Genomic DNA, 227,919 nt, shown 5'->3' on the forward strand with positions numbered 1-227,919 from the left:
CGACTTTGACGAAGCCGGCGATGTTCGCGCCTTTGACGTAGTTGATCCGCCCGTTCTCTTCGCCGTAATGCACGCAGGCATGGTGGATCGACTGCATGATCGCGTGCAGCTTGCTGTCCACCTCACCCGCCGTCCACAGCAGGCGCATGGCGTTCTGCGACATCTCCAGCCCACTGACCGCTACCCCGCCGGCGTTCGACGCCTTGCCCGGGGCGAACAGAATGCCGGCCTCGATGAAGATATCCACGGCCGCCAGCGTGGTCGGCATGTTCGCGCCTTCGGCGACGCACACGCAGCCATTGCGCAGCAGCGTACGAGCAGATTCGGCGTCGAGCTCGTTCTGCGTGGCGCAGGGCAGCGCGATGTCACACGGCAGCGACCAGGGCAACTGACCGGCACGGAATTCCAGACCGAACGCCGTGGCCAATTCGCTGATGCGTCCGCGTTTGACGTTTTTCAGTTCCAGCAGCGCCTGCCACTGTTCTTCGCTCAGGCCCGATTCGCAGTACAACGTGCCTTCGGAGTCGGACAGCGAAATCACCTTGCCGCCCAGGTCCATGACCTTGCGCGCCGCGTACTGCGCGACGTTGCCGGAACCAGAGATCGCCACGCGCTTGCCTTCGACGGTCTGCCCGCGGCGCTTGAGCATCTCCTCGGCGAAGTACACGCAACCGAAACCGGTGGCTTCCGGGCGAATCAGGCTGCCGCCATAGGTCATGCCTTTACCGGTCAACACGCTGGTGAACTGGTTGCTCAGGCGTTTGTACTGGCCAAACAGGAAACCGATCTCCCGCGCACCGACACCGATGTCGCCAGCCGGTACGTCAACGTCCGCGCCGATGTGGCGGTACAGCTCGCTCATGAACGCCTGGCAGAAACGCATGACTTCGGCGTCGCTCTTGCCCTTAGGATCGAAGTCCGAACCGCCCTTGCCGCCACCCATGGGCAATGAGGTCAGGGAGTTCTTGAAGGTCTGTTCGAAGGCGAGAAACTTCAGCACGCCCAGGTTCACCGAAGGATGGAAGCGCAAGCCGCCCTTGTACGGGCCGATTGCGCTGTTCATCTGAATGCGGAAACCGCGATTGACCTGGACCTTGCCCTGATCGTCGACCCACGACACGCGGAACACCACTGCGCGCTCCGGCTCGCAGATGCGCTCCAGAATGCCCGAGGTCAGGTAACGCGGATTGGCTTCGAGAAACGGCCACAGACTGCGCAGGACTTCTTCGACGGCCTGGTGGAATTCGGGTTGATCCGGGTCGCGTTTTTTCAGGCGGGCGAGGAAGGATTCGACGGATTCGATCATGGGAAAAGTCTCGGCAAATTTATTGTCGTTGGAAGCGATTGAGCCGGACTGTAACAAACGATTTGCGCACAGGAACAGCGCAAAATGTCGCAGTTATGAAATTAAATGGTGCACAGGATATAAATAAGGCGGTTTTTTGAGCTGATTCTGCACCTGAATGGGGAGGTCAAATTGAAGTAATGCACCAACAGTTACATCGATATCGCGAGCAGGCTCACTCCTACAGGAGACCGCATTCCAATTGTAGGAGTGAGCCTGCTCGCGATGGCCACGACTCGGAATCACTGAAAAAAACTCAAAAAAAACGGAGCCCGAAGGCTCCGCTTTTTCATGCAACCAACCCGAATCAGGCCAGTTTCTTGTGGCGTACCCGGTGTGGCTGGGCCGCCGCTTCTCCAAGACGCTTTTTGCGGTCGGCTTCGTACTCGGTGTAGTTGCCTTCGAAGAACACCGCTTGCGAGTCGTCTTCGTACGCCAGGATGTGAGTCGCGACGCGGTCCAGGAACCAGCGATCGTGAGAGATCACAATGGCGGCGCCCGGGAAGTCCAGCAGGGCTTCTTCCAGGGAACGCAGGGTTTCAACGTCGAGGTCGTTGGACGGTTCGTCGAGCAGCAGGACGTTGCCGCCCTCCTTCAGGGTCAGCGCCAGGTGCAGACGACCGCGCTCACCACCGGACAGGTCCTTGACGAACTTCTGCTGGTCGCCGCCCTTGAAGTTGAAGCGACCGACATAAGTGCGCGATGGAATCTCGTAGTTGCCGATGCGGATCTGATCGGAACCGTCGGAGATCTGCTGGAACACGGTCTTGCTGCCGTCGAGGTCTTCGCGGCTCTGGTCAACGCAGGCCAGTTGCACGGTTTCGCCGACTTCGATGGTGCCGGAATCCGGAGTTTCCTTGCCCATCAGCATGCGGAACAGGGTCGACTTACCGGCACCGTTACCACCGATCACGCCGACAATGGCGCCCTTCGGCATGGAGAACGACAGGTTGTCGATCAGCACGCGATCGCCGTAACCCTTGGTGACGTTCTTGAACTCGATGACCTTGTCGCCCAGACGCGGACCGGCCGGGATGTAGATCTCGTTGGTTTCCGAACGCTTCTGGAATTCCTGCGATTGCATTTCTTCGAAGCGTTGCAGACGAGCCTTGGATTTCGACTGGCGGGCTTTCGCGCCTTTGCGCACCCACTCCAGTTCTTCCTTCATGGCTTTTTCGTGAGCCGACTGCTGCTTGGATTCGGCCGCCAGACGATCGGACTTGGCTTCGAGCCAACCCGAATAGTTGCCTTCGTACGGAATGCCCGCGCCGCGGTCGAGTTCCAGAATCCAGCCGGCGACGTTGTCGAGGAAGTAACGGTCGTGCGTGATCGCGACCACGGTGCCCGGGAAGTCGTGCAGGAAGTGCTCCAGCCACGCCACCGAATCAGCGTCCAAGTGGTTGGTCGGTTCGTCGAGCAGCAGCATGTCCGGAGCGGACAGCAGCAGACGGCACAGGGCCACACGACGTTTTTCACCACCGGACAGGTGTTCGACCTTGGCGTCCCAGGCCGGCAGACGCAGGGCGTCGGCGGCGACTTCCAGTTGACGCTCCAGGTTATGACCATCGCTGGCCTGCAGGATCGCTTCGAGCTTGGCCTGTTCGGCAGCCAGTTTGTCGAAATCGGCATCCGGATCAGCGTAAGCGGCGTAGACCTCGTCCAGACGCGCTTGCGCATCCTTGATCACGCTGACCGCTTCCTCGACCACTTCACGCACGGTCTTGGTCGGATCAAGTTGTGGCTCTTGCGGCAGATAACCGATGTTCAGGTCCGGCATCGGACGGGCTTCGCCCTCGAACTCGGTGTCGACGCCGGCCATGATTTTCAGCAGCGTGGATTTACCCGAACCGTTGAGGCCGAGTACGCCGATCTTGGCGCCGGGGAAGAACGACAGCGAAATGTTTTTCAGGATTTCCCGCTTCGGCGGAACAACTTTGCCCAGCCGATGCATGGTGAAGACGTATTGAGCCATGGAGAACCTTGGGTCAGTGACAGATGAATGATTGGAGCGCAGGCGATGCCCGGCCAGACCGATGCGCGTCGTTCACTTGATGGTCATCAATGCGTGCGCGCGGAAAAAAAGTCTGATTCTAGGAGCTGGAACGCTCCCGCGTAACCGGCAAAGCTACCTGAATGACCGGTGGCAGTCCAGCCGAGTGGGGCTGGCACTTCGCCACAACTCAAGGCATGCTAGCCGCCCTTCGGGCGTCCGGCTTATAGTGCACGTCGCGCCAGTCCAGCCAAACCGCAGGATTTCAGCTTGTCCAACGTTACCCCGCCAGCTTCTGTGAGCGCGTCCAATCCGGGGACCGGCTCGCCCCTGCGCGGAACATTGAAGGGGGCATTGGCGACGCTGGTACTTTTGCTGCTGGCCCTGCTGTTCTGGCAACTGCTCGATCAATTGCGCGAGACCCAGAAAAATCAGCGCCAGTACACCATCGACTACACCGCCGACCTCGCCTCGCAGGTCAGCCTGAACATGTCGCTGAATGCGCAAATCGCCCTCAACCTGCTACCGATCGTCGAACAACCGCAGTCGTCCGACGAACAGCAGGCGCTGGTGCGCAAGCTCCAGCAATCGCTGCCGGACCTGCGCAGCCTGGCCCTGCTCAGCCCGTCCGGGAAAATCCTCAACGACAGCGCCAGCGACAGCCACGACGCCGATTACCTCGCTGAACTGGTGCGCCGCAGCCGCGCCCAGGCGCATTACTTCAGTAACGCCGACGACGGCTCGGTGGTGCATCTGTTGTTGCATCAGGCCAGCGGCAGCACGCGCGGCTACTGGGTATTGCGCCTGACCCCGACCTTCTTCGACTCGCTGACCAAGCTGGGCGAAACCGGCATCCGCCCGTTGTGGCTGGTGGAAAACCGTCTCAACCATCAGATCATCAGCCGCGACGAAGCGCTGTCTTCTGCCCGGCCCGGGGTGCTGAGCCCGGACGACATGGCCAACACCGTGCTCACCGTGCCACTGAGCAGCAGCGACTGGCAGTTGCGCGGGCTGTTCGATCGTCAGCGCGTGCTCGAAGAACTGCTGCCAGCGTTCATCGGCAAATGCCTTCTGGGCCTGGCGTTCTCGATGTTGCCGGTGATCGCGCTGCTGAACATGCGTCGCCGCCAGCGCCAGTTGCATGAAGGCCGCCGGCGCTATCAGGACATCTTCGAAGGCACTGGCGTTGCGTTGTGCGTGCTCGATCTGTCCGGCCTCAAGCAGGTATTCGACAAAGCACAGATCCAGACCAGCGACCAGCTCAAGGCCTGGCTCGACCAGCCGGCCCAGCGCCAGCAACTGCTGCAGGAACTGCGCGTCACCGAGGTCAATCAGGTGGCGCTGCAACTGCTCAATGTCAATTCCTGCGAGCACGCCTGGCAGTTGCTGATCGATGGCCATCCGCACAGCCAGTGCGCCATCGGCAACCAGGTGCTCGACGCAGTTTTGCAGCAACAGAATCAACTGGAACTGGAAATCAGACTGCCGGACATCAACGGCCGCGATCAGCACCTGTGGATGGTCCTGCGCCTGCCTGAGGAGCTGCACGACTATAAAGCGGTGATTCTGAGCATCAACGACATCACCAGCCGCAAGCTGATCGAACTGTCGCTGCTGGAGCGCGAAGGCTTCTGGTCGGACGTGGTGCGCACCGTGCCGGATCATCTGTATGTGCAGGACGTGATCAGCCAGCGGATGATTTTCAGCAACCACCACCTCGGCCAGACCCTCGGTTACAACCGCTCCGAGCTGCACCAGATGGGCGAGTACTTCTGGGAAATCCTCCTGCATCCGGAAGACGCCGACTATTACCACCGCTCGCGGCAGATGCAGCGGCACGCCGGGTACAGCCAGCTGTTGCAGTGCCAATTGCGCTTCCGCCATCGCGACGGTAAATGGCGGCGCTTCGATATTCGTGAGCAGGCGCTGGCCCGTGACAAACATGATCAGGTCACGCGGATCATCGGCGTGGCCAAGGACATCACCGAGCAGATCGAGGCCAGCGAATCGCTGCGCGACAGCGAGCAGCGCTACCGCATGCTCGCCGAAAGCATCAGCGATGTGATTTTCTCCACCGACAGCAAGCTGTCGTTGAACTACGTCAGCCCGTCGGTGCAGGCGGTGCTGGGTTACGACGCCGAGTGGATCTTCCAGAATGGCTGGCAATCGACGATCGCCAACCCGCAGCAGCTATCCGGCATCTACACCTTGATGGATCGGGTCAGCAAAGCGCTCGACAAGCCTGAGCAACTCGCGCAACTGCGAAGCCAGGTACAGACGCAGATGTTCCTGTTCGACTGCCTGCGCGCCGACGGCCGCAAGATCCCGATCGAGCTGCGTCTGGTGCTGGTGTGGGACGAACACGGCGCGTTCGAAGGCGTGCTCGGCGTCGGTCGCGACATCAGCCAGCAGCGCCGCGCCGAGAAAGACTTGCGCATGGCCGCCACGGTATTCGAGCACTCGACCTCGGCGATCCTGATCACCGACCCGGCCGGTTACATCGTGCAGGCCAACGAAGCCTTCAGCCGGGTCAGCGGTTATGCGGTGTCGGAGGTGCTCGATCAGTTGCCGAACATGCTCACCGTCGACGAGCAACAGGACGCGCACCTGCGCTACGTGCTCAAGCAATTGCATCAGCACAGCACCTGGGAAGGCGAAGTCTGGCTCAAGCGCCGTAACGGCGAGCATTACCCGGCGTGGGTCGGCATCACGGCGGTACTCGACGATGAAGGCGACCTGGCCAGTTACGTGTGTTTCTTCAGCGACATCAGCGAGCGCAAGGCCAGCGAACAGCGCATCCATCGCCTCGCCTACTACGACGCCCTGACCCACCTGCCGAACCGCACGCTGTTCCAGGATCGTCTGCACACCGCGCTGCAATCGGCCGAACGGCAGAAGTCGTGGGTGGTGCTGATGTTCCTCGACCTCGACCGCTTCAAACCGATCAACGACTCCCTCGGCCACGCCGCCGGCGACCGCATGTTGAAAGACATGGCCACGCGGTTGCTGGCCTGCGTCGACGATGACGACACCGTGGCGCGCATGGGCGGTGACGAGTTCACCTTGCTCCTGCAACACCGCTCCAGCCGCGAAATGGCGCTGAACCGAGCGATTCATGTGGCCGAGCAGATTCTCGCCAGCCTGGTGCGTCCATTTGTGCTGGAAGGTCGCGAGTTCTTCGTCACCGCCAGTATCGGCATCGCCCTGAGCCCGCAGGACGGCAACGAACTCAGCCAGTTGATGAAGAACGCCGACACCGCGATGTACCACGCCAAGGAGCGCGGCAAGAACAACTTCCAGTTCTATCAGGCCGACATGAACGCCAGTGCACTGGAACGTCTGGAGCTGGAAAGCGACCTGCGTCATGCGCTGGAGCAGAACGAATTTGTCCTGTACTACCAGCCGCAATTCAGCGGCGACGGCAAACGCCTGACTGGCGCCGAAGCGCTGCTGCGTTGGCGTCATCCGCGTCGCGGGCTGGTGCCGCCGGGGGATTTCATTCCGGTGCTGGAAGAGCTGGGTCTGGTGGTCGACGTTGGCGACTGGGTCATCAGCGAAGCCTGCCGTCAGCTCAAGACCTGGCACCAGAACCGCGTGCGCGTGCCGAAGGTCTCGGTGAACATTTCGGCGCGGCAGTTCTCCGATGGCCAGCTCGGTACGCGCATCGCCACGATCCTGCGCGAAACCGGGCTGCCACCGGCGTGTCTGGAGCTGGAGCTGACCGAAAGTATCCTGATGCGCGAAGTCAGCGAAGCAATGCAGATTCTGGCCGGGCTGAAAAACCTGGGCCTGAGCATTGCGGTCGACGACTTCGGCACCGGTTATTCGTCGCTGAACTACCTCAAGCAATTCCCGATCGACGTGCTGAAGATCGACCGTACCTTCGTCGACGGCCTGCCGTCAGGCGAGCAGGACGCGCAGATCGCCCGCGCGATCATCGCCATGGCCCACAGCCTGAATCTGGCGGTAATCGCCGAGGGCGTGGAAACCCATGAGCAACTGGACTTCCTGCGCGAGCACGGTTGCGATGAAGTGCAGGGCTACCTGTTCGGACGACCGATGCCGGCGAGCCGGTTTGAAGCGCAGTTCAGCAATGATGCGCTATTCATGTTCGACTGATTTTTTGCGGCACCGCCAATGACGCCTTCGCGAGCAAGCCCGCTCCCACATTTGACCCGGTTTCTTCAGGATATACGCGGTCCACTGTGGGAGCGGGCTTGCTCGCGAAAGGGCCGGTACAGACGCCGGAAAAATCTGCGGTGCAGCCATCCCCAGCAGGCTGGCTGTCACAGGGACTTGCCGTGGATCAGTATTCTCCGGTTGAAACGCGGCCATTGTGGAGCCAGCAAAAGCACCGCACATCTGTCATGAACGCCACTTGTCTGCGACATGATGTCGTTTCATATGCCATCCAAAACCCATTGGGTTAGAATGCCCCCCTTTTCTGCCCCCGATCCTTGAGGACCGCCATGTTCAGCCGTGATTTGACTATTGCCAAGTACGACGCCGATCTCTTTGCCGCCATGGAGCAAGAAGCTCAGCGCCAGGAAGAGCACATTGAGCTGATCGCTTCGGAAAACTACACCAGCCCTGCGGTGATGGAAGCTCAAGGCTCGGTACTGACCAACAAGTACGCTGAAGGCTACCCGGGCAAGCGCTACTACGGTGGTTGCGAGTACGTCGACGTTGTTGAACAACTGGCCATCGACCGCGCCAAAGAGCTGTTCGGCGCCGATTACGCCAACGTTCAGCCGCACGCCGGTTCCCAAGCCAACGCCGCTGTTTACCTGGCCCTGCTGCAAGGTGGTGACACCATCCTGGGCATGAGCCTGGCCCACGGTGGTCACCTGACTCACGGTGCCAGCGTTTCGTCCTCCGGCAAGCTGTACAACGCCGTGCAGTACGGCATCGACGCCAACGGCCTGATCGACTACGACGAAGTCGAGCGTCTGGCGGTTGAGCACAAGCCGAAAATGATCGTGGCCGGTTTCTCTGCCTACTCGCAGATCCTCGACTTCCCACGCTTCCGCGCCATCGCTGACAAAGTCGGTGCCTACCTGTTCGTCGACATGGCTCACGTGGCCGGTCTGGTCGCCGCTGGCGTCTACCCGAACCCGGTGCCATTCGCTGACGTGGTCACCACCACCACGCACAAGACCCTGCGCGGTCCTCGTGGCGGTCTGATCCTGGCGCGCGCCAACGCCGAGATCGAGAAGAAGCTGAACTCCGCGGTATTCCCGGGCGCCCAGGGTGGCCCGCTGGAGCACGTGATCGCCGCTAAAGCGATCTGCTTCAAGGAAGCGCTGCAGCCTGAGTTCAAGGCTTACCAGGAACAAGTGGTGAAGAACGCCCAGGCCATGGCCGAAGTGTTCATCGAGCGCGGTTTCGACGTGGTGTCCGGCGGTACCAAAAACCACCTGTTCCTGCTGTCGTTGATCAAGCAGGACATCTCCGGTAAAGACGCCGACGCCGCGCTGGGCAAAGCGTTCATCACCGTGAACAAGAACTCCGTGCCAAACGATCCACGCTCGCCGTTCGTCACTTCCGGCCTGCGCTTCGGCACCCCGGCTGTGACCACTCGCGGCTTCAAAGAAGCAGAGTGCAAAGAGCTGGCCGGCTGGATCTGCGACATCCTGGCTGACCTGAACAACGAAGCGGTGATCGACGCCGTTCGTGAGAAAGTCAAAGCCATCTGCAAGAAACTGCCGGTGTACGGCGCGTAATCGCGACGTTAAATCCGCAGCATGAAAAACCGGCCAAGTGATTGGCCGGTTTTTTTGTGCCCACATTTTTTCAAACGCCTGAACCGCTCAAGAATGGGACTCACCGCACAACTGGTCAGACCGGTCATGCCAATTCGTCAATTTTCACTTGCGATCCGTAAAAATCCGCGCCTAGACTGCGCCCGCACTGGACATACCGGTAAGACCACAATAATTAAGTTCTGAATCTGATGCGCCCAAAGGCGCACGGCAGCCAGGACACCGACCAGGATTCCTCCCATGCTCAGATGGTGCTCGCGTTCAATCTTCCTCCAAGTGGTTCTCGGACTGGTGCTCGGCATCGTCTGCGGGCTGACCCTTCCCGAATATTCCGCTCAGCTCAAACCGCTGGGTGACGGCTTCATCAAACTGATCAAGATGCTTATCGGCCTGATCGTGTTCTGCGTGGTGGTCAGCGGCATCAGCGGCGCGGGCGATCTGAAGAAGGTCGGGCGCATCGGCCTCAAGTCGGTGATCTACTTTGAAGTGCTGACCACCATCGCGCTGGTGATCGGCCTGGTATTCGCCTTCAGCACCGGAATCGGCAGTGGCGCGAATATCCATCTGGAGCAGTTGTCCGCCGCCGACATGGGCGACATCGCCGAACGCGGCCAGCATATGCACACCACCACGCAGTTCCTGATGGACCTGATTCCGACCTCGGTGCTCGGAGCCTTCGCCGACAACAACATCCTGCAGGTACTGCTGTTCTCGGTGCTGTTCGGCAGCGCGCTGAATCTGGTGGGCGAAGCGGCTTCCGGGATCTCACGGCTGATCAACGAGCTGAGCCATGTGATCTTCCGGATCATGGGCATGATCGTACGCCTGGCGCCGATCGGCGTGTTCGGCGCCATCGCCTTCACCACCAGCAAATACGGCCTCGATTCGCTGCAACACCTGGGCAGTCTGGTGGGCTTGTTTTACCTGACCTGCATGGCGTTCGTCAGCGTGATCCTCGGCGTGGTAATGCGCGCCTCGGGCCTGCGTCTGTGGCCCCTGCTCAAGTACCTGCGCGAAGAATTGCTGATCGTCATGGGCACCGCTTCTTCCGACGCCGTGCTGCCACAGATCATGCGCAAACTTGAACACCTGGGGATTGGCAGCTCGACAGTCGGGCTGGTGATTCCCACCGGCTATTCGTTCAACCTCGACGGTTTCTCGATCTACCTGACCCTGGCCATCGTGTTCATTGCCAACGCCACCGGCACGCCACTGGCGATGACCGATCTGCTGACGATTCTGCTGGTGTCGCTGATCACTTCCAAGGGCGCCCACGGCATTCCCGGCTCGGCGCTGGTGATTCTGGCGGCGACGCTGACGGCGATCCCGGCGATTCCGGTCGTGGGTCTGGTGCTGGTACTGGCAGTGGACTGGTTCATGGGCATCGGTCGGGCACTGACCAACCTGATCGGCAACTGCGTCGCTACCGTGGCCATCGCCCGTTGGGAAAAGGACATCGATGTGCAACGCGCCAACAAAGTACTCAGCGGTCAGCAGGGCTACACCTTTCAACCGCGTAAAAGCGGAACTCCGGCGCACCAGCAAGAGTTCTGATTTTCAACCCCGCAGAAGCTGCCGCAGGCTGCGATCTTTTGATCCTGTTTGCGGCAGCCCCAACGGGCTCACGGAGCAAGACAAGTGATCACCACATCAACCGTCGTCAACTCAGTCGTAGAAAAACTGCGCGCCGCCCTCGCCCGTGGTCAGTGGCGCTCCGGCGACATGCTGCCGGGCCAGCGCGAACTCGCCGAACAACTGGGCATCAGCCGCCCAAGCCTGCGCGAAGCGGTGATCGTCCTGGAAACCCTTGGCCTGGTGCGTTCGATGCCGGGCAAAGGCGTGGTGGTGCTCGACGCCCAACTCAGCGACAGCCAGAGCCACGACAGCGCGGTGGCCGGCGCCAGCCTCGAAGACGTGTTGCAACTGCGCTACACCCTAGAGCCGTTCATCGTCGGTCTGGTCGCGCAGTCGATCAGCAGCAAGGAAGTCGGGCAATTGCGTCTGACCCTGATGGACATGCGCGAAGCCCTTGAAGCCGGTGACAGTGAAGCCGGGGTCAGCGCCTACATCGCCTTCCACGAGGAGCTGTTCACCCTGACCTCGAACCCGATCTTCCAGAGTGTGGTGCAGCAAACGAGCAATGCCCTCAAGCAAAGCGCCGAAGTGCTGCGCAATTCGCCTGAGCATCTGGCCGAACGCCTGGAAGAAAACGAAGCGGTGGTGCGCGCAATCCGCAGCAAGAACAGCGCTCAGGCCAGCGCCGAAATGCGTCGGCACATTCTGCGCGAAGGCCAACGGATGGGCGTTGAATTGAACATTCCGGATGACAACCTCAGCCACTGATTGATTCACACTGGAGACCGGCCATGAACAGCCTTGCCACGTCGCCGCACACTCGTCAGATGTCGGCCCCCCTGCCCTTCTCCCGCCTGCAGGCGTCGGCAGACGATCTGTACCCGCGGCTGTTCGACGCGATTCTGGACCGGCGAATCGACCCGGCCAGCCGCTTCACCGAAGACAGTCTCAAGCAGATGTTTGGCGTCAGCCGCGCCGATGTTCGCCGGGTGCTGACGCAGTTGTCCCATGAGCAGGTGATTGTGCTGCGCGCCAACCATCGGCCACGGGTCGCCACACCGGATGCCGAGCAGACCCGGCAAACCCTGCACGCCCGGCGCCTGACCGAAGCGACGCTGGTGCGTCTGGCTTGTCAGAATACGTCAGCGGAGGGTTTGAAACGGTTGCGAGGGTTGGTCGAACGCGAACGCCTGGCCGTGACACAGGAACGGCGTGCGGCGGCGATTCGATTGTCCGGCGAGTTTCATCTGCAGTTGGCACAAATGGCGGGGAATGCACCGTTGGCACATTTCCTTGGCAGCCTGGTGCCGTTGACGTCGCTGGCGATTGCGCGGTGTGATGGATCGACGCCGGGTTGCTGCGCGTGGCAGGAGCATCTGGCGATTGTCGAGGCGGTCGCGTCTGGGGATATGTCCATGGCTGAGCGACTGATGAATCAACACCTGGATCATCTTGAGCAGACCTTGCTGGGTACAGCCCTTGAGCATCGTGTCGCCGGTTAGATCGCCTTCGCGAGCAAGCCCGCTCCCACAGTGAATTGCATTCCTCCTGACAGAATGCGGCCTACTGTGGGAGCGGGCTTGCTCGCGAAGGTGTCAGCCCTGGCGCCGAGAAACCATCAGGCAGAAGTCACTCTGGCAAACCCGGCCCGAATCTTCTCTTCCGGCAAATCATCGGCAATAAACACAATCACACTTTCCCGCGCCTCACCCTCGGCCCACTCGGTGTCCCAGTCGAATCCGTAAAGTTTCAGTACGCCCTGAAACACCAGCCGCCGATCCTCGCCAGCGATGTTCAACACGCCCTTGTAGCGCAACAACTGCTTGCCATGTTCTTCCAGCAGCTCATTCATGAACTCGCTGAGCTGATCGATATCCAGCGGCTGGTCTGTGCGCAGCACCAGGCTGGAGATACGGTCGATGGAAGGCGCCTTGCTCACCGGACGCAGGCTCACCCCGCCATCGAGGTCGGCATTGAGATTGAAGCCACGCACGTCGAGCAGTTCGGCCAGATCGATGTTGCCATGCTCGACCACGCGGATCGGCGCGCGACGATTGATCCGCGTCAGGCGTTCGCCCAGCGCGGTGAACGTGGCCTCATCCACCAGATCGGTCTTGCTCACCAGCAAGCGGTCGGCGAAACCGATCTGCGCCTGAGCAATGGTCTGGGTCAGGTGCTGGTCGGCATGGGCGGCATCCACGAGGGTGATGATGCCGTCGAGCAGATAACGCTCGCGCAGTTCCTCATCGATGAAAAAGGTCTGCGCCACCGGGGCCGGGTCGGCCAGACCGGTGCACTCGATCACCAAGCGATCGAAGGCGATTTCGCCGTTGTCCAGGCGTTCGAGCAGCAGGTACAAGGCCTTGGTCAGGTCAGTGTGGATGGTGCAGCAGACGCAGCCGTTGGCCAGGGTCATGACTTGCACCGGTTCGTCGCCGAGCAACTGGGTGTCGATGCCGGCGTCGCTGAATTCGTTCTCGATCACGGCGATCTTCAGGCCATGCTCGGCTTTGAGCAGATGGCGCAACAAGGTGGTCTTGCCGGCACCGAGGAAACCGCTGAGTACCGTTACGGGTATGGGAGAAGACAAAACACGATCTCCTTAAAGAAACACAAAACAAATGTGGGAGCGGGCTTGCTCGCGAAAGCGGTGTGTCAGTCACCACACGTATCAACTGACACTCCGTATTCGCGAGCAAGCCCGCTCCCACCGGGGGATTACCTCAACCGCAGGCTGTCAGCTCAACAGCACTTCGGCCCACCCTTGCCACCGTAACGCGCTTCCTGACGTTCGCGGAAGAACATCTCGTAGCTCATCACCGGTTTGTCCGGGTGTTTGGTTTGCATATGCTCGACGTAGGTGTCGTAGTCGGGCATGCCGACCATCAGGCGCGCGGCCTGACCGAGGTATTTACCGAGGCGACTCAGGTCATTGAACATGGTGCAATCCTCTGGTTACGCGTCCGGCAGGGCCTGGAATGGCGATTCTTTATCCGTACGCTCTTTTTTGCCCCAGGCAGCGATGCCGACCTTGAGCGCATAGAACAGGATGCTGAAGACCACGAACAGGAACAGCGCAGTGAGCGTTGCGTTGGTGTAGGCGTTGAAGATCACGTGCTGCATCTGCTCGATACTCTTGGCCGGGGCAATGACTTGGCCGGCGGCCAAGGCATCGCTGTACTTCTTGGCCAGCGACAGGAAGCCGATCGCCGGGTTGGCGTCGAACAGCTTGATGAAGCCTGCGGTGGTGGTGCAGATCAGCAGCCAGGCGGCTGGCAGCAGGGTCACCCAGATGTAGCGCTGACGCTTCATCTTGATCAGGACCACGGTGCCGAGCATCAGCGCGATACCGGCCAGCATCTGGTTGGAGATACCGAACAGTGGCCACAGGGTATTGATGCCGCCCAACGGGTCGATCACGCCCTGATACAGCAACCAGCCCCACATCGCCACACAACCGGCGGTGGCGATGAGGTTGGCGGTCCACGATTCGGTACGTTTCAGCGCCGGCACGAAGGAGCCGAGCAGGTCCTGCAGCATGAAACGCCCGGCACGGGTACCGGCGTCCACAGCGGTCAGGATGAACAGCGCTTCGAACAGGATCGCAAAGTGGTACCAGAACGCCATGGTGTTTTCACCCGGCAGGACACTGTGCAGGATCTGCGCGATGCCGACCGCCAGGGTCGGCGCACCGCCGGCACGAGCCAGGATGGTGGTTTCGCCGATGTCGTGAGCCACGGCTTGCAGCGCCTCCGGCGTGATCGCGAAGCCCCAGCTGCTGACCATCTGCGCCACCGATGCGACGTCACCGCCGACCACGGCGGCCGGGCTGTTCATGGCGAAGTACACGCCCGGCTCGATCACCGAAGCGGCAACCATGGCCATGATCGCCACGAACGATTCCATCAGCATGCCGCCGTAACCGATGTAGCGCGCGTTGGTTTCGTTATCCAGCAGCTTCGGCGTGGTGCCCGAAGAGATCAGCGCGTGGAAACCCGATACCGCACCGCAAGCGATGGTGATGAACAGGAACGGGAACAGACCACCCTTCCACACCGGGCCGGTGCCGTCGACGAACTGGGTCAGCGCCGGCATTTTCAGCTCGGGCATGGTCACTAGAATGCCGATCGCCAGAGCGATGATGGTGCCGATCTTGAGGAACGTCGACAGGTAGTCGCGTGGCGCGAGGATCAGCCACACCGGCAACACGGCGGCGACGAAGCCGTAACCGATCAGCATCCAGGTGATTTGCACGCCGGTGAAGCTGAAGGCCTTGGCCCACACCGGATCAGCGGCAATCTGCCCACCGAGCCAGATCGAACCGAGCAGCAGCAACACACCGATGACCGAGATCTCGCCGATGCGGCCCGGGCGGATGTAGCGCATGTAAATGCCCATGAACATCGCGATCGGGATGGTCGCCATCACGGTGAAGATGCCCCATGGGCTCTCCGCCAGTGCCTTGACCACGATCAGCGCCAGCACCGCGAGGATGATGATCATGATCAGGAAGCAGCCAAACAGGGCGATGGTGCCGGGGATGCGGCCCATTTCTTCACGCACCATGTCGCCCAGGGAACGGCCGTTGCGCCGGGTCGACATGAAAAGGACCATGAAGTCCTGCACCGCGCCCGCCAGCACCACCCCGGCAATCAGCCACAGCGTGCCGGGCAGATAACCCATCTGCGCCGCCAGTACCGGGCCGACCAGAGGTCCTGCGCCGGCGATGGCCGCGAAGTGGTGACCGAAAAGAATGTGTTTGTTGGTTGGAACGTAGTCCAGACCGTCGTTGTTGAGCACGGCGGGGGTGGCCCGACGCGGATCCAGTTGCATCACATTGTTGGCGATGAACAGGCTGTAGTAACGGTAAGCAACCAGATAAATGGCCACGGCCGCGACCACGATCCACAAGGCGTTGATCGCCTCTCCTCGGCGCAATGCCACTACGCCCAGGGCGCACGCTCCTACGATTGCCAGCACTAGCCAGGGTAAGTGGCGTAGCAGGCTATTATTATTTTTCATTTTATTATTCCAGCCAGGGTGGACAAGAAAGACAGCCACCCCGAGTTTAGCGCTTACGGCGCCAAAGGCCATACCCCGACGTTGGTCTAGACGGCTGGTTGATTGGCAGCCACCCGCGAGTCGGGTCTATAGTCAGCGAACTCTCCCGAGGATTGCGCCATGAGCGAACACCCAGCCAATCGCCGTCGCTTCAAACGTATTGCGTTCGATGCCAGAACCGAGCTGAGTCAGGGCCAATTCATCTGGCCGGTGAAGTTGATCGATCTGTCGCTCAAGGGCTTGCTGATCGAGAAGCCGGAGCCGTGGCTGGGGGACAAGGAGCAGGATTTCTTCGTCGACATTCATCTGAGCGATGACGTGAATATTCAGATGGATGTGCATCTGGCCCACGAGGATCACGGGCAACTGGGGTTTAAATGCCGGCATATCAGTCTGGAATCGATCCAGCGCTTGCGGCGGTTGATCGAGCTGAATCTGGCGGATGAAACCGAGCTTGAGCGCGAATTGGGTGCCTTGATCGAAATCTAGCCGCCAAATCAACGTGGGAACACTCTTGTGGTGAGGGGATTTATCCCCGATGGGGCGCGGAGCGGCCCTGATAAATCTGGGTCTGCTGCGCAGCCCATCGGGGATAAATCCCCTCACTACAGGATTTCATTCAAACAAGGGAACGGCGTTTACTCGAATAATGCGTCGAGCGCCTGCTCCAGGCGGGTCACGGCAATGATCTGTAACCCCGGCGGCGCTTCTTTCGGTGCATTGCCCTTGGGCACGATCGCCCGTTTGAAGCCATGCTTGGCCGCTTCCTTCAAGCGCTCCTGCCCGCTCGGCACCGGGCGCACTTCGCCAGACAAACCGACTTCGCCAAACACCAGCAAATCATGCGGCAATGGCCGGTTGCGCAGGCTCGACATCACCGCCGCCATCAACGCCAGATCCGATGCGGTCTCCAACACCTTCACCCCGCCGACCACGTTGAGGAACACGTCCTGGTCGTGAGTCGGAATACCACCGTGACGGTGCAATACCGCCAACAACATCGCCAATCGGTTCTGATCAAGGCCCAACGTCACGCGCCGTGGATTGGCCAGATGGCTGTCATCCACCAGCGCCTGCACTTCCACCAGCATCGGCCGGGTGCCTTCCCAGGTGGCCATCACCACACTGCCCGGGACTTCTTCCTGGGCACGGGTGAGAAAAATCGCCGACGGGTTGGAGACTTCTTTCAGGCCTTTGTCGGTCATGCCGAACACACCGAGTTCGTTGACCGCACCGAAACGGTTTTTCACCGCCCGCAACAGACGCAAACGGCCATCGGATTCGCCTTCGAAATACAGCACGGTATCGACCATGTGCTCCAGCACTCGCGGACCGGCGAGCGCGCCTTCCTTGGTAACGTGACCAACGAGGAAAATCGCCGTGCCGCTCTGCTTGGCATAACGCACCAGCAGCGCCGCGCTCTCGCGTACCTGCGACACGCCGCCGGGGGCCGACTGCAATTGTTCGGTGAAAATGGTCTGGATCGAGTCGATCACCATCACCTTGGGTTTTTCCTGACGGGCGGTGGCGATGATGGTTTCGATGCAGGTTTCGGTCATCACCCGCAGTTGATCCTGGGGCAACCCCAGACGCCGGGCGCGCATCGCCACCTGCTGCTGGGATTCTTCGCCGGTGACGTACAGCGCCGGCATGCTCTTGGCGAGGTTGCACAGGGTCTGTAACAGAATCGTCGACTTGCCGATGCCCGGGTCACCACCGATCAGCACCACCGAGCCGTCGACCAGACCGCCACCCAAAACCCGATCCAGCTCACCGGACGCGGTGGAGAAGCGCGGAATCTCCTCGATGCTGACTTCGGCCAGGGTCTTGATCTGCGCCTGCTGCCCGGCCCAGCCGGTACGCCCGGTGGGCGCCGTGGCCCCGCCGCTTTCGATCATGGTTTCGGTCAGGGTGTTCCAGGCGCCGCACTCGCCGCACTGGCCTGCCCACTTGGGAAAGGTTGCGCCGCACTCGGTGCAGCCGTACATGCGCTTGGCCTTGGCCATCTGGATCCCCCGGCAAAAACCGCGATGATAACGCAGCCACCGCTCAGCGCGGCGCGGCGGTGCGGATTTCGCCGTTGGCCAGACGCGCGGCGCTATTGCCCAGCGGGTCTTCGGCATTGAGATCGGCGCCTTTGGCCTTGAGCGCATCGAGCAGTTCGACACGCTTGAACAACCCGGCGTACATCGCCGCAGTCTGGCCTGCGCCGTTGCGCTGATCGGGGCTGCAATCGGTGGCCATCAGCCTTCGAGCAATCTGCATCTCGCCTTTGAAAATCGCGCCCATCAGCGCTGTGTTGCCACGTTGGTCCTGCGCGCAGGCATCAGCGCCCGCCGCCAGTAACCGGTCAACTGCTGCGCCCTGGCCGTGATACGCCGCCAGAATCAAAGCCGTGTAGCCCTTGCTGTCGCGGGTATCGAGGGAATAACCGGACTCGATAAAGGTCTCGAGCATCGGCACATCACCACGCCGGGCGGCATCGAAATAGTAATCCTGCAACTGCGCCTTGATCGCCTCGGGGTTCTGTTCGGCCAGCGCTGTAAATGACAGGCAACCGAGCAACAGTAAAAGAAAGGCACGCATAAACGCTCTCCTTGGGCAGAACGGGGCCTGAATCAGGCCCCGCGTTGCATGGCGTCGAGATCAGTCGACCAGTTTCGCTGCCAGCGCCTTGACCCGGCTCAGGTCACCCTTGGCCACTTTGGTCACACCGGTGCCGTATTCCGGATCTGCCTTATAAAGAAAGGACAGGATGATGTGCTTGCTCTCGTCATCGGTGGTCGCCAGCGAACCGCCGAAGCTGGCGATCAGGTCCTGACGCTCCTGCTGGCTGAACGAGCGATACAGATCCCCGGCCTGTTTGAAGTTCTGCTCACGCTGAATCTTCGCCTGCTGGGTGCTGCCCGACAGTGCCAGTTGGCTGTAACGCGCGCTCTGCGGCTCTTCACGCGGTTGCAGGCGGCTTGGCTGATAGTTCACGCCAGACGCCGTGGCACCGAAGTTCATCGCACCGTCCTGATTGCCATTGTTGACCGCAACTTTTGGCGCATTGATCGGAAGTTGCAGGCCGTTTGCACCCAGGCGATACATCTGCGTATCGGCATAAGAAAACACTCGACCTTGCAACAGACGATCTTCTGAAGGTTCGATACCCGGCACAACATTGGCCGGGGCCATGGCAACTTGTTCGGTTTCCTGGAATACATTGGCCGGATTACGGTTCAACACCATTTGTCCAACTTTTCGCTCAGGAACATTCGGCCAGATCTTGGTAGCGTCCAATGGATCGAAATCAAACTTGGACAAATCTTGTGGATTCAGCACTTGGATGTACAAGTCCCATTTCGGGAAATCACCCTTATTGATATGACTGACCAGATCATTAGTCATATGACTGTAATCTTTGCCCTGAACTTTCTCGACTTGTTCAGGTGTCAGGTTTTTGATGCCCTGCAAACTTTTCCAGTGGAACTTCACATAGTGCACTTCGCCTTTGGCGTTAACCAACTTGTAGGCATGCACGCCATTACCGTCCATTTCCCGATAACTGGCTGGGGTACCTGAATTGGAATACAGCTCGGTCAGCGTGCGAGTGGCTTCCGGCACGTGGGAGAAGAAGTCGAAACGACGCGAGTCATCGTCAAGGTTGGTGCGTGGATCGGGTTTGAACGCATGGACCATGTCCGGAAACTTGATCGCGTCGCGAATGAAGAAGGTCGGGAAGTTGTTGCCGACCAGGTCCCAGTTGCCATCAGCGGTGTAGAACTTGGTGGCAAAGCCCCGTGGATCACGCAGGGTTTCCGGGGAGTGGTTACCGTGAACCACTGCGGAGAAGCGCACGAACACTGGCGTCACCTGCCCGGCAGCGAATACCTTGGCCTTGCTCAGGTCGCTGAGGTCGTTGGTCACGGTGAACGTGCCATGGGCACCGGTACCGCGGGCATGCACCACACGCTCGGGAATGCGCTCACGGTCGAAACGCTGGAGTTTCTGGATCAGTTGCACGTCTTGCAGCAGCACCGGGCCGTTGGCGCCGGCGGTTTGCGAGTTCTGATTGTCGCCCACCGCTGCACCATTATCCCGGGTCAGGGGCGCGGCGTGCACGGAGAAGGTCAACAGGCTGGCGGTGAGTACGCCGAGCGTACGGCGATGGGGAAAAGCCCCCAGTCCAAGGGTGGAATTCATATCAGGTTCCTCTGGTTCTTTTGGGCGCATCCAGGTGCGCCAACCAGAGGCTAGAGGGCTAAGTCCGCGAACATAAATAGAAAGTTCGTAACCCGACGATTGAAAATTTTGGCTTCCCGATCAGCGTGTTAGGGCGTATTTCGCGCGCGATTAGTGGCACTTTGCAAACTAATTGCAGATTTATCGGTCGATAAAAACGGGCATTGTAAGAAGGTGTTTCGCGCAGGACGCGTTTGCTGATTTACACTGCGTACACCAACCTCATCTGTAACAAGGAAATAACCTATGGGCGTGCTTAGTGAGTTCAAGGCCTTCGCGGTCAAAGGCAATGTGGTCGACATGGCCGTCGGTATCATCATCGGTGCCGCCTTTGGCAAAATTGTTTCGTCGTTTGTCGGCGACGTGATCATGCCGCCAATCGGCCTGTTGATCGGAGGGGTGGACTTCAGTGATCTGGCCATCACGCTTAAAGCCGCCGAGGGCAACGCCCCTGCCGTGGTCATGGCTTACGGTAAATTCATCCAGAGCATTCTGGACTTCGTGATCGTCGCCTTCGCGATCTTCATGGGTGTCAAAGCCATCAACCGCCTTAAACGCGAAGAAGCCGTAGCCCCTTCCCTGCCACCGGTTCCGACCAAGGAAGAAGAGTTGCTCGGTGAGATCCGCGATCTGCTCAAGGCCCAGAACAACCGGCCTTGACTGCTTGATGAATAAAGAACGGCGCCTGATGGCGCCGTTTTTTTACCAGTAGTTTTCCACCGCCACCTGTCCCGGCCGCCGCGTCAGGCTCAGGCTCATGTGGCGTTTCTTCAGCAGTGCCCGGGTGTCGTCGATCATCTGCGGATTGCCGCACAGCATGACGCGCGAGTGCTCGGGGGCCAGTTCAACGCCGGCTTCACGCTCCAGCTCGCCACTTTCAATCAGGCTGGTAATACGGCCATGCAAGGCACCAGGAACCTTTTCTCGGGTAATGGTGGGAATGAACTGCATTTTATGGGCGTGTTCTGCCAGGTACTCACGCTCGGACAGTTCTGCAATCAACGACTGATAGGCCAGTTCCCGCGCTTCGCGCACGCTGTACACCAGAATGATCCGCTCGAATCGCTCCCACACTTCGAAGTCCTGCAGAATCGACAGAAACGGCGCAACCCCGGTCCCGGTGGATAACAGCCACAAATCCCGACCGTCGACAAACCGATCCAGCGTCAGGTAACCAAAGGCCTGGCGTTCCACCAGCAGGGTATCGCCGACCTGCAAGCGACTAAGTTCACTGGTGAATTCGCCACCTGGCACCACGATGGAGAAGAACTCGAGAAACTCGTCGAAGGGTGAAGAGACCATCGAGTAAGCACGCCAGACCGTGCTGCCATCAGCCTTTGTCACCCCCAGGCGAGCGAATTGTCCCGCGCGAAACCTGAAGCCCGTATCGCGCGTGGTGCGCAGGGTAAACAGACTGGGGGTCAAAGGCTGCACGTCGAGCAAGGTCTGGGCAGTAAATTTATCTGCGCTGACAGTCATGGGGGCACTCCACGGAAAAGACCCTGACAGTTTCGCGCAAACTCAGAGCATAAACACCACTGCTTTTGTAGTGGCTTACCGTTCAGACCGCCCGAAAAAATGAGAATTAAACCCAAATGCCGTTAATACAGCGGTATTCAAAGTCCGATTGAATGACAGGTTAAATCCAACGCGTTATTGATGACTAATAACCTTTCCAGCAACTAACCGCCCCCTCCAAGAGCAAAAAAATTCAACGCCATTTGTAAGACCTGTCCTACACTCGGTTGCGTGCGAGATCCGATTGGATCCATAAAAAGCACCCTACGAACGACTCATGGAGAGTGAGTGATGGAAATGTGGAAGGAGTCGCAATTAAAGCAACTGACTTTCGCAAGAGAAATAGAGACCGCTTATCCGATCTTGCTGCGATTCGCTCAAAATATTGGCTTCAATTTTTGTGCCATCTCATTGACATCAAACAATCGGAACGCTGACTTAAAGACCTTGCAAATCAATAACTATCCGAAAGAGTGGAACCAACTTTATGAAAGACAAAACTACCGGAAAATCGATCCGGTAATAGCACACTGCAGTCGTTCAATGCTGCCGATTGTCTGGACCGAGGACGTGTTTTCGCAAACCTTGTCGCTGTGGGACGCCCAACAGAAACATGGATTGCGACACGGTTGGTCGCAGTCGTTCCACCACGAAGACAGCGGGCTGTGCAGCACCCTGAGCCTCGCCAGGAAAAACGGTCCATTAAGTCCGCTCGAGTTGTACGAGCATTTTGGCTATATGTTTTACGCGACCAGCCACCTGAGTGACTTGTTCGCCAAAACCTTGCCCAAACCGGTCAAAAAGCCCGCCCCCCCACGCCTTTCACCGCGAGAACTGGAAGTGCTCAAGCTCTCGGCGCTCGGCAAGACGGCCTATGAGATTGCCAGGATCCTCTGCCTGAGCGAGCGGACGGTGAATTACCACGTGCAAAACGTGATTCTCAAACTGAACGTCTGCAACAAGATTTCTGCGGTCATTGCTGCCAAGAGTTGCGGCCTTCTCGACATGCCTGCCCACTAAAAGCTGCGAGTATTTCAACGGAAAAAAACGTACCATCTGCGACCTTCCTGAGTGATGACGTGAACCTTGACGTTGTATTTCACTCGGACGGTTCCGCTGCGCGATGCCCTGGGCTGCGGGCCACCCGTTGAATAACCAGAGTTCCCGTACCATGCCCTTGCTCGAAACGCCCTTTGCCCAACTCGACCTGATCCGCCAGCCCGAGCAGCAGAATGAACCGCTGCAAGCGTTCGATGCGGCTGACGAATACCTGCTCAATCATCTGGCCGCGCAACAACCGACGGCAGACACTCGGGTATTGGTACTCAATGACAGCTTCGGAGCGCTGGCGGCGAGTCTGGCGGGCAAGGTTCAGGTCAGCAGCAGTGGCGACTCGTTTCTCGCATTCCAGGGCCTGGAAAAGAACCTGGTACGCAACGGCCTGGCATTTGATGCCGTGCGCGGGATTGCGGCCAGTGAGCCGTTGATCGGGCCGTTCGACCGGGTGCTGATCCGCGTGCCCAAGACGCTGGCATTGCTGGAAGAGCAACTGATCCGCCTGCAAGGGCTACTGGCACCCGGCGCCGAAGTGGTGGCAGCGGCCATGGTCAAGCATTTGCCGCGCGCAGCCGGTGATCTGCTGGAGCGTTACATTGGCCCGGTACAGGCTTCACTGGCGGTGAAGAAAGCTCGCCTGTTGATCGCAACGCCTGAAGCCAAAGCCCCGGCGACCTCGCCCTACCCTTCGCGCTATCAGCTCGACGAGCCGGCCATCGAATTACTCAACCACGCCAACGTTTTCTGCCGTGAGGGCCTGGACATCGGCACCCGGGCCTTCCTCCCGCACCTGCCCAGAAACCTCGGCAGCGCCCGCGTCGCCGACCTTGGTTGCGGTAACGGCGTCCTGGCCATCGCCAGCGCCCTGCACAACCCTGACGCGCACTACACGCTGGTCGACGAATCGTTCATGGCCGTGCAATCGGCCGCCGAGAACTGGCGCGCCGCGCTGGGCGAGCGCGAAGTGCTCGTGCGCGCTGGCGATGGTCTGGCCGGACAGGCGCCGCAATCGCTGGACGTAGTGCTGTGCAATCCGCCGTTCCATCAACAACAGGTGGTCGGCGATTTCCTCGCCTGGCGCATGTTCCAGCAGGCCCGCGAGGCGCTGGTGGTGGGCGGTGCGTTGTACATCGTCGGCAACCGGCACCTGGGTTATCACAGCAAACTGGCGCGGCTGTTCCGTGGCGTCGAGCAAGTGGCTGCCACACCGAAATTCGTGATTCTCAAAGCCCGCAAGTAAAGCGTCAGGCAAAAAAAACCCTCCGCAATGCGGAGGGTCATAAAACCGTGCCCAAGGGCAGCGGGACGGGATGTTTCAGTGTGTGGTCAGGCCGGCCGCGTTCATGAACAGGCGCATCAGGCTGGCGGCAATGAACAGCGCGCCGACGCTACCGATCCAGATCAGGGCCAACCAGCCGAGCCGCTGCCACAGCGGCTTTTTTTCGGCTTCTTCAATCTCGTGCAGGGAATGTTTGCTGTTCATTGCATCGTTCCTCTTGGGCGATGGCGTCGCTGAGGACGCCACCGCGAGCCGGCTTGCTCTCACAGGGTGAGCAGAGCGAGAGATCAGTGGTAACCGTCTTCATGGGTGACCTTGCCGCGGAACACGTAGTAGCTCCAGAAGGTGTAACCCAGGATGAACGGGATGATGAATAGCGTACCGACCAGCATGAAGCCCTGGCTTTGCGGCGGTGCGGCGGCGTCCCAGATGGAGATCGACGGCGGCACGATGTTCGGCCACAGGCTGATGCCCAGACCGCTGTAGCCGAGGAATATCAGCACCAGGGTCAGCAGGAACGGCATGTAGTTGGCATTGCGCGCCACCGCGCGGATCAGCCCGTACAGCGTCACCAGCACCAGAATCGGCACCGGCATGAACCAGAACAGGTTCGGCATGCTGAACCAGCGTGTCGCGATCTCGGGGTGAGCCAGCGGCGTCCACAGACTGACGATGCCGATCACCGCCAACAGCACGAATGCCAGCGGCCGCGCGAGGTTGTGCATCTGCTCCTGCAACTTGCCTTCGGTCTTCATGATCAACCAGGTGCAACCGAGCAAGGCATAGGCCACCACCAGCGCGGCGCCGCAGAACAGGGTGAATGGTGTCAGCCAGTCCAGTGAACCGCCGGCGTATTGCCGATTGACCACCGGCAAACCGTCGATGAAAGCCCCGAGTGCCACGCCCTGGAAGAACGTCGCCGCCACCGAACCGCCGATGAACGCCTTGTCCCACAGGTGGCGCTTGTCGTCCTTGGCCTTGAAGCGGAACTCGAACGCCACACCGCGAAAAATCAGGCCGATCAGCATGAAGATCAACGGCAGGTACAGCGCCGACAGCACCACCGAATAGGCCAGCGGGAACGCGCCGAACAACGCCGCGCCGCCCAGTACCAGCCAGGTTTCATTGCCGTCCCAAACCGGGGCGACGGTGTTCATCATTACATCACGGTCGGTCTTGCCCGGGATGAACGGGAAGAGAATCCCGATCCCCAGGTCGAAGCCGTCCATGACCACGTACATCATGATGCCGAAGATGATGATCACGGCCCAGATCAGCGGAAGATCAATACCCATGAGTCAAATCTCCTTTTCCAGGCTACGCTGCGAGTCGGCGTCGGTACCTTCATCATCGGCTGCGGACAACGGCCGAGCCGGAGTGCGTTTCTGGCCAGGACCACCTTCGTTGGTTTCCTTGCCTTCGTCGGTTTTCGGCCCTTTGCGCACCAGGCGCATCATGTAGCCAAGCCCCGCACCGAACAGCGCGAAATACACCACGACGAACATGATCAGGGTGATGCTCATCTGCATGAAACTGTGATTGGACGAGGCATCCGCCGTGCGCATCAGCCCGTAGACCACCCACGGCTGCCGACCGATTTCAGTGGTGAACCAGCCAGCGAGGATCGCGATCAGGCCGGACGGCCCCATCCACAACGCCAGATACAGGAACGGCCGCGAGGTGTAGAGCGAATCGCGCTTGCGCAGCCACAGGCTCCACAGACCGGTGAAGATCATCAGGAAGCCGAGGCCGACCATGACCCGGAACGACCAGAACACAATGGTCGAGTTCGGCCGGTCTTCAGGCGGGAACTCCTTGAGCGCCGGCACCTGCTTGTCCAGCGAGTGGGTCAGGATCAGGCTGCCGAGGTACGGAATCTCCACGGCGAATTTGGTTTTCTCTTCTTTCATGTCCGGCCAGCCGAACAGGATCAACGGGGTCGCTTCGTTGCCTTTGTTTTCCCAGTGACCTTCGATCGCAGCGATTTTCGCCGGCTGGTGCTCAAGGGTGTTCAGGCCGTGGAAGTCACCGATAACCGCCTGGATCGGCGCGACGATCAGCGCCATCCACATCGCCATCGACAGCATGGTGCGGATCGCCGGGTTGTCCTTGCCGCGAAGCAGGTGCCAGGCCGCCGACGAGCCAACGAAGAACGCCGTGGCCACGAACGCAGCGGTCGCCATGTGCATCAGGCGATACGGGAACGACGGGTTGAACACGATGGCCAGCCAGTCGGTCGGGATCACCTGACCGTTGACGATCTCGAAGCCTTGCGGCGTCTGCATCCAGCTGTTGGATGCGAGAATCCAGAATGTCGAGATCAGCGTGCCGATCGCCACCATTACCGTGGAGAAGAAGTGCAGTTTGCGTCCGACCTTGTTCCAGCCGAACAGCATCACCCCGAGGAAACCGGCCTCAAGGAAGAATGCCGTGAGCACCTCGTAGGTCAGCAACGGTCCGGTGACGGAACCGGCGAAGTCCGAGAAACGGCTCCAGTTGGTGCCGAACTGGTAAGCCATGACCAGACCGGAGACCACACCCATGCCGAAGTTGACGGCAAAGATTTTCGACCAGAAGTGGTAGAGATCCCGGTAAGTGTCGTTATGGGTTTTCAACCACAGCCCTTCAAGCACCGCCAGGTAACTCGCCAGGCCAATGGTGATGGCCGGGAACAGGATGTGGAACGAGATGGTGAACGCGAACTGAATTCGGGCGAGATCGAGTGCCTCTAAACCGAACATAAGTCTTCCTCTGTCAGGTAATACCGGCATTGGGGCTTGTGGCCCCTGCCTACTGCCCCCACGGATATGAAGTGCGGCGAATTCTGATTCGTTCTTTTTTAACAGCCATCGCAACGCAGGGAGTCTGGCCAACGGGCCACCAGAGCATGGCCCGGGAGGGTCTTGATCTGGATCAAGCAACGTTAAAAGAGTAGTCCCATTTCCGACGAAGAACGGCGTGGTCGTTTGCCGCGTGACAAGTTGCCTCATTGCCTGGGCAACGTTCTGAAAGACACTCCTCAGAGCTGCCCGACCTGTAGTGAGGGGATTCATCCCCGATGGGCGGCGAAGCAGCCCCACAGACATCCTGCCTTTTGGTGCATCGTCAATTTTTTACGACTGCTGCGCAGCCGATCGGGGATAAATCCCCTCACCACATTGGGGTGAGAGGTGCCAGGGAACGATAGATGTCTGGCTAACTAAATTTTTTGTCATAGCAACTTCCTGTTACAGACTGGTGATAACCTCGCGGTTCCCCCAAGAGCCAGACCTGCCTTCAGATGCCCAGCCAAGAGCCCCTGCTGTTACGTCACCATCGTCCTTTTCTTGCGTTCTGGTTCGCCCGAATCTTCACCGCCAGTGGCTTTCAGATGCTCACGGTGGCGATCGGCTGGAATCTGTATCAACTGACCGGCAACGTGCTCGACCTGGGTCTGGTCGGGCTGGTCGAGTTCGCGCCACGGGTGCTGTTCATGCTGCACACCGGGCATGTCGCCGACCGTTATGACCGGCGCCGTGTTGCGGCGATCTGTCAGTCGTTGCAGGCGTTGATTGCCCTGGCACTGGCCATCGGCAGTGCGACCGACCACGTCACCCGGGAAATGATCTTTATCCTCGCCTTCCTGCTCGGTGCGGCGCGCTCCTTCGAAATGCCGACGACCCAGGCGCTGCTGCCGAGCATCGTGCCCAGCGCCCTGTTTCCACGGGCGGTCGCCGCAGCGCAGTCGGCTCAACAGTCAGCCACCATTGTCGCTCCGGCCCTCGGTGGCTTGCTTTACGCGTTTGGCAGTGTCTGGGTCTACGGCCCGACGGTATTGCTCTATGTCATCGCCTGCACCTTGATGCTCAACCTGCCTGCCCGACAAACGCCGCTGAACAAAGGCAAAGCCACGCTGGATTCGTTGCTGGCAGGCATCCGCTTCATTCGCAGCCGCCCGGACATCCTCGGGGCGATCTCGCTGGATCTGTTCGCGGTGTTGCTCGGTGGCGCTACGGCGTTGCTGCCGGTGTTCGCCAAGGACATCCTGCTCACCGGGCCTTGGGGCCTGGGCCTGCTGCGCTCGGCGCCGGCGGTTGGTGCGTTGGGGATGTCGCTGTTTCTGGCGCGATTTGCCGTCGAGCGCAATGTTGGCCGGGTGATGTTCACCGCCGTTGGCGTGTTCGGCGTCGCAACCATCGCCTTCGGTCTGTCGACCTCGTTCTGGTTCTCGCTGGCGGTGCTGGTGGTGCTCGGCGCGGCGGACATGATCAGCATGGTGATCCGCGCCTCCTTCGTGCAGCTGGAAACTCCGGACGAAATGCGCGGCCGGGTCAGCGCAGTGAACGGCCTGTTCATCGGCGCCTCGAACCAGTTGGGCGAATTCGAATCCGGCCTCACCGCGCACTGGTTCGGCACCGTCCCGGCGGTGGTGATGGGCGGGATCGGCACGCTGGTGGTCACCGGAACGTGGATCAAACTGTTCCCGAGCCTGGCCAAACGCGACCGGATGCATGTGCCGGTGGAAGAGGCGAAGGTCTGACTCTCGTCAAACCAACATCTCCCCCGCCACTTTCGCCCGCAACGCCTTGCCGCCAAGCTGCTCGACAAGCGTCAGGGCAAACGCCAGTGCGCCACCAGAGCCTTGGGCGGTGATGCAATTGCCGTCGATCACCACCGGTTGATCAACAAACGTACAGCCCGACAGTTGATGACTGGTAGTCGGCAGGCAGGTCATGCGCCGTTGGCGTAATACGCCGGAGGCTTGCAGGGCGATGGCAGGGGCTTCGCCGATGGCGGCGAACAGGCGGCCGGCGCTGGCCTGGTCCTTGAGCAATTGCTGCAGCGGCTGATGCGCCGCGAGATGTTGGGCGCCGACGGCACCACCGGGCAGGACGATCAGGTCGAAGGTCTGCGCCAATACATCAACCAGCATGCCGTCCGCTGTCAGGCGCGTACCGCGCGCGCAGGTCAGCATGCGCCGGCCTTCGATGCTGGCCGCCACCACTTCGACACCGGCGCGGCGCAGCACATCGATCAGGGTCACGCTTTGCAGATCATCGATGCCCTCGGCGAGGGTAATCAGGGCTCTAAAGGTCATGGGCGCCATCCGCTGGGTGATCTTCCAAGCGTAGTCAGCTTTGTCCTGCCCCGTCCGGTGATAGCCGTTACTTGATGTAAAGCTGGGTCGACAGGGTGTTGCGCGGTGCGTTGAGCGAGGTGTTGCTGAAGCTGAAGGTGCCTTCCTGCTTGCCCGCCAGATCAAAGGTATACAGTGAGCCGACGGTGTTGCTGCCGGGCTTGCACTCAGTCAGGTTGCCGTTATCAAAGGCGCACACCGGCGCCCGGGTGCCGTTGACTTCAAAACCGTCCAGCGTGGCATGCGGCTGGTTCTGACCATAGCCGATTTCCAGCACGAACACCTTGATGCTCGGGCCGCTGTGATTGCACTGGGTTTGCGGCTGGTTATCGCCGATGTCTTCCAGACCACAGGCCGGCGATTGAACCTTGATCACCTTAACTTCAGTCAATGGTGGCGCCGAGGCTGCCAGCGCCGCCGTCGACCCGGCCATCAGCCCGGCCATTACCCAGAAAGCCTTGATCCAGCGCTTGCCCATGTGATCGTATTTCCCCAAAAAATTCAGCGCGCAGTATGGCGCAGTTGGCCCTGTGGCAAAACTTCGACGACGTTCGGCACCAACAACCGCCATATTCCTCACGCTGCTGGTATGATGCGCGGCTTTTTCCGGCCCACCACAAAATCCCAGGCGCTTGCGACGGTCTGTGCTTTGCTGTTGAGGTCGATACATTCACGGCGCCGCGCGCGCCACGGGGAGCAGACATGCTGGAAAGGCTGTTTCAACTCAAGGCACACAACACCAACGTGCGTACCGAGATTCTGGCGGGCGTCACGACCTTCCTGGCCATGGCCTACATTCTGTTCGTCAACCCGAGCATCCTCGGCGAGACCGGCATGGACAAGGGCGCGGTGTTCGTCGCCACCTGTCTGGCAGCCGCCATCGGCTCGACCATCATGGGCCTGATCGCCAACTACCCGATCGCCCTCGCCCCGGGCATGGGCCTGAACGCCTTCTTCACTTACACCGTGGTCCTGCACATGGGCCACACCTGGCAAGTGGCGCTGGGCGCGGTGTTCATCTCGGCAGTGTGCTTCTTCCTGCTGTCGATCTTCCGCATCCGCGAATGGATCATCAACAGCATCCCGCTGCCGCTGCGCTCGGCGATTGCCGCCGGTATCGGCCTGTTCCTGGCGCTGATCGCCCTGCACAACGCGGGCATCGTGGTCAGCAACCCGGCGACCATGGTCGGCCTCGGTGACCTGAAAGCCCCGGCGCCGATCCTCGCCACCCTCGGCTTCGCCCTGATCGTCGCCCTCGAAGCACTGAAAGTGCGCGGCGCAGTGCTGATCGGCATTCTGGCGGTGACCATCATTTCCATCGCCATGGGCTTCACCCCGTTCGGCGGCGTGACCTCGATGCCACCTTCGCTGGCCCCGACCTTCATGCAACTGGACATCAAGGGCGCGCTGGATATCGGTCTGGTCAGCGTGATCTTCGCCTTCCTGTTCGTCGACCTGTTCGACAACTCCGGCACCCTGATCGGCGTCGCCAAGCGTGCCGGCCTGATGGGCAAGGACGGCCACATGCCGAAAATGGGTCGCGCACTGATCGCCGACAGCACCGCGGCGATGGCCGGCTCGCTGCTGGGTACTTCGACCACCACCAGCTACATCGAATCCGCGGCTGGCGTGAGCGCTGGCGGGCGTACCGGTCTGACGGCTGTAGTGGTAGCTATCCTGTTCCTGCTGGCGCTGTTCTTCTCGCCACTGGCGGCCAGCGTGCCAGCCTTCGCCACCGCACCAGCGCTGCTGTTCGTCGCCGTGCTGATGACTTCGGGCCTGGCGGAAATAGACTGGGAAGACATCACCGTCGCCGCACCGGTCGTGGTCACCGCGCTGGCCATGCCGTTCACCTACTCGATCGCCAACGGCATCGCCTTCGGTTTCATCTCCTGGACCGTGATCAAGCTGCTGTCGGGCCGCGCCCGTGAGCTGAACCCGGCGCTGGTGATTCTGTCGATTCTGTTTGTGATCAAGTTGGGTTGGTTCAACGCATGACTTTCGATTCCCAGGCCTACGCCACTCAGCTCGAAGACAAGGTCACGCGTTTGCGTGACCTGCTGGCCCCGTTCGATGCGCCAGAGCCGACCGTGTTCGACTCGCCGCTGCAGAACTTCCGCCTGCGTGCGGAATTTCGCCTGTGGCGCGAGGCCGGCGAACGGCACTACGCGATGTTTTCTCAGGACGACAAACGCACGCCGATCCTCATCGAAGAGTTCCCGATTGCCAGCCTGCGCATCAACCAGTTGATGCCGCAGCTCAAGGCGGCATGGCAGGCCAGTTCGGCGCTGAGCCACAAGCTGTTCCAGGTGGAGTTCCTGACCACGTTGGCTGGCGATGCGATGATCACCCTGTGCTACCACCGTCCGCTGGACGAGCACTGGCATGCGGCCGCGTCGAAGTTGGCGGCTGATCTCAACGTCAGCGTCATCGGGCGTTCCAAGGGCAAGCGCGAAGTCATCGGCCACGATTACGTGGTGGAGAAACTCGAAGTCGGTGGTCGCACCTTCAGCTACCGCCAGCCGGAAGGCGCATTCACCCAGCCCAATGGCACGGTGAACCAGAAGATGCTGAACTGGGCATTCGAAGCGCTGGGCGATCGCAGCGATGATCTGCTGGAGCTGTACTGCGGCAACGGCAACTTCACCCTGCCGCTCGCCACCCGTGTGCGCAAAGTGCTGGCCACCGAGATCAGCAAGACCTCGGTCAACGCCGCACTGAGCAACCTCAGCGAAAACGCTGTGGATAACGTCACGCTGGTGCGCCTGTCCGCCGAAGAGCTGACCGAAGCGCTGAACGAAGTGCGCCCGTTCCGTCGCCTGCAAGGCATCGACCTGAAAAGCTACGAGTTCGGCAGCGTATTCGTCGACCCGCCGCGCGCCGGCATGGACCCGGACACCTGCGAGCTGACCCGGCGCTTCGACAATATCCTGTACATCTCCTGCAACCCGGAAACCCTCGCGGCCAACATCGCCCAACTGCACGACACGCACCGCATCACCCGCTGCGCGATGTTCGACCAGTTCCCGTGGACACATCACATGGAGTCCGGGGTGTTGCTGACCCGGCGTTGATGGCGAATGCCAGATACGAGAAAGCCGTCTTGATTGACGGCTTTTTTGTGGGTGATGTTTTGTTTTGTGCGATTAACGAACACTAAGCGCCAAGCGCAACGTTGCTCAATTGACCATGGTAACCATCTGGTACATTTTACCTCCACAGGCTGAAACCTTCGGCCCAAGCCAAAAACAATAAGTGGAGTTTGCCCCCATGCCCCCTATCGTTCTGGTGCTCAACGGCCCGAACCTGAACCTGCTCGGCACTCGTGAACCGGCAACCTACGGTCACGAAACCCTGGCTGATATTTCTGCTCTGTGCGGCCGCGCTGCCGAAGAATTCGGCCTGGCCGTGGAGTTTCGCCAGACCAATCACGAAGGCGAATTGCTCGACTGGATTCATGCGGCACGCGGCCGTTGCGCCGGGATCGTGATCAACCCGGCGGCGTGGACGCACACCTCGGTGGCGATCCGCGACGCGCTGGTGGCCAGTGAGTTGCCGGTGATCGAAGTGCACCTGTCCAACGTGCATGCGCGTGAGCCATTCCGCCACCACTCGTTTGTCTCGGCCATCGCCACGGCGGTGATGTGCGGCTTCGGCAGCCATGGCTATCGCCTGGCCCTGGAGCATTTCAGTCAGCGACTGAAGGGGCGCGCAGCATGACCCGTAAACCGGTAATACTGGCTGGCCTGATCGGTGCGGGTATTCAAGCCTCGCGCACGCCAGCACTGCATGAACATGAGGGCGACGCCCAAGGCTTGCGCTACCTGTATCGGCTGATTGATCTCGATCAGTTGCATCTGGACAGCAACGCCCTGCCCGACTTGCTGCAGGCGGCCGAGCGGATGAACTACACCGGCCTGAACATTACTTTCCCGTGCAAGCAGGCGATCATCCCGCTGCTCGACGAACTGTCCCCGGAAGCCCGGGGCATCGGCGCGGTCAACACCGTGGTGCTCAAGGACGGCAAACGCATCGGCCACAACACTGATTGCCTGGGTTTTGCCGAAGGTTTTCGCCGAGGCCTGAAGGACGCTGCGCGTGAACGTGTCGTCCAGATGGGGGCCGGCGGTGCGGGAGCGGCAGTGGCCCACGCGCTGCTGAGCGAAGGCGTACAGCAACTGAGCATTTTCGACGTCGACCGCGAACGTGCCGAGAGTCTGGCGAACAACCTCAACCAGCATTTCGGCTCAGGCCGCGCGGTGGCCGGGCGAGATCTGCCGGGCACGCTGAATCAGGCCGATGGTCTGGTGAATACCACGCCGATGGGCATGGCCAAACTGCCGGGGATGCCAGTGCCGGTGGAGTTGCTGCGCAAGGAATTGTGGGTGGCGGAGATCGTTTACTTCCCGCTGGAAACCGAACTGCTGCGCAACGCCCGCGCGCTGGGTTGCCGCACGCTGGACGGCGGCAACATGGCGGTGTTTCAAGCGGTGAAGGCGTTTGAATTGTTCAGCGGCGTGGTGCCGGATGCGCAGCGGATGCTTGCGCATTTTCAAAGCATGAACGGCTGAAGATAAACATCGATCCTGTGGGAGCGGGCTTGCTCGCGAAGGCTGTGTGTCAGGCGCTAGATGTATAGGCTGACACGCCGCTTTCGCGAGCAAGCCCGCTCCCACATTGGATAGGTGTCACGGCTGCAAGTAGCGCAACACCGACTCGCAGATCATCTCGCGATGACGCTGCTTGATGCTTTCGTCCGGCAGGTCGATCTGAAAAATCTCACCGAACGTATGGCGGTTCGAGACGCGGTAGAAACAGAACGAACTGATCAGCAAGTGCACATCCAGCGCGTCCAGCCCGGCGCGGAAGACCCCCTCCTCGGCACCGCGCCGCAAAATCTCGCCCAGTGAATCGAGGATCGTATTGTTCATCGCCTTGATCGTGTCCGAACGCTTCACGAACTCGGCGTTGTGAATATTTTCGATACAGACGATGCGCACGAAATCGACGTTGCGGTCGTGGTGATCGAAGGTGAATTCCACCAGTCGACGGATCGCCACCACCGGCGGCAACTCGGCCAGGTGCAGGCGGTTTTCGGTGCTGCGGATGTCGCCGTAAAGCTTCTCCAGCACCTCGACGTACAACTGCTCCTTACTGCCGAAGTAGTAATAGATCATGCGTTTGGAGGTGTGGATACGCTCGGCGATCGCGTCGACGCGGGCGCCGGACAAGCCCTGCTGGACGAACTCGACGATCGCCTCCTGCAGGATGTTCTCGCGGGTTTTTTCCGGGTTGTTCTTGCGACTCTTGCGCGGCTCGATACCGGATTCGACGGGAGCGGCGGGGAGTTCTGAAGTCATTGTCATTGCGGGCTCACGGCCATCACTGCACAGGTTGGCGATTATGGGCCGCGCTGCACAGTGAAGGAAGCCACGCGGCTCGTGTTTAATCGCGCGTTTACGAAATTCCTACAACTTCTCCTGACGCACCGCACCGCTGCGTGATTTGGCCATCGCCGCCAGACGGACCGCAACGTTCGCCGCACCATAACCGGCATAGCCGTTTTTACGCTGGATGATCTCGAAGAAGAAGCGCCCCTCGAACGGCTCGGTGTACACGTGGAACAGCTCGCCGCCCTGCGCGTCGCGGTCGTAGAGCACGTTGTAGTACGCCAGCTCGCTGAGGAACTCGTCGTCGAAATCGAAGCGCGCGGCGAGGTCGTCGTAATAGTTGAGCGGGATATCCAGCAACGGCACACCAGCTTCTTTGGCGCGGCTGACTTCGGCGAAGATGTCATCACAATCGAAGGCGATGTGATGCACACCGGAGCCGCGATAACTCGACAGCGCGTGGGAGATCGCGGTGTTGCGATTCTCGGAGATGTTCAGCGGTAGACGGATCGAGCTATCGCGGCTGCGCAACGCCCGGCTTTTCACCAGACCGTACGGATCGGGCAACACCACTTCATCGTCGGCCTCGAAATCCAGCAGGCTCTTGTAGAACAGCACCCAGCTGTCGAGGCTGTCGGCCGGCAGCGCCATGGCCATGTGATCGATGCGCTTGAGGCCGCCACGGGCCTGAGCGTTCGGCAGCAGATTGAAGTCAGTGCCATAAACGTCCGCCGCCTCATCCACCAGATAAATCAGGCTGCCGTCCGGCGCACGCACCGCGGCCAGTTCCAGTTCGTTGGGGCCGACCAGGCCGCGATAGGGCTGGCCCTTGTAGGCAACGGCACGGGCCAGGGCGCTGGCGCTGTCCTTGACCCGCACGGCGGTGGCACACAGCGACGGGCCGTGGGCCTCGAAAAAGCTGTGGCCGAACGAGTACGGTTCGGCGTTGAGGATCAGGTTGATATCGCCCTGGCGCAACAGGCTCACGCTCTTGGAGCGGTGCTGTCCAGCCTTGACGAAGCCCAGGCGCTCCAGCCAGTTGCTCAGTTTGGCGCCAAGACTTTCGTCGACGGCGAACTCGAGAAACTCGATGCCGTTGTACTCGCTGGCCGGCGGCGTTTCGAAGAGGATGTCGCGGTTGGCCACCGGCGTTGTTTGCTGTTCCAGGCGCTGACGGGTTTTCTCTTCCAGATACAGCAGCGAACGCAGACCATCAGCGGCATTGGCCCGCGGCGGTGCGGCGCGGAAGCCATCGTTGAAGATCTCCAGCGACAACGGCCCGGTGTAACCACTCTGGATGATCGGCGCGAGGAACCCCGGCAGATCGAATTCGCCCTGCCCCGGGAAGCAACGGAAATGCCGGCTCCATTCCAGAACATCCATGGCGAGGATCGGCGCGTCGGCCATTTGCACAAAGAAAATCTTGTCGCCAGGAATGTCGGCAATCGCGCTTGGATCACCTTTCAGCGACAAGGTGTGAAAGCTGTCGAGCAGCACGCCGAGTGCCGGGTGGTCGGCCTGGCGAACAATGTCCCAGACCTGTTGATAAGTATTGACGTGCCGGCCCCAGGCCAGCGCTTCATAGCCGATACGCAACCCGCGAGCGCCGGCACGTTCGGCCAGCAGCCGCAGATCATCGACGAGAATCTGCCGGTCGCCGACGCTGTCCGCCGAGGCGTTGCTGCAGACCAGCACCAGATCGGTGCCCAGCTCCTGCATCAGGTCGAATTTGCGCTCGGCCCGCTCCAGATTGCGCGCCAGCCGATCACGGCGGCAGCCTTCAAAATCGCGGAACGGCTGGAACAGGGTGATGGCGATCCCCAGGTCAGCGCACATCTGCCTGATTTCCCGCGGGCTGCCGTCGTAATACAGAAGATCGTTCTCGAAGATCTCGACGCCGTCGAACCCGGCGGCGGCAATGGCTTCGAGCTTTTCCGGCAGGGTGCCGCTCAGGGAAACGGTGGCAATGGAACGCTGCATGTTGCTACTCCCGGACTGCGCTGCAGTTTTTTTACAGGGGATCATTTTTTATCGTGAGGAAATTATTGGCTGCATCGTCTTCAGCAGCAATTTAAAGTGTACCAGCCGGTTAGTTTTGCGTGCGATTATCGAACACTATGGCGTTTCGGCGAATTGACGATTTTTCGTCCACTGCCCACCATCGACTTCACATTGAGTCCGGAAATGAACCTTCGGTCGCAGTGCGTGCAAACAACACCACATAACAAATTCAAAAACGGGTGGAACAATGATTCCTTCACAGACTTCCCGCATGGCCCCGGCCATGAGCACTGCCACGGGTGGCATCGGCGACAAGATCCGCGGCGCCATGGCTGTCGGCAAGACCCGTTGGGGCATGCTGGCGCTGGTGTTTTTCGCCACGACCCTGAACTACATCGACCGCGCAGCCCTCGGCGTCATGCAGCCCATCCTCGCCAAGGAAATGAGCTGGACGGCGATGGATTACGCCAACATCAACTTCTGGTTTCAGGTCGGCTACGCGATCGGCTTCGTTCTGCAGGGACGCTTGATCGACCGCGTCGGCGTCAAGCGTGTGTTCTTCTGCGCAGTGCTGCTCTGGAGCCTGGCCACCGGCGCCCACGGTCTGGCGACGTCGGCCGTCGGCTTCATGGTCTGCCGGTTCATCCTAGGCCTGACCGAAGCGGCCAACTACCCGGCCTGCGTGAAAACCACGCGCCTGTGGTTCCCCGCCGGTGAACGCGCAGTGGCTACCGGCATCTTCAACGCCGGGACCAACGTCGGCGCCATGTTCACGCCGATGCTGCTGCCGCTGATTCTCCACGTATGGGGCTGGCAGGCGGCGTTCCTGTGCATGTCGGCACTGGGCGGGATCTGGCTGCTGTTCTGGGGCCTGAAGTACTTCAACCCGGAAGACCATCCAAGCGTTAAACAGTCCGAGCTTGAGTACATCCAGCAGGAAGTCGAACCGGAACAGGCCCGCGTACCGTTTTCACGCATCCTGCGCATGCGCGGCACCTGGGCCTTCGCCCTCGCCTACTCGCTGACTGCGCCGGTGTTCTGGTTCTACCTGTACTGGCTGCCGCCGTTTCTCAATCAGCAATACAACCTGGGCATCAACGTCACCCAGATGGGTATTCCGCTGATCATCATCTACGTGACGGCCGACTTCGGCAGTGTCGGCGGCGGCATTCTGTCTTCGTTCCTGATCGGTCGCGGCATGAACTCGATCAAGGCGCGGCTGCTGTCGATGTTCCTGTTCGCCTGCTGCATCATCGGCGTGATCATGGCCGCCGGCTCAAGCAATCTGTGGGTCGCCGTCGCGGCAATCTCCCTGGCCATCGGCGCGCATCAGGCCTGGACCGCGAACATCTGGAGCCTGGTGATGGACTACACGCCCAAGCACATGATGAGCACGGTGTTCGGTTTCGGCGGTATGTGCGCAGCGATCGGCGGGATGTTCATGACCCAGATCGTCGGCCACATCCTGACCGTCACCCATAACAACTACACGGTGCTGTTCACGCTGATCCCGGCGATGTACTTCATTGCCCTGACCTGGATGTACTTCATGGCACCGCGCAAGATTCCAGACGTCACCGAATAACCTGCCTGCACCCCTCCCCCCTGTGGGAGCGGGCTTGCTCGCGAAAGCATTTAGTCAGTCACTGAAGATGTCGACTGATCCACCGCCTTCGCGAGCAAGCCCGCTCCCACAGGGTTATTTATCTCTCTCATCTGCGGCTCTGCTGCCAAGCCGCCGCCAGGCCGCTGCAGCAGATCACCGCAATGCCGATCACCGTCAACAGACTCGGCGTGTGGTTGAACACCACCCACCCCAACAACCCGGCAAACACGATCTGGCAATAACCGAACGGCGCCAGCAATGCCGGCGCGGCATGGCGGAACGCCTGGGTCAGAAACAGGTGCGCGGTCATCCCGCAACTGCCCAGCGCCAGCATCAACACGGCGTGCGACAAGGTCGGCACCTGCCAGAAGAACGGCACCAGCGCACTCATCACCAGCGTGTTGCACAGACCGGCGAAAAAGTTGCTGGTGGTCGGACTGTCGACCTCACTGAGCTTGCGCGTCAGCAGCTGATAGAAGCAGAAAAACAACGCCGAGCAGAACGGCAGCAGCACCGCGGGGGTGAACAACTCGCCGCCCGGATGGACGATGATCAGCACGCCGATGAATCCGCAAATCACCGCGATCCACTGCCCGCGCGTCACCCGTTCCTTGAGCAACGGCACTGACAGCGCCGTCACCAGCACCGGCGCGAGAAAGTTGACCGCGGTGGCCTCGGCCAGCGGGATATACAGCAGCGCCGTGGTGAAAAACAGACTGGTGCCGAGCAGGCACAGCGCCCGCGCCAACTGCCATAAAGGTCGTTTGGTGCGCAGCACGCGCAACCCCGACTGTGGCAGGAAAATCCCCGCCATCAGCAAGGTGTGCACCAGATACCGCGCCCAGACCACCATGATGATCGGGTAGAAACCCGAGAGGTATTTCGACAGCGCATCGTGGCTGGAGAACAGGAAAGTCGCCACGACAATCAGCAAGATCCCCTTGAAGGGTTGGTTGACACCGGAGAGCGGGGTGCTGACGGTCATTGGATATCTCTGAAGGAAAAATAAACAGTGGCGAGGACGCTGGCGCCCCGCCACAAAAACTGACTTATAACTGCGCCAACAATTCCCGCGTCCTGTCGAGCGCCATCTGCGCTCGTTGCAATCCGCTTACGCCCTGCTCCAGCAGTTTTACCGTGGGGATCTCCAGGCTCAGGGGAATATTAGCTGGCAGACTGCGCAACAAACCGTGCAGGTCACAATCGCCCTCGCCGGGAAACCGCCGTTCGTTGCGCGCCTGACGCAAGATCTCGGCCATGTCCGCCGGTCTCGGTCCCGCCACATCACACAATTGCGCATAACGCAGGCGCGCAGGTGCGACGTGGGCCAGATCCTCCAGCCGTGAACCGGAGCGATCGAAATGAAAGGCATCGACCAGCACCGCGGCGTTTTCCCGGTCGGCATTGGCAACGATGCGCAACGCCTGCTCGAGGTTGCGCGCATCGGTCCAGGGCATGAACTCCAGATGCGGATGCAAACCGTATGGCGCCGCCAGATCACACAGCGCGGCAAAGTTGTCGGTGAGCCGTTGTTCGTCAGGATCATTGCCGGCGACCAGTAATTCACTGGCGCCAAACTCCGCGCCAACGGCCAGCAGCTTGTCGAAATCGGCGACCACGGTTTGCGGTTTCAGACGCAGGATTTCCACATCGAGCACAGCGATGCCAGTGTCGCGCAAACGCGCCAACGTCTGACGCCGTAATCCGCCATCGGCCACCAATGGAAAGTGATATTCCTCCGCCGTCGCCGGCTCCAGGCGCAGGCCAACATGGCTGTAACCGGCACGCGCCGCCACCTCGACCATTTGCGGCGGTGACAACTCGAGTACGGTGAGGCTGGCCAGAGACAGAATTCGTTCGTTCATGCTCACGCCTCGACCGCTGCCGGGGAACAGGCACGGCCACTGGCCGCCGCCTCGCGAATCGCCTCGACCAGCGCCAGGGTTCGCGCGGCATCGGCGGCACTGACCAAGGGTTCGACCTCACGCCGCGCGACCTGCACAAAATGCTGCAGCTGCAACCGCAACGCGTCCCCGCCCTCACACTGTTCTTGCTGTGCGATCAGCGGTTCGTGCCAACCGGCATCGACTTGATCGGCAGCGTAATGCCAACGCTTGAGGCGCGGAAGGCTCAGCGCCCCGGCGGTGCCCGCCAGCAGATAACACGGCTGATCGTCCTGACGCGGATAGACCGGGTTCTCCCCGGAGTTCAGCTCCCAACTCCACGGCGCGGCAACCGCATCGGAGCCGCTCAGCGTACCCAGTGCACCGTCGGCAAATTGCAGTAACACAGCGACGCTGTCTTCGTTGGCAAAACCACGCACCGCGTTGTCGGTGACGGCCTGCACCGACTGCACTTCACCGCACAGGTGACGCAGCAGATCGAGGTCGTGAATCAGATTGGTCAGCAACGGGCCCGCCCCCGGTTCTCGGCGCCACGGGACCTCGAAATATCGGTCGGGTTTGCGTAACTGGAACAGTGCAGTAACCGTGGTCAGCCGCCCGAGCGCGCCGCTGAGCAACAATTCGTGGGCACGCACGATCAACGGATTGTGCCGCCGATGGTGGCCGACCAGCACCGGCACGCCACTGCGTTTGACTGCCGCCACCAGTTCGCGTGCCTCATCCAGATGCACGCCCACCGGTTTCTCCAGCAACACCGGAACCCCGGCGGCGAGGCAATCCAGCGCCGTGCTGACGTGCTGATTATTCGGATTGGCCACGATCACCGCGTCCGGCCGTACCTGCTCCAGCATCTGCCGGTGATCGGCGAAATACGCCACGCCCCACTGCGCCGCCAGCGCGGGAGCCTGCGGGCCGGGATCGGCCACTGCGCACAACCGGGCTTCTTCGAGGGTTTGCAAATGCTGGTAATGCTGCTGGCCCATGTTGCCAGCGCCGATCAGGGCGATACGAAGGGGCGGAGTCAAGGCGCGATCCTTTTGTGATTGTTGTTGGAAATGTCACTCCAGCAACAATTTAGAACCGCGTTCCACAATCAAACACCCAGTGATGGGAAAACCGTGCGGACACCGCACAACTTCGTACTTGATGCTCAACCTGTAGGAGCTGCCGAAGGCTGCGATCTTTTGACTTTGTTTTTCAAGATCAAGATCAAAAGAACGCAGCCTTCGGCAGCTCCTACAGGGGATCGGTCAGATGAATAACTCAGACGCCAGACTCGCCGCCGACAACTCCTCGGTAAACTTCAACAGCAGCGGCGCCAATTCATGCAGTCGCGCGCCGGGCATCCGTGCGCTCGGCCCGGCAATGCTCAGTACGCCGATCACTCGCCCGTCAACCGGATGCTTGACCACCGCGGCAATCGCCGAGGTGCCCACCGCCGAACTTTCCTCGACACAGGCATAACCCTGTTCCCGCGCCAGGCGCAGGCGCTCCAGCAGTTCGATATTGGAGCGCGGCGCATTCGGCCCGACGCCCACCGGTACTTCCGCGCCCTGGCGCTCGACCAGCGACAAGGCCTCGGCATCGCTCATGCAGGCCAGCCACGCGTGCCCGGAAGCGGTGTAGAACAGCGGCGCATCGCGACCCATGTCCGGGTCATAACGCAAGCCCGTGCGTGCGCCCTGTGCCTTGGCGATCCAGGTCTGGCGCTCGCCATCGATCACCCCCAGACGCACCAGTTCACCGGTTTCCTGCGCCAGTCGATCCAGCACCGGTTGCACGATGTCGGCACCGCTGCTCGACAGGTACTGAAACCCCATCGCTACCAGTTTGGTCGACAGGTGATAGCGCAGAGTGTCGGCATTCTGTCGCACGTAGCCCAGCCGAATCAGCTCCGCGAGCATCCGGTGCGTGGCACTTTTCGGGATGTCCAGTTGCTCGGCCAGGGTCTGCATCGGCAGCCCGCGCGGCTCACTGGTGAGGCTTTCCAGCACGCTGAAAACCCGTTCGATCTGACTGCCGGCCATGGGAAGGTCCAAGTGAAATTTTGCCGATTCTAGAAGACATCCGAGACAAAGCGAAATCCGGAAATGGCTGTGCGATAACCGCCCACTTTACTGAACCATGCCTTGTTGCAGCTGCGCAAAATTAGTTAATTTCTGGAACCTAATTCCAATAAAACCCAGCTGCGGAGCTTTGTCTGATGCCTGCCGAACTTCCCGAAATCGACTGTGACGTTCTGGTCGTCGGCTCCGGTGCCGCCGGTTTATCCACAGCGGTCACTGCCGCATGGCACGGCCTGAAGGTCATCGTGGTTGAAAAAGATCCGGTGTTCGGCGGTGCCACTGCGTGGTCCGGCGGCTGGGCATGGGTGCCGTGCAATCCGCTGGCCCGACGCGCCGGCATCGTCGAAGACGTCGAGCGACCGCGCACTTACCTGCGCCACGAACTCGGTGAGCATTACGACCCGGCAATGGTCGACGCATTCCTCACCGCCGGGCCGCACATGGTCGCGTTTTTCGAACAGCACACTGCTCTGCAATTTGCCGACGGCAACGCCATTGCCGACATTCATGGCGATACGCCCGGCGCGGGCACGGGCGGTCGCTCGGTCATCGCGGCGCCTTACGACGGACGAACAGTCGGACGCCTGCTCAGGCGCCTGCGTACAACAATGCGCGAAACGTCCTTCATGGGCATGCCGATCATGGCCGGCGCCGACCTTTCGGCGTTCCTCAATCTCACCCGTTCGCTGAAAGCCGCGTGGCATGTAACCCGTCGTTTTACCCGGCACTTGCTTGACCTCGCGGTACACGGCCGGGCCATGCAACTGGTCAACGGTGTGGCGCTGGTCGCACGACTGGCGAAGTCCGCCGAGGACCTTGGCGTTTTGTTATGGGAGTCGGCACCCGTGACCGAGCTGCTGCGCGATGACGCAGGGGTTTGCGGCGCGCTGGTCAACAGCGCCAAAGGCCCGATCCGCATTCATGCACGTAAAGCCGTGGTGCTGGCCGCCGGCGGATTCGCCAACGACGTCGAACGGCGCAAGGCCTTGTTTCCGCGCACGCCCACGGGTCATGAACACTGGGCACTGCCGCCGCTGGCGGTGAATGGCGATGGCCTGCGTCTGGGCGAAAGCGTCGGTGCCACGGTCAATACCGAGCTGGCGTCGCCCGTGGCCTGGGCGCCGGTCTCGCAAGTGCCGCATGCTGACGGCAGCATCGGCCATTTCCCACACATCATCGAACGCGGCAAACCGGGAATCATCGGCGTACTGCGCAACGGCCAGCGCTTCGTCAACGAGGCCAACGGTTACTACGACTACGTCAGCGCCATGGTTGCCGCCACGCCTGAAGGCGAAGAGGTCGCCTCGTGGCTGATCTGCAGCCGCGCCTTTCAACGGCGTTATGGCTTGGGCATGTCGCGGCCATTTCCCGTTCCGGTGTCAGGATTTATCCGCAGCGGCTATCTGAAAACCGGCAACACCCTTGAAGAATTGGCCAGCGCCTGCGGCATCGACCCCAGCGGATTGCGCCAGACGGTGGAGGACTACAACCGCCATGCACGCCACGGCGAGGACCCGTCGTTCGGTCGCGGCGCAACGCCCTATAACCGCAAGCAGGGCGATCCGGCGAACCTTCCCAACCCTTGCGTTGCCCCAATAGAGGCCGGCCCTTTTTATGCCGTGAAAGTCCAACCGGGCTGCTTCGGCACCTTTGCCGGGCTCAAGGTCAACCCGCAGGCGCAAGTGCTCGATGCCCATGCCCAGCCCATCGCCGGGCTCTACGCCGCCGGTGGCGACATGGCCAGCATCATGGGCGGGCACTATCCGGCAGGCGGGATCAACCTCGGCCCGGCGCTGACTTTCGGCTACATCGCCGCTCGGCATATCGCCGGCATCACTGCTTTCGAACAGGAGATCGACCATGCAGCACATCGTTAACGCCCAGGGTTTGAACATGCCGAAACTCGGCCTCGGCACCTGGCCGATGCTCGGCGACGAATGCACCCGTGCCGTCGAGCAGGCCCTGGAACTCGGCTACCGGCACATCGACACGGCAGCGGCCTACAACAACGAAGACGCGGTCGGACAAGCATTGGCGAATACACTGACACCCCGCGAGCAGATTCATGTCACCACCAAGGTCTGGTGGGACCAGTTGCAACCCGACGCGATGCGCCACTCGATGGAACGAAGCCTCAAGGCTTTGCGCTGCGAGTACGTCGACCTGTTCATGATCCACTGGCCGAGCACTGACTGGGACTTGCCGCGCACGCTTGAAACCCTCGCATCCTTCAAGGAGCAAGGTCTGGCTCGCAACATCGGCGTGGCGAATTTTCCGCTGCCGCTGCTGCGCACAGTCGTCGAGGAATACGGCATCCCTCTGTCAGCGATCCAGGTCGAGTACCACGTCCTCCTCGGCCAGAACGCCCTGCTCGACTATGCCCGCCAACACGATCTGGCACTGACGGCCTACACGCCATTGGCGCGTAACAAGGTCTCGGAGATTCCACAGATTCAGCAGATTGCCGAAAAACACGGTGTGCTGCCGACTCAGGTGGCATTGAAATGGCTGCTGGATCAGCCCAACGTCGCGGCGATTCCCAAAGCCAGCAGCCGGGCCAATCAACTGGCGAACCTGGCTTCGCTGCAGGTTGAGCTGGACGCTGAAGACCGCGCACTGATCGCCGCACTGCCGAAAAACCAGCGTCAGGTCAGCCCGGATTTCGCCCCGGTGTGGGATGCCTTTGATCGCTGACTTACAGTCCGAAAGGAGAAATCCGCCAACGGATTGAATTAGTCGCCCACGCGCTCGTCAATAACAGGCCCGCCCTCTCGACCCGAGGCCGGGCCTGTTTGCGTGTACGCCAATAGACGGACGACCGGACTGGCGCCACACTCCCACACCAGCAACACTCATCACCACGAACAGAAAAGAGGATTCGCACATGCTATGGAAAAAAGGCCGACGCAGTGACAACGTCGTCGATGCCCGTGGCGATGATAGCGGCGGCGGTGGTGGCATGCGGTTCGGTGGCGGCAAAGGCCTGAGCCTGGGGGCGATCCTGCTGATCGTCGGCATCGGCTGGATCACCGGCCAGGATCCGTTGCAGATCCTCGGCCAGCTCACCGGGCAAATGACCGAACAATCGGCACCGGCCTCGACGCAAACCCGCCAGGCGCCACCGGCCAACGACCAGCAAGCCGAATTCGTGCGTTCGATCCTTGGTGATACCGAAGACACCTGGGGCGCCATCTTCCAGCAGGCCGGGCGCCAATATAAGGACCCGACCCTGGTGCTGTTCAGCAACCGGGTGAATTCCGCTTGCGGGCTGGCGACTTCGGCGACTGGCCCGTTCTACTGCCCGGCGGATCAGAAAGTCTATCTGGACATGGCCTTCTTCCAGGAAATGGCCCAGCGCTTCAAGGCCGCCGGCGACTTCGCCCAGGCCTACGTGATCGCGCACGAAGTCGGCCACCATGTGCAGACGCTGCTCGGCGTCTCGGCAAAAATTCAGACGGCCCGTCAGCAGGGCCGGCAGATGCAGGGCGACGGCGGTTTGCTGGTACGTCAGGAGTTGCAGGCCGACTGCCTGGCCGGCGTCTGGGCCTACCATGCACAGAAGCGCCTGAACTGGCTGGAACCGGGTGACGTCGAAGAGGCCTTGAATGCGGCCAACGCCATCGGTGATGATCGCCTGCAACAACAGGGTCAGGGCCGTGTGGTGCCGGACTCGTTTACCCATGGCACGTCGGCGCAAAGGGTGCGCTGGTTCAAAACCGGTTTCGCTCAGGGCCAGGTCGGCCAGTGCGATACCTTCGCGGCGAAAAACCTGTAAATGCGCAAATGGCTTCTGGCTTTACTGATCATCGGCGGCAACGCGCACGCGGCGGGCGTCGATGCCATCAGCCCCGGGCGCCTGCAATTCGAGGCCGGCGAAATGGCCGTTGGCATCAGCCCGGCACCTGAGAAAATCGAACGGGTGCTGATCGTCATTCACGGACGGCTGCGCAATGCCGAGACCTACCGCAAGAGTGCCGAACGCGCCACCGAACTGGCCGGGCAAACGGCGCACACGCTGGTGATCGCGCCGCAGTTTCTCAACGAAAGCGACGTCGCGCTGTACTCCCTGCCCAACACATTGCTGCGCTGGAAAGGCAATGAGTGGATGGGCGGCGGGTTATCCACAGGGCCGAAGCCGCTGAGTTCCTACGCCGCACTCGACGCCATCGTCGCCCGGGTCAGCGACCGCAAGCAGTTTCCGGACGTGAAGCAGATCGTGATTTTCGGCCATTCCGGTGGCGGACAAGTGGTGCAGCGCTATGCCCTGCTGGCCAAAGAGCAACCGGCACTGAAGGCCAACAACATTCGCCTGCGCTATGTGGTGGCCAATCCGTCGTCGTACGCGTATTTCAATGAACAGCGGCCGGTGGCGTTCGATCACGCACAGTGCCCGGGTTTCAATCGCTGGAAGTACGGTCTGACCGACATGCCGGTGTACGCCGGTGGGCAAACGCCGATGCAGCTTGAAAGCAGTTACATCAAACGCGAAGTGATTTACCTGCTGGGGCAGCAGGACATAGACCCGCAACATCCGGCGCTGGACAAGAGTTGCGCCGCCGAGGCACAAGGCGCGTATCGGCTGGAACGCGGCAAGCTGTTTTTCGGCTACCTGCTGCGCCGGCATCCGGAAGGGGTCAATCAGCGGCTGGTTGAAGTGCCCGGGGTCGGGCATAACGGCGATGGGATGTTGACGTCGCCGGAGGGGCTGAAAGCGCTGTTTGATTAATGACTTGTGGTGACTGTTGAGGCGCCATCGCGAGCAGGCTCACTCCTACAGGGGAAACGCATTCCAATTGTAGGAGTGAGCCTGCTCGCGATGAGGCCAGATCAGACAATAAAGATCTCAGACCGAAAGCATCCGCCGCAACTCGACACAATCCTGCGCATGCCAGTCCGTCAGCTCCGGCCACGGGTTGTCCGGCAGATTCACCAGCACCGTACGCGCCCCGGCCGCCCGCCCGCAATCCAGGTCAAAACGGTAATCCCCGACCATCACCATTTCGCTGGCCGGTACGTTCCAGGCTTCGGCCAGTTTCAGCAACCCGCCGGGATGCGGCTTGGGTGGCGCTTCATCGCGGCCCAGCACATCTTCCACGGCGAAGCAGTCGGCCAGGCCGATGGCGTCGAGCGTCACATGCGCCAGCTCCCGCGCATTACGGGTCAGAATGCCCAGGCGATAACCGCGCCCGTGCAGGTCGCGCACCAGCTCCACCGCACCGACCGCCGGTTTCGAACCCAGCGCCAGATCGCGCTCATGCTCCAGCAACCAGGCATGCTTCGCCGCGGCCTCCTCTGGCGGCAGCGCCGCGAGGTGGGTGAGAATGTCGTCCTCGGGCGGAATCGCCAGCGCCACGCGAATCGCCGCAAAGTCATGCACGGCGACCGTCAGGGTGCCGTCCATGTCGAACACCCAGTGCTTCACATCGCTCAGGCTCATGCCCAATCCTTGCGGTGACGAATCAGGCCTTCCTGGGTCACCGACGCCACCAGTTGCCCGGCGCGGTTGTACACGCTGCCACGGGAGAATCCACGGGAATTGCCGGCCCACGGGCTGTCCATCGCGTAGAGCAACCAGTCATCGGCGCGCAGATCGTTGTGGAACCACAGCGCGTGATCGAGGCTGGCGACCTGCATGTCTTTCTGCCAGACCGACTTGCCGTGCGGCAGCATCGAGGTGGTCAGCAGACCGAAGTCCGAGGCGTAGGCCAGCAGGTACTTGTGCAGCGCCGGAATATCCGCCAGCGCACCGTCGGCACGGAACCACACGTATTTCACCGGATCGGCCGGCTGCGGGTTGTACGGGTCTTTTTCAGTGACCGGGCGCACTTCGATCGGTTTCGGGCAAAGCAATTTTTCGCGCATGTGCTCGGGGATCAGGTGCGCGCGTTGCTGGGTCAGTTCCAGCTCCGACGGCAGGTTTTCCGGGCCGACCACCACCGGCATCTGGCTCTGATGCTCGAAGCCTGCCTCGTCGTACTGGAACGACGCGCTGCAGGTGAAGATCGGGTGGCCCTTCTGGATCGCTGTGACCCGTCGGGTGCTGAAGCTGCCGCCGTCACGCACGCGATCCACCGAATACACCACCGGCAACTTGGCATCGCCCGGACGCAGGAAATAACCGTGCATCGAATGCACGTGGCGCGCCTCTTCAACCGTCTGACTGGCCGCCGACAGCGACTGACCGAGTACCTGACCACCGAACAACTGACGGAAACCCAAGTCCTGGCTGCGGCCACGGAACAGGTTTTCCTCGATTGGCTCCAGGGTCAGCAGGTCGACCAGATCTTCCAACACTTGGCTCATTCAGACTCTCCTCACACAACGCTATGCCGCGCAGTCTTGGCTGCGGCGGCCCATTCAGGTTCTGGCGCGAGCCACTGTCGCGCCATTGTAAACGTCCGTGTCGGCTTAGCCATGCAGGGTTTGCAGCCATTGCTCCCTGGTAATTCGGTACAACAGATGCCGCCGCAACGGGTGATCGACGGCAAGTTTGGGGTGATCGAAATCATCGGCCGGATCGTGCTGCATGCCAATCGCCTGCATGACTTTCTCCGACGGCAGATTGCTCTGGGCGGTGAAAGACACGATTTCCTTCAGCCCCAGCCGATCAAAACCTGCGCGCAATGCCGTCCACGCCGCCTCACTGGCATAGCCCAGCCCCCAATGCTCGCGGGCCAGACGCCAGCCGATTTCCACCGCCGGGGTGAACGGCGCATCGAAACCGACCACACCCAGGCCAGTGAAACCGATGAACTCACCGCTGTCCTTGCGCTCCAGCGCCCACAGACCGAAACCGTGCTCGGCAAAATGCCCGCGCACCCGGCCGATCATCGACGCACTTTCCAGACGGCTGAGCGGGGCCGGAAAGTAACGCATCACCTGAGGATCGGCGCACATCGCCGCAAATTCCGGCAAATCCTCGTCGCGCCACTGACGCATCAGCAGGCGTGCGCTTTCGAGTTGCTGAATCGGCTCCATCATGCCCCTCCATTTCCATGCCGCAAGTCTACATCGCTGGTAGGATCGTTCACTCTTTCCATCGTTCCGACATGAAGTTGCCATGCCCCTGCCGCTGATCTACCACGAAGACTACAGCCCCGAGTTTCCGGCGGATCACCGCTTTCCCATGGATAAATTCCGCTTGCTGCGCGACCACCTGGTCGACAGCGGCCTGACCCGCGACGCCGACCTGCTGCGTCCCGAGATCTGCCCCAACGACATCCTCGCCCTGGCCCATGACCGTCGCTATATCGAACGTTACATGAGCGGCGAGTTGTCCCGCGAAGACCAGCGGCGCCTCGGCCTGCCGTGGAACGAAGCCTTGGCGCGGCGCACGGTGCGGGCGGTCGGCGGCTCGATTCTGGCGGCGGAAAAAGCCCTCGAGCATGGTCTGGCCTGTCACCTCGCCGGCGGCACCCATCACGCTCACTACGACTACCCGGCCGGGTTCTGCATCTTCAACGACCTGGCGATCATCAGCCATTACCTGCTGCAAAGCGGTCGGGTGAACCGTGTGCTGATCTTCGATTGCGACGTGCATCAGGGCGACGGCACCGCGCGGATCCTCCACGACACCCCGGAGGCAGTTACCGTTTCCCTGCACTGCGAAAAGAATTTTCCGGCACGCAAGGCCGAAAGCGACTGGGACATCCCACTGCCCAACGGCATGGGCGATGCCGACTATCTGCAGGTGGTGGATGACACCCTCAACTACCTGCTGCCGCTGTATCAACCGGACCTGGTGCTGTACGACGCCGGGGTCGATGTGCACAAGGACGACGCCCTCGGTTATCTGCAGCTGACAGACGAAGGCGTCGCCGCCCGCGATGAAAGCGTGATGCGCCATTGCCTGGGCCGCGACATCCCGGTAGTCGGCGTGATCGGCGGCGGCTACAGCAAGGATCGCCACGCCCTCGCCCGCCGCCACGGCATCCTGCATCACAGCGCGCAACGGGTCTGGACGTCACACGGTTGTCACTAAGCTGTGCTGCGTTACCCACAATCGCTGTGGAACGGCCTGTGGATAACCTGAGCGAAAGGGACTACAGCCCACAGCGAACATGGCGTACAGCGCGATGGTTATTTTTTGACCACATACTGAATTCACTTCGATCTCCTTGTAGGAGTGAGCCTGCTCGCGATGGCGGACCGACATTCAGCACTTATGTCGCCTGATCAACCGCCATCGCGAGCAGGCTCACTCCTACAAAGGTCTGCGCTGTTAGAATGCGCGCCTTATCCCGCCATACCGCAGCGCACGCCATGACCCAGAACTCCGCCCCCCACCCCGCTCACGTCGCCATCATCGGCGGTGGCCCCGCCGGCCTGATGGCCGCCGAAGTGCTGAGCCAGGCCGGCGTGCGCGTCGATTTGTACGACGGCATGCCGTCGGTGGGGCGCAAGTTCCTGCTGGCCGGGGTCGGCGGCATGAACATCACCCACTCCGAGCCTTACCCGGCATTCCTCGCGCGCTACGCCGAACGCGCACCGCAGATCGCGCCGTTACTGCGCGGTTTCGACGCCGACGCGTTGTGCCGCTGGATTCATGAACTGGGCATCGAAACCTTTATCGGCAGCTCCGGCCGGGTGTTCCCCACCGACATGAAAGCCGCGCCGCTGCTGCGCGCCTGGCTCAAACGCCTGCGCGACAGCGGCGTGGTTATCCACACCCGCCATCGCTGGCTCGGCTGGGATGAACACGATGCGCTGCGCATCGCCAGCCCCGACGGCGAAATCACCGTCAAACCCGACGCCACCCTGCTCGCCCTCGGCGGTGGCAGTTGGTCGCGCCTGGGTTCGGATGGCGCGTGGATGCTGCCTCTGGAGCAAAAAGGCGTAGGACTGGCGCCGTTGCAGCCGAGCAATTGCGGCTTCGAGGTGCAGGCCTGGAGCGAATTGCTTGTCAGCAAATTCGCCGGCGCACCGCTGAAAAATGTCGCCATCGGTTTGAACGACGATATCCCGCGCTTGGGCGAATGCGTGATTACCGCAACCGGGGTCGAAGGCAGCCTGATCTATGCGCTGTCGGCACCGATTCGCGAGGCGATCAATACGCAGGGTTCAGCCACGGTGCACATCGATCTGTTGCCCGGCCGACCTGTGGATAAATTGCAGGCAGCGTTGAGCAAGCCACGCGGTTCACGCTCGATGGCCAAGCATCTGCACAGTCAGGTCGGAATTGATGGGGTGAAAGCGGCGTTGTTGCGTGAATTGACTGACGCGGCAACCTTCGCTGATCCGGCGTTGTTGGCGCGGGCGATCAAGGCGTTGCCGCTGACCTTGGTGAAAACCCGTCCGCTTGACGAAGCGATCAGCAGTGCCGGTGGCGTGACGTTCGAAGCGCTGGATCAGCGTTTGATGCTCAAGGCGTTGCCGGGGGTGTTCTGTGCGGGCGAGATGCTGGATTGGGAAGCGCCGACAGGTGGCTATCTGCTGACCGGGTGTTTTGCCAGCGGGCGGGCGGCGGCGATTGGAATGTTGCAGTGGCTCAAGTCCGAGGTGCCTGCCTGAACCCTCACCCCAACCCTCTCCCCGAGGGAGAGGGAGCCGACCGAGGTGTCTGGCGTAACACATCGACCTGAAAGACCGAGTCGATTGTGGATTCACAGCAGCAGAATCAGGTCGGCGTAGAATTCAAGCATCCTCCAATCAGTCCCCTCTCCCTCCGGGAGAGGGTTAGGGTGAGGGGCTTTTGGCTTTAAGGCTTGCGCTTACGCGGCCCGGTATTGAACACCGGCACTTTACGCACAGGCTTGATCGACGGCTCCGGCGCCTGGGTGTCGCCACTGTCGACCCACTTGCCCAGATTGCGCTTGCCACCGCCGCCGGATGCTTTCGGCTTTTTCGGTTTCTTCGGCTTCTTGATCACCTGACCGCTGGCATCGGTATCCGGCACGCGGTGCTCAGGTTCGAAATCCGGCTCGTTCTGACGCTTCAAGGTCTGACGCGTGAGCATCTCGATTGCCGAGAGCATGTTTACTTCATCCGCGCACACCAGCGAGATCGCCTCGCCCGTCGCGCCCGCACGGCCAGTACGACCGATGCGGTGGATGTAATCCTCGGCGACGATCGGCAGGTCGAAGTTGACCACCAGCGGCAAATCTTCGATATCCAGACCACGGGCAGCGACGTCGGTCGCCACCAGAATCTGCACTTCGCTGAGCTTGAAACGATCCAGCGCACGTTGACGGGTCGCCTGCGGTTTGTCGCCGTGGATACCGTCGGCGTTCACACCCAGGCCCTGGAGTTTTTCCACCAGCGCGTCCACTCCATTGCGGGTCTTGGCAAACACCAGCACCTGCTTCCACTTGTTCTTGCGCATCAAGTGCACGAACAGTTCCGGCTTGCGCTTCTTGTCCACCGTCACCACCCACTGCTTGACGGTGTTGGCCGCGACGTTGCGCGGGCTGACTTCGATGCTCAGCGGATCGTTGAGCATCTGCCCGGCCAGCAGGCGGATGTCGTCGGAGAAGGTCGCAGAGAACAGCAGCGTCTGGCGCTTCTTCGGCAGCATGCGGTAGATGTTCGCCAGTTCTTCGGAGAAGCCCAGGTCGAGCATACGGTCGGCTTCATCCAGCACCAGGGTTTGCAACTGATCGAGTTTCAACGCGTTCTGGCGGAACAGGTCGATCAGGCGACCAGGCGTGGCGACCAGCACATCAACGCCGCCGCGCAGCTTCATCATCTGCGGATTGATACTGACGCCGCCATACACCGCATAAGTGCGCAATGGCAGGTTTTCAGCGTATTGGCGCACCGACTCATGAACCTGCTCCGCCAGCTCGCGGGTCGGCACCAGAATCAGTGCACGCGCCGAATTGGCGGCCACTTTCGGTCCTTCCATGGCCAGCAACTGCAGCAGCGGCAAGGCGAAACCGGCGGTCTTGCCGGTGCCGGTCTGGGCCGCAGCCATCAGGTCGCGACCGGCCAGAACGGCCGGAATGGCTTGCGCCTGGACCGGCGTTGGAGTCTGGTAGCCGAGCTTCTCGAGGGAGCGCAGCAAGGGTTCGATCAGGCCAAGGGTGGCGAAAGTCATGGGAGTACCGTAGGAAAAATCAGCGCGGTTGCGCAAAACAAGGATGCAATGGCGCGCAGTTTACCCTAATTCACACGTTGCTCTGCTGGAATGGCGGTCTTCGGCGTCTCCACGACGAGCGGCTGCGCCGGTCGCCGCCACTGCGGCAGACCGATCAGCACCACGGCACTGATGATCACCAGCATCGCCAGCGCTTCTTCCATACCGATGGTCTCGCCGACAAACACGATCCCCAGCAACACCGCCACCGCCGGGTTGACGTAGGCATAACTGGTGGCCGCCGCCGGACGCACGTGCTTGAGCAGGTACATGTAGGAATTGAAGGCGATGATCGAGCCGAAGAAGATCAGATAACCCAAGGCCAGCCAGCCTTCCATCGGCGGCAAGGCTTGCAGGTGTTCGCCGCTGACCGCGCTGCCGATCAACAGCACTACGCCACCCACCAGCATCTCCACGGCACTGGCCATCGCCCCTTGCGGCAACGGCAGGTGCTTGCTCCACACCGAGCCGAACGCCCAGGTCGCCGCCGCAAAAATCAGCAGCGCCGCGCCCAGCGGGCTCGATTGCAGGTTGGAACCCATGTTGAGCATGGCGATGCCGACAATTCCCAACGCCACCCCGGCCCATTCGAGGCGCGTATTGCGCGCGCCCCAGAAATAGCCGAAGAGCAACGTGAACAACGGCACCGTCGCCACCGCCAGTGCCGCCACACCGGAAGCCACGCCAGTATGCTCGGCGACACTGACCGCGCCGTTACCGAAACTGAGCAGCAGAATCCCGATGATCCCCGCCGCTTTCCACTGCGCCCAGGTCGGCGCCGGTGCCCCGCGCCAGCGCAGGAAGGCGTACATCAGGCTGCCGGCAATCACGAAGCGCACTCCGCCAAGCATCAGCGGTGGCCAGTATTCGACGCCGAGGCGGATCACCAGATAGGTCGATCCCCAAATCACGTACAGCGCGAAAAACGCGGCGATCAACGGCAAGGAAAAACGGCGCAAGGCAGGCATGGGCAGCTCGACAGTCAGAGGCAGGGTGTGAATTATTCTAGAAAGGCCGGCGCGCAAAAATAAGCTACAAAACCTGTTTATCGCGCCGGTACACTTTTGAAACAACGGAGATCATCGGGATAAACCACGATTTCGAAAGTCTGGCAATTTAAGGAGTCCGGCCTTGGACAAATACGACCGCATGCTGCTCAGCGCCCTGTTGGAAAATGGTCGCGCGTCCTACGCCGATCTGGCGCGCAAAGTGAACCTGTCCGCCCCGGCAGTGGCCGAGCGCGTGGCCAAGCTTGAAGCCGCCGGCGTGATCACCGGATATCAGGCGAACATCGACCTGTCGAAAATCGGCTTGCCGATTCAGTGCATGATCGAATTGCGCCTGCACCAGAACGGCAGCCAGAAGGTCTACGACGAACTGGTGAAAATCCCGCAACTGACCGAGTGCTTTCGAGTGACGGGCGACCCGTGCGTGATGATGAAGGGTGCGGTGGCATCGATGACGGAGCTGGAAGAGTTGATCAATCGCGTGGCGAAGTTCGGCTTCAGCAAGACCTCGATTGTGTTGTCGAGCGCGATCGAGAAGCGCGTGCCGCTCAGCCATATAGAAGGCAACGGTAAGTAATCAGGAACTCAGAAGATCCAAATGTGGGAGCGGGCTTGCTCGCGAAGAGGGAGTGTCAGACAACATAGTTGCCGAATGACACACCGCTTTCGCGAGCAAGCCCGCTCCCACAGGGGATTTTGGGTGACTTCAAGATCAGCGGTAGCGCTGCAAGTGCTCGCTGACTTTCGCGGCGGGGACTTTCTGCAGCTTGCACAACAGGTCGTGATTCAGCTCACGCACCCCATGCTTGTGCCGCAGTTCTTCAGCCAGATGCGCCATCAGGTTGGCCGCCATCTCGGCATCCGCCATTGCCCTGTGCGCCTGGCCGGTGTGTGGCAGGCGGGCGAAAGTGGTGAGCGTGCCGAGCTTGTGATTCGGTGCCGCCGGCATCAGGCGGCGGGCCAGCAATAGCGAGCAGGCGAAATTCTGCAGACGGGTGCGTTTGATCCGCCCAAGCTCGAAGTCCCAGAACTTCTGGTCGAACGAGGCGTTGTGCGCGACCAGTGGCGTGCAACCGACGAATTCGTTGACCTCTTCCATGACCCGCTCGGCCGAGGGCGCGCTGCGCAGCATGGCGTTGCTGATGCCGGTCAGTTGTTCGATGAACGCAGGAACGCGCACGCCGGCGTTCATCAGGCTCTGGTAACGCTCGACGATACGGCCGTTTTCCAGCATGACCACGGCGATTTCCGTGGCGCGACAGCTGCTGTTCGGCGACAGGCCGGTGGTTTCAAAGTCGATGACTGCAATGCGTTCCAAACCGGGTTCAACTCCGTACAAATCAATTCTTGAGCAACGCTCAGTTTTTCAACAGCAGTGCGCCTTCAATCGGCACATAACGGCTGGCGGCGCGGATCAGCGAGTTGGCGGTCAGACCCGGCACGCCATAGGCCACTGCCTGTACGCCGTGCTTGCTGATGATGCGTTCGAGCAGCATGTCGAAGTCGCCGTCACCGGAGGCCAGGACGATTTCGTCGACGTGGTCGGCGGCGTCCATGATGTCGAGGGTGATGCCCACGTCCCAGTCGCCCTTGGCCGAGCCGTCGCTGCGCTGGATATAGGGTTTGAGCTTCACGGTGAAACCGAGGTTGCGCAGGATCTGCTGGAACTGCTGCTGCTTGCTGTCGCCACGGTCGATGGCGTAGGCGTATGCCTCGACAATCTGCCCGTGTTTGCTCACATCCGCCCACAGCGCGGCATAGTTGAAATGGCAACCATAGGCCTGACGCACGGTGTAGTAGAGGTTCTGCACATCGGCGAACACTGCGATTTTTTTCACCGGGATTCCTGTGAGCGCATAGCGCACGAAGCGGGATCAGGCGCCGGGCCCGAAAAAGGCGCTCAGTATGCCAGTCCACAGGAAGGTGGCGCGAATAATCAACCCACCACTCCGGACGGATGGTGGATTGTGGTGAGGGGATTTATCCCCGATGGAGTGCGCAGCAGTCCCATTTTCGGGGCCGCTGCGCTGCCCATCGGGGATAAATCCCCTCACCACAGGTTTGATACTGGCGGCTGATCCGTCAGACGAACGAATCGTCGTCATCGAAGAACGACGAGTTGTCATCGCTGTAATCAGTATCAGTGAATCCGCCCTGGTCATTGCCAGAGAAACCGTTATCGGCCACACGCTGGTCATTGCCCCAGTCGTTGCCGCTCTGGTCAGCCACCTGCGCCGGCTCTTCCTTGATCACTTCAACAATTTCTTCAGGCTGCTGGTTGTGATGGAACAGGCTGCTGATGCCCTGCGCCAGCATCACGCCACCGGCCACGCCAGCGGCGGTTTTCAGGGCGCCGCCGAGGAAGCTGCTGCCCGCAGCCGGAGCTGCTTGCTGCGCGTAGTTGGGCGGTGGTGCGGCATAGTTCTGTTGTGGCGCTGGCGCAGCGTAGTTCTGCTGCGGTGCCGGCTCACGCCAGCCGCCGGTAGAAGCCGGAGCGCTCTGGGTCGACGCTGGACGCGAGCTGCCGCCGCCGAAGATGCTCGACAGGAAACCACCGCCGCCGCTTGGCGCCGGGGCCGCACTCTGGGACTTGGCCGCTTGCAGTTCAGCCTGCAATTGCTGGACTTGCTGGGTCAGCTGCTTGTTCTGTTCGTCGAGGCTCTTGATGGCCGCCTCTTGCACCAGAATCGCCTGGGTCATGAAATAACCTGCCGCCGGCTGGCGGGTCAGGTGTTCCTTGATCCGCGCCTCGGCCTGGGCGTCGCGCGGGGCTGCCTCCGTTTCGGCCTGTTGCAGCCGGGAAAACAGTCCATCGATCAGGGTTTGCTCTTCGCTGTTCATGGCGACCTCGTAGATTGCCGGGGATAACGTTGCCCGTGTCCACTGCGGACACGGCGCACCTCTGTAATGGAGGCAGTGACAGGATGTTTCAACGACCTTTACCGAATGTTTACGTTTGTGTCTGCCCGCGCGTCATCGGTTAAAGTGAGCCACTGTTTTCGACCTGCGATACCGACTGATGAATGCCTTCGATGTACTGCGCGACTCTCTGTATTTTTTCAAACGCCACCTGGTCAGCATCGTGCAGTTATGCCTGCCGTTGGTGATCTTCGAGGCCGTGCTGCAGCAAGTGGTGGATCGCGCCACTGACCCCGACAGTTTCTCCGCCGCCAGCGTGGTCGTCGGTTTGCTGGTGTATCCGCTGTACACCGCCGCGCTGATCCTGTTCCTCGACGCCCGCACCCGTGGCGACGCTCCGCGCAACCTCGACCTGCTGGCGATGTCCGCGCGCCTGTGGCCGCGTTTCGCTCTGCTCACGGCGCTCAATACCTTGCTGATTCTGCTGGGGTTGTCGCTGTACTTCCTGCCGGGGCTGATGCTGATGGTCATGCTCGCATTCGCTGAATACCTGCTGGTGTTGCGCGGTATGGGGCCGCTGCAGGCAATGAAGGAAAGTCTGCGCCTGACGCGTGGGCATTTCTGGCGGATCCTGCTGTGCATTCTGTGTGTGATGGGGCCGTTGTGGCTGCTCAAGGGCGCGACCCTGGCGGCGTACCCCGACCCACAGAATCCGCTGATCGCGGTAATGATCGACAGCGCGCACAGTTTCCTGCAACTGTTCACCAGTGTGGTGCTGTTCCGCCTGTTCATGCTGATCAGCGAATTGCCTGACAAACGTAACGGAGCGGTCTGACCTCGCGGCCCTTGGGCCAAGCGTCCGCGGTCGGGTATGCTCGGGATCACTTTTGTAACGCGATAAGCCGAGCCATGCCCCGTCTGCTGCGCTACACCCTGTTACTGATTGTGCTCGCCATCGCCGTGATCGGCGGGCTGATCTACAGCCTGACCTGGCGCCCCGATGCGCGAGAAACCTTGCCCGTCACCTGCAGCGGTACGCCGCCGACCCTGGTGCCCGGGCAAGCGCTGAAAGTCATGACCTGGAACGTGCAGTACCTGGCGGGCAAGCGCTACGTGTTCTGGAACGATCTCGCCCAAGGCTCTGATGAAGCACCATCCCCGGAAGACATGGCCTTCAGTCTCGACGAAGTGGCGCGGGTGATTCGCGACGAGCAGCCCGACGTGGTGCTGCTGCAGGAGCTGGATGACGGCGCCAAGGCCAGTGATTACCAGAATCAGCTCAAGCTGCTGCAGGAACGGGTCACCGATCTCTACCCGTGCAGCGCCCATGCCTTCGACTGGAAAGCCGAGTTCGTCCCCGACCCGCACATCTTCGGCAGCGTTGGCCGGCAACTGGTGACCCTGAGCCGTTACCGCATCGAACACGCCGAACGCCTGCAATTGCCGGTGCCTCCGGCGAATTTCATCTCCCGCCAGTTCGCCCCCAAGGACGCCTTGCTCGCCACCAAGCTGCCGCTGAGCGATGGCGGGCAACTGACGGTATTCAACACCCATCTGGATCGCGCCCGCCAACCGGACGAGACCTTGCAGGCGCAAGTGACAGCGGTGGCCAAAGTGCTCGACAAGTACGAAAGCCAGGGCCTGCCATGGCTGATCGGCGGCGACTTCAATCTGTTGCCGCTGGGCCAGTATCAGCGTCTGCCCGCCGAGCAGCGCACGCCCTACGCGATCGACAGCGCCCTGCATCTGTTGTGGGACAAGTACCCGATGATCCCGACCAACAACGAAGCCAGCGGCATCGACCGCGCCCACTGGCTGACCCACTACCCCAACGACCCCGGACTGAATGGCCCGGATCGCACCGTCGACTATCTGTTCTACAGCCCGAAAATCAAACGGGTCGAAGCGCGGGTGCGCCAGGACGATACCTTGCGCATTTCCGATCACTTGCCGGTGATTGCGCGGTTCCTGCTGCCCGCGGCGCCTTAGCCCCCCCTCATAACCCTGTGGGAGCGGGCTTGCTCGCGAAAGCGTTGTGTCAGTTGATGCATCCGTGCCTGGCGCACCGCCTTCGCGAGCAAGCCCGCTCCCACAGTAGATTGATGTCGTACCGTGATTGGGTGGCAGGCTGCGATGTTTTGCTCTTCAGGTGCCGCGCGGCTTGGCCCGCGCGGTCGCCTCGGCCACCAACGGATCATCCGGCCAATAATGCTTCGGATAGCGCCCCTTCAGATCCTTCTTCACCTCGGCATAGGTACTGCGCCAGAAGTTGGCCAGATCCTGCGTCACCTGCACCGGCCGCCGTGCCGGGGACAACAGGTGCAGCTTGACCACTTGCCGGCCGCCGGCAATTCGTGGCGTCTCGGCGAGGCCGAACAGCTCCTGCAAACGCACCGCGAGAATCGGCGGAAATTCGCTGTAATCCAGACGAATCGATGAACCCGACGGCACACTGATGTGATGTGGCGCCAGCTCATCAAGCTTCTGCGGCAGCGGCCACGGCAGCAGATTGCGGACGATGCTCGACAGGTCAAGATTGGCGAAATGGCTGAGCCGCGAGACCTTGCCCAGGTAAGGCATTAACCAATGCTCGAGAGTGTTCAGCAACGTCGCGTCGCTGACATCCGGCCACTGACTGTCATCCTGCGTGGCCAGATCCAATTGCCGCAACAGGGCAACCCGCGCCTGCCACTGCCGTAGCTCCGGCGTCCACGGCAACAACTCCAGTCCCTTGCGCCGCACCAGATTGACCAGCGCCTGACTGCGCGCCGCTTCGTCGAGACCGGTCAACGGTTCGCGGCTGAGGATCAGTTCGCCAACCTTGAGCTGACGCTCGGCGCGCAGCACGCCTTCGCGCTCATCCCAGTCCAGTTGATCGACAGCGCGCACTTGCTCGGCGAGCACCGAATCGAACAGCGCCGGATCAAAATCCGCCGCCAGGTAAATCCGTTCCTCACGCTGGCCCTGACGACTGCCGAGATCGGCGATCACAATCCACGGCTCCTTCATCAGGCTGTCGGCTTCGGCGAACAGCGCAGCGCGACCATTGGCCAGACGATATTCGGCGCCACCGGCACGCCGCTGCTGGGCAACCCGATCCGGGTAAGCCAGCGCCAGCAACGCACCGAGCCAGCGCGGGTGATCAGGATCGCTGACCGGCGCGCTGGCCTTGCCGCGCAGGTAACCGCGATATTGCCGCGCCAGTTGCCGCGCACGCTGCACGCCGCCCTGAGCACCGCGTGCCGCGCGTCCTTCGCCGGAGAGCAGCACCAAGCGGCTGTGCAGATCGGCCCCGGCGCCGCGCAAAATATCGCGCTCGCCGAGCAGTGCCGCGACGTCACACGCCATGTTCGCCAGCCCCAGCGCCTGACCGCGCAGCAACAGATGGGCGATGCGCGGATGCGCCGGCAACTCGGCCATGGCCTGACCGTGGGAAGTCAACGCCTCGCCTTCAAGTGCGCCCAGGCGCTGCAACAAATCCTGCGCCTGGGCATAGGCCGCTGCCGGCGGCACATCGAGCCAGACCAGCTCGCCCGGGGTCACGCCCCAGCGTCCAAGTTGCAGCGCCAGACTCGCCAGATCCGCCGACAGTATTTCCGCACTGCCGTAAGCGGCGAGCTGCTCGTGCTGATCCTGCGACCACAGGCGATAACACACGCCCGGCTCCAGACGTCCGGCCCGCCCCGCACGCTGGGTGGCGCTGGCCCTGGAAATACGCTGCGTATCGAGGCGGGTCATGCCGCTGCCTGGGTCGAAACGCGGCACCCGCACCAGCCCGGCGTCGATCACCACGCGCACGCCGTTGATGGTCAGGCTGGTCTCGGCGATGTTGGTCGCCAGCACCACTTTGCGCTGGCCGGCCGGCGCCGGGTCGATGGCAGCGCGTTGGGCATTCAGGTCCAGTTCACCGTGCAATGGGCAGAGCAATACGTCTTTACGCTCGCCGATGGCATCGCTCAGTTGCTGATGCACCCGACGGATTTCCGCCTGCCCCGGCAAAAACACCAGCAGGCTGCCAGTTTCATCGTGCAGGGCTTCGAGGACGGTCTGGGTCACGCGCTGGTCGATGTATTCGCCGGGCTGGAACGGCCGTCCCCAGCGCATCGTCACCGGGTACATGCGCCCTTCGCTGCGCAGGATCGGCGCGTCATCCAGCAACCCGGCCAGACGCTCGCCTTCCAGCGTGGCGGACATCAGCAGAATCTTCAGCGGCTGTTCAGCGCGGAACAGCTCACGACCGTTCAAACTCAGGGCCAAGGCCAGATCGGCATCAAGACTGCGTTCGTGAAATTCGTCGAAGATCAGCAAACCGACGCCTTCCAGCGCCGGATCATCCTGCAGACGCCGGGTGAGAATCCCCTCGGTGACCACTTCGATACGGGTATTGGGGCCGACCTTGCTGTCGAGGCGGATGCGATAACCGACGGTTTCACCGACCTTCTCACCCAGTTCGCTGGCCAACCGTTCGGCAGCGGCTCGCGCGGCGAGACGCCGTGGTTCGAGCATCAGAATGGTCTGCCCGGCCAGCCACGCTTCATCGAGCAAGGCTAAAGGCACGCGGGTGGTTTTACCGGCGCCGGGCGGTGCTTCGAGCACGGCTTCGTGGCGTGTCGCCAACGCTTCACGCAGGGCGGGTAAAACTTCATCGATCGGCAAAGAAATCATGCTGGCTCCCCAGGGCGTGCCCACAGTAAATTGCGAGTCGCGTTAAAGCTGTGAGCGTGCCAGGCAAGGCGCGGGACGCAGGTAAGGGTCGTTTCCTTGCCAAGTTCCGCAACGCAGCATGGCGCGTTCACAGCTTTAGCCCGGAGGGCCGAACCCCGCCAGGATTCATCAACCTTCACGAGGTGTCGATCTGGAGAAAACAACTTCAATCCTCAACATATTTCGGTAGGGGTGAGACGAGGCCGCAATTTACTGTGGGCGCGCCCTGCCGAGGGCGAGTATAACGGCGAACTGCCGGGCGTTTGTCAGGGTCTTAATTTCAAATGACGACGCTTCGTTTTCAAATGACTCAGGAGATTTTCCATGCGCTTACCTTCTCGCCTGATCGGCGGTGTACTGGTCGCCACCCTGCTCACGCAACTCACGGCTTGCGGTTCGATTTTCTATCCGGACCGTCGCGGTCAGATCGACGGCAAGATTGACCCGGCGATTGCCGTGCTCGACGCCGTGGGCCTGCTGTTCTACGTGATTCCAGGGCTGATCGCGTTCGCGGTCGACTTCACCACCGGCGCGATCTATTTCGAACCGGGCCACACCGCTCAGGTCGATCCGGCCAAGCTCAAACAAGCCATCGGCCCGGACGGTCAGGTCGATAACCTCAAGTTGCAGGCTATTCTCGAAACAGAACTGGGCCGCAACCTGCCTCTGGACGATCCGCGCCTGATCCAGCACAAGGGCAGCACGCAACAACTGGCGATGTTCGGCCTCCAACCCGCCGCATAAGGAAATCACATGACCACCAGCCCCGAACACGCCCGCCTGCTGCGGCTGGCAACCCGCGCTTCGGTGGCGGTGGCCTGCACGCTGATCATCGCCAAAGCCATCGCCTGGTGGCTGAGCGGCTCGGTGAGCATGCTCGCCGGCCTCACCGACTCGGCGCTGGATGGCGTCACTTCGCTGCTCAATCTGCTGGCGGTGCATTACGCGCTGCGTCCGGCCGATGACGATCACCGTTACGGCCACGGCAAGGCCGAATCGCTGGCGGGCATGGCGCAGGCGCTGTTCATCGGCGGCAGTGCGGTGCTGATTGCGTTCCAGGCGTATGAACGCATCAAGCAACCGGAGCCGCTCGGCGCGCCGTGGCTGAGCATCGGCGTGATCGTGTTCTCGCTGCTGCTGACCGCCGCGTTGCTGACGCTGCAACATCGGGTGATCAAGCAGACCGGCTCCAACGCCGTGCGCGCCGACTCGCTGCACTACCGTTCGGACATGCTGCTCAACGGCAGCATTCTGATTGCGCTGATCCTCGCCGGCATGGGCTTTCATCAGCTCGATGCATGGTTCGGTCTGGGGATTGCCGGGTACATTTTGTGGAGTGCGATCCAGATCGCCCGGGAAAGTTTTTCGGTGCTGATGGATGAAGAGCTGCCGGCGGACGTCAGTCAGCACATGCTCGAACTGGCCTGCGCGGTACCGGGCGTGTTGGGCGCGCATGACTTGCGCACACGGATCTCGGGCAACCACTGGTTTGTGCAGTTGCATCTGGAGTTGCCAGGAGAGCTGACCTTGTCAGTGGCTCACGGCATCAGCGATCAGGCGGCGGATGCGATTCACGCCGCCTACCCGCGAGCCGAAGTGCTGGTGCACGCCGACCCGCAGGAAGTGGTCAAGACCGAACGGGCGCAAACCCGGATTCAGTAAGACACCTGATAACCGCGACTGCTCAGGCAGTTGCCCTGAGCCTGACGGTAAGCCTGCACCACTTCAGGCGCTGGCTGATAGGTCGCGGTACGCGGGTCGAAACCGCTCTGCTGCACGGCGTATTGGTAGCACTGATAACCGTCCTGCTGCACCTGTTCCGGCGACTGCCCGTTGGCCGGATAGGCCTCGACGTCATAGCCCTGGGATTGCGGCTGCGGTTGCGGCGGTTGCTGCACCGGGGGTTCGACTACGACGTAATCCTGAGTGGCTTCCTGATACGCATAGTAGGAACCGGCAGCGAGGAACAGCAGCGCACCGCCGATCCACACTTCACGGGCATAGTCCGGCAGATACTGGGTGCGAATCCCTCGTGGCGGCTGCACGACGATGTACCGCGGGCCTTGCGGACGATACCAGTAGCCACCGGAATAGAAGTAATCCTGACCGCGATACGGCACGCGGTATTCGCGATCCGGGAAGCGGTCGATCACATGCCCCGGACGGTATTGGGGGCCTGGGCCCCAACCGTTGCCATGTCCGTCTGGGCGACCCGGCCAGCGATTGTCATTGGGCCGGTTGCCGGTTTGCCATTGCTGGTTGTGGTAACCATTCTGCGGCCGCTCGTCGCGGTAGTAACCCTGGCGCGGTTCCTGAGTCTGGCGCACGGTGTCGGGCCGTGGCTGGATCGGCAGGTTGTTCGACGGGGGCGCCTGATGCACCGGAGCAGGCTGATTGGGCGCGCGGTTCTGGTTCTGCCACTGGCCATTGTTGTGCTGCTGGCCGTTGTGCTCGAACTGGCGGCTGTTGTCGCCCAGAATGATTTCGTTGTTCTGCGGCCGCGGCTGATTTTGCGGCGGCGGATTGTTCTGCCCGTGGGGCTGATGATCGCCCCCATGGCCCTGGTTATTTCCCTGATGCTCAGGGCCGCGTCCCCCATTAGGGCTGCGGCTCTCCGGATCGTCGGCGAGCGCTTGCGCACTGACGCTCACACACAGCAAACCAACACCGGCCAGACGCCAGATGCGCGACTTCATGCTTTTCCTCACTGCGGGTATTAAGAGGGCTTGTAGCTAAGACCGGGAATACGCACACCGGGTTCTGCGACAGGTTATCAGTCACGAAACTTATTTATTGAGGAAGGCTGTGCATCGAGGCACAAAAATCGCAGGCAAGAAAAAGGGAGACCCGTCGGCCTCCCTTTAGAGAACTTCGTCCTGGCTCGACGCTTTTGACGTCGGCTCACCTCACGCCGTCTTCTGGACAGTGTGCAGCTCGGGGGCCGGCCCAGCCCCGGTGGGGGTGGCGGCCGCGGCGGGCCTGATTGGGCGGGCCGCAGTGGACTGTGTTACCGAGCAGTGATTCTGGTGATAAGAATAGGCCGGGAGGCGCGACAGAGGATTGCTAAGATTGCTCAAATAAACACTGCTTGCGCAATTTTTAACCCTGGATAGATAATCCGCCGCAATAGTTACAACCAAGGACTGATTCATGAGCAAACTCGACCGTTACGACCTGAGTATTTTGGCGGAATTGCAGCGCGACGCCCGCATCTCCAACCAGGAACTGGCCGAGCGCATCGGTCTGTCACCCTCCCCCTGCTCGCGCCGGGTCAAGCAACTGGAGGACGACGGCTACATCTCGCGCCAGGTCGCCCTGCTCGATCGCAAGATGCTCGGCCTGAGCCTGACCGCCTACGTGCTGATCGGCATGGACCGGCACACACCGGAGCGTTTCGAGAATTTCGAAGCGGCGATCCGCACGTTGCCGCAGGTGCTGGAATGCAGCCTGGTGACCGGCGTGGATGCCGACTATCAGTTGAAAGTGGTGGTGCCGGACATGGATCATTATCAGAAGCTGCTGCTGGGGCATCTGACCCGGATTGAAGGCGTGACCAGCGTGCGCTCGAGCTTTGTGCTGAATCAGGTGCTCAACAGCACTGAATTGCCGCTGACCCATCTGCGCAGCTGACATCGCCTTCGCGAGCAAGCCCGCTCCCACAGGGAAATGCATTCCGAATATGGGAGCGGGCTTGCTCGCGAAGGGGCCGGCACAGGCGACCACCATCACTGCGGCACACCGACACAGGTCAATGCGCCCGCAATCCCCCTCGGCGTATAATCGCCCAGCCCTTTCAGCCCTGTGCGCGCCGGAGATGCCCGATGGATCCAGCAGTATTCGAAGAATGGATGATGACTGGCCTGGTCAGCATCCTGATCATTTTCATGGGTTTCATCGTCTGGGATCTGGCGAAGAAGTCCAAGGCCGGGCGTTTCGGCTCGTTCATTCTGTTCTTCGTCCTGGGCCTGGGCGTGGCCGCGTTCATCATCAAGAGTGTGGTGATCGGCCTGATCGAATCCGGCGCTCTATAACCGCGCCGGCACTTCTTTCCATTGGCCCTGATCGAGCCCTTCAAGCGTCCAGTCGCCAATCCGTACCCGCACCAGCCGTAACGTCGGCAGCCCCACCGCTGCGGTCATCCGTCGTACCTGACGGTTGCGCCCTTCACGAATCACCAACTCCAGCCAACTGGTCGGCACACTTTTGCGAAAGCGTACCGGCGGATTGCGTGGCCACAGTTCAGGTTCCTCCAGTTGCCGCGCCTCGGCAGGCAAAGTCTTGCCGTCATTCAACTCGACACCTTCGCGCAGACGCTGCAACTGCTCGCCTGTCGGCACGCCTTCGACCTGCACCCAGTAAGTCTTCGCCAGTTTGTGTTTCGGATCAGCGATGCGCGCCTGCAACTGGCCGTCATTAGTCAGCAACAACAAGCCTTCGCTGTCGCGATCAAGGCGCCCGGCCGGATAGATACCGGGCACGTCAATGTAATCCTTGAGCGTCGCCCGCCCGCCTTCGTCGCTGAACTGCGTCAGCACATCGAATGGCTTGTTGAACAGGATCAGCTTCGGCTCGGCCGGCGGCGCCTTGGCGACACGACGTGGAGCCGAGGAGGATGGCTTCGCACCGGGACGGCGGGAAGGTGGACGCGGGGGACGGGACATAAGAGAACAGACATTTAGCGATCAGGGCTGCTAATGCTAGTGCCCCGACCGCCAAATGACCACGACTAACCGTTAGCGGAACGGCGGCTCGTCGAAGCTGCGCAGTTTGCGCGAGTGCAGCGAGTTGAGTTCGGTGCGCAGCAGATCCACCGCCGCGATGCCGATCTTCAAGTGCTGACTGACCGCACGCTCATAGAACGCGTTGGCCGAGCCCGGCAGCTTGATTTCACTGTGCAGCGGTTTGTCCGAAACGCACAGCAACGTGCCGTAAGGCACCCGCAAGCGATAACCCTGGGCGGCGATGGTGCCGCTTTCCATGTCCACCGCCACGGCGCGGGACAGGTTGATCAGCGGACGTTCCTGCGCCCAGCGCAGTTCCCAGTTGCGGTCGTCGTAGGTCAGCACGGTGCCGGTGCGCAGGCGCTTTTTCAGCTCCTCGCCCTTCTCGCCGGTGATATTGGCCGCGGCTTGTTGCAGCGCCAGTTGCACTTCGGCCAGTGCCGGGATCGGAATGTTCGGCGGCACCACGCGGTCGAGAATCCCGTCGCGACGCATGTAGGCGTGAGCCAGCACGTAGTCGCCGATGGTCTGCGACTGACGCAGCCCGCCGCAGTGACCGATCATCAGCCAGCAATGCGGGCGCAGCACCGCCAGATGGTCGGTGATGTTCTTGGCGTTGGACGGGCCGACGCCGATGTTGACCAGGGTCACACCGTGGCCGTCATTGGCGATCAGGTGATAGGCCGGCATCTGGTAGCGGTGCCAGACCACGCCGGCGGCAATCGCCGACGCTTCGCCGTGATCCATGCCCTTCTCGATGATCACGTTGCCCGGCAGCACCATGCGCACGAAACGCGGGTCGTTGCGCAGTTGTTCCAGGCCATGAACGATGAACTGGTCGACGTAGCGGTGATAGTTGGTCAGCAGAATCCACGGCTGCACATGGCGCCAGTCGCTGCCGGTGTAGTGCACCAGACGACGCAGGGAAAAGTCGACGCGCGCGGCATCGAACAGCGCCAGTGGCAGCGGATCGGTGTTTTCCCAGTCGTAGAGACCGTCGGCAATGCCATCGGTCGCGGCGGACAGGTCGGTACTCGGGAACACCCGCGCCAGCACCGCAGCGGTGACGCCGGAGCCGGCCAGTTCATCGCCCTGCTCGACTACGTACGGGTACGGAATATTCTGCTGGCTGACACCGACTTCCACGGTCACGGTGAAGTCGTGCATCAACGGCACCAGTTGTTCCAGCAGGTATTTGCGGAACGCCTTGGGATGGGTGACGGTGACGCTGTAGGTGCCCGGCAGTTGCACCTTGGCGTAGGCGCGGGTGGTCTGTGGGACTTCGCCCTGACACAGGTAGGTCAGACGCAGTTCGGGATAACGAAACAGGGCACGCTGTTCGGCGTCAGGCTCGACGCGATCCTTGAGGTAACGCTTGAGCGCCGAGTTCAGCGCAGTGGTGGCCCGCTCATGCAGCTCGGCCAGACGATCCACGGCTTGTTCGGCGGTTTGAACGACAATAAACGCTTCGGTCACGATCAGCTTCCTGTGTTCTGACTTGCAGAGCTTCATCTTGCCTGCATCGTGGTCTCACGGGAACAGTGGCGTTGTGGCTGTACCCAAATCTTCCTGTCAATGGAGATCCCATGTGGGAGCGGGCTTGCTCGCGAATGCGCTGTGTCAGTCGACCTATCCATTGACTGACACACCACATTCGCGAGCAAGCCCGCTCCCACAAGGGGATTTGTGTTGGGTCAGAAACCCTGGGGGGTTGCGCGGGCGACGATGGCTTCGACGTCCAGCCCACGCGGCAATGCACCGTAGACCCGGCCGCCACCACTCAGGCGGCTGGCAATGAACGCGTCGCTGACCGCCGAGTTGCCGGCCTCCAGCAATAGCTTGGCCTGCAAACCGAGCGCGATGTCTTCGGTGAGTTGCCGCGCCCGATACTGAATATCGCTGGTGTCCTTGAACTGCGCCTGCAACTGCTGGATATGCGCAGCCAGACGTTTGTCGCCATGGCCATCGCCCAATTCGCTGAACAACACATCGAGCACACCCGGTTCTTTCGACAGCGCACGCAATACGTCCAGGCACTGCACGTTGCCCGAGCCTTCCCACGTCGAGTTGACCGGCGCTTCGCGATACAGCCGTGGCAGGATGCTCTCCTCGACATACCCCGCGCCGCCCATGCATTCGGCAGCTTCATTGATCATTCCGGGGGCGCGTTTGCAGATCCAGTATTTGCCAACCGCCGTCACCAGCCGGGCGAATTGCGCTTCATGGCGATCATCCAGATGATCCAGCGCCTTGCCCATGCGCAGGCTCAGGGCCAGCGCGGCCTCGCTTTCCAGCGCCAGATCGGCCAGCACGTTCTGCATCAACGGTTGCTCGCTGAGCAATTTGCCGCCGACCTTGCGGTGCGCGCAGTGGTGGCTGGCCTGGGTCAGCGCCTGACGCATCAGCGAGCTGGAGCCGACCATGCAATCGAAACGGGTCATCGCCACCATCTCGATGATGGTCGGTACGCCGCGCCCTTCTTCGCCGACCATCCATGCCAGCGCGCCGCGAAACTCCACTTCACTGGAGGCGTTGGACTGGTTGCCGAGTTTGTTTTTCAGGCGCTGGATGTAGAACTGATTGCGCGTGTCGTCGGGGCGGTGGCGCGGCAGCAGGAAGCAGGTCAGGCCCTTGTCGGTCTGCGCCAGCGTCAGGAATGCATCGCACATCGGCGCCGAGCAGAACCACTTGTGCCCGACCAGTTCATAGGCCTGCCCCGGGCCACTGGCCCCCACTGGATAGGCCTTGGTGGTATTGGCCCGCACATCGGTGCCGCCCTGTTTTTCGGTCATCGCCATGCCGATGGTCACGCCGGCCTTGTGCGCCATGCCGATGTTGCGCGGGTCATATTCGGTGGCGAGGATCTTCGGCAGCCACTGTTCGGCCAGATCCGGCTGCAAACGCATGGCCGGTACGCTGGCGAAGGTCATGGTCAACGGGCAACCGCTGCCCGCCTCGGCCTGGCTGTGCAGATAGCTCATCGAGGCGCGGGCGACATGTGCGCCGTCCTGCGGATGAGTCCAGGGTGATGAAGTCAGGCCATGTTCGATCGCGGTGCGCATCAGTTCGTGATAAGCGGGATGGAATTCCACCAGATCGATGCGATGACCGTAGCGGTCATGGCTGACGAATACCGGTTTGTTCTGATTGGCGAGGAACCCGGCTTCCATCAGCGGCCCACCGGCCAGAGCGCCATAGGTGTCGATTCGCGACTCGGCCCAACCGGCGCCAAAACGGCGCGACCACTCCTGCAATGGCAGGTCGATGCGGTACAGGTTGGCACCGTCCAGCGACGGTGGCTGGTTGGTGACTTCGTGGGTTTCGGCGAACTGATGCAGGTTCATGACGGGGCTCCTTTGGTCAGCCAAGGGATTCAGTTAAGCACCGGCCCGTGGCTGATCAAAGTGTCATATGCGCCGAACTGTCGGCGCTTTCACCCTATTACGCGCTGAGCACCCGACGCTCCAGCGCCGTCTGCAGGTCTTCGAATTTCACCGGTTTGTTCAGGTAATCGATGTGCGTGCCCGGTGCGCAGTGCTCGCGATCCGTGCCCAGGGCCAGCATGAACACCGGCAGATTGGCGCAGCCGGGCAACCCATGAATCTGGCAGCACAACGAGGCCCCTTCGTGGCTGGGCAACTGGCAATCGATCAGCACCGCATCGAAGGCCTCGCGCTGCAGATAATCCAGCGCCGCCGCGCCGTTGTCCGCCGTGCGTACGCGGAACCCCAGTTTGAGCAGCATGCCGCGCATCACCAGTTGGTTGACGCTGTTGTCATCCACCAGCAACACCGTGCAATCCTGCGGCGCACGGCTGCGCTCGTGCAGCGCGTCCGCGGTTGGTGCCGCTTCGACTTCCGGCAGCTCGAACTCGACATCCAGTTGAAAACGGCTGCCGCTGCCTGGTTGGGAGCGGTGCGTAAGCTTGCCGCCGAGCAGTTCCACCAGTTGCCGACAGATCGCCAGCCCCACGCCCAGCCCGCCGTATTCGCGGGTCATCGAGCCATCAAGCTGGAAGAAGCGCTGATACATCGTCGCCTCGCCCAGATCGGTGAAACCGATGCCTGTGTCGATCACCGCAAACGACAACGCCAAGCGGTTGTCCGCCGTCGGCTTGCCGGTCACCCGCAGCGCCAGACCACCGACCCGGGTGAACTTGATCGCGTTGTCCAGCAGGCACTCCAGGCATTGCGCCAGTTTTGCGCTGTCGCCGTGCAAGCGATCCGGCAGGGTCGGCAGCACCTCGACTTTGAAGTCCAGCGACTTGCTCGCCGCGTTGCCATCGAACTGCACGCGCAAGGCCTCGACCACCGCGCGCAGGCTGAAGATGCCCGGCGTCGCCTTGAGCTTGCCGGCCTGCAGTTCGGTGAGGGTGAGGATGCCGTTGACCATGCGCATCATGTCCCGGGCGGAGCCGGCGGCGGTTTGCTGGTATTGCTCCAGTTCAGGCTCCAGCTCGACGGTCTGCATCAGTTCCAGCGAACCGATCACACCGTTCATCGGCGTGCGCAATTCATGGGTCAGGGTCGCGAGGAATTCATCCTTGAGCTTGTTGCTGTGGGCCAGTTGCTGGTTGAGCACTTCGAGCTTCTGCCCGGCGTCGAACAGGGTCTGCGCCTGTTGCTCGCGCATCGCGTTGATGCGGTCGGCCAGCGCCAGCGACAGTAGCGCAACTTCGATCGCCGAACCGATCTGACTGGCGTACATGGTCAGGAACACGTTCGGCAGCAGGCCCAGCACCATCAGCGTATTGACGATGCCGCCGAGCAGGAATGCCGACCAGGCAATGATGAAATAACGCGCCACCCGCAAGCCGCGCCACCAGGCGAGAATCCCGGCGGCGAAGATCACCACGGTGAACACCAGCGCCAACAGGGTCGCCAGGCGCAGCGACAATGCGTAACTGGTCATCAGCGACAGCCCGACCACCAGCGCGCCGAACGCGATCAGGGCGATCAGCAGATAGTCGAGCCAGCGACTGTGGGTTCTGGTCTGCAGGAAACTGCGGGCGAACTGGCTGCCGAACAACCCGGCGCAACCGATGAAAAACGGTGTGGCGGCGTTGGCCCACCACGGATTGTCCGGCCAGAAATACTCGACCGCCGCGCCGTTTACCGACAGTTGATAAAGGCCGAACGAGGCGATGTAGAAGATGTAATAGAGGTAGCTGGTGTCGCGCACGCTCAGGTAGATGAACAGGTTGTAGACCAGCATCCCCAGCAGCACGCCATAGATGATCCCCAGCACATACAGGCGCACCGGCTGGTCTTCGAGGTACGCGGTGCTCGACCATAACGTCACCGGTGCCTGAATCGAACCCTCGCTGGCCAGGCGCAGGTACACGGTTTTTTGCTGGTCAGGGGCGAAGGTCAGGTCGAACAGGTAATTGTTCTGCCGGATCTCGCGACTGGCGAACGGCAAGGCGTCGCCGGTTTGCCGGATCAGTCGGTAGTCGCCATTGGCATCGGCCATATAAAGGTCGAGGTGATCGAGCGGCGGATACGCCAGTTCCAGCAGCCAGGTGCGCTGGGCGGCCGGGTTGTTCGGACGGTAATGCAGGTCGATCTTCAGCCAGAACGCCGAGCGCGAGTAACCGGCATTGAGCGTGGCTTTATCGTGAGGTTTGAAATTGCCCGCCGCCGCTTGAGCACGGACGTCGGCGATGCTCGCCTGACCGCTCGGGTCTTCGAACACCTGCAAGGAGCGACCCAGGGGAAGGCTCTGGGTATTTTCGTCGAACTCGACGGCGCTTGCGAGGAGGGGCAAGCAGAACAGCAACATCAGCAAATAGCGCATTGAAGCCCCAGCGTGGCTCGTCCGGTTGTGTCAGGAAGCCCCCCATTCCCTTTGAGTAGACGTAAAACCGGTATTACCTGTTATTGGTTTGGATCCAGCCTAGCATAGCCGTTGATGGCCATTGAGCACCATCGAAATTTTTCCTACAAAGGCTCTAGAACGGGCGTTTCAGAGCAAAGCAGCGAGCTAGAGCTGTTGAGTTGGTCAGCTCACTACAACGACGGATGTTGTAAATACCTCTTGTGGCGAGGGGATTTATCCCCGATGGGTCGCGAAGCGGCCCCAAACCATGCAACCAGATTCTTTCAGACACGATTCATAGAATGGATTTGCGACTGCTTCGCAGCGCATCGGGGATAAATCCCCTCGCCACAATTGCTACCCGACTAATGGCCGCAATGTGTCAGACAATCTCTAGCCAAACGCTTTCAGGACTGAACCCCAAAATCAGGTTTGGTGGTAAGCTCGCGCACCATGAATATCTACAGCTCCCGCCCCGTTGTCCTCTGTCTCTCCGGCCACGACCCCAGTGGTGGCGCCGGCTTGCAGGCAGATATCGAAGCCCTGCTCGCGCAGGGTTGCCATGCGGCTCCGGCCGTCACCGCCCTGACCGTGCAAGACACCGTCAACGTCACTGACTTCCGCGTCCTCGACCGTGAGTGGGTACTGGCCCAGGCCAACGCCGTGCTCAACGACTCCGAAGTCGCTGCGGTCAAACTGGGCATGCTCGGCTCGCTGGAAATGGTCGACACCGTGGTCGAACTGCTCTCTGCGCACCCGCACCTGCCAGTGGTCTGCGACCCGGTGCTGCGTGCCGGCGGCGGCGGACGCCTGGGCAAGGATGAAGTCGGTTATGCGATGCGCGAGCGTCTGCTGCCGCTGTCGATCATTGCCACCCCCAACCTTCCCGAAGCACGGATTCTCGCCGAACTGCCCGAAGGCACTGCGGACGAGTGCGCGGAAAAGCTCCTGCCGTTCGTCAAAAACCTGCTGATCACCGGCGGCCATGGCGACGAAACTGAAATCCACAATCGCCTGTACAGCCGTGACGGCCTGCGTGAAACCTTCTATTGCCAGCGTTTACCGGGCAGTTATCACGGTTCCGGCTGCACATTGGCCAGCGCCCTCGCCGGTCGGCTGGCCCAGGGTGAAAACCTCGCCAGCGCGGTGCGTACGGCACTGGATTACACCTGGCGCACCCTGCGCGATGCCGAACAACTGGGCAAAGGCCAGTTCGTGCCGCGTCGCCTGCCGCTGGATTTTTGCTCGTAACGTCGTGAGGTCTGCCTGATGAAACTCCGTGGCCTGTACGCCATCACCGATAGCCAATTGCTGGCGGGCAAGTTTCTGTCGTATGTGGAGGCGGCGCTGGAAGGCGGCGTCACCCTGCTGCAATACCGCGACAAAAGCAGCGACGAGGCCCGCCGTCTGCGCGAGGCCGAAGCGCTACGCGATCTGTGCGAACGCTACAAGACGCAGTTGATCATCAACGATGACGCCGAATTGGCCGCACGCCTCAACGTCGGCGTGCACCTGGGGCAGACCGACGGCCCGCTGTCGCCGACCCGCGCCCTGCTCGGCTCCAAAGCCATCATCGGTTCGACCTGCCACGCGCAACTCGAACTGGCCGAGCAAGCCGCCAAGGAAGGCGCGAGCTATGTCGCCTTCGGTCGCTTCTTCAATTCCAACACCAAACCCGGCGCGCCAAGCTGCAGCCTCGATCTGCTCGACGAGGCCAAACGCAAGCTGCATCTGCCGGTCTGCGCGATTGGCGGCATCACCCTCGACAACGCCGCGCCACTGGTGGCCCACGGGGTCGACCTGCTGGCGGTGGTCCACGGCTTGTTCGGTGCCGAAAGCACCGCCGAAGTGACCCGCCGCGCCCGCGCCTTCAACGAACTTCTGAAAATCTGATTTGAGAGCCCGAACATGTCTCGTTCCGAAACCCTGTTTGCCAATGCCCAGAAACACATTCCCGGTGGCGTGAACTCGCCGGTTCGCGCGTTCAAGAGCGTGGGCGGCACACCGCTGTTCTTCAAACATGCCGAAGGCGCCTACGTCACCGACGAAGACGACAAACGCTATGTGGATTACGTCGGTTCGTGGGGGCCGATGATCCTCGGCCACAGCCACCCGGACGTGCTCGATGCAGTGCGCAATCAACTGCAACACGGCCTGTCCTACGGCGCGCCGACCGCGATGGAAACCGAGATGGCCGACCTGGTCTGCTCGCTGGTGCCGTCGATGGACATGGTGCGCATGGTCAGCTCCGGCACCGAAGCGACCATGAGTGCGATTCGTCTGGCCCGTGGTTACACCGGTCGCGACAGCATCATCAAGTTCGAAGGCTGCTACCACGGTCACTCCGACAGCCTGCTGGTCAAGGCCGGCTCCGGCGCGCTGACCCAGGGCGTACCAAGCTCCGCCGGTGTCCCGGCCTCGTTCGCCAAACACACCCTGACCCTGCCGTTCAACGACATCGACGCCGTGGAGAAGATGCTCGCCGAAGTCGGTCAGGACGTCGCCTGCATCATCGTCGAGCCAGTCGCGGGCAACATGAACTGCGTACCGCCGGCACCGGGTTTCCTTGAAGGCCTGCGTTCGCTGTGCGACAAGCATGGCGTGGTGCTGATTTTCGACGAAGTGATGACCGGTTTCCGCGTTGCCCTCGGCGGCGCCCAGGCGCACTACGGCGTGACCCCGGATCTGACCACCTTCGGCAAGATCATCGGCGGCGGCATGCCGGTCGGCTGCTTCGGCGGCAAGCGTGAAATCATGGAGCGCATCGCGCCGCTGGGCCCGGTGTATCAGGCCGGCACCCTGTCGGGTAACCCACTGGCGATGGCCGCCGGTCTGACCACCCTGCGCCTGATCAGCCGTCCGGGTTTCCACGCCGAGCTGACCGACTACACCACGCGCCTGCTCGACGGTCTGCAACAACGCGCCGATGCCGCGGGCATTCCGTTCGTGACCACGCAAGCGGGTGGCATGTTCGGCCTGTATTTCAGCGGCGCCGACGACATCGTCACCTTTGAAGACGTGATGGCCAGCGACGCAGCACTGTTCGGTCGCTTCTTCCACCTGATGCTTGAAGGTGGCGTGTACCTGGCACCGAGTGCATTCGAAGCCGGTTTCACCTCGATCGCCCACGGCGAAACCGAGCTGAAAATCACTCTGGACGCTGCCGAACGTGCCTTCGCTGCACTGAAGTAATCGCCGTACCGCTGACGTTGGCCATGGCCAGCGTCAGCTTTCACCTACACCCACGCTGTTTTTCCCACGCCTCTGCTAAAAATCCGCCAGAAAGTGGCCGATATATTCCCCGCGCAGCAGAAAAACGAGTAAAGACTTTGTAAGGTTGGCCCTGCTTATTTCATAATGCGCGCTTATTGGATCCCTCGATGGGTCCGCGTGCCCTTCAGAGGTAAGTCGATTCCCATGAACCGCACCGGCCGCACCCTTGCCTTGGGCTGCCTGTTGCTCCTTCAGCCCCTGCTCGCGCATGCACAAGCAGGCGGCAACTCGTTGTTGATCCCGGCGATGGGTCGTTGCACCCTCAACACTCAGCCGCAAGACGTCACGCAGGCACTGGCCGCCTGTCAGAAAGCGGCGGACGAAGGGGATGCGCAAGCGCAATACGAGTTGGGTGAGTTCTACTACGACGGCAAGAATGCGCCACGCGACCTCAATCAAGCCCTGAGCTATTTCGAAAAAGCCTCGTTGCAAGGCCATGCTCAGGCACAGTTCAAGCTCGGTACCATGTTCTTCCACGGCGAAGGCGTGCAGGCCAACAACATTCAGGCCTACATCGTGCTGAAGATGGCCGCGGTCAACGGCGCCGAAGATGCGCTGGACACCGCCGACGAGGTCTCGGAAAAAATGTCCCGCGAAGACCTCGAAACCGCGACCCAGGTGCTCGGGCAAATTTTCCGTAAATACCTGATGGAACTGCAGAGCGCCGATGGGCGTACGCCGTTTTCGCCATTGCCATAGGAGCTTTTGTGGCGAGGGGATTTATCCCCGATGGGTTGCGAAGCAGCCCCAAAACCCTGCAATCAAGCTCCTTCTGACATACCTTGCTGAATGGACTTGCGACTGCTTCGCAGTCGATCGGGGATAAATCCCCTCGCCACAAATCATTTCAAATCCAGATCCGGGCTTACTTCTCAGGCATCGGCATCGGAAACGGCATCACATTGCCGACCGCGCCACGGGCTTCGCTGATTTTCGGGGTGCCCAGACGTTCCACCTCGTCGATGCGCACGATCGAATGCATCGGCACAAAGCTGCGCACCACGCCTTCGAACTGCGCCTTGAGCTTCTCTTCGCTCGGATCGACCACCACTTGCGTGCGCTCGCCAAAGACGAACTCTTCCACTTCCAGAAAACCCCACAGATCACTTTGATAGATCTGCTTGGCGTACATTTCGAACACCTGGCCCTGGTTGAGGAAAATCACCTTATAGATTGGAGCTTCGCGTTTGGTCATGGCGGGGGGATAACATCGGGGATAAAAATGAGGGCGCAAACTATAGCATAGCCGCCGGACGCACAGCGGTAGGAACCTGAGGGCTTGTTCCCTATAATGCGCGGTTCTTTGAATCAGGTGACGACCTTACTCCATGGCCAAGAAGCTTTACATCGAAACCCACGGTTGCCAGATGAACGAGTACGACAGCTCGCGCATGGTCGATCTGCTGGGCGAACATCAGGCCCTGGAAGTCACCGCCCGTGCGGAAGACGCCGACGTGATTCTGCTCAACACCTGTTCGATCCGCGAACGTGCCCAGGATCGGGTGTACTCGCAGCTCGGCCGCTGGCGTGAACTGAAACTGGCCAATCCGGACATGGTGATCGCCGTCGGCGGTTGCGTGGCCAGCCAGGAAGGCGCGGCGATCCGTGATCGCGCGCCGTATGTCGACGTGGTCTTCGGCCCGCAGACCCTGCACCGTCTGCCGGAAATGATCGACGCCGCACGCAGCAGCAAGTTGCCGCAAGTCGACGTCTCGTTCCCGGAAATCGAAAAATTCGACCACCTGCCCGAGCCGCGCATCGACGGCCCGAGCGCTTACGTGTCGGTGATGGAAGGCTGCAGCAAATACTGCACGTTCTGCGTGGTGCCCTACACCCGTGGCGAAGAAGTCAGCCGGCCGTTCGATGACGTGATTGCCGAGATCATCCACCTCGCGGAAAACGGCGTGCGTGAAGTGACCTTGCTCGGGCAGAACGTCAACGGCTATCGCGGCCTGACCCACGATGGACGTCTGGCCGATCTGGCCGAGCTGATCCGCGTGGTCGCCGCTGTCGACGGCATCGACCGCATCCGCTACACCACTTCGCACCCGCTGGAGTTCTCCGACAGCCTGATCCAGGCCCACGCCGAAGTGCCGGAGCTGGTCAAACACCTGCACTTGCCGGTCCAGTCGGGTTCCGACCGGATCCTCGCGGCGATGAAGCGCAACCACACCGCGCTGGAGTACAAATCCAAGCTGCGTAAACTGCGCGCTGCCGTGCCAGGGATCTGCATCAGCTCGGACTTCATCGTCGGCTTCCCCGGCGAAACCGAGAAAGACTTCGAACAGACCATGAAGCTGATTGCCGACGTCGGTTTCGACTTCTCCTACTCGTTCGTCTATAGCCAGCGCCCGGGCACCCCGGCGGCCGATCTGGCCGATGACACCCCGGAGGAGCTGAAGAAAGAACGCTTGAACGCCTTGCAGCATCGTTTGAATCAGCAAGGGTTCGAGATCAGCCGACAAATGGTCGGTTCGATCCAGCGCATTCTGGTCACCGACTACTCGAAGAAAGACCCGGGCGAGCTGCAAGGGCGTACCGAGAATAATCGTATCGTCAACTTCCGCTGCGACAATCCGACCCTGATCGGCCAGTTCGCCGACGTGCACATCGACGCGGCGCAACCGCACTCGCTGCGCGGCTCGCTGATTCAATAACACCGCGCGTCTTCTGTAGTAGGGCTGTTGTGGTGAGGGGATTTATCCCCGATGGTTGGCGCAGCCGACCCAAAGCTGAAGTTGTGGTGAATCTGCCATACCGAAAGCTCTGGTTTTGGGGCCGCTCCGCGGCCCATCGGGGATGAATCCCCTCGCCACAGATAACTCCACCCGCCACAGAAAGGCTTTCCAGACTCGCATCGATATTTAAGAGCTTTCGCACCCACGCCACTGGCGTTATCCTTGATTTCATCTTAATTGCCCCAGGGCGGCTAAATACGACCTTGAACGCACCCATAGAACCACATCGTTTTATCCTCGAGCCCTTTGAGGCTCGCCGCTTCGCCAATCTGTGCGGGCAATTCGACGAGCATCTGCGCTTGATCGAACAGCGCCTGGCCATCGAGATCCGCAATCGCGGAAACCAGTTCGAGCTGATCGGCGACCCCAAGCACACCACGTCTGCGGAAAACCTGCTGCGCCGCCTGTACCGCGAAACCAAGGGTACCGAGCTGTCGCCGGACATGGTGCACCTGTTCCTCCAGGAATCGGCCGTCGTCGAACTGGACAACCACGCCCCCGCCGAAGCCTCCGTCGCCCTGCGCACCAAGAAAGGCATGATTCGCCCACGCGGCCTGAATCAGCTGCGCTACGTGAAGGAAATCCTCGGCAACGACATCAACTTCGGCATTGGTCCGGCCGGTACCGGCAAGACCTATCTGGCCGTGGCTTGCGCCGTTGATGCCCTGGAGCGCGAGCAGATCCGCCGCATCCTGCTGGTGCGTCCGGCGGTTGAAGCCGGTGAAAAGCTCGGCTTCCTGCCCGGTGATCTGAGCCAGAAGATCGACCCGTACCTGCGCCCGCTGTACGACGCCCTCTACGAAATGCTCGGCTTCGAATATGTGGCCAAGCTGATCGAGCGCCAGGTGATCGAAGTCGCGCCGCTGGCCTACATGCGCGGTCGTACGCTGAACAACAGCTTCATCATTCTCGACGAAAGCCAGAACACCACTGTCGAGCAGATGAAAATGTTCCTGACCCGGATCGGCTTTGGCTCCACCGCGGTCATCACCGGCGACATCACCCAGGTCGACCTGCCGCGCGGCACCAAGTCCGGGCTGCATCATGTGATCGAAGTACTCAAGGATGTCCCGGGCATCAGTTTCACCCACTTCCAGCCCAAAGATGTCGTGCGCCACCCGTTGGTGCAACGGATCGTCGAGGCCTACGAGCGCTTCGAGACCCGTGCCGAAGCCGCCAGGGAAACCTCGCGCGATGCTTGAGCTGGATCTGCAAATCGCTACCGAAGCGAACGCCCCGAGTGAAGCCGACTTCCGCAAATGGTGCGAACTGGCCCTGCGCCAGCGCAGCGCCGACTCGGAAATGACCATTCGTCTGGTTGGCGAGGAAGAAGGTCGTGAGCTGAATCACACCTGGCGCCATAAGGATTACGCGACCAACGTCCTGTCGTTCCCGGCCGAAGTCCCGGACGAGTTTCTCGACATCCCGCTGCTCGGCGATCTGGTGATCTGCGTGGCCGTGGTCGAGCGCGAAGCTGCCGAACAAGGCAAGGAACTCCAGGCCCATTGGGCACATCTAGTCATTCACGGCTGCTTGCATCTGCTCGGTTACGACCATATAGATGACGACGAAGCCGAAGAAATGGAAGCACTGGAACGCGAGTTGCTTGCCGAACTGGGCTATCCCGATCCGTACGCGGACGACGAAGCCGAAACCTCCCCTATCGTTACAACAAAGGATTCAGAGTAATCGCTATGAGCGAAGATCGATCGAGCAACGGGCAGAAGTCATGGCTGGGTAAACTGACCCAGGCTTTTGCCCACGAGCCGAAGAACCGTCAGGAGCTGCTTGAGCTGCTGCGTGATGCACATCAGAACAAACTGCTGGACAGCGAAGCGCTGGCCATCGTCGAAGGCGCCATTCAGGTGGCTGACCTGCAAGTACGCGACATCATGGTCCCGCGCTCGCAGATGATCAGCATCAAGGCGACCCAGACCCCTCGTGAATTCCTGCCTGCCGTGCTCGACTCGGCCCACTCGCGCTACCCGGTCATCGGCGAAAGCCACGACGACGTGATGGGCGTGCTGCTGGCCAAGGATCTGCTGCCGCTGATCCTCAAGGAGAACGGCGACAGCTTCAACATCAAGGACCTGCTCCGCCCGGCCACGTTCGTGCCGGAGTCCAAGCGTCTGAACGTGTTGCTGCGTGAATTCCGCGCCAACCACAACCACATGGCCATCGTCATCGACGAGTACGGCGGCGTGGCCGGTCTGGTGACGATTGAAGACGTGCTGGAGCAGATCGTCGGCGACATCGAAGACGAGCACGACGTCGAAGAAGACAGCTACATCAAGCCGCTGCCCAGCGGTGATTTCCTGATCAAGGCCCTGACACCGATCGAGAACTTCAACGAGTTCTTCGACAGCGAATTCTCCGACGACGAGTTCGACACCGTTGGCGGTCTGGTGATGAGCGCGTTCGGGCACTTGCCAAAACGCAACGAAATCACTGAAATCGGCGCCTATCGTTTCCGCATCCTGAACGCCGACAGCCGTCGGATTCATTTGCTGCGACTGACCCCTATCGCCCGGTAAGAAATCTAAGGACTGAAATGCGCTGGACAACCCGCCCCGGCTGGCCCGGTAACCTGCTGGCCGTGGCGGCCGGTGCAATCACCACCTTCGCCCTGGCCCCGTTCAACATCTGGCCGCTGGCTTTACTCGCGGTTGGGCTGTTCTACGCCGGCCTGCGCGAGCTGAAACCGCGTCAGGCGCTGGGCCGTGGCTGGTGTTTCGGTTTCGGCCTGTTCGGCGCCGGCACCAGTTGGATCTACTACAGCATCCACCACTTCGGTGGTGCCTCGGTGCTGCTGGCCGGGTTCCTGATGCTGCTGTTCACCGCAGCGATCGCGCTGTTCTTCGCCCTGCCCGCGTGGGTCTGGGCGCGCTGGTTGCGCCGCAACGAGGCACCGTTGGCCGATGCGCTGGCGTTTGCCGCGCTGTGGGTCGGTCAGGAAGCGTTTCGTGGCTGGTTTCTCACCGGTTTTCCATGGCTCTACTCCGGTTACAGTCAGCTCGACGGCCCATTGGCCGGGCTCGCGCCGGTGGGCGGCATGTGGTTGGTGTCGTTCGTTCTGGCGCTGACTGCGGCGCTGATCTACAACGCACCGCGCCTGCTGCAAACCGGTCGTAAAGGCTTTATCGCGGCCGGTTTGCTGTTGCTGGTCGGGCCATGGGTGGCGGGTATTGCGCTCAAGGGCCACGCCTGGACCAGTCCGTCCGGCCCGGCACTGAGCGTCGCTGCGATTCAGGGCAACGTCGAACAAAGCATGAAATGGGATCCGGCGCAGCTTAACGCGCAACTGGCGCTGTATCGCGACCTGAGTTTTCGCTCGAAGCCGGTGGACCTGCTGATCTGGCCGGAAACCGCCGTGCCGGTGCTCAAGGAGTCCGCCGAGGGCTACTTGAACATGATGGGTAACTTCGCCGCCGAGCGTAAATCGGCGCTGATCACCGGCGTGCCGATCCGCGAGACGGTCCGCCACGAAAAACGCTTCTTCAACGGCATCACCGTGGTCGGCGAGGGCGATGGCACTTACCTCAAGCAGAAACTGGTGCCGTTCGGTGAATACGTACCGTTGCAGGATCTGCTGCGCGGGTTGATTGCGTTCTTTGATTTGCCAATGTCCGACTTCGCTCGCGGGCCGGCGGATCAGCCGTTGCTGCAGGCCAAGGGTTATCAAATCGCGCCATTCATCTGCTACGAAGTGGTGTACCCGGAATTCGCCGCTGGGCTGTCGGCACGCAGCGATCTGCTGCTGACGATCAGCAACGACACCTGGTTCGGCACCTCGATCGGCCCGCTGCAACACCTGCAAATGGCGCAAATGCGCGCACTTGAGGCAGGCCGCTGGATGATCCGTGCTACGAACAATGGCGTGACTGGGCTGATCAACCCGTTCGGGCAGATCACCGAGCAGATCCCGCAGTTCGAACAGGGCATTCTGTATGGCGAAGTGGTGCCGATGCACAACCTGACGCCGTACCTGCAATGGCGTTCATGGCCGCTGATCATCGTCTGTGTGCTGCTGTTTGGCTGGGCGCTGATGGCAAGCCGGATGTCGAAAACCCTTTAAAAGCGATCCATAAACACTGTGGTGAGGGGATTTATCCCCGATCGATGACGCAGTCATCGCAAATCCATTGCACTCGATTTACCTGAAAGTCCGAGATGCAGGGTTTGGGGCGGCTTCGCCACCCATCGGGGATAAATCCCCTCGCCACGGAAGCCCTCTCAAAACAGTGCTCTTAGCGGTAAAACAACGAATACCCCACCTGCCCCACCGCCTCATTCAGCAACTGCCCGCTCTGCCAGATCGACTTGAACTCCGGCAGCCAGCCACCAAACGGGCGCGCATTATCGGTCCCGAGAAACCCGACAGGCGCCGGCACCACTTCGAATCCTGCCTGCTGGAAACACCACACGGCGCGCGGCATGTGCCAGGCCTGCGTGACCACCACGACGCGCTTGATGCCTTGTGGCAACAAGATGTCGGCGCTGAATTTGGCGTTTTCCCAGGTGGTACGGCTCTCGCCTTCCTGCCAGCGCGTGGTCACGCCGAAATCATCGCGCAACGAATCGGCCATCAGCTTCGCCTCGGTCGGCGGCGTGCCGTAATGCAGGCCACCGCTGGTCAGAATCGGCAGCCCGGAGGCCTTGGCCAGTCGCGCGGCATAGCGCTGACGCTCCAGCCCCACGCCGGTTGGCTGGTCCTCGCCCCAGGCCAGATCGCCGCGCTCGCGCCCGGAACCCAGCACCACGATGGCATCGGCGCGCTGCGCCAATATCGACCACGACTCACGGGGCAGCGGCGGCTCACGCTCCAGCGCTTTGGCGCCCCATTGCACCACCACCGGCAGGCTCATCAGCCAGAAACCACCCAGGCCAAGGGCAAAACACAGGCCGGCCAGCCGTGGCCGGGAGCGACGCAGCCACCAGGCGAGCAGCAACAGCAGCAAAAGAATGCCGGGCGGCAAGAGCAGTTGTTTGATGAAGTAACGCAAAGGCATCGGGGCATCTCCAGAGATGCCCGAAGCCTAAGAGTGTTAATGAAACGTTACAACCGATAGGTAGGATCCTGTTGGAAAAGATCCGTTACTTGACCTGCCATGCGATTACTTGGCCTGCACAGAACGAACCTTTACGGTGTCTCTGCCGGGCGCCTTGTCCTTGAGCCAGATGACCTTGGCTGAATGTGCTGCATCGAGCTGTTTCACTGCCTGCGACAGGTATCCATGCGATTCACGCTCACTGCGATCCAGATAGGCCTTGACCAGTTTGAACTCGGCGGGGCTCAAGCCACGCAATTCCAGTTCCACGGGGCGCTCATCGCGCAGCCGGCCAGCGGTCTTTGCAGCGTCGAGCGCCATGCCCAGACGATCCATCAACCGTTCATACAACTCGGGTTTCGTCACGTTTTTTTGCCGTTGCTCCACCATCCCTCACCTCATTGAAGATAAGACTCACTCCCCAATAAGAGCTTAGCTTCGCTGCACAAACCGGCTGAACGCCGCGACCAACGGCCCTCGCCACGGTTTTCCGGGGCCAGACAGCTGTAATCAGGGTTTCCCTAGGCCAAGCGCGGTCATGTATGCTACGGCGCTTCCTGTCATTCCACTTCCAGCCTGTCCGGAGCATCCCCGGAGGGCGCGTTGAAGAGGATTAGGCCACCCCTATCCAGTACAAAAGTAGCCATGCACGAACAATATCAGCCCCGTGAAATCGAAGCCGCCGCCCAGTCGTTCTGGGACGAGCAAAAGTCCTTTGAAGTCAGTGAACAGCCAGGCAAGGAAACCTACTACTGCCTGTCGATGTTCCCTTACCCCAGCGGCAAGCTACACATGGGGCACGTGCGCAACTACACCATCGGCGACGTGATCTCCCGCTACCAGCGCATGCAAGGCAAGAACGTTCTGCAACCGATGGGTTGGGACGCCTTCGGCATGCCGGCGGAAAACGCCGCGATGAAGAACAATGTGGCGCCCGCCAAGTGGACCTACGAAAACATCGCCTACATGAAGTCCCAGCTGCGCAGTCTGGGCCTGGCGGTGGACTGGTCCCGTGAAGTGACCACCTGCAAACCGGATTACTACCGCTGGGAACAATGGCTGTTCACTCGCCTGTTCGAAAAAGGCGTGATCTACCGCAAGAACGGCACCGTGAACTGGGACCCGGTCGACCAGACCGTGCTGGCCAACGAACAGGTGATCGACGGTCGCGGCTGGCGCTCCGGCGCGCTGATCGAAAAGCGCGAAATCCCGATGTACTACTTCAAGATCACCGCTTACGCGGATGAGCTGCTGGAGAGCCTGGACGAACTGACTGGCTGGCCGGAACAGGTCAAGACCATGCAGCGCAACTGGATCGGCAAATCCCGCGGCATGGAAGTGCAGTTCCCGTACAACGTCGACTCGATCGGCGAAGCAGGCACCCTCAAGGTCTTCACCACCCGTCCGGACACCCTGATGGGCGCGACCTACGTTGCCGTGGCTGCCGAGCACCCGCTGGCCACCCAGGCCGCGCAGAACAACCCTGAGCTGCAAGCGTTCATCGCTGAATGCAAGGGCGGCAGCGTGGCTGAAGCCGACGTCGCCACTCAAGAGAAGAAAGGCCTGCCGACCGGCCTGTTCGTCGAGCACCCGCTGACCGGTGAAAAACTTCCGGTATGGGTCGCCAACTACGTGCTGATGCACTACGGCGACGGCGCGGTGATGGCGGTTCCGGCGCACGACGAGCGCGATTTCGAATTCGCCCACAAATACAACCTGCCGGTGAAATCGGTGGTGCGCACCAGCTCCGGTGACACCAACCCGGCTCCGTGGCAAGACGCCTACGGCGAGCACGGCACGCTGATCAACTCCGGCGAGTTCGACGGCCTGGACTTCACCGGCGCGTTCGACGCCATGGAAGTCGCCCTGATCAAGAAAAACCTCGGCGCGTCGCGTACCCAGTTCCGCCTGCGCGACTGGGGCATCAGCCGTCAGCGCTACTGGGGCTGCCCGATTCCGATCATCCACTGCGCCACCTGCGGTGACGTGCCGGTGCCGGAAGACCAGTTGCCGGTGGTTCTGCCGGAAGACGTGGTGCCGGACGGCGCCGGTTCGCCGCTGGCGCGCATGCCGGAATTCTACGAGTGCAACTGCCCGAAATGCGGCCAGCCTGCCAAGCGTGAAACCGACACCATGGACACCTTCGTCGAGTCCTCGTGGTACTACGCCCGTTACGCCTCGCCGCACTTCGAAGGTGGCCTGGTGGAAAAATCCGCGGCCGACCACTGGTTGCCGGTGGATCAGTACATCGGTGGCATCGAACACGCCATTCTTCACCTGCTGTACGCGCGCTTCTTCCACAAGCTGATGCGTGACGAAGGTCTGGTCAGCTCCAACGAGCCGTTCAAGAACCTGCTGACCCAGGGCATGGTGATCGCCGAAACTTACTACCGTCGCGAAGCCAACGGAGCCTACACCTGGTTCAACCCGGCGGACGTGGAACTGGAGCGTGACAGCAAGGCCAAGGTCATCAGCGCCAAACTGAAATCCGACGGCTTGCCGGTGGAAATCGGTGGCACCGAGAAAATGGCCAAGTCGAAGAACAACGGTGTCGACCCACAGTCGATGATCGATCAGTTTGGCGCCGACACCTGCCGCCTGTTCATGATGTTCGCTTCGCCGCCGGACATGAGCGCCGAATGGTCGGACTCCGGCGTTGAAGGCTCGCACCGCTTCCTCAAGCGCGTCTGGCGTCTGGCGCAGGCCCATGTGACCCAGGGCCTGCCGGGCAAACTGGACATCGCAGGCCTGAACGACGAGCAGAAAGCCGTGCGCCGCGCCATCCACCTGGCCATCAAACAGGCCAGCCATGACGTCGGCCAGAACCACAAATTCAACACCGCCATCGCTCAGGTGATGACGCTGATGAACGTGCTGGAAAAAGCTGCGCAAGGCACCGAACAGGACCGCGCGCTGATTCACGAAGGTCTGGAAGCTGTCACGTTGTTGCTGGCTCCGATCACGCCGCACATCAGCCATGAGCTGTGGAATCAACTGGGCCACGCTGACCCGGTGATCGATGCCAGCTGGCCTGCGGTCGATGAAAGCGCACTGGTGCAGGACAGCCTGCAACTGGTCATTCAAGTGAACGGCAAGCTGCGTGGCCAGATCGAAATGCCGGCCAGCGCCACCCGCGAAGAAGTTGAAGCGGCGGCCCGCGCCAACGAAAACGTGCTGCGTTTCGTCGACGGTCTGACCATTCGCAAAGTGATCGTTGTACCAGGGAAACTGGTTAACATCGTCGCCAGCTAAATTGGATTGGGCGTCAGGTTCGCCTGACGCACTGTAAAACCTTTCGGGCCGCAGGGTCGGCCCACATGGTTTCAAGGGGAGCAACACAATGATCAAACGCAATCTGCTGGTGATGGGCCTCGCCGTTCTGCTGAGCGCCTGCGGTTTCCAGCTGCGTGGCACCGGCACCAACGAACTGTCGATCAAGGAGCTCGATCTGAGCGCCCGTAACGCGTATGGCGAGACCGTCACCCAGCTGCGTCAGGTGCTGGAGTCCAGCGGCGTCAAGGTCTACAGCGGTGCACCGTACAAGCTGTATCTGGCTGACGAACAGGAAAACCAGCGCATCCTCAGCTACGCTGGCGCCGGTCGTACGGGTGAGTACCAAGTGACCACCGTGCTGAACTACGACATCGTAGGCGAACACAATCTGAACCTGCTGAGCGACAAGCTTGAAGTGCAGAAAGTGTTCATCCACGACGGCAACAACCTCGTCGGCTCCGATCAGGAAGCCAACGACGCCCGTCGCGAAACCCGTCGCGAACTGGTTCAGCGCATGATGCTGCGCCTGCAACAGCTGACGCCGGGCCAACTGCAGCAATTGCAGCAAGCGGCCAACGACCGTGCCCGGGCTGAAGCCGACGCGCTGAAGGCGGCACAGAAAGCTGAAGCGGAAACCCCGCGTCAGTCGCCGCTCGAACTGCCGCAGCAGTAAGACGTACGGGGCGCTCAGGCGCCCCGTTCGCCCTCTCTTATGAAGCTCGCTCCCGCTCAACTCGGCAAACACCTGCAAGGCGCGCTCGCGCCCGTCTATATCATCAGCGGCGATGACCCGCTGTTGTGCCAGGAAGCCGCCGACGCCATTCGCAGTGCTGCCCGCCAGCAAGGTTTCGACGAACGCCAGGTGTTCGCCGCCGACGCCAATTTCGATTGGGGGACCTTGTTGCAGGCCGGCGCCAGCATGTCGCTGTTCGCCGAAAAACGCCTACTGGAACTGCGCCTGCCTTCGGGCAAGCCCGGTGACAAGGGCGCTGCCGCGCTGATCGAATACTGCTCGCGCCCCGCTGAAGACACGGTGCTGCTGATCAGCTTGCCCAAGCTCGACGGCAGTGCGCAGAAAACCAAGTGGGGCAAGGCCCTGGTCGAAGGCCAGCAGACCCAGTTCATCCAGATCTGGCCGGTGGATGCCAACCAGTTGCCGAGCTGGATCCGCCAGCGTCTGTCGCAAGCCGGTTTGTCGGCCAGCCAGGACGCGGTGGAATTGATTGCTGCACGCGTCGAGGGCAACCTGCTCGCCGCTGCGCAGGAAATCGAAAAGCTCAAGTTGATGGCCGAAGGTGGGCAGATCACCGTCGAAACCGTGCAGGCCGCGGTGGCCGACAGTGCGCGCTTCGACGTGTTTGGCCTGACCGACGCCGTACTCAACGGCGAACCGGCCCACGCCTTGCGCATGCTTGAAGGCCTGCGCGGTGAAGGCGTCGAGCCACCGGTGATTCTCTGGGCACTGGCGCGGGAGTTGCGCCTGCTGGCCAATATCTCGCTGCAGTACAGCCAGGGCACGCCGCTGGACAAGTGCTTCAGCCAGGCGAAACCGCCAGTCTGGGACAAGCGCAAACCCCTGATGAGCAAAGCCCTGCAACGCTACTCGGCGCAACGCTGGGCGCAGTTGTTGCTCGAAGCCCAGCGCATCGATGCGCAGATCAAGGGTCAGGCCGCCGGTTCGCCGTGGATGAGTCTGAGCCGGTTGGCGCTGTTGATGTCGGGCCAGCGTCTTTCACTGCCCGCCGAGTAAGACGTTCAACCGCATAACGCCCTTTCGCGAGCAAGCCCGCTCCCACAGTCGATCGCATTCACATGATAGAACTCGGTCGACTGTGGGAGCGGGCTTGCTCGCGAAGGCGTCAGAATATTCCTACGCAATAGAGGCTGGACAGACGCGCGGCTTCGGCAGATTATTCGCCCCGCAGCACCCACCTACCGAGAGAACCCTCATGAGCAAAAAGCCATCGAAACATGGCCCGAACAAGGCCAAATCCATCATCGCCCAACCCCTGTTCCGCAGTCGCCAGGAACGACCAACCAAGGGTAAAGGCAGCTACCGCCGCGAAGCCTTCCAGTCTAATAGCTGGGAGGCTTCTTACTTTCTGGCTGCCTGAAGCACAGCACCCCCTGGTCATGTTAAGGTCTGCACCTGATTCGTATCCCCTGGAACTGTGCATGCCCTTCAGTCTTTCCCGTCGTTGGCCCGTTCGCCAACTGATCGCTGCCTCCAGCTTCATTCTGCTTGTCGCCTGCGCGGAAAAACCTACCGCCGCCGATGCGCAACCCCTTCAAGCCGCCCCTATCGCAACAGCCCCGGCAATCATCCCGCCGGTAGTGCCGTCCGCTGACCCGCTTGATCTTCAGCCAACCCAGACCTTTGCCGAATGGCAGGCGGGTTTCCGCAAGGATGCCTTGGCAGCCGGGATCCGCGCCGATCTGTTCGACCGCGCGTTTGCCAATGTCAGCTTCGATGCCAGCGTGATCAAAGCCGACCGCAGTCAGCCGGAGTTCTCTCGTCCGGTATGGGAATACCTCGATGGCGCCCTGTCGCCGCTGCGAGTGCGCAAGGGGCAGGCGCTGATCAGCCAGTACGCCGACATCCTGCAAAGCATCGAACAGCGTTATGGCGTGGATCGCCAGGCACTGGTGTCGGTATGGGGCATGGAAAGCAACTTCGGTCAGTTCCAGGGCAGCAAATCGGTGATCAACTCGCTGGCGACCCTGGCCTACGAAGGCCGTCGCCCCGCATTTGCTCATGCACAACTGATCGCGGCGCTGCAGATCCTGCAACAGGGCGACATCACGCCAGAAAAGATGCTCGGCTCGTGGGCGGGTGCGATGGGCCAGACCCAGTTCATTCCGACCACCTACAACACCCACGCCGTGGATTTCGACGGTGACGGCCGCCGCGACATCTGGGGCAGCCCCGCCGATGCGCTGGCCTCCACCGCACACTACCTGCAAAGCTCAGGCTGGCAGCGTGGTCAGCCGTGGGGCTTTGAAGTGCAGCTACCGAGCGGCTTCAACTACACCTTGGCCGATGGCGCGATTCGCAAGACCGTCGCTGAATGGCGGCAACTGGGAGTGATCCTGCCCAATGGCGGTCAGGCCCCGGCCGGCTCGGAACAGCTGTCTGCCGCCCTGCTGCTGCCGGCCGGCTACCGTGGCCCGGCGTTCCTGATCCTCGATAACTTCCGGGCGATCCTCAAGTACAACAACTCGTCGTCCTATGCACTGGCGGTCAGTCTGTTGTCCGAGCGCTTCAATGGCGCAGGCCTGATCAATGGCACATGGCCGAAAGACGATCTGCCACTGAGCCGTTCCGAACGCATCGAATTGCAGAACCTGCTGAGCGCGCGTAATTACGATGCGGGCACGGCGGACGGGATTATTGGCGCCAATACCCGCAAGGCGATCCGCAGTGCCCAGCAGTCGTTTGGCTGGCCGGCGGATGGTTATCCGACGCATAAGTTGCTTGAGAGCCTGCGCTCCCAATAGAAAGATCGTCGTATGGCTGATGCCGCCTTCGCGAGCAAGCCCGCTCCCACATTGGTTCCGTGTACGACACAAATCAAATGTGGGAGGGGGCTTGCTCCCGAAGACTGACTCACTGGCAACCAAACCCTAGCGTTTGATCACTACATCCTGTTCCAACATCAATTCCTTCTTCCCGGCATCCAAGCGAACCAGCGCCCCCATCGGCAGCGTCAGGTTCGGATCACAATGCCCGCTGCGCCACCCCGACAGCACCGGAATCCGTAACGGCTCGAAGGTCTGCTTGAGCAAGCGATTCAACGCCTCGACATCCACCCCGGCGACATCCCCCACCAGCACACCGCGCAATCTGGCCAGCTTGCCAGCCAGGCGCATCTGCGTGAGCAAACGGTCAATCCGATATAGCGGCTCGTTGACGTCTTCGATCAGCAGAATCACGCCCTCGACGTCAATCTCATAAGGTGTGCCCAGCGTCGAGGCAATCATCGCCAGATTGCCGCCAAGCAAACGCCCGTGAGCGATGCCAGGTTCGACCGTGGTCAATGGATAAGCCACCGGATGGCTCAACACACTCCCCGCCTTCAACTGACCGCGCAACATGGCGAAGAATGAGGTGACGGTAGGTGGCTCCTTGTCGCCCAGCAGGTCGGCATTGAGCAGCGGGCCATGGAAGGTCACGAACCCTGCGTAGCGACTGATCGCCAGATGCAGTGCGGTGATGTCGCTGTAGCCGACAAACGGCTTGGCGTGACGACTCAGCAAGTCGTAATCGATCCGGTCCAGCAGGCGCGGCGTGCCGTAACCACCGCGCAGGCAAATGATCGCGTCGACTTCAGGGTCGACGAAAGCGGCGTGCAGGTCGTTGAGGCGCACGTCATCGCTGCCGGCCAGATAGCCGTCCTTCTCGTAGACACCGGGGAACACCTTCAGTGCATAGCCGCGGGCACGCATCCACTGCACAGCCTTGTCAGTGTCCAGTGCACCGGGGCCGGCGGGGGCAATCACACCGATCAGTCCTTCGGACGGCAGCGCCGGCACAGGCTTATGCGGAAAAAGGGTGTGAGTCGGTCGAACGGTCATCCATGGGTCTCCCTGTGAATTCATGAACACACAGTAGTCAGGTACAGAGACAAACAAAAGAGTGCGCGGCAGGCCCAAACAAAAATACCCGCCGAAGCGGGTATTTTTCGAGGCTATCAGCGCCGGATCAGGAACCGAGCAGTTCAGCCTTGACCAGTTTCGCCTGCTCGTCGGCGTGATACGAGGAACGTACCAGCGGGCCGGAAGCAACGTTCTTGAAGCCCATCTTGTAACCTTCCTCGGCGAACCAGGCGAAGGTGTCCGGGTGCACGAAACGCTGCACCGGCAAGTGGCTGCGCGACGGTTGCAGGTACTGGCCGAGGGTCAGCATGTCGATGTCGTGTTCGCGCATGCGCTTCATGACTTCGATGACTTCTTCGTCGGTCTCGCCCAGACCCAGCATCAGGCCGGATTTGGTCGGGATGTGCGGCATCATCTGCTTGAAGCGTTGCAGCAGGGTCAGCGACCACTGGTAATCCGAACCCGGACGCGCAGCCTTGTACAGGCGCGGAACGGTTTCCAGGTTGTGGTTGAACACATCCGGCGGCTCGGCGGCGGTGATTTCCAGGGCGATGTCCATGCGGCCACGGTAGTCCGGGACCAGGGTTTCCAGCTGCACGTTAGGCGACAGCTTGCGGATCTCGCGAATGCAGTCGGCAAAGTGCTGGGCACCGCCGTCACGCAGATCGTCGCGGTCAACCGAGGTGATCACCACGTACTTGAGCTTCAGGTCGGCAATGGCGATCGCCAGGCTTTCCGGCTCGTTGACGTCCAGTGGCTTCGGACGGCCGTGGCCAACGTCGCAGAACGGGCAGCGACGGGTGCAGATGTCGCCCATGATCATGAAGGTCGCGGTGCCGCCGGAGAAGCACTCGCCCAGGTTCGGGCAGGACGCTTCTTCGCAGACGCTGTGCAGCTTGTGCTTGCGCAGCAGGCTCTTGATCCGGTCGACTTCCGGCGAAACCGGGATACGTACACGAATCCAGTCAGGTTTCTTCGGCAGTTCGGTGGTCGGAATGATCTTGACCGGAATGCGTGCAACCTTCTCGGCGCCGCGCAGCTTGACGCCGGCTTCAACCTTGGGACGCGGGGCCGGGCGCTCGGTCACGTCGAGCGTCGGGATCATGGTTTGCACTGCATCAGTAGTCATATCAGTCGATTCCGCCCGTCAGGGTCGTCTGCTCAGCATAGTCGAGGTGTTTGACGAGCTGCGCGCGCAGCCGGGCACTTACCTCGGCAAATTCAATCGATCCTGCGTGATCGCTCAGCTGGGTCATCGCCAGCCCGGCATAGCCGCAGGGATTAATCCGTCGAAACGGCTCCAGGTTCATATCCACGTTCAGGGCCAGGCCATGAAAGGAGCAACCGTGGCGAATCCGCAAACCCAGAGAAGCGATTTTCGCTCCGTCGACGTAGACGCCGGGAGCATCTGGCTTGGCTACAGCGGTCACGCCGTAGCTGTCCAGCAATTCGATCAGGCAGTGTTCCATGCGCGTGACCAGATCACGTACGCCAAAGCCCAGCTTGCGCACATCCAGCAACAGGTAAGCCACCAATTGGCCCGGGCCATGATAAGTCACCTGCCCGCCGCGATCGACCTGTACCACCGGGATATCGCCCGGCAGCAACAGGTGTTCGGCCTTGCCGGCCTGGCCTTGGGTGAACACCGGAGGGTGCTCGACCAGCCAGATTTCGTCGGCGGCATCGCTGCCGCGTTCGTTGGTGAAGCGTTGCATGGCATGCCAGACCGGCTCGTAAGCCATCTGGCCAAGTTCGCGAAAGCCCAGCGTGCCCGGCATCACAACACCATGTGTACGAAACCGGTCGCCCGCAGTTCGCTGTTGATGTTGTACAGCTGATCCTGATCGGTCGCGACGATGTGCAGCTGGATGGTGGTGTATTTGCCGTTGCTGCTCGAGCGTTCGTCGACACGTTCATCGTTGATAGTCGCGAATTTCTTCACGATCTCGATGATCTTGTCTTTGTGCCCGACGCCCGTATCGCTGATTACCTTAACCGGATAATCAACCTGGGGGAATTCGATTTTTGGCGCCTTTACTTCGGTATCGGTCATGGCGTAACGGCCTCGTAAGCGTAAGCCGTGGTAACGCACATGGCCCCGAACCGGACAGGAACGGGGCCATGCAGGTCAACACTCAATCAGTTGAACAAGCCGTAGAAGAATAGACGGATGCTATCCCACATGCGGCGGAAGATACCACCCTCCTCGACAGCGTCCAGGGCGATCAGGTCAGCGCTGTGCACTACCTTGTCGTCCAGTTTCACTTCGACTTTACCGATCACGTCGCCCTTGGCGATTGGCGCGGTCAGTTGCGGGTTCATGGTCATGCTGGCAGCGAGCTTTTTCAGCTGGCCTTTTGGCAGGGTCATGGTCAGGTCTTCAGCCAGGCCGGCCTTGACTTGACTGATGGTGCCTTTCCACACCGGGGCCTGAGCCAGTTCGGTGCCCTTCTGGTAGAAGGTCTGGGTTTCGAAGAAACGGAAACCGTAGGTCAGCAGCTTCTGGGTTTCAGCGGCACGCGCCACTTCGCTGTTGGTGCCGAACACCACGGCGATCAGACGCTGGCCATCACGTACAGCCGAGGACACCATGCAGTAGCCGGCTTCGTCGGTGTGACCGGTTTTCAGACCGTCAACGGTCTTGTCGCGCCACAGCAGCAGGTTGCGGTTAGGCTGCTTGATGCCGTTCCAGAAGAACTCTTTCTGCGAGTAGATCGCGTAGTGAGCCGGGTCTTCGTGGATGATCGCGCGCGCCAGGATCGCCATGTCGTGAGCCGACGAGTAGTGCTCAGGGTTCGGCAGACCGGTCGGGTTCATGAAGTGCGAGTTGGTCATGCCCAGATCGGCGACCGTCTTGTTCATCAGGTCGGCGAACGCGTCTTCGCTGCCGGCGATGTGCTCGGACAGCGCCACGCTGGCGTCGTTGCCGGACTGGATGATGATGCCGTGCAGCAGGTCGCTGACGGTCACTTGCGAGCCGACTTTGATGAACATCCGCGAACCGCCGGTACGCCAGGCGTTTTCGCTGACGGTCACCGGGTCGTTCTCACCGATCTGGCCGCGACGGATTTCCAGCGTAGCGATGTACGCGGTCATCAGTTTGGTCAGGCTGGCTGGCGGCAGACGCTGGTCACCGTTGTTCTCCACCAGCACGTTGCCGCTGCTGGCGTCCATGAGCACGTAGGCTTTTGCAGCCAGTTGAGGTGGCGACGGCATCATCTCGGCCGCGAAAGCGGCTGGCGAGAGGAGCAGCGGGACTAGCAGACACAGGCGTTTGGCAAAGGTGGTGATGTTCATCCGTCTCTCGAAATCGCTAATGGAAACTTGCCCGAAGGCAAAACTATTCAGACAGCCTTCTAACGGGCCATCGCGTGTTCAGTTGCTCACTCCAGTCACCCTTGCCGGGCTTTTGTTCTTCGACGAGCCAACAACCTGGTTCACCCCCCAAAACCGCAAGTGAACCGTCAATCAAGTGCTACGTTTCTTACTCGGTGACCACGCTCGGCGAGCCGAGATTGGCCAGGCGCACGCTGTTCTGCACCTGGGCGATTTCACCCGGCGAACCGATCGGCCCCAGGCGTACCCGGTGCAGGGTCTGCTGATTGCGCACGATCGAGCTGATGAACACCGGAGCGCTCACCATCCCGCTGAGCTTCGACCTCAGGAGTTCTGCAGCGTCCGGGTTGGCGAACGCGCCCACCTGCAGATACTGGCCAGACGCTGGTGCAGAAGCGTTTTTTTTTGCGCTGATCTGTACAGGGACAGTGTCAGAGGCATGTTGCTGCGGCGGCGGGGTCCACTGCTCGATGGTACCGGCCGACGCCGTGATCACCGGGGCGCTATTCTGCGCGACTTGTGGCTCGTTGAGCATCAGCGGCGCCGGACGGCCCTTGGCGGCCCACCATTGCTGCGGATCGATGCCCTCGACCTTGACCCGCGCGGTGCCGATTTCGGCATAACCGAGCTTCTTCGCGGCCGCGTAGGACAAGTCAATGATCCGGTCCGAATAGAACGGCCCGCGATCGTTGACCCGCAGGATCACGCTCTTGTTGTTGTCCAGGTTGGTCACCCGAACGTAACTTGGCAGTGGCAGAGTCTTGTGAGCGGCACTCATGCCGTACAGGTCATACACTTCGCCGTTGGCGGTGTTCTGCCCGTGGAACTTGGTGCCGTACCAGGACGCCGTACCCGAGGCGACGTAGGTCTTGGATTCCTGCAACGGGAAATAGGTCTTGCCCAGCACGGTGTACGGGTTGGCCTTGTAGGGGCCGGTGTGCAGGGTCGGCGTGGCGTCGGGGATGCGCGAAACATCGACATCCCACCACGGCGCGCCGTCTTTGTGCGCGCGGTTGATGTCCAGCCCCGGCTGCGCACGTACGGCGGTGGACGAGGTCTTCTGGGTTGGCGCGCGGCTGGTCGAACAGCTGGCGACCAGCACCGCCAACGCGGCGAATGCCACCAGCTTCAGGGGTTTATTGATAGGCAATGCCCGCATTACTTGACGCCCCGTGCTTTTACCAGCTCTTCAGACAGTTGATGTACGGCCATGGCGTACATCACGCTGCGGTTATAACGCGTGATCGCGTAGAAATTCTTCAGGCCCATCCAGTATTCAGGGCCGTTGTCGCCTTCGAGGCGAAATGCAGTAACCGGCATATCATCGCGCAGCGCATCATGACTTGACCAGCCCAACGCCCGCAACTCTCCGACCGTTTTCGTCGGCTCGATGCCGGTGGTCAGGCCTTCATCGACCTGCTCGCCGCGCACATCGGCGCGACTGACCACTGGTTCCCCGGCGACCCAGCCATGCCGTTTGAAGTAACTGGCCACGCTGCCGATCGCATCGTCCGGATTGGTCCAGATATTGATGTGACCGTCACCGTCGAAATCCACCGCATAGGCGCGAAAGCTGCTCGGCATGAATTGCGGCAGGCCCATCGCCCCGGCGTACGAGCCTTTGAGGGTCAATGGATCGACCTGTTCTTCACGGGCCAGCAGCAGGAACTCACGCAATTCCTTGCGGAAAAATTCGGCACGGGGAGGATAGTCGAAACCGAGCGTGGACAACGCATCAATCACCCGGTAATTGCCGGTATTACGTCCGAAAAAGGTCTCGACGCCAATGATCGACACGATGACTTGTGCCGGTACACCGTACTCCTGCTCGGCACGGGCCAGCACGGCCTCGTGCTGGCGCCAGAAGTCCACACCACGGGCGATGCGCGCGTCGGTGATGAACATCGGGCGATATTCTTTCCACTGCTTGACCCGCTCGGCGGGTTTGGAGATGGCGTCGAGAATCGCCTGCTTGCGCTGCGCCTCGCGGAACACCGCCATCAGTTGCTCGCCGGCAAAACCGTAGTCGCGGGTCATTTCACCGACGAATTCGGCCACCTGCGGTGAGCCTTCGTAATCGCCGGCCAGCGCTTCCTGCGCGCTGCCAAGGATGCCGACCAGGCCGACCCACGGCGCGTAACGAGTCGCCCAGCTGCGCATGACTTGCATTGAACTCTTCACCTTATTCAAACCTGTGCGATCCACTTGCGATGCGTATGAATCGACATCAAAACCCCAAACGCTGACAGCAGTGTCACCAGCGAAGTTCCTCCGTAGCTAATGAAGGGCAACGGCACCCCCACCACCGGCAACAGGCCACTGACCATACCGATGTTGACGAAAACATAAACAAAAAACGTCATGGTCAGCGCGCCGGCGAGCAATTTGCCAAACAGCGTCTGCGCCTGGGCGGTAATCACCAGGCCGCGACCGATCAGCAACAGATAGATCAGCAGCAGCGCGCAGATGCCCACCAGGCCGAACTCCTCGCCCAGTACGGCGATGATGAAGTCGGTGTGGCTTTCCGGCAAAAAGTCCAGGTGCGACTGGGTGCCCAGCAGCCAACCCTTGCCGAACACACCGCCGGAACCGATCGCGGCTTTCGACTGGATGATGTTCCAGCCGGTGCCGAGCGGATCGCTTTCCGGGTCGAGGAAGGTCAGGATCCGCTGCTTCTGGTAGTCGTGCATGATGAAGAACCACATGGCGATCGCCACCGGTACGGCGGCGGCCAGCACGCTGAGGATCCAGCGCCAGCGCAGCCCGCCCATGAACAGCACGAACGCGCCGCCGGCCAGAATCAGCAGTGACGTACCAAGGTCAGGCTGGCGCACGATCAGAATGAACGGCACGCCGATCAGCATCAGGCTGATGCCGACATGCTTGAGTTGCGGCGGTAGCGTGCGTTTGGACAGATACCAGGCAATCGTCGCCGGCATCAGAATCTTCATGAACTCCGAGGGCTGGAAGCGGATCACCCCGGGGATGTTGATCCAGCGCGTCGCGCCCATGGCGTTGTGGCCCATGATGTCCACCACCAACAGCAGCACCACGCCGATCACGTAACCGAGCGGTACCCAACGCGCCATGAACCGTGGTTCGAACTGGGCGATGACAATCATCGACACCAGGCCGATGCCGAACGAAGTGGCTTGTTTGCCCAGCAGATCCCAGCTTTTGCCACTGGCCGAATACAGCACGAACAGACTGCCCGCAGCGAGGATCAGCAGCAGGATCAACAGCGGGCCATCGATATGCAGGCGTTGCAGCAGCGTCGCCCGGCGACGCATCACATCCTCACTGGAGAGCATGCGATCAAAATTATTCATCACGGGCCGTAGCCTCCGCACTGATAGGACCGGCGTATTCGGCCTTCAATCGACCATCCTGATCCAGAAGCCAGGCATCCATGACCTGACGCACCACTGGCGCGGCGACACCGGAGCCGGACTCACCGTTCTCGACCATCACCGAAACCACTATTTTCGGGTTGTCGGCCGGGGCGAAACCAACGAACAAGGCGTGGTCGCGGTGGCGTTCCTGAACCTTGGAACGGTCGTATTTTTCACCTTGTTTGATCGCGACGACCTGAGCGGTACCGGACTTGCCGGCGATGCGGTATTGCGCACCGATTGCTGCCTTGCGCGCAGTACCCCGGGCGCCGTGCATCACCTGCTGCATGCCGTGGTTGACCTTGGTCCAGTCCGACGGATCGCGCAGGACGATGTCCGGCATCGGGTTCTCGTCTACCGGTTTGGCGCCCTCAATGGTCTTGGCCAGGTGCGGCCGGTTCCAGATGCCTTTGTTGGCGACCAGCGCCGTGGCCTGCGCCAGTTGCAACGGTGTGGACTGCATATAACCCTGGCCAATCCCCAGAATCAGAGTTTCACCCGGGAACCACGCCTGCTTGCGCGTCGCACGCTTCCACTCGCGGGACGGCATCAGGCCGGGGGATTCTTCGAACATGTCCAGCGAGACCTTCTGGCCGATGCCGAACTTGTTCATGTAGGCCGACAACCGATCGATGCCCAGCTTGTGCGCCAGGTCATAGAAGTAGGTGTCGTTGGAACGCATGATCGCCGTGTCGAGATCGACGAAGCCGTCACCGGTGCGGTTCCAGTTGCGGTACTTGTGATCGTAGTTGGGCAGCATGTAGTAACCGGGGTCGAACACCCGGCTCGACGCTGTCACTACGCCAGAATCGAGACCGGCAATCGCCACCGCCGGCTTGATCGTCGAACCCGGCGGGTACAGGCCGCGCAGCACGCGGTTGAACAGCGGCCGGTCGATGGAATCGCGCAGTTCGGCATAGGCCTTGAAGCTGATGCCGGTGACGAACAGGTTCGGGTCGAAACTCGGCTGGCTGACCATCGCCAGCACTTCGCCAGTCTTCGGATCGAGCGCCACCACCGCGCCGCGACGCCCGCCCAGCGCGGCTTCGGCCGCTTCCTGCAGTTTGATGTCCAGGCTCAGGACGATGTCCTTGCCGGGAATCGGATCGGTACGCTTGAGCACGCGCAATACGCGGCCCCGAGCGTTGGTTTCGACTTCCTCGTACCCCACCTGCCCGTGCAGCTCCGGCTCGTAGAAACGCTCGATGCCGGTCTTGCCGATGTGGTGGGTGCCGCTGTAGTTGACCGGGTCGAGGGTCTTCAGCTCTTTCTCGTTGATGCGCCCCATGTAACCCACCGAGTGCGCAAAATGCGCGCCCTGCGGGTAGTGGCGCACCAGTTGCGCGACCACTTCCACCCCAGGCAGGCGGAACTGGTTAACCGCGATCCGGGCGATCTGCTCTTCGGTCAACTCGAACAGGATCGGCACCGGCTCGAATGGCCGACGCCCCTGACGCATGCGTTTCTCGAAGATCACCCGGTCCTCGGGCGTCAGCTGCAGCACTTCGACGATCACGTCGAGCACTTGCTGCCAGTCGCCGGAACGTTCGCGGGTCATGCTCAGGCTGAAGCTCGGGCGGTTGTCCGCCACCACCACGCCGTTGCGGTCGAAGATCAAGCCGCGGGTCGGCGGAATCGGCTGCACGTGGACGCGGTTGTTTTCCGAGAGCGTCGAGTGGTACTCGTACTGGATCACCTGCAAGTAGTACAGCCGCGCAATCAATACGCAGATCAACAGCATGACCGCAATGGCCCCGAACACGACGCGGCTACGCACCAGGCGGGCGTCCTTTTCGTGGTCCTTGATGCGGATCGGCTGAGACATGAGAGCAGGACTACTTGTGGTAAGGGTGACCGGACAGCACGGTCCAGGCACGGTACAGCTGTTCGCCGATCAGGATCCGCACCAGCGGGTGCGGCAAGGTCAGCGGCGACAACGACCAGCGCTGATCGGCGCGGGCGCAGACTTCCGGCGCCAGCCCTTCGGGGCCACCGACCATGAAATTGACCGTGCGCGAATCCAGCCGCCAACGGTCGAGTTCGACCGCCAGTTGCTCGGTGCTCCAGGGCTTGCCGTGGACTTCCAGCGTGACGATCCGCTCGTTCGGCCCGACCTTGGCCAGCATGGCTTCGCCTTCCTGGCGGATGAAACGGGCCACGTCGGCGTTCTTGCCACGGGTATTGAGCGGAATTTCCACCAGTTCCAGCGCCAGTTCGGACGGAAGACGCTTGGCATATTCATGCCAGCCTTCTTCCACCCACTTGGGCATGCGTGAACCGACGGCGATCAGTCGCAGTCGCACAGCGATCCCTTACAGCTGGTCTTTGTTGAGCTTGGTGAAATGCTCGTGGGTGTTTTCCGGGCTGTGGTGCTTGGCGTCTGCCGCACGGCTTTGCTCGGCACCGGCCCACAGGCGTTCCAGGTCGTAGAACTGACGTGCCGAGGCAGTCATCATGTGCACGATCACCAGGTCGAGGTCGAGCAGCACCCAGTCGCTGTCGCCCTTGCCTTCTTCGCCCAGCGGCTTGGCGCCCTGCTTTTTGACTTCTTCACGGACCTTGTCCAGCATCGCGTTGATCTGGCGATTGGACGTACCGGTGGCGATGATCATGTAGTCGGTGATGCTCTGCTTGTCGCGCACATCGATGATCTGGATGTCTTGTGCCTTGACGTCTTCCAGGGCTGCCACGGCAACCTTGACCAGCTCGTCGCCCTTGAGCGGCTCGTTGGTGTTGGCGACTTCCGGCAGCGGTGCGCTCTTGAACGTGCCTTTGCGCTTAACTTTGCTTACGTCTTTGTCAGTCATATAAAACTCGTTTTGCTCGTATATTCGGCGGCTTGGCGATACGTGGATTCGTATCAGTGAAGCACGCCTTGTTCAGTTCGACGCACGGTAAAGACCGTGCGCATCGATGTAGGCCAGGACCGCGTCGGGCACCAGGAAACGTACCGACTTACCGCTGGCCAGCAGTTGACGGATCTGGGTGGCGGAAACCGCGAGCGGTGTCTGCCAGACGAATGCAATCTGTCCGCTCGGCCCTTTCAGGGCCAGCGGGTCGCTCACCGAACGCGCTGCCAGCAGGTTGCGCAAGGCATCCGGCGGTTCGCTGTCGGCGTCCGGGCGCTGTAGCACCAGGATGTGGCAATGCTGGAGCAACTCTTCCCAGCGATGCCAAGTGGGCAGGCCGCAAAATGCGTCCCAGCCCAAAAGCAGAAAAACCTGGGTCTCGGCGGCCATTTCGGCACGCATCAACTCCAGGGTATCAATGGTGTAAGACGGCTTGTCCCGCTGCAATTCGCGGGCGTCCACCACCAGCGGCGGCACTCCGGCCACCGCGCACTCAACCATTGCCAACCGATCCTGCGCCGACACCTGCGGCGTATCGCGGTGCGGCGGCCGGGCGCTGGGCATCATGCGCAGCTCGTCGAGCAGCAGCGCTTCGGCGACTTCCAGCGCACCACGCAAATGGCCGATGTGCACCGGGTCGAACGTGCCGCCCAGTACGCCGATGCGCCGGGGTCGGAGTTCGCCGTCAGGCAGCGGCGCTGTCAAGTCGAGGTCGGTCAAGTCAGACCGTCGCCTGGCCGCGCAACTGGCCATCACCGACCACGATGTACTTCTCGCAGGTCAGTCCTTCGAGGCCCACCGGGCCGCGGGCGTGCAGCTTATCAGTAGAAATGCCGATCTCGGCACCCAATCCGTATTCGAATCCATCGGCGAAGCAGGTCGGGGTGTTGATCATCACCGACGCCGAGTCGACTTCCGCGACGAAACGCCGGGTGTCGGCGAGGTTTTCGCTGACGATCGAGTCGGTGTGATGCGAGCCGTAATGGTTGATGTGTTCGATGGCCTGATCCAGTCCGTCGACCACACGGATCGACAGGATCGGCGCCAGATACTCGGTGCTCCAGTCGTCTTCGCTGGCCGCCACCGCGTCGATGATCGCCCGGGTGCGTTCGCAGCCACGCAGCTCGACGCCTTTCTCGCGGAACTGGGCAGCCATCGACGGCAGGAAATCCTTCGCAACACTTTGATCAACCAGCAAGGTCTCCATCGCGCCGCAGATGCCATAACGGTAAGTCTTGGCATTGAAGGCAATGCGCTGGGCTTTGGCCAGATCGGCGTGGGCACTGACATAAACGTGGCAGATGCCGTCCAGGTGTTTGATCACCGGCACCCGGGCATCGCGGCTGATGCGCTCGATCAGGCCACGGCCACCGCGTGGCACGATCACGTCGACGTACTCGGGCATGGTGATCATCGCGCCGACGGCGGCACGGTCGGTGGTTTCGACCACTTGCACCACGGCTGCCGGCAACTCGGCCTCGGCCAGACCGCGCTGAATGCACGCGGCAATCGCCCGGTTGGAATGAATCGCCTCGGAGCCACCGCGCAGGATGGTCGCGTTACCGGACTTCAGGCACAGGCTGGCGGCATCGATGGTCACGTTTGGCCGGGATTCGTAGATGATCCCGATCACGCCCAGCGGCACGCGCATCTTGCCGACCTGAATCCCGGACGGGCGAAAGCTCATGTCGCGGATCGCACCGACCGGGTCCGGCATTGCCGCCACCTGACGCAGGCCGACGATCATGCCGTCGATGCGCGCCGGGGTCAGTTCCAGACGCTCCAGCAAGGCCGGCTCCAGACCGTTGGCGCGACCAGCCGCCAGATCCTGTTCATTGGCTGCGGCCAGCTCGGCGCGAGCAGCGTCCAGCGCATTGGCAGCAGCCTGCAAGGCGCGGTTTTTCTGCGCGGTGCTGGCACGGCCGATGACCCGGGAAGCTTCGCGGGCGGCGCGACCCAATCGGGTCATGTAGTCAAGAACGGACTCAGTCATGGTCTGCTGGGGTCTTGGCAAAGAGGAAAGCGGCAGATTATAGCTGTCGCGTCCCGGGACTAACAGCGGTGACAGGCGGATGGTCGAAATGGACTGCAATTTGCCGACGTTCAGCCGTAATTAAGCCGCGGATTGTTATCATCACGACCTCCTTCGCCTGGATAAACACCGTTTGCCATGTCCAACCTGACCGATCGCGCCATCGCCGAGCGCCTGCCACTGGGCCTCCCGGACGCTTTTTTCGACCGTGACGCGCAAGTGCTGGCCCGCGATCTGCTCGGCAAAGTCATCCGCCACCGGGTCGGCGATCTGTGGCTCAGCGCCCGGATCATCGAAACCGAAGCCTATTACTGCGCGGAAAAAGGCAGTCATGCGTCTCTCGGCTATACGGAAAAACGTAAGGCTTTGTTTCTGGATGGCGGGCACATCTATATGTATTACGCCCGCGGTGGCGATTCGCTGAACTTCAGCGCTCAGGGGCCCGGCAATGCGGTGCTGATCAAGTCCGCTTACCCGTGGGTCGATGAGGTCAGCGGGCCGGCGAGTCTGGCGCAGATGCTGCTGAACAATCCCGATGCCCAAGGCCGGCCGCGTCCTTCGCAAAAGCTTTGCGCCGGGCAGACGCTGCTGTGCAAGGCGCTCGGGCTAAAGGTGCCGATGTGGGACGCCAAGCGTTTCGATCACGAGCTGATGCTGGTGGAAGACACCGGGCCGGCGCCGACCCAGATTATCCAGACCACCCGCCTGGGCATCCCCCATGGCCGCGACGAACACCTGATGTACCGTTTCGTCGACGCCGCGTATGCCCAGTGGTGCACGCGGAACCCGCTGCGCCGGGGCCAGGTCGAAGGTCGCGATTATTTTTTGCTGTCCTGAAGTGACACAGGTTTTGAACCCAATGCGCCCTTGTGGGAGCGGGCTTGCTCGCGAAGAGGGCGTGTCAGATACGAGCTCGTTGATGACACACCGCATTCGCGAGCAAGCCCGCTCCCACAGGGTACTGAGTGATTGCTGAAATTTTGTACAGCCTTCGGGACTTATTGAAGATTTGATGGAGTTGTGTGTATGGGCCCATGGCTCGATAGCGTGACCGGGTGGCTCGCCGCCAATCCGCAGTGGCTGGCCGCTGCGGTATTTATCGTCGCTTGCGTGGAGTGCCTGGCAATTGCCGGGCTGATCGTGCCCGGCACGGTGCTGCTGTTTGCCGTGGCCGTACTCGCCGGCAGCGGCGCACTGTCGTTGAGTGAAACCCTGCTGCTGGGCTTTCTCGGCGGGATACTCGGCGATGTGATCTCGTACTTCCTCGGCCGCCATTTCCATCAGAACATCCGCCGCCTGCCGGGACTGCGCCACCATCCGGAATGGATGGCCGGGGCCGAAACCTACTTCCAGCGTTACGGCATCGCCAGCCTGCTGGTCGGGCGCTTCATCGGCCCGTTGCGGCCGATGTTGCCGATGGTTGCCGGGATGTGCGACATGCCCTTCCCGCGTTTCGCCGCCGTCAGCCTGCTGGCCGCCGCCGGCTGGAGCGTCGCCTACCTGCTGCCGGGTTGGGCCACCGGCGCGGCGATCCGCTTGCCGCTGCCGGAAGGTTTCTGGCTGCAGGCCGGCATCGTTGCCGCCAGTATTGCGGTGATGGTCGGCATGAGCGTCAACAGCAGCTTGCGCCAGCATCGCCGGGCGACGATCTGGATCAGCAGCATGAGCCTGTTGATTCTGATCGGCCTGTTTATTGGCTATCCGTATCTGCACGCCCTCGACCAAGGCGTGATGACCCTGGTGCAGGAACATCGGCAGCCGATGCTCGATGAAATCGCAGTGACCTTCACCCTGATCGGTGAATTCCGCAACATGCTGATGTTCAGCGCCCTGCTCACCGGTCTGTTGCTGCTGTGCCGGCAATGGCGTCAGGCAATCTTTGCCGGTGGCGTGCTGCTGTGCACCGCGCTGCTCAATACCGTCACCAAACAGTTTTTCGCCCGGGTTCGCCCGGAAGTGCTGACCGATCCGCTGACCAGCTACAGCATGCCCAGCGGTCATGCCTCCGGTTCGTTCGCGCTGTTTCTGGTGCTGGCGGTTCTCGCCGGTCGCGGCCAACCGCCGCGCATGCGCCTGACCTGGCTGCTGCTCGGCTGTATTCCGGCGCTGTCGATTGCTTTGTCACGGGTTTATCTGGGGGCGCACTGGCCGACGGATATTCTGGCCGGCGCAATGCTGGCGGCATGCGTATGTGCGGCGGGCTTGTGGCTGAGTCAGCGCAAGGCGCCGCTCAATGCCATGCCGTTCAAGGTCTGGTGGCTGATTCTGCCGGCACTGCTGGTGCTGTTCAGCCTGTTCGTTCTGCGGCATCTGCCGGACACGATGTTGCGTTACGCCTACTAATACTTAGGCGAACAGCTCGCCCTGCAGCTCATCGAGCAGCGCCTGGATCGCATCCAGTCGCTGCTGCGGATCGTCGAGTTGCAGCAGGTCGATCTTGTCTTCTTCGGCGAACGGCAGCAGATACGCCAGCTGATTGGCCAGCGACTGCTGCCCCAGCGCTTCGGTGCCCATGTTCAACGCCTCGACCATCGGGTGCTCGGCCAAGGCCTTGAGCAGCGCCACCAGATCGGCGTCTTCGTCCTGCAACGGTTGCTCCGGCTCATCGTCCAGCCACTCGACGTCGGCGAGGATCAACTGATCGCGCTGCACTTCCGTGCGCAACACCTGAAAACGCCGCCCGCCCTGCACCCGGATCCCGAGCAGACCGTTGTCCTGTTGCTGGAAATCGGTGATCCGCGCTTCGCAGCCGACCAGGGCAAAGCCTTCTGCCGCGACGCCGACTTCATGGCCATCGAGGATGCACACCACGCCGAAACCGCCGCCCTGCTTCATGCAGCGGCCGATCATGTCCAGGTAGCGCGCCTCGAAGATCTGCAAGTCGAGGTTGCAGCCGGGGAACAGCACTGTGTTGAGCGGAAAAAGCGGCAAACTCATAGACATTTCCTTACACCACCATCGACACCGCCAACGGCAGGAACACCGCCGTGGCCACGCCCATCAGACTCATCGCCAGCGCCGCGAAGGCGCCGCACTCATCGCTTTCCTGCAACGCCACCGACGTGCCAACCGCGTGTGCGGTCATGCCCAGCGCCATGCCGCGCGCCTCAGGGCTGTGCACGCCGAGCCGGGTCAGCAGCGCCGGGCCGAAGATCGCGCCGATCACCCCGGTGATCAGCACGAACACCGCCGCCAGCGCCGCCACACCACCGATCTGCTCGGCCACCAGCATGGCAATCGGCGAGGTCACCGACTTCGGCGCCATGGTCATCAGAATCATGTGTTCGGCACCGAACCACCAGCCGAGCAACACGCCCATGCCCGTGGCGACCACGCCGCCTATCACCAGCGTAGTAAAAATCGGCCAGAACAATTGGCGGATGCGCTTGAGGTTGAGATACAGCGGCACCGCCAGCGCCACCGTCGCCGGGCCCAGCAGAATGCTGAGGATTTCGGTGCTCTTGCGGTACTCGGCGTAGGTCAGGCCGCAGCCGACCAGCACGCCGATCACCACCAGCATCGAGACCAGCACCGGTTGCAGAAAGATCCAGCGGGTTTTCTCGAACGCCGCCAGTACCAGTTGATAGGCACCGAGGGTGATGCCGATGCCGAACAACGGATGATGAATGACCGAAGCCCAGGCGCCTTGCCAATCGAAGAGCATCACGACTCCTCCGAGTGCGGCGCATGGCGCTTGACCAGGCGTTGCATCAGCACCCCGGCGAAGGCCATCGACAGGATCAACGACAACACCAGCGCGCCGACAATGGCCCAGAAGTCAGCGGCAATGTCGCTCGCATAAACCATCACGCCCACCGCCGGCGGCACCAGCAGCAACGGCAGATAGCGCAGCAGGCTGCCGGCCGCGAGGTTCAGCGGCTCGCCGACTTCACCGCGAATGATCAGGAACACCAGCAACAGCAGCAGACCGATGATCGGCCCCGGCAGCACCGGCAACAGCAAATGGTTGAGTGCCGTGCCGAGCAATTGGAACAGCACCAGCATGGTCAGGCCACGTAACAACATCAGACATCTCCCCCCGCAAGTCCTCGGCATTATAAGCACGGCAGCGCTATGGATCGGCATTCGCCAAAAGCATGGTCGGTTGACCGGAGCAAATCGCCATGTTGATCTACAGTGGTTCGCAGGGCGGTCAAATCCCCCACCTGAAAAACTATAAAACCGATGAACCCAAGGAGAGTCTCAATGCCCTATGTTCCCGTTGCAGAGCTCAAAGATTATGTCGGCAAGGAACTCGGACGTTCCGAATGGCTCACCATCGATCAGGAGCGCATCAACCTGTTCGCCGAAGCCACCGGGGATTATCAGTTCATCCATGTCGATCCGGTCAAAGCCGCGCAAACGCCTTTTGGCAGCACCATTGCCCACGGTTTCCTGTCGTTGTCGCTGATCCCGAAACTGATGGAAGACATCCTCGTGCTGCCGCAAGGCCTGAAGATGGTGGTCAATTACGGTCTGGACAGCGTGCGTTTCATCCAGCCGGTGAAGGTCAATTCAAAAGTGCGCCTGAAAGTCGATCTGGCCGAAGTGACCGAGAAAAAACCCGGTCAATGGCTGCTCAAGGCCACCGCGACGCTTGAGATAGAAGGCTCGGACAAACCGGCCTATATCGCAGAACCGCTGTCGCTCTGCTTCGTTTGAGTCACGGGATGCGAAACAGCGCACGCTGTTTCGCATCAGCGCTGTTTTCCCGGCTGTATAAGGTCACATAGCTGCGGCATACTCGGTCGCCTAATTGCCCGGATCCCGCTATGCGCCCACTCGCTTCTCTTGCACCCCTTGCCCTGACCCTGATGCTCACCGCGTGCGGCGACGGCGAATCGCTGTTGCCCCCGGATGCACGGCTGCCGGACGGCGGACGCTATCGCGGCGAACTGGTCAACGGCTTGCTGCAAGGCCAGGGCCGGGTCGACTACCCCAACGGCAGTTGGTACGCCGGGCAGTTCGACAAGGGCCAATGGCATGGCCAGGGCGAGTGGCACGGCAGCAACGGCGAAGTCTATCGCGGTCAGTTTCAGCAGGGGCTGTTCGATGGCCAGGGCAGCCTGACCACCAACGCCAGCAGTTACACCGGCGGTTTCAAGCAGGGCCGCCGCGATGGCGAAGGCACCCTCAAGGAAAACGCCATGACCTACCGTGGCGAGTTCAAGGCTGACCAGTATTCCGGGCTGGGCCGTCTGGAAATGGACGACGGCAGCTCCTATCAAGGCCAGTTCGCCCACGGCAAACCCAACGGCGAAGGCCAGCGCGGCGACGCCAGCGGCAATACCTTCAGCGGCCATTTCGTCAACGGTCAGCTCGAAGGCAACGGCACCTTCAACAGCGCCGATGGCGACATCTATGTCGGCGGCTTCAAGAACAGCCAGCTGCACGGCAAGGGCCGCTACGAGAACGCCGACGGCGACGTGTGGCTCGGCCAGTTCAAGGAAGGCGCGCTGACCGGCAAGGGCGAATTGATCGGCGCCGACGGCAGCCACTACATCGGCTACTTCAACGACTGGCGCTTCAGCGGTCAGGGCCGTTTGAACCTGTCTGACGGCAGCTTCTACATCGGCGGGTTCGACGGCGACAGCTACGCCGGACGCGGCACCCTGGTGCTGACTGACGGCACCGTGCTCAGCGGTACCTGGATCAACGGCCAGCGCGTACGTGACGCCGACGGCAAGCTGTTGCCCGACACCCTCGAACTCGGCCTTCTGGCCCAGGGCCGCCTACTCGATAACGCGCTGGCCGCCGTGCCCGCCTCGACGCCGGCAGTCGAGCTGTACACCCTGACCCTCGGTGGCGACGGCAAGCAAAGCGTGTTCCTGCGCGAGTCCGACTACGTCGCCAACATGCTCACCACACGTTTCGGTGCCTACGGCCAGATTCGTCTGGTCAACCACCGCGACCACCTCGTCGACCGGCCGATGGCCACTCGCGAGAACCTGCGCCGCGCCGCGCAGACTTTGGCTGAACGCAGCGGCCCGGAAGACCTGGTGTTCATCTACCTGACCAGCCACGGCACCGCCGAACACGAGCTGGTGCTCGATCAGCCGCGCATGGAGCTGGCCGATCTGCCCGCCGACGAACTCGCCGCCGTGCTCGCGCCACTGAAAAATCGCGACAAGGTGATCGTGATTTCATCGTGCTATTCCGGCGGTTTCATCCCCGCGCTGAAAGATGAGCGCACACTGATAATGACCGCCTCGCGTGCCGATCGCGTGTCGTTCGGTTGCTCGGAAGAAGCCAACTTCACCTACTTCGGCGACGCCCTGTTCGCTCAGGCCCTGAACCAGACCGACGATCTAGAGCAGGCTTTCAAACTGGCCAAGGCCACCGTCGCCGAGCGCGAACTGGCGGATAACTTCGAAGCCTCGGAGCCACAGATCTGGGCACCGAAAACCGTGCTGGCACACTGGCAACTGCTGCGTAAACAGCAGGCCAGAAAAGCGTTGCAGAGTGCTGCATTGAACGACGGAGCAACAAACAGCAACTAAGCTGAACAGTATCAAGGGAGAAACACTATGTACTTGACGCCTCAGCACGTTTTGCTTGCCGGAGCCACCGGACTGACCGGTGAGCATCTGCTCGACCGTTTGCTCAACGAGCCGACGATCACCCGCGTGCTCGCGCCGTCCCGTCGGCCGCTGGCGGAACATCCGCATCTGGAAAACCCGGTGGGCGACCCACAGGCGTTTCTGCCGCAACTCAGTGGTCGCGTCGATATCGCCTATTGCTGCCTCGGCACCACGATCAAAAAGGCCGGTTCCGAAGCCGCTTTCCGCGCGGTGGATCTGGACATGGTCGTGGCCTTCGCCAAACGCGCACGAGAGATGGGCGCGCGGCACTTGATCGTGATCAGTGCGCTGGGCGCCGATCCGAAATCGTCGATTTTCTACAACCGTGTCAAAGGCGAGATGGAGCAGGCATTGCGCGCACAGGACTGGCCGCAGCTGACCATCTGCCGACCATCGCTATTGCTGGGAGATCGCACCGAGCCGCGCTTGGGCGAACAACTGGCGGCGCCGTTCTCCAAACTGATTCCCGGCAAATATCGCGGCATCGAAGCCTGCCAACTGGCCCGGGCGATGTGGCGCCTGGCGCTGGAAGAACAGGATGGGGTGCGGATCGTCGAGTCGGATGAGCTGCGAAAGCTCGGCAAGTAAACACCGTACTTTGTGGCGAGGGGATTTATCCCCGATCGGCTGCGCAGCAGTCGTCGTTTTTCAGATTTTGGGGGCGCTGCGCACCCCATCGGGGATAAATCCCCTCGCCACACTCCCCTACAATCCGCCAGTCGCCTGAAACCCCACGCCGATCACCGTGAGCAACGACAACGGCAACAACAGCGTATCGAGCAACGCACTCGCCGGCAGGTCCACTCCCGGATAACTCGGCGCTTCAGCCCCGAAGCGATCCATCGCGCAGCACCCGCCATTCATCGCGTACAAATCCAGGCGTGTCCCGGAATACACCACCGGCGCCCCCGGCTTGGCGGCATCCAGCGTGCGCGCGGTGGCGCAGCCGGCCAGTTGCAGCGCCAGCGCAATCATCAACAGCTTATTCATCGCTGCTCAGATGATGCTCGCCCCAACGCGGCAGCATGTCCTGTGGAATGCCCAGCAGATTGAGAATCCGCGCCACGACGAAATCGATCAGGTCGTCGATGGTCTGCGGCTGGTGATAGAAACCCGGCGAGGCCGGCAGGATGGTCACGCCCATGTTCGACAACTTGAGCATGTGCTCCAGATGAATGCTCGAATACGGTGCCTCGCGCGGCACCAGAATCAACTGGCGCCGCTCCTTCAAGGTGACGTCCGCCGCGCGCTCGATCAAGTTGTTGCACGCGCCCGTGGCAATCGCCGACAAGGTACCCGTGGAACACGGCACCACGACCATCGCCGCCGGTGCGCCGGAGCCCGAAGCTACCGGCGACATCCAGTCTTCCTTGCCGTACACGCGGATCTGCCCGGCGGCCGCCCCGGTATATTCGGTGAGAAACGCCTGCATCATCTGCGGCTTGGGCGGCAGCGTGACATCGGTTTCGGTGGCCATCACCAGTTGCGCAGCCTTGGAGATCAGGAAGTGCACTTCGCGATCTTCCCGTACCAGGCAGTCGAGCAGGCGCAATCCATACTGCGCGCCGGACGCGCCGGTCATCGCCAGCGTGATGCGTTCCGGGCCGCCGCTCTGGGCAAAAGTGTTCATTGCAGTGCCTCGGCGAGTTTGCCGTGCAGGCCGCCGAAACCGCCGTTGCTCATGATCACCACGTGGGTGCCGGGCTGGGCCTGGCTCTTCACGCGTTCGATGATGCCTTCCAGCGAATCGCTGACAATCGACGGCACGCTGCACAGTGCGGCAGTGGCGCCCAGATCCCGACCGAGGTTGGCCGGGGCGTACCAGATCACCTGATCGGCATCGACTACACTGTCCGGCAGACCGTCACGGTGCGCGCCGAGCTTCATCGAGTTGGAGCGCGGCTCGATGATCGCGATCAGTGGTGCGTCGCCGATGCGCTTGCGCAAGCCATCAAGTGTGGTGGCGATCGCGGTCGGGTGGTGGGCGAAGTCGTCGTAGATGGTGATGCCGCGTACTTCGGCGACTTTCTCCATCCGGCGTTTGACGTTCTTGAATGCGCTCAAGCCGGCGATGCCCATCGCTGGCACCACACCGACATGCCGCGCCGCTGCCAGCGCAGCCAAGGCGTTGGCGACGTTGTGCTGACCGGTCAGCTCCCATTCGACAGTGCCCTGGGACACGCCTTCGAACATTACTTCGAACGCCGAGCCATCGTCTTTGAGCAACTTGACCTGCCACTGACCGCCGACGCCGGTGGTCTGCACCGGGGTCCAGCAGCCCATTTCAATCACGCGCTGCAAGGCCGGTTCGGTGGTGGGGTGGATCACCAGACCTTCGCTCGGAATAGTCCGCACCAAGTGGTGGAACTGCCGCTCGATCGCCGGCAGATCGGGGAAGATGTCGGCGTGATCGAACTCAAGGTTGTTGAGGATCGCGGTACGCGGACGGTAGTGGACGAACTTCGAACGCTTGTCGAAAAACGCGCTGTCGTACTCGTCGGCCTCGATCACGAAGAACGGCGTGCCGCCCAGACGTGCGGACACCGAGAAGTTCTGCGGCACGCCGCCGATCAGGAACCCCGGGCTCATGCCGGCATGTTCCAGCACCCAGGCGAGCATGCTGCTGGTGGTGGTCTTGCCGTGCGTGCCGGCAACCGCCAGCACCCAGCGCCCTTGCAGCACGTGATCGGCCAGCCATTGCGGGCCGGAGACGTACGGCAGGCCTTTGTTCAGCACATATTCCACCGCCGGGTTGCCGCGCGACATGGCGTTGCCGATCACCACCAGATCCGGTGCCGGATCGAGCTGGGCCGGGTCGTAGCCCTGGGTCAACTGAATGCCCTGGGCCTCAAGCTGCGTGCTCATCGGCGGATAGACGTTGGCGTCGGAGCCGGTCACGTGATGGCCCAGCTCTTTGGCCAGAACCGCCATCGAGCCCATGAAAGTCCCGCAGATACCCAGAATATGAATGTGCATAGTCGACCTCGTAAAACATGGCCGCAGGTTAGCGTAGGGTGGGAAAAATCGCACCTGGTGTTTCGCCTGCGCCGACGCCTTCGCGAGCAAGCCCGCTCCCACAAGGTTGGCGCTGATCCTGTGGGAGCGGGCTTGCTCGCGAATGGCGCGACGCGGTTTAACGGGAGATCGCGTGCTTACGAAGCTTTCTATAGAGGGTATTGCGGCTGACCCCGAGCTGCTGCGCGGTCTGGGTCATGTGCCAGCGCGTTTGCTCCAGCACATCGAGCAACGCCAGACGTTCAGCGTCTTCCAGCGGATGCTCGGACTCAACCGACTTCAGCTCCAGCGTTGGCCGCCCCTGCCGAATCATCGCCGGCAGATCCTCCAACCCGATTCGCCCTTCATCACACAATGCCGCCAATGTGCGCAGAACATTGCGCAACTGCCGAACGTTGCCCGGCCAGGTGAAGGCCAGCAACGCCTGGCGCGCCGGGTCGTCGATCACGATTGTTTCGCCGCCGGCCTCCTCGGCCAGCAGGAAATCCAGCAACTGCGACTTGTCGCTACGCTCACGCAGCGCCGGCAGCGCGACCTCCAGCCCATTGAGCCGGTAATACAGATCTTCACGGAAGCTGCCGCCTTCGACCCGCTCCAGCAGATTACGGTGCGTGGCGCTGATGATCCGCACGTTGACCGCCTCCGGCTCGCCGCCAATCGGCACCACCTGCCGGTCTTCCAGCACCCGCAACAACCGGGTTTGCAGCGCCAGCGGCATGTCACCTATCTCATCGAGAAACAGCGTGCCGCCATCGGCCTGCTGCAACTTGCCGCGCATGCCGTCCTTGCGCGCACCGGTGAAACTTCCGCCGCGATAACCGAACAGTTCGCTCTCGATCAGGCTTTCCGGGATCGCCGCACAATTGAGGGCGACGAAGGCTTTGCTGGCGCGCTGGCTGGCGTGATGCACAGCCTTGGCAAAGGCTTCCTTGCCGGAGCCGGTCTCACCGTTGATCAGCAGCGGCACGTCGCGTTCGAACACCCGCAACGCCTTGCGGAAATCCGCTTGCAGCGCCGCGTCGCCGAGGCAAATGTTCGTCAGCGGTTGAGGCTTGGCCACGATCGGGGCCGGCAGGATCGGCACCGGTTTGCGCGATTCGCCACGCAGCAAGGCAAACAGATGCCGCCCGTCGCGGGTGCGCAGCGGCCAACTGGCGCTGGCATTGGCGCTGGCCCGACCGAGCAACTCGTCCAGCGAACAATCGAAAAATGCTTCCACCGGTTTGCCGAGCAAACCACCCCGAATATGCCCTAGCAGGTTCAGCGCGCTCTGGTTGACCGCGCTGATTCGCCCTTCCCCGTCAAACGCCAGCAGCCCTTCGCTGAACAAACCGACGGATTCGGCCTGAAGATGGAAACGCAGCAGCCATTGGTTATCGAAGCAGCGCAGGAAATAGCAGCTCTCGATCATCTTCGCCGACAGATTGACCAGCGCCATGGTGTGGAACTGGCTCTGGCGCGAGACATCGTGGCGCGCCGAGGACACGTCGAGCACCGCCAGCAGTTCGCCGTGCGGGTCGAACACCGGGCTCGCCGAGCAGGTCAGGCCGGTGTGGCGGCCGCGAAAGTGTTCGTCCTGATGGATGGTCAGTGCCTGGCGCTCGACCAGGCAGGTGCCAATGCCGTTGGTGCCTTCGCAGGCTTCGCTCCAGTCGGCGCCGAGCCAGAGGCCGGCACGTTCGAATATTTTGCGCTCGGCCGGTGCGGTGACGCAGTTGAGGATCACCCCGCGCGCGTCGGTCAACAGCACCGCATGACCGGCGCCCGACAGTTGTTGATGCAGGCTGCTCATTTCATTGCCGGCGATCTGCAACACCTGTTGCAGGCGTTCGCGGCTTTCAAGCACGCGCCCGTGCTCGAGCACGGTGGGCGCCATGGTCAGGGCCGGGTCGAGGTGATAGTCCTCAAGACAGCGCAGCCACGAGCGGGCAATCGACGGATCGGCACCGGGCCCGTGCAGGTGCGGCTTGCCCTGACTGACGGTGAGCACCTGCTGGGCATGGCGACTCAAATGGTTATCGTGCATTTCTTATTATTCTCCCCGAGATCAGTGCCGCCTCTTTATTGGCTGGCACATACCTTGTGGTGAGGGGATTTATCCCCGATGGGTTGCGAAGCAGCCCCAATCAAACCAACGTGGCTTCTTAGATTCACCGCGTACACCGGATTTACGACTGCTGCGCAGCCGATCGGGGCGGTGCGACGTTTCGCTAAATCCCCTCGCCACAAGGGGTGCATCTGGGCGATTGGCAGTCAGCATCCTCCAGCCATCGGCGCATTGCAATGCTGGCAAGACCAGCCGGTCACTGGCTGTGCCAAAAGCGGTACAAACTGTCACCCCCTCTGTACCGAAACCATCACAGGCGCCGCCCGCCCGTCCGACAAAAAATACGCAAAGCCTTGATTTGCCTGCCCTGCACGGCAGTGGCCCGACCTTTGCTCTACGCTTATAGCAAGCGCACTTGCGCGTTTCTCTAATAAGTACAAAGCCAAGGAGAACAAATCATGCGTTACGCTCACCCCGGTACTGAAGGCGCCAAAGTCTCGTTCAAGAGCAAGTACGGTAACTACATCGGCGGCGAGTTCGTCGCGCCTGTCAAAGGTCAGTACTTCACCAACACCTCGCCAGTGAATGGCCAACCGATTGCCGAATTTCCTCGCTCCACTGCCGAAGACATCGACAAGGCACTGGACGCCGCCCACGCCGCTGCCGATGCGTGGGGCGCGACCTCCGTGCAGGCGCGCTCGCTGGTCCTGCTGAAAATCGCCGACCGCATCGAACAGAACCTCGAACTGCTGGCGATCACCGAAACCTGGGACAACGGCAAAGCCATCCGCGAAACCCTCAACGCCGACATCCCGCTGGCAGCCGACCATTTCCGCTACTTCGCCGGTTGCCTACGCGCCCAGGAAGGCAGCGCTGCCGAAATCGACGGCAACACCGTGGCCTATCACATCCATGAACCGCTGGGCGTGGTCGGCCAGATCATCCCGTGGAACTTCCCGCTGCTGATGGCCGCGTGGAAACTCGCCCCGGCACTCGCCGCCGGCAACTGCGTGGTACTCAAGCCTGCCGAGCAAACCCCGCTGGGCATCTGCGTGCTGATGGAGCTGATCGGTGATCTGCTGCCACCGGGCGTGCTCAACGTGGTGCAAGGTTTCGGCAAAGAAGCCGGCGAAGCCCTGGCCACCAGCAAACGCATCGCCAAGATCGCCTTCACCGGCTCGACCCCGGTCGGCTCGCACATCATGAAATGCGCCGCCGAGAACATCATTCCATCGACCGTGGAACTGGGCGGCAAGTCGCCGAACATCTTCTTCGAAGACATCATGCAGGCCGAACCGACCTTCATCGAAAAAGCTGCCGAAGGCCTGGTGCTGGCGTTCTTCAACCAGGGCGAAGTCTGCACCTGCCCGTCCCGCGCGCTGGTGCAGGAGTCGATCTACGACGAATTCATGCAAGTGGTGATGAAGAAAGTCCTGCAAATCAAACGTGGCGATCCGCTGGACACCGACACCATGGTTGGCGCGCAGGCGTCCGAGCAGCAATTCGACAAGATTCTTTCGTACCTGGAAATCGCCAAGGGTGAAGGCGCCGAGCTGCTGACCGGCGGCAAGGTGGAAAAACTCGAGGGCAATCTGGCGACCGGCTATTACATCCAGCCAACCCTGCTCAAGGGCACCAACAAAATGCGCGTGTTCCAGGAAGAAATCTTCGGCCCGGTGGTGAGCATCACCACCTTCAAGGACGAAGCCGAAGCCCTGGCGATCGCCAACGACACCGAGTTCGGCCTCGGCGCCGGCCTGTGGACCCGCGACATCAACCGCGCCTACCGCATGGGCCGCGCGATCAAGGCCGGTCGTGTGTGGACCAACTGCTACCACCTGTACCCGGCGCACGCCGCGTTCGGCGGGTACAAGAAGTCCGGCGTCGGCCGTGAAACCCACAAGATGATGCTCGATCACTATCAGCAGACCAAAAACCTGCTGGTGAGCTACGACATCAATCCGTTGGGCTTCTTCTAAAACCCGGGGGCGATACAGATATTTCTGTGTCGCCTGTTCAACCGCCTTCGCGAGCAAGCTCGCTCCCACAGGGATCTGAATTCGATCTCAATAATGGGTTCACCACATAAACCTGTGGGAGCGAGCTTGCTCGCGAAGGCGTCCTAAATGACACGACACAAGGCCTGGCCGCTCTGGCACGGCCCTTGCGTACCCGTCATTCAGGTTTTGCACAAAAACTGCCGCTGCGTGAACAGCATCCATCCACCTCATCCACTGCACCCGAAAGTCCAACAGATCGAACAATAAAAAACAGAGAGGACTTATGACTTCCACCACACAGCTCAAACCCACACTCGGCACCCTGCATTTGTGGGGTATTGCCGTCGGCCTGGTGATTTCCGGCGAATACTTCGGCTGGAGTTACGGCTGGGGCACCGCGGGCACCCTCGGATTTCTGGTCACGGCGCTGATGGTCGCGACCATGTACACCTGCTTCATCTTCAGCTTCACCGAACTGACCACCGCGATCCCCCACGCGGGCGGGCCGTTTGCCTATAGCCGCCGGGCGTTCGGCGAAAAAGGCGGACTGATCGCCGGCATCGCCACGCTGATCGAATTCGTCTTCGCCCCACCGGCGATCGCCATGGCCATCGGCGCCTACCTCAACGTGCAGTACCCGGAGCTTGATCCGAAGGTGGCAGCGGTCGGCGCGTATTTCGTGTTCATGACCCTGAACATCCTCGGCGTCAGCATCGCCGCGACTTTTGAGCTGGTGGTCACCGTGCTGGCGGTCGCCGAGCTGCTGGTGTTCATGGGCGTGGTCGCACCGGGCTTCAGCTTCAGCAATTTCGTGCTCAACGGCTGGTCGGGTTCCAACGAGTTCACGATGGGCTCGATCCCCGGAATCTTTGCGGCGATTCCGTTTGCGATCTGGTTTTTCCTTGCCATCGAAGGCGCGGCCATGGCCGCCGAAGAAGCCAAGGACCCGAAACGCACAATTCCCAAGGCCTACGTCAGCGGCATCCTGACCCTGGTGTTCCTTGCCATCGGCGTGATGGTGATGGCCGGCGGCGTCGGCGACTGGCGTCAACTGTCGAACATCAATGACCCGCTGCCGCAGGCGATGAAAGCGGTGGTCGGCAACAACTCATCGTGGATGCACATGCTGGTGTGGATCGGCCTGTTCGGCCTGGTGGCGAGTTTCCACGGGATTATCCTCGGTTACTCGCGGCAGTTCTTCGCCCTCGCCCGCGCCGGTTATCTGCCGAAGAGCCTGGCCAAGCTGTCGCGCTTCCAGACCCCGCACCGGGCGATTCTCGCCGGTGGTGTGATCGGCATCGCGGCGATCTACAGCGACGGTCTGGTCAATCTGCAAGGCATGACCCTGACCGCAGCGATGATCACCATGTCGGTGTTCGGCGCGATCGTGATGTACATCATCAGCATGCTCAGCCTGTTCAAACTGCGCAAAACCGAACCGAACCTGGAACGCACCTTCCGCGCCCCGGGCTACCCGGTGGTGCCAGCAATTGCGCTGTTTCTGGCGGTGGTGTGCCTGGTGGCGATGGCGTGGTTCAACACGCTGATCGGCTGTGTGTTCCTGGGCTTCATGGCCGCTGGTTATCTGTACTTTCAGCTCACCGCCAAGCAACGCGCCGAAGCCCCGGCAGACGCTATGCTCGAAGGTATCTAGTTGCACCGGCACCGGGCCTGTCGCCCGGTGCCCGCTATATAGAAGTGCATGAAAATCCCCCTGTGGGAGCGGGCTTGCTCGCGAAGGCGTCGTGTCATCCAACAACGATGTCGTCTGACACGACGCTTTCGCGAGCAAGCCCGCTCCCACAGGGAGACCGAGTTACCCACAGAATCAGGAGGACACCGCCCCATGGCCGCATTTGCCCATTCCGTCGGCGCCCAGACCTACCGCTTCGACAGCCTCAAGGACGTCATGGCCAAGGCCAGCCCGGCGCGCTCCGGTGACTTTCTGGCCGGCGTTGCCGCGCTCAATGACGGCGAACGCGTGGCTGCACAAATGGCGCTGGCCGACATCCCGCTCACGCATTTTCTGCAGGAAGCGCTGATTCCCTACGAAGCCGATGAAGTCACCCGACTGATCATCGACACCCACGACAAACAAGCCTTCGCGGTGGTCAGCCACCTCACCGTCGGTGGTTTCCGCGACTGGCTGCTCAGCGACGCCGCTGACGAAACCAGCCTGCGCGCCCTCGCCCCCGGTCTGACCCCGGAAATGGTCGCCGCCGTGTCGAAAATCATGCGCGTGCAGGATCTGGTGCTGGTGGCGCAGAAGATCCGCGTGGTCACAAAATTTCGCGGCACCCTCGGCCTGCGCGGGCGCTTGTCGACCCGGCTGCAACCGAACCATCCGACCGACGAGCCCTCCGGCATCGCCGCGAGCATTCTCGACGGTCTGCTGTACGGCAATGGCGACGCGATGATCGGGATCAACCCGGCCACCGACAGCATCGCCTCGATCTGCGCGATGCTGGAGATGCTCGACGCGATCATTCAGCGCTATGACATCCCGACCCAGGCTTGCGTGCTGACCCACGTCACCACCTCGATCGAGGCGATCAACCGGGGGGTGCCGCTGGATCTGGTGTTCCAGTCGATTGCCGGCACCGAAGCGGCCAACGCCAGTTTCGGCATCAACCTCAATGTATTGCAGGAAGGCTATGACGCGGGGCTGAGCCTGAAGCGCGGCACCCTCGGGCAGAACCTGATGTATTTCGAAACCGGTCAGGGCAGCGCGCTGTCGGCCAACGCCCACCACGGTGTCGACCAGCAGACCTGCGAAACCCGGGCCTATGCCGTGGCGCGGCACTTCAAGCCGTTTCTGGTGAACACCGTGGTCGGCTTCATCGGCCCGGAATACCTCTATAACGGCAAACAGATCATCCGCGCCGGCCTCGAAGACCACTTCTGCGGCAAGTTACTCGGCGTGCCGATGGGCTGTGATATCTGTTACACCAACCATGCCGAAGCCGATCAGGACGACATGGACACCCTGCTGACCCTGCTCGGTGTGGCCGGAATCAACTTCATCATGGGCATCCCCGGCTCCGACGACATCATGCTCAACTACCAGACCACCTCGTTTCACGACGCGCTCTACGCGCGCCAGACCCTGGGCCTGAAACCGGCGCCGGAGTTCGAGCAATGGCTGGCGAACATGGGCATCTTCACCCAGGCGGACGGCAAGGTTCGCTTTGGCAACAACCTGCCGCCGGCCTTCCGCCAGGCGCTGGCGCAACTGGGATGAGTGTTATGGAAAAACCGCCTGTCGACCCGCAAAACCCGTGGCTGGAACTGCGCCGCCTGACCCCGGCGCGCATCGCCCTCGGCCGCACCGGCACCAGCCTGCCGACCAGCGCCCAGCTGGATTTCCAGTTCGCCCACGCTCAGGCACGGGATGCGGTGCATCTGCCGTTCGACCACGCCGGGCTCAGCGCGCAACTGAGCGAGCGCGGGCGCGAGACCTTGTTGCTTCACAGCGCCGCGACTGATCGCAACAGCTACCTGCAACGCCCGGATCTGGGGCGCAAGCTCAGCGACACCTCGGCGCAGAGCCTGCGGGATTACGCGCAGGCCAACCCCGGCGGGGTCGATCTGACGATTGTGGTGGCGGACGGCCTGTCGGCACTGGCGGTGCATCGGCATACCCTGCCGTTTCTGACCCGCCTGGAGGAGCAGATGAGCGCCGACGGCTGGTCGCTTGCCCCGGTAGTGCTGGTGGAACAGGGCCGCGTCGCCATCGGTGACGAGATCGGTCAGTTGCTGGGTGCAAAAATGGTCGTGATGCTGATCGGAGAGCGTCCGGGCCTCAGCTCGCCCGACAGCCTCGGTTTATATTTCACCTACAATCCAAAAGTCGGGCTGACCGATGCCTACCGCAATTGCATCTCCAACGTGCGGCTTGAGGGCTTGAGCTACGGCATGGCGGCGCATCGCCTGCTGTATCTGATGCGCGAGGCCTGCCGGCGGCAGCTGTCGGGGGTCAATCTGAAGGACGAAGCACAGGTGCAGACGCTGGAGTCGGAGGCCGGTGCGGACATGAAGGGAAACTTCCTACTCGATCCGCCCACAACCTGAACCGTTTCCGCATTGCGTTTCTGCGCTGCTTTCAGGCAGGATCGATGCACGGCCGCAGGGTTTCCCATCGCCGTCAGAGCAGTTGAAGACAGCCACTTGAAGACGAGACCTATCATGCGGATTATTCAAGCGACCCTCGAACACCTGGATTTGCTGACCCCGTTGTTCGTCAAATATCGCGAGTTCTACGGTTCCCTGCCCTACCCGGATTCCTCCCGCGCGTTTCTCGAAAAACGCCTGCGTCGCAAGGAGTCGGTGATTTATCTGGCCCTGGCCGATGATGACGACAAGAAGCTCATGGGGTTCTGCCAGCTGTATCCAAGCTTTTCCTCGCTGTCGCTCAAGCGCGTGTGGATCCTCAACGACATCTATGTCGCCGAAGACGCCCGCCGCCAACTGGTGGCCGACAACCTGATCCGCACCGCGAAGAAAATGGCCAAGGAAACCCAGGCCGTGCGCATGCGCGTTTCCACCAGCAGCAACAACGAAGTGGCGCAGAAAACCTACGAATCCATTGGTTTCAAGGAAGACACCGAGTTCAAGAACTACGTGCTGCCGATCAGCGACGAGCTCTAGCACTCATCAAGGGCCTGTTGTGGCGAGGGAGCTTGCTCCCGCCGGGCTGCGAAGCGGCCCCACCTCAGTCATCTCAACAGGTCAGGCAAATCAAGGCTTGGGAGTGCTTCGCCCTCCAGCGGGAGCAAGCTCCCTCGCCACACCCACCTTGCCGCCACCATCAATGCCTGCCTGACATTTGTTCACACCCCGACATCCCTCGCTACAAAACCAACGCGCTTTTCACCTCTCAGACCGTATAATCCCGAGCTTTCCGGCTTGTAAGAAAAACTACACCTCGCTGTAGGCTTACACCCGAATCATCCGCACAGGCCTGCCGAGTCGGGCCGTCACCACAGGTGCCCCCATGGATTTCAACCCGCTCGACCTTATCCTGCATCTCGATGTGTACCTCGATTTGCTGGTCACCAACTACGGGCCGTGGATCTACGCGATTCTGTTCGCTGTCATCTTCTGTGAAACCGGTCTGGTGGTGATGCCGTTCCTGCCGGGTGATTCGCTGTTGTTCATCGCCGGTGCCGTGGCGGCGGGCGGTGGCATGGATCCGGTGCTGTTGGGCGGGCTGCTGATGCTCGCGGCGATCCTCGGCGACAGCACCAACTATGTGATCGGCCGAACGGCGGGCGAAAAACTCTTCAGCAACCCGAACTCGAAAATCTTCCGTCGCGACTACCTGCAAAAAACCCACGATTTCTACGACAAGCACGGCGGCAAAACCGTGACCCTGGCGCGCTTCCTGCCGATCATCCGTACATTTGCCCCGTTCGTCGCCGGCGTCGGGAAAATGCCCTACCCGCGTTTCTTCGCGTTCAGCGTGTTCGGCACCATCCTCTGGGTCGGCGGCCTGGTGACCCTGGGTTACTTCTTCGGCAACGTGCCGTTCATCAAGAAGAACCTGTCGTTGCTGGTGGTTGGCATCATCCTGCTGTCGCTGGTGCCGATGATCATCGGCGTGGTGCGCAGCCGTTTCGGCGGCGCGAAAGCCGAAACCCACTGATCCGATGTGGTCACTGAGCGCCTGGCGTCGCCGGCGCATTCTGGCCAGGCACCCGATTGCCGACGACCTGTGGCAACGGGTGCGCCATCACCTGAGCTTTCTCGACGGCATCAGCGCCGCCGAAGACCAATGGTTGCGTGAAGCCAGCGTGCTGTTTCTCGAAGAAAAACACCTGACCGCCCTGCCCGGTGTCGAACTGCATCAGGAACAACGCCTGCTGCTCGCCGCCCAGGCCCAGTTGCCGTTGCTCAATCTGGGCGATTTGAACTGGTATCAGGGCTTCCACGAAATCGTCCTCTACCCCGACGACTTCCTCAGCCCGCAACGGCATCGCGATGCCAGCGGCGTCGAGCACGAGTGGGACGGCGAGCACAGCGGCGAAGCCTGGCAACAGGGGCCGATCATCCTCGCCTGGCCGGGGGTGATGGCCAGTGGTGGCTGGGAAGGCTACAACCTGGTGATCCACGAACTGGCGCACAAGCTCGACATGCTCAACGGCGACGCCAACGGCCTGCCGCCGCTGCACGCCGACATGCGCGTCAGCGACTGGGCCGAGGTCATGCAACACGCCTACGATGACCTCAACCGCCAGCTCGACCGCAATCCCGATGCCGAAACCGCCATCGACCCGTACGCCGCGGAAAACCCGGCGGAGTTCTTTGCGGTCACCAGCGAATACTTCTTCAGCGCTCCGGATCTGCTGCACGCGGCTTATCCACAGGTCTACTTGCAACTGCAGCTTTTCTACCGGCAGGATCCGTTGGGCAGGCTGCGGCAACTTCAGGCCACAGACCCGGTCTATCAGGCGCACGAGTAAGCGCTGCACGACTTCTGGTACGTGGCGTCGACGTAGGAATATGCCTATAATCGCCGCCACTTTTTGGTCAATCCGGCCAAGTGTTTTTGGTCAACTACGGGGGCAACGCCCAATGAGCTACAGCAAGATTCCGGCTGGCAAAGACCTGCCGAACGACATCTACGTCGCGATCGAGATCCCGGCCAACCACGCGCCGATCAAATACGAAATCGACAAAGACAGCGATTGCCTGTTCGTTGACCGTTTCATGGCCACCCCAATGTTCTACCCGGCCAACTACGGTTACATCCCGAACACCCTGGCTGACGACGGTGATCCCCTCGACGTGCTGGTTGTGACCCCTTACCCGGTTGCTCCAGGCTCGGTGATCCGCGCGCGTCCAGTCGGCATCCTGAACATGACCGACGACGGCGGCGGCGATGCCAAAGTCATCGCAGTCCCACACGACAAGCTGTCCCAGCTGTACGTCGACGTGAAGGAATACACCGACCTGCCACCGCTGCTGATCCAGCAGATCGAGCACTTCTTCGCGAACTACAAAGATCTCGAAAAAGGCAAGTGGGTCAAGATCGAAGGCTGGGCTGGCGCTGATGCCGCTCGCGACGCGATCACCAAGTCGGTTGCTGCCTACAAGGGCTAAGCGCCGGCTGGCTGCATGATGCTTGAAGAAAACCCCGGTTGATCCGGGGTTTTTTGTGCCTGAGAAACGCCGCTTTAAACAGTGTGTTTATCGCGGACTACAGAAAAGTTTCGAAGTGAGTGATTTCCCACAAACACGCCTTACATCCAGTCGCAAAATACAGGCTTTTTTTGAACAGCCGGTTTATTCAAACCGCTCTGGCACGGCCGTAGACTCGGTGTTTATGAGAAAGAACACTAGCGGTCCAAGATTCAAGGCACTCCTGGAAGCAGCGAACATCACCACCACGGGATTCGCAAAGTTCTGGGGCACGGAAGCCCAAAACATTCATAACTGGTACACCCGGGGCGTCCCGGCGTATCGCATGGAGGAAGTCTCACGCCTGCTCTCGGTCAACAGCGAGTGGCTGAAAACCGGCGAAGGCAGCAAAGAGTCACCCCGCCTGCAAACGCCTGCCAGCAACGGCGACACCTTCGACGCGCAGTCCGTCAACGGCGTCTATTCCATCATCAACCCCAACGACATCGAACTGCCGTTTTTCAAGGAAACACCGCTCAGCGCCGGCGCCGACAAAACCCACGTCATCCTCGACCCCGAGCAGACCGTCCGCCTGCCCCGCGCCCATCTCGCCCAACTGGAAATCCGCCCAAGCGACGCCATCTGCGCGCACATGATCGGCAACAGCATGGCCGAGCGCATCGAAGACGGCTCCATCGTCGGCATCGACCGCGGCCTGACCCAGGTGGTCGACGGCGAAATCTACGCCATCGAACACGACGGCATGCTGCGCATCAAATACCTGCACCGCATGCCCGGCAACGCCCTGCGCCTGCGCAGCCACAACAGCGCCGAATACCCGGACGAAATCTTCCGCGCAGCGCAGATCGATGAGCAGCGCATACACATTCTGGGCTGGGTATTCTGGTGGTCGACCCTGGGCAAACGCCGACCGGTGGTACCTTTTCTCTGATCGGATACGGATCTTCAACCCTGCACCACCCCTTGTGGGAGCGAACCTACTCGCGAAGAGCCCCCGAAAATCAGTACAAATTACGATTTTTGCCCGCCGCGGTGGCTCTATTCCGCACTTGAGACTGGGAATCCCCGACAAAACTCAGTATCCTGCGCCCCACATTTGCGCATCGACCCGCTCCCGCGGCTCAGATGACGCCTGACGCGGCAGACCAACGTCTGACCAAGTCCCACAGCCGGACGCAGATCCGGGTGTACGTTTTGAAGGCTGACGCGGTTTACCAAAAATAAACCAAGCCAGTCCCCGAGAAGCCGGCCACAAGCCGGCTTTTTAATGCCTGCTAAAAAATATCCTATTCGGCCTTTCGGCATATAAATGAGCCGAGACACGGCGACTTACGCTTTTACCGCACCAGCGCTAACTCGCGAAGGCATCCTCAGCGAGCGTTAATTTATACTCGCCCGCCAGTCAGTTAAAAAACACCCATCAGCACAGGGATGCGCCCATGTCCGTTCCAACCTACGATCAGTTCATTGAGCCGATCCTGCGTTTTCTCGCTACAAAGCCCGAGGGCGCTATTGCTCGGGACGCGCACGAAGCAGCAGCGAAAATGCTGCAACTGACCGAAGCACAGCGCGAAGAACTGATCGCCAGTGGCCAAGCTACCTACAAGAACCGATCAGGTTGGGCGCACGATCGTCTCAAGCGTGCAGGCCTTTCCAGCAGTGCCAAACGCGGTTATTGGAAGTTGACTGATGCAGGCCTGCAGTACGCCAAGGAGCATGCATTTCCACTGTCGGCCAAGGATGTGGAGCATTTAGCAATCGGTTACATGAATGTGAAGCTGAAGGTCGCGCCTGATGCCGAGCCACTGGATGACCAACCAAATGTAGAGCCAGATTTGGCCTCCGCCACCGAAAGCCCCGACGACCGACTGGAGCGAGCGCTAAAAGAATTGCGCGATGCCACGGCGGCCGACCTTTTGGATAACTTGCTGCAAGTCAGCCCCAACCGCTTCGAAGTGATCGTGCTGGATGTGCTTCATCGCCTGGGTTACGGCGCCAGTCGTAATGATCTGCAACGTGTCGGCGGTTCCGGTGATGCCGGCATCGACGGCATTATTTCGCTCGATAAATTGGGGCTGGAAAAAGTTTACGTTCAGGCCAAGCGCTGGCAGAACACGGTTGGCCGGCCTGAACTGCAGGCGTTCTACGGAGCGCTCGCGGGGCAAAAAGCCAAGCGAGGCGTTTTCATCACAACGTCCGGCTTCACGGCGCACGCTGTCGACTTCGCCAAATCGGTGGACGGGATTGTGTTGGTAGACGGCACGCGGCTGGTGCATCTGATGATGGATCATGAGGTGGGCGTGACATCGCGCTTGTTGCGGCTGCCGACGCTGGACCGCGATTACTTTGATGACGAGTGAGATCAACGGTCTTGCTGACGGATCCTGCTAACCAATTTCCATGTTGAGCTTGTGGCCAAAAATGATGGCACACTAGAATCACACCAACTGTTCTACCAACCCCCACGGATCGAGGGTTACATCAGCACGGGGCGAGGCCGGGACTGAATTCAGTTTAGGTTGATGTGCAGGTCAAGGAGACCACTATGTCGGACGTTAAAAGCATCAAGGATCAGAAGCTTCTCTACCATCTCACTTCAGTTGAAAACCTGGATGGGATTTTCAGGGATGGCTTGAAACCTCGCGCCGGCCTCTCGGGTTTCAAAGACGTCGCAGATGCTGAAATCCTGAAAAAGCGGCAGGCTCTGCAGCTCGACAACTACGTCCCCTTCCACTGGTTTGCGAAGAATCCATTTGACGGAAGCGTTCAGCGCAATAGGCCAGAGGCACAATTTGTGTTGATCTCGGTCTACAGATCAACAGCCAAGCAATACGGCTGGAAAGTCATTCCACGCCACCCGTTAGCGGGCGACTCAATACAGCTACTTGATTACGAACAGGGTTTCGAAGCCATCGAGTGGGATGTCATGAGCAGTCGCGATTACCTGGATCCTCATTGCAAAAGCATCTGCATGGCAGAGTGTCTCGCACCGGGGATTGTTAAACCTGATGCCTTCTTCAAAATCTTCACCCCCAGCGAAGAAGTTGATGCACTTTGCGTAGCTAAATTACAGGCGGCCGATGTTAATGTGCAGACCAGCGTGAACCAGAGAATGTTTTATCAATGATCTATACCAACCTGAATCCAGAGAAAGCTCTGATTTGGCGTATCGTCCATCGCGATAACCTGCCCTGGATTCTGGACAACGGTCTGCATTGCGCAAACTCGGAAGCAAAGGCACCTCAGTACGTGAATATCGGCAACGTCGACTTGATCGACAAACGCCGTTTCCGTCAGGTGCCTATCGCACCCGAAGGCGTACTGGCCGACTACGTGCCCTTCTATTTCACACCCTTCTCGGTGATGATGCAGAACATTCACTCTGGCTGGAGTGTTCAACAACGCGGCAATGACGAGATCGTGATTCTGGTCTCAAGCCTCTATCGCGTTGAAGAGCTTGGCCTACCGTTTGTCTTCACAAACGCTCATGCCTACCCGAGTTGGACAAACTACTACAGCGATCTGGCGAATCTCGACCAGATCGATTGGTCTATCCTTCAACGGCGCGACTTCAAGCGCGATCCTGACGACCCTCGCAAAATGGAGCGTTATCAGGCTGAGGCGCTGATCCACCAACATTTACCGATTACGGGACTACTGGGCATCATGTGCCACACCGATGCAATGAAAGTACGCATAGAAGCAGACGTGGCCGTTAGAGGCTTGACGTTGCCGGTCCATGCGCGTCCCAAATGGTATTTCCAATGATCAGATTCACCCAAGGCAACCTGCTGGAAGCCAAAACTGAAGCGCTCGTCAACACGGTGAATACCGTGGGTGTAATGGGTAAGGGCATCGCACTGATGTTCAAGGAACGCTTTGCGCAGAATTACCGACTATATGCAGCCGCGTGCAAAGCCGGGGATGTCGAAACCGGCAAAATGCACGTGACTGCCACCAACGAACTCGATGGACCGCGCTGGATTGTGAATTTCCCCACCAAGCGCCACTGGCGGTACCCGTCGCAAATGGCATGGATAACTGAAGGCTTGCATGATCTGCGACGGTTTCTGCTTGAAAACGATGTGAAGTCCGTCGCCGTTCCTCCGCTGGGCGCTGGTAACGGTGGTTTGAAGTGGCCTGAAGTGCGCGAGCAGATTGTAGAAGTGCTCGGTGACTTGGATGTCGACGTATTAGTGTTCGAACCCTCCAGTCAGTATCTGAATGTCGCTAAGCGCGATGGCGTTGAGCAACTCACTCCGGCACGCGCACTGATCGCTGAACTGGTCCGGCGTTATTGGGTTCTCGGCATGGAATGCAGCCTGCTCGAAATTCAGAAACTGGCTTGGTTTCTTGAACGCGCAATCGAGAAAATTCCAGGTACTGAGAATCCGCTGAACCTCAAATTTGTCGCTCATAAATTCGGCCCGTATGCCAATCGATTGGAGCATCTGCTGAACAATCTGGATGGCAGCTATCTACATTGCGACAAGCGCATCAGTGATGCTGGAATCACCGATGTCATTTGGTTTGATCAAGATCGCAAAACGTTTTTGCAGACCTACCTCAAGACCGAAGCTAAGGAATACTCTCAAGCTTTAGAGCGGACGGCTGAATTGATCGATGGTTTTGAGTCACCTTTCGGCATGGAGTTGCTGGCGACCGTTGATTGGTTGCTGATTCGGGAAAGGATTGCTCCAACCGTTCCTGCGGTACGTATAGCACTGAAGAACTGGGATGGTGGGTCCGGAGCTGCGGTGCGTAAAAACAAGTTATTCGATGATCAGGCACTAGGAATCGCGATCACTCGTCTGACATCCAGCAGTTTCAGCCCGGAAATAGCGGCCTGACATCGTTATGAAATGGGGCAAAAAGTACTTGCCCTCTTACCGCGCCCTGACTGAAACGTGCATCGCAATAAGCCATTAGCACATCCGCCCTAATTGCCCCGCGCCCGACCTCACCACTAAATTTCCATTCTGTTTTTGTGCATTACAAAAGCGCCAAGGAATGGAGCAACACCATGTCGTCGTTTTTCAAACTCAATCAATCCGTTGTTCTACTGACCGCACTCCTGACCGCTACCTCTTCAGCCATGGCAGAGGAGCAGAAGCTTGTTGGTGACTGGTGGATCATTTACGGCAACGGTATTCCCCACAAGAACATCATGTATGTCGCCGACAGCACTTCAGTCGTGCCGTCGAAGCACACCAAGGGGGCCAAGTTGGTCGCCGTGACGCTGGTCTATGAGGAACCCGGCAAACCGATGATCGATGCCTACAACCTCGAAGTTCAGTGTTCGACGAACAAGGTCCGAATGCTCAATGGCCAGTCGGTTGATCGCATCGCTTACATGATGCGCAACTTGAAAGTTAACGACCAATGGCAGCAGCCGAAGGAGTTCTGGGTGCAGCGCACCAGCGAGTTTGTTTGCTCACCCAATAAAAAGGACATGATTGCGCTGGGCAAGATGGAGTACCTGCAGATGATTCAGGGTATGCAGCAGATGTTCTTCAAACTGGCGCCGATTCAGGAGAAAGGCCAGATGATGGACAACCTCGACTCGATCCTGGGCAACAAGTAAGCGGCGGGAATCACGATGAACCCATGGACTAAAACGTTATTGGCGCTGCTGATAACGCCCGCTGTTTTGCTGATCAATGGTTGCCACTTGATTGCCCAGTCGCGCTGGGAAGGACGCGATGTTCAGGAAGCGCTCGATCTGTTCGGCAAACCCGACTCGATGAAAAAACAGACCGGGGCCAACGGCGAGAATCTGGCTGTGCTCACCTGGTACAAATCGTCCAGTTGGACCACCACGGAAGCGGCCGGTACTTCAATGAATCACACCGGTAACGGCATGGTTTACACCGAGTATTACCAGACGGTCGGCCACAGTTCCGATTGCAAACTCGAAGCCACCGTCAACAAGGCGAAAAAGATCGTGCTGTTCAGGATCGAGGACGGAAAGATCATCCACGGCAAGTGCATCAACGTGCCGTTCGTGCCTGGTTATATTCCGCCTGGTTTCTAGTGCAACCCTGAGCAGGCTGCTGCTCAGGGATAGCTGAACGACTTCACCAGCGTCAGTTCACCCACCGCCCGCATCGGCACCACAAACGTCTCCATTTTCTCGCTTGGCGTGCCTTCCTCGGTAATCACCGTCACCTGCGCCGTGGTCAGCGGCTGCACCGCCTCCTCCCCGCCTTCATCATCCCCCCGATACCCCCCGCCGAAGTAGTTCACATACACCAGATACTGGCCCTTGATCGGCGCCGGCATGGCGAAGATTTCCGGGCCGTAGCCGGTGGTGACGTCGACGTCGAGCGCGGCGCCATTGGGTGCGACGCGGTCGCCGTACCAGATGTGCGCGCCGTCGGGGGTGATCAGGTGCAGATCGAGGTCGGTGCCGTCGCTGTCCCAGGAGAGCAGCACGCGCAGTTTGGCCGGGGTGGCGCCGCCGCTGGCGTTGAGGAATTGGGTGCGGTGGCGTTGCTGGCCGTCGGGGCTGCGCACTTCGACGCTGTTGCTGCCGTTGGGGAAGGAGAACGGGCGGTCGAAGCGGCCACTGTCGTCGATTTTCAGCGGCATGCTGACGCCGTTGACGATCAGTCGGCCCGGTTCCTTGTTCTTGGGGGTGGCTTTGATTTCGCCGCTGATGCGCGCGGTGTTGGCCTGGCCGACCGGGGTGTTGACCGAAGAGGCTGGGTAGTTGACGGTCTGGCGGAAGTTCTCGCCTTCGCCCTCGGGCGCGCCGGTGCGCCAGCCGCCGACCGGGGTGTCGAGTTTGACGCTGTCAGCGGCCATTGCCATCGGCCATGCATTGAACGCGCAGAGCAACAGCAAGACCTGTGGATAACGGAGTGTCATGGTCTATTCCAGCAAGAGGTGACGGGCGAGCCCTTCGATGTAGGTTTCATCCTGGCCATTGGGATGTGCTTCAAAGGCCAGGTGCAGGTATTCGTGAGTCAGGTCGAGGCGATCCTGCAGGGTCAGCACGCCGCGCACGTAAATGCGCTGGCGTTCGCGATCGACAAACGGGCGGCCGAACGCCAGTTTGCACACGGCGAACGAGCTGACTTCGTTGTAGCCGGTTTCGCTTTCCAGCGTCGGACGCCAGCCGCGGCGCTGCTTTTGCAGCCAGTCTTGCGCGGCGGGCAGTGCTTCGCAGGAGGCGACCGGGTTGTCCCAGCGGCTGAGACTGGCGCGCGGGTAGGCGTGCAGCAGAATCGCGTCGTAGCGCTGGCCGGCGTTGGCCTGCTCGACGGCTTGTTGCCAAGCGAGTTTGTCCGGGCCGGGTTGATCGGAGTGATAGGTGACGGTGCTGCCGGCCAGCACCAGATCCGCTGTCCATGCGGCGATGTTGCGCGACTCGGCGGAAGCTGGACGCGGAGCGACGCGCTGACGGTTGCTGCTGTCGTCGATGCTCAGGCAATCGCCGTTGCGCGTGGCGTTTTGCAGCAGATAGGTGCGGATCGCCACGGCCAGTGCCTTGGCAGCTTCGGCGGGTTCAGGTTTGGCTTCGCGCTCAAGGACGCGGGCGACGTATTCTTCGCGATCAAGTCTGGCGACCAGTTTGTCGTCGAGCAGAAACAGCTCACCGGCGCTGTGGATATCCAGCGCGTTGCCGTTGGCGAATTCGACGCGGTAGTCGCCCTGCAATGGGCCCGAAGTCACCACCCGATCACCGGCCAGAACCAGGGAAACGGGATAACGCGAAAACAGACCGACCTCAACGCAACGCCCTGCTTCCGCCGGCCACGATGTGGGCAGCACCGTCGCCAACGCCTGCCCGTAATGGCGCAAAACCATCTGACTGGTGCCGCGCCCACCAGCCCAGATCGGCGAGCCGTCCGCCGTCCAACCGGCAAAACCACCCTGGCGCGATTGCGGATCCTGATCGCCGAGCCAGCTCCAGGTCTTAACCCGCAGGCGACCACCCAGTTCGCCGACGACATTGCCGTCCGCCGCATTCAGCACGACGTCGAGCAACACGCGGCGCATCTGCTCCTGCGCTGGCAGCACCGACAACACCTTCAGCAAGTCCGTCACGGAAACCCGAGTAGCCGGTTGCACGGTCGGCAAATCCAGCAACCACGACGGCGCCTGCCGCACCTGCCAATAGGTGCGCCAATCGGCAGCAGCGATGCCCAATCTCGCCGGCTCAAAGTACAAGCCGCAGGATTTGACCAACGCCTGATCGCGCTCGATCTTGCCGCCCGCCGAGCAGCAATAAACCTCTTCCTTTGACTGCCCGCGACATTCATACGCCGGCTCGCGCGCACCGGTATCCACCAGCCACGCGTAGACGAACAATTTCCACAGACTGCCCAGCGGCGTATCCAGCGTCGACGGCAAGGGCTCGCGGGCGATCAGTTGCGTGTGATTCAACGACAGCAACTCGCCCTTGTACGCCAGCCGCAGCGGCTCATCCTGCGCCGTCGCCAGCGCAGGCATCACACACATCAGCAGCCACAGCAGCGGCCGGTTCATGTCAGTTGACCGTGACCTGACCGAGGGCGGCTTTCGCTTCCCGGGCCTGATGCTGCGGCGCGTAGACCTGAGTGAAGCGCACCGGCGGCAGGTTGAACTGACCCTTCTGCGAGAACCGCACCAGATGGCGCAGACGCAATTCGCCGCTCAGCGCATCCACCGGCACCGCATAAGCCAATTGCCCTGGTTCGAAGCGCGCCTTTTCCAGCGCGGTCGGCTCGGTGCCGTCCTTGCCCTGCAACTTGATGCCCCAGGTGGTGCGCTCGACGTCGGCGCCCGGTGGCAGCGGCACCTCGAGCATGCCGTAGCGCAGCGGTTTCGGCGCCTTGCTGGTGAGGATCACTTCGTCCAGGTACAGGCTGTCACTGGACAGCGGTTTGCTGCCGACCGGCTCCAGTTTGAAAGTGAACGCTTCGTCGCCCGGCACCAGCCGCGACAAACGGCGGGTGATAGTCACGGCCATTGGATCGACGGCCGGTTGCTGGGTCTGGAAGCTCAGTGCCGCCCGCAACGGTCGCTCCTGAGTACCGGACACCGACAACACATTCGGCACCGGCGTCGCCCCCTGCCAGGTCCAGAACATCTCACCGGTTGCGCCGTAGTTTTTCTTCCAGCCTTCACCCGGCAGCAGCGCGATGGTCGGCGAGGCCTGGGCGATGCTGCGTTGCAACCAGCTCAGCGCCAGGGCGCGTTCGAGGGTCGATTGCTGTGGCAACAGACGTTGCAACAACGCCGTCGCCCGCGCTTGATCAAACGGTTGCAGCGACAGGTTCAGCGCTTCGGCAAACGGCTGCGAACTGACCGCCAGACGCTGTTGCGCAGCGCCAACCTGACGGTTGAATGCCTCCGGCAACGCAACTTTCGACTGCGTGGCCAGCGACGCGGTCAACACCCGCGCCGCCGCCAGACCGAGCGCCGAATCCGGGTCGCTCATCACCAGGCTGTCTTCGCCGTCGTCCATCAGGGTTTCGGCATTGCCCTCACCGGCCTTGGCCAGATCGTCCATCAAACCGCTGAGCAGGGTATTCACCGGCAGGTGCATCTGCTTGGCGAACGACAGAATCAGTGCCCGCTGCAGCAGCGGCGTGTTCGGCGCTTGCTTGGCGTAGACCTCCAGCACTCGCTGCCAGTGCTCCGGTGGCAAGGTCAGTTCCAGCACCTGACTGGCGTTCCAGTCGGCGTAGTAGGCGTAAGCGGTGAGGAACGCGTCCGGCTCGCCGTCGAAGCCCCACCAGGTGAAGCTCGCCGACGGCCCGGCCATTTGCACCAGACGCAGGCGGCTGTTCTGCATGATCAGGCGCAGGCGATCGCGGATCTGCGGGCTCGACGCCAGCGACGGATAAGCGATGCTCAGCGGCAGCAAACGGCTGGCCGTCTGCTCGACGCCGCCGTACGGGTAGCTCAGCAGATCGTCGAGCGCGGAACGGAACAGCGCTTGCGGACTGTCATCCAGACGCAGACGAATGTCCGTGGCGTCGGCCGGCAGGCTCAACAGGGTGTCGCCGCTGGCCACGTCGAGGCTCTGGGTTTGCGTGACTTGCCAGCCGTCACCGGTCGCGCTCAGGCGCACGGCGAGGGCGTCAGCGGTTTTGCCGTCCTGCACCAGCTCGGCGGTCCACTCACCCGTCGCCAGCGCAAACGCTGGCAGTGGCACGTAGTTGATGCCGTTGTTCAGGGTCACCGGCAGGCGTTGTTCGGCGCCAGCGTAATGCGTGACCAGCTCAGCCTTGACCGGTTTTTCCGCCTGGCTGAAGGCGAACACACCGAGTTGCGGCTGATCGCCCTTGCGGAATTTGCTCGGCCCGCTCCACTTCAGGTACAGCGGTTTTTCCGAACGGACAAACTGCTTCTTCTGCCCGACCTGGCCGTCGTCGGCGATAGCCCGGGCGGTGATGCGCCAGCGGGTCAGCGAGTCCGGCATCTTGAAGGTGAAACGGGTTTTGCCGTCGGCACCTGTGAGCAATTCCGGCTGCCACGCGGCGGTGTCGACGTCTTCACGACGTGGGCGCTCCAGCACTTTCACCCCACGTTCGCTGCGGTTGGCCTTGCCCGGCGCGCCGGGGCTGCCCGGCAACGCCACGTCGTAACTGATGAACGACAGGCTGGCGCTGGTGCGCACATTATTGCGACGCGGGTGGTAGAAGAACTGGTCGATGGTCGGTGCGACTTCCGGTTGCAGCGCGTAGACCATTTCATCGACGACGCTGACGGTCAGATGCGCCGGGACCGCTTTGCCGGCGAACTGCGTGGTCAGGTCGACGGTGACGGTATCGCCCGGCAGATACACCGCTTTGTCGGTGCTGATCGCCACGTCGATTTGCGGGGCAATCACTTTGATCCCGGCGTTCTGGAAGCTGTACTGCCCGCCCTTGGTGTAGAGCACCGAGAAGGTCAGGTTCGGCGCGAAGTTGTCCTTCACCGGAATGCGCGCGCGGTATTGGGTGTCGCTGAGTTTTTCCAGTTTCAGCCAGTCGCCGCCCTTGGCCAGCAACGCAGTGGCTTCGACCTTGTCGCGCTCCAGCGACAGCAGAGCATCGCTGACAGGCTCCGGGAAGGTGATCAGTGCCAGCGCTTCATCGCCGGCCTTGTACTCGGGCTTGTCGAGGACGATTTCCACGGTGCCCGGCACCGCTTTGACGCCGTCGCCGGTGACCGAATGGCCGGTGGCGCCGAGGACGCGACCGTGTTGATCTTTCAGCGTCAGGTTGTAAGTACCCGGACGCTCGAAGGCCAGACTAAAGCCTTTGTCAGTCGCCGCGAGTTTGCCTTCGCCAGTGCTCTGGTCTTCCAGACGCACCCAGCTGTAGCTGCTTGGGGTCACCGCTTTGCTCTGCTCGCTGCCACCTTCGTTGGCGTAGCTGAACGCGACTTTGTCGTTGACCGCACTGAAGCGTTGCGGCGCGCTCAGGCGGAAGCTCGCGGCGCCACGGTCGATGAGGATTTCCTTGGTGGTCTTGACCCGATACGCCGCGCCATCGCTGGCAAACACGGTGAGCATATAGCGGCTCGGCTTGTCGGCGGCCGGCAGGTCGAGGCTCGCATTGCCTTTGCTGTCGGTGGTCAGTTCGGTGCTGGTCAACTCCACCGGGAATTGCCCGAGGTATTGCAGCTCATTGTCGACCATCGACAGTTGCTGGGCACGCAGGCTCAGGCTCAGTTTGGCGTTGGCCACCGGTTTGCCGTCCGGGTACAGCAGCACCAGACTGCCCTTCACCGGCTCGCCGGTGCGGTAATCCTGCTTGGCCAGATTCAGCGAAATTTCGAAGTGCGGCTTGATGTACTCGGCTACGCGGAAGGCGCTGCTGTAGGCCTGATCCTTGTAGTTGAAGCGGATCTCGTAACCACCGGCCACAGCGTTGTCCGGCAACTGGAACCGGCCCTGGGTGCCGGCCTTGGAATCGAGTTTCAGGTCGAGGCGTTGCAGCTCGGTGCCGGTGGCATCAAGCACACTGACGTTGACGTCAGCAGCGCCCGGCAGCACCGAATCCCGAGCATTCTTGAACTCGCGACCGACGATTTTCAGCGACACCCAATCCCCCGGGCGATACAGCGGTCGGTCGGTGAACGCATAGAGTTTGGTGTCGTAGATTTCGCTGTCGTAATAGAAGTTTTCCGAGACGAACACCCCGCCCTCTTCGTCCTCGCCAATCACGAACGAACGCTCGGGGCTGACGTGTTTCAGCCGCAGCAAACCATCGGCATCAGTGGCACCGCTGCTCATCACGCCGAGGCCGTCAGTCCACAGCACATTGACCTTCGGCACCGAACTGCCTTCGTGTTTGCGTGCGGCCCAGACCAGCAATTCATCGCCGGCAATTTTGCTCACCGCCACGGTGTTGGAAACGAACACCATGGTCGTCGCGCGGTACTTGCCGATCAGCGCTTCGACCAGGTACAGGCCCGGCTTCAGGTTGCCCAACGGGATGTACACGTTACCCGGCGCAACGCTGACGAACTCGCTGGAAGACCCGGCCAGATTGACCCCGGCCGGCGGCTGGATCGGTTTGGCCTGCCACAGCGGATAACGGAACTGGCTGACCACCGGCAGACCCGGAATCAGCGCGAATTGCGGCTGCGCGTCGTACGGCGTCGGCGCGGCGATGGCGTTGCCCATCTTCAGTTCCGGCACTTCCTCGGTGACCTGCTTGCGCGACTCGTAGGAGAACGCGCGCTGCATCACCCGCCGCGATTTGCGGTACCAGTTGTCCCACAAGTACGCGAGGGTGTTGGACAGGCCTTCGCCCTTGAACTGACCGTCGCTGACCACGCGGTGCAGGTTCTTCTGACGTTTGAGGAAATCCAGCGGCTTGTCGATGCGATACACGCGAATGTCGGCGCCGCCGTAAGGCTCCATGCGGAAACGACGATAGTCCCGGCCCGGCGCTTCGAGACGGACCATTGCCTGCTCGTCGGCGGCGAAACTGCTGTCAGCCAGCAGGAAGAAGCTTTCACCGGCGACCGGCGTGTAGCCGCTCGGCTCCACCGAATCTTCAGCGTTGACGGTCGCCAATGGCAGCAACAGCGCCAGCAGCAGGGGAATTCGAGCGCAGAGTCGCAGCATGCGGGCACCGGTCATTGGGAGAGAAAGTTCAGTCGATAGACGCCGATGAAGTTGGGGTTGGCTGCGTCGGGTATCCATCGGGTGTCCTTCCATGTCATGAGTTGCTGCAGGCTTGCCGAACGCATGCCGTTGTCAGTGGGGGTGGTCGTGCCGGTGTGATAGGCGATGTAGCGGCCCATCCAGATCATCAGGTGCTGGTCGTCGCCCTGATCGAAAAACATCAGGTCGCCGGGGCGTGCCTGGGACACGTCGCGGCTGACCAGATGGCTGTTGAACTGAATCAGTTTGATCGCGTTGACGTACGGCCCGACCTTGCCGCCGCCCTGCTGCCATTGCTGGGCGAGCTTGCGCTGCTCGTCGCTGAGCGTCAGCTCCGGCGGCAGGTAGCGATTGGACAGGCCATTGCTGCGCAGCCACTTGTCGTCGTGGACTTTCAGCGCTTCGTTGGCGGCGAAACGCACAAGGCCTGCGCAGTCCTGCTGATACCAGCGCGGGCTCGGGCCCTGGCTCAGTTGTTCCTGAGCGATGCGCACGAACCAGGCGCGGAACACCTGGGACTGCGCCGGATCCAGCGCCGGCGTTTCGACGGCTCGGGCGCCCGCGCTGAGCAGTAGCGCGAGCAGGCCGAGGCTGCGGATCAATGCCGTCACAACGCTTTCCATTCCAGCGGCAGCCATTGCCAGTGTCCGTCAGGCTCGCTGCCTTCAGGCAGGGTCAGGGCGTATTTGCCGTAGCCGCCGAGGGTGCGCAGTTTCGGGATCAGGTAGGTTTGCGCGGCGTTGTAGAACACCGGCTCCATGTCCTGCGGCAGGCTGTCGAGGGTTTCCTGCTGCATTAGTTGCGCCATCGAATCCGGGCCGAAGTAGATCGGCATCAGCACATCCTTCGGCAGCACGTCAGCCATCGGCGGGAAGCGCTTGTCGAGAGTACCGAGAGCCTTGTCCACCAGTTTGTCGTCGAGGGAAAACAGCAGCGTCGAACCGTGACGGGCGAGGCTGACTTTCATGAACGCTTTACCGCTGATCGCATCCGGATTCTCGGCAGTCTTGGCGGCGTACGGGCCGAAGTTGGAGCTGACCTGACGCTGCCAGACATGACTCTGGCCTTCCTGTTTCTCGACCACCGGGAATGCGTGTTCATCGACATTCGTCTCGTAGGCGCCCACCATCGAACCGAACAACGTGCCCAGATCGCCATCGAGCTTGCCGCTGTCCTCGTCCTTCAGGCTGGCAACCAGCAACGGCGTGTACAACCGCGAATCGGCGTACCAGCACAGGCCCGCCGCGCCAGCCACGTGTTCGGTGAGTTTCTGCGCCACCGCTTCGTCGGCGCCGAGTTTCACCAGCAGCGGTTTCTGCGGTTCGGCCGCCACCGGCAAGGTCACGCAGGCACTGGCGCCCAGCGGCATGGCTTGCCACACCGGTTTGAAATCGAAGTCCGGCTGATTATCCAGTTCGTCCATGGCGAGGTAGCTGTGCCAGCCCTTGTCGTCCATGTCGAAACGCAGCCCGGCGAAGTTCGGGATGAAGCGCTGATAGCCCATCGCAAGGACGCTGGAATTGACCGACAGACGCTGTTTGATCTCCGGCGCCTTGGCCGGTAGACCGAAAGCCTCGGGGAACAGTTTGTCGCCGTTGAGCAGCGCTGCCAGCGCTTGTGGCGAGACGTGCCCGGACTCCTCGGACTCGCCGTTGGCCGGGTCGTAATATTTGTTCGGGTTGGACAGCACCACCAGTTTGTCGCCGCGCGACGCGAACAGCAGCGATTTGCTGGCGTTGTAGCTGAGCTGGTACAGCGGCACTTCGTCGCTGCCGACCTTGAGGCTGCCGAAGACGCTGAGTTGCGAATCGTCCAGCGCCACTTTCGCCAACGGTTCGAGCAGTTTCGCCAATCCGCCGCGATCCATCACCAGCAGGAAATCCTTGAGCCGGCCATCCGCACCGCGCCACAACGCGACGTCGGCCGGTTGATCGAAAAGCTGTTCGATCAGGCTGTCCTGCAGCTTCAGGTCGTGTTCGTAGATGATCCGGCGCAGGCTGCCGATCAGCCCCAGGCGATCGGCGTGGGTTTCGTAATAGAAGACGAAATCCTCAGTGAGCGTAGCCTTGAGGAACGGCACCGTCAGCAGGTCCTTGGGCAACTGGCTCAGGGAGCGGGTTTCCAGCAGTGCGTCCGGGCGGCTCAGGCCGAGCTTGTCGCTGGCAAGTGCCGCCGCCGGCACCTTGGGCTTGTGCAGGAGCCAGCCAAGACCACCGGCCACCCCGGCTACCAGGACCAGGCCGATCAGCAGCGCCGGCCAGCGCCGGGAAGGTTGGCCGGCAGGTGTCGGGACGGCCGGAGAAGCAGCGTTATCACTCATGTTCACAAAACCCGAAGTTCATCCGTGGAGCGGGATGCTTAATAGTTGAAAGTCTTGACCAGCAGCAGATCACCGATCGCCCGCAGGGGCACGATGAACGTTTCGCGTTTTTCGTCGACCGTGTTTTCGTTGAGCACCAGCGTGATTTGCGAGGTGATGACCTCGTTCTGATTGCTGGCCTCCTCGAAGTTATAGCCGCCGTCGCCGAAGTTGCCCCAATAGTTGACGTAAACCAGATAGGTGCCATGCAGCGGCGCGGTCATGGTGAACATTTCCGGGCCGGGGCCATCGACGCCATCCGGATCCAGACCGCCACCGTTGGTCAACGCCGTATGGGCGAAAAACGCGTGCTGGCCGTCCGGGGTGATGATGTGCAGGTCGAGCTCGGCCTTGGGATCGTCCCAGCCGAGCACCACACGGATCTTCGCCGGGGTGCGCAGGTTGTTCGCTTCATAGAACTGCACGCGCTTGAGCGACTGGCCCTCGGCACTGCGCACTTCGACACTGTTGGAACCCGCGCCGAACGCATACGGCCGGGCGAATCGCCCGTCATCGTCGGTGTACAGATTCAATGGATTGCCGTTGACCGCCAGCGTGTGCGGCCCGCGCTGATTGCCGATGGCCTTGAGCTGGCCCTGAATCATCGTGCGATTGCGCTGAATGCCGCGATCGATTGGCGGCGTGGGGTAGGCGACTTGCGGGTTTTCACTGCGATCAAGCAAGCCGTTATAACGCCAGCCACCGGATGGTTCCGACAGCTCGGCAGTCGGCGCTGCCAGCAGCGCAGGCGCGCAGGCCAAACCGATCAGCAGCCAAAGAAATGAACGCATGTAATGCCTCCTGCCATGCCTGAACGAAACCTTGCACCCGATCCTCGGTACTTCACAGCGGTGGAAACTGCGTTTCGTCTGAAAGACCCCGTGACTAGCGGGTCGTAGAAGGCGCGAAGATTAGCGATTCGGCAGTTTTTTAACAATCGGATACATCTGGATTTGCGGTGGGAATCACGCCGTAAAGTAGACGGTGAGCCGAATAGCCGTCATATTCGGCTCACTAAATGAGCCGAATAGCATTTCTATTCGGCTCACGCCCCTATTACAGGCAGTAACCGATGACCACTCAATGGATCTGGCAGCAGCCGGATTGGCCCGACTTCAACTGGCAGGCAGAACGTCTGGCGCCGCTGCTGCGTGAATGCGTTCAGGCACAAGGCCAATTGATGGGCATGGCTGGATCCGTGGGCAACTCCCTGAGCGCTCAGACCGAACTCGACGCACTGTTGCAAAACATCGTGACCTCTTCGGCCATTGAGGGTGAACAGTTGAATGTCGGCTCGGTGCGCTCGTCATTGGCTCGACGCCTGGGGCTGGAGTTGCCCGATAGCGATAAAGTCAGTCAACGGAGCGAAGGCCTGGCCCAACTGATGCTCGACGCCACCCGGCGCTTCGCTGAACCACTGACGCTGGAGCGATTACTGGAATGGCATCGATGGCTGTTTCCGGATCAGGAAAGCGACTTCACCGCAAGGTCGATGCATGTCGGTGCGCTTCGCGGTGACGAACCGATGCAGGTAGTTTCCGGTCGTCTCGACCGTCCCACTGTGCATTTCGAGGCCCCTGCGCGCCAAGGTCTCGAACGGCAGGTGGATAAATTTCTCACTTGGTTCGAGGCCAGCCAGCATCAAACAGCGCTGGATCCGTTGCTGCGTGCTGGCATTGCGCATTTCTGGTTTGTCACGCTGCATCCGTTTGATGACGGCAACGGTCGCCTGACTCGGACCATCACCGATCTGGCGCTGGCGCAAGGTGAAGCCCAGGCGATCCGCTTTTACGCGATGTCGGCCAGCATCCTCGATGACCGCAACGGCTACTACCGAGTACTCGAGGCCAGCCAAAAGGCCACGCCGGACGTCACCCAATGGCTCACCTGGTTTCTGCAGACTCTTTTACGCAGTCTGCAGCAAGCCATCGCGCGTATCGAAAGTGTGCTGGGTAAAACCCGCTTCTGGCAGGCGCACCGTGAAACCGAACTGTCGATGGAACAGAGTAAAGTGCTCAATCGCCTGCTCGACGGTGGAGAACGAGGCTTCGAGCACGGCATCAGCGCGGCACAGTATCAAGCGGTGGCCAAGGTCTCGAAAGCCACGGCAACCCGCCATCTGGCGGAACTGCTGGAAAAGGGCTGCCTGCAAAGAATGCCGGGGGGGGGACGGAGTACCCGCTACAAAATCAATTACCCGGGCGATTCCTCAAACTGACCACTGGCGTCTGTAGTGAGGGGATAAGGGTCGGCCGCGCCCCGCTCATTTGCCCATAAACCCCCTATCTGCTAGTGTCGCGCCGGTTTAACGTCAACCGGAAATCGCCGCCATGGCCCGCAAAAAAGCTGCACTGGATTTCGAACAGTCCCTCGCCGACCTGCAAACACTGGTCGAGCGTCTGGAGAACGGGGAATTGTCGCTGGAAGACTCGCTGACCGCTTTCGAGCAGGGCATCGGCCTGACCCGTGACTGCCAGGCAGCGCTGGCCCAGGCCGAGCAGAAGGTGCAAGTGCTGCTGGAGCGCGATGGCGAACTCGCCGAGGAACCCTTCGACGCGGAACAGCCAGAATGATTGCGGAGTATTCGGCGACCAGCCAGGCGCGGGTCAATGCAGCACTGGAAATCCTCTTCAAGGCTCCGCTGCCGGAGCTATCGCGCCTGTATGAGGCGATGCACTACAGCGTGATGATCGGCGGCAAACGCGTACGTCCGCTACTCGCCTACGCTGCGTGCGAAGCGCTGGGCGGCAAGGCTGAGCAAGCCAACGGTGCGGCTTGCGCGGTGGAGCTGATCCACGCTTATTCGCTGGTGCACGACGATTTGCCGGCGATGGACGACGACGATCTGCGTCGCGGCCAGCCCACCACCCACAAGAAATTCGACGAAGCCTGCGCGATTCTCGCCGGTGACGGCTTGCAGAGCCTGGCCTTCAGCGCCCTGCTCGACCCGCGCCTGAGCAGCCTCGACGCTGACATCCGTCTGCAACAGGTCACGGCGCTGGCGCACGCGGCAGGCCCGGCGGGTATGGTCGGCGGTCAGGCCATCGACCTCGGCTCGGTCGGCCTGAAGCTGGATCAGCAAGCGCTGGAGCAAATGCACCGGCACAAGACCGGCGCGTTGATCGAAGTCAGCGTCAAGCTCGGCGCCCTGGCCAGCGGCCGCGCCGAGCAGGATCAACTCAAAGCCCTGCAGACTTATGCACAGGCCATCGGTCTGGCCTTCCAGGTACAGGACGACATTCTCGACGTCGAAAGCGATACCGAAACCCTCGGTAAACGCCAGGGCGCCGACATCGCTCGCGACAAACCGACCTACCCGGCCTTGCTGGGGCTGGACGCCGCCAAAGCCTACGCTCTGGAACTGCGCGATCAGGCCCTGCACGCGCTGCGACCGTTTGACGCGGCAGTCGAGCCTTTGCGCGACCTGGCCCGGTATATCGTCGAGCGGCGTAACTGAACGCCAACCTGCCAAAAAAGACCAACGCGTGGGCAGGGGGCGATGCATCAGGTAAACTGCCGCATCTTTTATACCTATAACGATTCGCCTGATGCCCACGACGTTTCATGAGATTCCCCGCAAGCGCCCGACCACGCCCCTGCTCGACCGCGCGAACACGCCGGACGGCCTGCGCCGGTTAGGCGAAGCCGAGCTGGAAACCCTGGCCGATGAGTTGCGCCTGGAATTGCTCTACACGGTCGGCCAGACCGGTGGGCATTTCGGTGCCGGCCTGGGCGTCATCGAGCTGACCATCGCGTTGCATTACGTCTTCGACACCCCGGATGACCGGTTGGTGTGGGACGTCGGTCATCAGGCGTATCCGCACAAGATCCTCACCGGTCGCCGCCAGCGCATGGAAACCCTGCGTCAGAAGGACGGCATCGCCGCCTTCCCGCGTCGCGCCGAGAGCGAATACGACACCTTTGGCGTCGGCCACTCCAGCACCTCGATCAGCGCAGCGCTGGGCATGGCGATTGCCGCCCGCCTGCAAAACAGCGATCGCAAGGCGATTGCGGTGATCGGTGACGGCGCGCTGACCGCCGGCATGGCCTTCGAGGCGCTGAACCACGCGCCGGAAGTCAACGCCAACATGCTGGTGATCCTCAACGACAACGACATGTCGATCTCGCGCAACGTCGGTGGCCTGTCCAATTATCTGGCGAAGATTCTTTCCAGCCGTACTTACGCGAGCATGCGTGAGGGCAGCAAGAAAGTCCTGTCGCGCCTGCCCGGCGCCTGGGAAATCGCCCGTCGCACCGAAGAATATGCCAAAGGCATGCTGGTTCCCGGCACCCTGTTCGAAGAGCTGGGCTGGAACTACATCGGCCCGATCGACGGCCACGACCTGCCGACCCTGATCGCCACCCTGCGCAACATGCGCGATCTGAAGGGCCCGCAGTTCCTGCACATCGTCACCAAGAAAGGCAAAGGCTTCGCCCCGGCGGAAGTCGACCCGATCGGTTACCACGCGATCACCAAGCTCGAACCGCTCGACGCCCCGGCCGCTGCGCCGAAAAAGGCCGGCGGGCCGAAGTATTCGGCGGTGTTCGGCGAATGGCTGTGCGACATGGCCGCGGCTGATCCGCGCCTGGTCGGGATCACCCCGGCGATGAAGGAAGGCTCGGACCTGGTGGCGTTCAGCGAACGTTTCCCGCTGCGCTACTTCGACGTGGCGATTGCCGAACAGCACGCCGTGACGTTCGCCGCCGGCATGGCCTGCGAAGGCGCAAAACCGGTGGTGGCGATCTACTCGACATTCTTGCAACGCGGCTACGACCAGTTGGTGCATGACGTCGCGGTGCAGAACCTCGACGTGCTGTTCGCCATCGACCGCGCCGGTCTGGTGGGCGAAGACGGCCCGACCCACGCCGGCAGCTTCGATCTGTCTTACCTGCGCTGCATTCCGGGCATGGTCATCATGACCCCGAGCGATGAAAACGAATTGCGCAAAATGCTCACCACCGGCCACCTGTACAACGGCCCGGCGGCGGTGCGCTACCCGCGTGGCACCGGCCCGAACGCGACCATCGACAAGGATCTCGAGCCGATCGAAATCGGCAAGGGCATCGTCCGCCGCCAGGGCAGCAAAGTCGCTTTGCTGGTGTTCGGCGTGCAACTGACCGAAGCGCTGAAAGTCGCCGAGAAGCTGGATGCGACCGTGGTCGACATGCGCTTCGTCAAGCCGCTGGATGAGGCACTGGTGCGCGAAATCGCCGGCAACCACGAATTGCTGGTGACGATCGAAGAGAACGCGGTCATGGGCGGTGCCGGTGGCGCGGTCAGCGAGTTCCTGGCGCGCGAGAATATCCTCAAGTCGATGCTGCATCTGGGCTTGCCGGACATTTACGTCGAACACGCGAAACCGGCGCAGATGCTGGCCGAGTGCGGGCTGGACGAAGCGGGAATCGAAGCTTCGATTCGTGAGCGTCTGGAACTGCTCAACAAGTAACACGCAATACCCATGTGGGAGCGGGCTTGCTCGCGAAGGCGCCGGTTCAGTCGATGATGAGTTGACTGAACCGGCGCCTTCGCGAGCAAGCCCGCTCCCACATTTGATTTGTGTACATCAGAAATATCCACTGGAACACCGATGAACCTCTCGCGCCTCGCCCTGCCCTTCTTCCTGCTGCCAGCCACCAGCACCCTCGCCGACAGCTTCGAACGCGATCAGGCCCTGAAGCTGCCTGACACGCTGATCAGCGCCAACCGCCAGGTCGAAGCGCGCAACGACAGCAGCGCCGCCAACACCGTGTTCACCCGCGAAGACATCGACCGCCTGCAACCGGGCAGCGTCACCGATCTGCTGCAGCGGGTACCGGGCGTGCAGGTGGCGCAGGCCGGTGGGCGCGGTAGCCTGCCGGGGATCTACATTCGCGGCACGCAATCGGCGCAGAGTCTGGTGCTGGTCGACGGCCAGCGCATCGGCAGTTCGACCTCCGGCGACAGCAACCTGCAGCACCTGAACATCGACCAGATCGAGCGCGTGGAAGTGTTGCGCGGTTCGCGCTCGGTGATTTATGGCAGCGATGCGATTGGCGGGGTGATTCAGATCTTCACCCGGCGCGGCACCGAACAAGGCCTGCAGCCGCGCTTGCACGTCGGCTTCGGCAGCAACCAGATCTGGGAACGCAGCCTCGGCCTGTCCGGTGGCGATGACAAGACCCGCTTCAACCTGGGCGCCAGCCTCGATGACACCGCCGGCCTCGACCGCACTCACGAGTCCTATCCCAGCGACGGCGATCACGATGCCTACCGCAATAAATCCGTCAGCCTGAGCCTCAGCCATGCGCTGGCCGATGACATCGAAGTCGGCGCCAACCTGCTGGATAACCGCGGCAAGAGCGAGTTCGACAACCCGTTCGGCCGCTTCGATACGACCACTTTCGAGTCGGTGCAACAGCAGCCCTACAGCGACTTCAACGTCAGCAGTGTCAGCAGCTACGTCGATGCCCGGGTCAACGAAATCTGGAAAACCCGCGTCGAATTCGGTCACACCGAAAACCGCGAAAAGACCCTCGACAAACTCAGCGACGACCGCACGGTGTTCAACACCTATCGCGATTCGGTGAACTGGCAGAACGACCTGACTCTGGATGCGCGCAACAGCCTGATCCTCGGCGGCGACTGGTACGAAGACCGGGTCAACAGCAGCACCGCGTTCGACGAGGACAGCCGCTGGAACCGCGCCGCGTTCATCCAGCATCGTTATCAGGCCGACAGCTTCTCCACCGAACTGGGCCTGCGTCACGACGACAACCAGCAGTTCGGCAGCCAGAACACCTGGAGCGGCACTTTTACCCTGCCGCTGAACCCGGACAACGATCTGTTGCTGAGCTACAGCGAAGGCTTCCGCGCGCCGACCTTCAACGACCTGTACTACCCGGATTTCAGCAACCCGGATCTAAAGCCGGAAACCTCGAAAAGCTATGAGCTGCAATGGCGCAGTCAGTTGAGCGATAGCAGTCGGCTGGAGGCATCGATTTACCGCACTGATCTGCAAGACGCGATCATCTTCGGCAGCAACTCACGCCCGGAGAACGTGGCCTCGGCGCGGATCAATGGCTTTGAAGCGGCGCTGAAACAGGAACTGTTCGGCTGGCAGAGCAATCTCGGTGTGGCGATTATCGACCCGCGTGATCGCGATACCGGGCACACGTTGGCGCGTCGTGCGCGGCGCACGATGAGTTGGGATCTGGATCGACAGTTTGACCGGTTGGGCGTCGGCGCGAGCTGGCAATTGGTCAGCGGCAGTTACGACGATCTGAACAACACCCAGCCGTTGGGTGGCTACGGCACGCTTGGACTGCGCAGCAACTGGGCGCTGAATCGCGAGATCAAACTGGATCTGAAGGTCGAGAATCTGCTGGACAAGAGTTACAGCCGTGCGCTGTACAGCTATGACGGCAACCAGTATGGCTATCGCGAGGAAGGTCGGGCGTGGGTGTTTGGGGTGACCTGGACACCGGGGCTTTGATCCGGAATTGACGCTGTTTTGACTGGCCTCTTCGCGAGCAAGCCCGCTCCCACAGGGGTAACGCATTCCAACTGTGGGAGCGGGCTTGCTCGCGAAGAATTCACCTCGGTCTCAGCGCTCAGGCGCAATCAAATGGCAGAGTTTGGCGGTGGCTTCGATCATCTGGCCGCTTGGGCGCTCCAGGCCTTTGTCGCTGATCAGCAGCAACTGACCATGTGCCACCGCACTCACCTGCGGCCAGGCCTTCCACGCATCGAGCTGGCCCTGATCACCTGCCAGAATCACCTGCGGATCACGCTGCAACACGGCTTCGATGCTGACCTGCGGCGCCGGCAAACTCAGATCGGCAAACACATTGCGTGCGCCACAGACTTCGAGCGCATCGCTGATGATCTGCCCGCCACCGACGGTGTACAGCGGCTTGTCCCAGACTTGATAAAACACTGTCATCGGCGTGTCCCGGCGATAGCGTTGGCGCAGGTCATCGAGCTTCTGGCGCAGGTCCGCCGCCAGTTTCGTCCCACGCTCAGGTCGCCCCAGTTGCGCGGCAATCGTCTCGATCTGCGCAGACAGCTGTTCGAGATTGTGCGGCTCGGCGACGTAGGTCGGAATGTTCAGGCGTTTGAGCTGATCGCGTTGTGCCGGGCCGACACTGCCGGGCCACAGCAGCAGCAAATCCGGCTTGAGACTGAGCAGGCGCTCCATGTCGAGTTGGCCATAACGCCCCACCGAGGGAACATCGGCAATGGCAGCCGGACGCTCGCCGGCATCGAGCACGCCAACCAGCAGATCAGCCGAGCCCAGCTCGACAACGATTTCAGACAGAGAAGGCGCGAGACTGACCACTCGCAGACTCGCCAGCACCGGGCCGGCGCAGGCCAGCAGCAGAACCGCCAGCCACAGACGACGCATCAGCCGAGTTGACGCGGGATGCGATAGAGGTAGAACAGCACCGCCGTGGACAACGCCAGCAGCATCAGCGGTACGGCTTCGAGGCCGACGAACACCGCCAGCGCACCGATCCATGCCGGCAATGCGGCCGCGAGGAATGCACTGCGACGCTGGGCCGCCAAGGCAATCCAGGCCGCCGGTTCGTCGGGGGTATCAAGGGCTTTTTGCGTGGCGATCAGCGCGTGCTTGTAGCGGCCGAAAAACTTCAGACTGACAAACATCGAGGCCACGCCGGCAATGAACAACGGCATGGCCAGCACCGGCAGAATGCCTTCGCCCTGGCCGAATAGGCCATTGAGGACAAACAGCGGCAGCAGCGCCAGCGCCAGGTATTTCCACCAGTCGACCGCCAGGCGGCGTCGCACCTGACCGCGGGTCACGCGCGGTCGACCTCGCCCTGATGCTCGTTGCCCATCATGTGGTCGAGCTTGCTGGCCTTGGTCGCCAGATAGAGCTTGTTGTGCGGATTATGGCCGGTGTGCAGCGGCACGCGTTCGGCGACGACGATGCCCATGTCGGTCAGGGCTTTGACCTTGCGCGGGTTGTTGGTCATCAGGCGCAGCGACTTCACGCCCAGATGCTCGAGCATCGGCAGGCACATCGCGTAGTCACGCTGATCGGCGGCAAAGCCCAGACGCTCGTTGGCTTCCACGGTGTCGGCGCCGCCGTCCTGCAACTCGTAGGCGCGGATCTTGTTCAGCAGACCGATGCCACGACCTTCCTGACGCAGGTACAGCAGCACGCCACGGCCTTCACGGGCAATGGCCTTGAGCGCCGCTTCGAGTTGCGAGCCGCAGTCGCAGCGCTGGCTGAACAGCGCATCACCGGTCAGGCACTCGGAGTGCAACCGGCCGAGAACCGGGGCACCGTCGGCGAAATCACCTAGGCTCAGCACAACGTGCTCGCGGCCGGTAGCCTCATCGAGAAAACCGTGCATGGTGAATTGCGCAAAAGGCGTTGGCAGCTTGGAAGCGGCGACAAAAACGACAGGCACCGGTGTGCTCCTGATCTAAAAGTCTGAAAATTCGCAGGCCGGCATTGTAACAGCAGGTTCCTGCAGACGCTTAGGCTGAATTATCGGGCATAACGATCAAAAAGTTTGATAACACCCGACTTGCCTGGCCCCCCTGTGGGAGCGGGCTTGCTCGCGAAGGCGTCGTGTCAGTCGGCAATAGGCTGGCGGAACCACCGTATTCGCGAGCAAGCCCGCTCCCACAGGGGGCACAGTGTTGGGCACAAGATTCGCAATCAGGGCGTATCAAACGGATACGGCTGCTTCCACTGTTCGAAAATTGGCTTCAGCTCGCCGCTCTTGACCAACTGCTCCATGCGCCGGTCGAACACTGCCATCAACATGCGCGCTTGCGGTGTGTTGGCGAAGCACAGGTACAGCGGCAGTTCGGCGATATGCGTCTTGCGAAACTGCGTCGGTTCCCTGGCCCGGCCAAGCACGTAATCGATTTCGGTCAAAGCATCGATGTAATAGTCGGCGCGGTTGTGGGTGAGCATCGAGAGGATCCCGGTACGTCGCACGACCTCGTTGAAGTTGCGCACGCCGGGCAGATAATTCTGATAGTCGTAACCACGAACCCAGGCCAGCCGATATTGACCGAGGGTTTCCGGGGTCGGTGCTGGATTACTCGCCAGGCCCAGGGCGTAGATGTGGTCGGTGTCGAAATTCCAGCGCGGATAGAGCAGGTCGCTGAATTCTTCATGATAAGAACCGACACAAGCATCGACCTCGCCACGCTGGGCCAGCCCAACTGAACGAGTGTACGGTTCACTGCGAATGTCGAGTTTCACCCCGGCCGGCTCGAACACCTTGCGCAGCACGTCCCAGCCCAGGCCATGACCGTCCGCGGCGGTGTAATCTTCCCAGTCTTCGCTGGCCAGATGGATGACCGACGGCGCGTGCGCGGTTTCCTGCGCACTGGCGACAGTGCCCAGCATAGTCAGAAACACCAGCGCCAGCCAGCGTCGAGCCATCCCTAGTCTCCTCACTGAACCCGGACAATCCGGATCAGGCGAAAATCCACACCAGTCCCTGCATCGCCAGCCAGGCGAACACGCCGGCCAGCACGTCGTCGAGCATGATGCCGACGCCGCCATGGACATGCCGGTCGATCCAGCGAATCGGCCACGGCTTGAGAATGTCGAAGAAACGGAACACCAGAAAACCCGCGAGCAACCAGTACCAGCCCTCCGGCACCAGCCACAGGGTGATCCACATCCCGACCATTTCGTCCCAGACGATGCCTTCATGGTCGTGGACCCGCAGATCGTCGGCGACCTTGCCGCACAGCCAGAAGCCGAACAGCATGGTGATTCCGAGCATCAGCCAGTAACCCCAGTCGGGCAACATCTGCCACAACGGGATAAAGGGTAGCGCAACTAACGAACCCCACGTGCCCGGCGCTTTCGGCAAGGTGCCGGAGCCGAAGCCGAACGCGAGGAAATGCCAGGGATTGCGCCAGACCGACGGCGGAACGAATTCGGCCGGAACCTGTTTCGGGTGATCTGTCACGGTGTCTCCTGAAAATGTTGATAACCCCGGATTTGCGGGGTGATGTCGTGTCCTTCGCGATCCAGCAGGACCACACCCTGGCCCTGCGCCACACGCCCGATCACATGGATCGGCCAGCCATCGGCCAGCAGCGCCGGCAACTCGACGGACGGTAGCGTGAAGGCCAGCACATAGTCATCGCCGCCGCTCAACGCCGCCCGTTCGGCACCGCGCTGACCGAGAAACGCCACTAAAGCATCGGACAACGGTACGCGCTCGCGTTCAACTTCGAGGCGAACCTGCGAGGCCAGGGCGATATGCCCACAGTCGGCGAGCAGGCCGTCGGAGATGTCGAGAGCGGCAGTGGCCTTGCCACGCAGCGCCTGACCAAGAGCCAGTTGCGGCTGGGGCGACCAGTAATGATCGAGCAACGGCTGGGCGATATCCGTTACGGCTTCACGCTGGCCAAGCACCAGCGGCAAGGCACCGGCGGCATTGCCCAGCTCGCCGCCGACGCAGAGCAGATCACCCGGTTGTGCGCCGCTGCGGGTCAAGGCCTGCCCGGCCGGCACCCGACCGAACACCGTGACCGTCAGGCTCAACGGCCCGCGCGTGGTGTCGCCGCCGACCAGCGCGATGCTGCAGCTCTGCGCCATGCGGTTCAAACCGTGGGCATAGGCTTGCAGCCAATCGGCGGTCACCGTCGGCACAGTCAGGGCAAGGGTAAAGGCAACGGGCGTGGCGCCCATGGCGGCCAGGTCGCTGACCGCAACGGCCAGCGAGCGCTGACCGAGCAGAAATGGATCGCAGGGATCGGCGAAGTGCACGCCGGCCACCAGCGTATCGGTGGAAATCGCCAGCTGTTCCCCGGAGGGAACCGCGAGCAAGGCGCAGTCGTCGCCGATCCCCAGGGCAACGCCCTCGCCGCCCTGCGCACAAGGCGCGGCGGCGAAGAAATTGCGGATCAGCTCAAACTCGCCCATGAGGTCTCAAGCGCGTATCAGCGCTTGAACGCCTTCACTTCAGCTTCACGCAGGCGCGGAGCCAGCTTGTCGAGTACGCCGTTGACGAACTTGTGGCCGTCGGTCGAACCGAAGACTTTCGCCAGCTCGATACCTTCGTTGATCACCACGCGGTACGGCACGTCGACGCGCTTGAGCAGTTCCCAGGTGGACAGGCGCAGAACCGCCAGTTCAACCGGGTCCAGCTCTTCGATTTCGATGTCCAGGCACGGCTTGAGCGCGGTGTCGATTTCGGTGCGGCTCGCCGGAACCCCGTGGAGGATTTCGCGGAAATACGCGCCATCGACATCGGTGAAATCGTTATCAACGCGGAACTGCGCTTCGATCTCGTTCAGCGAAGCCTTGGCCATGTGCCACTGATACAGGGCCTGAGTCGCGAGCTGACGGGCTTCGCGACGCTTGACGCTTTTCGATGGCTTGCCGGCATCCGCAGGTTTCGGATCGCGCGGGTTGAAACGATCGCTATCGTCGCTAATCACTTGGCCTCCAACTGCGCCAGCAGGCTGACCATTTCCAGAGCGGACAGGGCAGCTTCAGCACCTTTGTTGCCGGCCTTGGTGCCGGAACGTTCGATGGCTTGCTCGATGGAATCAACGGTCAGGACGCCGAACGCGACCGGTACGCCGAACTCCATGGACACCTGGGCCAGACCCTTGGTGCACTCGCCTGCCACGTATTCGAAGTGTGGAGTGCCGCCACGAATGACCGCGCCGAGGGCGATGATGGCTGCGAACTCGCCTTTCTGGGCGACTTTTTGCGCAACCAGCGGGATTTCGAAGGCGCCAGGCGCGCGGATGATGGTGATGTCGCTTTCGCTCACGCCGTGGCGAACCAGGGCATCAACTGCACCGCTGACCAGGCTTTCAACCACGAAGCTGTTGAAACGGCCCACTACCAGAGCGTAGCGGCCTTTAGGGGCGATGAAGGTACCTTCGATGGTCTTCAGGGTCATTCGTCAGATCTCTTAAAGAGCCGGGACGCGTTTCGTACGCATCCCTCAGTGATATTAGCCACAAATTCATGACCGGAAACACCGCATTGCTGTTCGACTACACCCCTGTGGCGAGGGGATTCATCCCCGATGGACTGCGCAGCAGTCCCAACCAAATAGGGCCGCTACGCAGCCCGTCGGGGATGAATCCCCTCACCACAAGGATCTACATCAACAATGCCGAATTCACCGGGTCATTATTCGGAGGGCACGTATTCTACAACTTCCAGATCGAAACCGGATATCGCATTAAATTTCATTGGCGCCGACATCAGGCGCATTTTGCGCACACCGAGGTCACGCAGGATCTGCGAGCCGGCACCGACGATGCTGTAAGTGGTCGGTTTTTTCACCGCCGCCTGCTCACCGGTTTCGCGGATATGCGCCAGCAGCACATCGCCGTCCAGCGGGTGACCGAGCAACAGCACCACACCGCTGCCGGCCTCGGCCACCGCAGCCATCGCGGCGCGCAGGCTCCAGCGGCCCGGTTGCTTGACCATCAGCAGGTCGCGCAGCGGATCCATGTTGTGCACGCGAACCAGGGTCGGTTCCTCGGCGCAAACGGTGCCCAGCGTGAGGGCCATGTGCACGTCGCCTTCCACCGAATCACGATAGGTCACCAGGTTGAATTGGCCCAGTTCGCTGTCCAGCGGCTGCTCGGCAATCCGCTGAACGGTACGTTCGTGGATCATCCGGTAGTGAATCAGGTCGGCGATGGTGCCGATCTTGATGTTGTGTTCGGCGGCGAACGCTTCCAGCTCAGCGCGACGGGACATGGTGCCGTCGTCGTTCATCACTTCGCAGATCACGCCGCTTGGCTCGAAACCGGCCATGCGCGCCAGGTCGCAGGCGGCTTCAGTATGACCAGCGCGCGCCAGGGTGCCGCCGGCCTGGGCCATCAGCGGGAAGATGTGGCCCGGGCTGACGATGTCTTCAGCCTTGGCGTCTTTGGCCGCCGCCGCTTGCACGGTGCGCGCACGGTCGGCGGCGGAGATACCGGTGGTCACGCCTTCGGCAGCTTCGATCGACACGGTGAACTTGGTGCCGAAACCGGAACCGTTGCGCGGGGCCATCAACGGCAGCTTCAACAGTTCGCAACGCTCGCGGCTCATCGGCATGCAGATCAGGCCGCGGGCGTGCTTGGCCATGAAGTTGATGTGCTCGGCCTTGCAGCATTCGGCGGCCATGATCAGGTCGCCTTCGTTCTCGCGGTCTTCGTCATCCATGAGGATGACCATCTTGCCTTGGCGGATGTCTTCAACCAGTTCTTCGATGCTATTGAGCGCCACAAGGCACCCCCTTCAGTCAGGATTTGAGATAGCCGTTGGCGGCCAGAAAGCTTTCAGTAATACCGCCAGCGCTTGGCTCAGCAGCCTTGTCGCCGAGGAGCAAACGCTCCAGATAACGCGCCAGCAAATCGACTTCCAGGTTCACCCGGCGGCCCGGCTTGTAGGAAGCCATGATGGTTTCGCTCAGGGTGTGCGGAATGATCGTCAGCAGGAATTCGGCGCCATCGACCGCGTTCACGGTCAGGCTGGTGCCGTCGACGGTGATCGAGCCTTTATGGGCGATGTACTTGGCCAGCTCTTTTGGTGCGCGAATGCGAAATTCCACCGCACGAGCATTGTCGCTGCGCGACACCACTTCGCCGACACCGTCGACGTGACCGCTAACCAGATGCCCGCCGAGACGGGTGGTCGGGGTCAGGGCTTTTTCCAGATTGACCGGGCTGCCGCTTTTCAGGTCATTCATGGCGGTGCAGTCGAGGGTTTCGCGGCTGACGTCGGCGGCAAAACCGTTGCCCGGCAGTTCAACCGCCGTCAGGCACACGCCGTTGACCGCGATGCTGTCGCCGAGTTTGACGTCGCTCAGGTCGAGCTTGCCGGTTTCGACATGCACCCGCACATCACCGCCCTTTGGGGTCAGTGCACGGATACTGCCGATGGATTCGATGATGCCGGTAAACATGGGGTTCTCCTTGAGAACGAAGCCAGCGCTAAGGCGATGGCCGGGAATTATACGCTCGCCGAAACGACTGGCGTCGCAGTGACTCGCCAGTCATCGCCAACCGCGCGGATTTCAGTGATTTTCAGCTCGGGAGCGTCCTTCATATAAGCCAGCGGCCAGTCCAGCAACGGCCGCGCCGAGGAGCCGAGAAACTTGCCGGCAATGAAGATCACGAACTCATCGACCAGACCAAGCTGCGCGAACGCGCCGGCCAAGCGTGGGCCAGCCTCGACCAGCACTTCGTTGACGCCACGGTTGGCCAGTTCGATCAGCAGTTGATGCAGATCGACCTGACCGTCGTCACCCGGCACGATCAGGCATTCCGGGCCATTGGCGTATTGCTCTTCGACCGCCATGCAGGTGGCGACCAGCGCCGGGCCGGCCTTGAAGAACGGCGCATCCAACGGCACCCGCAGGCGCCCATCGATCAGCACCCGCAGCGGCGGACGGCTCATGGCCAGTGCGGTTTGTTCGGCATCCAGACCCAGTTCGTCGGCGCGCACGGTCAGGCGCGCGCCGTCGGCCAGTACGGTGTCAGCGCCGGTCAACACCACGGCCGCCTGCGCGCGCAAACGCTGCACGGCGGAACGCGCGGCCGGGCCGGTGATCCACTGGCTCTCGCCACTTTCCATCGCCGTGCGCCCGTCGAGACTCATCGCCAACTTGACCCGCACGAACGGCAAGCCATGTTCCATGCGCTTCAGGAAACCTTGATTGAGCTGGCGCGCCTCGACTTCCAGCACGCCGCTTTCGGTGGCGATCCCGGCATCGCTCAGACGCTGCAAGCCACGCCCGGCGACCTGTGGGTTCGGATCGCGCATCGCGGCGACCACCCGAGCAACCCCGGCAGTCACCAACGCATCGGCGCACGGCGGTGTGCGGCCATGGTGGCTGCACGGCTCAAGGGTCACGTAAGCCGTGGCGCCCCGGGCCAGTTCACCGGCAGCGCGCAGGGCGTGGACCTCGGCGTGGGGTTCGCCGGCGCGCTCGTGAAAGCCTTCGCCGACAATCTGCCCGTCACGCACGATCACGCAGCCAACCCGTGGATTGGGATGGGTGGTGTAGTGGCCCTTGCGCGCCAGTTCCAGCGCGCGCGCCATGAAGTGGGCGTCGAGGATCGCCTGCTCGGCGGCGCGGGTCATTCTTTCACCGGTTCGCGGGCGAGGCGGTCGATCTCTTCACGGAACTCGTTAAGGTCCTGGAAGCGCCGGTATACCGAAGCGAAACGGATGTAGGCCACTTCATCGAGCTTTTGCAGCTCGGCCATCACCAGTTCGCCGACCACGAGGGATTTGACCTCGCGCTCGCCGGTGGCGCGCAGCTTGTGCTTGATGTGAACCAGAGAGGATTCGAGGCGCTCGACGCTCACCGGACGTTTCTCCAGCGCGCGTTGCATGCCGGCGCGGAGTTTTTCTTCGTCGAACGGTTGGCGGCTGCCGTCGGTTTTGATCAGGCGCGGCAACACCAGTTCGGCCGTCTCGAATGTCGTGAAACGTTCGCCGCAGGCCAGGCATTCACGCCGGCGGCGCACCTGTTCGCCCTCGGCGACCAGACGCGAGTCGATGACCTTGGTGTCGTTGGCACCGCAGAAGGGACAGTGCATGGTGGCTGGCAACAAAAAAAGGGAGGGCCATGGTAGCGCATCCCGGTGGCAAGACAAGCCATAGGGTTTGCGGTATACAGACTGCCATGATCGTTTGATCCACGGATTTCATTTTCTGGAGCTGCCAATGTCGCTACGACCGCTCGTTTTGCTCAGTCTTTTCGCCCTGCTGGTGGCCTGCGGCAGCGACAAGCCCAAACCGCAACCGCCAACACCGGGACCTGCACCACAACAGGCGCAGAAAAAAGCCCGCGAGGCCGCTGATCTTGGTCCGCTGCCGGCCTATCAACGGGAACTGAGCGGCACCCTGCAAGGCGTGCCGGCCGGGGCCGAAGTCGAACTGGCGCTGCTGGTGATCGATGAAAAGTCGCGCCCGCAACAACTGCTCGCCAGTTCCAGCCTGATCGGCAACAACCAGATTCTGCCGTTTCGCCTGCGCTTCAATCCGGAGTCATTTCCGGCCGGCGCACGGGTTGAGCTGCGCGGTCGTGCCACGCAGTCGGGCCAGTTGATCCTGCACCTGCCGTCGCAAACCATTACCCAGCCGACCACCCAGGCGCTGGGCCAGCTGCAATTTGTCAAAGCACCATGACCGTACCGCTCGACCTGCAACAGGCGTTGGGTGAATTGCTCGGTGATGCGCGGCTCAAGGCCTGTGCTTTACCGGGCACCGATTTGCAGCTTTGGCTGATCGACGGCGAGAACATGGATCGTGAATTCAGCTCGGATGAAACCCGACGCATTCTCCACGAGCCGCCCTATTGGAGTTTCTGCTGGGCCAGCGGTCTGGCGGTGGCGCGTTATCTCGCGGAGTTCCCCGAGTGGGTGCGCGGCAAGCGGGTGCTGGATTTCGGCGCCGGTTCCGGGATCGCCGCGATTGCTGCGGTGAAGGCCGGGGCGTTGGAGGTGGTGGCCTGTGATCTGGATCCGCTGGCGATTGCTGCGTGTCGGGCCAACGCTGAACTCAATGATGTGCAGATGAGTTATTCGACGGACTTCTTTGCCGAGGCTGATCGCTTTGATCTGATTCTGGTGGCGGATGTGCTCTACGACCGCGAGAACCTGCCGCTGCTCGATGCGTTTCTCAGCCGTGGCCGCGAGGCGCTGGTGGCGGATTCGCGGGTTCGGGATTTTCGCCATCCGTTGTATGAGCGAATCGAAATGCTTGAGGCGATGACCTTGCCGGATCTGGCGGAGCCGGAAGAATTTCGGCATGTGAGCCTGTACCACGCGCGGCGGAGCTATAAAGCTTCGCGAGCAAGCCCGCTCCCACAGGGGTAACGCATTCCAAATGTGGGAGCGGGCTTGCTCGCGAAAGCGTCCTGCCGGGCGACACAACTCTAAAACCTGCCCCCGCTTCCGGCCACACCCCGCCAAGCCGTATAGTTGCCCCATCCACGCTTTTACGAGATCCCCCATGAGTCAGCAAACGCCGTACATCTTCGACGCCACGACTGCCGATTTCGACCAGTCGGTGATCGAAGCTTCCTTCAACAAACCGGTGCTGGTGGATTTCTGGGCCGAGTGGTGTGCGCCGTGCAAGGCGTTGATGCCGATGCTGCAAGGCATTGCCGAGAGCTATCAGGGTGAACTGCTGCTGGCCAAGGTCAACTGCGACATCGAGCAGGACATCGTCGCCCGCTTCGGTATCCGCAGCCTGCCGACTGTGGTGCTGTTCAAGGACGGTCAACCGGTGGACGGTTTTGCCGGTGCGCAACCGGAATCCGCAGTGCGCGCGTTGCTTGAGCCGCATGTGCAAATGCCGCCGCCGGCCGCCGCCGATCCGTTCGAACAGGCGCAGGCGCTGTTCGATGAAGGGCGTTTCGCTGACGCGGAAGCGGCGCTGGTGGTCATGCTCACCGAAGACAACAGCAACGCCAAGGCGCTGATCCTCTACGCCCGCTGCCTGACCGAGCGCGGCGAACTGGGCGAGGCACAAACCGTGCTCGACGCGGTCAAGAGCGATGAGCACAAGGCTGCACTGGCCGGCGCCAAGGCGCAGATCAAGTTTCTGGGACTTGCCCGTGATCTGCCGGATGCTGCCGACCTCAAGGCGCGTCTGGCCAAAGATCCGCAAGACGACGAAGCGGTGTATCAACTGGCGATCCAGCAACTGGCGCGTCAGCAATACGAGGCGGCGCTGGAGGCCTTGCTCAAGCTGTTCATCCGTAACCGCAGTTATGGCGAGGGTCTGCCGCACAAGACATTGCTGCAGGTGTTCGAACTGCTGGGCAACGATCATCCGCTGGTGACCGCTTACCGGCGCAAGGTCTTCGCTGCGCTGTACTAAGCGCTCACTCGACCCAGCTGTAGAGCGGCGTATCACCGCCGCTCGCTACTTTCACCTGTGAACTGTGGCGCAAGCGCACCAGCAGGCGTTTGCCTGCGGCCGCGCTGCCGGTCAATCCCTCAAGCTGCTCCAGAAGATCTGGCCCGCTGAGTTGCCCGGCCTTGCGCAACAGATCTTTCGCCACCTGCCATAACGCATCGTCCTGATTCAGCGGTTTGGCTGCAGGGGCAACCGCCATCTCCGGCTGAGTCGGCGACTGCACATTCAGAGCCGAACCGAGCTTCACCCAATCGCTGTCATCCAGCTCCACCGTCAAATCCACCGGCGTCGCGCCGACGGTTCCGCGTATCCGCAACATCTGCTTCGCTCCTGCACATTTCTGACCTGCATGCTCCCACGGGACTTGTGCAACGCCAAGCGCACGGGCAAACTCTGCGAACTTTCGTTATAAGATTACATAACAAACTCTTCACTTTACTTTCCGGAGACCGCCATGCGTCGTCTGCTGCTCGCTTTGCCGTTTGCCCTGTTGCCGCTGGCCATCGCCCATGCCGCCGATGAGCACGATCATGACCATGAGCACGGCAGCCTCGGCGCCCACGAACATGGCGTCGGCCGCTTGAACGCCGCACTCGACGGCCAGACCCTGGAGCTGGAACTGGAAAGCCCGGCGATGAACCTAGTGGGCTTCGAACACGCTGCCGCCAGCGACGCCGACAAAGCCAAAGTCGTGGCCGCGCGCACCAAACTGGAAAACCCGCTGGCGCTGTTCAGCCTGCCAGCCGCCGCCGGTTGCAAGGTCACCAGCCAGGAACTGGAAAGCCCGCTGTTCGGCGACAAACCGGCTGCCGACGAGCATGACGATGATGACCACGACGAAGATGCCAAGGGTGGTGAAGCGCATCACCACGATCACAGCGAAATCCACGCTCACTATCAGTTCAGTTGCGCGGCCCCGGGTGCTCTGAAGACGCTGGATCTGGCGAACATCTTCAATACCTTCCCGGCCACTCAGAAAATTCAGGTACAACTGATCGGCCCGAGCGGCCAGCAGGGTACGGAAGTGACCGCCAAGGCGGCGTCCCTGAAATTCTGATCACACCGAAAATCCCCTGTGGGAGCGGGATTGCTCGCGAATGCGGTGCGTCAGTCAACATAGATTTGGCTGATCCACCGTATTCGCGAGCAAGCCCGCTCCCACAGGGTTAAGTGTTCACTCCTTGAAACTGGTGCCATGACCCAAGCACTCATCGAACTGTCCGACCTGGGCTTCAACTGGCCAGGTCACCCGCCGCTGCTGGACATCCCGGCGTTTCGCCTGGAACCGGGTGAAACCCTGTTCCTCAAGGGCCCCAGCGGCAGCGGCAAGACCACCCTGCTCGGCCTGCTGGGCGGGGTGCAGAAGCCCGGTCGCGGCAGCATTCGTCTACTCGGCCAGGAGCTGACCGAACTCGGTGCCGGCGCCCGCGACCGCTTTCGCGTCGATCACACCGGCTACATCTTCCAGCAGTTCAACCTGCTGCCGTTTCTTTCGGTACGCGAGAACGTCGAGTTGCCGTGCCACTTCTCCAGATTGCGTGCCGAGCGGGCGAAACAGCGTCACGGAAGCGTCGATCAGGCCGCCGCCACCCTGCTCGCCCACTTGGGCCTGAAAGATGAAAGCATCCTCGGTCGTCGCGCCGATTCGCTGTCGATCGGTCAGCAGCAACGGGTCGCCGCCGCTCGTGCCTTGATCGGCCAACCGGAACTGGTGATCGCCGACGAACCGACCTCGGCGCTGGATTACGACGCCCGGGAAAACTTCATTCGCCTGCTGTTCGCCGAATGCCGCGAAGCCGGGTCGAGCCTGTTGTTCGTCAGCCACGACCAGAGCCTGGCACCGCTGTTCGACCGTCACCTGTCCCTGGCCGAGCTCAATCGCGCCGCCACGTCTGCCGAGGTCTGAGATGTATCTGTTTCGTCTGGCCATGGCCAGCCTGGCCAACCGCCGCTTTACCGCCCTGCTCACCGCGTTCGCCATTGCCCTGTCGGTGTGCCTGTTGCTCGCCGTCGAGCGCGTGCGCACCGAGGCCAAGGCCAGTTTCGCCAGCACCATCAGCGGCACCGACCTGATCGTCGGCGCCCGCTCCGGCTCGGTGAATCTGCTGTTGTACTCGGTGTTCCGCATCGGCAACGCGACCAACAACATCCGCTGGGACAGCTTCGAACATTTCGCCAGCAACCCGAAAGTGAAGTGGGCGATCCCGATGTCCCTCGGCGACTCCCATCGCGGCTACCGGGTGATGGGCACCACCGAAGCCTATTTCGAGCATTACCAGTACGGTCGCCAGCAGCACCTGGAACTGGCCGACGGCCGCGCCTTCGCCACCGATCCGTTCGAAGTGGTGCTCGGTGCCGAAGTGGCCGAGGCGCTGCATTACAAGCTCGGCGACAAACTGGTACTGGCCCACGGTGTGGCGGCTATCAGTCTGGTCAAACACGACGACAAACCGTTCACCGTGGTCGGCATTCTCAAGCGCACCGGCACGCCGGTGGACCGCACGCTGCACATCAGCCTCGGCGGCATGGAGGCGATCCACATCGACTGGCACAACGGGGTGCCGGCCCGGGGCAACGGCCGGATCAGCGCAGATCAGGCACGCAACATGGACCTGACGCCGCAGGCGATCACCGCGTTCATGCTCGGCCTCAACAGCAAGATTTCCACCTTTGCCCTGCAACGCGAGATCAACGAATTCCGTGGTGAGCCGATGCTGGCGATCCTGCCGGGCGTGGCCTTGCAGGAGTTGTGGAGCCTGATGAGCACGGCGGAAAAAGCCTTGTTCGTGGTCTCGCTGTTCGTGGTGCTGACCGGGTTGATCGGCATGCTCACGGCGATTCTCACCAGCCTCAACGAGCGCCGCCGCGAGATGGCGATTTTGCGTTCGGTCGGTGCGCGGCCGTGGCACATCGCGAGCCTGCTGGTGCTGGAAGCCTTTGCCCTGGCGCTGACCGGCGTAATCGCCGGACTGGCATTGCTGTACATCGGCATCGCCGCCGCGCAGGGCTATGTGCAGGCCAATTACGGTTTGTATCTGCCACTGGCGTGGCCGAGCGAGTATGAATGGACGCTGCTCGGTGGCATTCTGGCGGCCGCGCTGCTGATGGGCAGCGTGCCGGCCTGGCGCGCGTATCGCCAATCCCTGGCCGATGGCCTGTCGATCCGTTTATGAGGATGTTCACCATGCCCCGCGCCGTGCTTGCGCTGCTGTTGCTGGTTGCCCTGCCTGTGTGGGCAGCGGCGCCGAAAGACCTGACCTGGTCGGAGATGATCCCGCCGGACGCCGCGCCGGAAGTGCCGAACATGACGCCGTTGCACGACATGTCGAAGATGAGTGATGCGCTGTCCGCCGAGTCGGCGCCGGCGGCGAAACAGGACATGCCCAACGCGCCGGTGATGCAGAGTCTCGACGGGCAGAACATCCGCCTGCCGGGCTACATCGTGCCGCTGGAGGTCAACGAAGAAGGACGCACCACCGACTTCCTGCTGGTGCCGTACTTCGGCGCCTGCATCCACGTGCCGCCACCGCCGTCGAACCAGATCGTGCATGTGAAAAGCGAGCTGGGCGTGAAGCTCGACGAGCTGTATCAGCCGTACTGGGTCGAGGGACCGTTGCAGGTCAAGGCGTCCACCAGCGAACTGGCCGATGCCGGGTATCAGATGGCGGCGGACAAGATTTATGTGTATGAGCTGCCGGAGTAATACCCGGAGGTTTTGAGTTGCCGGATCAATTGCTATCGCGAGCAGGCTCACTCCTACAGGGGAACGCATTCCAAATGTAGGAGTGAGCCTGCTCGCGATGGGGCCGGCCAAGGTTCCACAAAAAACCGCGGCATCACTGTTTCATTGAGCTGAGTCAAAAGACCGTATCAGTTGGCTTCATACCATAGGACATCAGAAACTTTTAACGTCCTTTTGGAGCCCCCATGAACAAGTCCTTGCTCAGCGCCTCGCTGTTTGCCCTCGCGCTCGCAGCCCCGCTCGCCCACGCTCACGAAGCCGGCGACATCATCGTTCGCGCCGGTGCGATCACCGTCAACCCGAAGGCCGACAGCTCCAATGTCAAGGTCGATCAGGGTCCGTTGAGCGGCACCAACCTGGGCGGCAAGGCGACCATGAGCAGCGACACCCAACTGGGTCTGAACTTCGCCTACATGCTGACCAACAACATCGGTATCGAGTTGCTGGCCGCCTCGCCGTTCGAGCATGACGTGAAAATCAAAGGCACTGCGCTGCCAGCCGCCAACGGCAAACTCGGCACCCTGAAACACCTGCCGCCCACCCTCAGCGTCGTGTACTACCCGCTGGATGCGAAATCGCCATTCCAGCCGTACATCGGCGGCGGCATCAACTACACCTGGATCTACGACGAGCACGTCGGCAGCGAAGCCCAGTCCAATGGCTTCAGCAACTTCAAGGCGAAAAACTCCTGGGGCCTGGCCTGGCAGGTCGGCGCCGACTACATGCTGACCGACAACATCATGCTCAACGCCCAGGTGCGCTACATCGACATCGATACTCGAGCCACCGTCGAGAACAACGCGGTGGCACCGGGCACCCGTGCCAAGGTCAATGTTGATGTCGATCCGTTTGTGTACATGGTGGGTCTGGGCTACAAGTTCTAAGGCAGATTCAACCAGGAACGTTCACGTGGTGGTGAATGAGGCTTTGGGTGAGCAGGCTTAGAACTGACGACGATCACTTCGTGATCGATCGGGGATAAATCCCCTCGCCACAGGATTAGCGACAAATTCCGGCCGTGAAAAAGGCGCCTGTAAAAAGGCGCCTTTTTCATGTCTGCGATAAACCTACTTGCCGAGCAACCGCGCCAGCCCCACACGCATCGGCGTCGGCTCTGGCAGCTTGAAGCGTTGCAGCAAACGCGCGTTATTCGCCCGCGAGTGACGGATGTCGCCGGAGCGCGCCGGGCCGTAGCTGACCGGGGGCAGTTCGCCGACCACTTCCTGCAGCGCTTGCAGCATCTGCTTGAGGTTCATCGCCTGATTCCAGCCGACGTTCATCGCCCCCACTTCCACTTCAGGCTTGTCGATTGCCTGCACCAGCACGTCGACCAGATCCTCGACATAGAGGAAATCACGGGTCTGCTCGCCATCGCCGAACACGGTGATCGGCAGGCCTTTCTGTGCCCGCTCGCTGAAAATGCTGATGACCCCGGAGTACGGCGAGGACGGATCCTGGCGTGGGCCGAAGATGTTGAAGAAGCGGAAGATCACCGGCTCCAGGCCATGCTGGCGACGGTAGAAATCGAAGTAATGCTCGCCGGCCAGTTTGTCCGAGGCATACGGGGTCAGCGGGGCTTTTGGCGTGTCTTCGTCGATCGACTCGCCTTCACCGTTGTTGCCGTACACCGCTGCGCTCGAGGCGTAGAGCACGCGCTTGACCCCGGCCTGGCGCATGGCTTCGCAGACATTCAGGGTGCCGATGAAATTGCTCTGGTGCGTCTTCACCGGATCGTCCACCGACGCCTGCACCGAGGCCACCGCCGCCAGATGCGCGACGGCGCTGCAGCCTTGCATGGCCTGCGCGACCAGCGCGGCATCGGCGACGTTACCGACGATCAGTTCGACCTGTGGATTATCCAGCGGCAGGTTGCTGCGTTTGCCGGTCGACAGATCATCGAGAATCCGCACCGAGTGGCCGGTGGCGAGCAACGCGTCAGTCAGGTGCGAGCCGATGAAACCGGCGCCGCCGGTGATTAAAACAGGGCCTTCAGCCATGACGATAAAACCTATCCAGTAAAGCCGGGAGCGCGGCGCGCCAGGCGCGGGGCTTGATCCCGAAAGTGTGCAGAATTTTCTTGCAGGCGAGCACCGCGTGTTGCGGCTCCTCGGCGGCGTCCGGCCGCGCGGCGTGGGCCTGAGCGGTCGGTGCTTCGATTGCCAGCGGATGCAGGCTGCGCGCTTCGGTCAGAATCGCCTGACCGAGCGCCAGCGGCGTGGTCGCTTCGTGGCCGGCGTAATGGTAAGTGCCCCACAGCGGCGCTGCGCAATCGAGTTGCTTGAGCACCGAAATGATCACCCGTGCCGCGTCATCCACCGGGGTCGGATTGCCCCGGCGGTCATCGGCCATGAGCAATTCGTCCGGTTGTTCGGCGCGGGCGAGGAAGCGCCCGAGGGTGCCTTCAGGGCTGTCATCGAGCAGCCAGCCGAAGCGCAGCAACACGTGTTGCGGGCAAGTGGCGCGAACACTTTGCTCGATGCGCCACAGCGCCTGACCGCGCAGGCCCAACGGCACCGGCTCGTCTTTTTCGCTGTAGGCGGTCGCCCGCGAACCGTCGAACACCCGATAGCTGGAAGGCTGCACGAGGATGATGTTGTGGTGCTGGCACAGCTCGGCCAGCCGTTCGATGGCGCGTTCCTGCCCGGCCAGACGGCTTTCGCTGACGGTCTCGGCCTGGAACCAGTCGAAATAGTAGGCGAGGTTGATCAACGCATCCGGACGGGTATCGTCGAGCAGTTGCGTCAGGCTCGCGGCATCCCAGCCGTCTTCTGGCGGGCGGGGGGCGAGGAAACCGATGTCTTCTTCCGCACCGAGGCGAATCAGCGCCTGCCCAAGGGCATTTCCGCCGCCCAGTAACATAAGGCGCATTCGCATAGAGTCAGCAGGCCCAGTCTGATTGGAACGATGGCTTTAGCGACGGTGCTGGTGACACCGTCATCGATAATTGCCGGAATCGTTGCATTTTGCGGGTTTAGTGCGCAACCGTCACCCGTAAAGTGTAGATCCCTGGCATTTGTGGCGTTGCAGCAGGCCTCTTCGCGAGCAAGCCCGCTCCCACAGTTGACCGCATTCCCCTGTGGGAGCGGGCTTGCTCGCGAAGAGGCACGGCCAAACGCTGAAGATCTCAGCGGTACTTGCATCTTGCCGCCCCCACCCGCATAACTTAAGCCATGAATCTGCCCATCCCCAAGGACGCGGCCCTGGCAGGCTTTCACCCCGCCGTCAGCGCCTGGTTCAGCAGCACTTTCCCGACGGTCACCGCCGCCCAGGCCCGCGCATGGCCGTTGATCCGCCAGCGCCGCTCGACGCTGATCGCCGCGCCCACCGGCTCCGGTAAAACCCTTACCGCGTTTCTCGCCGTGCTCGACGACCTCGTCCACCGGGGTCTGGAAAACCCCGAAGGCCTGCCCGACGCAACCCTCGTCGTCTACGTATCGCCGCTCAAGGCGTTGTCCAACGACATCCGCATCAACCTGCAGAACCCGCTGGCGGGAATCACCGAACAATTACGCCAGACGGGCCTGCCCGAACTGCAAATCACCACCGCTGTGCGCACCGGCGACACCCCGCAAAAAGACCGCGCCGCCATGCGCAAGCGCGCGCCGCACATTCTGGTGACCACTCCGGAATCGCTGTACGTGCTGCTCGGCTCCGAGTCCGGACGCAAAATGCTCGGCAGCACACGCACGGTGATCATCGACGAGATCCACGCCATCGCTGCTGGCAAACGCGGCAGTCATCTGGCGCTGAGCCTCGAACGCCTGCAGGCGCTGTGCGCAGAACCACTGACCCGCATCGGCTTGTCCGCCACGCAAAAACCGATCGACGCCGTGGCGCAGTTTCTGGTCGGCACCGATCGCCCCTGCGAAATCATCGACATCGGCCACGCCCGACCACGGGATCTGGGCATCGAGGTGCCTCCGGTGCCGTTGTCGGCGGTGATGGCCAGCGATGTCTGGGAACTGGTCTATGACCGGCTCGCCGAACTGGCCCGCGAACACCGCACCACGCTGATTTTCGTCAATACCCGGCGCCTCGCCGAACGCCTTAGCCGCCACCTCAGCGAGCGCCTCGGCAAGCACGCAGTCGCTGCGCACCACGGCAGTCTGGCCAAGGAATTCCGCCTCGACGCCGAACAGCGACTCAAGCGCGGCGAACTGCAAGTGCTGATCGCCACCGCTTCGCTGGAATTGGGCATCGATATCGGCGAAGTCGATCTGGTCTGCCAAATATCCTCGCCGCGTTCGATTGCCGGGTTTCTGCAAAGGGTCGGACGCTCCGGGCACCAAGTCGGCGGCACACCCAAGGGCCGCTTGTTCGCCACCACCCGCGACGACCTGATCGAGTGCGCCGCCCTGCTCGACTGCGTGCGCCGTGGCGAACTCGACACCCTGCACATTCCCGAAGCGCCGCTGGATGTACTCGCGCAGCAGATCATCGCCGAAGTCAGTTGCAAGGAATGGGCGGAGGACGCATTGCTGGCGCTGTTCCGCAAAGCCTCGCCCTACCGCGGTCTCGACGAAAAACACTATCAGGCGCTGCTGACCATGCTCGCCGAAGGCTACAACGGTCGTCAGGGCATTCGCAGCGCCTATCTGCACCGCGATGCGGTCAGCCGCACCCTGCGTGGCCGCCGTGGCGCGCAACTGACCGCCGTGACCAGTGGCGGCACCATCCCCGACAACGCCGACTACAGCGTGTTGCTGGAGCCGCAGGGCCTGAGCATCGGCAGCGTCAACGAAGACTTTGCCGTGGAAAGCATTGCTGGCGACGTGTTCCAGCTCGGCAATACCTCCTATCGCATCTTGCGGGTGGAAACCGGCAAGGTACGGGTCGAGGATGCCCAAGGCCAGCCGCCGACCATTCCGTTCTGGCTCGGCGAAGCCCCGGGGCGCAGCGATGAATTGTCGGCGGCGGTGGCGCGCCTGCAAGCGACTCTCGACCTGTTGCTCGGCGCCAGCCCCGGCGATCTGCAACCGGCGCTCGACTGGCTGACCGCAACCCTCGGCCTGAACCGCGCCAGCGCCGAACAGCTGGTGGACTATCTCGCCCGCGCTCGCCTGACCCTCGGCGCCCTGCCCTCGCAGGACACGCTGCTGATGGAGCGTTTTTTCGACGAATCCGGCGGCACCCAGTTGATCATCCATTCACCGTTCGGCAGCCGCATCAACCGCGCTTGGGGCCTGGCCTTGCGCAAGCGTTTCTGCCGCACGTTCAACTTCGAATTGCAGGCTGCCGCCAGCGAAGACGCGATTGTCCTGTCGCTGTCCACCAGCCACAGTTTCGAACTGGATGACGTCTGGCGGTACCTGCACAGCAACAGCGCCGAGCACATCCTGATTCAGGCGATTCTCGACGCGCCATTGTTCGGTGTGCGCTGGCGCTGGAATGCCGGGGTGGCGCTGGCGCTGCCGCGTTTTACCGGCGGGCGCAAAGTCGCGCCGCAGTTGCAGCGGATGAAAAGCGAGGACCTGATTGCCAGCGTGTTCCCCGACCAGATCGCATGCCTGGAAAACCTCGCCGGCGAACGGGAGGTTCCCGAACATCCGCTGGTGGAACAGACCCTCGACGATTGCCTGCACGAGGCCATGGACAGCGACGGCTGGCTCAATCTGCTGCGGCGCATGGAGAGTGGCGAGGTGCGGTTGCTCAGCCGCGATCTGCCTGCGCCGTCACCGCTGGCGGCAGAAATTCTCAGCGCGCGGCCGTACAGCTTTCTCGACGATGCGCCGTTGGAAGAACGCCGCACCCAAGCGGTGATCAACCGGCGCTGGAGCGATCCGCAGTCCACTGATGATCTCGGTGCGCTGGACGCCGACGCCATCAACGCGGTGCGCGAAGAAGCATGGCCGACGCCGGCCAACGTCGATGAAATGCACGAGGCGCTGATGAGTCTGGCGTGCGTCAGCGAGGCCGAAGTGCAGGCCCACGAGCCTTGGCGCGAATGGCTGGATACCCTGACAGACAGTGGCCGCGCCTGCCGCCTGATGATCGATCCACAGCGCTGTTTGTGGCTGGCACGCGAACGCCTGATCTGCCTGTTGGCGCTTTATCCGCAGGCCACGCTGCAACCGCAGCAAGAGGCCTTGCCCGGTTTCAACGAACCTTGGACGTTAGAGGAAGCGCTGGTCGAAGTGCTCCGCGCGCGACTGGGCGCATTTGGCCCGCTGCCGTTAGCCGCCATTGCCGAACCACTCGCGTTGCCGATACCGCAGGTCAATCAGGCCCTCGCGCAACTGGAGCGCGAAGGCTACGTGCTGCGCGGTAAATTCACCCCGGGCGCGACGGTTGAGGAATGGTGCGAACGGCATCTGCTGGCGCGCATTCATCGCTACACGGTCAAGCGTTTGCGCCGGGAAATCGAGCCGGTGGCTCTGCAGGATTTCATGCGTTTTCTGTTCGACTGGCAGCATCTGTCCTCCGCTACCCGCGGTCAGGGCAGCGCGGTGTTGCCGGCGATTGTCGGCCAGTTCGAAGGTTACCCGGCAGCGGCCTCCGCGTGGGACAGCGACATTCTCCCGGCGCGCCTGAAAGACTACTCGCCGAGCTGGCTGGATGAGCTGTGCCGCAACGGCAAACTGGTGTGGACGCGCCTCAGCGCCCGGCAGAAAGTCAGCGGCACGGCGTTGCGCAGTACGCCGATTGTGCTGCTGCCGCGCAGTCAGGTCGGGTTGTGGAGTGCGCTGGCCGAGCAAACACCGGTCAGCGAACTGTCGCCGAAAACGCAAAAGGTCTACGAAGCGCTGAGTCAGCACGGCGCGCTGTTTTTCGATGAGTTGATTCACGAGGCGCATCTGCTGCGCACCGAGCTGGAAATCGCCTTGCAGGAACTGGTCGGTGCCGGCCTGGTGAACGCCGACAGCTTCGCCGGTTTGCGCGCCCTGATTACCCCGGCGAGCAAGCGCCAGCAACGCAGCAGTCGACGCGGGCGCGGGGCGTTTGTCGGTGGCATGGACGATGCCGGGCGCTGGGCGTTGTTGCGCCGAGGGCCGCTCGTGGAGAACAGCCAGAGCGCTTCGCCGGAAACCCTCGAACATGTCGCCATGACGTTGCTGCGCCGCTACGGTGTGGTGTTCTGGCGTCTGCTGGAGCGCGAAGCGGACTGGCTGCCGAGCTGGCGCGAATTGCTGCGCACGTTTCATCGGCTGGAGGCCCGTGGCGAGATTCGCGGCGGGCGCTTTGTCAGTGGTCTGGCGGGGGAACAGTTTGCCTTGCCGGAGGCGATTCCTTTGCTGCGGGAGGTTCGGCGGCGGGCGCATGACGGCAATTTGATCGCGGTGTGCGGGGTGGATCCGCTGAATCTGGCCGGAACGTTGTTGCCAGGGGCAAAAGTGCCGGCGTTGGCGAGTAATCGGCTGGTGTATCGCGATGGGGTGCCGGTTGCTGCCGAGATTGCTGGCAAGCAGGTTTTCTGGACTGAGCTGGATCAGGTGGCCATGGAGCAGGTGCGTAGCAAGCTGATCCGGCATTGATATCGACAGTTCCGGCCCTTTCGCGAGCAAGCCCGCTCCCACAGGGGATCTGCGTCGTTCACAAATCCAATGTGGGAGCGGGCTTGCCCGCGAAGAGGCCGGCAATCCCACTGCAAAATCGGCAATCAAGTACTCGACTTTTGCGGCACCTCGCTCGCCACCAACTCCCCCTCACCCTGCCGCTTGGGCAACAAAACCTGCTGTGGATAAGTCTGCGCGAAATGCACCTCGGGACTGTTATCCACAAGCTTTTTCAAACGCTGGTTGAACGCCCGGCTCACCGCATACTGCCCCCCCGACACAGTACGGAACTGCGCCGTCAGCACCACGCCGTTCAGGTCCATCCGGTCCACCCCGAACACATCCAGCGGCCCTTGCAGGTTGTACTTGAGGAACGGGTCTTCGCGGATCGAATCACCGGTCTCGCGGATCAGCTCGATGGCCTTGTCGACGTCGGTGTCGTAGGTGAACTGCACCGAGAAAAATGCGTAGGCAAACTGGCGTGATTGATTGGTCACTGCCTTGATCTGACCGAACGGCACCGAGTGCACGAAGCCCTTGCCGTCACGCAGGCGCAGGGTGCGGATGGTCAGGCCCTCGACCGTGCCGGCATGCCCGGAATCAAGCACCACCCAGTCGCCGATCGACAGCGTGTCTTCGATGATGATGAACAGCCCGGTAATCACGTCCTGCACCAGTTGCTGCGAACCGAAACCGATCGCCAGACCGACCACCCCGGCACCGGCCAACAGTGGCGCAACGTTGATGCCGAGGTTGGCCATGGTGGTGATCGCGCAGATCACCACCAGGATGATTTTGATCGCATTGCGCAGCAGCGGCAGGATGGTTTTCACCCGGGTGCTGGGCTGACGCGACGAGCGTTTGCTCACCGGTGGTTTCAGCGCTTCCTGAATCGCCGTGTCGAGCACCACCCACAACAGCCACGTGACGAGGAAGATCAGGCCGATGCTACTCAACGCATTGCTGATCGCGCGGCCGATCGTGCTGCTCTGGGCGAAATCAAGCAGTGAAACGCCCCAGATCCGCCCGAGAATGTCGATGAAGGCAATCGCAATAACGATCCGCAGCAACGCGTGCAACAGGCTGAGAAAGCGCTCCTTGTAGGCGCTGCTGCGCTGGATCGCTTCGGCCTTTCGCGACTTGAACAGGTGCTGGAGGATGGTGCTGAGGAACACCGTGCCGATCAGCAGCACCGTGGTGAACAGCGCACAGCGCAGGGCCTTCTGATTGTCTTCGCCGATGCCGATCAGATTGACCGCCGAAACCAGCAACATCAGCACGATGGGCCAGTACCAGAGCCCGGAAAAAATCCGCAGCGACTCCTGCAGCGACGGCTGTTTAAGACGTTGCGCCAGTGGCCGATTACGGATCAGGTGCGCCACCGGCCGGCGCAGGCGAATCACCAGCAGACCGAAGATGATCGAGGCTATCAACCCAGTGAATACCGCGACGCTGCTGGTGATGTTGCCGCCTAACTGACGGGCGATCTGTGGGCTGGTCAACGCGTCACTGAGGGCGGCGAGAAAGCCAATCAGGAACAGCGGCTTCGGGCAGTAGTCGCGGATGATCCGCGCGGCCGGCCGTTTGTGGCCGACGTTGAACATCACCACCACGCACAACAGCATCGAGGTGGAGAAAATCCCGCTGCTGGTGGCATACGCCAGACACAACGCCAGCGCCCGACCCACCGAGGCTTGCAGAAAATGGCTGACGTACAGCGTCAGCGGCAGGCAGATCAGCGCCGGCACGGTGTACGGCAGCAGGTAACCCGCCAGATCCTGACTGCGCTGGCGGGTGCGCAGCCAACGGCCCTGACTCAGCCGCTTGGCCAGCAGGCTGCCGAGCACCGTGAGCAGCGCGAAGGCGCCAAGCCACACGCCGGACAACATCAGGAAATCCCCGGCGACGCTCCAGCCGGATCGGTTCGACGGCTGGTTAACCAGCTTGTCGACCTCATCCGCCGCGCGATCGGCACGCAGGCGCCAGGCGTCGACCAGATGCTCGTTGAGATCGAGTTTGTCCTGCACGTCGTCGATGCTCGAACTGATTGCGCCGAGCAGACCGCCCTGCACAATTGGCTCGGGTTTGGCCGGTTCTTCAGCAGCAGCCGGAACCCCCGGCAGCGTGGCGGCTTCGAGTTCGCTGGCGCCGAGAAACAGCAGCGCTCCCAGCAAAATGGCGATCCTGAACTTGATCAAAACTCCGATCCCTCTTGGCTGAACCTGTAAGGAACTGATCGGTAATTGTCTGGCAAGTTCAAGAGCACCCTCACCCCAGCCCTCTCCCCGAGGGAGAGGGAGCCGACCGAGTTGTGCTCTCAAGCTACATCGACCTGAAATATCCAGCCGAACTCAATATTGAGTGCAACCGAGATCCGCTCCCTTCCCCCTCACCCCCTTGGGGGAGAGGGGGCCGACCGAATTGAGCTCTCGAGCTACATCGACCTGAAATATCCAGCCGAACTCAATATTGAGTGCAACCGAGATCAGCTCCCTTCCCCCTCGCCCCTTTGGGGGAGAGGGTTGGGGTGAGGGGGGAGCGCTTTTGACCTTTGCGTCCAAGGCAAATATCAAATGCCCAACCCTGTATTTTTCCGCACAACCCAAACCCCGACACTGCGCTCCATTCAAACCTCTACCGGAGTGCTGTCATGCCCATTGCCTTGCTCGCGCTGACTCTCAGCGCATTCGCCATCGGGACGACCGAGTTCGTCATCGTTGGCCTGTTGCCCACCATCGGCGCCGATCTCGGCGTCAGCCTGCCGTCCGCCGGGCTGCTGGTCAGTCTGTATGCACTGGGCGTCGCCATTGGCGCGCCGGTGCTGACCGCCCTCACCGGCAAAGTCCCGCGCAAATTGTTGCTGCTGTCGCTGATGGTGTTGTTCACCCTCGGCAACCTGCTGGCGTGGATGGCGCCGAGTTATGAATCGCTGGTACTGGCGCGGATCGTCACCGGTCTGGCGCACGGGGTGTTCTTCTCCATCGGCTCGACCATCGCCACCAGCCTGGTGCCCAAGGAAAAAGCTGCCAGTGCGATCGCGATCATGTTCACCGGCCTCACCGTGGCTTTGGTCACCGGCGTGCCACTGGGCACGTTCATCGGTCAGCATTTCGGCTGGCGCGAAACCTTCCTCGCCGTCTCGGCGCTGGGTGTGATCGCCTTCATCGGCAGTCTGCTGTATGTGCCGCACAACATCGCCCACAGCAAATCGGCGTCCCTGTTGCAACAGCTGCAAGTGCTGAAGCAACCGCGTCTGTTGCTGGTGTATGCCATGACCGCAATCGGTTACGGCGGCTCGTTCATCGCCTTCACTTTCCTCGCGCCGATCCTGCAGGACATCTCCGGCTTCAGCGCCGGCACCGTCAGCCTGGTGTTGCTGGTATACGGTGTGTCGGTGGCGGTCGGCAATATCTGGGGCGGCAAACTGGCGGACAAGCGCGGGCCGATCAGCGCCCTGAAAATCATCTTCGCCCTGCTGGCGGCGGTGCTGTTCGTACTGACCTTCACCGCCGCCAATCCATGGCTGGCGTTGGCGACAGTGCTGGTGTGGGGCGCGGTGGCGTTCGGCAACGTGCCGGGGTTGCAGGTGTATGTGGTGCGTCAGGCTGAACATCACACACCGCGGGCAGTGGACGTGGCATCCGGGCTGAACATTGCTGCGTTCAACCTAGGGATTGCCGGCGGGGCGTGGGGCGGCGGGCTGATCGTCGAGCATTTGGGCCTGATTCATACGGCGTGGATCGGTGGGTTGGTGGTGTTGCTGGCGCTGGCGCTGACCGCGTGGAGCGGGCGACTGGATCGCCTCGGTCCGGCCTATGCCGAACCGGCTCAAGGCCGAGTATTCACGGGGCACTGAGTAACCCTGTGGGAGGGGGCTTGCTCCCGAAGTCGGTGTATCAGTCGCCATTGATGTTGACTGAACGACCGCCTTCGGGAGCAAGCCCCCTCCCACATTGGTTGTGTGATGTTCTTGAGAATGTACCGTCCGTAACGCCACCGAAACTTTCCCGAACCGCCCGCAGTCATCAACAGACACAGGCTGTACGAGGACTGACAACGGGAGGGCGGCATGGCAACGATTCACATCGGTATTTCCGGCTGGCGCTACGTTCCGTGGCGAGGGGATTTCTACCCGAAAGGACTGACGCAGAAGCGCGAATTGCAGTTCGCTTCGCGGGCGGTCAACAGCATCGAAATCAATGGATCGTTCTACGCCCTGCAACGGCCCGAACGTTATGCCCAGTGGTACAGCGAAACGCCCGACGACTTCGTGTTCAGCGTCAAGGCGCCACGCTTCATCACCCACGTCCGGCGCTTGCGCGAGATCGAAAAACCGCTGGCGAATTTCTTCGCCTCCGGGGTGCTGGAGCTTAAGGAAAAGCTCGGGCCGATCCTCTGGCAGTTTCCACCGAACTTCAAATTCGACCCCGAGCGCTTCGAACACTTCCTCTCATTGTTGCCCCACGATACTGAAGCGGCCGCCGCCCTCGCCCGCCAACACGATTCACATCTTCACGGCCACGCCAGCCTCAAAGCCTGGCGCAAAAAACCGCTGCGCCATGCCGTGGAAGTGCGCAATGACACGTTCATCGACCCCGACTTCGTGCGTTTGTTGAAACGCTACAACACCGCTCTGGTGATCGCCGACACCGCCGGCAAATGGCCGTACCGCGAAGACCTCACCAGCGATTTCGTCTACCTGCGCCTGCACGGCGCCGAAGAGCTGTACGCCAGCGGCTACACCGACGCCGCGTTGAACAAATGGGCTGAACGCATCGACGCCTGGCATCACGGCCGGCAACCCGGCGATGCGCATCTGATCGCGCCGCGCCTCAAGCCGCGGGCGCGCAAATCCCGCGAAGTGTTCTGTTATTTCGACAACGACATCAAAGTCCGCGCGCCCTACGACGCGCGCAGTTTGCTCCACCGATTCGAGCTGGATAAAACGCTCGCCACCACCCCCGGTGAACCGGCTGCCGAAGGGGTGCTGGCATGAGTATTCCAGAGCCGGTCGGGTTCACCGACGAGCAGACCAGCGTTGAAGTGTCGGTGCGTCGTTTCACCGTGCTGACGGTCAACACACACAAGGGTTTCACCGCGCTCAACCGACGTTTCATCCTCCCGGAGTTGCGCGAAGCGGTGCGCAGCGTGGCCGCCGACGTGGTGTTTCTGCAGGAAGTCCACGGCACCCACGAACATCATCCCAAGCGCTACAGCAACTGGCCGACGATGCCGCAATACGAGTTCCTCGCCGACAGCCTGTGGCCGCAGTTCGCCTACGGGCGCAACGCGGTGTACCCGGAGGGCGATCACGGCAATGCGTTGCTGTCGAAATTCCAGATCATCCGCCACGACAACCTCGACGTGTCGATCAGCGGCCACGAGAACCGCGGGCTGCTGCATTGCGTGCTGCGCCTGCCCGGCGATGGCGTCGAAGTGCATGCGATCTGCGTGCATCTGGGTCTGCGCGAAAGTCATCGCAATGCGCAATTGAAATTGCTCGGCGAGCGTCTGGCGGAACTGCCGGATGATGCGCCGGTGATCGTCGCCGGTGACTTCAATGACTGGCGCCAGCGCGCCGATGCGCTGCTCCAACCCTGCGGTCTGCGCGAGGTGTTCGCCGAACATCACGGCAAACCGGCGCGCAGCTTTCCGGCGCGGCTGCCGACGCTGCGGCTCGATCGTATTTATGTACGCAACCTCAAGGCCAGCCAGCCGAAAGTCCTGGCCAACCGGCCCTGGTCACACCTTTCCGACCACGTCCCTTTATCGGTGGAGATCGAACTATGAGCAGCGCACCGCTGGAGAAATCCGCCGTGGAACCGATCAGCATCAACCCGCCGGTGCGCGAGCCCGGGCATGTCGATGTCGAGTACGGCTGGCAGGGCAATAACCGCGTCGAGTTGCTGGAAAACGGCGAGGAATATTTCCCCCGGGTGTTCGACGCCATGCGTGCGGCGAAGAGTGAAATTCTGCTGGAGACGTTCATCGTTTTCGAAGACAAGGTCGGCGCAGAGTTGCAGCAGATCCTGATCGACGCCGCCCGGCGTGGCGTGCGCACCACTGTCAGCCTCGACGGTTTTGGTTGCGGCGAGTTGACCACCGGTTATCTCGCGGCACTGAGCGAAGCGGGCGTGCATCTGCAAATGTTTGACCCGGCGCCCAAGCACCTGGGCATTCGCACCAACTGGTTCCGCCGCCTGCACCGCAAGATTGTGGTGGTCGACGGACTGATCGCGTTCATTGGCGGGATCAACTTTTCCGGCGATCACCTGGCCGATTTCGGCCCCGAGGCGAAACAGGATTATGCGGTGCAGATTCAAGGGCCAGCGGTCGCTGACATCCATCATTTCGCCCTGCTGCAAAGTGGTCGTCCGGGACGCGCACGGTTCTGGTGGCAGCGCCGGCGTCAGCGCCGGGCGGACATGGCTTTCAACGATCACGACGGTCAGGTACGTCTGGTGTTTCGCGACAACGATCAGCATCACACCGACATCGAAGATGTGTACTTGCACGCATTGCGCCGGGCCAAACGTCGGGTGGTGATCGCCAACGCCTATTTCTTCCCCGGCTACCGCCTGCTGCGCGAGATCCGCAACGCCGCGCGCCGTGGCGTCGAGGTGCGGCTGATCCTGCAAGGTCAACCGGACATGCTGGTGGCCAAACTGGCGGCGCGCATGACCTACGACTACCTGCTCAAGGCCGGCGTGCAGATCCACGAATATTGCCAGCGCCCGCTGCACGGCAAAGTCGCGTTGGTGGATGAGGAATGGAGCACCGTCGGCTCGAGCAATCTCGACCCGCTGAGCCTGTCGCTGAACCTGGAAGCCAACGTGCTGATCCGCGATCGCGGGTTCAATCAGCATTTGTTTCAGCGCCTCGAAGACCTGAGCCAGAACCACTGCAAGGCGATGGACGCCAGCATGTCCCCGCGAGGACGGATCTGGCACATGACCGTAGGGTTTCTGGTGTTTCACTTCCTCCGGCATTTCCCGTCAATGGCCGGATGGTTGCCGGCGCACAAACCGCGGCTCAAGCCGTTTCGGGGGCGCACGTCATGAGCCATTCCCACGCACAGTCTGCGCCCGCCACTCACTCTCGCTGGAGTCGCTGGAAACGCCCACTGACGTTGCTGTTCTTCCTCGCGCTGATCGTGTTGCTGACGATGTTCGCCACCCGTATCGAATGGGCGGAAGTTCTGCAAACCCTGGCTGACTTCAAGGTGCGCACGCTGATCATCGCCGCCAGCCTGACCCTGCTGAGCTTTCTCACCTACGCCAGTTTCGACCTGATCGGCCGCACCTACATTCGCCAGGACCTGACCTGGAAACAGATCCTCCCGGTGGGGATCATCAGTTATGCGTTCAACCTCAATCTCAGCGCCTGGGTCGGCGGGATTGCCATGCGCTATCGGCTGTATTCGCGCCTGGGGGTGAGCAAAAGCAACATCGCCAAAATTCTCGGACTGAGCCTGGCCACCAACTGGTTCGGTTATATGACGATTGCCGGCGTAGTGTTCAGCAGCGGCCTGGTGAGCATGCCGCCGGGCTGGAAAATCAGCAGCGCCGCGTTGCAAGGCATTGGCGTGCTGTTGCTGCTGTTGAGTGCCGGTTACCTCGCCGCGTGCCAGTTCTCGAAGCGCCGCGAGTGGTCGATTCGCGGGGTGGAAATCAACCTGCCATCACTGCGCATGGCCGTCCTGCAATTGCTGCTCGGTGCATTGAACTGGTCGCTGATGGCGGCGGTGATTTTCACTCTGCTGCCGAGCAAACTTGATTATCCGTTGGTGCTCGGCGTGCTGTTGATCAGCGCGATTGCCGGAGTCATCACGCACATTCCGGCGGGGCTCGGGGTGCTGGAAGCGGTGTTCGTCGCGCTGCTGCAGCACGAGGCTTCGCGGGGCAGTCTGGTGGCGGGGTTGCTGGCGTATCGGGCGATTTATTTTCTGTTGCCGTTGTTGATTACGGTGGTGATGTATTTGCTGGTGGAAGCCAAGGCCAAGGCGCTGCGGATCGAGAAGAAACCGTCCTGATTTTGTGGCTATGGCTGATGGCCCCTTCGCGAGCAAGCCCGCTCCCACAGGTAGAACGCATTCCAAATGTGGGAGCGGGCTTGCTCGCGAAGGCGTCCGAAGAGCCACAACAAATCATGTGGACTGGATGATGCTCAACCGCTCACCCACCACCATCTCGGTAATCCAGTCCACCAGAATCGAAGTATAGGCCTGCTGCGAAACCGGCTCGCTCAAGGCATGGTCGGCGCCATCGATGATCCGGTGCGTCAGCGAATGCGTCTGCTGACAGGCGGCACGGTAGCTCATGATCGTCGCGTGGGGCACGTAGTCGTCGGTTTCCGATTCCACCAGCAACACATCCCCGGTGAACTGCGAACAGGCGTGCAGCGCACGGTTGCTGTCTGCACGGACCAACGTCGCCCGGTAGTCGCGCAGGTCGGCCTTGTCCAGTTCACGCTTGGGCGTGTGCCATTGCTCGTCGCGATACAGCGCCGGTACCCGCAGCGCCAGCCAGCGCACCGGACGCAACGAGGTGAGGATCGAAGCCAGGTAACCGCCATAACTGGTGCCAACCACCGCAATCGCCGAGGTGTCGAGCGCCGGATGCGCGAGCAGGCGGTCGTAGGCTGCGAGCAGGTCACGCAGGTTGTCTTCGCGCGTCACCCGCGTCAGCGGAATGCCGGTACCGCCGGTGTGACCGCGCAGGTCGAAGGTCAGGCATACACAACCAAGCCCGGCGATGCCCTTGGCGCGTTCAAGATCACGCTCCTGGCTACCGCCCCAGCCGTGCACAAACAACACGCCGGGGACTTTCGATTTTGGACTGAGAAACGTCCCGCTCATCTGTTCATCATCAATGTCGATCTGAATGCTTTCGCTTCTAGCCGTCATAAGATTTGACCGTTACGTATTTGAGAAGGAAGTCGCTGTTCTCCGCTGGCCCGCGATAGATTTCGATGGTGTCCGCCGGCAGGCTTTGATCGCTATAGGTTTCTACGGTCGACACGCGGATCGCGGGCATCTGCGGATCATTGACGAAGCTTTGCAACGCGGCCAATTCAGCGCTGCTGGCACCGCCCATGCGCCAGGATTGTTCGAGCACCCCGCTGCGGGGTTTGCCATTGCTGTCCAGGCCTTGGGCAATGTCATAGTTGCGCCGCGAGGCGTAGAAATCTGGATAAGCCTCATCCGCTGCCCGGTCGAAAATCTGCGCCTGCTTGATGGCCTGTCGCACGTCATCCGGCAAGTCCAGCGCCAGCAGATCTTCGTAGCCGCCCTGCACTACCAACAGATTCGAACCACCATAGACGTCTTCGCCATGGGCATCCTTGGTCAAGTATTGATCACCGCAGTAACTAAGCACTTTGTCGCCGATGAATGACTGGCCAACGCTGTGGGTGAACACATTGCTCAAGTCCTGTTCGAGCACCACGCCATCCCGAAACAACGCTTCCGCTTCTGCACGGGCCAGTACTTCATCGAACGCGTCGAGGCTGTTGATAACTTCCTGGCCACGACCGGCACAGGCGTGAATCGGCTTCAGGCGGATCGGTCCGCTGTACAGCAGATGCTCGGCAGCGGGTCGCGCATCTTCCACGGCAAACACCGTCAAGCCGTCGAGCACCACATCGCGCACGCGCTCGGAGAATTGCGGCGCCCAGCCTTGTGGCGCGTGAGCCAGATGACTGCGCAAGCCGTGACTGATGGCTTTGGTGCAAATGAAATCGTGTTCGACGTACCCGCCCCACAAATCGCCGGGCCCCCTGATCCCCAGATTACGCGCGCTGGCCGGGCCAACAATGGTCTGGGTCGGCAGCCAATATAAATCGCGACCGCGATGCTTCTGCGGGTCAAAACTTCCGCCGAAGCTGAGTCCCAGAATCTGCGCCAGCCAGCGGGCAAGTGCCTTGTTGGTCTGCACTTCATGTTGCGGCGCCCCGGCCCGAACCGAATGGGCGACGACCACTTTCCTGCTCGACATCGGGGTCATGCGTCCCCCTTCAAGCCAATTGATGAATGTAATGAGAGAAGTGCAGAGATCAGGCCAATCGCCTGGCGCCGGGAATGCCCAATGATTCAATCGCTTGGAACAAGCATGGTGGCATCAGGCCTGTTTCAATCTGCACGACTGCCAGCGAATCCGCGGCAATTTGCACGAAACGGGACGTCGACTACTGCTGACTGACTTCCTTCCAGATGGCATCGAACATGACACAACGTTTGAGCATAGCCTGACGCCCGATTTGAATCGCAAGCCGCTTGGCTTCAGGCGTCTGGTGAGTCAGGCGTTGCAGAATTCCCAGCATGGTTATCGCGTGGTCCTCATCCTCTTCGATATGCAGGCGAAAGAACTCCAGGCCTTCCTCACTGACATTCAGTCCCTCCAGTGCCAGCAGAATCGGTTTGTAAATCAGCGGCACAATGGCTTCGGCTCCCAGGCAGAGTGCTGCGAGGCCCTCGACAGGATTTTCACTGCGGCAAAGCTGCATGATGCATTGGGTGAAATCCACGGTCTGAGGTAAAGGCAATTCAGCCAAGGGATGGGTGCCCAGGATCCGCAGCGACCTTTGAAACAGCTCGGAATGCGTGAGCTTGTTGTCACCATCTATGCCCATTTCCTCTTGCATGTTTTCCAACAGTAATTTGATGTCGCCAAGGGACTCGAGGCGATTGAGGATTGCGCATAGAAAGCGGGTAAAGTTTCGCGAGTAGTAATGATGCTGGATCAGAAAGTAACGCATCCCCTTCAGGGAAACATGACCGTTTTGCATTGCCAGCAACAGTTCATGATTAACCAATCTATCTAACGCATCAGCGTCCAGCCATTGGCCCCATAATGTGCCTCCGGTCATGAAGTTAATGACCTTCGCCCCATCGCCGCAATTCAACTCTTTATCTACTTCCAACTTTAAATTCCTTTTAATTCTTTATCAGCCATCCAGCCGATCGCAACTTTCCAGTTATTCCGAAACCCCGAAAAACTTACAAAACCGTATTCATTGTGCGTCGCTGTAAATGACCGGGCGCTCAAACCTGGCCAGAAAGTAAGCACATAGAGAGGCGAAAATGATGCACAGACCGCCTGACGCAAGAATCACAGCGCTGCTTGAGAAATGCAGTAACAGCCATCCACTCAGCAGGCTCGCCGGCGGAATCGCGAGGTAGGCAATGAGCCGTGTAACTCCTACCGTTCGCCCAAGAATGGTTTGCGGAACCACTTGCTGGCGATAGGTGAAAAAAGCGATGACCACCACGGATTGGCAACCGGTAGAAAGCGCCCACAGTGCCGAAAGTGACCACGGATCGTTGGCCATCGCCCCCATCAGCGTGAACACTCCGGCCAGCAAACAGCTTCGACGGATAAGAATGCCGGCCGGATATCTCTTCACCAGAAACGCACCCATAGCTGATCCGGCGACGGCACCTGCACCAATGAGCCCGTAGTAATAGCCGACATCACTCAATGGCACGGCCAGTAGCGTGGTGTAGACATAGACAAGGCTGGCACCGATCAAGGCAAAACCGAAATTGCAGAAAAAGAACAGCATGACAAACGAACACAGTTCTCGCTGCTGGATGACATACAACAGTCCGGCTTTGATTTCCGTGAATACCCGCGTGGTGGCCGGCGCAGGCTTACCCTGCTCTTTCAGCAAGAAGCAAAGCGGCAGGGATAGCGCAAATCCGACAATGCTGCCAATCAGCAACTGCTCCTTGGTACTGAAGGCCAGCAAGGCTGCAACGCCGATTGGTGCAACGATGCGAATGATGTTGTCACTGGCATTGACGATTGCATTGAATCGATGGAGTTTGGGCCCCTCGATCAGCGCAGGCGCAATACTCTGGAAGACCGGGTGGTGGGTGGCACCGACGCTTGCCAACAGAAAGCTCAGCAGTAACAGAGTAATACTCAAGCTGCTCCCGGACAGCGTAATCACGGCAGCATATATAAGGCAGCCGGTGACGATGTTGATCAGATCACCACCGATCAAAAAACGCCGTTTGCTGTAGCGATCACTCCACACACCGGCGAAGGGCGTGACCAGTATGTAGGGCGCCATCGCGGCGAAAAAAGCCAGCGACGTCCAGACTGGGGAGCCGGTCTGCTCATAAACATACAGCGGGATCAGAAACGCTATGGCCCATGAGCAGATGGACGTGATGGCATAGGACGCCAGGAGTTTGAACATCTAGACAGTCTCCGCCTGCGCCGACCGTTGCGCGTCCGCGAGATGTCCACACACCGTGCAGTCCGGATTCTGTTGCCAGACTTCGGCGACGCTGACGTCCAGGTCGTCGAATGTGAATTCCTTTAGCTTGTTGGTCAATTGTGGCGGTTGGCAGCCGGTGATGATCTTGACCGTTTCGCTGACCATCATCCCGGCGGTGACAGCCACCAAAGTCACAAGAGCCGGACCGGGATGCTCATAAGTGATGTCGTGCTGTTTGGCCATGGTCGAAACGCTGTTCACCAGGCTGCTCTTGTTACGCGCCGACGTCAGCCAGCAAGCACCGCAGCCCGAGGAGCCAGGCACCACCGAATAAAACACCGAGCGCCGTACATCAAGCCCGCCTGAAATGAAGGGTACGCCCTGTTTAACACAGGCCTCATTCAGCCAGTCGGCCATGTAGTTCGCGGGTTTATCAGCGACACAAATCACAATATCGTGGCCGCGTACGATGCCGGCGACGTCTTGCGCCGACTGGAGGCGGGTTTCGTGAGCAGTAATGTCGAGGTGACTGTTGAATTCAAGCAACCTGCGCCTGGCCGTTGCAACCTTCGGCATGCCAACGTCGGTTTCCTTGTAAAGGATCTGCCGGTTCAAATTGCTCAACTCGATCGTGTCAAAATCGAGGATCGTCAGATGGTGGACACCCAGCGCCACCAGGTCGAACAGGATATGGGTGCCCAGACCGCCGCAGCCCAGTACGCAGACCCTGGCCGTGCGCAGTTTTTCCTGGTGGGTGAACTTGTTCTCGCCCACAGCCGCTATCGACCCGAAAAAGTCGATGTTGCGGGAAAATCTGATGCGGTCATGATCCGAAAGAGAAGTCGCTTCAAAGGCATCCGGACTTTCGACCAGCCGGTATCTGATCAGATCTTGCGCAACGCTACGGATTTCGTCCTGACCCACCCCGGGGTAACGGTCTGCCACCTGGGTAATCAACTCCTCATAGGGTGTACGGCCATCAAGTGCCTTGATGAACTCCCAGACAGCACCGTGTAGGTCGGGGATTTTTGCGTATTGACCGTTAAAACGCAGGACTACCTGACCATCAAGTTTGAACGGAATAATCGTCGGTTTAAGACAAAGCTTCATATTCGAGCCTCAATCGCTATTAAAACAACTTGATAAAGAACCAGGGCCATTAAGGCCCCGGCTCTTACTGATCAGATCAGCCGATCTGAGAATCGCCAGCGGAAGATGCTTTTTCGAAAGTCATAATGATTTCCTCAAAAGTTGAAGGGCCGGTAGTCCAAGCTGTGTTCCACCGGAGTGAAGGTGTGCACACCCCAAAACTAGAATAAGTTCTTAGTGGTTGCGAACCGACCTTGTTTCTTAATATTACTCACAAAGAACAAACTTCCTACGCTCTTACGAAGGGCCGCTATTACTTCTTACGGAAACATGCCAAAACAATGTAGGAATTATCTTCAATATTTAAACAATAAAAAATCACAGCGAGAGAATTGAGAAACAAACTCGCCTTCCAGACAATAAACATCAGTGATTAATCAGAAACACACTCCCCACCCGGGACAACGCTTGCGACCACCACCTCATCAGCGATGTCGACATGCCGAAAAAATCTCACGCGTGAGCCATTGATGGCATTTTGAATTGGTTGTAGTGTGGCTCACGCGTGAGATGTTCATAACGGAGTCATTGCCATGAAAAGTCGCTCCCCCACCGTTGCATCAGAGAGCCCACAGGGAGAGCGCTCGAAACCGTCCGCGAAAAAGCCGTCGAGCTTCTACATGAAGCAGATGCGCGCGGGCCTGGCTGCCGCCGGTTATGTGAAACACGAAACTTGGGTACTTCCGGAAAACCGAAGCTTGCTCAAGCAGATGGAGCAACAGCTACGCCAACCGATTCTGGCTGGCTCATTCATGTCGGAGAATTACATGAGCGCAGGCAACAACTGGAACATCGATAGCCTCTTCAACGCCCTCAAGGCACTGGACGAGGTGGCTTCGCACGAGATCACGCTGTCTCTGATCCAGAGCTCCGAACCCAGCATCAAGCTGGAAATGAACGAATTCGGCGGTCTGCCGATTCACATCGCTGTGGCCGGTCAGCAGATCATCGTCGACACCGTGCTGGTGGACATCGATTCGATCACTGACGTGCGCGCCTTCAACGACGCCGTGCTGCGCAGCCGGGAAATGTTCCCGCTGTCGTCGATCGGCATCGAGTCGATGCCCAATGGTCAGACCGTTTACAACATGTTTGGCGCCCTCAGCGCCGACTCGAGCCTGACAAACGTCGTCACCGAGGTGAAAACCCTGGTCGACAACGTGCAGCGCGCGAGCGAAGCCTTCGAACACTTCTTCAAGTAATCAACAGGGAATATCCAATGACTCAGTCCATCTGGAGCAAGTTGTTCACCGCGCTGCGCGGCGGCGCCAATGAAGTCGGCGAAGCGATCGTCGACCAACAGGCCCTGCGCATCCTCGACCAGGAAATCCGCGACGCCGACACCGCGCTGTCCAACGCCCGCCGCGAGCTGGTCACCATCATGGCCAAGCACAAGCTGGCCGCCGACCGCGTGAGCGAGTACGACGCGAAGATCAAGGATCTGGAAGCCAAGGCTGTTTCCGCGCTGAACGCCGGCCGCGAAGACCTGGCCATGGAAGTGGCCGAAGCGATTTCGACCCTGACCAACGACTTGGCCGCCGAGAAAGCCCAGAGCGACGAATTCGGCACCTACGCCGAAAACATGCGCAAGGACATCAGCAAGGCCGAGTCGCGGATCAAGAGCCTGCGCCAGCAAGTGGACATGGCCAAGGCCCGTGAAAGCGTGCAGAAGGCGCAGGTCAGCGCATCCATCGCCAGCGGCGGCGCCAACGGCAAACTGGAAACCGCCGTCGGCACGCTGAACCGTCTGCAGGCCAAGCAGCAGCAACGCGCTGCCGAGCTGAGTGCCGCCGATGAACTGGCTGACGCTTCGACCGGCAATGACCTGGAACGCAAACTGCGCGACGCTGGCATCACGCCGAACGAAGGCAGCGCCAATGCGATCCTCGAGCGTCTGAAGCAGAAGTCCGCGCAGTAAGCGTTTGCACAAAACCTGTGGGAGCGGGCTTGCTCGCGAAAGCGGTGTGTCAGTCGGTACCTTAGCTGCCTGACACACCGCCTTCGCGAGCAAACCGCTCCCACATGGTTTACGGCGTGTCGTTCGTCGCCCGGCCCGGTACACTGGCGGCGTTTTTTACGACGAACACCTCCACCCGCCTCAAGGAATGTACCCATGGGATGGTTCAAAGACTTGCTGGGCACCAGCAACTGGCAGCCCGTTGCGCCCGCTCCGGTAGCCAGTGGCCCACTCGGGATGGCACAAGGCAAAGGCGTGCGATTCGATTCGACTCTGGCCTTGCTGCTCGATGGCAGCACCTCGGTGCAGGTTCCAGCGGCAGAGGCAATCTGGAGCGCCGGCTGGATCGACCTCGGCCAATCCAACAAGCTGCATCGCTACTACCTCAATAACGAAGACTTCTGGCTGCAGATCCACGTCACCGGTGACGACCAGATCGAGTCGGTCACCCTGTTCAACTACCTCAGCTACGTGACCGTCAACAGTGACGCCGAGCTGCAGCGCCTGGCCGGCCCCGCGAGCCCGATCGGCCTGCCGATCTATACCCACGACGGCGTCCAGTACAGCCGCGAATGGGGCACCGAACAAGGCCAGACCGAACTCGTACCGATGACCGAACATGTGGTCAACCCGGACGAGAGCTACACCATCGAACACCACTCCATGCTTTACGCGCGCGAGACCGGCCTGACCGATCGCCGCGAACTGCTGCTGTTCTCCGTCGAACAGGACGAGGAAGGCACCGTCAGCCTGAGTACCTCGCTGGGCATTTCGCTGTACACGACTGATTTGAGCACCATTTAAATAAGGAAGTTTTCCATGCTGGAAGTGCTGGCCGTTTCCCTGAACAAGACCGCACTGGTCGGTTTCGTCGTCTACCTGATCGGCGCCGTGCTGCTGTTCATGCTGTTTCAGTTCGTCTACACCCGCATCACGCCACACAAGGAGTTCGAGCTGATTCGCTCCGGCAACATCGCTGCCGCCATCGCTCTGGCGGGCGCGATCATCGGCTTCGCAATTCCGGCCAGCAACGTGATCGCGTTTTCGGTCAACGTTCTCGATTTCGTGCTGTGGGCGGTAATTGCTGCGGTGGTGCAGCTGCTGGCCTTTCTCGCCACGGGGCTGGTGCTCAAGGGCACGTCGCAGCGTATCGCCAACGGTGAAATCGCTTCGGGTATCTATGTGGCCGCAGTAGCCATCAGCGTCGGCATGCTTAACGCCGCGTGCATGACCCCGTCCAACTGATCGGCAGGAAGCCTTCGATGAAACGCAGCAAGTACGTTCAACTGTCCCTCGCCGCTTCGGTGGCGCTGGCGATTTCCGGCGAAGTTGCCGCGCAGGAGCAGCAACGCTTCCAATCTGTCGAGGAGTGCGTCGGCGCCGAAGTGGCCGCCGACGTCTGCTCCAACGCCTACGTCGCGGCATTGACCGAACACCGACGTATTGCGCCGGCCTACGATGACAAGGCCAAGTGCGACGCAGACTTTGCCGCCGACTGGTGCCAGAAAAACTCCGATGGCCGCTTCGTGCCGAAGCTCGGCGGTTTCAGGGTGCCGCAGAACGGCGAGGCGCCACAGGACCTGAATGCGCTTGCCAATGCGCAGATGTCTGCCGGTGAAGCCGCCGCCCAGAACGTACAAAGTACTTCGCACTCGTCCGGCGGCGGCAACGGCTGGCTCACAGGCTGGTTGATCGGCAATGCGATGAGCAATAACGCCAACCGCACGGTTTATCGCGACCGCGATACGCGCCAGACCTACAACACTTCGACGCAGTACCGCAAAATCGAATCGGCGCCGGCTACTCGCTCCGACACCCGCTACGACAGCTCCCGAAGCAAACCGGTCAACGTCGCTTCGTCGACGTCCCGCGGCGGCTTCGGCAGCCAGTCTTCCGCCCGCAGCGGTTGGGGCGGCTGGGGCAGTTCGAGCAGCTGACCATGAAGAAGATCCACTGCGCCGAGCGCCCCGACTGGAAACAGACGGCCGAAAGCCTCGGCTTTCTGTTCCACACCATCGACAACGAGCCGTACTGGGACGAAAGCGCCTACTACCAGTTCACGCTCGCGCAGATTGAAAACGATCTGGAGGATCCGACCACCGAACTGCACGAGATGTGCATGGACCTGGTCGACCGCGTGGCGCACAGCGAAGAGCTGCTGGATCGCCTGAGCATCCCGGCGCCGTACTACGACATGATCCGCACGTCCTGGCTGGAAGGTCATCCGCATCTGTACGGGCGCATGGACTTTTCCTACAGCGGCAACGGCCCGGCAAAGCTGCTGGAACTCAACTACGACACGCCGACCAGCCTTTATGAGGCAGCGGCGTTTCAGTGGGGCTGGCTGGAGCAGTGCATCGAGCGCGGGATGCTGCCGCGCCATGCCGACCAGTTCAACAGCATCGATACCAAGCTGCACCAGGCGTTTGCCGAGTTGCAGCTCAAGCGGCCGTTCTACTTTGCGTCGATGAAAGACTCGGTCGAAGACAAGGGGACCACCGACTACTTGCGCCTGATCGCGGAAAAGGTCGGCATCGAATCCCGGCACATCGACATCGAAGACATCGGCCTGACCGCCGAGGGTTGCTTCGTCGACCTTGAGGATCGCTGGATCCCGCACCTGTTCAAGCTGCATGCCTGGGAATTTATTTTCCACGAGCCATTCGGTGCAGCAATCGCCGAAAGCGATACGCAGTTCTTCGAACCGGCGTGGAAGTCGATCCTGTCGAACAAAGGCGCGCTGCCTTTGCTGTGGGAGCTGCACAAGGGGCATCCGAATCTGCTCGCGGCGCACCTTGATCCGAATCCGGCCAGTGCGGTGCCCAAGGGCTGGGTACGCAAACCGTACTTCTCCCGCGAAGGCGCGAATATCGAACTGCAAACGGCAGAAGGTCTGATCGTCAAAGAAGGCGGGCCCTACACCGATGCGCCATTCATCCTGCAGGAATTTGCGCCATTGCCGAAGTTCGACGACAGCTACACGCTGATCGGCTCGTGGGTGATTGGTGATCAGGCGGCGGGGATCGGCGTGCGCGAAGACAACAGTCTGATCACCAAGGATTCAAGCCGGTTTCTGCCGCACCTGATCCTCGACTGAAACACACACCCGCTCCCACAGGAGATCAGTGGTAATCGCGGACCTTGCGCCACAAAAAAGGCCCGTCGTGTTGAACGACGGGCCTTTTTTATTCAGCGTGGATGCAGCAGCGAATCAGAACGGGATGTCGTCATCGAAGCTGTCGAAATCCGGGGCCGGTTGCGGTGCAGCCTGCTGTGGAGCCGGGGCTGGACGCTGTTGTGGAGCCGACTGCTGCGGACGCGGAGCCTGTTGGCGTGGCGCCTGCTGCTGGTAGTTGTTGCCACCGCCTTGTTGGTCGCCCTGTTGTGGACGGCCGCCGAGCAGTTGCATGGTGCCTTGCATGTCGACCACGATTTCTGTGGTGTAACGCTTGATACCGTCTTTTTCCCACTCGCGGGTCTGCAGCTTGCCTTCGATGTACACCTGCGAACCTTTACGCAGGTACTCGCCGGCGATTTCCGCAACCTTGCCGAACATCGAAACACGGTGCCATTCGGTCTTCTCGACCTTTTGACCGGTTTGCTTGTCGGTCCACTGTTCGCTGGTTGCCAGACTCAGGTTGGTCACGGCGTTACCGTTAGGCAGGTAGCGAACTTCGGGATCCTGGCCGCAAGTGCCGACCAATATGACTTTGTTAACCCCACGGGCCATAACGTTCTCCTAGGCTTCGCAAGCAGCCCCGGCCGGGTTGTTCACCAGGCGTTCGAGGGTGTCGCGATCCACTAATTCTTTGTCCAGTTTGATGTAAACAGCCGCTTCATCAGCAACTATCACTGCATCTGTTACCCCTACGAGGGCCTTGAGGCGCTCGACCAGACCCGCTTCGCGGATCGCTTCGGGCGACAACGGCAAGCGCAGGCTCGTCACGTAGGGAGGTTCGCGCATGGTAACAGCAAAGGCCAGCCAGATGGCAGCCAGACCCGCACATCCAAGGAACACAACCGACAGACCGCCATGCTGAAACAGCCAGCCGCCGAGTATCCCGCCGAGTGCCGAACCGAGGAACTGACTGGTGGAATACACGCCCATGGCCGTGCCCTTCCCGCCTGCCGGTGAAACCTTGCTGATCAGCGACGGCAACGAAGCTTCCAGCAGATTGAACGCGGTGAAGAACACCACCGTGCCGATCACCAGAGCCCGCAAGCTGTCACCGAACTGCCAGAAGAATAGCTCAGTGAGCATCAGCGTCAGGACGGCACCGAGCAAAATTCGTTTCATTTTGCGTTTCTTCTCGCCGTAGATGATGAACGGGATCATGGCGAAGAAAGAAATCAGCAGTGCGGTCAGGTAAACCCACCAGTGCTGCTCCTTGGGCAAACCGGCCTTTTCCACCAGCGCCAGCGGCAGTGCGACGAAGCTCGACATCAGCATCGCGTGCAGCACGAAAATGCCCAGGTCCAGGCGCAGTAGATCGGGATGTTTGAGCGTCGGCATCAAGGCCTGACGCGCCACACCAGACTCTCGATGGCTCAATGGCCCGGTGGATTTCGGCACCATGAACATTACGATGACGATCCCGAACAGGGCCATGCCGCCCGTCGCGAGGAACAGTCCGGACAGGCCGAACGCGCGGGTCAGCAACGGCCCGACCACCATGGCCACGGCGAACGACAGACCGATGGTCATGCCGATCATGGCCATGGCTTTGGTGCGGTGTTGTTCGCGAGTCAGGTCGGAAAGCAACGCCATCACCGCAGCGGAAATTGCCCCGGCGCCTTGCAGGATGCGTCCGGCGATCACGCCCCAGATCGAATCGGCCTGAGCCGCCAGCACACTGCCAAGGGCGAAGACCACCAGCCCGAGGAAAATCACCGGCCGCCGGCCGATACGGTCGGAAATGATCCCGAACGGAATCTGGAAAATCGCCTGGGTCAGGCCGTAAGCGCCAATCGCCAGCCCGATCAGGGCCGGGGTCGCTCCCGCCAGGTCCATGCCGTAGGTCGCCAGTACCGGCAACACCATGAACATGCCAAGCATACGGAAGGCGAACACCAGGGCCAGACCGCTCGCTGCGCGGGTCTCGCTGCCACTCATGCGTTCGCTGTGGGGATCGTGCATGGAAAAACCTCGTGTGAACCGGCGGCGATTCTACCAGTCCCATCGAAAGACGGGGTATATCGCGACGCTATGACGCGTATAGATGAAACTCTCTTCATGCAAGGTAAAAAACCCTTCGTTTGATAGTGTGCATCCATCCAGTATTTGCCCGTATACTCCTACGTTTTCGACGCCCGCCGAGCGAGGCCACTTTGGACAAGATCCTGATACGTGGGGCCCGTACCCACAACCTGAAGAACATCGACCTGACCCTGCCACGGGACAAACTGATCGTCATCACCGGCCTGTCCGGATCCGGCAAGTCGTCCCTGGCCTTCGACACGCTGTACGCCGAAGGTCAGCGCCGCTATGTCGAATCCCTGTCGGCCTACGCCCGACAGTTCCTGTCGATGATGGAAAAACCCGACGTCGACACCATTGAAGGTTTGTCGCCGGCGATCTCCATCGAACAGAAGTCGACCTCGCACAACCCGCGTTCCACGGTCGGCACCATCACCGAAATCTACGACTACCTGCGTCTGCTGTATGCACGTGTCGGTACGCCGCGTTGCCCGGATCACGACATTCCGCTGGAAGCGCAGACCGTCAGCCAGATGGTCGATCTGGTGCTGGCACAACCGGAAGGCAGCAAGCTGATGTTGCTGGCGCCGGTTATTCGCGAACGCAAAGGTGAACACCTTTCGGTTTTTGAAGAGCTGCGTGCCCAAGGCTTCGTCCGCGCCCGGGTCAACGGCCGCATTTGCGAACTCGATGAACTGCCGAAACTGGATAAACAGAAGAAGCACTCGATCGATGTGATCGTCGACCGTTTCAAGGTCCGCGCCGACCTGCAGCAGCGTCTGGCCGAATCGTTCGAAACCGCACTGAAGCTGGCGGACGGCATTGCCTTGGTCGCGCCGATGGACGATGAGCCAGGTGAAGAGATGATCTTCTCCGCGCGCTTTGCCTGCCCGATCTGCGGCCATGCCATCAGCGAGCTTGAGCCGAAACTATTCTCCTTCAACAACCCGGCCGGCGCCTGCCCGACCTGCGATGGCTTGGGCGTGAAGCAGTTCTTCGACATCAAGCGCCTGGTCAATGGTGAACTGACTCTTGCCGAGGGCGCGATTCGCGGCTGGGACAGGCGTAACGTCTATTATTTCCAGATGCTCGGCTCACTGGCCTCGCACTACAAGTTCAGTCTTGAGAAGCCGTTCAACGAGCTGACCGCCGAACAGCAGAAACAGATCCTGCACGGCAGCGGCTCGCAGAATGTCGACTTCAAGTACCTCAATGACCGCGGCGACATCGTCAAACGTTCGCACCCGTTCGAAGGTATCGTGCCGAACCTTGAGCGTCGCTACCGCGAAACCGAATCGGCCAGCGTGCGCGAAGAGCTGGCCAAGTTTCTCAGCACCCAGGCTTGCCCGGATTGCCGCGGCACTCGTCTGCGCCGTGAAGCGCGGCACGTGTGGGTTGGCGAGAAAACCCTGCCGGCAGTGACCAACCTGCCGATTGGCGATGCCTGCGAATACTTCGGCGAGTTGAAGATGACAGGTCGGCGTGGCGAGATCGCCGACAAGATCCTCAAGGAGATCCGCGAGCGCCTGCAATTTCTGGTCAATGTCGGCCTCGACTATCTGTCGCTGGATCGCAGCGCCGACACCCTGTCCGGCGGCGAGGCGCAGCGCATTCGTCTGGCCAGCCAGATCGGCGCAGGTCTAGTCGGGGTGCTGTACATCCTCGACGAGCCGTCCATTGGTCTGCATCAGCGCGATAACGACCGGTTGCTCGGCACCCTCAAGCACCTGCGCGACATCGGCAACACGGTGATCGTGGTCGAGCACGACGAAGACGCGATTCGTCTGGCCGACTACGTGGTGGATATCGGGCCGGGCGCCGGGGTGCACGGCGGGCAGATCGTGGCTGAAGGCACGCCGGCCGAAGTCATGGCGCACCCGGATTCCCTGACCGGTAAATACCTGTCGGGGCGGGTGAAGATCGAAGTGCCGGCCAAACGCACGCCGCGTAACAAGAAGCTGACGCTGTCGCTCAAGGGCGCGCGCGGCAACAACCTGCGCAACGTCGATCTGGAAATCCCGATCGGTCTGCTGACCTGCGTGACCGGCGTTTCCGGCTCGGGCAAATCGACTTTGATCAACAACACGCTGTTCCCGTTGAGCGCTACTGCACTCAATGGTGCGACCACGCTGGAAGCGGCCGCGCACGACAGCATCAAAGGCCTGGAACATCTCGACAAAGTCGTCGATATCGACCAAAGCCCGATCGGCCGTACGCCGCGCTCCAATCCGGCCACCTACACCGGGCTGTTCACGCCGATCCGCGAACTGTTCGCCGGCGTGCCCGAGTCACGCTCCCGAGGTTACGGCCCGGGGCGTTTCTCGTTCAACGTCAAGGGCGGTCGCTGCGAGGCGTGCCAGGGCGACGGCCTTATCAAAGTGGAAATGCACTTCCTGCCGGACATTTACGTGCCGTGCGATGTGTGCAAGAGCAAGCGCTACAACCGCGAAACCCTCGAGATCAAATACAAGGGCAAGAGCATCCACGAAACCCTCGAGATGACCATCGAGGAGGCGCGGGAGTTCTTCGACGCGGTACCGGCGCTTGCACGCAAGCTACAGACGTTGATGGATGTGGGCCTGTCGTACATCAAGCTCGGGCAGTCGGCAACCACGCTGTCCGGTGGTGAGGCGCAACGGGTCAAGCTGTCACGCGAGCTGTCCAAGCGCGACACCGGCAAAACTCTGTATATCCTCGATGAGCCGACCACCGGCCTGCACTTTGCGGATATCCAGCAATTGCTCGACGTGCTGCATCGCTTGCGCGACCACGGCAATACCGTAGTGGTGATCGAGCACAACCTTGACGTGATCAAGACCGCCGACTGGCTGGTGGACCTGGGGCCGGAGGGCGGCTCCAAGGGTGGTCAGATCATCGCCACCGGTACGCCGGAGGAAGTGGCCGAGATGAAGCAATCTCACACCGGTCATTACCTCAAGCCATTGCTGATTCGCGATCGGGCTTGATCTCCGGGCATGAAAAAGCCCCTGTCACTTCAACCGTGACAGGGGCTTTTTTGTATCTGTGCAATCAGGTGTGAGATTGCAGGTAATTCTCGAGACCGATGAGTTTGATCAGGCCCAACTGCTTTTCCAGCCAGTAGGTGTGATCTTCTTCAGTGTCGTTGAGCTGAACACGCAGGATTTCGCGACTGACATAATCCTTGTGCTGCTCGCACAACTCAATGCCTTTGCACAGAGCGGCGCGGACTTTGTACTCGAGACGCAGATCTGCTTCGAGCATCTCCGGGACGGTGGTGCCGACGTCGAGATCGTCCGGGCGCATGCGCGGTGTGCCTTCGAGCATCAGGATCCGGCGCATCAGTGCGTCGGCGTGACCGGCCTCTTCTTCCATCTCGTGGTTGATTCGTTCGTAGAGCTTGGTGAAACCCCAGTCCTCATACATCCGCGAGTGAACAAAATATTGGTCACGCGCGGCCAGTTCGCCGGTCAGCAACGTGTTGAGGTAATCGATTACGTCTGGGTGGCCTTGCATCGCCCTACATCTCCCTGCTTGAAAGTCTGTAGTTTGAACCAAGCTGACCGGAAGGTCACCCCGTTTCGCGCAATAAAAGCGAAGATATTCTGAGAAAACCAGCCTAAATAACGCAAAAACCGCCCCAATGAGGGCGGTTCTGCTTCTCGTTTAGACTTCGTTAAGCTGTACGTCGAGCAGCTTTGCGATTGCTTCTCCATACGCCGGATCGGCCTTATAGAAATGCTGCAACTGACGATCAACCACATCAGGTGAAACCCCGCTCATGGCGCCGGCGATATTGCTGACCAGCAAGGCTTTCTGCTCGTCACTCATCAGACGGAACAGCGCACCGGCGTGGCTGTAGTAATCGGTGTCTTCGCGATGATCGTAACGGTCAGCAGCACCGCTCAATGCCAGTGCAGGCTCGGCGTAGTGCGGAGCTTGCTTCGGTGATTCAATGTAGCTGTTCGGTTCGTAGTTAGGTGCTGCACCACCATTGCTGCCGAAGGCCATCGAGCCGTCGCGCTGGTACGTATTCACCGGGCTGCGCGGCGCATTCACCGGTAATTGTTGGTGGTTTGTGCCCACGCGATAGCGGTGTGCATCGGCGTAGGCGAACACGCGGCCTTGCAGCATGCGATCCGGCGACAGACCGACACCTGGAACCATGTTGCTCGGACCGAATGCGGCTTGCTCGACCTCGGCAAAGTAGTTCAGCGGGTTGCGGTTCAGCTCCAGTTCGCCGACCTCGATCAGCGGAAACTCCTTTTGCGACCAGGTCTTGGTCACGTCGAACGGGTTCTCGTAGTGCGCTGCAGCCTGAGCCTCGGTCATGATCTGAATGCATACGCGCCATTTCGGGAAATCGCCACGCTCGATGGCTTCGAACAGATCACGCTGAGCGTAATCCGGATCGGTACCCGCCAGGCGCGCAGCATCGGCTGGTGCCAGGTTCTTGATGCCCTGCTTGGTTTTGTAGTGCCACTTCACCCAGTGACGCTCACCTTTGGCATTGATCAGGCTGTAGGTGTGGCTGCCGAAGCCGTGCATATGGCGATAGCCGTCGGGAATGCCACGATCCGAGAACAGAATGGTCACTTGATGCAGTGCTTCCGGCGAATGCGACCAGAAGTCCCACATCATCTGGGCGCTTTTCAGGTTGCTCTGCGGCAGACGTTTCTGCGTGTGGATAAAGTCGGGAAACTTCAGTGGATCACGAATGAAGAAAACAGGGGTGTTGTTGCCAACGATGTCCCAGTTGCCCTCTTCGGTGTAGAACTTGAGGGCGAACCCACGTGGATCACGTTCAGTGTCAGCCGAGCCACGTTCGCCGCCTACAGTGGAGAAGCGCAAGAACGTTGGCGTTTGCTTGCCCACGGCCTCAAACAGTTTGGCGCTGGTGTATTCGGTGATATCACGGGTCACGGTGAACGTACCGTAAGCACCCGAGCCCTTGGCGTGCACGCGGCGCTCAGGAATGTTTTCACGGTTGAAATGGGCAAGCTTCTCGATCAGATGAAAATCGTCGAGCAGCAGCGGGCCACGGGGGCCGGCGGAGCGAGAATTCTGGTTATCGGCGACAGGTGCGCCACTGGCGGTCGTAAGCGTTTTGATCTGGCTCATACGGTCTTCTTCCTCTGTCAGTCTTGAAACTGCCGGCTAATCGGCTTGCTGGGAAGTATTGATCATCGATGAGACACCTACAAATTCATTAACTTGCAGTCATCGATAGATAATTACTAATTATGTTTCCCTGCACATAGTGGCAACACAACAATGTCAGAAGCTTGTACGAACAGCGCATTTCTTGCGGGCACAAAAAACCGGGCACTAGGCCCGGTTTTTCGTTTCAGACTGACGTCTTACTCGGCGGATACAGCTTCGCCAGCAGTAGCACGATCAACCAACTCGACGTACGCCATAGGCGCGTTGTCGCCAGCGCGGAAGCCGCACTTGAGGATGCGCAGGTAGCCACCCTCACGGGTAGCGTAACGCTTGCCCAGGTCGTTGAAGAGCTTACCAACGATAGCTTTCGAACGAGTACGGTCGAAAGCCAGACGGCGGTTAGCCAGGCTGTCTGTCTTGGCCAGAGTGATCAGCGGCTCGGCAACGCGGCGCAGTTCTTTGGCTTTTGGCAGAGTAGTCTTGATCAGCTCGTGCTCGAACAACGACACCGCCATGTTCTGGAACATGGCCTTGCGGTGCGAGCTGGTGCGGCTCAGGTGACGCCCACTTTTACGATGACGCATGGTTCATTCCTTACCAAACACTACGTTCGGTGATTACGACGATCAGGCAGTCGCCTTGTCGTCCTTCTTAAGACTTGCAGGCGGCCAGTTGTCGAGGCGCATGCCGAGGGACAGACCGCGGGAGGCCAGAACGTCCTTGATTTCAGTCAAGGATTTCTTGCCCAGGTTCGGAGTCTTCAACAGCTCTACTTCGGTACGCTGAATCAGGTCGCCGATGTAGTAGATGTTTTCCGCCTTAAGGCAGTTAGCCGAACGTACAGTCAGTTCCAGATCGTCAACCGGGCGAAGCAGGATCGGATCGATCTCGTCTTCCTGCTCGACAACCACTGGCTCACTGTCACCTTTGAGGTCGACGAACGCAGCCAACTGCTGTTGCAGGATGGTTGCAGCGCGGCGGATAGCCTCTTCAGGATCCAGAGTACCGTTGGTTTCCAGATCAATAACCAGCTTGTCCAGGTTGGTACGCTGCTCGACACGGGCGTTTTCCACCACGTATGCGATACGGCGAACCGGGCTGAACGAAGAGTCGAGCTGCAAGCGACCAATGCTGCGGCTTTCGTCTTCATCGCTCTGACGCGAGTCGGCTGGTTCATAACCACGACCACGAGCTACGGTGAGCTTCATGTTCAGGGCGCCGTTAGACGCCAGGTTAGCGATTACGTGATCGGGGTTAACGATCTCGACATCATGATCCAGCTGAATATCGGCAGCGGTAACCACCCCCGAACCCTTCTTCGACAAGGTCAGCGTAACTTCGTCACGACCGTGCAGCTTGATGGCCAGACCTTTAAGGTTCAACAGGATTTCAATTACGTCTTCCTGTACACCTTCGATGGCGCTGTACTCGTGGAGCACACCGTCAATCTCGGCCTCGACTACTGCGCAGCCGGGCATTGAGGACAACAGGATGCGGCGCAGCGCGTTGCCCAGGGTGTGGCCAAAACCACGCTCGAGAGGCTCGAGAGTGATCTTGGCGCGGGTTGGACTGACAACCTGCACATCAATGTGGCGGGGTGTCAGGAACTCATTTACCGAAATCTGCATGGATGCACCTATTTTCTAGCCCTTACTTGGAGTAGAGCTCGACAATCAGGCTTTCGTTGATGTCGGCGGACAGATCACTGCGAGCAGGAACGTTCTTGAAAACGCCCGACTTCTTCTCAGTGTCTACTTCTACCCATTCTACGCGGCCACGTTGGGCACACAGATCGAGAGCTTGGACAATGCGAAGTTGGTTTTTTGCTTTCTCGCGAACTGCGACCACGTCACCAGCACGAACCTGATACGACGGAACGTTTACGGTCTGACCGTTAACGCTGATCGACTTGTGCGATACCAGCTGACGGGATTCGGCACGAGTCGAACCAAAGCCCATACGGTATACAACGTTGTCCAGACGGCATTCGAGCAGTTGCAGCAGGTTTTCACCGGTTGCACCTTTCTTGCCAGCAGCTTCTTTGTAGTAGCCGCTGAACTGACGCTCGAGAACGCCGTAGATACGACGGACCTTCTGCTTTTCACGCAGTTGGGTGCCGTAGTCGGACTGGCGACCGCGGCGTTGGCCGTGGATACCAGGTGCTGCTTCAATGTTGCACTTCGATTCGATCGCGCGCACGCCGCTCTTCAGGAAGAGATCGGTGCCTTCGCGACGAGCGAGTTTGCATTTTGGACCAATGTAACGAGCCATTCTTTACAATCTCCTGGATTACACGCGGCGCTTCTTCGGCGGACGGCACCCGTTGTGCGGGATTGGCGTCACGTCGGTGATGCTGGCGATCTTGTAGCCACAGCCGTTCAAAGCGCGGACTGCGGATTCACGACCTGGACCTGGACCCTTGACGTTAACGTCGAGGTTTTTCAGGCCGTATTCCAGCGCAGCTTGACCAGCACGCTCAGCAGCTACTTGAGCAGCGAACGGGGTGGACTTGCGGGAACCGCGGAAACCCGAACCACCGGAGGTAGCCCAGGAAAGAGCGTTACCTTGACGGTCGGTAATGGTCACGATGGTGTTGTTAAAAGAAGCATGGATGTGGGCGATGCCATCAACCACTGTCTTTTTAACTTTTTTACGAGGACGAGCAGCAGGTTTTGCCATGATTAAATTCCTGTCGATTCGCTGGGGCGATTACTTGCGGATCGGCTTACGCGGACCTTTACGGGTACGCGCGTTGGTCTTGGTACGCTGACCGCGTACTGGAAGACCGCGACGATGACGCAGACCGCGATAGCAACCGAGGTCCATCAAGCGCTTGATTTTCATGTTGATTTCGCGACGCAGGTCACCTTCAGTGGTGAACTTCGCCACTTCGCCACGCAGCTGTTCAATTTGCTCGTCGCTCAGATCTTTGATCTTTGCTGCTGGGTTTACCCCAGTGTCTGCACAGATTTTCTGCGCAGTAGTGCGACCGACACCATAGATGTAGGTCAGCGAGATAACAGTATGCTTGTTATCTGGAATGTTAACGCCTGCAATACGGGCCATTCAGTGGGACTCCAATTGACAGCTACCTACGCCCCGGAAGCCAAGAAATAGGGCGCGAGATAATATCGCTGTAATAACAAATAATCAACCCGGCAGCGCACTAGCTGCCGGGCTTGAAGCACAATCACACTCAGCCTTGGCGCTGTTTGTGACGCGGTTCCGCGCTGCAAATTACTCGAACAACACCTTCGCGGCGAATAATCTTGCAGTTACGGCACAGCTTTTTCACCGATGCACGAACTTTCATCACCAACTCCTCGAACCTTATGGGTACTCAGCGCAACATGCCGCTGCCGTAACCCTTCAGGTTGGCTTTCTTCATCAGGGATTCGTACTGGTGCGAAACGAGGTGCGATTGTACTTGGGACATGAAGTCCATCACAACCACGACCACGATCAGCAACGAGGTCCCGCCAAGGTAGAACGGAACGTTTGCTGCAACCACCAGGAATTGGGGCAACAGGCACACGGCCGTCATGTAAAGAGCACCGAACATGGTCAAGCGAGTCAGAACGCCATCAATATAGCGTGCAGACTGCTCACCTGGACGGATGCCCGGAATAAAGGCACCGGACTTCTTCAGGTTTTCCGCTACGTCTTTCGGATTGAACATCAACGCCGTATAGAAGAAGCAGAAGAAAATAATCCCTGCACTAAACAGCAGAATATTCAACGGCTGACCAGGAGCGATCGACTGCGAGATGTCCTGCAACCAGCCCATACCTTCAGACTGACCAAACCAGGCACCCAACGAAGCCGGGAACAGCAAAATGCTGCTCGCGAAAATAGCCGGAATAACACCGGCCATGTTCACCTTCAGCGGCAAGTGGCTTGTCTGCGCAGCAAAAACCTTGCGGCCCTGCTGACGCTTGGCGTAGTGAACAGCGATACGACGCTGGCCACGCTCAATGAACACCACGAAACCGATAATCGCTACTGCCAGCAAACCGATGGCAACCAAGGCGAAGATATTGATATCACCCTGACGCGCAGACTCGAAAGACTGCCCGATTGCTCTCGGAAGACCGGCGACGATACCCGAAAAAATCAACATCGAGATACCGTTGCCTACACCACGCTCAGTAATCTGCTCACCCAGCCACATCATGAACATCGCACCAGCCACAAAAGTGGATACCGCGACGAAATGGAAGCCAAAGTCACCAGTGAACGCAACGCCCTGCCCCGCCAGACCAATGGACATGCCAATAGCCTGAACGAGAGCGAGGACGACGGTGCCGTAGCGGGTGTACTGGCTGATCTTGCGACGGCCAGCTTCACCTTCCTTCTTCAACTGCTCCAGCTGCGGGCTGACGGCGGTCATCAATTGCATGATGATCGATGCCGAAATGTACGGCATGATCCCCAGTGCAAAGATGCTCATCCGTTCCAGCGCGCCGCCGGAGAACATGTTGAACAAGCTAAGAATGGTCCCCTCATTCTGTCGAAACAGGTCTGCGAGTCGGTCCGGGTTGATACCTGGAACCGGGATGTGTGCGCCTATTCGGTAGACGATAATCGCCAGGAACAGAAAACGCAGACGAGCCCAGAGTTCAGACATACCGCCTTTGCCGAGCGCAGAGAGAGCACCTTGCTTAGCCATTTATTCCTCGAACTTGCCGCCAGCTGCTTCGATAGCCGCACGCGCACCTTTGGTGGCGCCGATTCCCTTGCCGATAGTGACAGCGCGAGTCACTTCACCGGACAGCATGATTTTCACACGCTGTACGTTGACGTTGATCACGTTGGCATCTTTCAGGGACTGCACGGTGACGATGTCGCCTTCCACTTTGGCCAGCTCGGACAGACGCACTTCTGCGCGGTCCATGGCTTTCAGGGAAACGAAACCGAACTTCGGCAGGCGACGATGCAGCGGCTGTTGACCGCCTTCAAAGCCTGGAGCAATAGTGCCACCGGAGCGGGAGGTTTGACCTTTGTGGCCACGGCCACCAGTCTTACCCAAACCGCTACCGATACCACGGCCCGGACGATGCTTTTCGCGACGGGAACCCGGCGCTGGACTCAGATCATTGAGTTTCATCGATTAACCCTCGACACGCAGCATGTAGTAAGCCTTGTTGATCATCCCGCGATTCTCGGGAGTATCCTGGACTTCTACAGTGTGACCGATGCGACGCAGACCCAGACCCTTAACGCACAGTTTGTGGTTAGGGATGCGGCCGGTCATGCTTTTGATCAGCGTAACTTTAACGGTAGCCATGATCAGAAGATCTCCTTGACAGTCAGACCACGCTTGGCAGCGATGGACTCAGGAGATTGCATGGCTTTCAGACCTTTGAAAGTGGCGTGAACCACGTTTACCGGGTTAGTCGAGCCGTAGCACTTGGCCAGAACGTTCTGAACGCCAGCAACTTCGAGGACAGCACGCATAGCGCCGCCAGCGATGATACCGGTACCTTCAGAAGCAGGCTGCATGTACACCTTCGAAGCGCCGTGAGCGGACTTCATTGCGTACTGCAGGGTAGTGCCGTTCAGGTCAACTTGAATCATGTTGCGGCGAGCAGCTTCCATTGCCTTCTGGATCGCAGCAGGCACTTCACGCGACTTGCCACGGCCGAAGCCAACACGCCCTTTACCATCACCAACCACGGTCAACGCGGTGAAAGTGAAGATACGGCCGCCTTTAACGGTTTTGGCTACGCGGTTAACTTGAACCAGCTTCTCAATGTAGCCTTCGTCGCGCTTTTGGTCGTTATTTGACATAACTTAGAACTCCAGCCCAGCTTCACGAGCAGCATCAGCCAGCGCTTTAACGCGGCCATGGTACTTGAAGCCAGAGCGGTCGAAAGCCACTTGCGAGACGCCAGCGGCCTTAGCACGCGTAGCGACCAGCTGGCCAACCTTTGTGGCCGCGTCGATGTTGCCAGTGGCGCCATCACGCAGTTCTTTATCCAAAGTCGAGGCGCTTGCCAGGACTTTGTTGCCGTCGGCCGAGATGACCTGGGCGTAGATGTGCTGCGACGAGCGGAACACGCAGAGACGCACGACTTCGAGTTCGTGCATTTTCAGGCGTGCTTTGCGAGCGCGACGCAGTCGAGTAACTTTTTTGTCGGTCATTTGCTATGCCCTACTTCTTCTTGGCTTCTTTACGACGGACGACTTCGTCCGCGTAGCGCACACCTTTGCCTTTGTACGGCTCTGGTGGACGGAAGTCGCGGATCTCAGCGGCCACTTGACCTACCAGCTGTTTATCGATGCCCTTGATCAGGATATCGGTCTGGCTAGGAGTCTCAGCGGTGATGCCTTGCGGCAGTTCGTAATCCACTGGGTGCGAGAAGCCAAGAGCCAGGTTCAGCACCTGACCTTTTGCTTGCGCTTTGTAACCAACACCGACCAGCTGGAGCTTGCGCTCGAAGCCTTGGCTTACGCCTTGGACCATGTTGTTTACCAACGCACGCGTGGTACCGGCCATTGCGCGAGTCTGTTGATCGCCATTGCGAGCAGCGAAACGCAGCTCACCGGCTTCTTCAACGATCTCAACGGACGAATGGATGTTCAGTTCAAGAGTACCCTTGGCACCCTTCACCGAAAGCTGTTGGCCTGCGAATTTTACTTCGACACCGGCTGGCAGCTTAACGGGGTTCTTAGCGACGCGAGACATGCTTATCCCCCCTTAGAACACAGTGCAAAGAACTTCGCCGCCGACACCGGCAGCGCGCGCAGCACGATCCGTCATCACACCTTTGTTGGTGGAGACGATAGACACGCCAAGACCGCCACGAACCTTCGGCAGATCTTCAACGGACTTGTACTGACGCAGGCCTGGACGACTAACGCGCTTCACTTCCTCGATGACCGGACGGCCTTCGAAGTATTTCAGCGAGATGGACAGCGACGGCTTAGCGTCGGTGGTGATCTGAAAATCCGCGATGTAACCTTCGTCCTTCAGGACTTTTGCTACAGCCACCTTCAACGTGGAAGACGGCATGCTTACGACAGACTTTTCAGCCATCTGGGCATTACGGATTCGAGTTAGCATGTCCGCTAACGGGTCCTGCATACTCATGGGCTAGACGCTCCTAATACAGAAAAATTAGCCTTGCGGCTACTACATGTCGCCGAGAAACTCCGGGCATGAAAAACACGGGCTCAGGCGAGCCGGTCATTCTAGACACACCCCAGAAATGAATCAAGCCCCAAAAGGGGCTTGATTCAGATTCAAGGCCACCGATGGTCAGGTTCTTGCGAACCCGACCATCAAGGCTTTGACAGCGATTACCAGCTGGCTTTAACCAGACCTGGAACGTCACCACGCATTGCCGCTTCACGCAGTTTGTTACGGCCCAGGCCGAACTTGCGGTAAACGCCGTGCGGACGACCAGTCAGGCGGCAACGGTTACGCATGCGCGAAGCGCTTGCGTCACGTGGTTGCTTCTGCAGAGCTACGGTAGCTTCCCAACGCGCTTCTGGACTTGCGTTCAGATCAACGATGATAGCTTTCAGCGCTGCACGCTTGGTGGCGTACTTGGCAACAGTGAGCTGACGCTTCAGCTCACGGTTTTTCATGCTCTTCTTGGCCATTTTCCTACTCCAATCAGTTGCGGAACGGGAATTTGAAAGCACGCAGCAGAGCGCGGCCTTCATCATCGTTCTTGGCAGTGGTGGTCAGGGTAATGTCCAGACCGCGGAGAGCATCGATCTTGTCGTAGTCGATTTCCGGGAAAATGATCTGCTCTTTCACGCCCATGCTGTAGTTGCCACGACCATCGAAGGACTTGGCATTCAGGCCGCGGAAGTCGCGAACCCGAGGCAGGGAGATCGACAGCAGACGATCCAGGAACTCGTACATACGCTCACGGCGCAGAGTCACTTTGACGCCGATCGGCCATCCTTCACGGACTTTAAAGCCAGCGATGGATTTACGAGCGTAGGTCACAACGACTTTTTGGCCGGTGATCTTTTCCAGGTCAGCAACAGCGTGCTCGATGACTTTTTTGTCGCCGATCGCTTCGCCCAGACCCATGTTCAGGGTGATTTTGGTAACGCGCGGAACTTCCATCACGTTCGAAAGCTTAAGTTCTTCCTTAAGTTTCGGAGCGATTTCCTTCCGGTAAATCTCTTTTAGTCGTGCCATGGTCTTCTACCTAGCAGTGTTCAAGCATCAACCGCTTTTTGGGTCGACTTGAAGACACGAATTTTCTTACCGTCTTCTACTTTGAAACCAACGCGGTCAGCCTTGTTGGTTTCGCCGTTGAAGATGGCGACGTTGGAAGCGTGCAGTGGCGCTTCTTTCTCGACGATACCGCCCTGTACGCCCGACATCGGGTTAGGCTTGGTATGACGCTTGACCAGGTTCAGACCACCAACAACCAGACGGTTGTCAGCAAGAACCTTCAGCACCTTACCGCGCTTACCTTTGTCTTTGCCGGCGATCACGATGATCTCGTCGTCACGACGAATCTTTTGCATGTCGGATCTCCTTACAGCACTTCTGGGGCGAGCGAGACGATCTTCATGAACTTCTCAGTACGAAGTTCACGGGTCACTGGCCCAAAGATACGGGTGCCGATCGGCTCTTGCTTGTTGTTCAGAAGAACAGCAGCGTTGCCATCAAAGCGGATAATGGAGCCATCAGCACGACGTACGCCGTGACGAGTGCGGACTACAACAGCAGTCATCACTTGGCCTTTTTTCACTTTACCGCGAGGAATTGCTTCCTTGACGGTAACTTTGATGATGTCACCGATACCAGCGTAACGACGATGGGAGCCACCCAGCACCTTGATGCACATAACGCGGCGAGCGCCGCTGTTATCGGCCACATCGAGCATGGATTGAGTCTGAATCATATAATTTCTCCGACCCCTAGCCCTTAGACTTCCACAGCGCGTTCGAGAACATCAACCAGCGCCCAAGACTTGGTCTTGGCCATCGGACGAGTTTCACGAATAGTGACTTTGTCGCCGATGTGGCACTGATTGGTTTCGTCGTGCGCGTGCAGCTTAGTCGAACGCTTAACGTATTTACCGTAGATCGGGTGCTTAACGCGACGCTCGATCAGAACGGTGATGGTTTTGTCCATCTTGTCGCTGACAACACGGCCAGTCAGCGTACGGACAGTTTTTTCGGCTTCAGCCATGATCACTTACCTGCCTGCTGGTTGAGCACAGTCTTCACGCGAGCGATGTCACGCTTAACTTGCGAGAGCAGATGAGACTGCCCCAACTGGCCAGTTGCTTTCTGCATACGCAGATTGAACTGGTCGCGCAGCAAGCCGAGCAGTTGCTCGTTCAGCTGCTGTGCGGATTTTTCACGAAGTTCATTCGCTTTCATCACATCACCGTCCGTTTAACAAAGGAGGTGGCGAGCGGCAGCTTTGCAGCAGCCAGGGCGAAAGCCTCACGCGCCAGCTCTTCAGAAACACCCTCGATTTCATACAGGACTTTGCCTGGCTGAATCTGGGCAACCCAGTACTCCACGTTACCCTTACCTTTACCCATACGAACCTCGAGAGGTTTCTTGGAGATCGGCTTGTCCGGGAATACACGGATCCAGATCTTGCCACCACGTTTTACGTGACGGGTCAGAGCACGACGCGCTGACTCGATCTGACGAGCGGTGAGACGACCACGAGCAACAGACTTCAGCGCGAACTCGCCGAAGCTGACTTTGCTACCGCGCAGTGCCAGACCACGGTTGTGGCCGGTCATCTGCTTGCGGAACTTCGTACGCTTTGGTTGCAACATTTGGCGTACCCCTTACTTAGCAGCTTTTTTACGAGGCGCTGGTGCTTGTGGTTTCAGCTCTTCTTGGCGACCACCAATTACTTCGCCTTTGAAGATCCAAACCTTTACACCGATCACACCGTAGGTGGTGTGAGCTTCGTAGTTGGCATAGTCGATGTCGGCACGCAGGGTGTGCAGTGGCACACGACCTTCGCGATACCATTCAGTACGTGCGATTTCAGCACCGCCGAGACGACCGCTCACTTGGATTTTGATGCCTTTGGCACCAATGCGCATGGCGTTCTGTACTGCGCGCTTCATAGCGCGACGGAACATTACACGACGCTCCAGCTGCTGAGCTACGCTCTGCGCAACCAGCATACCGTCGAGCTCCGGCTTGCGGATCTCTTCGATATTGATGTGCACAGGCACACCCATTTGCTTGGTCAGGTCCTGACGCAGCTTCTCAACATCTTCACCTTTCTTCCCGATAACGATACCTGGACGAGCGGTGTGGATGGTGATGCGTGCAGTTTGGGCCGGACGATGGATATCGATACGGCTTACGGACGCGCTTTTTAGTTTGTCTTGGAGATACTCACGCACTTTCAGATCTGCGAACAAGTAGTCCGCATAAGTCCGACCGTCTGCGTACCAGACGGAGGTGTGCTCCTTGACGATTCCCAGGCGAATGCCAATGGGATGTACTTTCTGACCCATCTCTTCGACTCCGTTACTTGTCAGCAACCTTGACAGTGATATGGCAAGACCGCTTGACGATGCGATCAGCACGGCCTTTGGCACGTGGCATGATGCGCTTCAGCGAACGCCCTTCGTTGACGAAAACGGTGCTGACCTTCAGGTCATCAACGTCTGCGCCTTCGTTATGCTCGGCGTTGGCTACGGCCGACTCCAGCACTTTCTTCATGATCTCGGCGGCTTTCTTACTGCTGAAAGCCAACAGGTTGAGCGCTTCGCCCACCTTCTTCCCGCGGATCTGGTCGGCGACCAAGCGGGCTTTCTGGGCGGAGATTCGAGCGCCCGACAACTTAGCGGCTACTTCCATTTCCTTACCCCTTAACGCTTGGCTTTCTTGTCAGCCACGTGCCCACGATAAGTGCGGGTACCGGCGAACTCGCCCAGTTTATGGCCAACCATGTCTTCGTTCACGAGAACTGGGACGTGCTGACGGCCGTTGTGTACTGCGATGGTCAGACCGACCATTTGTGGCAGGATCATCGAACGACGCGACCAAGTCTTAATTGGTTTGCGATCGTTCTTTTCCGCCGCCACTTCGATCTTCTTCAGTAGGTGAAGATCAATAAAAGGACCTTTTTTCAGAGAACGTGGCACTGTCGTATCCCTCTATTTACTTGCGACGACGGACGATCATTTTGTCGGTACGCTTATTACCACGAGTCTTCGCGCCCTTAGTCGGGAAGCCCCATGGCGATACCGGATGACGACCACCAGAGGTACGACCTTCACCACCACCATGTGGGTGGTCAACCGGGTTCATGGCAACACCACGAACGGTTGGGCGAACGCCACGCCAGCGTTTGGCACCAGCTTTACCCAGCGAACGCAGGCTGTGCTCGGAGTTCGAGACTTCGCCCAGGGTCGCACGGCATTCAGCCAGGACTTTACGCATTTCACCGGAACGCAGACGCAGGGTAACGTACACGCCTTCACGAGCGATCAGCTGAGCCGAAGCACCAGCGGAACGAGCGATCTGCGCGCCTTTACCTGGCTTCAGTTCGATGCCGTGTACGGTAGAACCGACTGGAATGTTGCGCAGTTGCAGAGCGTTGCCTGGCTTGATTGGAGCCAGAGCGCCTGCGATCAGCTGGTCGCCAGCACTCACGCCTTTAGGGGCGATGATGTAGCGACGCTCGCCGTCTGCGTAGCAGAGCAGTGCGATGTGAGCAGTACGGTTTGGATCGTATTCGATACGCTCGACAGTGGCGACGATGCCATCTTTGTCGTTGCGACGGAAATCGACCATACGGTAATGCTGCTTATGACCACCACCGATGTGACGAGTGGTAATACGGCCATTGTTGTTACGACCACCAGTCTTCGATTTTTTCTCGAGCAGCGGTGCGTGAGGAGCGCCTTTATGCAGCTCCTGGTTGACCACCTTGACCACAAAACGGCGGCCAGGGGAAGTCGGTTTGCATTTAACGATTGCCATGATGCACCCCTTCCTTACTCAGCACTGCTGCTGAAATCGAGATCTTGGCCTGGCTGAAGGGAGATAACTGCCTTCTTCCAGTCATTACGCTTGCCCAGACCGCGAGCAGTGCGCTTGCTCTTACCCAGAACGTTCAGGGTAGTGACGCGCTCTACTTTCACGCTGAACAGGCTTTCGACGGCCTTCTTGATTTCCAGCTTGGTTGCATCAGTAGCAACCTTGAAAACGAACTGGCCTTTCTTGTCTGCCAGAACCGTAGCCTTCTCGGAAACGTGCGGGCCAAGCAGAACTTTAAATACGCGTTCCTGGTTCATCCCAGCAGCTCCTCGAATTTCTTCACGGCCGACACAGTGATCAACACCTTGTCGTATGCGATCAGACTAACTGGATCGGAACCTTGCACGTCACGTACATCTACGTGTGGCAGGTTACGAGCAGCCAGGTACAGGTTCTGATCAACAGCGTCCGACACGATGAGAACATCGGTCAGGCTCATGTTGTTCAGCTTGCCCAGCAGATCTTTGGTTTTCGGAGTTTCAACAGCGAAATCCTGAACCACGACCAGACGATCAGTACGCACCAGCTCAGCAAGGATGGAACGCATTGCTGCGCGATACATCTTCTTGTTCAGCTTCTGGGAGTGATCCTGTGGACGAGCTGCGAAAGTGGTACCGCCGCCACGCCAGATTGGGCTACGGATAGTACCGGCACGAGCACGGCCAGTACCTTTCTGACGCCATGGGCGCTTACCGCCACCACGAACGTCGGAACGGGTCTTTTGCTGCTTGCTACCTTGACGGCCGCCGGCCATGTAGGCCACGACTGCTTGGTGAACCAGCGTCTCGTTGAACTCGCCGCCAAATGTCAGTTCGGAAACTTCGATCGCTTGAGCGTCATTTACATTTAATTGCATGTCAGCTTCCCCTTAACCGCGAGCCTTGGCTGCTGGACGTACAACCAGGTTGCCGCCAGTAGCGCCAGGAACAGCGCCCTTGACCAACAACAGATTGCGTTCAGCGTCCACGCGCACTACTTCCAGGGACTGCACGGTCACGCGCTCAGCGCCCATATGACCGGACATTTTTTTGCCCTTGAATACACGACCAGGAGTCTGGCACTGGCCGATAGAGCCTGGGACGCGGTGGGATACGGAGTTACCGTGGGTGTTATCTTGCCCGCGGAAATTCCAACGCTTGATCGTACCCTGGAAGCCTTTACCCTTGGACTGACCGGTTACATCAACCAGTTGACCAGCGGCGAAGATTTCAGCGTTGATCAGATCGCCAGCCTGGTACTCGCCTTCTTCAAGACGGAATTCCATGGTGGTACGACCAGCGGCAACGTTCGCTTTAGCGAAGTGACCAGCTTGAGCTGCTGTTACACGCGAAGCACGACGCTCGCCGACAGTGACTTGCACTGCACGATAGCCATCGGTCTCTTCAGTTTTGAACTGGGTGACGCGATTCGGCTCGATCTCAATGACCGTGACCGGAATGGAGACACCTTCTTCGGTGAAAATACGGGTCATACCGCATTTACGACCGACTACACCAATAGTCATGTTGTAAACCTCATGAGTGTACGGGGCTTTCACCCGCTATGGCCGCCCATTTCAGAGCGTTACACGACTAAGACCGAGTCTTAGCCGAGGCTGATCTGCACTTCCACACCGGCCGCAAGATCAAGCTTCATAAGAGCATCAACGGTTTTATCCGTTGGCTGGACGATGTCCAGAACGCGCTTATGAGTGCGGATTTCGTACTGGTCACGCGCGTCTTTGTTGACGTGCGGGGAAACCAGAACGGTGAACCGCTCTTTACGGGTAGGCAGTGGAATTGGACCACGCACTTGAGCACCAGTACGTTTCGCGGTTTCCACGATTTCCTGGGTTGATTGGTCGATCAGGCGATGGTCGAAAGCCTTCAACCTGATACGGATTTGCTGATTTTGCATTGGATTTCAGACTCCGGCTGCTATTCCCACCGGGCGCAATACGCCCGTTAAAAGGAGGCGCAATTCTATAGACGCCCCAGATAGGTGTCAACCCAATAAAAAAGCCCCCGCTGAGCGGGGGCTTTTTCAATTCATCAAGCAGACTCTATAAAAGAGAATTACTCGATGATTTTGGCTACGACGCCAGCGCCGACGGTACGACCGCCTTCACGGATAGCGAAACGCAGACCATCTTCCATCGCGATGGTTTTGATCAGGGTAACAGTCATCTGAATGTTGTCACCTGGCATTACCATTTCAACGCCTTCTGGCAGTTCGCAGTTACCAGTCACGTCAGTAGTACGGAAGTAGAACTGTGGACGGTAGCCTTTGAAGAACGGAGTGTGACGACCGCCTTCTTCCTTGCTCAGAACGTAAACTTCTGCGGTGAACTTGGTGTGCGGCTTAACCGAACCCGGCTTAACCAGAACCTGACCACGCTCAACGTCGTCACGCTTGGTACCACGCAGCAGAACGCCGCAGTTCTCGCCAGCACGACCTTCGTCGAGCAGCTTGCGGAACATCTCAACACCGGTGCAGGTGGTGGTGGTGGTGTCACGCAGACCAACGATTTCCAGTGCATCTTGAACGCGAACGATACCGCGCTCGATACGACCAGTCACAACAGTACCGCGACCCGAGATCGAGAATACGTCTTCGATTGGCATCAGGAATGGCTTGTCGATCATACGAACTGGTTCTGGGATGTAGGTATCCAGAGTTTCAACCAGCTTACGAACGGCAGTGGTGCCCATTTCGTTGTCGTCTTTGCCTTCCAGCGCCATACGAGCCGAACCGATGATGATCGGAGTGTCGTCGCCTGGGAAGTCATAAGTGGACAGCAGGTCGCGAACTTCCATCTCAACCAGTTCCAGCAGCTCAGCGTCGTCTACCAGGTCAGCCTTGTTCAGGAAAACCACGATGTACGGAACGCCTACCTGACGGGACAGCAGGATGTGCTCACGGGTTTGTGGCATCGGACCATCAGCGGCCGAGCAAACCAGGATCGCGCCATCCATCTGGGCAGCACCGGTGATCATGTTCTTCACGTAGTCAGCGTGACCTGGGCAGTCAACGTGAGCGTAGTGACGAATAGTCGAGTTGTACTCAACGTGAGCGGTGTTGATGGTGATACCGCGAGCTTTTTCTTCTGGAGCGCTGTCGATCTTGTCGAATTCAACTACGGCCGAACCGAAAACTTCGGAGCAGACGCGAGTCAGAGCAGCGGTCAGAGTGGTTTTACCGTGGTCAACGTGACCGATGGTGCCAACGTTGACGTGCGGTAGGGAACGATCAAATTTTTCTTTAGCCACGACAATTAACTCCTAGCCTAAAGGGGCTGAATCAGCCTTGTTTTTTGGTTACGGATTCGACGATGTGCGACGGAGCCGTATCGTATTTTTTGAATTCCATAGAGTAGCTTGCGCGACCCTGAGACATGGAACGAACGTCGGTCGCATAACCGAACATCTCACCCAGTGGAACCTCGGCACGGATAACCTTGCCGGACACTGTGTCTTCCATACCCTGGATCATGCCGCGACGACGGTTAAGGTCGCCCATTACATCACCCATATAGTCTTCAGGCGTAACAACCTCTACCGCCATGATCGGCTCGAGCAACTCACCACCACCCTTCTGGGCCAGTTGCTTGGTCGCCATGGAAGCAGCCACTTTAAACGCCATCTCGTTGGAGTCGACGTCGTGGTAAGAACCATCGAACACGGTTGCCTTCAGGCCGATCAGCGGATAGCCGGCAACAACGCCGTTCTTCATCTGCTCTTCGATACCCTTCTGGATAGCCGGGATGTATTCCTTAGGAACCACACCACCTACAACTTCGTTCACGAATTGCAGACCTTCCTGACCTTCATCAGCAGGAGCAAAACGGATCCAGCAGTGACCGAACTGGCCGCGACCACCGGACTGACGAACGAACTTGCCTTCGATTTCACAATTCTTCGTGATGCGCTCACGATACGAAACCTGAGGCTTGCCGATGTTGGCTTCGACGTTGAACTCACGGCGCATCCGGTCAACCAGGATGTCCAGGTGCAGCTCGCCCATGCCGGAGATGATCGTTTGACCAGTCTCTTCATCAGTTTTAACACGGAAAGACGGGTCTTCCTGAGCCAGCTTGCCCAGTGCGATACCCATTTTTTCCTGGTCATCCTTGGTCTTAGGCTCTACGGCAACCGAAATAACCGGCTCCGGGAAGTCCATGCGAACCAGGATGATTGGCTTGTCAGCGTTGCAGAGGGTTTCACCAGTGGTGACGTCCTTCATGCCGATCAGGGCCGCGATGTCGCCAGCGCGCACTTCCTTGATCTCTTCACGGGCGTTTGCGTGCATTTGCACCATACGACCCACGCGCTCTTTCTTGCCTTTAACCGAGTTGATCACGCCGTCGCCGGAGTTCAACACGCCCGAGTAAACACGGACGAAGGTCAAGGTACCCACGAATGGGTCGGTAGCGATTTTGAACGCCAGTGCCGCGAACGGCTCGTCGTCACTTGCGTGACGCTCCATTTCCTCTTCCTCGTTATCAGGGTTCGAGCCCTTGATAGCTGGAATGTCGGTTGGAGCAGGCAGGAAGTCGATAACGGCGTCGAGAACCAGGGGAACGCCCTTGTTCTTGAACGACGAACCGCACACTGCCAGAACGATTTCGCCAGCGATAGTGCGCTGACGCAGAGCGGCCTTGATCTCTTCGATCGACAGCTCTTCGCCTTCCAGGTACTTGTTCATCAGCTCTTCACTGGCTTCGGCCGCAGCCTCAACCATGTTGCTGCGCCACTCAGTAGCCAGCTCGAGCATGTCCGCAGGGATTTCCTTGCGAACAGGAACCATACCCTTGTCAGAGTCGTTCCAGTAAACAGCCTGCATGTTGATCAGGTCGATCTGGCCCTGGAAGTTGTCTTCCGAACCGATAGCCAGCTGAATCGGCACCGGAGTGTGACCCAGACGCTGTTTGATCTGACCGATCACGCGCAGGAAGTTGGCACCAGCACGGTCCATCTTGTTTACGTAAACAAGACGTGGAACGCCGTATTTGTTGGCTTGACGCCATACGGTTTCCGACTGCGGCTCAACACCCGAAGTACCGCAGAATACAACCACAGCGCCGTCGAGTACGCGCAGGGAACGTTCAACTTCAATGGTGAAGTCTACGTGGCCCGGGGTATCGATGACGTTGAAACGGTGCTCGTGCGGGTACTGCTTCTCGGAACCTTTCCAGAAGGCGGTAATGGCAGCAGAAGTAATGGTAATACCACGCTCCTGCTCCTGAACCATCCAGTCTGTGGTCGCGGCGCCGTCATGCACCTCGCCCATTTTGTGACTTTTGCCAGTGTAAAAAAGGACGCGCTCGGTGGTGGTGGTTTTACCAGCATCCACGTGAGCGACGATACCGATGTTACGGTAGCGACTAATCGGAGTAGTACGAGCCATAAAGCCCTCGCAAAATTAGTGAAGCTAAAATTAGAAGCGGTAGTGCGAGAAAGCTTTGTTGGCTTCGGCCATACGGTGCACGTCTTCACGCTTCTTAACAGCAGCACCTTTACCTTCAGCAGCATCCAGCAGTTCGCCAGCCAAGCGCAGAGCCATAGACTTCTCGCCACGCTTACGGGCGAAGTCTACCAACCAGCGCATTGCCAGAGCGTTACGGCGGGAAGGACGAACCTCGACCGGAACCTGGTAAGTAGCACCACCAACGCGGCGCGACTTCACTTCGACCAGCGGAGCGATGGCGTCGAGTGCTTTTTCGAAGAGTTCCAGGGGATCGGTGCCGGCCTTACGAGCCTTCACGGTTTCCAGGGCACCATAAACGATACGCTCGGCAACGGCTTTCTTGCCGCTTTCCATAACGTGGTTCATGAATTTGGCGAGGATCTGGCTTCCGTATTTCGGATCGTCCAGAATCTCACGCTTTGCTGCTACGCGACGTCTTGGCATGATAAGCCCTCAAGCGGTCTTCAGGTTAGTTCGGGACAGATCCAGTGGATGCAAGCCCGACCTTACTCTTATCGACTCAATAAAATGAAAATCTGCAAAACGACCGATTACTTCGGACGCTTGGTACCGTACTTCGAACGACCCTGGTTACGGCCTTTAACGCCGGAAGTATCCAAGGAGCCGCGAACGGTGTGGTAACGAACACCTGGCAAGTCTTTTACACGACCGCCGCGGATCAGTACCACGCTGTGCTCTTGCAGGTTGTGGCCTTCACCACCGATGTACGAGGAAACCTCGAAACCGTTGGTCAGACGCACACGGCATACTTTACGCAGTGCCGAGTTAGGTTTTTTCGGCGTAGTGGTGTACACACGGGTGCACACGCCACGACGTTGCGGGCAGTTCTGCAGCGCAGGTACGTCGGATTTCTCGACGATACGCTTACGCGGCTGACGTACCAGCTGGTTGATAGTTGCCATCTACTAGCTCCACTGTTGTCTTGCGACGCTATTGTCTTGCAAGAAAAGCAAAATGACAGGAACGGATTCCCGCCAAATTTAGGGGATCAAGAGTCTAAAGAGGATCTTGTCCCCAGTCAAGGCAAGGCCCCGACCTCCCCGCCCGTCGAACCTTGACAATTTGTCTCGATTCGACGAACGGAGCGATCAGGGCCTCAGCTTAGTTACCGCAGAACTCAGTTACCGCTCGAGTTCAGCGCTTCGGTCAGTGCAGCTTCCACTTCACTGGCGCTTACGCGCAACGGCTTGTCTGCATCACGACGACGCTTGCGCTCGCTGTGGTACGCCAGACCGGTACCGGCCGGGATCAGACGACCCACAACCACGTTTTCTTTCAGGCCGCGCAGGTAGTCGCGCTTGCCGGTGACTGCCGCTTCGGTCAGTACGCGAGTGGTTTCCTGGAAGGAAGCCGCCGAGATGAACGATTCGGTGGACAACGACGCCTTGGTGATACCCAGCAGAACGCGAGTGAACTTGGAGACAAACTTGTCTTCCGCGCTCAGACGCTCGTTCTCTACCAGTACGTGAGTCAGTTCCATCTGGTCGCCCTTGATGAAACTGGAATCGCCGGACTCGGAGATCTCAACTTTACGCAGCATCTGACGCAGGATGGTCTCGATGTGCTTGTCGTTGATCTTCACGCCTTGCAGACGGTAAACGTCCTGGATCTCGTTCACGATGTACTTGGCCAGCGCGCTCACACCCAGCAGACGCAGAATGTCGTGCGGATCGCTCGGACCGTCGGAGATAACTTCGCCGCGGTTTACCTGTTCGCCTTCGAACACGTTCAGGTGACGCCACTTCGGAATCAGCTCTTCGTACGGATCGCTACCGTCGTTCGGGGTAATGACCAGACGGCGCTTGCCTTTGGTCTCTTTACCGAACGCGATGGTGCCGCTCACTTCAGCCAGAATCGACGCTTCCTTCGGACGACGAGCTTCGAACAGGTCGGCAACACGCGGCAGACCACCGGTGATGTCGCGAGTTTTCGAAGTTTCTTGCGGGATACGAGCGATAACGTCACCGATCGCGATCTTCGCACCGTCCGCAACACCGACCAGGGCGTTGGCTGGCAAGAAGTACTGAGCGATAACGTCAGTGCCTGGCAGCAACAGATCCTTGCCGTTGTCGTCGACCATCTTCACTGCTGGACGGATTTCTTTGCCCGCAGCTGGACGATCTTTCGCGTCGAGTACTTCAATGTTGGTCATACCGGTCAATTCGTCAGTCTGACGCTTGATCGTGATGCCTTCTTCCATGCCCACGTAGGTCACGGTACCTTTCATTTCGGTAACGATCGGGTGAGTGTGCGGATCCCACTTGGCCACGATTGCGCCAGCGTCGACCTTGTCACCTTCTTTAACCGAAATCACAGCACCGTACGGCAGCTTGTAACGCTCACGCTCACGACCGAAGTCATCAGCGATTGCCAGCTCACCGGAACGGGACACGGCAACCAGGTGGCCATCCACTCGCTCAACGTGTTTCAGGTTGTGCAGACGGACAGTACCGCCATTCTTCACCTGAACGCTGTCGGCTGCGGAAGTACGGCTTGCCGCACCACCGATGTGGAACGTACGCATCGTCAGCTGGGTACCCGGCTCACCGATGGACTGGGCAGCAATAACGCCGACCGCTTCACCGATGTTCACCTGGTGACCACGAGCCAGATCACGGCCGTAGCACTTGGCGCAAATGCCATAGCGGGTTTCGCAGCTGATCGGCGAACGCACGATCACTTCGTCGATGCTGTTCAGCTCGATGAACTCGACCCACTTCTCGTCTACCAGGGTACCGGCAGGAACGATAACGTCCTCGGTGCCTGGCTTGAATACGTCACGGGCAATAACACGACCCAATACGCGCTCACCCAACGGCTCTACAACGTCACCGCCTTCAATGTGCGGAGTCATCAACAGACCGTGTTCGGTGCCGCAATCGATCTCGGTTACAACCAGATCCTGCGCCACGTCTACCAGACGACGAGTCAGGTAACCGGAGTTCGCAGTTTTCAACGCGGTATCCGCCAGACCTTTACGAGCACCGTGAGTCGAGATGAAGTACTGAAGTACGCTCAGACCTTCACGGAAGTTCGCAGTAATCGGCGTTTCAATGATGGAACCGTCCGGCTTGGCCATCAGACCACGCATACCGGCCAGCTGACGAATCTGTGCTGCGGAACCCCGCGCACCCGAGTCGGCCATCATGTACATCGAGTTGAAGGACTCTTGGTCAACTTCATCGCCATGACGGTCGATGACTTTCTCTTTCGAGAGGTTGGCCATCATCGCCTTGGAAACTTCGTCGTTCGCCTTCGACCAAAGGTCGATCACTTTGTTGTACTTCTCGCCCTGGGTTACCAGGCCGGAGGCGTACTGGCTCTCGATCTCTTTCACTTCGTCGGTGGCTGCACCGATGATGCGGGCTTTTTCGTCCGGGATAACAAAGTCGTTAACGCCGATGGAAACGCCGGAGATGGTCGAGTAAGCGAAACCGGTGTACATCAACTGGTCAGCGAAGATCACGGTCTCTTTCAGACCAACCACGCGGTAGCACTGGTTGATCAGCTTGGAGATCGCCTTTTTCTTCATCGGCAGGTTGACGACATCGTACGACAGACCTTTTGGCACAACCTGGAACAGCAGCGCACGGCCGACAGTGGTGTCGACGATACGAGTGTTGCTCACGCTGTTGCCGTCACGGTCGTTGACGGTTTCATTGATACGAACCTTGACCTTGGCGTGCAGTGCGGCTTCGCCGGCACGGAACACACGGTCAACTTCCTGCAGATCCGCGAACACACGACCTTCGCCCTTGGCGTTGATCGCTTCACGAGTCATGTAGTACAGACCCAATACAACGTCCTGCGACGGAACGATGATTGGCTCACCGTTGGCTGGCGACAGAATGTTGTTGGTCGACATCATCAACGCACGCGCTTCGAGCTGGGCTTCCAGCGTCAGCGGTACGTGCACGGCCATTTGGTCGCCGTCGAAGTCGGCGTTGTACGCGGCGCAGACCAGCGGGTGCAGCTGGATAGCCTTACCTTCGATCAGGACCGGTTCAAACGCCTGGATACCCAGACGGTGAAGGGTCGGTGCACGGTTGAGAAGAACCGGGTGTTCGCGAATTACTTCAGCGAGAACGTCCCAAACCTCTGGCAGTTCGCGCTCGACCATTTTCTTGGCCGCTTTGATGGTGGTCGCGAGACCACGCATTTCCAGCTTGCCGAAAATGAACGGTTTGAACAGCTCGAGAGCCATCTTCTTCGGCAGACCGCACTGGTGCAAACGCAGGGTCGGACCTACGGTAATTACCGAACGACCGGAGTAGTCAACGCGCTTACCGAGCAAGTTCTGACGGAAGCGACCCTGCTTACCCTTGATCATGTCAGCCAGGGATTTCAGAGGACGCTTGTTCGAACCGGTGATAGCGCGGCCACGACGACCGTTGTCGAGCAGTGCATCGACAGCTTCCTGCAACATACGCTTTTCGTTGCGCACGATGATGTCCGGAGCGGACAGATCCAGCAGGCGCTTCAAACGGTTGTTACGGTTGATCACTCGACGATACAGATCGTTGAGGTCGGAAGTCGCGAAACGACCGCCATCCAGCGGGACCAGTGGACGCAGATCTGGCGGCAGAACCGGCAGAACGGTCAGCACCATCCACTCTGGCAGGTTGCCGGAACCCTGGAAGGCTTCCATCAACTTCAGACGCTTGGACAGCTTCTTGATCTTGGTTTCCGAGTTGGTTTGCGGAATTTCTTCGCGCAGACGACCAATCTCGTGCTCCAGGTCGATAGCGTGCAGCAGTTCACGGACAGCTTCAGCACCCATGCGGGCGTCGAAGTCGTCACCGAACTCTTCCAGCGCTTCGAAGTACTGCTCGTCGTTCAGCAGCTGACCTTTTTCAAGGGTGGTCATGCCTGGATCGATAACGACGTAGCTCTCGAAGTAGAGAACGCGTTCGATATCACGCAGGGTCATGTCCATCAGCAGGCCGATACGGGACGGCAGCGATTTCAGGAACCAGATGTGGGCAACCGGCGAAGCCAGTTCGATGTGCGCCATGCGCTCACGACGAACCTTGGCCAGTGCAACTTCAACGCCGCACTTCTCACAGATCACACCACGGTGCTTCAAGCGCTTGTACTTACCGCACAGGCACTCGTAATCCTTTACCGGGCCAAAGATCTTGGCGCAGAAAAGACCGTCACGCTCAGGTTTGAACGTACGGTAGTTGATGGTTTCCGGCTTTTTAACTTCGCCGAACGACCACGAACGGATCATCTCAGGCGAGGCCAATCCGATACGGATGGCGTCGAACTCTTCGACTTGACCCTGGTTTTTCAGCAAATTCAGTAGGTCTTTCAAGGCCTTTCCTCCTGGCGGAGCAGAGAGCGGGCAGTCCTGCCCCGCTCTCGATCGCGTCACGTGTTATTCGGTTTCCAGATCGATATCGATGCCGAGGGAACGAATTTCCTTGATCAACACGTTGAAGGACTCGGGCATGCCCGGCTCCATACGGTGATCGCCATCCACGATGTTTTTGTACATCTTGGTACGGCCGTTCACATCGTCCGACTTCACTGTGAGCATTTCTTGCAGAGTGTAAGCGGCACCGTATGCTTCCAGTGCCCAGACCTCCATCTCCCCGAAACGCTGACCACCGAACTGCGCCTTACCACCCAGCGGCTGCTGGGTAACCAGGCTGTACGAACCGGTAGAACGCGCGTGCATCTTGTCGTCTACCAAGTGGTTCAGCTTCAGCATGTACATGTAGCCAACGGTAACTGGACGCTCGAACTTGTTGCCGGTACGGCCGTCAGTCAGCTGCATCTGGCCGCTTTCCGGCAGGTCTGCCAGTTTCAGCATGGCCTTGATTTCGCTTTCCTTGGCACCGTCGAACACTGGAGTGGCCATTGGAACGCCGCCACGCAGGTTCTTCGCCAGATCCAGGATTTCCTGATCGGAGAAGCTATCCAGATCTTCGTTACGACCGCCGATCTGGTTGTAGATCTCGTCGAGGAAGGTACGCAGTTCAGCGACTTTACGCTGCTCTTCGACCATCCGGTTGATCTTCTCGCCCAGACCTTTGGCCGCGAGGCCCAGGTGGGTTTCAAGGATCTGACCAACGTTCATACGCGAAGGTACGCCCAACGGGTTGAGGACGACGTCGACCGGGGTGCCATTGGCATCGTGCGGCATGTCTTCAACCGGCATGATCACGGAGACCACACCTTTGTTACCGTGACGACCGGCCATCTTGTCGCCCGGCTGAATGCGACGACGGATTGCCAGGTAAACCTTGACGATTTTCAGCACGCCTGGAGCCAGGTCATCGCCCTGCTGCAGTTTGCGCTTCTTGTCTTCGAACTTGTCGTCCAGCAGACGGCGGCGATCAACGATGTAGGCCTGAGCCTTCTCGAGCTGCTCGTTCAGAGCATCTTCAGCCATGCGCAGTTTGAACCACTGACCATGCTCAAGACCGTCGAGAACTTCGTCGGTGATGTCCTGACCTTTCTTCAGACCGGCGCCGCCTTCAGCCTTGTGGCCTACCAGAGCGGAGCGCAGACGTTCGAAGGTCGCGCCTTCTACGATACGAAACTCTTCGTTCAGATCCTTGCGGATCTCGTCCAACTGGGACTTCTCGATCGACAGAGCACGAGCATCACGCTCAACGCCGTCGCGGGTGAAGACCTGTACGTCGATGACAGTACCTTTGGTACCGGTAGGTACACGCAGGGAGGTGTCTTTAACGTCGCTGGCTTTTTCACCGAAGATCGCACGCAGCAGTTTTTCTTCCGGAGTCAGTTGGGTCTCGCCTTTCGGAGTGACTTTACCGACCAGGATGTCGCCTGCGCCTACTTCAGCACCTACGTAAACGATACCGGCTTCGTCCAGCTTGTTCAGTGCAGCCTCACCCACGTTCGGGATGTCCGCAGTGATTTCCTCTGGGCCAAGCTTGGTGTCACGAGCCACACAGGTCAGTTCCTGAATGTGAATCGTGGTGAAGCGGTCTTCCTGAACCACACGCTCGGACAGGCAGATGGAGTCTTCGAAGTTGAAGCCGTTCCATGCCATGAACGCGATGCGCATGTTCTGCCCCAGTGCCAGTTCACCCATGTCGGTGGACGGGCCGTCAGCCATGATGTCGCTACGCTGAACGCGATCACCCTTTCTCACCAGCGGACGCTGGTTGATGCAGGTGTTCTGGTTCGAGCGGGTGTATTTGGTCAGGTTGTAGATGTCGACACCAGCTTCACCGGTTTCAACTTCGTCATCGGCAACACGAACCACGATACGGCTGGCATCAACAGAGTCGATCACGCCGCCACGACGAGCCACGACGCAAACGCCGGAGTCGCGAGCCACGTTACGCTCCATGCCGGTACCTACCAGCGGCTTGTCAGCACGCAGGGTTGGTACAGCTTGACGCTGCATGTTCGAACCCATCAACGCACGGTTGGCGTCGTCGTGCTCGAGGAACGGAATCAGCGACGCTGCAACCGAAACTACCTGCTTCGGCGAAACGTCCATCAGGGTGACGTCTTCCGGCGCCTTGACGGTGAATTCGTTCAGGTGACGTACGGCTACCAGCTCGTCGATCAGGACTTTCTGGTCGTTCATGGTCGCCGAAGCCTGCGCGATCACGTGATCGGCTTCTTCAATGGCGGACAGGAACACGATCTCGTCAGTGACCACACCCTCTTTCACCACGCGGTACGGGCTTTCCAGGAAGCCGTACTGGTTGGTGCGGGCATAAGCAGCCAAGGAGTTGATCAGACCGATGTTCGGACCTTCCGGCGTTTCAATCGGGCATACACGACCGTAGTGAGTCGGGTGTACGTCACGAACTTCAAAGCCTGCGCGCTCACGAGTCAGACCGCCAGGGCCGAGTGCAGAGACACGACGCTTGTGGGTGATCTCGGACAGCGGGTTGTTCTGGTCCATGAACTGCGAGAGCTGGCTGGAACCGAAGAACTCTTTCACCGCCGCAGCCACTGGCTTGGCGTTGATCAGGTCTTGCGGCATCAGGCCTTCGCTTTCAGCCATCGACAGACGCTCTTTGACCGCACGCTCAACACGTACCAGGCCAACGCGGAACTGGTTCTCGGCCATTTCGCCTACGCAGCGAACACGACGGTTACCCAGGTGGTCGATGTCATCGACGATGCCTTTACCGTTACGGATGTCGACCAGAGTCTTCAGTACCGCGACGATGTCTTCCTTGCACAGCACGCCCGAACCTTCGATCTCGGTACGACCGATACGACGGTTGAACTTCATCCGGCCGACCGCAGACAGGTCATAGCGCTCAGGGCTGAAGAACAGGTTGTTGAACAGGGTTTCGGCAGCGTCTTTGGTTGGCGGCTCGCCTGGACGCATCATGCGATAGATCTCGACCAGCGCTTCCAATTGGTTGCTGGTGGAGTCGATCTTCAGCGTGTCGGAGATGAACGGACCGCAGTCGATGTCGTTGGTGTACAGAGTTTCGATGCGAACAACGCCGGCCTTGGCGATTTTCGCCAGGACTTCGGTCGACAGCTCGGTGTTGCACTCTGCCAGGATTTCGCCGGTAGCCGGATGCACGATGACCTTGGCGGTGGTGCGACCCAGGACGTAGTCCAGAGGCACGTCCAGCTCTTTGATCCCGGCCTTTTCCAACTGGTTGATGTGGCGGGCAGTAATACGACGGCCCTGCTCGACAATAACCTTGCCTTTATCGTCCTGGATATCGAGGACAGCCACTTCACCGCGCAGACGCTGAGGCACCAGTTCCAGGCTCAGGCCTTCGCCTTTAACGTGGAATACGTTGGTGGTGTAGAAAGCGTCCAGCACTTCTTCGGTGGTGTAGCCGAGCGCGCGCAGCAGCACCGAGGCCGGCAGCTTGCGACGACGGTCGATACGCACGAACACGCAGTCTTTCGGGTCGAACTCGAAGTCCAGCCACGAACCGCGGTAAGGAATGATGCGCGCGGAGTACAGCAGTTTACCGGAACTGTGCGTCTTGCCGCGGTCGTGGTCAAAGAACACGCCCGGGGAACGGTGCAGCTGGGAAACGATAACACGCTCGGTACCGTTGATTACGAAGGTACCGTTCTCAGTCATCAATGGGATTTCGCCCATGTAGACTTCTTGCTCTTTGATGTCCTTGATCGCTTTGTTCGACGACTCTTTGTCGAAAATGATCAGGCGCACTTTTACCCGCAAAGGTACGGCGAAAGTTACACCGCGCAATACGCATTCTTTGACATCAAATGCCGGTTCGCCCAGGCGATAACCGACGTACTCCAGCGCAGCATTGCCGGAGTAGCTGATGATCGGGAAAACGGATTTGAAGGCCGCATGCAGGCCCACGTCGCGGAACTGATCTTTAGTCGCTCCCGCTTGCAAGAATTCACGATACGAATCCAGCTGGATGGCCAGGAGGTACGGCACATCCATGACGTCCGGCAACTTGCTAAAGTCCTTGCGGATACGTTTTTTCTCAGTATATGAGTAAGCCATCAGCGTTCCCCAGCTTGGTCACCTGCTTGTTTGGCCCCTCCCGACGGGAGCAGCCAGAAAATCGTGCAAACCCCATGGTTTGCGCCACCGCATCGGGTGGTTACAGCGCCTTTATCAGCACCGACCCAGTCGGCTGCCAATAACGGAAAAAGGCCGGTGGCAAGAGCCACCAGCCATCAGCCTGTCGCTTGACGCTCGGGCTGGAGGAGCAAAGTCGATACTTATTTCAGCTCGACTTTAGCGCCTGCTTCTTCCAGCTTCTTCTTAGCGTCTTCAGCAGCTTCTTTCGAAACGCCTTCAGCTACAACCTGAGGAGCGCCGTCTACTTTCTCTTTGGCTTCTTTCAGGCCCAGACCGGTCAGTTCACGAACTGCCTTGATCACGTTAACCTTCTTCTCGCCAGCTTCCAGCAGAACAACGTTGAACTCGGTTTGCTCTTCAACAGCAGCAGCAGCTACAGCTGGGCCAGCCGAAGCAGCAGCAGCGGTAACACCGAAGGTTTCTTCCATCGCTTTGATCAGCTCAACGATTTCCACTACGGATTTCTGGCCGATTGCTTCGATGATTTGTTCGTTAGTCAGAGACATGACTCAATTCCTGAATTGGGGGACGGCCTACGCGACCATCGAAATAAACAAAAAACGCGAGAAGTTGACGAGCCTTAGGCTGCGGCAGCTTCTTTCTGGTCGCGAATTGCCGCCAGAGTACGAGCCAACTTGCTGGTAGCGCCTTGAATCACGCTCATCAGCTGAGAAATTGCTTCGTCACGGGTCGGCAGAGTTGCCAGTACGTCGATCTGATTAGCTGCGAGGAACTTGCCCTCGAACGCAGCTGCCTTGATCTCGAACTTGTCCTGACCCTTGGCAAACTCTTTGAAGATACGGGCAGCAGCGCCCGGATGTTCGTTCGAGAATGCAATCAGGGTCGGGCCGGTGAACACGTCGTTGAGAACACTGTATTCAGTGTCAGCAACAGCGCGCTTGAGCAGGGTGTTACGTACAACACGTACGTAAACGCCAGCTTCACGAGCCTCTTTACGGAGTCCGGTCATTGCGCCTACTGTTACGCCACGGGCATCAACCACGACAGCGGACAGAGCGACTTTGGCAGCCTCGTTGACTTCAGCGACGATGGCCTTCTTGTCTTCGAGATTAATTGCCACGGGTTTAACTCCTGCTTGTTACCGTTTCACTCGGTCGAAACCGAATGTCGTTTTGGTGTCTGATTCGGTAAGGAACCGGGAGCACCATCTGCGTAGGCTTGTGGTTTAAGGCTTGCGCCGCCTACGGTCTTGGATAGCCCCCGCCAGGCAGGGACCCCAATCTTTCAATTGGCGCGAATAATCGCACCAACCTTTGTCTTACGCGTCCAGCGAGCTCTGGTCGATAACCAGACCTGGGCCCATAGTGGTGCTCAGGGTAACGCGCTTGACGTAAATACCTTTCGAGGAAGCTGGTTTGATACGCTTCAGGTCAGCGATCAGGGCCTCAACGTTTTCCTTCAGCTTGACGGCATCGAAACCGATCTTGCCAACGGAGGTGTGGATGATGCCGTTTTTGTCGGTGCGATAACGAACCTGACCAGCCTTGGCGTTTTTAACCGCGGTAGCTACGTCTGGAGTTACGGTGCCGACTTTCGGGTTAGGCATCAGGCCACGTGGACCGAGGATCTGACCCAGTTGACCTACAACGCGCATGGCATCCGGGGATGCGATCACTACGTCGTAGTTCAGGTCGCCGCCTTTCATTTCGGCAGCCAGGTCGTCCATACCTACACGGTCAGCGCCGGCAGCCAGAGCGGCCTCAGCAGCTGGACCCTGGGTGAACACAGCAACGCGAACGGTCTTGCCAGTGCCGTGTGGCAGCACAGTAGCGCTACGAACAACCTGGTCGGATTTACGCGGGTCTACACCCAGGTTTACAGCAACGTCGAACGACTCGCTGAACTTGACAGTCGACAGCTCAGCCAGCAGAGCAGCAGCGTCTACAATGTTGTAGGCCTTGCCTGCTTCGATTTTGCCGGCGATAGCCTTTTGACGCTTGGTCAGCTTAGCCATTACACACCCTCCACGTTAAGGCCCATGCTACGAGCAGAACCGGCGATAGTACGCACGGCTGCATCCATATCAGCTGCAGTCAGATCCGCGTTTTTGGTTTTCGCGATTTCTTCCAGCTGAGCACGGGTAACAGTGCCAACCTTAACGGTGTTCGGACGAGCGGAACCGCTGGTCAGACCGGCCGCCTTCTTCAGCAGAACCGAAGCAGGGGTGGATTTGGTTTCGAAAGTGAAGCTACGGTCGCTGTAGACAGTGATGATCACTGGAGTCGGCAGACCTGCTTCAAGACCCTGAGTACGGGCGTTGAAAGCCTTGCAGAATTCCATGATGTTCACGCCGTGCTGACCCAGAGCAGGACCAACAGGTGGGCTTGGGTTAGCCTGAGCGGCCTTCACTTGCAGCTTGATGTAAGCGGTAATCTTCTTGGCCATGAGGCACTCCAATTACGGGTTCGAACGCCTCGAAAGGCTCCCCGGTTACTTGCGCGTTTATCCCAGTGACGACAAAACCCCACAGCCTAGGGCTGCGGGGTTGGGATGCTTGTTCAGCTAGACCTTTTCGACCTGACTGAACTCCAACTCTACCGGAGTAGAGCGACCGAAAATAAGCACTGCCACCTGGACACGGCTCTTTTCGTAGTTAACTTCTTCGACGGTGCCGTTAAAGTCAGCGAATGGACCGTCAGTAACACGAACTACCTCACCCGGCTCAAACAGAGTCTTCGGTTTCGGCTTATCGCTACCATCAGCCACGCGACGCAGAATGGCTTCCGCCTCTTTGTCGGTGATTGGAGCAGGCTTGTCGGCGGTACCGCCAATGAAGCCCATCACCCGAGGAGTATCCTTGACCAAGTGCCAAGTACCCTCATTCATATCCATCTGTACCAGCACATAGCCTGGGAAGAACTTGCGTTCGCTTTTGCGCTTCTGGCCATTACGCATTTCAACCACTTCTTCAGTGGGAACCAGAATTTCGCCGAAGCCATCTTCCATGCCAGCCAGCTTAACGCGCTCAATCAGCGAGCGCATGACATGCTTCTCGTAACCCGAGTAAGCATGCACAACGTACCAACGCTTAGCCACGGGACACCCTTAGCCGACAATCAAGGAAACAAGCCAACCGAGCAGGGAATCAACACCCCACAACAGCAACGCCATAACGATAACCACAGCAACAACGATCAACGTTGTCTGCGTGGTTTCCTGGCGAGTTGGCCATACGACTTTACGAATCTCGGTGCGCGCTTCCTTAACCAGTACAAAGAACGACTTGCCCTTTGCAGTCTGCAGGCCTACAAAGGCAGCTACAGCAGCAATTACGAGCAAAGCGAGTACACGGTACAGGATCGGTGAAGCAGCGTAATACTGATTGCCAACTACACCCACAACCACCAAAGCGGCTACCACAAGCCACTTGAGCAGATCGAAGCGAGAGCCTTGAGCTTCAGCCTTAGGAGTCATCTATGAAGATCCTGTGAAAAGAAAGCCAGACACACCGAGTGAATCTGGCAGGTCAGGAGGGAATCGAACCCCCAACCTACGGTTTTGGAGACCGTCGCTCTGCCAATTGAGCTACTGACCTAAAACAAAATCAGGCCGACCATTATGCCGGCCCGAAAAATACATTACAACCACTTATTCGATGATTTTAGCTACGACGCCAGCGCCGACGGTACGACCGCCTTCACGGATAGCGAAACGCAGACCATCTTCCATCGCGATGGTTTTGATCAGGGTAACAGTCATCTGAATGTTGTCACCTGGCATTACCATTTCAACGCCTTCTGGCAGTTCGCAGTTACCAGTCACGTCAGTAGTACGGAAGTAGAACTGTGGACGGTAGCCTTTGAAGAACGGAGTGTGACGACCGCCTTCTTCCTTGCTCAGAACGTAAACTTCTGCGGTGAACTTGGTGTGCGGCTTAACCGAACCCGGCTTAACCAGAACCTGACCACGCTCAACGTCGTCACGCTTGGTACCACGCAGCAGAACGCCGCAGTTCTCGCCAGCACGACCTTCGTCGAGCAGCTTGCGGAACATCTCAACACCGGTGCAGGTGGTGGTGGTGGTGTCACGCAGACCAACGATTTCCAGTGCATCTTGAACGCGAACGATACCGCGCTCGATACGACCAGTCACAACAGTACCGCGACCCGAGATCGAGAATACGTCTTCGATTGGCATCAGGAATGGCTTGTCGATCATACGAACTGGTTCTGGGATGTAGCCGTCCAGAGTTTCAACCAGTTTCTTGACGGCAGTGGTGCCCATCTCGTTGTCGTCTTTGCCTTCCAGCGCCATACGAGCCGAACCGATGATGATTGGAGTGTCATCGCCCGGGAAGTCGTAGGTGGACAGCAGGTCGCGAACTTCCATCTCAACCAGCTCCAGCAGCTCAGCGTCGTCTACCAGGTCAGCCTTGTTCAGGAAAACCACGATGTACGGAACGCCTACCTGACGGGACAGCAGGATGTGCTCACGGGTTTGTGGCATCGGACCATCAGCGGCCGAGCAAACCAGGATAGCGCCGTCCATTTGAGCAGCACCGGTGATCATGTTCTTCACATAGTCAGCGTGACCTGGGCAGTCAACGTGAGCGTAGTGACGGATCAGCGAGTTGTACTCAACGTGTGCGGTGTTGATGGTGATACCGCGAGCTTTTTCTTCTGGAGCGCTGTCGATCTTGTCGAATTCAACCACGGCCGAACCGAAAACTTCGGAGCAGACGCGAGTCAGAGCAGCGGTCAGAGTGGTTTTACCGTGGTCAACGTGACCAATGGTCCCTACGTTGACGTGGGGCAGGGAACGATCAAATTTTTCCTTAGCCATCGATAACACCCTCAACAGAAGAATTAGACGAACGATATCTACCATTAAAACAAAGGCAGATATTTTCATATCTGCCTTGTTATATGGAGCTCTTGAGCGGATTTGAACCGCTGACCTCACCCTTACCAAGGGTGTGCTCTACCAACTGAGCTACAAGAGCGTAACACTTTGCACAACCTGCAAACTTGGAGCGGGTAGCGGGAATCGAACCCGCATCATCAGCTTGGAAGGCTGAGGTTCTACCACTAAACTATACCCGCGGAGCTTGCAGCTCACGCTAAAAATGGTGGAGGGGGAAGGATTCGAACCTTCGAAGTCGTAGACGTCAGATTTACAGTCTGATCCCTTTGGCCGCTCGGGAACCCCTCCTAAGCGAGCCGGCATTCTATACTATGCCGACCTTCTGTCAAGCATTTTCTCATTAAAAACCTGAGGTTAGCTGCGTTGACACCGCTCCACTTTGACAACCTGTTTAGGTGTTCGCTGTGGAGCGGGCGCCATTCTATGCAAACTATTCCAGCGGTGCAACCCCCTCACACAGCATTATTTTATGTTTTAACTCATTGAATTCCTTAGAAAGGTTCTGCAACTGCACATCCCCCAATAAACGCTGGCTTTCGGGCGCAATGCGCAACCAATATCCAGGCTCGGGAAGATCCTTTTGCGATGCCTGAACCTTCACACTCATGCCCGCTAGACGCATCTGTAGCGCGGAAAGGCTGCTTTCTTGAGTCAAACCACCCAAAAACAGACACTCCTGTCCGGCACGGCGTGCGCCTTGCCCTCCCGCAGAGTCACCAGTCGCCTCACTCAATAAGCGAATATCTTGCTGGGACCCGCGGTACATGCTGAGAGGAGTGACATCTTTTGCACGCAAGGGCGCCTCCTGCTGATGCCAGACGTAATAGAACACATTGAGAACAACGAGCAGCAGGAACAACCAACGCATACAAACCTCAAGTTAAAGGACACGCCATCGCCAACCCTACAAATACCAGGTCAGGGACGATCCGAGCATCAGGCACGACGTCCGCCACCAATCCAGCATCGCCACCGGTAATAAAGACAGCAAAGCGCTCCCCCCAATAGGATCGAGCCATTTCCATCTGGGTCAGAACGAAACCTCTCAACATTAAAGAGCACCCTCGCTCCACCGCCTCGACGGTACTGCGCCCCGGAGCATGGCTCGTCAACGCTTTTTCGGCAGCCAAGTCCCCATAACGGATTTTCCGGGTATGCGTACGTAACTGGTTACGCATCAAGGGCATTCCTGGGCAAATGAATCCCCCAAGGTGCTCACCTTCGGCATTAATAAAGTCGGCCGTCACAGCAGTGCCAAAATCCAGAATCAGACAGGCGCCGGCAGCCAGATGAAAGCCACCGAGCATCGCCAACCAGCGATCCAGTCCCAAGCGTTCATAGTCGTCATAGCCATTCCTGACACCAGACATTTCACTGGCCGACTTGGCGCACACTACC

Annotated in this window: 219 protein-coding genes and 4 tRNA genes (2 of these 223 running past the window's edge); 88 read left to right on the forward strand and 135 right to left on the reverse strand. The window is 60.2% G+C overall.

Translation table 11 applies throughout. From position 1 onward, the window contains the following. Together gdhA and ettA are read right to left on the reverse strand one after the other, a co-directional pair. Positions 1-1,306, reverse strand: partial view of an NADP-specific glutamate dehydrogenase gene (gene gdhA, locus ACOYXI_RS15260; RefSeq protein ID WP_210558634.1) — the 5' portion only. The gene continues 32 nt to the left of window position 1, outside the view; the window shows 1,306 of its 1,338 coding nt (coding positions 1-1,306); it begins with the start codon at positions 1,304-1,306; its stop codon lies off the left edge, out of view. A gap of 346 nt (positions 1,307-1,652) precedes the next feature. Further along, positions 1,653-3,317, reverse strand: coding sequence for an energy-dependent translational throttle protein EttA (ettA, locus tag ACOYXI_RS15265; protein WP_003228391.1), 1,665 nt, complete (start codon positions 3,315-3,317; stop codon positions 1,653-1,655). Positions 3,318-3,605: 288 nt separating this feature from the next. On the opposite strand from ettA, the gene ACOYXI_RS15270 reads away from it, so the two are divergent. The 5 genes from ACOYXI_RS15270 to ACOYXI_RS15290 all read left to right on the forward strand — a co-directional run bounded on the left by ACOYXI_RS15270 (position 3,606) and on the right by ACOYXI_RS15290 (position 12,174). Continuing rightward, on the forward strand, positions 3,606-7,454 hold the full coding sequence (locus ACOYXI_RS15270) for a sensor domain-containing protein (protein WP_461675007.1): 3,849 nt from the start codon (positions 3,606-3,608) through the stop codon (positions 7,452-7,454). Between the two features lie 350 nt (positions 7,455-7,804). Beyond that, the gene (gene glyA / locus ACOYXI_RS15275; RefSeq protein ID WP_003228394.1) at positions 7,805-9,058 is read left to right on the forward strand and encodes a serine hydroxymethyltransferase; all 1,254 of its coding nucleotides are present in this window, start codon (positions 7,805-7,807) and stop codon (positions 9,056-9,058) included. 279 nt (positions 9,059-9,337) lie between these two features. Then, positions 9,338-10,651: a C4-dicarboxylate transporter DctA gene (locus tag ACOYXI_RS15280; protein ID WP_097089270.1), complete on the forward strand. Its 1,314-nt coding sequence runs from the start codon at positions 9,338-9,340 to the stop codon at positions 10,649-10,651. Positions 10,652-10,735: 84 nt separating this feature from the next. Next, entirely contained in the window at positions 10,736-11,440 is a 705-nt protein-coding gene (locus ACOYXI_RS15285) for a FadR/GntR family transcriptional regulator (RefSeq protein WP_027612834.1), read from the forward strand. 23 nt (positions 11,441-11,463) lie between these two features. Next, positions 11,464-12,174: a GntR family transcriptional regulator gene (locus tag ACOYXI_RS15290; RefSeq protein WP_098965711.1), complete on the forward strand. Its 711-nt coding sequence runs from the start codon at positions 11,464-11,466 to the stop codon at positions 12,172-12,174. Between the two features lie 116 nt (positions 12,175-12,290). Here the strand turns inward: ACOYXI_RS15290 and yjiA are convergent, their stop codons facing one another. The 3 genes from yjiA to ACOYXI_RS15305 form a co-directional block, all read right to left on the reverse strand. Beyond that, the gene (yjiA, locus tag ACOYXI_RS15295) at positions 12,291-13,262 is read right to left on the reverse strand and encodes a GTPase (protein ID WP_098965713.1); all 972 of its coding nucleotides are present in this window, start codon (positions 13,260-13,262) and stop codon (positions 12,291-12,293) included. 152 nt (positions 13,263-13,414) lie between these two features. After that, on the reverse strand, positions 13,415-13,612 hold the full coding sequence (locus tag ACOYXI_RS15300) for a YbdD/YjiX family protein (protein WP_003228401.1): 198 nt from the start codon (positions 13,610-13,612) through the stop codon (positions 13,415-13,417). Between the two features lie 15 nt (positions 13,613-13,627). Then, complete coding sequence (locus ACOYXI_RS15305; protein WP_007963766.1) at positions 13,628-15,694, reverse strand: carbon starvation CstA family protein; 2,067 nt, start codon at positions 15,692-15,694, stop codon at positions 13,628-13,630. Positions 15,695-15,853: 159 nt separating this feature from the next. On the opposite strand from ACOYXI_RS15305, the gene ACOYXI_RS15310 reads away from it, so the two are divergent. After that, the gene (locus tag ACOYXI_RS15310; RefSeq protein WP_461675008.1) at positions 15,854-16,222 is read left to right on the forward strand and encodes a PilZ domain-containing protein; all 369 of its coding nucleotides are present in this window, start codon (positions 15,854-15,856) and stop codon (positions 16,220-16,222) included. 149 nt (positions 16,223-16,371) lie between these two features. Here ACOYXI_RS15310 and radA read toward each other — a convergent pair whose 3' ends face one another. From radA to katB, 3 genes are read right to left on the reverse strand one after another with little or no spacing between them, the layout of a single operon-like run. After that, complete coding sequence (gene radA / locus ACOYXI_RS15315) at positions 16,372-17,739, reverse strand: DNA repair protein RadA (protein ID WP_007963764.1); 1,368 nt, start codon at positions 17,737-17,739, stop codon at positions 16,372-16,374. 43 nt (positions 17,740-17,782) lie between these two features. Then, on the reverse strand, positions 17,783-18,319 hold the full coding sequence (locus ACOYXI_RS15320) for an ankyrin repeat domain-containing protein (RefSeq protein WP_098965717.1): 537 nt from the start codon (positions 18,317-18,319) through the stop codon (positions 17,783-17,785). Between the two features lie 60 nt (positions 18,320-18,379). Then, a complete protein-coding gene (katB, locus tag ACOYXI_RS15325; protein ID WP_115988853.1) occupies positions 18,380-19,921 on the reverse strand; it encodes a catalase KatB in 1,542 nt (513 codons plus the stop codon). A 285-nt stretch (positions 19,922-20,206) separates the two neighbouring features. Here katB and mscL point away from each other — a divergent pair, with 285 nt between their 5' ends. Further along, positions 20,207-20,620: a large-conductance mechanosensitive channel protein MscL gene (gene mscL / locus ACOYXI_RS15330; RefSeq protein WP_027612841.1), complete on the forward strand. Its 414-nt coding sequence runs from the start codon at positions 20,207-20,209 to the stop codon at positions 20,618-20,620. A gap of 42 nt (positions 20,621-20,662) precedes the next feature. On the opposite strand, the gene ACOYXI_RS15335 is transcribed toward mscL, so the two are convergent. Further along, positions 20,663-21,439, reverse strand: a complete 777-nt coding sequence (locus ACOYXI_RS15335) for a ferredoxin--NADP reductase (protein ID WP_461675009.1) — start codon at positions 21,437-21,439, stop codon at positions 20,663-20,665. Between the two features lie 330 nt (positions 21,440-21,769). On the opposite strand from ACOYXI_RS15335, the gene ACOYXI_RS15340 reads away from it, so the two are divergent. Together ACOYXI_RS15340 and ACOYXI_RS15345 are read left to right on the forward strand one after the other, a co-directional pair. Then, positions 21,770-22,498: a helix-turn-helix transcriptional regulator gene (locus ACOYXI_RS15340; RefSeq protein WP_098965721.1), complete on the forward strand. Its 729-nt coding sequence runs from the start codon at positions 21,770-21,772 to the stop codon at positions 22,496-22,498. A 151-nt stretch (positions 22,499-22,649) separates the two neighbouring features. After that, complete coding sequence (locus ACOYXI_RS15345) at positions 22,650-23,774, forward strand: methyltransferase (RefSeq protein WP_461675010.1); 1,125 nt, start codon at positions 22,650-22,652, stop codon at positions 23,772-23,774. Between the two features lie 75 nt (positions 23,775-23,849). Here ACOYXI_RS15345 and ACOYXI_RS15350 read toward each other — a convergent pair whose 3' ends face one another. The 3 genes from ACOYXI_RS15350 to ACOYXI_RS15360 all read right to left on the reverse strand — a co-directional run bounded on the left by ACOYXI_RS15350 (position 23,850) and on the right by ACOYXI_RS15360 (position 26,554). Beyond that, entirely contained in the window at positions 23,850-24,017 is a 168-nt protein-coding gene (locus ACOYXI_RS15350) for a DUF2474 domain-containing protein (RefSeq protein ID WP_461675011.1), read from the reverse strand. Positions 24,018-24,100: 83 nt separating this feature from the next. Next, the gene (cydB, locus tag ACOYXI_RS15355; RefSeq protein ID WP_007963753.1) at positions 24,101-25,108 is read right to left on the reverse strand and encodes a cytochrome d ubiquinol oxidase subunit II; all 1,008 of its coding nucleotides are present in this window, start codon (positions 25,106-25,108) and stop codon (positions 24,101-24,103) included. Positions 25,109-25,111: 3 nt separating this feature from the next. Next, the gene (locus ACOYXI_RS15360) at positions 25,112-26,554 is read right to left on the reverse strand and encodes a cytochrome ubiquinol oxidase subunit I (RefSeq protein ID WP_027612845.1); all 1,443 of its coding nucleotides are present in this window, start codon (positions 26,552-26,554) and stop codon (positions 25,112-25,114) included. Between the two features lie 539 nt (positions 26,555-27,093). On the opposite strand from ACOYXI_RS15360, the gene ACOYXI_RS15365 reads away from it, so the two are divergent. Beyond that, on the forward strand, positions 27,094-28,332 hold the full coding sequence (locus ACOYXI_RS15365; RefSeq protein ID WP_461675012.1) for an MFS transporter: 1,239 nt from the start codon (positions 27,094-27,096) through the stop codon (positions 28,330-28,332). 6 nt (positions 28,333-28,338) lie between these two features. Here the strand turns inward: ACOYXI_RS15365 and ACOYXI_RS15370 are convergent, their stop codons facing one another. Both ACOYXI_RS15370 and ACOYXI_RS15375 read right to left on the reverse strand, forming a co-directional pair. After that, positions 28,339-28,890, reverse strand: coding sequence for a DJ-1 family glyoxalase III (locus ACOYXI_RS15370; RefSeq protein ID WP_461675013.1), 552 nt, complete (start codon positions 28,888-28,890; stop codon positions 28,339-28,341). A 67-nt stretch (positions 28,891-28,957) separates the two neighbouring features. After that, positions 28,958-29,407, reverse strand: coding sequence for a DUF4879 domain-containing protein (locus ACOYXI_RS15375; RefSeq protein WP_461675014.1), 450 nt, complete (start codon positions 29,405-29,407; stop codon positions 28,958-28,960). Positions 29,408-29,631: 224 nt separating this feature from the next. Between ACOYXI_RS15375 and ACOYXI_RS15380 the strand changes: the two genes are divergently transcribed. From ACOYXI_RS15380 to ACOYXI_RS15395, 4 genes are all read left to right on the forward strand, one after another. Then, positions 29,632-30,927 carry an NCS2 family permease gene (locus tag ACOYXI_RS15380; RefSeq protein WP_003228434.1) on the forward strand — a complete coding sequence of 432 codons (1,296 nt, stop codon included), beginning with the start codon at positions 29,632-29,634 and terminating at the stop codon, positions 30,925-30,927. Beyond that, positions 30,924-32,003, forward strand: coding sequence for a tRNA (uridine(54)-C5)-methyltransferase TrmA (trmA, locus tag ACOYXI_RS15385; RefSeq protein WP_098965728.1), 1,080 nt, complete (start codon positions 30,924-30,926; stop codon positions 32,001-32,003). Before ACOYXI_RS15380 ends, trmA begins: the two co-directional genes overlap by 4 nt. A 196-nt stretch (positions 32,004-32,199) precedes the next feature. Next, complete coding sequence (gene aroQ, locus ACOYXI_RS15390; protein ID WP_025108744.1) at positions 32,200-32,649, forward strand: type II 3-dehydroquinate dehydratase; 450 nt, start codon at positions 32,200-32,202, stop codon at positions 32,647-32,649. After that, the gene (locus ACOYXI_RS15395; protein ID WP_134787379.1) at positions 32,646-33,500 is read left to right on the forward strand and encodes a shikimate dehydrogenase; all 855 of its coding nucleotides are present in this window, start codon (positions 32,646-32,648) and stop codon (positions 33,498-33,500) included. The genes aroQ and ACOYXI_RS15395 overlap by 4 nt, the downstream gene beginning before the upstream one ends. Before the next feature lie 117 nt (positions 33,501-33,617). Here ACOYXI_RS15395 and ACOYXI_RS15400 read toward each other — a convergent pair whose 3' ends face one another. Then, positions 33,618-34,295 (reverse strand): TetR family transcriptional regulator, encoded by a 678-nt coding sequence (locus tag ACOYXI_RS15400; protein ID WP_027612854.1) that lies wholly within the window; start codon positions 34,293-34,295, stop codon positions 33,618-33,620. A 102-nt stretch (positions 34,296-34,397) separates the two neighbouring features. Then, positions 34,398-36,299 carry a 3-dehydroshikimate dehydratase QuiC gene (gene quiC, locus ACOYXI_RS15405; RefSeq protein ID WP_461675015.1) on the reverse strand — a complete coding sequence of 634 codons (1,902 nt, stop codon included), beginning with the start codon at positions 36,297-36,299 and terminating at the stop codon, positions 34,398-34,400. Positions 36,300-36,567: 268 nt separating this feature from the next. Here quiC and ACOYXI_RS15410 point away from each other — a divergent pair, with 268 nt between their 5' ends. Next, positions 36,568-37,905, forward strand: a complete 1,338-nt coding sequence (locus ACOYXI_RS15410; RefSeq protein ID WP_123588933.1) for an MFS transporter — start codon at positions 36,568-36,570, stop codon at positions 37,903-37,905. 127 nt (positions 37,906-38,032) lie between these two features. Here ACOYXI_RS15410 and ACOYXI_RS15415 read toward each other — a convergent pair whose 3' ends face one another. From ACOYXI_RS15415 to ACOYXI_RS15430, 4 genes are all read right to left on the reverse strand, one after another. Then, the gene (locus ACOYXI_RS15415; RefSeq protein WP_103367270.1) at positions 38,033-38,911 is read right to left on the reverse strand and encodes a DMT family transporter; all 879 of its coding nucleotides are present in this window, start codon (positions 38,909-38,911) and stop codon (positions 38,033-38,035) included. A 64-nt stretch (positions 38,912-38,975) separates the two neighbouring features. Next, the gene (locus ACOYXI_RS15420) at positions 38,976-39,791 is read right to left on the reverse strand and encodes a sugar phosphate isomerase/epimerase family protein (RefSeq protein ID WP_461675016.1); all 816 of its coding nucleotides are present in this window, start codon (positions 39,789-39,791) and stop codon (positions 38,976-38,978) included. Between the two features lie 2 nt (positions 39,792-39,793). Further along, complete coding sequence (locus tag ACOYXI_RS15425; protein WP_461675017.1) at positions 39,794-40,855, reverse strand: Gfo/Idh/MocA family protein; 1,062 nt, start codon at positions 40,853-40,855, stop codon at positions 39,794-39,796. Positions 40,856-41,080: 225 nt separating this feature from the next. Beyond that, positions 41,081-41,857 carry an IclR family transcriptional regulator gene (locus ACOYXI_RS15430; RefSeq protein ID WP_461675018.1) on the reverse strand — a complete coding sequence of 259 codons (777 nt, stop codon included), beginning with the start codon at positions 41,855-41,857 and terminating at the stop codon, positions 41,081-41,083. Between the two features lie 176 nt (positions 41,858-42,033). On the opposite strand from ACOYXI_RS15430, the gene ACOYXI_RS15435 reads away from it, so the two are divergent. The 4 genes from ACOYXI_RS15435 (at position 42,034) to ACOYXI_RS15450 (ending at position 46,622) form a co-directional block, all read left to right on the forward strand. Further along, complete coding sequence (locus ACOYXI_RS15435; protein WP_461675019.1) at positions 42,034-43,773, forward strand: FAD-dependent oxidoreductase; 1,740 nt, start codon at positions 42,034-42,036, stop codon at positions 43,771-43,773. Then, entirely contained in the window at positions 43,757-44,590 is an 834-nt protein-coding gene (locus ACOYXI_RS15440) for an aldo/keto reductase (RefSeq protein WP_461675020.1), read from the forward strand. The genes ACOYXI_RS15435 and ACOYXI_RS15440 overlap by 17 nt, the downstream gene beginning before the upstream one ends. A gap of 190 nt (positions 44,591-44,780) precedes the next feature. Next, positions 44,781-45,671, forward strand: a complete 891-nt coding sequence (gene ypfJ, locus ACOYXI_RS15445) for a KPN_02809 family neutral zinc metallopeptidase (protein ID WP_027612863.1) — start codon at positions 44,781-44,783, stop codon at positions 45,669-45,671. Beyond that, on the forward strand, positions 45,672-46,622 hold the full coding sequence (locus ACOYXI_RS15450; RefSeq protein WP_461675021.1) for an alpha/beta fold hydrolase: 951 nt from the start codon (positions 45,672-45,674) through the stop codon (positions 46,620-46,622). A 117-nt stretch (positions 46,623-46,739) separates the two neighbouring features. Here ACOYXI_RS15450 and ACOYXI_RS15455 read toward each other — a convergent pair whose 3' ends face one another. From ACOYXI_RS15455 to ACOYXI_RS15465, 3 genes are all read right to left on the reverse strand, one after another. Continuing rightward, the gene (locus tag ACOYXI_RS15455; protein WP_461675022.1) at positions 46,740-47,333 is read right to left on the reverse strand and encodes an HAD family hydrolase; all 594 of its coding nucleotides are present in this window, start codon (positions 47,331-47,333) and stop codon (positions 46,740-46,742) included. Then, positions 47,330-48,199: an acyl-CoA thioesterase II gene (tesB, locus tag ACOYXI_RS15460; protein WP_003228466.1), complete on the reverse strand. Its 870-nt coding sequence runs from the start codon at positions 48,197-48,199 to the stop codon at positions 47,330-47,332. Before tesB ends, ACOYXI_RS15455 begins: the two co-directional genes overlap by 4 nt. A gap of 105 nt (positions 48,200-48,304) precedes the next feature. Beyond that, the gene (locus ACOYXI_RS15465; RefSeq protein ID WP_027612866.1) at positions 48,305-48,874 is read right to left on the reverse strand and encodes a GNAT family N-acetyltransferase; all 570 of its coding nucleotides are present in this window, start codon (positions 48,872-48,874) and stop codon (positions 48,305-48,307) included. Between the two features lie 82 nt (positions 48,875-48,956). On the opposite strand from ACOYXI_RS15465, the gene ACOYXI_RS15470 reads away from it, so the two are divergent. Both ACOYXI_RS15470 and ACOYXI_RS15475 read left to right on the forward strand, forming a co-directional pair. Beyond that, on the forward strand, positions 48,957-49,877 hold the full coding sequence (locus ACOYXI_RS15470; RefSeq protein ID WP_461675023.1) for a histone deacetylase family protein: 921 nt from the start codon (positions 48,957-48,959) through the stop codon (positions 49,875-49,877). Between the two features lie 281 nt (positions 49,878-50,158). Next, positions 50,159-51,406: a TIGR03862 family flavoprotein gene (locus ACOYXI_RS15475; protein ID WP_461675024.1), complete on the forward strand. Its 1,248-nt coding sequence runs from the start codon at positions 50,159-50,161 to the stop codon at positions 51,404-51,406. 187 nt (positions 51,407-51,593) lie between these two features. On the opposite strand, the gene ACOYXI_RS15480 is transcribed toward ACOYXI_RS15475, so the two are convergent. After that, positions 51,594-52,931 (reverse strand): DEAD/DEAH box helicase, encoded by a 1,338-nt coding sequence (locus ACOYXI_RS15480; RefSeq protein WP_135296623.1) that lies wholly within the window; start codon positions 52,929-52,931, stop codon positions 51,594-51,596. A gap of 65 nt (positions 52,932-52,996) precedes the next feature. Then, a complete protein-coding gene (gene yedA, locus ACOYXI_RS15485; RefSeq protein WP_098965752.1) occupies positions 52,997-53,938 on the reverse strand; it encodes a drug/metabolite exporter YedA in 942 nt (313 codons plus the stop codon). 163 nt (positions 53,939-54,101) lie between these two features. Here yedA and ACOYXI_RS15490 point away from each other — a divergent pair, with 163 nt between their 5' ends. After that, positions 54,102-54,554, forward strand: a complete 453-nt coding sequence (locus ACOYXI_RS15490) for an Lrp/AsnC family transcriptional regulator (RefSeq protein WP_027612871.1) — start codon at positions 54,102-54,104, stop codon at positions 54,552-54,554. Between the two features lie 135 nt (positions 54,555-54,689). On the opposite strand, the gene ACOYXI_RS15495 is transcribed toward ACOYXI_RS15490, so the two are convergent. The 3 genes from ACOYXI_RS15495 to ACOYXI_RS15505 all read right to left on the reverse strand — a co-directional run bounded on the left by ACOYXI_RS15495 (position 54,690) and on the right by ACOYXI_RS15505 (position 56,818). Beyond that, on the reverse strand, positions 54,690-55,295 hold the full coding sequence (locus tag ACOYXI_RS15495; protein WP_027612872.1) for a 3'-5' exonuclease: 606 nt from the start codon (positions 55,293-55,295) through the stop codon (positions 54,690-54,692). A gap of 40 nt (positions 55,296-55,335) precedes the next feature. Next, complete coding sequence (locus tag ACOYXI_RS15500) at positions 55,336-55,815, reverse strand: NYN domain-containing protein (protein ID WP_041065128.1); 480 nt, start codon at positions 55,813-55,815, stop codon at positions 55,336-55,338. A 244-nt stretch (positions 55,816-56,059) separates the two neighbouring features. Continuing rightward, positions 56,060-56,818 (reverse strand): DUF2076 domain-containing protein, encoded by a 759-nt coding sequence (locus tag ACOYXI_RS15505; protein WP_461675025.1) that lies wholly within the window; start codon positions 56,816-56,818, stop codon positions 56,060-56,062. A 178-nt stretch (positions 56,819-56,996) separates the two neighbouring features. Between ACOYXI_RS15505 and ACOYXI_RS15510 the strand changes: the two genes are divergently transcribed. Together ACOYXI_RS15510 and ACOYXI_RS15515 are read left to right on the forward strand one after the other, a co-directional pair. Then, positions 56,997-57,671, forward strand: a complete 675-nt coding sequence (locus tag ACOYXI_RS15510) for a YciC family protein (RefSeq protein ID WP_461675026.1) — start codon at positions 56,997-56,999, stop codon at positions 57,669-57,671. A 74-nt stretch (positions 57,672-57,745) separates the two neighbouring features. After that, positions 57,746-58,825: an endonuclease/exonuclease/phosphatase family protein gene (locus ACOYXI_RS15515; protein ID WP_461675027.1), complete on the forward strand. Its 1,080-nt coding sequence runs from the start codon at positions 57,746-57,748 to the stop codon at positions 58,823-58,825. A gap of 156 nt (positions 58,826-58,981) precedes the next feature. On the opposite strand, the gene hrpB is transcribed toward ACOYXI_RS15515, so the two are convergent. Continuing rightward, complete coding sequence (gene hrpB, locus ACOYXI_RS15520; protein ID WP_461675028.1) at positions 58,982-61,501, reverse strand: ATP-dependent helicase HrpB; 2,520 nt, start codon at positions 61,499-61,501, stop codon at positions 58,982-58,984. A 363-nt stretch (positions 61,502-61,864) separates the two neighbouring features. Here hrpB and ACOYXI_RS15525 point away from each other — a divergent pair, with 363 nt between their 5' ends. Then, positions 61,865-62,284 (forward strand): hypothetical protein, encoded by a 420-nt coding sequence (locus tag ACOYXI_RS15525; RefSeq protein ID WP_025108718.1) that lies wholly within the window; start codon positions 61,865-61,867, stop codon positions 62,282-62,284. Positions 62,285-62,293: 9 nt separating this feature from the next. Next, positions 62,294-63,202, forward strand: a complete 909-nt coding sequence (locus ACOYXI_RS15530; RefSeq protein ID WP_027612877.1) for a cation diffusion facilitator family transporter — start codon at positions 62,294-62,296, stop codon at positions 63,200-63,202. Here ACOYXI_RS15530 and ACOYXI_RS15535 read toward each other — a convergent pair. Further along, complete coding sequence (locus tag ACOYXI_RS15535) at positions 63,196-64,236, reverse strand: DUF6515 family protein (RefSeq protein WP_461675029.1); 1,041 nt, start codon at positions 64,234-64,236, stop codon at positions 63,196-63,198. The two genes, ACOYXI_RS15530 and ACOYXI_RS15535, sit on opposite strands and share 7 nt — an antisense overlap. A 454-nt stretch (positions 64,237-64,690) precedes the next feature. Here ACOYXI_RS15535 and ACOYXI_RS15540 point away from each other — a divergent pair, with 454 nt between their 5' ends. Together ACOYXI_RS15540 and ACOYXI_RS15545 are read left to right on the forward strand one after the other, a co-directional pair. Beyond that, positions 64,691-65,170, forward strand: coding sequence for an Lrp/AsnC family transcriptional regulator (locus tag ACOYXI_RS15540; RefSeq protein ID WP_007909658.1), 480 nt, complete (start codon positions 64,691-64,693; stop codon positions 65,168-65,170). 191 nt (positions 65,171-65,361) lie between these two features. Beyond that, positions 65,362-65,571 carry a DUF2788 domain-containing protein gene (locus ACOYXI_RS15545; RefSeq protein ID WP_003228500.1) on the forward strand — a complete coding sequence of 70 codons (210 nt, stop codon included), beginning with the start codon at positions 65,362-65,364 and terminating at the stop codon, positions 65,569-65,571. Here the strand turns inward: ACOYXI_RS15545 and ACOYXI_RS15550 are convergent. The 4 genes from ACOYXI_RS15550 to ACOYXI_RS15565 form a co-directional block, all read right to left on the reverse strand. Next, positions 65,566-66,201, reverse strand: coding sequence for a pseudouridine synthase (locus tag ACOYXI_RS15550; RefSeq protein ID WP_123588889.1), 636 nt, complete (start codon positions 66,199-66,201; stop codon positions 65,566-65,568). The two genes, ACOYXI_RS15545 and ACOYXI_RS15550, sit on opposite strands and share 6 nt — an antisense overlap. 72 nt (positions 66,202-66,273) lie before the next feature. Next, complete coding sequence (amn, locus tag ACOYXI_RS15555) at positions 66,274-67,773, reverse strand: AMP nucleosidase (RefSeq protein WP_167734182.1); 1,500 nt, start codon at positions 67,771-67,773, stop codon at positions 66,274-66,276. 182 nt (positions 67,774-67,955) lie between these two features. Beyond that, positions 67,956-69,605 (reverse strand): acyl-CoA dehydrogenase family protein, encoded by a 1,650-nt coding sequence (locus ACOYXI_RS15560; RefSeq protein WP_461675030.1) that lies wholly within the window; start codon positions 69,603-69,605, stop codon positions 67,956-67,958. A 97-nt stretch (positions 69,606-69,702) separates the two neighbouring features. Then, entirely contained in the window at positions 69,703-72,057 is a 2,355-nt protein-coding gene (locus ACOYXI_RS15565) for a hybrid sensor histidine kinase/response regulator (protein ID WP_461675031.1), read from the reverse strand. A gap of 474 nt (positions 72,058-72,531) precedes the next feature. Here ACOYXI_RS15565 and ACOYXI_RS15570 point away from each other — a divergent pair, with 474 nt between their 5' ends. From ACOYXI_RS15570 to ACOYXI_RS15585, 4 genes are all read left to right on the forward strand, one after another. After that, the gene (locus ACOYXI_RS15570) at positions 72,532-73,329 is read left to right on the forward strand and encodes a hydroxymethylpyrimidine/phosphomethylpyrimidine kinase (protein WP_007960553.1); all 798 of its coding nucleotides are present in this window, start codon (positions 72,532-72,534) and stop codon (positions 73,327-73,329) included. 18 nt (positions 73,330-73,347) lie between these two features. Then, positions 73,348-73,971, forward strand: a complete 624-nt coding sequence (gene thiE / locus ACOYXI_RS15575; RefSeq protein WP_007960555.1) for a thiamine phosphate synthase — start codon at positions 73,348-73,350, stop codon at positions 73,969-73,971. 15 nt (positions 73,972-73,986) lie between these two features. Continuing rightward, the gene (gene hemL, locus ACOYXI_RS15580; protein ID WP_461675032.1) at positions 73,987-75,270 is read left to right on the forward strand and encodes a glutamate-1-semialdehyde 2,1-aminomutase; all 1,284 of its coding nucleotides are present in this window, start codon (positions 73,987-73,989) and stop codon (positions 75,268-75,270) included. Positions 75,271-75,495: 225 nt separating this feature from the next. Continuing rightward, a complete protein-coding gene (locus ACOYXI_RS15585; protein ID WP_003228518.1) occupies positions 75,496-76,050 on the forward strand; it encodes a tetratricopeptide repeat protein in 555 nt (184 codons plus the stop codon). Positions 76,051-76,216: 166 nt separating this feature from the next. Here the strand turns inward: ACOYXI_RS15585 and ACOYXI_RS15590 are convergent, their stop codons facing one another. Then, complete coding sequence (locus ACOYXI_RS15590; RefSeq protein ID WP_003185742.1) at positions 76,217-76,546, reverse strand: DUF1820 family protein; 330 nt, start codon at positions 76,544-76,546, stop codon at positions 76,217-76,219. A gap of 133 nt (positions 76,547-76,679) precedes the next feature. Between ACOYXI_RS15590 and miaB the strand changes: the two genes are divergently transcribed. The 5 genes from miaB (at position 76,680) to lnt (ending at position 82,164) form a co-directional block, all read left to right on the forward strand. Then, positions 76,680-78,008, forward strand: a complete 1,329-nt coding sequence (gene miaB, locus ACOYXI_RS15595) for a tRNA (N6-isopentenyl adenosine(37)-C2)-methylthiotransferase MiaB (protein ID WP_007960557.1) — start codon at positions 76,680-76,682, stop codon at positions 78,006-78,008. A 284-nt stretch (positions 78,009-78,292) separates the two neighbouring features. After that, positions 78,293-79,291 carry a PhoH family protein gene (locus ACOYXI_RS15600; RefSeq protein WP_007960560.1) on the forward strand — a complete coding sequence of 333 codons (999 nt, stop codon included), beginning with the start codon at positions 78,293-78,295 and terminating at the stop codon, positions 79,289-79,291. Beyond that, positions 79,284-79,778 (forward strand): rRNA maturation RNase YbeY, encoded by a 495-nt coding sequence (gene ybeY, locus ACOYXI_RS15605; protein WP_330207154.1) that lies wholly within the window; start codon positions 79,284-79,286, stop codon positions 79,776-79,778. Before ACOYXI_RS15600 ends, ybeY begins: the two co-directional genes overlap by 8 nt. A gap of 5 nt (positions 79,779-79,783) precedes the next feature. Beyond that, entirely contained in the window at positions 79,784-80,623 is an 840-nt protein-coding gene (locus tag ACOYXI_RS15610; RefSeq protein WP_003228526.1) for an HlyC/CorC family transporter, read from the forward strand. A gap of 17 nt (positions 80,624-80,640) precedes the next feature. Then, positions 80,641-82,164 carry an apolipoprotein N-acyltransferase gene (gene lnt / locus ACOYXI_RS15615; RefSeq protein ID WP_134787404.1) on the forward strand — a complete coding sequence of 508 codons (1,524 nt, stop codon included), beginning with the start codon at positions 80,641-80,643 and terminating at the stop codon, positions 82,162-82,164. A gap of 172 nt (positions 82,165-82,336) precedes the next feature. Here the strand turns inward: lnt and ACOYXI_RS15620 are convergent, their stop codons facing one another. Both ACOYXI_RS15620 and ACOYXI_RS15625 read right to left on the reverse strand, forming a co-directional pair. After that, complete coding sequence (locus tag ACOYXI_RS15620) at positions 82,337-83,098, reverse strand: YdcF family protein (RefSeq protein WP_461675033.1); 762 nt, start codon at positions 83,096-83,098, stop codon at positions 82,337-82,339. A 105-nt stretch (positions 83,099-83,203) separates the two neighbouring features. Next, complete coding sequence (locus ACOYXI_RS15625) at positions 83,204-83,527, reverse strand: hypothetical protein (RefSeq protein ID WP_096796296.1); 324 nt, start codon at positions 83,525-83,527, stop codon at positions 83,204-83,206. A gap of 255 nt (positions 83,528-83,782) precedes the next feature. On the opposite strand from ACOYXI_RS15625, the gene leuS reads away from it, so the two are divergent. The 5 genes from leuS (at position 83,783) to ACOYXI_RS15650 (ending at position 89,908) form a co-directional block, all read left to right on the forward strand. Then, complete coding sequence (gene leuS / locus ACOYXI_RS15630; protein ID WP_461675034.1) at positions 83,783-86,389, forward strand: leucine--tRNA ligase; 2,607 nt, start codon at positions 83,783-83,785, stop codon at positions 86,387-86,389. An 88-nt stretch (positions 86,390-86,477) separates the two neighbouring features. After that, a complete protein-coding gene (locus ACOYXI_RS15635; RefSeq protein ID WP_007960576.1) occupies positions 86,478-87,083 on the forward strand; it encodes an LPS-assembly lipoprotein LptE in 606 nt (201 codons plus the stop codon). A gap of 39 nt (positions 87,084-87,122) precedes the next feature. Continuing rightward, on the forward strand, positions 87,123-88,160 hold the full coding sequence (gene holA / locus ACOYXI_RS15640; RefSeq protein ID WP_003228535.1) for a DNA polymerase III subunit delta: 1,038 nt from the start codon (positions 87,123-87,125) through the stop codon (positions 88,158-88,160). Positions 88,161-88,359: 199 nt separating this feature from the next. Continuing rightward, positions 88,360-88,524 (forward strand): alternative ribosome rescue factor ArfA, encoded by a 165-nt coding sequence (gene arfA, locus ACOYXI_RS15645; RefSeq protein WP_027612891.1) that lies wholly within the window; start codon positions 88,360-88,362, stop codon positions 88,522-88,524. A 61-nt stretch (positions 88,525-88,585) separates the two neighbouring features. Further along, positions 88,586-89,908: a lytic murein transglycosylase gene (locus ACOYXI_RS15650; RefSeq protein ID WP_461675035.1), complete on the forward strand. Its 1,323-nt coding sequence runs from the start codon at positions 88,586-88,588 to the stop codon at positions 89,906-89,908. A gap of 126 nt (positions 89,909-90,034) precedes the next feature. Here ACOYXI_RS15650 and ACOYXI_RS15655 read toward each other — a convergent pair whose 3' ends face one another. The 13 genes from ACOYXI_RS15655 to ACOYXI_RS15715 all read right to left on the reverse strand — a co-directional run bounded on the left by ACOYXI_RS15655 (position 90,035) and on the right by ACOYXI_RS15715 (position 102,576). Continuing rightward, on the reverse strand, positions 90,035-90,985 hold the full coding sequence (locus ACOYXI_RS15655) for a S66 peptidase family protein (RefSeq protein ID WP_135296632.1): 951 nt from the start codon (positions 90,983-90,985) through the stop codon (positions 90,035-90,037). A 127-nt stretch (positions 90,986-91,112) separates the two neighbouring features. Then, on the reverse strand, positions 91,113-92,111 hold the full coding sequence (lipA, locus tag ACOYXI_RS15660) for a lipoyl synthase (protein WP_160768663.1): 999 nt from the start codon (positions 92,109-92,111) through the stop codon (positions 91,113-91,115). A 25-nt stretch (positions 92,112-92,136) separates the two neighbouring features. After that, positions 92,137-92,784: a lipoyl(octanoyl) transferase LipB gene (gene lipB / locus ACOYXI_RS15665; RefSeq protein ID WP_098965778.1), complete on the reverse strand. Its 648-nt coding sequence runs from the start codon at positions 92,782-92,784 to the stop codon at positions 92,137-92,139. Beyond that, on the reverse strand, positions 92,784-93,059 hold the full coding sequence (locus tag ACOYXI_RS15670; RefSeq protein WP_003228544.1) for a DUF493 domain-containing protein: 276 nt from the start codon (positions 93,057-93,059) through the stop codon (positions 92,784-92,786). Before ACOYXI_RS15670 ends, lipB begins: the two co-directional genes overlap by 1 nt. Positions 93,060-93,145: 86 nt before the next feature. Further along, a complete protein-coding gene (locus ACOYXI_RS15675; protein ID WP_461675036.1) occupies positions 93,146-94,303 on the reverse strand; it encodes a D-alanyl-D-alanine carboxypeptidase family protein in 1,158 nt (385 codons plus the stop codon). Between the two features lie 187 nt (positions 94,304-94,490). Then, positions 94,491-95,501 carry a septal ring lytic transglycosylase RlpA family protein gene (locus ACOYXI_RS15680; RefSeq protein WP_007960588.1) on the reverse strand — a complete coding sequence of 337 codons (1,011 nt, stop codon included), beginning with the start codon at positions 95,499-95,501 and terminating at the stop codon, positions 94,491-94,493. Continuing rightward, a complete protein-coding gene (mltB, locus tag ACOYXI_RS15685; protein WP_007960589.1) occupies positions 95,501-96,511 on the reverse strand; it encodes a lytic murein transglycosylase B in 1,011 nt (336 codons plus the stop codon). Before mltB ends, ACOYXI_RS15680 begins: the two co-directional genes overlap by 1 nt. 17 nt (positions 96,512-96,528) lie before the next feature. Further along, positions 96,529-97,632 carry a rod shape-determining protein RodA gene (gene rodA / locus ACOYXI_RS15690; RefSeq protein WP_166497270.1) on the reverse strand — a complete coding sequence of 368 codons (1,104 nt, stop codon included), beginning with the start codon at positions 97,630-97,632 and terminating at the stop codon, positions 96,529-96,531. A 31-nt stretch (positions 97,633-97,663) separates the two neighbouring features. Then, positions 97,664-99,559 carry a penicillin-binding protein 2 gene (mrdA, locus tag ACOYXI_RS15695; RefSeq protein WP_027612897.1) on the reverse strand — a complete coding sequence of 632 codons (1,896 nt, stop codon included), beginning with the start codon at positions 99,557-99,559 and terminating at the stop codon, positions 97,664-97,666. A 10-nt stretch (positions 99,560-99,569) separates the two neighbouring features. Next, the gene (gene rlmH, locus ACOYXI_RS15700) at positions 99,570-100,037 is read right to left on the reverse strand and encodes a 23S rRNA (pseudouridine(1915)-N(3))-methyltransferase RlmH (protein ID WP_003185785.1); all 468 of its coding nucleotides are present in this window, start codon (positions 100,035-100,037) and stop codon (positions 99,570-99,572) included. Between the two features lie 9 nt (positions 100,038-100,046). Beyond that, on the reverse strand, positions 100,047-100,541 hold the full coding sequence (gene rsfS / locus ACOYXI_RS15705) for a ribosome silencing factor (protein ID WP_007960601.1): 495 nt from the start codon (positions 100,539-100,541) through the stop codon (positions 100,047-100,049). Positions 100,542-100,613: 72 nt separating this feature from the next. Beyond that, positions 100,614-101,336 carry a nicotinate-nucleotide adenylyltransferase gene (gene nadD, locus ACOYXI_RS15710; RefSeq protein WP_049827899.1) on the reverse strand — a complete coding sequence of 241 codons (723 nt, stop codon included), beginning with the start codon at positions 101,334-101,336 and terminating at the stop codon, positions 100,614-100,616. Continuing rightward, positions 101,305-102,576 carry a glutamate-5-semialdehyde dehydrogenase gene (locus tag ACOYXI_RS15715; RefSeq protein ID WP_461675037.1) on the reverse strand — a complete coding sequence of 424 codons (1,272 nt, stop codon included), beginning with the start codon at positions 102,574-102,576 and terminating at the stop codon, positions 101,305-101,307. Before ACOYXI_RS15715 ends, nadD begins: the two co-directional genes overlap by 32 nt. Before the next feature lie 177 nt (positions 102,577-102,753). On the opposite strand from ACOYXI_RS15715, the gene ACOYXI_RS15720 reads away from it, so the two are divergent. Together ACOYXI_RS15720 and ACOYXI_RS15725 are read left to right on the forward strand one after the other, a co-directional pair. Next, positions 102,754-103,452, forward strand: a complete 699-nt coding sequence (locus ACOYXI_RS15720; RefSeq protein ID WP_096796304.1) for a DNA-3-methyladenine glycosylase — start codon at positions 102,754-102,756, stop codon at positions 103,450-103,452. Between the two features lie 189 nt (positions 103,453-103,641). Continuing rightward, complete coding sequence (locus ACOYXI_RS15725) at positions 103,642-104,958, forward strand: bifunctional DedA family/phosphatase PAP2 family protein (protein WP_223007246.1); 1,317 nt, start codon at positions 103,642-103,644, stop codon at positions 104,956-104,958. Positions 104,959-104,961: 3 nt separating this feature from the next. Here ACOYXI_RS15725 and ACOYXI_RS15730 read toward each other — a convergent pair whose 3' ends face one another. From ACOYXI_RS15730 to ACOYXI_RS15740, 3 genes are read right to left on the reverse strand one after another with little or no spacing between them, the layout of a single operon-like run. Beyond that, positions 104,962-105,552 carry an LON peptidase substrate-binding domain-containing protein gene (locus tag ACOYXI_RS15730; protein ID WP_210558603.1) on the reverse strand — a complete coding sequence of 197 codons (591 nt, stop codon included), beginning with the start codon at positions 105,550-105,552 and terminating at the stop codon, positions 104,962-104,964. 10 nt (positions 105,553-105,562) lie between these two features. Further along, positions 105,563-106,279 carry an LrgB family protein gene (locus tag ACOYXI_RS15735; protein WP_027612903.1) on the reverse strand — a complete coding sequence of 239 codons (717 nt, stop codon included), beginning with the start codon at positions 106,277-106,279 and terminating at the stop codon, positions 105,563-105,565. Next, positions 106,279-106,641 (reverse strand): CidA/LrgA family protein, encoded by a 363-nt coding sequence (locus ACOYXI_RS15740; RefSeq protein ID WP_095139173.1) that lies wholly within the window; start codon positions 106,639-106,641, stop codon positions 106,279-106,281. The genes ACOYXI_RS15735 and ACOYXI_RS15740 overlap by 1 nt, the downstream gene beginning before the upstream one ends. 180 nt (positions 106,642-106,821) lie before the next feature. Here ACOYXI_RS15740 and ACOYXI_RS15745 point away from each other — a divergent pair, with 180 nt between their 5' ends. From ACOYXI_RS15745 to ACOYXI_RS15755, 3 genes are all read left to right on the forward strand, one after another. Beyond that, complete coding sequence (locus ACOYXI_RS15745) at positions 106,822-107,277, forward strand: MaoC family dehydratase (RefSeq protein ID WP_003228575.1); 456 nt, start codon at positions 106,822-106,824, stop codon at positions 107,275-107,277. 110 nt (positions 107,278-107,387) lie between these two features. Then, positions 107,388-109,115, forward strand: coding sequence for a C13 family peptidase (locus ACOYXI_RS15750; protein WP_098965787.1), 1,728 nt, complete (start codon positions 107,388-107,390; stop codon positions 109,113-109,115). 27 nt (positions 109,116-109,142) lie between these two features. Then, entirely contained in the window at positions 109,143-109,784 is a 642-nt protein-coding gene (locus tag ACOYXI_RS15755) for an oxidoreductase (protein WP_134787414.1), read from the forward strand. A 117-nt stretch (positions 109,785-109,901) separates the two neighbouring features. Here ACOYXI_RS15755 and ACOYXI_RS15760 read toward each other — a convergent pair whose 3' ends face one another. From ACOYXI_RS15760 to ACOYXI_RS15775, 4 genes are all read right to left on the reverse strand, one after another. Further along, on the reverse strand, positions 109,902-110,186 hold the full coding sequence (locus ACOYXI_RS15760) for a YceK/YidQ family lipoprotein (protein ID WP_096796309.1): 285 nt from the start codon (positions 110,184-110,186) through the stop codon (positions 109,902-109,904). Then, positions 110,179-110,826, reverse strand: coding sequence for a flavin prenyltransferase UbiX (gene ubiX, locus ACOYXI_RS15765; protein WP_007968137.1), 648 nt, complete (start codon positions 110,824-110,826; stop codon positions 110,179-110,181). Before ubiX ends, ACOYXI_RS15760 begins: the two co-directional genes overlap by 8 nt. Beyond that, positions 110,823-112,172, reverse strand: coding sequence for a UDP-N-acetylmuramate:L-alanyl-gamma-D-glutamyl-meso-diaminopimelate ligase (gene mpl, locus ACOYXI_RS15770; RefSeq protein WP_461675038.1), 1,350 nt, complete (start codon positions 112,170-112,172; stop codon positions 110,823-110,825). The genes ubiX and mpl overlap by 4 nt, the downstream gene beginning before the upstream one ends. A 157-nt stretch (positions 112,173-112,329) precedes the next feature. Then, positions 112,330-114,237, reverse strand: a complete 1,908-nt coding sequence (locus ACOYXI_RS15775; RefSeq protein WP_461675039.1) for a sigma-54-dependent Fis family transcriptional regulator — start codon at positions 114,235-114,237, stop codon at positions 112,330-112,332. 479 nt (positions 114,238-114,716) lie between these two features. On the opposite strand from ACOYXI_RS15775, the gene exaC reads away from it, so the two are divergent. The 15 genes from exaC to ACOYXI_RS15850 all read left to right on the forward strand — a co-directional run bounded on the left by exaC (position 114,717) and on the right by ACOYXI_RS15850 (position 129,432). Then, positions 114,717-116,237, forward strand: coding sequence for an acetaldehyde dehydrogenase ExaC (gene exaC / locus ACOYXI_RS15780; RefSeq protein ID WP_461675040.1), 1,521 nt, complete (start codon positions 114,717-114,719; stop codon positions 116,235-116,237). A 304-nt stretch (positions 116,238-116,541) separates the two neighbouring features. Beyond that, positions 116,542-117,912, forward strand: coding sequence for an ethanolamine permease (eat, locus tag ACOYXI_RS15785; RefSeq protein ID WP_025108674.1), 1,371 nt, complete (start codon positions 116,542-116,544; stop codon positions 117,910-117,912). A 192-nt stretch (positions 117,913-118,104) separates the two neighbouring features. Next, positions 118,105-119,499, forward strand: coding sequence for an ethanolamine ammonia-lyase subunit EutB (locus tag ACOYXI_RS15790; RefSeq protein ID WP_096796313.1), 1,395 nt, complete (start codon positions 118,105-118,107; stop codon positions 119,497-119,499). Positions 119,500-119,504: 5 nt separating this feature from the next. Next, a complete protein-coding gene (eutC, locus tag ACOYXI_RS15795) occupies positions 119,505-120,329 on the forward strand; it encodes an ethanolamine ammonia-lyase subunit EutC (protein ID WP_210558597.1) in 825 nt (274 codons plus the stop codon). A 114-nt stretch (positions 120,330-120,443) separates the two neighbouring features. Then, on the forward strand, positions 120,444-120,905 hold the full coding sequence (locus tag ACOYXI_RS15800) for a GNAT family N-acetyltransferase (RefSeq protein ID WP_003228592.1): 462 nt from the start codon (positions 120,444-120,446) through the stop codon (positions 120,903-120,905). A 346-nt stretch (positions 120,906-121,251) separates the two neighbouring features. Next, positions 121,252-121,902, forward strand: a complete 651-nt coding sequence (locus ACOYXI_RS15805; protein WP_003228594.1) for a DedA family protein — start codon at positions 121,252-121,254, stop codon at positions 121,900-121,902. Positions 121,903-121,906: 4 nt separating this feature from the next. Then, positions 121,907-122,719: a M90 family metallopeptidase gene (locus ACOYXI_RS15810; protein ID WP_027612913.1), complete on the forward strand. Its 813-nt coding sequence runs from the start codon at positions 121,907-121,909 to the stop codon at positions 122,717-122,719. A 112-nt stretch (positions 122,720-122,831) separates the two neighbouring features. Continuing rightward, on the forward strand, positions 122,832-123,359 hold the full coding sequence (gene ppa / locus ACOYXI_RS15815) for an inorganic diphosphatase (protein ID WP_008052339.1): 528 nt from the start codon (positions 122,832-122,834) through the stop codon (positions 123,357-123,359). Positions 123,360-123,582: 223 nt separating this feature from the next. Further along, positions 123,583-124,329: a S24 family peptidase gene (locus ACOYXI_RS15820; RefSeq protein WP_027612915.1), complete on the forward strand. Its 747-nt coding sequence runs from the start codon at positions 123,583-123,585 to the stop codon at positions 124,327-124,329. Positions 124,330-124,837: 508 nt separating this feature from the next. After that, the gene (locus ACOYXI_RS15825; protein ID WP_461675041.1) at positions 124,838-125,758 is read left to right on the forward strand and encodes a restriction endonuclease; all 921 of its coding nucleotides are present in this window, start codon (positions 124,838-124,840) and stop codon (positions 125,756-125,758) included. Between the two features lie 185 nt (positions 125,759-125,943). Then, positions 125,944-126,525 (forward strand): DarT ssDNA thymidine ADP-ribosyltransferase family protein, encoded by a 582-nt coding sequence (locus tag ACOYXI_RS15830; protein ID WP_098965796.1) that lies wholly within the window; start codon positions 125,944-125,946, stop codon positions 126,523-126,525. After that, positions 126,522-127,166: a type II toxin-antitoxin system toxin DNA ADP-ribosyl transferase DarT gene (darT, locus tag ACOYXI_RS15835; RefSeq protein WP_096796317.1), complete on the forward strand. Its 645-nt coding sequence runs from the start codon at positions 126,522-126,524 to the stop codon at positions 127,164-127,166. The genes ACOYXI_RS15830 and darT overlap by 4 nt, the downstream gene beginning before the upstream one ends. Next, the gene (gene darG / locus ACOYXI_RS15840; RefSeq protein ID WP_223007250.1) at positions 127,163-128,248 is read left to right on the forward strand and encodes a type II toxin-antitoxin system antitoxin DNA ADP-ribosyl glycohydrolase DarG; all 1,086 of its coding nucleotides are present in this window, start codon (positions 127,163-127,165) and stop codon (positions 128,246-128,248) included. The genes darT and darG overlap by 4 nt, the downstream gene beginning before the upstream one ends. Positions 128,249-128,421: 173 nt before the next feature. Then, a complete protein-coding gene (locus ACOYXI_RS15845) occupies positions 128,422-128,982 on the forward strand; it encodes a hypothetical protein (protein WP_223007251.1) in 561 nt (186 codons plus the stop codon). Between the two features lie 15 nt (positions 128,983-128,997). Beyond that, complete coding sequence (locus ACOYXI_RS15850; protein ID WP_047296849.1) at positions 128,998-129,432, forward strand: hypothetical protein; 435 nt, start codon at positions 128,998-129,000, stop codon at positions 129,430-129,432. A 23-nt stretch (positions 129,433-129,455) separates the two neighbouring features. Here ACOYXI_RS15850 and ACOYXI_RS15855 read toward each other — a convergent pair whose 3' ends face one another. The 6 genes from ACOYXI_RS15855 to ACOYXI_RS15880 are packed head-to-tail and all read right to left on the reverse strand — an operon-like array spanning position 129,456 to position 139,641. Continuing rightward, entirely contained in the window at positions 129,456-130,268 is an 813-nt protein-coding gene (locus ACOYXI_RS15855; RefSeq protein ID WP_041064922.1) for a YfaP family protein, read from the reverse strand. Positions 130,269-130,271: 3 nt separating this feature from the next. Beyond that, positions 130,272-131,891 (reverse strand): DUF2300 domain-containing protein, encoded by a 1,620-nt coding sequence (locus ACOYXI_RS15860; RefSeq protein WP_461675042.1) that lies wholly within the window; start codon positions 131,889-131,891, stop codon positions 130,272-130,274. A gap of 1 nt (position 131,892) precedes the next feature. Then, positions 131,893-136,467: an alpha-2-macroglobulin family protein gene (locus ACOYXI_RS15865; protein ID WP_461675043.1), complete on the reverse strand. Its 4,575-nt coding sequence runs from the start codon at positions 136,465-136,467 to the stop codon at positions 131,893-131,895. Further along, a complete protein-coding gene (locus ACOYXI_RS15870) occupies positions 136,464-137,114 on the reverse strand; it encodes a DUF1175 domain-containing protein (RefSeq protein WP_139054454.1) in 651 nt (216 codons plus the stop codon). Before ACOYXI_RS15870 ends, ACOYXI_RS15865 begins: the two co-directional genes overlap by 4 nt. Then, the gene (locus ACOYXI_RS15875) at positions 137,099-138,811 is read right to left on the reverse strand and encodes a DUF2138 domain-containing protein (protein WP_461675044.1); all 1,713 of its coding nucleotides are present in this window, start codon (positions 138,809-138,811) and stop codon (positions 137,099-137,101) included. Before ACOYXI_RS15875 ends, ACOYXI_RS15870 begins: the two co-directional genes overlap by 16 nt. Before the next feature lie 38 nt (positions 138,812-138,849). Beyond that, entirely contained in the window at positions 138,850-139,641 is a 792-nt protein-coding gene (locus ACOYXI_RS15880) for a YfaP family protein (RefSeq protein WP_096796324.1), read from the reverse strand. Between the two features lie 281 nt (positions 139,642-139,922). Here ACOYXI_RS15880 and ACOYXI_RS15885 point away from each other — a divergent pair, with 281 nt between their 5' ends. The 5 genes from ACOYXI_RS15885 (at position 139,923) to ACOYXI_RS15905 (ending at position 146,322) form a co-directional block, all read left to right on the forward strand. Further along, complete coding sequence (locus tag ACOYXI_RS15885; RefSeq protein WP_461675045.1) at positions 139,923-141,068, forward strand: Fic family protein; 1,146 nt, start codon at positions 139,923-139,925, stop codon at positions 141,066-141,068. A gap of 112 nt (positions 141,069-141,180) precedes the next feature. Then, on the forward strand, positions 141,181-141,423 hold the full coding sequence (locus tag ACOYXI_RS15890) for an exodeoxyribonuclease VII small subunit (RefSeq protein WP_003228627.1): 243 nt from the start codon (positions 141,181-141,183) through the stop codon (positions 141,421-141,423). Further along, entirely contained in the window at positions 141,420-142,307 is an 888-nt protein-coding gene (gene ispA / locus ACOYXI_RS15895) for a (2E,6E)-farnesyl diphosphate synthase (protein ID WP_461675046.1), read from the forward strand. Before ACOYXI_RS15890 ends, ispA begins: the two co-directional genes overlap by 4 nt. Positions 142,308-142,398: 91 nt before the next feature. Beyond that, positions 142,399-144,297: a 1-deoxy-D-xylulose-5-phosphate synthase gene (gene dxs, locus ACOYXI_RS15900; RefSeq protein WP_247840993.1), complete on the forward strand. Its 1,899-nt coding sequence runs from the start codon at positions 142,399-142,401 to the stop codon at positions 144,295-144,297. A 141-nt stretch (positions 144,298-144,438) separates the two neighbouring features. Beyond that, positions 144,439-146,322 carry a TonB-dependent receptor domain-containing protein gene (locus tag ACOYXI_RS15905; RefSeq protein ID WP_461675047.1) on the forward strand — a complete coding sequence of 628 codons (1,884 nt, stop codon included), beginning with the start codon at positions 144,439-144,441 and terminating at the stop codon, positions 146,320-146,322. A gap of 111 nt (positions 146,323-146,433) precedes the next feature. Here the strand turns inward: ACOYXI_RS15905 and ACOYXI_RS15910 are convergent, their stop codons facing one another. From ACOYXI_RS15910 to nrdR, 12 genes are all read right to left on the reverse strand, one after another. Then, entirely contained in the window at positions 146,434-147,234 is an 801-nt protein-coding gene (locus tag ACOYXI_RS15910) for a cobalamin-binding protein (RefSeq protein WP_139055382.1), read from the reverse strand. Beyond that, positions 147,234-147,653, reverse strand: a complete 420-nt coding sequence (locus tag ACOYXI_RS15915) for a hypothetical protein (RefSeq protein WP_027612930.1) — start codon at positions 147,651-147,653, stop codon at positions 147,234-147,236. Before ACOYXI_RS15915 ends, ACOYXI_RS15910 begins: the two co-directional genes overlap by 1 nt. Continuing rightward, positions 147,650-148,267, reverse strand: coding sequence for a GTP cyclohydrolase II (gene ribA / locus ACOYXI_RS15920; protein ID WP_027612931.1), 618 nt, complete (start codon positions 148,265-148,267; stop codon positions 147,650-147,652). The genes ACOYXI_RS15915 and ribA overlap by 4 nt, the downstream gene beginning before the upstream one ends. Before the next feature lie 254 nt (positions 148,268-148,521). Then, a complete protein-coding gene (locus tag ACOYXI_RS15925) occupies positions 148,522-149,259 on the reverse strand; it encodes a substrate-binding periplasmic protein (protein WP_461675048.1) in 738 nt (245 codons plus the stop codon). Positions 149,260-149,293: 34 nt separating this feature from the next. Continuing rightward, positions 149,294-149,797, reverse strand: coding sequence for a phosphatidylglycerophosphatase A family protein (locus ACOYXI_RS15930; protein ID WP_007910933.1), 504 nt, complete (start codon positions 149,795-149,797; stop codon positions 149,294-149,296). After that, positions 149,794-150,759 (reverse strand): thiamine-phosphate kinase, encoded by a 966-nt coding sequence (gene thiL, locus ACOYXI_RS15935; RefSeq protein ID WP_461675049.1) that lies wholly within the window; start codon positions 150,757-150,759, stop codon positions 149,794-149,796. The genes ACOYXI_RS15930 and thiL overlap by 4 nt, the downstream gene beginning before the upstream one ends. A gap of 17 nt (positions 150,760-150,776) precedes the next feature. Beyond that, positions 150,777-151,277, reverse strand: a complete 501-nt coding sequence (gene nusB, locus ACOYXI_RS15940) for a transcription antitermination factor NusB (protein WP_003228643.1) — start codon at positions 151,275-151,277, stop codon at positions 150,777-150,779. After that, a complete protein-coding gene (ribH, locus tag ACOYXI_RS15945) occupies positions 151,274-151,750 on the reverse strand; it encodes a 6,7-dimethyl-8-ribityllumazine synthase (RefSeq protein WP_003228649.1) in 477 nt (158 codons plus the stop codon). The genes nusB and ribH overlap by 4 nt, the downstream gene beginning before the upstream one ends. Before the next feature lie 236 nt (positions 151,751-151,986). After that, entirely contained in the window at positions 151,987-153,078 is a 1,092-nt protein-coding gene (gene ribBA / locus ACOYXI_RS15950; protein ID WP_003228650.1) for a bifunctional 3,4-dihydroxy-2-butanone-4-phosphate synthase/GTP cyclohydrolase II, read from the reverse strand. A gap of 16 nt (positions 153,079-153,094) precedes the next feature. Beyond that, positions 153,095-153,757 (reverse strand): riboflavin synthase, encoded by a 663-nt coding sequence (locus ACOYXI_RS15955; RefSeq protein ID WP_095139117.1) that lies wholly within the window; start codon positions 153,755-153,757, stop codon positions 153,095-153,097. A gap of 47 nt (positions 153,758-153,804) precedes the next feature. Next, positions 153,805-154,938: a bifunctional diaminohydroxyphosphoribosylaminopyrimidine deaminase/5-amino-6-(5-phosphoribosylamino)uracil reductase RibD gene (gene ribD / locus ACOYXI_RS15960; protein WP_139055386.1), complete on the reverse strand. Its 1,134-nt coding sequence runs from the start codon at positions 154,936-154,938 to the stop codon at positions 153,805-153,807. After that, the gene (gene nrdR, locus ACOYXI_RS15965; RefSeq protein WP_003228656.1) at positions 154,935-155,399 is read right to left on the reverse strand and encodes a transcriptional regulator NrdR; all 465 of its coding nucleotides are present in this window, start codon (positions 155,397-155,399) and stop codon (positions 154,935-154,937) included. Before nrdR ends, ribD begins: the two co-directional genes overlap by 4 nt. A gap of 127 nt (positions 155,400-155,526) precedes the next feature. On the opposite strand from nrdR, the gene ACOYXI_RS15970 reads away from it, so the two are divergent. The 3 genes from ACOYXI_RS15970 (at position 155,527) to trxA (ending at position 157,689) form a co-directional block, all read left to right on the forward strand. Further along, positions 155,527-155,991 carry a YbaY family lipoprotein gene (locus ACOYXI_RS15970; RefSeq protein ID WP_098965824.1) on the forward strand — a complete coding sequence of 155 codons (465 nt, stop codon included), beginning with the start codon at positions 155,527-155,529 and terminating at the stop codon, positions 155,989-155,991. After that, positions 155,988-156,680 carry a class I SAM-dependent methyltransferase gene (locus tag ACOYXI_RS15975; RefSeq protein ID WP_461675050.1) on the forward strand — a complete coding sequence of 231 codons (693 nt, stop codon included), beginning with the start codon at positions 155,988-155,990 and terminating at the stop codon, positions 156,678-156,680. Before ACOYXI_RS15970 ends, ACOYXI_RS15975 begins: the two co-directional genes overlap by 4 nt. 136 nt (positions 156,681-156,816) lie before the next feature. Beyond that, positions 156,817-157,689, forward strand: a complete 873-nt coding sequence (trxA, locus tag ACOYXI_RS15980) for a thioredoxin (protein WP_096796332.1) — start codon at positions 156,817-156,819, stop codon at positions 157,687-157,689. A gap of 4 nt (positions 157,690-157,693) precedes the next feature. On the opposite strand, the gene ACOYXI_RS15985 is transcribed toward trxA, so the two are convergent. After that, positions 157,694-158,047: a hypothetical protein gene (locus ACOYXI_RS15985; RefSeq protein WP_461675051.1), complete on the reverse strand. Its 354-nt coding sequence runs from the start codon at positions 158,045-158,047 to the stop codon at positions 157,694-157,696. Between the two features lie 135 nt (positions 158,048-158,182). On the opposite strand from ACOYXI_RS15985, the gene ACOYXI_RS15990 reads away from it, so the two are divergent. The 5 genes from ACOYXI_RS15990 (at position 158,183) to ACOYXI_RS16010 (ending at position 162,354) form a co-directional block, all read left to right on the forward strand. Continuing rightward, positions 158,183-158,785 carry a DUF2796 domain-containing protein gene (locus tag ACOYXI_RS15990; protein ID WP_461675052.1) on the forward strand — a complete coding sequence of 201 codons (603 nt, stop codon included), beginning with the start codon at positions 158,183-158,185 and terminating at the stop codon, positions 158,783-158,785. A gap of 138 nt (positions 158,786-158,923) precedes the next feature. Further along, complete coding sequence (locus ACOYXI_RS15995; RefSeq protein ID WP_003228669.1) at positions 158,924-159,634, forward strand: ABC transporter ATP-binding protein; 711 nt, start codon at positions 158,924-158,926, stop codon at positions 159,632-159,634. Between the two features lies 1 nt (position 159,635). Further along, entirely contained in the window at positions 159,636-160,901 is a 1,266-nt protein-coding gene (locus ACOYXI_RS16000) for an ABC transporter permease (RefSeq protein ID WP_064599744.1), read from the forward strand. Positions 160,902-160,912: 11 nt separating this feature from the next. Then, positions 160,913-161,431, forward strand: coding sequence for a DUF3299 domain-containing protein (locus ACOYXI_RS16005; protein ID WP_461675053.1), 519 nt, complete (start codon positions 160,913-160,915; stop codon positions 161,429-161,431). A gap of 224 nt (positions 161,432-161,655) precedes the next feature. After that, positions 161,656-162,354, forward strand: coding sequence for an OmpW/AlkL family protein (locus ACOYXI_RS16010; RefSeq protein ID WP_027612943.1), 699 nt, complete (start codon positions 161,656-161,658; stop codon positions 162,352-162,354). Between the two features lie 183 nt (positions 162,355-162,537). Here the strand turns inward: ACOYXI_RS16010 and ACOYXI_RS16015 are convergent, their stop codons facing one another. Continuing rightward, positions 162,538-163,467: an NAD-dependent epimerase/dehydratase family protein gene (locus ACOYXI_RS16015; RefSeq protein ID WP_098965834.1), complete on the reverse strand. Its 930-nt coding sequence runs from the start codon at positions 163,465-163,467 to the stop codon at positions 162,538-162,540. After that, complete coding sequence (locus tag ACOYXI_RS16020) at positions 163,460-164,344, reverse strand: sugar nucleotide-binding protein (protein ID WP_041074483.1); 885 nt, start codon at positions 164,342-164,344, stop codon at positions 163,460-163,462. The genes ACOYXI_RS16015 and ACOYXI_RS16020 overlap by 8 nt, the downstream gene beginning before the upstream one ends. A 296-nt stretch (positions 164,345-164,640) precedes the next feature. On the opposite strand from ACOYXI_RS16020, the gene ACOYXI_RS16025 reads away from it, so the two are divergent. After that, positions 164,641-168,942 (forward strand): DEAD/DEAH box helicase, encoded by a 4,302-nt coding sequence (locus ACOYXI_RS16025; protein ID WP_461675054.1) that lies wholly within the window; start codon positions 164,641-164,643, stop codon positions 168,940-168,942. A 125-nt stretch (positions 168,943-169,067) separates the two neighbouring features. On the opposite strand, the gene ACOYXI_RS16030 is transcribed toward ACOYXI_RS16025, so the two are convergent. Further along, positions 169,068-171,161 (reverse strand): mechanosensitive ion channel domain-containing protein, encoded by a 2,094-nt coding sequence (locus ACOYXI_RS16030; protein ID WP_461675055.1) that lies wholly within the window; start codon positions 171,159-171,161, stop codon positions 169,068-169,070. Positions 171,162-171,613: 452 nt separating this feature from the next. On the opposite strand from ACOYXI_RS16030, the gene ACOYXI_RS16035 reads away from it, so the two are divergent. The 5 genes from ACOYXI_RS16035 (at position 171,614) to ACOYXI_RS16055 (ending at position 176,995) form a co-directional block, all read left to right on the forward strand. Continuing rightward, complete coding sequence (locus ACOYXI_RS16035; RefSeq protein ID WP_282413012.1) at positions 171,614-172,819, forward strand: MFS transporter; 1,206 nt, start codon at positions 171,614-171,616, stop codon at positions 172,817-172,819. A 213-nt stretch (positions 172,820-173,032) separates the two neighbouring features. Beyond that, on the forward strand, positions 173,033-173,959 hold the full coding sequence (locus ACOYXI_RS16040; RefSeq protein WP_461675056.1) for a DUF72 domain-containing protein: 927 nt from the start codon (positions 173,033-173,035) through the stop codon (positions 173,957-173,959). Beyond that, positions 173,956-174,753, forward strand: coding sequence for an endonuclease/exonuclease/phosphatase family protein (locus tag ACOYXI_RS16045; RefSeq protein WP_461675057.1), 798 nt, complete (start codon positions 173,956-173,958; stop codon positions 174,751-174,753). Before ACOYXI_RS16040 ends, ACOYXI_RS16045 begins: the two co-directional genes overlap by 4 nt. Continuing rightward, positions 174,750-176,024 (forward strand): cardiolipin synthase ClsB, encoded by a 1,275-nt coding sequence (gene clsB, locus ACOYXI_RS16050; protein WP_134787446.1) that lies wholly within the window; start codon positions 174,750-174,752, stop codon positions 176,022-176,024. Before ACOYXI_RS16045 ends, clsB begins: the two co-directional genes overlap by 4 nt. Next, positions 176,021-176,995, forward strand: a complete 975-nt coding sequence (locus tag ACOYXI_RS16055) for a lysylphosphatidylglycerol synthase domain-containing protein (RefSeq protein WP_027612952.1) — start codon at positions 176,021-176,023, stop codon at positions 176,993-176,995. The genes clsB and ACOYXI_RS16055 overlap by 4 nt, the downstream gene beginning before the upstream one ends. Positions 176,996-177,109: 114 nt before the next feature. Here the strand turns inward: ACOYXI_RS16055 and ACOYXI_RS16060 are convergent, their stop codons facing one another. The 5 genes from ACOYXI_RS16060 to ACOYXI_RS16080 form a co-directional block, all read right to left on the reverse strand. After that, entirely contained in the window at positions 177,110-177,868 is a 759-nt protein-coding gene (locus ACOYXI_RS16060) for an alpha/beta hydrolase family protein (protein WP_027614239.1), read from the reverse strand. Continuing rightward, complete coding sequence (locus ACOYXI_RS16065) at positions 177,858-178,967, reverse strand: DUF3182 family protein (protein ID WP_134787447.1); 1,110 nt, start codon at positions 178,965-178,967, stop codon at positions 177,858-177,860. The genes ACOYXI_RS16060 and ACOYXI_RS16065 overlap by 11 nt, the downstream gene beginning before the upstream one ends. Positions 178,968-179,148: 181 nt before the next feature. Beyond that, a complete protein-coding gene (locus ACOYXI_RS16070) occupies positions 179,149-179,883 on the reverse strand; it encodes a TenA family transcriptional regulator (protein WP_134787448.1) in 735 nt (244 codons plus the stop codon). A gap of 90 nt (positions 179,884-179,973) precedes the next feature. Further along, complete coding sequence (locus ACOYXI_RS16075; protein WP_098965850.1) at positions 179,974-181,167, reverse strand: MFS transporter; 1,194 nt, start codon at positions 181,165-181,167, stop codon at positions 179,974-179,976. Continuing rightward, the gene (locus ACOYXI_RS16080) at positions 181,168-182,298 is read right to left on the reverse strand and encodes a HesA/MoeB/ThiF family protein (RefSeq protein WP_134787449.1); all 1,131 of its coding nucleotides are present in this window, start codon (positions 182,296-182,298) and stop codon (positions 181,168-181,170) included. Positions 182,299-182,870: 572 nt separating this feature from the next. Between ACOYXI_RS16080 and ACOYXI_RS16085 the strand changes: the two genes are divergently transcribed. The 6 genes from ACOYXI_RS16085 (at position 182,871) to ACOYXI_RS16110 (ending at position 187,391) form a co-directional block, all read left to right on the forward strand. Further along, positions 182,871-183,539: a YjfI family protein gene (locus ACOYXI_RS16085; RefSeq protein WP_096796345.1), complete on the forward strand. Its 669-nt coding sequence runs from the start codon at positions 182,871-182,873 to the stop codon at positions 183,537-183,539. Positions 183,540-183,556: 17 nt separating this feature from the next. Continuing rightward, complete coding sequence (locus ACOYXI_RS16090; protein ID WP_115988786.1) at positions 183,557-184,255, forward strand: PspA/IM30 family protein; 699 nt, start codon at positions 183,557-183,559, stop codon at positions 184,253-184,255. Positions 184,256-184,450: 195 nt separating this feature from the next. Then, complete coding sequence (locus tag ACOYXI_RS16095; protein ID WP_134787450.1) at positions 184,451-185,098, forward strand: DUF2491 family protein; 648 nt, start codon at positions 184,451-184,453, stop codon at positions 185,096-185,098. Between the two features lie 15 nt (positions 185,099-185,113). Next, positions 185,114-185,539 carry a DUF350 domain-containing protein gene (locus ACOYXI_RS16100; protein WP_027614247.1) on the forward strand — a complete coding sequence of 142 codons (426 nt, stop codon included), beginning with the start codon at positions 185,114-185,116 and terminating at the stop codon, positions 185,537-185,539. Between the two features lie 17 nt (positions 185,540-185,556). Continuing rightward, positions 185,557-186,231: a DUF1190 domain-containing protein gene (locus ACOYXI_RS16105; RefSeq protein ID WP_134787451.1), complete on the forward strand. Its 675-nt coding sequence runs from the start codon at positions 185,557-185,559 to the stop codon at positions 186,229-186,231. 2 nt (positions 186,232-186,233) lie between these two features. Beyond that, positions 186,234-187,391 carry a glutathionylspermidine synthase family protein gene (locus ACOYXI_RS16110; protein ID WP_134787452.1) on the forward strand — a complete coding sequence of 386 codons (1,158 nt, stop codon included), beginning with the start codon at positions 186,234-186,236 and terminating at the stop codon, positions 187,389-187,391. A gap of 114 nt (positions 187,392-187,505) precedes the next feature. Here ACOYXI_RS16110 and ACOYXI_RS16115 read toward each other — a convergent pair whose 3' ends face one another. Next, positions 187,506-188,024: a single-stranded DNA-binding protein gene (locus tag ACOYXI_RS16115; RefSeq protein ID WP_007966163.1), complete on the reverse strand. Its 519-nt coding sequence runs from the start codon at positions 188,022-188,024 to the stop codon at positions 187,506-187,508. A gap of 9 nt (positions 188,025-188,033) precedes the next feature. Next, positions 188,034-189,431 (reverse strand): MFS transporter, encoded by a 1,398-nt coding sequence (locus tag ACOYXI_RS16120; RefSeq protein WP_027614250.1) that lies wholly within the window; start codon positions 189,429-189,431, stop codon positions 188,034-188,036. A 191-nt stretch (positions 189,432-189,622) separates the two neighbouring features. Between ACOYXI_RS16120 and uvrA the strand changes: the two genes are divergently transcribed. Beyond that, on the forward strand, positions 189,623-192,457 hold the full coding sequence (gene uvrA / locus ACOYXI_RS16125) for an excinuclease ABC subunit UvrA (protein ID WP_027614251.1): 2,835 nt from the start codon (positions 189,623-189,625) through the stop codon (positions 192,455-192,457). 64 nt (positions 192,458-192,521) lie between these two features. Here the strand turns inward: uvrA and bfr are convergent, their stop codons facing one another. From bfr to ACOYXI_RS16370, 49 genes are all read right to left on the reverse strand, one after another. Next, positions 192,522-192,986 (reverse strand): bacterioferritin, encoded by a 465-nt coding sequence (gene bfr / locus ACOYXI_RS16130; RefSeq protein WP_003228714.1) that lies wholly within the window; start codon positions 192,984-192,986, stop codon positions 192,522-192,524. 150 nt (positions 192,987-193,136) lie between these two features. Next, positions 193,137-194,591 (reverse strand): catalase, encoded by a 1,455-nt coding sequence (locus tag ACOYXI_RS16135; protein ID WP_027614253.1) that lies wholly within the window; start codon positions 194,589-194,591, stop codon positions 193,137-193,139. A 239-nt stretch (positions 194,592-194,830) separates the two neighbouring features. Beyond that, positions 194,831-195,217, reverse strand: coding sequence for a 50S ribosomal protein L17 (gene rplQ / locus ACOYXI_RS16140; protein WP_003176402.1), 387 nt, complete (start codon positions 195,215-195,217; stop codon positions 194,831-194,833). A 42-nt stretch (positions 195,218-195,259) separates the two neighbouring features. Further along, positions 195,260-196,261, reverse strand: coding sequence for a DNA-directed RNA polymerase subunit alpha (locus ACOYXI_RS16145; RefSeq protein ID WP_003186012.1), 1,002 nt, complete (start codon positions 196,259-196,261; stop codon positions 195,260-195,262). A 22-nt stretch (positions 196,262-196,283) separates the two neighbouring features. Beyond that, positions 196,284-196,904 (reverse strand): 30S ribosomal protein S4, encoded by a 621-nt coding sequence (rpsD, locus tag ACOYXI_RS16150; RefSeq protein WP_003176404.1) that lies wholly within the window; start codon positions 196,902-196,904, stop codon positions 196,284-196,286. Positions 196,905-196,922: 18 nt separating this feature from the next. After that, positions 196,923-197,312, reverse strand: coding sequence for a 30S ribosomal protein S11 (gene rpsK, locus ACOYXI_RS16155; protein ID WP_002555466.1), 390 nt, complete (start codon positions 197,310-197,312; stop codon positions 196,923-196,925). 30 nt (positions 197,313-197,342) lie between these two features. Further along, positions 197,343-197,699 (reverse strand): 30S ribosomal protein S13, encoded by a 357-nt coding sequence (gene rpsM, locus ACOYXI_RS16160; RefSeq protein WP_008374135.1) that lies wholly within the window; start codon positions 197,697-197,699, stop codon positions 197,343-197,345. Between the two features lie 130 nt (positions 197,700-197,829). Further along, a complete protein-coding gene (gene rpmJ / locus ACOYXI_RS16165) occupies positions 197,830-197,946 on the reverse strand; it encodes a 50S ribosomal protein L36 (RefSeq protein WP_002555468.1) in 117 nt (38 codons plus the stop codon). Positions 197,947-197,973: 27 nt separating this feature from the next. Continuing rightward, positions 197,974-199,302, reverse strand: a complete 1,329-nt coding sequence (secY, locus tag ACOYXI_RS16170; RefSeq protein ID WP_003228718.1) for a preprotein translocase subunit SecY — start codon at positions 199,300-199,302, stop codon at positions 197,974-197,976. Further along, positions 199,303-199,740 (reverse strand): 50S ribosomal protein L15, encoded by a 438-nt coding sequence (rplO, locus tag ACOYXI_RS16175; protein ID WP_003228720.1) that lies wholly within the window; start codon positions 199,738-199,740, stop codon positions 199,303-199,305. 3 nt (positions 199,741-199,743) lie between these two features. After that, the gene (rpmD, locus tag ACOYXI_RS16180) at positions 199,744-199,920 is read right to left on the reverse strand and encodes a 50S ribosomal protein L30 (protein WP_003176408.1); all 177 of its coding nucleotides are present in this window, start codon (positions 199,918-199,920) and stop codon (positions 199,744-199,746) included. A 2-nt stretch (positions 199,921-199,922) separates the two neighbouring features. Continuing rightward, on the reverse strand, positions 199,923-200,423 hold the full coding sequence (rpsE, locus tag ACOYXI_RS16185; RefSeq protein WP_003176409.1) for a 30S ribosomal protein S5: 501 nt from the start codon (positions 200,421-200,423) through the stop codon (positions 199,923-199,925). A gap of 3 nt (positions 200,424-200,426) precedes the next feature. Continuing rightward, positions 200,427-200,777: a 50S ribosomal protein L18 gene (gene rplR, locus ACOYXI_RS16190; protein WP_003186037.1), complete on the reverse strand. Its 351-nt coding sequence runs from the start codon at positions 200,775-200,777 to the stop codon at positions 200,427-200,429. Positions 200,778-200,787: 10 nt separating this feature from the next. After that, positions 200,788-201,321, reverse strand: coding sequence for a 50S ribosomal protein L6 (gene rplF / locus ACOYXI_RS16195; protein WP_007966176.1), 534 nt, complete (start codon positions 201,319-201,321; stop codon positions 200,788-200,790). Between the two features lie 12 nt (positions 201,322-201,333). Next, positions 201,334-201,726, reverse strand: coding sequence for a 30S ribosomal protein S8 (gene rpsH, locus ACOYXI_RS16200; RefSeq protein WP_007966178.1), 393 nt, complete (start codon positions 201,724-201,726; stop codon positions 201,334-201,336). 209 nt (positions 201,727-201,935) lie between these two features. Beyond that, a complete protein-coding gene (gene rpsN, locus ACOYXI_RS16205) occupies positions 201,936-202,241 on the reverse strand; it encodes a 30S ribosomal protein S14 (RefSeq protein WP_003228726.1) in 306 nt (101 codons plus the stop codon). Between the two features lie 13 nt (positions 202,242-202,254). After that, a complete protein-coding gene (rplE, locus tag ACOYXI_RS16210; protein WP_003210069.1) occupies positions 202,255-202,794 on the reverse strand; it encodes a 50S ribosomal protein L5 in 540 nt (179 codons plus the stop codon). Between the two features lie 20 nt (positions 202,795-202,814). Further along, positions 202,815-203,129: a 50S ribosomal protein L24 gene (gene rplX / locus ACOYXI_RS16215; RefSeq protein ID WP_003186046.1), complete on the reverse strand. Its 315-nt coding sequence runs from the start codon at positions 203,127-203,129 to the stop codon at positions 202,815-202,817. An 11-nt stretch (positions 203,130-203,140) separates the two neighbouring features. After that, a complete protein-coding gene (rplN, locus tag ACOYXI_RS16220) occupies positions 203,141-203,509 on the reverse strand; it encodes a 50S ribosomal protein L14 (RefSeq protein ID WP_002555479.1) in 369 nt (122 codons plus the stop codon). A 23-nt stretch (positions 203,510-203,532) separates the two neighbouring features. Further along, on the reverse strand, positions 203,533-203,799 hold the full coding sequence (gene rpsQ, locus ACOYXI_RS16225) for a 30S ribosomal protein S17 (RefSeq protein WP_003194644.1): 267 nt from the start codon (positions 203,797-203,799) through the stop codon (positions 203,533-203,535). A 2-nt stretch (positions 203,800-203,801) separates the two neighbouring features. Further along, the gene (gene rpmC, locus ACOYXI_RS16230) at positions 203,802-203,993 is read right to left on the reverse strand and encodes a 50S ribosomal protein L29 (protein ID WP_002555481.1); all 192 of its coding nucleotides are present in this window, start codon (positions 203,991-203,993) and stop codon (positions 203,802-203,804) included. Continuing rightward, a complete protein-coding gene (rplP, locus tag ACOYXI_RS16235) occupies positions 203,993-204,406 on the reverse strand; it encodes a 50S ribosomal protein L16 (protein ID WP_003228729.1) in 414 nt (137 codons plus the stop codon). Before rplP ends, rpmC begins: the two co-directional genes overlap by 1 nt. Before the next feature lie 12 nt (positions 204,407-204,418). Further along, on the reverse strand, positions 204,419-205,105 hold the full coding sequence (gene rpsC, locus ACOYXI_RS16240) for a 30S ribosomal protein S3 (RefSeq protein ID WP_003176422.1): 687 nt from the start codon (positions 205,103-205,105) through the stop codon (positions 204,419-204,421). 13 nt (positions 205,106-205,118) lie between these two features. Then, positions 205,119-205,451, reverse strand: a complete 333-nt coding sequence (rplV, locus tag ACOYXI_RS16245; RefSeq protein WP_003103908.1) for a 50S ribosomal protein L22 — start codon at positions 205,449-205,451, stop codon at positions 205,119-205,121. 11 nt (positions 205,452-205,462) lie between these two features. Further along, positions 205,463-205,738: a 30S ribosomal protein S19 gene (gene rpsS, locus ACOYXI_RS16250; protein ID WP_003228731.1), complete on the reverse strand. Its 276-nt coding sequence runs from the start codon at positions 205,736-205,738 to the stop codon at positions 205,463-205,465. A 16-nt stretch (positions 205,739-205,754) separates the two neighbouring features. Beyond that, positions 205,755-206,579 carry a 50S ribosomal protein L2 gene (rplB, locus tag ACOYXI_RS16255; protein ID WP_003228734.1) on the reverse strand — a complete coding sequence of 275 codons (825 nt, stop codon included), beginning with the start codon at positions 206,577-206,579 and terminating at the stop codon, positions 205,755-205,757. A gap of 14 nt (positions 206,580-206,593) precedes the next feature. Then, positions 206,594-206,893 (reverse strand): 50S ribosomal protein L23, encoded by a 300-nt coding sequence (gene rplW, locus ACOYXI_RS16260; RefSeq protein ID WP_002555488.1) that lies wholly within the window; start codon positions 206,891-206,893, stop codon positions 206,594-206,596. Continuing rightward, positions 206,890-207,492: a 50S ribosomal protein L4 gene (gene rplD / locus ACOYXI_RS16265; protein ID WP_003228735.1), complete on the reverse strand. Its 603-nt coding sequence runs from the start codon at positions 207,490-207,492 to the stop codon at positions 206,890-206,892. The genes rplW and rplD overlap by 4 nt, the downstream gene beginning before the upstream one ends. A 12-nt stretch (positions 207,493-207,504) precedes the next feature. Continuing rightward, the gene (rplC, locus tag ACOYXI_RS16270) at positions 207,505-208,140 is read right to left on the reverse strand and encodes a 50S ribosomal protein L3 (RefSeq protein WP_003228738.1); all 636 of its coding nucleotides are present in this window, start codon (positions 208,138-208,140) and stop codon (positions 207,505-207,507) included. Positions 208,141-208,220: 80 nt separating this feature from the next. After that, on the reverse strand, positions 208,221-208,532 hold the full coding sequence (rpsJ, locus tag ACOYXI_RS16275) for a 30S ribosomal protein S10 (protein ID WP_003186070.1): 312 nt from the start codon (positions 208,530-208,532) through the stop codon (positions 208,221-208,223). A 158-nt stretch (positions 208,533-208,690) separates the two neighbouring features. Next, positions 208,691-209,884, reverse strand: coding sequence for an elongation factor Tu (gene tuf / locus ACOYXI_RS16280; protein ID WP_024014521.1), 1,194 nt, complete (start codon positions 209,882-209,884; stop codon positions 208,691-208,693). Between the two features lie 31 nt (positions 209,885-209,915). Beyond that, positions 209,916-212,021, reverse strand: coding sequence for an elongation factor G (fusA, locus tag ACOYXI_RS16285; protein WP_007962223.1), 2,106 nt, complete (start codon positions 212,019-212,021; stop codon positions 209,916-209,918). Positions 212,022-212,051: 30 nt separating this feature from the next. After that, positions 212,052-212,525, reverse strand: a complete 474-nt coding sequence (gene rpsG / locus ACOYXI_RS16290; RefSeq protein WP_003228745.1) for a 30S ribosomal protein S7 — start codon at positions 212,523-212,525, stop codon at positions 212,052-212,054. 107 nt (positions 212,526-212,632) lie between these two features. Next, positions 212,633-213,004, reverse strand: a complete 372-nt coding sequence (gene rpsL / locus ACOYXI_RS16295; RefSeq protein WP_003186084.1) for a 30S ribosomal protein S12 — start codon at positions 213,002-213,004, stop codon at positions 212,633-212,635. Positions 213,005-213,219: 215 nt separating this feature from the next. After that, entirely contained in the window at positions 213,220-217,419 is a 4,200-nt protein-coding gene (gene rpoC / locus ACOYXI_RS16300) for a DNA-directed RNA polymerase subunit beta' (protein ID WP_027614261.1), read from the reverse strand. 63 nt (positions 217,420-217,482) lie between these two features. Beyond that, positions 217,483-221,556, reverse strand: a complete 4,074-nt coding sequence (gene rpoB, locus ACOYXI_RS16305) for a DNA-directed RNA polymerase subunit beta (RefSeq protein ID WP_098965865.1) — start codon at positions 221,554-221,556, stop codon at positions 217,483-217,485. 221 nt (positions 221,557-221,777) lie between these two features. Continuing rightward, on the reverse strand, positions 221,778-222,143 hold the full coding sequence (gene rplL, locus ACOYXI_RS16310; RefSeq protein WP_007962228.1) for a 50S ribosomal protein L7/L12: 366 nt from the start codon (positions 222,141-222,143) through the stop codon (positions 221,778-221,780). 74 nt (positions 222,144-222,217) lie between these two features. Next, positions 222,218-222,718, reverse strand: a complete 501-nt coding sequence (rplJ, locus tag ACOYXI_RS16315; protein WP_003228752.1) for a 50S ribosomal protein L10 — start codon at positions 222,716-222,718, stop codon at positions 222,218-222,220. A 198-nt stretch (positions 222,719-222,916) separates the two neighbouring features. Next, positions 222,917-223,612 (reverse strand): 50S ribosomal protein L1, encoded by a 696-nt coding sequence (rplA, locus tag ACOYXI_RS16320; protein ID WP_003228754.1) that lies wholly within the window; start codon positions 223,610-223,612, stop codon positions 222,917-222,919. After that, positions 223,612-224,043 (reverse strand): 50S ribosomal protein L11, encoded by a 432-nt coding sequence (gene rplK, locus ACOYXI_RS16325; protein ID WP_003228756.1) that lies wholly within the window; start codon positions 224,041-224,043, stop codon positions 223,612-223,614. Before rplK ends, rplA begins: the two co-directional genes overlap by 1 nt. 117 nt (positions 224,044-224,160) lie before the next feature. Next, positions 224,161-224,694, reverse strand: coding sequence for a transcription termination/antitermination protein NusG (gene nusG, locus ACOYXI_RS16330; protein WP_025113545.1), 534 nt, complete (start codon positions 224,692-224,694; stop codon positions 224,161-224,163). A 9-nt stretch (positions 224,695-224,703) separates the two neighbouring features. Further along, a complete protein-coding gene (secE, locus tag ACOYXI_RS16335; RefSeq protein WP_041074957.1) occupies positions 224,704-225,072 on the reverse strand; it encodes a preprotein translocase subunit SecE in 369 nt (122 codons plus the stop codon). Positions 225,073-225,117: 45 nt separating this feature from the next. Further along, positions 225,118-225,193 (reverse strand) — tRNA-Trp (locus ACOYXI_RS16340). 53 nt (positions 225,194-225,246) lie between these two features. Next, the gene (gene tuf, locus ACOYXI_RS16345) at positions 225,247-226,440 is read right to left on the reverse strand and encodes an elongation factor Tu (protein WP_461675058.1); all 1,194 of its coding nucleotides are present in this window, start codon (positions 226,438-226,440) and stop codon (positions 225,247-225,249) included. Between the two features lie 84 nt (positions 226,441-226,524). Continuing rightward, a tRNA-Thr gene (locus ACOYXI_RS16350) sits at positions 226,525-226,600 on the reverse strand. A 26-nt stretch (positions 226,601-226,626) separates the two neighbouring features. Beyond that, positions 226,627-226,700: transfer RNA gene (locus tag ACOYXI_RS16355), tRNA-Gly, on the reverse strand. A 24-nt stretch (positions 226,701-226,724) separates the two neighbouring features. Next, a tRNA-Tyr gene (locus ACOYXI_RS16360) sits at positions 226,725-226,809 on the reverse strand. A 142-nt stretch (positions 226,810-226,951) separates the two neighbouring features. Beyond that, positions 226,952-227,389 (reverse strand): hypothetical protein, encoded by a 438-nt coding sequence (locus tag ACOYXI_RS16365; protein WP_134787454.1) that lies wholly within the window; start codon positions 227,387-227,389, stop codon positions 226,952-226,954. Positions 227,390-227,396: 7 nt separating this feature from the next. Continuing rightward, a protein-coding gene (locus tag ACOYXI_RS16370) for a pantothenate kinase (protein WP_098965871.1) crosses the window boundary here: on the reverse strand, positions 227,397-227,919 show its 3' portion. It continues 227 nt past the right edge of the window; the window shows 523 of its 750 coding nt (coding positions 228-750); its start codon lies beyond the right edge, outside the window; the stop codon is at positions 227,397-227,399.

The organism is Pseudomonas sp. G3-19, from assembly GCF_054855875.1.

Coding starts and splice junctions, on each gene's coding strand:
- rpmD (WP_003176408.1), bottom strand. CDS start 199,920: ATGGCTACCGTTAAAGTTACGCTGATCAAAAGCATGACCGGCCGCATC.
- ACOYXI_RS15420 (WP_461675016.1), bottom strand. CDS start 39,791: ATGAACGAACGAATTCTGTCTCTGGCCAGCCTCACCGTACTCGAGTTG.
- ACOYXI_RS15955 (WP_095139117.1), bottom strand. CDS start 153,757: ATGTTTACCGGCATCATCGAATCCATCGGCAGTATCCGTGCACTGACC.
- rodA (WP_166497270.1), bottom strand. CDS start 97,632: ATGCGTCGCCGGGCGACGCTGCTGCAACGCCTGCATATCGATGGCCCG.
- ACOYXI_RS15740 (WP_095139173.1), bottom strand. CDS start 106,641: ATGTTGTTACGTGGCCTGACCATGCTGGTGCTGTTCCAATTGCTCGGC.
- rpsJ (WP_003186070.1), bottom strand. CDS start 208,532: ATGCAAAATCAGCAAATCCGTATCAGGTTGAAGGCTTTCGACCATCGC.
- ACOYXI_RS16090 (WP_115988786.1), top strand. CDS start 183,557: ATGACTCAGTCCATCTGGAGCAAGTTGTTCACCGCGCTGCGCGGCGGC.
- rplP (WP_003228729.1), bottom strand. CDS start 204,406: ATGTTGCAACCAAAGCGTACGAAGTTCCGCAAGCAGATGACCGGCCAC.
- secY (WP_003228718.1), bottom strand. CDS start 199,302: ATGGCTAAGCAAGGTGCTCTCTCTGCGCTCGGCAAAGGCGGTATGTCT.
- rpmC (WP_002555481.1), bottom strand. CDS start 203,993: ATGAAAGCGAATGAACTTCGTGAAAAATCCGCACAGCAGCTGAACGAG.
- ACOYXI_RS15620 (WP_461675033.1), bottom strand. CDS start 83,098: ATGCCTTTGCGTTACTTCATCAAACAACTGCTCTTGCCGCCCGGCATT.
- rplC (WP_003228738.1), bottom strand. CDS start 208,140: ATGACTATTGGTGTAGTCGGTCGTAAATGCGGTATGACCCGTATTTTC.
- ACOYXI_RS15430 (WP_461675018.1), bottom strand. CDS start 41,857: ATGGCCGGCAGTCAGATCGAACGGGTTTTCAGCGTGCTGGAAAGCCTC.
- thiL (WP_461675049.1), bottom strand. CDS start 150,759: ATGGGCGAGTTTGAGCTGATCCGCAATTTCTTCGCCGCCGCGCCTTGT.
- ACOYXI_RS15860 (WP_461675042.1), bottom strand. CDS start 131,891: ATGAACCGGCCGCTGCTGTGGCTGCTGATGTGTGTGATGCCTGCGCTG.
- ACOYXI_RS15435 (WP_461675019.1), top strand. CDS start 42,034: ATGCCTGCCGAACTTCCCGAAATCGACTGTGACGTTCTGGTCGTCGGC.
- ACOYXI_RS15830 (WP_098965796.1), top strand. CDS start 125,944: ATGTCGGACGTTAAAAGCATCAAGGATCAGAAGCTTCTCTACCATCTC.
- ACOYXI_RS15560 (WP_461675030.1), bottom strand. CDS start 69,605: ATGAACCTGCATCAGTTCGCCGAAACCCACGAAGTCACCAACCAGCCA.
- rpsG (WP_003228745.1), bottom strand. CDS start 212,525: ATGCCAAGACGTCGCGTAGCAGCAAAGCGTGAGATTCTGGACGATCCG.
- ACOYXI_RS15865 (WP_461675043.1), bottom strand. CDS start 136,467: ATGACCGGTGCCCGCATGCTGCGACTCTGCGCTCGAATTCCCCTGCTG.
- cydB (WP_007963753.1), bottom strand. CDS start 25,108: ATGGGTATTGATCTTCCGCTGATCTGGGCCGTGATCATCATCTTCGGC.
- hemL (WP_461675032.1), top strand. CDS start 73,987: ATGTCTCGTTCCGAAACCCTGTTTGCCAATGCCCAGAAACACATTCCC.
- darG (WP_223007250.1), top strand. CDS start 127,163: ATGATCAGATTCACCCAAGGCAACCTGCTGGAAGCCAAAACTGAAGCG.
- rpsE (WP_003176409.1), bottom strand. CDS start 200,423: ATGTCAAATAACGACCAAAAGCGCGACGAAGGCTACATTGAGAAGCTG.
- ACOYXI_RS15975 (WP_461675050.1), top strand. CDS start 155,988: ATGACCGTACCGCTCGACCTGCAACAGGCGTTGGGTGAATTGCTCGGT.
- ACOYXI_RS16045 (WP_461675057.1), top strand. CDS start 173,956: ATGAGTATTCCAGAGCCGGTCGGGTTCACCGACGAGCAGACCAGCGTT.
- dxs (WP_247840993.1), top strand. CDS start 142,399: ATGCCCACGACGTTTCATGAGATTCCCCGCAAGCGCCCGACCACGCCC.
- ACOYXI_RS16000 (WP_064599744.1), top strand. CDS start 159,636: ATGTATCTGTTTCGTCTGGCCATGGCCAGCCTGGCCAACCGCCGCTTT.
- arfA (WP_027612891.1), top strand. CDS start 88,360: ATGAGCAAAAAGCCATCGAAACATGGCCCGAACAAGGCCAAATCCATC.
- trxA (WP_096796332.1), top strand. CDS start 156,817: ATGAGTCAGCAAACGCCGTACATCTTCGACGCCACGACTGCCGATTTC.
- ACOYXI_RS15650 (WP_461675035.1), top strand. CDS start 88,586: ATGCCCTTCAGTCTTTCCCGTCGTTGGCCCGTTCGCCAACTGATCGCT.
- ACOYXI_RS15735 (WP_027612903.1), bottom strand. CDS start 106,279: ATGCTCTTCGATTGGCAAGGCGCCTGGGCTTCGGTCATTCATCATCCG.
- ACOYXI_RS15515 (WP_461675027.1), top strand. CDS start 57,746: ATGCCCCGTCTGCTGCGCTACACCCTGTTACTGATTGTGCTCGCCATC.
- ACOYXI_RS15335 (WP_461675009.1), bottom strand. CDS start 21,439: ATGACTGTCAGCGCAGATAAATTTACTGCCCAGACCTTGCTCGACGTG.
- thiE (WP_007960555.1), top strand. CDS start 73,348: ATGAAACTCCGTGGCCTGTACGCCATCACCGATAGCCAATTGCTGGCG.
- rplE (WP_003210069.1), bottom strand. CDS start 202,794: ATGGCACGACTAAAAGAGATTTACCGGAAGGAAATCGCTCCGAAACTT.
- mpl (WP_461675038.1), bottom strand. CDS start 112,172: ATGCACATTCATATTCTGGGTATCTGCGGGACTTTCATGGGCTCGATG.
- ACOYXI_RS15400 (WP_027612854.1), bottom strand. CDS start 34,295: ATGACAATGACTTCAGAACTCCCCGCCGCTCCCGTCGAATCCGGTATC.
- rplK (WP_003228756.1), bottom strand. CDS start 224,043: ATGGCCAAGAAGATTACCGCTTACATCAAGCTGCAAGTGAAGGCCGCT.
- rpsQ (WP_003194644.1), bottom strand. CDS start 203,799: ATGGCTGAAGCCGAAAAAACTGTCCGTACGCTGACTGGCCGTGTTGTC.
- ACOYXI_RS15565 (WP_461675031.1), bottom strand. CDS start 72,057: ATGCGCTATTTGCTGATGTTGCTGTTCTGCTTGCCCCTCCTCGCAAGC.
- hrpB (WP_461675028.1), bottom strand. CDS start 61,501: ATGATTTCTTTGCCGATCGATGAAGTTTTACCCGCCCTGCGTGAAGCG.
- ispA (WP_461675046.1), top strand. CDS start 141,420: ATGATTGCGGAGTATTCGGCGACCAGCCAGGCGCGGGTCAATGCAGCA.
- ACOYXI_RS15805 (WP_003228594.1), top strand. CDS start 121,252: ATGGATTTCAACCCGCTCGACCTTATCCTGCATCTCGATGTGTACCTC.
- rplV (WP_003103908.1), bottom strand. CDS start 205,451: ATGGAAGTAGCCGCTAAGTTGTCGGGCGCTCGAATCTCCGCCCAGAAA.
- trmA (WP_098965728.1), top strand. CDS start 30,924: ATGACTTTCGATTCCCAGGCCTACGCCACTCAGCTCGAAGACAAGGTC.
- ACOYXI_RS15360 (WP_027612845.1), bottom strand. CDS start 26,554: ATGTTCGGTTTAGAGGCACTCGATCTCGCCCGAATTCAGTTCGCGTTC.
- ypfJ (WP_027612863.1), top strand. CDS start 44,781: ATGCTATGGAAAAAAGGCCGACGCAGTGACAACGTCGTCGATGCCCGT.
- secE (WP_041074957.1), bottom strand. CDS start 225,072: ATGACTCCTAAGGCTGAAGCTCAAGGCTCTCGCTTCGATCTGCTCAAG.
- ACOYXI_RS16085 (WP_096796345.1), top strand. CDS start 182,871: ATGAAAAGTCGCTCCCCCACCGTTGCATCAGAGAGCCCACAGGGAGAG.
- quiC (WP_461675015.1), bottom strand. CDS start 36,299: ATGCAGCGTTCCATTGCCACCGTTTCCCTGAGCGGCACCCTGCCGGAA.
- ACOYXI_RS15995 (WP_003228669.1), top strand. CDS start 158,924: ATGACCCAAGCACTCATCGAACTGTCCGACCTGGGCTTCAACTGGCCA.
- ACOYXI_RS15850 (WP_047296849.1), top strand. CDS start 128,998: ATGAACCCATGGACTAAAACGTTATTGGCGCTGCTGATAACGCCCGCT.
- nadD (WP_049827899.1), bottom strand. CDS start 101,336: ATGGCCAGTTGCGCGGCCAGGCGACGGTCTGACTTGACCGACCTCGAC.
- ACOYXI_RS15855 (WP_041064922.1), bottom strand. CDS start 130,268: ATGACACTCCGTTATCCACAGGTCTTGCTGTTGCTCTGCGCGTTCAAT.
- ACOYXI_RS15670 (WP_003228544.1), bottom strand. CDS start 93,059: ATGACCGATACCGAAGTAAAGGCGCCAAAAATCGAATTCCCCCAGGTT.
- ACOYXI_RS15290 (WP_098965711.1), top strand. CDS start 11,464: ATGAACAGCCTTGCCACGTCGCCGCACACTCGTCAGATGTCGGCCCCC.
- rpsM (WP_008374135.1), bottom strand. CDS start 197,699: ATGGCCCGTATTGCAGGCGTTAACATTCCAGATAACAAGCATACTGTT.
- bfr (WP_003228714.1), bottom strand. CDS start 192,986: ATGCAAGGCCACCCAGACGTAATCGATTACCTCAACACGTTGCTGACC.
- ACOYXI_RS15410 (WP_123588933.1), top strand. CDS start 36,568: ATGATTCCTTCACAGACTTCCCGCATGGCCCCGGCCATGAGCACTGCC.
- lnt (WP_134787404.1), top strand. CDS start 80,641: ATGCGCTGGACAACCCGCCCCGGCTGGCCCGGTAACCTGCTGGCCGTG.
- ACOYXI_RS16110 (WP_134787452.1), top strand. CDS start 186,234: ATGAAGAAGATCCACTGCGCCGAGCGCCCCGACTGGAAACAGACGGCC.
- ACOYXI_RS15990 (WP_461675052.1), top strand. CDS start 158,183: ATGCGTCGTCTGCTGCTCGCTTTGCCGTTTGCCCTGTTGCCGCTGGCC.
- ACOYXI_RS15370 (WP_461675013.1), bottom strand. CDS start 28,890: ATGACCTTTAGAGCCCTGATTACCCTCGCCGAGGGCATCGATGATCTG.
- ACOYXI_RS15655 (WP_135296632.1), bottom strand. CDS start 90,985: ATGACCGTTCGACCGACTCACACCCTTTTTCCGCATAAGCCTGTGCCG.
- ACOYXI_RS16025 (WP_461675054.1), top strand. CDS start 164,641: ATGAATCTGCCCATCCCCAAGGACGCGGCCCTGGCAGGCTTTCACCCC.
- ACOYXI_RS16145 (WP_003186012.1), bottom strand. CDS start 196,261: ATGCAGATTTCGGTAAATGAGTTCCTGACACCCCGCCACATTGATGTG.
- amn (WP_167734182.1), bottom strand. CDS start 67,773: ATGAAGCTCTGCAAGTCAGAACACAGGAAGCTGATCGTGACCGAAGCG.
- rplR (WP_003186037.1), bottom strand. CDS start 200,777: ATGACCGACAAAAAAGTTACTCGACTGCGTCGCGCTCGCAAAGCACGC.
- ACOYXI_RS15510 (WP_461675026.1), top strand. CDS start 56,997: ATGAATGCCTTCGATGTACTGCGCGACTCTCTGTATTTTTTCAAACGC.
- ACOYXI_RS15870 (WP_139054454.1), bottom strand. CDS start 137,114: ATGGAAAGCGTTGTGACGGCATTGATCCGCAGCCTCGGCCTGCTCGCG.
- ACOYXI_RS15715 (WP_461675037.1), bottom strand. CDS start 102,576: ATGACTGAGTCCGTTCTTGACTACATGACCCGATTGGGTCGCGCCGCC.
- rpsD (WP_003176404.1), bottom strand. CDS start 196,904: ATGGCTCGTTACATTGGTCCAAAATGCAAACTCGCTCGTCGCGAAGGC.
- mscL (WP_027612841.1), top strand. CDS start 20,207: ATGGGCGTGCTTAGTGAGTTCAAGGCCTTCGCGGTCAAAGGCAATGTG.
- ACOYXI_RS15505 (WP_461675025.1), bottom strand. CDS start 56,818: ATGAACAGCGAAGAGCAAACCCTGATCGATGGACTGTTTTCCCGGCTG.
- ACOYXI_RS15480 (WP_135296623.1), bottom strand. CDS start 52,931: ATGACTTTCGCCACCCTTGGCCTGATCGAACCCTTGCTGCGCTCCCTC.
- rplQ (WP_003176402.1), bottom strand. CDS start 195,217: ATGCGTCATCGTAAAAGTGGGCGTCACCTGAGCCGCACCAGCTCGCAC.
- ACOYXI_RS16035 (WP_282413012.1), top strand. CDS start 171,614: ATGCCCATTGCCTTGCTCGCGCTGACTCTCAGCGCATTCGCCATCGGG.
- rplB (WP_003228734.1), bottom strand. CDS start 206,579: ATGGCAATCGTTAAATGCAAACCGACTTCCCCTGGCCGCCGTTTTGTG.
- eat (WP_025108674.1), top strand. CDS start 116,542: ATGACTTCCACCACACAGCTCAAACCCACACTCGGCACCCTGCATTTG.
- rplN (WP_002555479.1), bottom strand. CDS start 203,509: ATGATTCAGACTCAATCCATGCTCGATGTGGCCGATAACAGCGGCGCT.
- tuf (WP_461675058.1), bottom strand. CDS start 226,440: ATGGCTAAGGAAAAATTTGATCGTTCCCTGCCCCACGTCAACGTAGGG.
- tesB (WP_003228466.1), bottom strand. CDS start 48,199: ATGAGCCAAGTGTTGGAAGATCTGGTCGACCTGCTGACCCTGGAGCCA.
- ACOYXI_RS16135 (WP_027614253.1), bottom strand. CDS start 194,591: ATGAGCCAGATCAAAACGCTTACGACCGCCAGTGGCGCACCTGTCGCC.
- ACOYXI_RS16015 (WP_098965834.1), bottom strand. CDS start 163,467: ATGGCTGAAGGCCCTGTTTTAATCACCGGCGGCGCCGGTTTCATCGGC.
- aroQ (WP_025108744.1), top strand. CDS start 32,200: ATGCCCCCTATCGTTCTGGTGCTCAACGGCCCGAACCTGAACCTGCTC.
- rpsK (WP_002555466.1), bottom strand. CDS start 197,312: ATGGCAAAACCTGCTGCTCGTCCTCGTAAAAAAGTTAAAAAGACAGTG.
- ACOYXI_RS15825 (WP_461675041.1), top strand. CDS start 124,838: ATGTCCGTTCCAACCTACGATCAGTTCATTGAGCCGATCCTGCGTTTT.
- ACOYXI_RS15885 (WP_461675045.1), top strand. CDS start 139,923: ATGACCACTCAATGGATCTGGCAGCAGCCGGATTGGCCCGACTTCAAC.
- rplX (WP_003186046.1), bottom strand. CDS start 203,129: ATGCAAAAGATTCGTCGTGACGACGAGATCATCGTGATCGCCGGCAAA.
- ppa (WP_008052339.1), top strand. CDS start 122,832: ATGAGCTACAGCAAGATTCCGGCTGGCAAAGACCTGCCGAACGACATC.
- ACOYXI_RS15395 (WP_134787379.1), top strand. CDS start 32,646: ATGACCCGTAAACCGGTAATACTGGCTGGCCTGATCGGTGCGGGTATT.
- ACOYXI_RS15810 (WP_027612913.1), top strand. CDS start 121,907: ATGTGGTCACTGAGCGCCTGGCGTCGCCGGCGCATTCTGGCCAGGCAC.
- ACOYXI_RS15440 (WP_461675020.1), top strand. CDS start 43,757: ATGCAGCACATCGTTAACGCCCAGGGTTTGAACATGCCGAAACTCGGC.
- rplO (WP_003228720.1), bottom strand. CDS start 199,740: ATGAAACTCAATGATCTGAGTCCAGCGCCGGGTTCCCGTCGCGAAAAG.
- ACOYXI_RS15550 (WP_123588889.1), bottom strand. CDS start 66,201: ATGTCCCGTCCCCCGCGTCCACCTTCCCGCCGTCCCGGTGCGAAGCCA.
- ACOYXI_RS15635 (WP_007960576.1), top strand. CDS start 86,478: ATGATCAAACGCAATCTGCTGGTGATGGGCCTCGCCGTTCTGCTGAGC.
- ACOYXI_RS16010 (WP_027612943.1), top strand. CDS start 161,656: ATGAACAAGTCCTTGCTCAGCGCCTCGCTGTTTGCCCTCGCGCTCGCA.
- ACOYXI_RS16075 (WP_098965850.1), bottom strand. CDS start 181,167: ATGTTCAAACTCCTGGCGTCCTATGCCATCACGTCCATCTGCTCATGG.
- mltB (WP_007960589.1), bottom strand. CDS start 96,511: ATGCAAGTCATGCGCAGCTGGGCGACTCGTTACGCGCCGTGGGTCGGC.
- ACOYXI_RS16105 (WP_134787451.1), top strand. CDS start 185,557: ATGAAACGCAGCAAGTACGTTCAACTGTCCCTCGCCGCTTCGGTGGCG.
- ACOYXI_RS15350 (WP_461675011.1), bottom strand. CDS start 24,017: ATGAACAGCAAACATTCCCTGCACGAGATTGAAGAAGCCGAAAAAAAG.
- ACOYXI_RS15820 (WP_027612915.1), top strand. CDS start 123,583: ATGAGAAAGAACACTAGCGGTCCAAGATTCAAGGCACTCCTGGAAGCA.
- lipB (WP_098965778.1), bottom strand. CDS start 92,784: ATGCCGGGCACGCTGGGCTTTCGCGAACTTGGCCAGATGGCTTACGAG.
- ACOYXI_RS15985 (WP_461675051.1), bottom strand. CDS start 158,047: ATGTTGCGGATACGCGGAACCGTCGGCGCGACGCCGGTGGATTTGACG.
- ACOYXI_RS16120 (WP_027614250.1), bottom strand. CDS start 189,431: ATGCACGATCCCCACAGCGAACGCATGAGTGGCAGCGAGACCCGCGCA.
- ACOYXI_RS15790 (WP_096796313.1), top strand. CDS start 118,105: ATGGCCGCATTTGCCCATTCCGTCGGCGCCCAGACCTACCGCTTCGAC.
- ACOYXI_RS15875 (WP_461675044.1), bottom strand. CDS start 138,811: ATGAGTGATAACGCTGCTTCTCCGGCCGTCCCGACACCTGCCGGCCAA.
- ACOYXI_RS16060 (WP_027614239.1), bottom strand. CDS start 177,868: ATGACGGCTAGAAGCGAAAGCATTCAGATCGACATTGATGATGAACAG.
- rpmJ (WP_002555468.1), bottom strand. CDS start 197,946: ATGAAAGTTCGTGCATCGGTGAAAAAGCTGTGCCGTAACTGCAAGATT.
- ACOYXI_RS16095 (WP_134787450.1), top strand. CDS start 184,451: ATGGGATGGTTCAAAGACTTGCTGGGCACCAGCAACTGGCAGCCCGTT.
- ACOYXI_RS15465 (WP_027612866.1), bottom strand. CDS start 48,874: ATGGAGCCGATTCAGCAACTCGAAAGCGCACGCCTGCTGATGCGTCAG.
- ACOYXI_RS15925 (WP_461675048.1), bottom strand. CDS start 149,259: ATGGCTCGACGCTGGCTGGCGCTGGTGTTTCTGACTATGCTGGGCACT.
- ACOYXI_RS15320 (WP_098965717.1), bottom strand. CDS start 18,319: ATGCGTGCCTTTCTTTTACTGTTGCTCGGTTGCCTGTCATTTACAGCG.
- ACOYXI_RS16080 (WP_134787449.1), bottom strand. CDS start 182,298: ATGAAGCTTTGTCTTAAACCGACGATTATTCCGTTCAAACTTGATGGT.
- ACOYXI_RS15545 (WP_003228500.1), top strand. CDS start 65,362: ATGGATCCAGCAGTATTCGAAGAATGGATGATGACTGGCCTGGTCAGC.
- ACOYXI_RS15300 (WP_003228401.1), bottom strand. CDS start 13,612: ATGTTCAATGACCTGAGTCGCCTCGGTAAATACCTCGGTCAGGCCGCG.
- rplD (WP_003228735.1), bottom strand. CDS start 207,492: ATGCAATTAAATGTAAATGACGCTCAAGCGATCGAAGTTTCCGAACTG.
- rpoB (WP_098965865.1), bottom strand. CDS start 221,556: ATGGCTTACTCATATACTGAGAAAAAACGTATCCGCAAGGACTTTAGC.
- ACOYXI_RS15280 (WP_097089270.1), top strand. CDS start 9,338: ATGCTCAGATGGTGCTCGCGTTCAATCTTCCTCCAAGTGGTTCTCGGA.
- ettA (WP_003228391.1), bottom strand. CDS start 3,317: ATGGCTCAATACGTCTTCACCATGCATCGGCTGGGCAAAGTTGTTCCG.
- ACOYXI_RS15345 (WP_461675010.1), top strand. CDS start 22,650: ATGCCCTTGCTCGAAACGCCCTTTGCCCAACTCGACCTGATCCGCCAG.
- ACOYXI_RS15750 (WP_098965787.1), top strand. CDS start 107,388: ATGCGCCCACTCGCTTCTCTTGCACCCCTTGCCCTGACCCTGATGCTC.
- ACOYXI_RS15590 (WP_003185742.1), bottom strand. CDS start 76,546: ATGACCAAACGCGAAGCTCCAATCTATAAGGTGATTTTCCTCAACCAG.
- ybeY (WP_330207154.1), top strand. CDS start 79,284: ATGCTTGAGCTGGATCTGCAAATCGCTACCGAAGCGAACGCCCCGAGT.
- ACOYXI_RS15880 (WP_096796324.1), bottom strand. CDS start 139,641: ATGCGTTCATTTCTTTGGCTGCTGATCGGTTTGGCCTGCGCGCCTGCG.
- ACOYXI_RS16055 (WP_027612952.1), top strand. CDS start 176,021: ATGAGCCATTCCCACGCACAGTCTGCGCCCGCCACTCACTCTCGCTGG.
- ACOYXI_RS16020 (WP_041074483.1), bottom strand. CDS start 164,344: ATGCGAATGCGCCTTATGTTACTGGGCGGCGGAAATGCCCTTGGGCAG.
- ACOYXI_RS16005 (WP_461675053.1), top strand. CDS start 160,913: ATGCCCCGCGCCGTGCTTGCGCTGCTGTTGCTGGTTGCCCTGCCTGTG.
- radA (WP_007963764.1), bottom strand. CDS start 17,739: ATGGCCAAGGCCAAGCGCATGTACGGCTGCACCGAGTGCGGCGCAACC.
- ACOYXI_RS15905 (WP_461675047.1), top strand. CDS start 144,439: ATGAACCTCTCGCGCCTCGCCCTGCCCTTCTTCCTGCTGCCAGCCACC.
- ACOYXI_RS15415 (WP_103367270.1), bottom strand. CDS start 38,911: ATGACCGTCAGCACCCCGCTCTCCGGTGTCAACCAACCCTTCAAGGGG.
- ACOYXI_RS15720 (WP_096796304.1), top strand. CDS start 102,754: ATGTCCAACCTGACCGATCGCGCCATCGCCGAGCGCCTGCCACTGGGC.
- rplF (WP_007966176.1), bottom strand. CDS start 201,321: ATGTCTCGCGTCGCTAAGAACCCCGTTAAGCTGCCAGCCGGTGTCGAA.
- exaC (WP_461675040.1), top strand. CDS start 114,717: ATGCGTTACGCTCACCCCGGTACTGAAGGCGCCAAAGTCTCGTTCAAG.
- rplA (WP_003228754.1), bottom strand. CDS start 223,612: ATGGCTAAGCTGACCAAGCGTCAAAAGGCTATCGCCGGCAAAATCGAA.
- ribH (WP_003228649.1), bottom strand. CDS start 151,750: ATGACCCTGAAGACCATCGAAGGTACCTTCATCGCCCCTAAAGGCCGC.
- ACOYXI_RS15585 (WP_003228518.1), top strand. CDS start 75,496: ATGAACCGCACCGGCCGCACCCTTGCCTTGGGCTGCCTGTTGCTCCTT.
- ACOYXI_RS16040 (WP_461675056.1), top strand. CDS start 173,033: ATGGCAACGATTCACATCGGTATTTCCGGCTGGCGCTACGTTCCGTGG.
- ACOYXI_RS15845 (WP_223007251.1), top strand. CDS start 128,422: ATGTCGTCGTTTTTCAAACTCAATCAATCCGTTGTTCTACTGACCGCA.
- rpsL (WP_003186084.1), bottom strand. CDS start 213,004: ATGGCAACTATCAACCAGCTGGTACGTCAGCCGCGTAAGCGTATCGTC.
- rpsC (WP_003176422.1), bottom strand. CDS start 205,105: ATGGGTCAGAAAGTACATCCCATTGGCATTCGCCTGGGAATCGTCAAG.
- ACOYXI_RS15570 (WP_007960553.1), top strand. CDS start 72,532: ATGAATATCTACAGCTCCCGCCCCGTTGTCCTCTGTCTCTCCGGCCAC.
- ACOYXI_RS15890 (WP_003228627.1), top strand. CDS start 141,181: ATGGCCCGCAAAAAAGCTGCACTGGATTTCGAACAGTCCCTCGCCGAC.
- ACOYXI_RS15525 (WP_025108718.1), top strand. CDS start 61,865: ATGCGCTTACCTTCTCGCCTGATCGGCGGTGTACTGGTCGCCACCCTG.
- lipA (WP_160768663.1), bottom strand. CDS start 92,111: ATGATCCCGACGCTCGACGTGACCGAGCGCCCGGCCCCGCGTCCCAAG.
- rplL (WP_007962228.1), bottom strand. CDS start 222,143: ATGTCTCTGACTAACGAACAAATCATCGAAGCAATCGGCCAGAAATCC.
- ACOYXI_RS15535 (WP_461675029.1), bottom strand. CDS start 64,236: ATGAAGTCGCGCATCTGGCGTCTGGCCGGTGTTGGTTTGCTGTGTGTG.
- ACOYXI_RS15680 (WP_007960588.1), bottom strand. CDS start 95,501: ATGCGGGCATTGCCTATCAATAAACCCCTGAAGCTGGTGGCATTCGCC.
- leuS (WP_461675034.1), top strand. CDS start 83,783: ATGCACGAACAATATCAGCCCCGTGAAATCGAAGCCGCCGCCCAGTCG.
- yedA (WP_098965752.1), bottom strand. CDS start 53,938: ATGCCTGCCTTGCGCCGTTTTTCCTTGCCGTTGATCGCCGCGTTTTTC.
- ACOYXI_RS15610 (WP_003228526.1), top strand. CDS start 79,784: ATGAGCGAAGATCGATCGAGCAACGGGCAGAAGTCATGGCTGGGTAAA.
- ACOYXI_RS15730 (WP_210558603.1), bottom strand. CDS start 105,552: ATGAGTTTGCCGCTTTTTCCGCTCAACACAGTGCTGTTCCCCGGCTGC.
- ACOYXI_RS15305 (WP_007963766.1), bottom strand. CDS start 15,694: ATGAAAAATAATAATAGCCTGCTACGCCACTTACCCTGGCTAGTGCTG.
- ACOYXI_RS16100 (WP_027614247.1), top strand. CDS start 185,114: ATGCTGGAAGTGCTGGCCGTTTCCCTGAACAAGACCGCACTGGTCGGT.
- rsfS (WP_007960601.1), bottom strand. CDS start 100,541: ATGACTGACAAAGACGTAAGCAAAGTTAAGCGCAAAGGCACGTTCAAG.
- ACOYXI_RS15310 (WP_461675008.1), top strand. CDS start 15,854: ATGAGCGAACACCCAGCCAATCGCCGTCGCTTCAAACGTATTGCGTTC.
- ACOYXI_RS15775 (WP_461675039.1), bottom strand. CDS start 114,237: ATGCACGATAACCATTTGAGTCGCCATGCCCAGCAGGTGCTCACCGTC.
- glyA (WP_003228394.1), top strand. CDS start 7,805: ATGTTCAGCCGTGATTTGACTATTGCCAAGTACGACGCCGATCTCTTT.
- mrdA (WP_027612897.1), bottom strand. CDS start 99,559: ATGTCTCAGCCGATCCGCATCAAGGACCACGAAAAGGACGCCCGCCTG.
- ACOYXI_RS15725 (WP_223007246.1), top strand. CDS start 103,642: ATGGGCCCATGGCTCGATAGCGTGACCGGGTGGCTCGCCGCCAATCCG.
- rplW (WP_002555488.1), bottom strand. CDS start 206,893: ATGAACCAGGAACGCGTATTTAAAGTTCTGCTTGGCCCGCACGTTTCC.
- ACOYXI_RS15625 (WP_096796296.1), bottom strand. CDS start 83,527: ATGGTGGAGCAACGGCAAAAAAACGTGACGAAACCCGAGTTGTATGAA.
- ACOYXI_RS15675 (WP_461675036.1), bottom strand. CDS start 94,303: ATGAACATCACCACCTTTGCCAAACGCCTGTGTCTGCTAGTCCCGCTG.
- rpsH (WP_007966178.1), bottom strand. CDS start 201,726: ATGAGTATGCAGGACCCGTTAGCGGACATGCTAACTCGAATCCGTAAT.
- ACOYXI_RS15365 (WP_461675012.1), top strand. CDS start 27,094: ATGCCCAGCCAAGAGCCCCTGCTGTTACGTCACCATCGTCCTTTTCTT.
- ACOYXI_RS15800 (WP_003228592.1), top strand. CDS start 120,444: ATGCGGATTATTCAAGCGACCCTCGAACACCTGGATTTGCTGACCCCG.
- ubiX (WP_007968137.1), bottom strand. CDS start 110,826: ATGAACACTTTTGCCCAGAGCGGCGGCCCGGAACGCATCACGCTGGCG.
- ACOYXI_RS15375 (WP_461675014.1), bottom strand. CDS start 29,407: ATGGGCAAGCGCTGGATCAAGGCTTTCTGGGTAATGGCCGGGCTGATG.
- miaB (WP_007960557.1), top strand. CDS start 76,680: ATGGCCAAGAAGCTTTACATCGAAACCCACGGTTGCCAGATGAACGAG.
- ACOYXI_RS16115 (WP_007966163.1), bottom strand. CDS start 188,024: ATGGCCCGTGGGGTTAACAAAGTCATATTGGTCGGCACTTGCGGCCAG.
- ACOYXI_RS15530 (WP_027612877.1), top strand. CDS start 62,294: ATGACCACCAGCCCCGAACACGCCCGCCTGCTGCGGCTGGCAACCCGC.
- ACOYXI_RS15470 (WP_461675023.1), top strand. CDS start 48,957: ATGCCCCTGCCGCTGATCTACCACGAAGACTACAGCCCCGAGTTTCCG.
- ACOYXI_RS15745 (WP_003228575.1), top strand. CDS start 106,822: ATGCCCTATGTTCCCGTTGCAGAGCTCAAAGATTATGTCGGCAAGGAA.
- fusA (WP_007962223.1), bottom strand. CDS start 212,021: ATGGCTCGTACTACTCCGATTAGTCGCTACCGTAACATCGGTATCGTC.
- ACOYXI_RS15760 (WP_096796309.1), bottom strand. CDS start 110,186: ATGAATAAGCTGTTGATGATTGCGCTGGCGCTGCAACTGGCCGGCTGC.
- ACOYXI_RS15455 (WP_461675022.1), bottom strand. CDS start 47,333: ATGAGCCTGAGCGATGTGAAGCACTGGGTGTTCGACATGGACGGCACC.
- ACOYXI_RS15910 (WP_139055382.1), bottom strand. CDS start 147,234: ATGCGTCGTCTGTGGCTGGCGGTTCTGCTGCTGGCCTGCGCCGGCCCG.
- rpsN (WP_003228726.1), bottom strand. CDS start 202,241: ATGGCCAAGAAGAGCATGAAAAACCGTGAGCTGAAGCGTCAGCTCACT.
- ACOYXI_RS16365 (WP_134787454.1), bottom strand. CDS start 227,389: ATGCGTTGGTTGTTCCTGCTGCTCGTTGTTCTCAATGTGTTCTATTAC.
- ACOYXI_RS15380 (WP_003228434.1), top strand. CDS start 29,632: ATGCTGGAAAGGCTGTTTCAACTCAAGGCACACAACACCAACGTGCGT.
- eutC (WP_210558597.1), top strand. CDS start 119,505: ATGGAAAAACCGCCTGTCGACCCGCAAAACCCGTGGCTGGAACTGCGC.
- clsB (WP_134787446.1), top strand. CDS start 174,750: ATGAGCAGCGCACCGCTGGAGAAATCCGCCGTGGAACCGATCAGCATC.
- katB (WP_115988853.1), bottom strand. CDS start 19,921: ATGAATTCCACCCTTGGACTGGGGGCTTTTCCCCATCGCCGTACGCTC.
- ACOYXI_RS16065 (WP_134787447.1), bottom strand. CDS start 178,967: ATGACCCCGATGTCGAGCAGGAAAGTGGTCGTCGCCCATTCGGTTCGG.
- ACOYXI_RS15450 (WP_461675021.1), top strand. CDS start 45,672: ATGCGCAAATGGCTTCTGGCTTTACTGATCATCGGCGGCAACGCGCAC.
- holA (WP_003228535.1), top strand. CDS start 87,123: ATGAAGCTCGCTCCCGCTCAACTCGGCAAACACCTGCAAGGCGCGCTC.
- nrdR (WP_003228656.1), bottom strand. CDS start 155,399: ATGCACTGTCCCTTCTGCGGTGCCAACGACACCAAGGTCATCGACTCG.
- ACOYXI_RS15755 (WP_134787414.1), top strand. CDS start 109,143: ATGTACTTGACGCCTCAGCACGTTTTGCTTGCCGGAGCCACCGGACTG.
- ACOYXI_RS15340 (WP_098965721.1), top strand. CDS start 21,770: ATGGAAATGTGGAAGGAGTCGCAATTAAAGCAACTGACTTTCGCAAGA.
- ribD (WP_139055386.1), bottom strand. CDS start 154,938: ATGACCCGCGCCGCCGAGCAGGCGATCCTCGACGCCCACTTCATGGCG.
- darT (WP_096796317.1), top strand. CDS start 126,522: ATGATCTATACCAACCTGAATCCAGAGAAAGCTCTGATTTGGCGTATC.
- ACOYXI_RS15970 (WP_098965824.1), top strand. CDS start 155,527: ATGTCGCTACGACCGCTCGTTTTGCTCAGTCTTTTCGCCCTGCTGGTG.
- ACOYXI_RS15475 (WP_461675024.1), top strand. CDS start 50,159: ATGACCCAGAACTCCGCCCCCCACCCCGCTCACGTCGCCATCATCGGC.
- ACOYXI_RS15540 (WP_007909658.1), top strand. CDS start 64,691: ATGAGCAAACTCGACCGTTACGACCTGAGTATTTTGGCGGAATTGCAG.